The organism is Streptomyces sp. NPDC088124, assembly GCF_040685895.1.
Taxonomy (GTDB): Bacteria; Actinomycetota; Actinomycetes; order Streptomycetales; family Streptomycetaceae; genus Streptomyces.
Map to the genome: position 1 here is coordinate 1 of NZ_JBFBJB010000006.1, position 214,095 is coordinate 214,095.

The following is a 214,095-nucleotide window of genomic DNA, read 5'->3' on the forward strand; positions in this document are numbered from 1 at the left end:
CACCTCGCGGCGTTGTCGTCACTCACCATGGCTCCGCCATGCCTCGATCCTCCGCCTTGCGATGCACGCACCCCAGCCCCGCTCCTTCTCCCACCGCCCATTCGCCGGTCGGTCTAACATCGTGTAACCAGTGACGCAGGTCTCACCACCCCCGGACGGGGGTGGTGCCGCGGGCGGGAGGAAGTGGCATGGCCGAAGAGGGCGGGGCCGGGACGGCCCGGCCGGCCGGGGCGCCCGAGGTGACCGAGGCGGTGGAGATGCGGGCCGCCCTGGGGTGGCTGCGCAGGACGACCGGGCTGCCCATCGCCTTCGGCGGGCTCCTGCCCGAGTCGGGACACCTGCGGATCGCCGAGCTGAACGGCGCGGCGACGGGCGCGCTGCGCACCCTGGCGATCGCCTCGGGCAACGGTCTGGGCGGCAAGTCGATCGCGCTGTCGCGGCCCTGCGCGGTGACGGACTACGCGGTGGCCCGGCACATCAGCCACGAGTACGACGCGGCGGTGGCGGCGGAGGGCCTGCGCTCGGTGCTCGCGGTGCCCGTGGTCGTACGGCGCAAGGTGCGCGGTGTCCTGTACGGCGCCCTGCGCAGCGCCCTGCCGATCGGTGAGCGCACCTTCGACGCGGCGGTCGCCGCCGCGCGCGACGTCGAACAGGCCCTGGTCGTACGGGACGAGGTGCGGCGGCTGCTCGCGGTGACCCGGGAGCCGGCGGCGGGCCCGGACGCGTGGGAGGAGGTCCGCGCGGCCCACAGCGAGCTGCGGGCGCTGGCGCCGCGGATAGTCGACACGGCGCTGCGCGAGGAACTCCTCACCGTCTGCGGCCGTTTGGCGGGCGCGGCCGGCCCGGCGCGCACCGGCCCCGGGCAGCGGCCCCTGGCGGCGCTGGCACCGCGCGAGGTGGACGTGCTGGCGTGTGTCGCGGCGGGTTCGACCAACGCGAAGGCGGCCGAACTCCTGGGCCTGCGCCCGGAGACGGTGAAGGGCTACCTGCGCTCGGCGATGCGCAAGCTGGGCACGCACACCCGGCTGGAAGCCGTGGTGGCGGCGCGCCGGGCGGGGCTGCTGCCGTAGCGGCTGCGGGGCCGCCTCCGCCGGGACGAGCCCCCGGGAGTGCGTCCCCGAGGGCTCGTTGCGCGACGTGTGTGACCTGACGGCGGAACGACCGGCCGTGAGCGTTGTCCGCGACAACGCGCCTGGGACGAAGCCCCTTACGCGCGGCTGCAGGCGGTCTGAGCATGGGCAGGGGCCACTACACCGGTGTTCAGCAGTATCGCGATACAGCTGGGGTGGGGACCACCGAGAAACCGGCCGTAGCTGCATGCCGACGTAAGCTTGGGTCCGACCAAGTAGCCCTTGCTCGTCAGGTAGTTCGTGCACTGGCTCTGCGTGGCCTGTGCCGAGGTGGCGGTCGCCATGGGTACTCCCACGGCTCCCACGGTCATCGCCAGAGCGACCAGCGCTCGTTTCATCTTCATGCTTCCCCCTTGTGTGCTCCGGGCGTTTCCCCGAGGCGTGTGATGGTGACGGGATCGATCGTGCCGGGGTGTCGCGGGAGTGTCCTTGGCGTGGAGACCACACTGCTTGACGATGCGTCTATGTCGCGGTTCCGAACAGTCGCAGCTTCGTCGGGCCCGTCTCCGAGGAGAGTGTCCCGTGGGCCCGGTGACGGTAGTCACGGGGCGAGAGGCCGTATGCGGCGGTGAAGGCCCGGGTGAAGGCCGCGTGGTGGGTGAAACCCCAGCGGGCGGCGATGCGGTGGACCGGGGCCGCGTACTGGGCGCGGTCGGCAAGGTCGCGGCGGGCGTGCTCCAGGCGCTGGTGGCGTATCCAGGCCGAGACGGTGAGGTCCTGGTTCCGGAAGAGGGCGTGCAGGTGGCTGGTCGAAATGTGGTGCGCGGCGGCGATCGCGCCGGGGGTGAGACCCGGGTCGTGCAGATGGTGCTGGATGAAGGTCCGGATGCGCAGTGGCAGGCTCCGGTGGTGCGTCTCGGGCGGCAGGTCGTCGTCCGCGTCGAGGTGAGACGCCAGCGTGGCGGTGAACAGATCGATCAGGATCGTCTCCAGCCGCTGTTCATCGGCGGCCTGGTACGCATCGCTGTCCTCGGCCAGGCGGGTCAGGAATCCGCCGAGCAGCGCACCCATCCCTTCGTGTGCCGGCAGTCGCCGGGTCAGCAGTCGGCCGACGGCGCCCACGGGCAGCGGCACGAGCGACTTGGGCACTTCGAGCCCCACGCCGCGAAGGGGTCCGCCGAATACATGGCATTCATAGGGTTGTGAGGTGTCGACGACATACATCCCGTCGGCGCCGTGCACGGCCTCGCGCCCGGCTTGTGAGACGGCCATCGAACCGTTCAGCGGCAGGGAGAGGTGGTAGTTCTCGGGGTCGGACCGCCGGATCAGCCGGGGGGTCCGCCGGCAGCGCATCGACTGCCGCATGGTTCCCGGCCAGATCGAAAGAGAGCCGAGTTGAAGGTGGCGCGTCTCCGCGTGGAACGGCATGTCGGCGTCGCTGTCCACAGCCATGTCCATGGGACACAGCAGCCGGGTCATGCACTCACGCCAGTATCCGAATCGTTCCGCCGCAGGCACGCCCTCGGTCCGGAATACCGTCTCGATCACCGCCGTCCCCTCTCGTGCGGGGCTCGAACACACGGCCCGCGGTGCGGGCGGCCACGAGGTTCCCAGGCTTCCACGGTGCACTCCTCCGGCGTTGTCAGGCGGTTATGCCTACGTGGACGGGACGGCTCCGCAGGTTGTGACATGACCGAAGGTGACCTGCGTCTCCTCTCCCGCGCGGGCGGCTCGCCCAGGCCGATTTCCCCGGCATGCCACCTTTCCTTAAACAAAGTTCCGAATAAGAAACGACTGTTTGATTGGAATGCATTCGACACACACCGTCGGCTGGCTTGATTCGCCCGTCGCACACAAAACCGTCTTGGCCGCCGAGCCCGCCCCTTGTAGGCTTTTACATTCGAGCTACTTCGAGCTACTTCGAGCAACGTCAAGCAACACGGTCAGCCATTCTCCCGCCAACGACCTTTACGGGGAGCCACCATGGGACCGGACGAGCGGGCCCGGGGCCTCATTCGGTCCCTGTCGGAACATCTGATCAGCGGTGTCGCGGAAGAGCAGTGGGCACGGTCGCGTCGTGATTTCCTCACGCACGGATTCGCCAAGGTTCCTTTCCTCGCACCCGACGACATGAAGAACGGGATCGCCGAAGAAATCGAGGCGCTCATCGCCGCGCACGGCGTGCGGCGCGAAATGAGCTTCAAGGAGACCGGGGACACGCCCCGGCTGATGCGCAATGTCCGCCATCAGGAAATAAGCGAGCACGGATCCGTCATCCCGGCGGTGTACCGATCCGCCGATTTCCGGGAAGCGTTGAGCAGAATCGCGGGCGAGCCGGTATTCGAGTGCCCGTACGAACCCGAGCAGTACGTCATCACCGAACTGCGGCAGTCCGGTGACACCCACGGGTGGCACTGGGACGACTACAGCTTCGCGGTCGTGTGGGTCGTGGCCTGTCCGCCCGTGGAGCACGGCGGATTCGTCCAGTGCGTGCCCCGCACCCACTGGAACAAGGACGACCCGCAACTCCACCGGCAGTTCATCGAGCAGCCCATCCACTCCTTCGCACTGCGCCCCGGAGACCTGTACGTGTTGCGCACCGACACCACACTGCATCGCGTCTACCCGCTGACCCAGGGCCGGCGGCTGATCATCAACATGGGGTACGCGTCCCGGGCCGATCTGAGCCGGACGATCAGCCACGAGACCATGGACAACCTCTGGAAGGCACCCGAAGGACAGACCGCGTGACGCCGGTCAAGGGAGCCCCGCCGGACGCGTCCCGGCCTCCTCGACTCCGGCGCCGGATCGGCACCTCCGGGCTCGTCGTCCATTACGTCACCTCGGTGATGGGCGCGGGCGTGCTGCTCATTCCGGCTCTCGCCTGGAGCGCCGCGGGCCCGCTGTCCCTCGTCGCCTGGGGCTTTCTGATCCTCTACAGCTACCCCTTCGCGCTGATCTTCGCGAAGCTCTCCGTACGCCACCCCACCAGCAAAGGCGTCGCCCAGTTCGTGGAAGCGGCCTTCGGTCCCCGCGCGGGCCGTGTCGCCGCCGTCTTCCTCCTCATCACCCTGCTCGCCGGCAACCCCGTACTGGGCCTCGCGGCCGGCCGGTACCTGCTGGCGGCGGTGGACCCCGCCGCGTCCAACCGCACGGCCCTGCTCGCGGGCGCCGCGGTCATCGCCTGCTGCGTCGCGGTCAACCTGCTGGGCATCAGGGTGAGCACGGGGCTCCAACTGGTGGTGCTGGGTGCCGTGACACTGCTGCTCGTCGTGGTGATATGCCTGGCCCTCCCCCAGGGTGAGTACGCCCGCCTCGTGCCGTTCGCGCCGCACGGCTGGGGCTCGCTCGGCACCGCTCTGCTCATCTGCTTCTTCGGGTTCATCGGATGGGAGAACGCCGCCCCCGTGGCCGAGGAGGTCATCGACCCGGCGCGCAGCTTCCCGCGCGGCATCCTCGTCGCCGTCAGCTGCGTCGGCCTCCTCTACTTCGCCATGGCGCTCACCGTCGCCGTGGCCCTTCCCGACGCCGGAGGCGACCGGTCGGACCTGATGGCGTTCGTGCAACTCCTCCAGGCCGCCACCGGCGCCGGCCTGCGGAGCGTCGGCTACCTCATCGCCGGAGTCCTGCTGTTCCTGACGATGAACGCCTGGTGTCTCGGCACGTCACGGGTCGTCTTCGCGCTCGCCCGGGACGGCCTCCTGCCGGCCGGTCTCAGCCGGCTCTCCGCCCACCAGGGCGTCCCGGCTCGCGCCGTCCTCGCGCTGGTACCCGGCTACGCCGTGCCGGTGGTGCTCCTGCTGCTCGCCGACTCCAGCGAGGCGACGCTGATCAAGGCGTCGTCGGCGACCTATCTGCTCATCTTCCTCATGGCCTTCTTCGCCGCGACGCGGCTGCTGCCACGAGGCGGTGTCGCCCGGCTGAACGTGACCCTCATCGTGGCCACCCTCGCCATGCTGCCGTTCTTCGGGTTCAGCCTCGTCGTCGCCCTGGCGATGCTGCTCGTCGCACTCGTCGTCGAAAGCCTGACGCGCACGCCTTCCGGCCCATCCGCAGAGAGAGGGACACGCACATGACCGTCGCGCGACATCTCCTACGCATGCAGGATCTCTCCGCCGGGGAGGTGTGCTCGCTCCTCGACCTCGCCGAGGCGATGAAGCGGGGGCAGGACACGGGCGCCCCGCTGGCCGGACGCTGCGTCGGGCTGCTCTTCAACGTGCCTTCCACCCGGACGAGGGTCTCCTTCCAGGTCGCCGCCGCCCAGCTCGGCGCCGACAGTTTCCCGTACGGAGTGGAGGAACTGCGCCTGGCCAACCGGGAGTCCGTCGAGGACACCATCGGCGTACTGAACCGCTACCTCGACGCGCTCGTGGTGCGCTGGTACGACATGAAGGAGCCCGGCGCGGGACACGAGCGCCTGCGCACGATGGCCGGCCTCGCGACGATTCCCGTCATCAACGCCCTGGACGACGAGGAACACCCCTGCCAGGTCCTCGCCGACCTGCTGACCCTGCGGGAGCTGTTCGGAGCGGAGGCGCCGGCCCGGCGGGTCGTGTACGTCTGGTCCTACTCTCCCCGGCAGAAGACCCCGGGGGTCCTGCACTCCTCCCTGATGGCCGCGGCGCTGCTGGGACACCGCGTGACCGTCGCGCACCCACCCGGCTTCGCGCCCGCCGAGCGGGTGACCCGGTCCGCCCGGGCCATCGCCGCCCGTACCGGCGCCGACATCACGCTGACCGAGGACCTCGAAGAGGCCGTCCGGGGCGCGGCGGCCGTCTACACGCTGAGCTGGATGTCACCGACGCTCACCGGCCAGGACGAACTCCGGGCCAGGACCCGCCTCGCCGACCGGTGGCGCGTCACCGCCCCGCTGATGGAACGAGCGGGCGACGAGGCGGTGTTCCTCGACTGCATGCCCACCACACGGGGCGAGGAGGTCGACGCCGAGGTCAAGGACGGCCCGAGGTCCAGGATCTTCCAGCAGGCCGAGAACCGGCTGCACACCCAGAAGGCCCTGCTCACCCAGTTGTTCGACGGAACACTCACGGGAGACGGGCGATGACCGCCGGGCGGACGGCCGGGCGCGTGGCCCTGGTCACCGGGGGCGGTGGCGGAATCGGCTCCGCCGTCGCACGGCGGCTTGCGGAGGAAGGCGCCGCCGTGGCCGTCGTCGACCGGGACGCCACGGCCGAGACCGTGTCCGCGGGGATCCGCGCGACGGGCGGGCGCGCCGCCCCCTTCCTGTGCGACCTCTCGGACGAGAGCGCCGTCACCGACATGGTGAAGGAGGTCACGGGCACACTGGGCGACATCACCGATGTGTGCTGCGTCGCCGGCAGCATTCAGCGCGGCGCCGTCACCGACCTGTCCCTGGACTCCTGGCGCGGCACACTGGCGGACAACGTGGACTCCGTGTTCCTGGTCTGCCGCGCCGTCATTCCCCGGATGGAACGGGCCGGGAGCGGTCGTATCGTCACCGTCGCCTCCGGCTGGGGTCTGCGCGCGGGCGAGAAGGCCGCCGCGTACTGCACGGCCAAGGCCGGTGTCGTCATGCTGACCCAGGCCATGGCCCTGGACCACAGCCCCGCGGGGATCCGGGTCAACTGCGTGGCCCCCGGAGACACCCGCACCCCCATGCTCGCCCGCGAGGCACGTCAACTCGGCCAGTCCGAGGCGGACTTCCTCGCGGAGGCGGCCGACCGGCCCCTGGGCAGGATCGGCACACCGGAGGACATCGCCGCCGCCGTCGCCTTCCTGGCGGGCCCGGACGCGGACTTCATCACCGGTACGGTGCTCACGGTCGACGGCGGGGGCACCATCTGAGCCGACACTCACTGTGGTGGGCCGCGTCGGTACGGAGATGACTACACCCTGCATTGACATGCCCATGAACGGTCTCGATGGTCCAGGCCGAGCCCCTCCGTATGTGACCGGTGACGGCGACCTGCCCGCCCCGCCCGCGGGCAGCAGGATCGACACCGAGGCACACCGGCCGTCCGACACGGACAACTCCTTCAACGCCTGGACGACGCTGACGCACGCCGACAACCCCGCCTGAGCGGCACGGAGCCCCGCCGTGCGGCGCGCGGCGGGGCTCCGTCGGATCGCGGATACGACGGCCGGGGGTCCGGGGGTCCGGGTCAGACCGTGCCGAACTCCCCCGCCTTGACCCCCGCCACGAAGGCGGCGAACGAGTTGACGGGGAAGCCCAGAGCCGGACCGCCCGGGTTCTTGGAGTCACGGACGGGGACCACGCCGCACGTACCGGCGAGGTTGGCGGCGACCTCGACGCAGGCGCCGCCGTTGTTGCTGTACGAAGAGGTGAACCAGCGGGGGGATTCGGTCGTCACGGGGTGCCCTTTCGCAACTGGTTGATCATGGCCACGGCCGCCGCCTGCGACAGCGCTTCGGCCTGTAGTTGATGGTAGGCCGTCAACATGGGCAGTACGGAAGTACTTTCGCGGTCCAGATGCCCCTGGGCCTGGGACTCCGCGTAGCAGACCACGGACCGGTCCGACAGCGTCAGGAGGTAGACCGGCAGGTCGAACGTCCGGCGCTCGCCTATCTCGTAAGGCGCCACCTGGAGCAGCGTGTTCGGCAGCTCCGCGAACTCGGCCAGCCGCGCGAGTTGGGCATCCATGACGGCAGGTCCGCCGATGGGCCGACGGAGGCAGCTCTCGTCCATCGTCACGAAGATCATGGGGGGCCGGGGCCGCACCAGCGCCGCCTGCCGCTCCGCCAGGACCGAGACGCGTTCGTCCGCCTGCTCGGGCGTGATGGCTCCCCGCCGTACGGCGCTGTCCGCCAGCACCCGCGCGTACTCCGGTGTCTGCAACAGGCCGGGAATGATCCCGATCTCGTACAGCCGGATCTCCACCGCGCGGCCCTCATAGCCGACGTACTCCGGGAAGCCCTCCAGCAGTGAGCCGTGCCGGATCTCATGCCACTGGCGCTCGAACGCGTCGACCGTGTCGCCCGTCCCGAAGGCAAGGTCGGCACTACGCGAAAACCGAAGAGTCGGAACCTTCCGAGCAGTTTCCACCGCCGAAATATGCGTACTGGAATATCCCGTCCGTTCGGCGAGATCCTCCTGCTTCCATCCATGAGCCTCTCGCGATGTGCGGACGCGCGCCCCGAACGCGGCTTGGGGACTGCTCTCGGGGTCCAACTCCTTGCGGTTCACCGACCTGCCACCTGCTTTCCGTTCGTGCCTTACAAGTTGAAGACTTCCCCACTCCGGGCCAGGCCGAATCCCCTCGGTAGCGAAGCGACTACGGAGAGGAATGATTATGTCCGCCCAGAACTTTCCCGCCGAGCGACAGGAGCCCCCAGGTATCCCGGAGCCCGGTTGCGAAGTGTGCGCCTGGTGGGACAGACGCCGGGAGAACGCCCTCCGCGGGATCGGAGCGACCACCCCCGCGGAGTGCACCCGGCAGATCGCGGGGCACCCGCACAGAAGGGCCGGTGACATCCCATGACACCCGAACTCCGGGTCGGCGCGGCCGTGTTCGATCGCAGGGCGGACATGCCGGGGGTGATCCGGTCCTTCGCCGGAACGACGGTCCACCTGGTCCGTCCCTCGGGCCACACCTGGCAGACCGCCCTGATCTCCGTCCGTCCGGCGACCGAACGCGAACGGACCCAACTCCGGGCCCTGGCACGACTGCACCGGAAGCAACAGCCCCCTGCGGAGCGGCGGTCATGAGCGCACACCTCTACCAGGTGACCGTTCTCGGCGAGGGGCCGGTCAACGGCACGCGGGCCCGCGTCGTCCTCGCCACGGGACGGATGGCATCACCGGATCACGCCCTCGTGTTCCTGCGCCGTCAGGCCCGCCGCATCGCCGATGGCCTCGACCCCGGCCCGTGTTCCGCGTGGCTTCCTCCGGGTGCGACGGCTCCGACGGGGACCCGCACTCCCGACGTGCCCACCGAACTCCGCCTCTGGTGCGCCGACGCCGGGGCGCAGGGGATGGCGCGTACACAGCTCATCGCGGGAACGGAGTTCACCCTGAGGACAGTTGACGACGACGGGGTCTACACGCTCAGGGTGGTGCCGGTACCCCCGTACATTCCGCCCCCGGTGCACCGACCCAGTGGGCGGAGACGCCGAAAGCCCCGATGGTTCGGCCGCTTCGAGGCCGGAACCTCGGCACGGCGGACGGCAATCCCGCCACCCGATCAGCGTCCAGGCTGAAAATGATCGTTCACCGTTGATTCGCCTGCTGCCTGCAACGTAAAGTCCAGCTGAGCGAATAGGGGGTTTCGCACGCCGCCTCCTCATGACTAAAAGAGTAACAGGCTTTTGCGTGCATCGCCGCGCTTCCCGGTTTCCCGTTCGACGCAAGCGACGAGTACGGAGACAGGCTTCAAATGAAGAATCGGAATCGCACCGCAGCGGCCGCCGGAATGACAGCAGCACTTCTCCTCATTCTGGCACCTCAGGCTCTTGCAAATTGGTCGAGCAGCATATCGAGTGGGGGCGTCGGATTCGAGTCCCGCCGCTGGGAAGATGAACTCTACTCTCGGATTGAATTCACGGACTGCGATTTGGGTTCCCTGCATGGCGGCTCGAACAGTGTCGACGTACAGATGCGGGAGGACATTCCGGCATCTCCCGATGACTCTTACGACAACAAGACATTCACTGCATGTTTCTCAGGCGGGACCAGCAAAGGAGAGTGGACCGACCTGGGATCCGGAATGAAGGACATGTACTTCCAGTTGATGAAGGTCGGCGGCAGTACGGTGAACGGTAACACCGTGGACGTCGAAACGGTTTTCGTCGACACAACCAAGGCCTAATAATACCGCTTCCACATTCGGGGCTCGGTGAGAGCGATCCGCTCTCACCGAGCCCCGGTGGCATCTTCAGTGAGAGTTTCGATGAGACTTGCTACCAGCCTGCGTTCGGGCTGCGTGCGATGGGCTTCCCCGTTCGCGCTTGCATTGACACTATTCTACTACAACGTAGGCGAAACCCAGCCGCTTACAGAGTTTCACGGCTATGCGCCCGCCCTGGTGGCATCTCCTTTGATGATGCTGTACGCATTTTCCTACGCAATTTCCGCCTCGCTTGCGGCCTGGGAAAGCGGGCGCCTTTCGGCTGCGGGTATCTGGCAGCTCGCTCCCGCTCGCTCGCGTTTCAGGATCGCCGCCAACATTGTGCTGCCTGTCGTTCTTCTTTCATGGACGATGCTGCTCCTGCCGCCTGCGGTGTCCTTGATCAGGACGACGACGCTCCCCACGGTCGACAGTCTCCGCCTCCCGGCCATGGCGCTCTGCCTGTGCGTTGCCCACGCGACCATCGGCTTCGCCATCGGCCTCCGGGTGCCACGCGTCTTCGCCGTGCCGATCGTCGCAGTTGTGGATTTCATAATGGTGGCCTTTACCCGCGCGGTCCACCCGTACTGGCTTCGCCACGTCTCCGGCCAGTACAAGAATCTGAACTTCGGCGAGGTTCCCGCCCTTTCCTCGATCGCGGCACCCCTGCTCTTCGGCGGTGGCCTGGCTGTCGGCATCGCAATCATGTGGCTCCCGCTCCGCAGTCGGCTGATCCGGGGGCTGTCTGCCTGCCTGGTCGCGGCACTGGGTATTTTCAGCGCCTACCACATCACGTCCGGCTGGGGACATGATCCGTCGCTCATCTCCGGCCGAGCACCGGTCACTTGCCGCGGCCAGGCACCAAAAATCTGCATGCCGACGGCGACAGCGGCTGCGCTGGCCAACGTCCGCAAGGAGTCGTTGGCGGCCTTGACGACCTTGCGGTCCAGGGGTGTGCCGGCCTCCCCGGAAATCATCACGGACCGTCTCGCGGAGGGGCGAAGCTACCGCCCGTCGACGAACAGTGTCTGGCGTCTGTCGCTGACGTCTGCGGACAGGACCGGCGGCGTACGCTACCAAGTGGCCATGACAGCAGTGCGTTTCCCCTGCGACAGAGCGGACGCCGTACCGGCTCGAGCGGCTCTGCTCTGGGCGGCCTCTGTCGTCGGGGAGCAGGAGCGATACACGCGAAGCATGAAAGCGGAAGCACGGTCACCGCAACAAGCCAGGGACAGCGAACAGATACACAGCATCGTCAAGGACGTCCTCGTCCAGCCTGTCGAAAAGCAAAGCGCCTGGTTCCAGAGCACTCTGACCGCCGCATGCGGCGGGAGCGGCAGGTGACTCTGTGGCTGAAGGCTCGTCGCGCTCACACCGTTCTGCCTTTTTCGCTCCTGCTTTTCACTGTCTTCGCCGTACTGGTACGCGATGTTGTTGTCGTTCTGCCCTCCATTGCCGGCAGTCATCAGGTGGTGCTGTCACTCTTCGTGCCGATTCCACTCGTGGCCGGCATGGCCCTCTGCCTTGAATCACGGGTCGCGGCCGCTGAAGCCTCCGCGGTCCGCACGGTGGCCCGCCTGGACGCCGGGCTGGTACTGGCCACCATGGCCGCAGCAGTAAGTATCAGTCTTCTGATCCGCCAGGTAACACAGGCCCCACAGGTCGACATCACGGGAAGGAATACCGTTTTCCTGACCGGCCTGATGCTGTGTGGACGGATAATTTCCAGACAGCGCGCCGTTCTGATTCCCACGGTATGGCCGATCGTCGTGGTTCTGGTCGGCTTCAGGCCCACGGGTGACGCCTATCCATGGACAATCATTCCGGAGCCTGCCGGCGCTCCACACGCGACCATTGCCGCCGCGCTGTTCATGTGTACCGGAATCCTTGCACAGCTTTACACCTCAAGGAAGATCTCGTGACTCTGGAAATCGCCTCCTGCACTTACGGCTACCGGCGCCGGGATATCATCCTGCGCGATTTCAGTTACCGTGTGCCCGACGGACTGACGGTCCTCCTCGGCCCGAACGGGGCAGGAAAGTCGACACTTCTCAAGCTCGCGGCGTCGGTCGTCCAGCCCTCTTCCGGCAGAGTAACTCTGGATGGGATGGATGCCGGCACCGCGAAATTCCGGCAAGCAGTGGCCTGGATGCCTCAGGACATCGTGTCCATGCCGTCCCTCACAGCACGCGAGTACGTCGCCTACGTGGGATGGCTCAAGGGAATGACCCGCCGGGATGCGTGGAGTGAGGCGCGCAGGGCTCTCCACCGTGTCGAACTCACCGACAAGAGCAATATAAAGAGCGGGCAACTGTCGGGCGGGCAACTGCGGCGCGTAGGGGTAGCCGCTGCCCTGGTCCACGGAGCCCGCGTTCTCCTGCTGGACGAACCAACGGCAGGAATGGACCCACATCAGCGACGTGTCTTCCGCGACACTCTGTCCAGCCTGGTTTCCGATGGCGTGCGGATACTGCTTTCCACGCACGATGTCGCAGACCTCGCGGAGGAAGCGCATCACGTCACGGTACTCAACGGCGGGCGAGTCCTGCAGCACGGGAACACGGACGCGTTCTTCGCCCACACTCCCCCCGGAACAGTGGCCGGCCGCGCAGCTGAGGCCGCTTACACCGAAATCCTGTCCCGACAAGGTGTATCAACAGCCTGACGAAGATACACAGCGGGGAAAACAGGCCGTCGAGTGCTTCGAGCCGGGCTGCGGAGGGGAGGCGGCCCGGGGTCATCTCCCGGCCCGTCTCCCCCGTCGTACGGCGTCGCGCTACGGCGCCGTCGGACGGCGCGCCGGGCGTGCCAGGGTGTAGCCGCCGATGCCCGCGAGCGCGCCGAGCACTCCTCCGGCGACGGTCCACAGCCAGCGGTTCGACCACCGGCCGGAGGACCAGCCGTCCTCCGGCTCGACGCCGGAGGCGGCGAGTCGCGCGCCCTCGGCCGAGGCGCCGCCGCCCGCCTGCGAGACGGTGGTGCGGCCGGGCGTCAGCGGTACGGCCAGCTTGCCGTCGACCGCGTGGGCGCCGCCCTGGTCGGGGGTCTCGGCCTTGATCTCCGCCCGTACCGGCAGCCCGAGGTCCTTCTCGTCGGCGTCCCGGACGGTGAGCCGTACGTAGTAGCTGCCGGGCAGCGGATCGTTGGACCACGGCTCGGCCCACGCCCGTACGGTACGGAGCACGCAGCGCAGCTCGACGGTGTCCGCGGCGGCGGCGAGCGCCTTCGTCTGGGCGCCGTACATGCACGGCTGGCGGCGGCGCAGACCGTCGTAGACGTCCACCTGCCAGGTGGCCGCGCCCTTCCGCGTGGCGGCGGACTCGGGGAGCGTGACCTTGGCGGTGACGGTGGCGCGCTGTCCGGTGTCCACCGGGAAGACCCAGTAGAGGTAGTCACCCGAGGAGCCGTCCGCCGTCGCCGTCTGTCCCGGGCGGAAGGCGGTGGCCGTACGGAACGACGTACCGGCCTCGGTGGGCGCCGGCGGGCCGTCGGAATCGTCGGAGTCGGTGGCCTCGGCGGAGGGCGTGGGGCTGTCCTCCGCGACGGCGGTGCCCGGCGCCCCGAGGAGCAGCGCTCCCGCGAGCAGGGATCCGGCGACCACGGACCGCGCGGCCCTGGCGTGTGTGAACAGACCGGCGATACGCATCAGTTGCTCCAGACGATACGAAGACGCGAGATCCAGCCCCAGAGCAGTCCGGCGAGCAGACCGGTCAGCGCCAGTACGCCGAGCAGCCACCAGCCGTGGCCGAGGCCGAAGGAGGCGACGTCGGACGCGGCGTCGGGCGCGTCGACGAGGTCGACGGTCAGCTCGACGGGCAGGCCCGGGGTGGTCTTGACGGAGGCGGGCGCGGAGAACGCGTTGCTGACCTGGAGGCAGACCGTCTCGGCGGCGGGCTTCTCGTCGTCGGAAGCGTCCTCGTCGGCGTCGCCATCCGGCTTCGGGTAGCGCAGCCCGGCCGAGATCACGTCCGTACGTCCGTCGCCGGCTTCCGAGCCGCGGACGATCTCCCGGCCGTGGACGGTGACCGCGCGCAGCAGCACGCCGTAGTCCTGGTTGACGGCGCGGTCGGCGGCGATGCTCACCGAGGCGCGCAGCTCCTGGCCGGGGAGGACGTCCACCCGGTACCAGCGGTGCTCGGAGAACGCCTCGCGGTCGCTGTAGAGGCCGGGCTTGATCGTCGGGGCGTCGGCGCAGCGCGCGGCGCCCTCGGTCGCGACGGGGGTGACGACCGGGTCGGCGGCCCGGTCGACCAACTGCGTGACGCGGCGCGAGAGTTCGTCGGTGTGCTGGACCGAGGTGAAGGTGCCGCCGGTGGCCTCGGCGATGCAGGTGAGCTGGCGGCGGGTCTTGTCGTCGGGGACCAGACCCAGGGTGTCGATGGTGAGGTGGATGCCCTTGGCGGCGATCTCACGCGCGACCTCGCAGGGGTCGAGCGGTGCGCAGGTATCCTCGCCGTCGGTGATCAGAACGATACGGCGGGTGGCCTCTTCGTCCCCTTCGAGGTCCTGGGCGGCACCGAGGAGGGCCGGGCCGATGGGCGTCCAGCCGGTGGGGGCGAGGGTGGCGACCGCGGTCTTCGCCTCCGTACGGTCCAGCGGCCCCACGGGGTAGAGCTGCTCGGTGTCCTTGCAGCCGACCTTGGTGTCCTTCCCGGGGTAGTTGGCACCGAGCGTCCGGATGCCCAGCTCCACCTCCTGCGGAACGGCGTCGAGCACCTCGTTGAAGGCTTGTTTCGCAGCCGCCATCCGGGACTGGCCGTCGATGTCACGGGTCCGCATCGAGCCGCTGACGTCGAGGACGAGATCGACCTTCGGCGCCGGCTGGCCGGTGGGTTCATCGGCGGCGGCAGCGGCGGGAGGAAAGAGTCCTACGGCCAGGGTGGCCACCAGACCGCACACGGCGGCTGCCGACCGTCTACTTATGATCATCGCCGGATGATAGTGATAGTGCACCCGGGGGGACAAACGGAAACTGACGGACCGTCAGTTGCTTTCCGGGAGATGACGGACCGGTGTCTCCCGGGCCACGGGGTATACACCTCAGGGTGATTTCGTGCATGGGAGCGCTCCCAGTGGTTGGATGACTGAAGCCCGTGCCCTGCGTACCGATCAGGCCGGGCTCAGGCTGACTGGAGGTCGCACGATGGTGACGAAGGCACGCACGGGCCAGCCCACCCTGGAGGAGGTCGCCGCGCTCGCCGGCGTCGGCCGGGGCACGGTCTCCCGCGTCATCAACAACTCACCCCGCGTGAAGGACACCACCCGGCACCTCGTCGAGCAGGCGATCGCCCAGCTGGGCTACATACCCAACCGCGCCGCCCGCGCGCTCGCGGGCAGCCGTACGGACGCGGTCGCGCTGGTCATACCGGAGACGGAGAAGCGGTTCTTCGCCGAGCCGTACTTCTCCGAGATCGTGCACGGCGTGGGCGACGGGCTGGCCGACACCGATCTCCAGCTGCTGCTCACACTCGTCCGCACCGAGAGCGAGCGGCAGCGCTTCCTCCAGTACGCGCGGGCCCGCCGGATCGACGGCGTCCTGCTGGTCTCCGTACACGGCGACGACCCGCTGCCCGACCTCCTCGCGGAGATGGAGATGCCGACCGTCCTGAGCGGCCGGCGCTCCGGCGAGGAGTCGGTGTCGTACGTCGACTCGGACAACGTGGGCGGCGCCCGCACCGCCGTGCGCCACCTCTGGGAGTCCGGACGGCGCGCGATCGGCACGATCACCGGACCGCTGGACATGTACGTGGCGCAGTGCCGGCTCCGGGGGTACGAGGAGGCCGTACGGGACACGTCGGGCGGCGGCCCCGGTCCCACGTGGATCGCGCACGGCGACTTCACGGAGGAGAGCGGACGCCGCGCGATGACCGAGCTGCTGACCAGGAACCCCGGCATCGACGCGGTCTTCGCGGCCTCCGACGTGATGGCGGTGGGCGCCCTGCACGCGCTGCGCGCGGTGGGCCGCAGAGTCCCCGAGGACGTGGCCGTGGTGGGGTTCGACGACTCCCCCATCGCCCGCCACACCGACCCCCAACTGACCTCCGTACGGCAGCCGGTGGAGGAGATGGGCCGCACGATGGCCCGGGTGCTGCTGGAGACGATCAACGACTCCTCGGCGGCCTGGCAGCACGTGGTACTGCGCACCGAACTGGTACGGCGGACCTCGGGCTGACCCGCCGGGCGGCGGCACCCCCGGCAATCCGCCGCCCCGCGCACCGTCCTGCAGCGGCCAGGCCCCAACCCCGCGTCTCAGCAACGGTCTTGACAACGGCCGACCCCTCGACAAGGCTCATGGGAGCGCTCCCACACCGGAGGAGGCGGTTCCTCACATCGCCGCCCCGCTCGGACTGCCGTAACCCGGCGCGGGGGCGCGCCCCCGCCCACCAGGCGGGGCCCGGCGCCGTTCCGTCCCGCATCCGTGGGGGACGCGGGACGGAACGGCGCCCGCGGAGAGCTCCGCCCTCGACAAGCGGGGAGGGCCCGCCGGCAAGCTGACGGACCCTCGTTCGGACATCCACCGCGCCGGGGCGCATGGTCAACCGATGTTCAGCCAGGGTGACCACTGGGTGCGGTTGTGGTCTGTTCCTTCCGCGCCATCTCGTCGGAGGACGCGGAACCTGACCTTGCTGTCCTCCCGCATGTCGTAGTTGCAGTAGCCAACCGCCCCGCTGCCCCCGGACTGGTGACACTCACCCGTACGGCCGTAGTCGGTCTCCCAGTCGGCGACGACCCGCATGCCATCAGCTCGGAAGTCGGAGACCTTGAACTTGTCCCCGTACGACACGAAGCACGCCTCGCCCGCCTCGTCACCGGCGTAGTCGTAGACAAGCTGACACCAGTCGCCGGCGGCGGTCGCCGACACCTCGCTGTTGTCGGCCGTGCTGACCCCGACACTGTCGGCCGCCTGAGCGGAACCTGTTGTTACGACAATGCTGGCGACACTGATGGCAGCCACCGCTGCCAGTCGAATCCTCAAGACTCATTCCCCCCCACATTGATGTGCCCATGGCGTCTTCCGCCAGCCAGGACGCTAAGAGGTGAGGCATGTTGGGATCAACCGTGCACGATGCATGGGTAGTGTGCACACTGCGCGCCGGTCACGTGCGGGGTGAGGCGTGGATGTCGATGCCGACACTGTTGGTGTTCCGCAGTGGGACACCACGGACCGGCCGGTCAGGCGGCGGACCCGAGCCGTCGCCGCCCCGCCCGCGTCCCGTCGTGGTGGATCGGTGTCCGCGCGCCCGTCAGCGGGGTGCCGGTGCCGCCCCGCCGGGTGGCGACGATCTCCGCCGCGATGGACAGCGCGGTCTCCTCGGGGGTACGGGCGCCGAGGTCCAGGCCGATCGGCGAGTGCAGCCGGGCGAGTTCGGCGGCGGTGAGGCCGGCCTCACGCAGGCGCCGGTCGCGGTCGGCGTGGGTGCGTCGCGAGCCCATCGCGCCGACGAAGGCGACGGGCAGCCGCAACGCCAGCTCCAGCAGCGGCACATCGAACCTGGCGTCGTGCGTGAGCACGCAGAGCGCCGTACGGGCGTCGACCGCGGTCCGGGCGAGATAGCGGTGCGGCCAGTCCACCACGACCTCGTCGGCGGCCGGGAACCGGTCGCGCGTGGCGAAGACGGGCCGCGCGTCGCAGACCGTCACGTGGTAGCCGAGGAACTTCCCCGCCCCGGCCAGCGCGGCGGCGAAGTCGACCGCGCCGAAGACGATCATGCGCGGGGGCCGGGTGCTCGTCTCGACCAGCAGCGTCAGGGGCCGCCCGCAGCGCGCGCCCCGCTCGCCGATCAGGACCTGGCCCGTACCGCCGGTGTCCAGCAGGGCGCGCGCCTCGTCCGCCGCCGTACGGTCCAGCTCCGGACCGCCGCCGAAGCCGCCCTCGTACGAGCCGTCGGGCCGTACGAGCAGGGCGCGGCCGAGCAGTTCGGCCGGTCCTTCCGTGATCCGCGCGAGCGCCGCGGGCTCCCCGCGCGCGGCGGCGCCGAGGGCCGCCACGAGCACCGCCCCTGCGGGGGTGCGGGGCCGGAGCGGGGTGATGAGGACGTCGATGACACCGCCGCAGGTGAGCCCGGCGGCGAAGGCGTCGTCGTCGCTGTATCCGAAGCGCTCCAGGACCGTGTTCCCGTCGCGGAGCGCCTGGCGGCACAGCTCGTACACGGCGGCCTCCACACAGCCGCCGGAGACCGAGCCGATCACCTCGCCCTCGCCGTCGACGGCGAGGGCGGCGCCCGGCTGCCGGGGCGCGCTGCCGCTGACGGCCACGACGGTGGCGACGGCGATGTCACGGCCCTCACCGGCCCAGCGGTGCAGCTCTTCCGCGATGTCCAGCATGTCGGTCGGTCTCCTCGGGACGGGTGCCGGTGCGCGTCAGGTGCCGGTGAGGTGTTCCGGGCGTACGGGCGTACGGTTCAGCTCCAGGCCCGTCGCCGCGCGGATCGCCGCGAGGACCGCCGGGGTGGACGAGAGCGTCGGCGCCTCGCCGACGCCGCGCAGCCCGTACGGCGCGTGGTCGTCGGCCAGTTCCAGGATGTCGACGGGCATGGTCGGCGTGTCGAGGATCGTCGGGATCAGATAGTCGGTGAAGGACGGATTGCGGACCTTCGCCGTGACGGGGTCCACGATGATCTCCTCCATCACCGCGACGCCCAGCCCCTGCGTGGAGCCGCCGTGGATCTGGCCGAGGACGGAGAGCGGGTTGAGCGCCTTGCCGACGTCCTGCGCGACGGCCAGTTCGACCACCTTGACCAGCCCGAGCTCCGTGTCGACCTCCACGACCGCGCGGTGCGCGGCGAAGGAGTACTGGACATGGCCGTTCCCCTGTCCGGTACGGAGGTCGAACGCCTCGGTCGGGCGGTGCCGCCACTCCCGCTCCACCTCGACCGCCTCGTCCTCCAGGACGTCCACCAGGGCGGCCAGCACCTCGCCGCCGTCGGTGACCACCTTGCCGTCCTCCAGCAGCAGTTCGGCCGTGGCCCAGGCCGGGTGGTACGTGCCGAACTTGCGCCGGCCGATCTCCAGGACCCGCTCCCTGACGTGCTCGCAGGAGTTCTTGACGGCGCCGCCGGTGACATAGGTCTGCCGGGAGGCGGAGGTGGAGCCCGCCGAGCCGACCCGGGTGTCCGCCGGGACGATGGTGACCTGGGTGACGCCGAGTTCGGTACGGGCGATCTGCGCGTGGACGGTGACCCCGCCCTGGCCGACCTCGGCCATCGCGGTGTGCACGACGGCGACGGGCACCCCGCCCACCACTTCGAGCCGTACGCGCGCGGTGGAGTAGTCGTCGAAGCCCTCGGAGAAGCCGACGTTCTTGATGCCGACCGCGTAGCCGACACCGCGGACCACGCCCTCGCCGTGCGTGGTGTTGGAGAGGCCGCCGGGCAGCGCCCGTACGTCCGCCTCCTCCCCCGCCACCAGCCACTGCCGCTCGGGCGGGAGGGGCCGGGCCTTGACGCGGCGCAGCAGTTCGGCGACGGGCGCCGGGGAGTCGACGCGCTGGCCGGTCGGCAGCAGGGTGCCCTGCTCCATGGCGTTGATCCGGCGGAACTCCACCGGGTCCATGCCGAGCGCGGCGGCCACCTTGTCCATCTGGGCCTCGTACGCGAAGCACGCCTGGACGGCGCCGAAGCCGCGCATCGCGCCGCAGGGCGGGTTGTTGGTGTAGAGGGCGAGCGCCTCGATGTCGACGTCCTCCACGGCGTACGGTCCCGCCGAGAGGGAGGCCGCGTTGCCGACGACGGCCGGGGAGGACGAGGCGTACGCGCCGCCGTCGAGGACGATCCGGCACTTCATGTGGGTGAGCTTGCCGTCGCGCGTCGCGCCGTGCTCGTAGTGCAGCCTGGCCGGGTGGCGGTGGACATGGCCGAAGAAGGACTCGAAGCGGTTGTAGACGATTTTGACCGGTCTGCCGGTGCGCAGCGCGAGCAGGCAGGCGTGGATCTGCATCGAGATGTCCTCGCGGCCGCCGAAGGCCCCGCCGACGCCGGAGAGCGTCATGCGGACCTTCTCCTCGGGGAGGCCGAGGACGGGCGCCATCTGGGCGAGGTCGGCGTGCAGCCACTGGGTGGCGACGTAGAGGTCGACGCCGCCGTCCTCGGCGGGCACGGCGAGGCCGGACTCGGGGCCGAGGAACGCCTGGTCCTGCATGCCGAAGACGTAGTCGCCGGTGATGATCACATCGGCGCGTTCGGCGGCCCGGGCGGCGTCGCCGCGGATCACCGGCTGGCGGTGCAGCACGTTGGGGTGCGGGACGTGGCGCGCGTAGGGGTCGGTGCGGTGCTCGTGGACCAGCGGGGCGCCGGGGGCGGTCGCGGACGCCTCGTCGGTGACGACCGGCAGGTCCGCGTAGTCGATCCGGATCTTCGCGGCGGCGCGGCGGGCGGTCTCCGGGTGGTCGGCGGCGACGAGGGCGACCGGCTCGCCGTGGTGCCGGACCTTGCCGTGGGCGAGGACGGGGGTGTCCTTGATCTCCAGGCCGTAGTGCGTGACGGCGGCGGGGAGGTCCTCGTACGTCAGCACGGCGTGGACGCCGGGGGTGGCCAGGGCCTCGGCGGTGTCGATGGAGCGGATCTCGGCGTGGGCCACGGTGGAGCGCAGGGTGTGGCCCCAGAGCATGTCCTCGTGCCACAGGTCGGAGGCGTACGCGAACTCGCCGGTGACCTTGAGGGTGCCGTCGGGTCGGAGGGTCGACTCGCCTATGCCGCCGCGGGTGCCGGAGCCCTGGGTGAGGCTGGTGGGGATGCCGGTGGTGGCCATGGTGGTCACACCGCCCTTTCCTGGCCGACGGCCTGCCGGGCGGCCGCGAGGCGGACCGCGTCCAGGATCTTCTCGTACCCCGTGCAGCGGCAGAGGTTGCCGGACAGGGCCTCGCGGATGTCCCCGTCGCTCGGGGAGGGGTGGCGCTCCAGCATCTCGTCGGCGGCGACCAGCAGCCCGGGGGTGCAGAAGCCGCACTGGACGGCACCCGCGTCGACGAACGCCCGCTGGATCGGGGCGAGTTCGTCGTCCTGGGTGCTCTCTTCCGCGGCGGTGGTCCCGTCGGTGGTGGTCCCGTCGCGCCCCGCGATCCCGGCGGCGGCCGCGCGCTTTCTGGCGTGGTCGGCCAGGCCCTCGACGGTGAGGATGTCCCGTCCTTCGGCCTGCCCGGCCGCGACCAGGCAGGCGCAGACCGGGACGCCGTCGAGCCGTACCGTACAGGAACCGCATTCGCCCTGCTCGCAGGCGTTCTTGGCGCCCGGCAGGCCCATCCGTTCGCGCAGCACGTAGAGCAGGCTCTCGCCCTCCCAGACGTCGTCGGCCTCCTGCTCGCGCCCGTTGACCGTGAAATGGACACGCATGGTTACGCAGCTCCTTCGAGTCCGCCGGGGCCGTGACCGGAGGCCCGGTACCGCTCCCAGGCCCAGCCGAGCTGACGGCGGGCCATGATGCCGACCGCGCGCCGCCGGTACGGGGCGGTGCCGCGGACGTCGTCGATGGGGTTGCAGGCGGCCGCGGCGAGGTCCGCGAACTGCCGCACGATCGACGGTGTGATGACCTTTCGGCTGTCCCAGAAGCCGCCCTCGTCGAGCGCCGCGTTCAGGAACAGCTCGGCGTCGCGCGCCCTGACGGGGGTGGGGGCGGCGGAGCCGATACCCGTGCCGACCGTACGGGTGCGGGGGTGCAGCGCGAGCCCGAAGGCGCAGACGGCGATGACCATCGCGTTGCGCGTGCCGACCTTCGAGTACTGCTGCGGGCCGTCCGCCTTCCTGATGTGGACGGCCCTGATGAGTTCGTCGGGCGCGAGCGCGTTGCGCTTCACACCGGTGTAGAACGCGTCGATCGGGATGCGCCGGGAGCCGCGTACGGACGCGACCTCCACCTCGGCGCCCGCGGCGAGCAGCGCCGGGTGCGCGTCGCCCGCCGGGGAGGCGGTGCCGAGGTTGCCGCCGACGCCGCCGCGGTTGCGGATCTGCGGGGAGGCGACGGTGCCCGAGGCGAGGGCGAGACCGGGCAGTTCGGCGCGCAGGTGCTCCATGATGTGGGTGTACGGGACGGACGCGCCCAGCGCGACCTCCGCCTCGCCGACCTCCCACTCGCCCAGTTCGCGGATGCGGTTGAGGTCCAGGAGCCGGTCCGGCCGGCGGTGGTCGAAGTTGATCTCGACCATGACGTCCGTGCCGCCCGCGATGGGCACGGCGGCGGGGTGCTCGGCCTTGGCGGCGAGCGCCTCCTCCCAGCTTCCGGGACGAAGGAAGTCCATGAGTGGCTCTCTTCTCGAAGCGGCTGGAGCTGCTGGAGCAGCTGGAGTGGCCGAAGCGGCTGGAGCTGCTGAAGTGGCTGAAGTGGCTGGAGCTGCTGGAGCGGTGTGTGGACCGCGGTCGGCCGCGGGGCGGCTGCCCACCAGTACACAAGCCGCCGACGCGCCCGGTGCAGTCACCGAAACCATGAAGGAGTTGGCTGGTCCGCCACTCAGTCTTGTAGATTCGAACGAATGATGGGGTTCCGGTAACCGAGAGGTCTTCCCATCGCAACGTAAGGCACTTCCGGTGGGGTGGCAGCTCCGCGCGAGCGGCCCCCGGACAGCGGACGAGGAAAGAGATCGGCGGCGACACGATGCGGCTGCGCGCACTGCTGGAGACCGACGCGCTGGGGCTGCGGCTGCTCGGCGGCGAGGAGGAGCTGGACCGGACCGTGCGCGGGGTGATGACGACCGACCTGCGGGACCCGAGCCGCTATCTCTCGGGCGGCGAGCTGGTCCTCAGCGGCCTCGCCTGGCGCCGGGGGGCCGAGGACTCGGAACCGTTCGTACGGATCCTCGCGGGCGCCGGGGTCGCCGGGCTCGCGGCGGGCGAGGCGGAGCTGGGCGACATCCCCGCCGACCTGGTCGCGGCGTGCGCCCGCCACCGGCTGCCGCTCTTCGCGGTGCACGAGAAGGTCGCGTTCGCCACGATCACCGAGCACGTGGTCCGCCAGGTCTCCGGGGTGCGCGCCGGGGATCTGGCGGCCGTGGTCGACCGGCACCGCCGACTGATGACCTCGGGTCCGGCGGGCGGCGGCCCCGAGGGGATACTCGACCTCCTCGGCTCCGATCTCGATCTGCGGGCCTGGGTGCTCTCCCCCACCGGGCGGCAGATCGCGGGGTCCGGCGCGCCGCTGCCCGCGGCGCGGGCCGCCGCGCTCGCGGGCGACCACCTCTCCGCCGCGCGCGCGGGCCTGCGGAGCCCGTACCGTACGGCCGTCGACGGCACCGTGTACTCCCTCTTCCCGGTCCGTGCGCAGGGCGGCGACGCGGCCGGGGCGCGCGGGGCGGCGCTGGCCGACTGGCTGCTGGCGGTCGAGGCGGACGCGGGCGACTGGCCGGAGGAGCGGCTCGACCTGCTCCAGGGCGTCACCCAGCTCATCGCGGTGGAGCGGGACCGGCGGGACGCGGCCCGTACGGTACGGCGCCGGCTCGCCCAGGAGGTGCTGGAGCTGGTCCAGGCGGGCGCGGCCCCCGCGGAGACGGCCGCCCGGCTGCGGGTGGCGGCCCCGGTCCTGCTGCCGGGACTCAGCGGGGCCGTGCCGCACTGGCAGGTCGTGGTGGCACGGATCGAGTGGGCGGAGCCGGAGGCCACCGGAGGGGGCGGCGACGGCGCCCCGGTGGTGCGGGCGCTGCTGGAGGAGATCCTGGTGGGGGCGGCGGGACCGGCGGGACCGGCAGGGGGCGACTCGGGGGACCGTATCGCGGTAGCCCACATGGGTGATGAGGCGATCGCGCTGGTACCGCTGACGGCGGCGGAGGAGGGCCCGGGGACACCGGCGCCGGACACCGTCCGGCCGACGGCGGCACCGGGGGCGGTTCCGGCCACTTCGGCACCGGCGCCGGGGGCCGCTCGGCCACCGGTGTCAGGGGCGGCCTCGGCGCGGGAATCCGGGGCGGCCTCGGCGCGGGTGGCGGATGCGGCGGGCGGTACGGGGCCGGCGGATCCCGGGCTGCACGCGGACGCGCTGCTGGCCGCCGTACGGGCGCCGCTCGCCGCGGGGCTCGGGGACGGCGGCCGGCTGACGCTCGGTGTGAGCGCCGCGGTGCACTCCGCCGAGGGGCTCAGGGGCGCCCTGGAGGAGGCCCGGCACGCCCGCCGTGTGGCGGCGGCCCGGCCGGGCCGCGTCTGCGCGGCGGGCCACCACGAACTGGCCTCGCACGTCCTGCTGCTGCCGTTCGTCCCCGACGACGTACGCCGGGCGTTCACGGCGCGGCTGCTGGACCCGCTGCGCGACTACGACCGCCGCCACCGGGCCGAACTGATCGCCACGCTGGAGGCGTTCCTCGACTGCGACGGCTCCTGGACCCGCTGCGCGGCGCGGCTGCATCTGCATGTGAACACGCTGCGGTACCGGGTGGGCCGGATCGAACAGCTGACGGGGCGCGACCTGTCGCGGCTGGAAGACAAGTTGGACTTCTTCCTGGCACTGCGCATGAGTTAGGGCGTCTCGCTCGGGCCGGGCCCCGCCGCCGGGACTCCGTCAGGACCTGCGGAAGCTGTCGACCGGGCCGCCGAAGCCGCCTTCGGGGCCGGCCCAGTCGATCGCCAGGGCGTCCTCGCCCTTCATCTTGACGGTGCCCGCGCCCCGCCCTCCGTCCGTGCCGTCCGCGCACGAAAGGGTCAGGGAGGGCGCGTCCGCCCCGCCCTTCCCGGCGGTGTCCAGGGTGCCGGTGCAGTCGAGCTTCGGGCCCTTGGCCGTGACCTTGCCGTCCGCGACGGTCAGGGTCTCCAGGGCGTCGTCGGACGTCGCGTCCACGATCGACTTCCAGGACCCGGCGGCACGGTCGGTGAGCGTGCCCCCGGCGGGGGTCTCGGGGATCGGCGCCGCCTCCCCCGCCCCGGTGTCCGACCCGGCGCCCGTGCCACTGCTCGCCGCGCTCGCCTTCGGGTCCGCCGGGTCGCCGTCGCCGCTTCCACAGCCGACGAGCACCAGTCCCGCGACGATCGTGACCACCGGGGCGACCGTCATGTGTACCGCCTTGCGCACTTCTCTCCCCCTCCGTTGACTGACAGGACCCACAAGCTAACAGCCGCTGGTCAGACGCCTTTTGCGGGCGGCGATCAGCACACGACCGCCATACCTCCACCACGCGTCGGCCACGTCCGCGCCCGGCGGACCGACCCACGGACCACTTCGCGGACCATCCTGCGGGGCGCCCCTCGGAGCGCCGCGTGCGCTGTCGCGTCCCGTTGACCGCCGTCACCCGAACCGGCCACGGGGAGTTCGGCTGCCGGATCCCGCGGAAGCCGCGCCGGGCCGCGGCGGGCGGTGACCGGCTGCCGCCACCCGGCCTCGTCCCGGGGTGGGGCGATCACCCCAGGTGGCAGGGGTGACGGCCGGCGGTCCCGCCCCGTACGGCCGGATCGGGACCACGGTGGGCACCCGGGCCGCGCGCCCCCGGTACCACCCCCGGCGCCCAAGTGATTGTGAATTTTTTCACCTGACCTATTGGCCCGGCGTGCTGATCCATGCTGAGATGCGTCCACACTCAACAGCACAATGGCGCGCTTGGGGAGGGCAATGTGGCGTATACCGCCATGTCCGGTTCCGGAACCACCGCTGGTGACGACCCGCTCCAGACCGCGGTATGGCGGCTGCGCTCACGCGGCTGCTGGACCGACGCGGCCGCATTGCTGGCGCCGCACGCCAACTCCCCCGACCCGGCGCTCCAACGGGCCTCGCTGCTCGTGGAGCGCTGCCTGTTCACCGGCGACGGCTGGCCGGAGGCCGAGGACGCGCTGCGCTCGGCGGAGGCCGCGGCCCGCGAGGACCGCGAGCGGGGCGCCGCGGCGTGCGAACGGGGGCATCTCGCCTACGCCTCGACCGTCCTCGGCGTCCGGGACCGCGCGGACGAGGCGCGCTCGGCCCTGGGGCGGGCCGCGGCGCTGCTGGACCCGACCGCGCCGGGCCGCGCCCTGCTCGACTTCCGGCGCGGGCTGGTCGCCGAACACCTCTCGGACTCCCCCCAGTCGGCCCGCGCCGCGTACCGCAGGGCGCACGCCGCGGCGACGGCGCACGGCCACACACTGCTGCTCTCCTTCACGTGGCGCCATCTCGCCGGACTGGCTCTGAGGGAAGGCGAGTTGGCCGAGGCGCGACACGGTTTCGGCGAATCCCTCCGGATCCGGGAGGAGTTGGGCTACCTGGTCGGTACGGCCCCGGCCCTGGCGGCGCTGGCCGACGCGGAACCCGAGCCGGAGGCCTCCCGCCTGCGCGCCGAGGCGGCCCGGCTCTTCCGCCTCCTGGGCGGCGTGCCCACCTGGCTCGCGGAGCAGCTCACGCCGTCGCCCCCGGCGCCGGTGGCCTGACGGGGCCGGGGACCTGACCGGGCCGGGGACATGACGGGGCCAGGGGGCCGGCTAGGGCGTGTCTGACAAAGGATCTCGGGTGGGTTCTCGGTGCCAGAGGATGAGTGCGGCGAGGTGGACTCCGGCCCGGTAGCGGTCGGCGAGTTTGTCGAAGCGGGTGGCGATCTCCCGGAACTGCTTGAGACGGCCGAAACAGCGTTCGACGACGTTCCGGGCTTTGTAGAGTTCGCGGTCGAAAGTCGGCGGTCTGCCGTCGGCCCGGCCGCGCCGGCGGTCTGCCGTCGGCCCGGCCGCGCCGCAGACGGTTGGCCTTCTGGTCGGCACGCTCGGGGATTACGGTCCGGACGCCCCGCCCGCGTAGGCCCTGGCGGATCGCCCGCGACGAGTACGCCTTGTCAGCCAGGACCGCGTCAGGTCTGCAGCGGGGACGGCCCGCACCGGTCCGGGGCACTTTCAGGCCGCCCATGACGGTGTCGAAGACCGTGGAGTCGTTGACGTTGCCCGGCGTGACGACGACGGTCAAGGGCAGGCCCCGGCCGTCGCAGGCAAGATGAACCTTGGTGATCAGCCCACCGCGGGACCGGCCCAGCGCCTGGCGAGCCGCCGAGCGTGCCGGATCTTCCGATTCGTCCCCCGTATCTGCCCCCTTTTGCGAGCACCGGTGGCGTGCTGGTGAGCCCGGATGACCGTGGAATCGACCGAAACAGTCCACTCCACAGCCCCGACGGAGTCGTCACGGACCTGGGCATGCTCCAGCAGCCGGGCCCACGTGCCGTCCGTCTCCCAGCGAGCGAACCTCTCATAGACCGTCTGCCACGGCCCGTAACGCTCCGGCAGATCACGCCACGGAGTACCCGTACGCAACCGCCACAACACCCCATTGATCACCTGCCGATGATCCCGTCACGGCCGCCCTCGACCGTCAACACCAGGCAACAGGAGCGCTATCCGCTTCCACGCCGCATCCGTCAGCTCACCACGACCCACCACAGGATCAATTATCAGACAGAACGTCAGCGGCGCTCGTGAACGCCCCGATTCAGGCTTGCTGCGCGATGTCCTCGGCCAGCTCGGTGAGGGTTCGCTCCGCCAGCGATCGCGCCTCGGGCGTGCTGTCGGTCCCGGCGAGGGTGATTGCCGCCTTCCACGCCGCCCAACCCTGAGCGCGGTGCCAGGTGTCCTGGTCCAGACCGGCTGCGCGGGCGAACAGCGGACGCGTCTCGCGGTCGAACATCGTCCACGCGGCCACCAGGTCGCAGGCGGGGTCCCCGACGGCGGAGCAACCGAAGTCGATGACCGACGAGAGCCGCCCCTCGCTCAGCAGCAGGTTTCCGGGCGCGATGTCGCCGTGCAACCACACCGGTGCCCCGTGCCACGAAGACTCCGTGGCACGGCGGACGCACCGCTCGCCCATCTCCCGCACCTCGGGCGCGAGCCCCGCGAGAGCCAGGACGGCCTCGTCGGCGTAGACGGTGAATTCGGCGCCACGCAAGCAGTTGTGCGCCCCTGGCAGCGGGGCGTCCTGCGTCGGTACGGCACGCAGGGCCGTCAGGAACTCACCCAGGCCCACCGCGACAGCGGCCAGATCGGCTTCCCCGGCACCGGCGCGGTTCAGCGTCCGCCCGGGGTACCAGGCGTACACCGACCACGGACCGTCGAACAGCGGGCTTGGCACGCCCTTGGCGACAGGCTTCGGAATCGGCAGGGGCAGCACCCCGGCGAGCGCCGGCAGCCAGCGGTGCTCCTTCTCGACCTGGGCGTCGTAACCCCGCGCGCTGGGAATCCGGACCGCAAGGTCGGAGCCAAGGCGGAACGTTCGGTTGTCCCAGCCCTGTGGCTCGACCGGGCAAAGCGGCAGCTCAGCCCACCGGGGGAACTGCTCGCGCACGAGCCGGCGTGCGAGGTCCAGGTCGGGAACCGGCCGCTCGACGGTGGGCACGGAACTGTCCTGGCTGACGCTCATAGCGGGATCTCCTGCGGGGGTGTCGGTCACGGTCGGTCAGCGGCCCGGGACCGCTCCGGCCGGCCGGGCGAAGCGGGGGGACTTCGGCGGACGGGCCCCCGCCTCACCGTAGCGGCCGAAGCCGGGGACGAGCAGTGTAAGGGATCCGGTGAGCAGGAACACCACAGCGCCCTGCCCGGCCACAACCCCTACCCCGAAAAGCGCCGGAGCGGGCACAGCCCCCTGCCCAGAACCACCGGCCAGCGTCAGGACGGCAAGGCAATTGGACCGAGCACGCATACGCTCGGCGATCTATTTGTCAGACAGGCCCTAGCGCGACGCGTCCCCGTGCCATGAGCCCCACAGCTTCGCGTACGCGCCGCCCCCGGCCACCAGCGCGTCATGCGTGCCCAGTTCGGTGAGCCGGCCGTCGTCCATCACGGCCACCCGGTCCGCGTCGCGCGCCGTCTGGAGCCGGTGGGCGATGGCGATGACCGTACGGCCGTCGAGGACCGCCGCCAGCGCCCGTTCCGCGTGGCGCGCGGTCGCCGGGTCGAGCAGGGCGGTCGCCTCGTCGAGGATCAGCGTGTGCGGGTCGGCCAATACCACGCGCGCCAGGGCAAGTTGCTGCGAGCGGGCGCCGTCCAGTTCGACCCCGCCCGCGCCCAGCACGGTGTCGAGGCCGTCCGGCAGTTCGTCGGCCCAGTCCGCGCCGACGGTGGCGAGCGCCGCCCGCAGCTCCGTGTCCGTGGCGCCGGGCGCGGCGATCAGGAGGTTGTCCCGGACGCTGTCGAGGAAGACGTGGTGCTCCTGGGTGACCAGGACCACCTGGCGGCGCAGGTCCTCGGGGTCGAGCGCGGCGATCGGCACCCGTCCCACCGTGACCGAGCCCTCCCCCGGCTTCTCGATTCCCGCCAGCAGCCTGCCGAGCGTGGACTTCCCGGCGCCGGACGGCCCGACGACGGCGAGCCGTTCACCGGGCCGTACGGTCAGATCGACTCCGCGCAGCACGTCGCGCCCGCCGTCGTACGCGTACCGCACACCCGTGACCTCGATCCGGTCGCCGTCCGGAACGAGGCGCCGCCGATCCGGGCTCCCGGGCCGGTGGCCGCCCGGTGTCTCCCCCAGCCCTTCGACCCTGGCGAACGACGCCCCGCTGCTCTGCACCTGCTCCACCCACCGCAGGATCTCGTCGAGCGGCTGGTCGAGCTGGCGCATGTACAGCGCGCAGGCGACGACGGCCCCGAGGCTCACCAGGCCCTGGTCGTGCAGCGCGCCTCCGGCCAGCAGGACGACCACGACCGGGACGATGTACGAGGCGTCGACCATGGGGAAGAGGACGCTGCGCAGGAACAGGGTCCTGGTACGGGTGCGTTCGCACCGCTTCACCGCCTCCTCGCAGGCGTCGAGGCGGCGCTGCTGGAGCCCGAAGGCCTCGACGGTGCGCGCGCCCGCCGCCGTCGCCGAAAGGATCTCCGCCAGCGCCGAGTTGGCCTCGCCCTCCGCCAGATACGCGGTGTGCGCCCGGCGCAGGTACCAGCGGGTGGCGAACCAGATGCCGATCAGGCCGATCAGCCCGCAGGCGCCGAGCGGCGGAGCGAGGACGACGACCGCGCCCAGGATGAACAGCACCTGGATCCCGGCGATGAAGACGTCCGGGCCCGCGTCGCGCAGTGTGGTGCCGACGGCGGTGACATCGGTGGTGCCGCGCGCCGTCAGATCGCCGGCGCCGGCCCGCTCCACCACCGGGGCGGGCAGCCCGAGGGCCCGGTCGACGAACTGTTCGCGGATCCGGGCCGAGGTCCGTTCGCCGAAGCGGTGTCCGACGTAGCGGGCGTACCGGGTCAGCAGGAGCTGGGCGAGCGCGCACACCAGGATGATCAGCGCGTACCGGTCGACGGCGGACACGCCGCCACCGTCCCGGACGGTGTTGACGATACGGCCGAGCAGCCAGGGGCCGGCGAGACCGGCCACCGCCGCGAGGGCGTTGAGGCCGATCGCGGCGGCGAAGGCACGTCCGTCCTGGCGCACCAGCGCGAGCGCGGCGCGGCGCACCCGCGAGGGATCGGCCACGGGCAGTCCGGCCGGCGCCCTCCGGGCGCTCTCCGTGTTCTCCTCGCCCGCGGTCATCGCACGGCCTCCTCGTACCGGTCCGGTTCGTCGTCCTCCGTACCGCGTGCCACGAGGGCGCGGTAGCCCGCCTGTGCCGCGAGCAGTTCCCGGTGGGTGCCGACCGCCTCCGTACGGCCGTCGACCAGGTAGTGGACCCTGTCCGCGTGTTCCAGCATCAGCGGGGAGGTGGTGGTGACGAGGGTGGTGCGGCCCGCCCGGGCGGCGCGCAGCCCGGCGGCGAGCGCGGCTTCCGTGTGGGCGTCGACGGCCGAGGTGGGTTCGACGGCGATCAGGACCTCGGGGTCGGCGAGCAATGCCCTTGCCAGCCGCACCCGTTGGCGCTGACCGCCGGAGAGGTTACGGCCCTGGCCGAGGAGGTCGGAGTCGAGGCCGTCCGGCAGGCCGAGGACGATGTCCTGGGCCGCGGCGGCGGCGATCGCCGCTTCGACGGCCTCGTCCTCGCGGCGCCGGCGGCCCTCGACGGTGTCGCGGAGGGTGCCCGCGAAGAGGTCGGCCTCGTTGTCGGCGACGAGGACGCGGTCGCGGACGTCGCGGAGGGGGATCGTGTCGAGCCGGGCCCCGCCCCAGGTCGCGGCCGAGGCGGTGAACCGGCCCAGCCGGTCGGCCACTTCCACGGCGTCCGAGGGGCGGGCGCCGACGAGCGCCGTGAGGCTCCCGGGCGCCACCTCGACGCCGGAGGCGGGATCGCGCAAGGGGGCGGGGGACACGGGCGCCCGCCCCGGCGCACCGCCGTCGCCGTCGCCGCCGTCGCGGTCGCCGTAGGCCGGATCCGCGCCGGCTCCGGAACACGCGTCCGCGTCGGCGTGTTCGGGCTCCAGCGCCAGGAACCGTACGACCCGCCGCGCGCAGACCAGGCCGCGGCTCACGTCGTAACCGCCCTCGATGAAGAACCAGACGGGGACGACGAGAACGGCCGTGTAGCCGTACACCGCGACGAGTTCGCCGAGGGAGATCTCTCCCCGGGCGGCCAGCCGCGCCGCCAGCCAGGTCACGACGGCCAGGAAGAGCGCGGGCAGGCCGACGCCGAACGCGGCGATCCAGCTGGTCACGGCCCCGACCCGGTAGCCCTCGTCCCTGAGGCGCCCGGAGTCGTGCCGGTAGCGCGCCGCGTACACGTCCTTTCCGCCGAGTCCGCCGAGCACGCGCAGCCCGCCGACGATGTCGACGAAGCGCGCGGCGAGGGCGCCCTGCCGCTCGCGGTACGCCGCCTCCCTGCCCTGCAACCGCCCCAGCAGCGGGCCGAGTACGACCGCGAGCAGCGGTACGCCGAGCAGCACGACGGCGGCGAGGACCGGCGACACGGACATCAGGAGCCCGGCGACCACGACATAGGCGAGGACCGCGCCGACGCCGGGGCCGGTGACGGTCAGGGCCTGGCTCATCGCGATGACGTCGGATATGCCGATGGTGACGACTTCTCCGGCCGTGATCCGGTGCGGCAGTGTGGCGCCGAGCGTGGTCGCCTGGCGGACCACGACACGTACGGTACGGAAGGTGGCGTCCATCCGGACCCGGGTCATGGTGCGGTGCCGCGCCAGGCCCACCAGCGCGTTGGCCACGCCGACCGCGAGCAGCGCCCCGCTCCAGCCCCACAGGGCCGGCCCGTCTCCCGGTGCGAGGCCGTCGTCGATCGCCCGGGACAGCAGGTACGGCGGGAGCGTGAGGCCGGCCATCCAGACGCTGCCCCACAGCGCGCCGGCCGCCGCCCGTCCCCGCTGACTGGTCACCAGCCACCACAGATAGCGCGCCGCGCTCCGCCTGTCCGGCGTGCCGGGATCCTTGTATGTGTCACCCATTCCCGCACCCTAACGAGACCGCCGCCAGGACTCCTCCGAATTGACGGCGGCACGGACCGGGACATCAACAGCACGGACGGACCGGGGCATTCACGGCGGCACGGACCGAGACACGGACGGGGCACGGACCGGTCGCGGGGCACCCACAGGCCCCCACACCTCTCCACACGATCGCTCACGGTCACGCACGTCCCCACACATCACCACGACCTCCCCACGACCTCGCCATCACCTCATCACGGGCGTGCCTCCGGCATGTGACAGCCCATGGAGCAAAAGGGAGGTTTACCCGCAAGGGCAGGCATCGACACGGGGCCGGGCGAGCCCCTGACCGGCACCCAACGATCACCAACGACCCCAAAAGGGAAACTCCACTGAATTACCGTCAGACGCCAGAAAGAGAACAGAACGACCTGGCCGGGGGCACATGCCGTGGTGATAAGATCGCCGAGCTTGCCAAGTGGCGCCAAACCCGCTATGGCATAGAAGGAAAGTCAGCGCATCGGCCCAGAAATCCGCCGTCCCGGGGAGAACTATGCCATTAGCCGGGCCTTTCAAGGCAGTCCGGCAGGCGAGCGTGCGCGGCCTATCCCGTATGTCTGTGATCGCGAGCCGTTCTCAACGCATTCTCCAGACATCCAGCACCCGGTGGCCTACTCGCCCGAAGAGAGCCTTATGACGCAATACCTCCAGGATCCAGCGCTTTGGGGTCTCATCGCTGGTACTCCTCTCGCCGCTACCGCGATCATTCGCGGTAGGAAGTCAATTGCCGAGCTGAGAAAGGAGAAACAAGAGCTCAAGGCGCATTACGCGAATCTTGAGGACCATTACGCCGAGGCCGTCGAAGAGGCCAAGGACAGGGCGGAAGAAGCCACCAAGACCGCGCTGAAGTCGGCGATGCGAACGCTTCAGGGTCTGGCGAGCGAGCAACAACTCGCCATCACCAAGCTTCAGGACAAGTATGGGGAACTCCAGATTCTCCAGGACCTCCTCGACATCGACCACATGAACTCGCAGTTCGCACGGCGTGCCCAGTCCATCGCCGTTCTCTGCGACGGCTGGCTGGGCCGGCAGCGCTCCGCCGCGTCGCTCTACGACGTGGTGCGCAGCGCCAAGGGCCGTATCCGCCACTTCACGCGTGTGGAAATCCGCGCCCAGAGTAATTTCGCGATCGTCAGCCGGGCGGTGGAGCCCGTCGCGCTCACGCTCGCCGAACTCCTCGACAACGCCACCAGTTACTCCGCGCCGGAAACGATCATCGAGATCAACATCCGGCCCGTGCCCAAGGGCGTCTGCATCATTGTCGACGACGCCGGTGTCGGCATGAACGAGGAGGAGAAGGCCAGGGCGGCGGGGCTCCTGTCGAGTGAGCGTTCGCCCGGCGTATCGGGTCTCGGCAATCCGCCGCAGTTCGGTTTCACCGTGATCGGTGTGCTGGCCGCGCGGTACGGCTTCACCGTGTCCGTGGATTCCACCTCTCCCTACGGCGGGGTGCGCGCGGTCGTGCTGCTGCCCGAGGAGCTGCTCACCGCCATGCCGGAGCCCGAGCCCAAGCCCGCTCACCAGCCCGAGCTCAAGCCCGCGCGCCGGTCCGAGCCCAAGGAGTTCCCCACTGTGGCCGCGTCCTCCCCGATGCCGCCCGAAGAGACTCCGGCGGCGCCCACGACCACCTTCGGGGGTCTCCCCAAACGCCGTCGCCGAGGCGCGATCTCGATCGTTCCGGCCGCCGAGACCACGGAGGCGCCGGCTCGTGACCACGAGCAGGCCGCTTCCGTGATGGGCGCGTTCCAGCGGGGAACGCAGTCCGGCCGCCGTTTCAACAACACAAGCAGTGAAGGGCATGAGAATCAGTGAATTACGATCTGTCATGGATGCTTGACAGTGCTCTGGAAGTGCCCGAAGCACGTCACGCGATTCTCGTCTCCGCCGACGGCCTCCTCATGGCCCGTTCCAAGGAGGTCGGCAAGGACCACGCCGACACCGTCGCCGCCGCGATGAGCGGAATGCAGTCGTTGAGCCGCACCCTGGCCGACTTCTGCGGCACCCCGCCGAACAACCGGGCCCATTGGCGGCAGACGGTGGTCGAATTCGACCACGGCTGGGCCTTCCTCATCTCGGCCGGCGAGGGCGCCTACCTCGGCGTATCGGCAACACCGGAGGTGGACATGGCCGAGATCACCTTCCGTATGCAGCAGCTCGTCGGCCAGCTCGGCAAGGCCTTGACCAGTCCCCCTCGCGAGATTGCTGACACGAAAGCATGACCACACCAGAAGAGCCGGATCAGGAACCAGTCGCCCCGCAATTAGTACGTCCGTATGTCATCACCAACGGCCGCAGTCTGCTCGATGACCACGAGTTTTCACTGATCACGCTGGTCACGACGGTTCAGGACACCCCCAGAGCGGGACATCTCGACCCTGAGAAGCGCGATCTTCTGGAGTTGTGCGCGGGCGGCCATCTCTCCGTCGCCGAAATAGTCGGACACACCCAGCTTCCGGTCGGGGTCGTGAAAATTCTGCTGTCCGATCTCACGCAGGAGGGGTACCTCGTCACCCGTGCCCCCATACCTCCCGCGAAGCTGGTCGAGCGGCACATACTTGAGGAGGTGCTGAATGGCCTTCAAGCCCGTTTTGGATGACGGCGTCTATCTGCGCGAGTCGGTACAGACCGCCGCGAAGATTCTTGTGGTCGGGCATTTCGCCGTCGGCAAGACGACATTCATCGGGACCATGTCCGAGATCCCTCCGCTGCGCACCGAAGAGGTGATGACGCAGGCGGGCGAGGGCATCGACGACCTCAAGGGCACCCCCGGCAAGACCACCACGACGGTGGCGATGGACTTCGGCCGCCTCACCCTCAGCGACCGGCTGGTCCTCTACCTGTTCGGCACGCCGGGCCAGCAGCGCTTCGTCCAGGTGTGGGAGGACATGACCCGGGGCGCCCTCGGGGCCCTGGTCCTGGTCGACCCGGAGCGTCTGGAGGAGTCCTTCCCCGTGATGGACCTCGTCGAGCACTACGGCATCCCCTACGCGATCGCCGTGAACCGATTCGACGACCGGCCGAACCACGGGGACCAGGAAATACGGGAAGCGCTCGACCTGCTCCCCGAGACGCCTCTCGTCAACTGCGACGCGCGGGACCAGCGTTCGTCGGCGAACGCCCTGATCTCCCTCGTCCGTTACCTTCAGTCACGCCTCAACTAGGAGCACGGCACATGCAATCCCCCTCGGATTTCCCCTCACCACCGCCGGGTTGCCCAGCCCACAACAGCGGCCGGGGAGTCCCCCTGTACACACCGGAGTTCGTCAAGGACCCGGCCACGCACTACACGTACATGCGGAACTTCGGTCCCGCCGCCCCCGTGGAACTGGCCCCCGGGGTCGAGGCGTCGCTCGTCACGGACTACGCCGCGGCGCTCCATGTGCTCCAGAACCCCGACATGTTCGTCCGGGACTCGCGGCGCTGGCGCGCCCTCAACGAGGGCCGGGTGCCGCTGGACAGCCCTGTCCTGCCGATGATGGCGTACATGCCCGGCCCCCTCCTCACCGACGGCGCCCAGCACCTGAGGCTGCGCCAGGCGGCCACGGACAGTCTGGCGCGGATCGACACCCACCGGCTGACCCGCATGGTGGAACGTACCGCCACCTATCTGATCAGCCAGTTCAGCGGTCGCGGCAAGGTCGATCTGGTCGGTGAGTACGCGCAGGTGCTGCCCCTGCTCGTCTTCAACGACCTGTTCGGCTGCCCCGGCGAGCTGGGCGACCGCATGGTGTTCGGCATCTCCGGAATCTTCGACGGGGTCGACGCGGCGAAGGCGAACGAGGTCCTCCAGGAGGCCCTGATCGAGCTGGTGATGCTGAAGCGGTCCCAGCCCGGTGACGACATCACCTCCTGGCTGATGCAGCACCCGGTCAAGCTCACCGACGAGGAGATGATCCCGCAGATCCTCCAGCTCATCGGCGGCGGCACGGAGCCGCTGTCGAACCTCATCTCCAACGCGCTGCGGGTCCTGCTCTCCGACGACAAGTACGCGGACGGGGAGCAGTCCGGCAGCCTGCTGGTCGAGGACGCGATCAACGACATCCTGTGGAACAGCGCCCCCATCGCCAACTGGGCCACGCACTTCCCCGTACAGGACGTCGATCTGTCCGGGGTCAAGCTCGATGCCTGGGACCCGGTGCTCATCAGCTTCGCCGCCGCCAACACGGACCCCAACCTGTCCATGGGCCGGCAGACGCTGAGCAAGCGCGCGCACCTCGCCTGGGGCGCCGGGCCGCACGCCTGCCCCGCCAAGGATCCCGCGCTCCTGATATCGGTGCAGGCCATCGAGAAGCTGCTCAACGGCCTGCCCGACATCGAGCTGGCGGTCTCCCCGGACGACCTGGTCTACCGGCCTGGTCCCTTCCACCGGGCGCTCAGCTCCCTGCCCGCCCGCTTCACCCCCGAGCGCAGGACCCAGCCGCGCCCCGGGCCCACGGCCTCCGCGGCGCGCGCGGCGGGCGGCCGCCCGGCCCCGGACACGCACGCCGTGCCGCAGAAGGGGAAGTTCTGGAGTGGCTTCCTGGCCTGGTGGAAGGGGTAGCACCCGGAGCCGGGCCGTTACCGCACCGCGGCCTCGGCCCGGTCCGAGGTGCGCAGATGCCAGGTCGACCAGGCGTCCTCTTCGTCACCGATCCGGCCCCCACTGGCGATCGGAACGGCGGAGAGGAACTCCGCGGGCAGGTCGAACGCGTCCACCAGCGTCATCATATGAGGCGCCAGGCCGGCGACGAGGGCATTGCCGACCTCGTGGAATCCGCGGACATGACCGGCGGTCAGCTCACCCTCGGCGAGCAGCGTCCCGGTGTGCGGGGCGAGTTGCCGGATGAGGAAGAGCAGGCACACGTCCTCCAGCAGGTTACGTGCCATCGGGTCGGCGGCCCGGGCCGCGGCGGCGATGAAGGCGTCGGCGGCCTGGAGGCAGGCATGGGCCGAGACCATCTCCAGGGCCGGGGTGGATGCCTCGTTCCAGCGGCCGAGCGGGTCCCCCGACGGCCCCCGGCGCAGGGCCTCGCGGGCCCGCGTCTGCGCATCGGCCTCGACCCTGGCGAGGAGATCCCGCAGGAACGCGAGATCGGTCAGGGACCGCTCGGCCAGGGGCGCCGCGGATTCGGGGCGGCGCTCCGCCTGGTGGTTGAAGACCATCTCGGAGGCGGCCTTCACCCAGATGACAAGGTTGTCACCTTCCGCGGTGATGCTGCCCTCTATGTTCAGCGGCAGATCCGACAGGCCGTTGACCGGGAAGAATCCCTGGGCCCCGCACCGCTCCCGGGACTCGATCGCGATCGCGCGGGCCTGCCAGGTGATCCAGCCCTTGGCGATCGCGACCAGGCGCTCGGTGTCCGCCCGGTTCTCCGGTGTGTGCCCGGTCCACCGGGACACCACCTCCCGGTGGAGGAAGGTCATGGCGTACGCCGTCGCGATGGCGTCCAGCAGTCGTCCGTGATGGCTGCGGTGCGCCACCAGCGGTACGCGTTCGCCGAGCTTCGGCCCACTGATGTGCCGGGAGTGCGCATGCCGTACGGCGATGACCAGAGCCGCCCGCGACACCCCGACGCTGCCCCCGCTCATGCAGAGCTTTCCGCTGGTGACGCGCCCTATCGAGTGCAGGAACCGCTTGCGCGCGCTGCCCAGGGCGCTGTGGAGGTTCCCCGCCCCGTCCAGTCGGCCGTGTTCCCCTTCGAGCAGCGCCTCACGCGGCAGCCGTACCCGGTCGAAGGAGGTGAGGCAGTGGTCCACGGGGGTGCCGGTACGGTCCGGGAGCCGCCGGACGTGCACGCCGGGCAGATGGCCCCTGTCGTCGCTGAGCGGGGTCAGGAACAGGAAGATTCCCTCGTCCTCGCCGTCGATCAGCAGCCGGGCCGCCACGACGGCGCTCTTCGGACCGCCGGTCAGGCTGGTGTTCGGCATGAACTTCTGCGCGCCCGGCGTGGGCGTGTGCAGGACGAACTCACCGGTCTCCCGGTCGTACTCGGCGGTCGTCCGGAGCGCCGAGGCGTCGTTGCCGTGGTCCACCTCGGTGCACAGGAACGTTCCGGTGCGCCGCATCGAGGTGAAGTCGGACAGGTCGCGCGGGACAGCGCCGCCGTCCTGTTCGAGGAGGCTGCCCAGGAACAGGTTGTAGTGGATGCCCGCCAGGGTGCCCAGGCCACTGTCGACGACCCCGGTCCACTCGTGCAGCGCCGCGAGCCGGCGCGGGTCGAGGGCCAGTTCCCTCGCGTCGCCGGCGGCGTCGTTGACCAGCGCGAGCCGGGAGTAGGAGAGCTGGACGCGCTCGGCGGCGGACAGCACGGAACGGTGCCGGAAGTCGTCCCTGGCGATCAGTTCACGCCAGGCACCATGCACGTGGGCCTGGTCCTCTCCGTCGAAGAGGAGGTACGTCAGCTCGCGGCTCAGTCCGGAAACGCGGCGCGCGCGCCCCGGCTCAGCTCCAGGGAGTTCCTTGTCACGCAATGGCAGCATGGTCATGAATTGCTCCGCATGGACGCCTTACACCAGTGGACGGAAAGTTGAAACAATTGAATACCGGCCAACGCGTCCCGTTCCAGAGCTGACAAGATCTTTTTTTGAGCCGAAGATCACCGGCTGGCGCACTTGAGGAAATCCCCGATCTCCATTACCCTCGGCTCCCACCCGACTCCACGGCGTAAACATCCGGATCGACGGAAGTGAGCGATTACACCCCATCCGGCCTGGGAAGTCATAGGGAATTTAGCAGTCCTGACGCCCCGCCGGGGTGACTCCCCACCCGGCCGGTACGACGCGAGCACACCCCGACCAGACGGAAAGGACATTCGCCACCGAGGGGAAATCAGGGGTAAATTGAAGAGTTTTTCGCGGCACCGCGCGGGACATCCGGGAATTGCCCGCAATTCCCCTCAGGTGATGTTCCGGTCCCCCGCGAAATGCGCCCGCAGCAGTGATTGCGCCAGCGGCAGGTCACCCGCCGCCAGCGCGTCCAGCAGCGCCAGGTGTTCGGCCGCGTGCGCGATCAGGTCGGCGCGGCGTACGGCGGGGGCGCCGGCCGGCGGCCACTGCGCGCGCCGGTGCACGTCGTCGGCGATCGCGACGAGCTGCTGATTGCCGGAGAGGGAGAGCACCGCCCGGTGGAAGGCGCGGTCGCACTCCGCGTAGCCGGCCCGGTCCCCGAGGGCCGCGGACGCGCTCGCCGCGTCGGCCAACGGACGTATCTCCGCCCAGCGTTCGGCGGGAACGGTGCGGACCAGGCGGAGCATCACCGGCACTTCGAGCAGGGCCACCACCTCGGCCAGTTCGGCTGTCTCCCGGGAGGTGCGCCGGACCACCCGGAAGCCCCTGTTCGGGACGGTCTCCACCGCACCCTCCAGCGCGAGCTGCTGCATGGCCTCCCGTACCGGGGTGGCGGAGACCCCGAAGCGCTCGGCGAGCACCGGGGCCGAGTAGACCTCGCCCGGCACCAGCTCGCCGCCGACGAGCGCCTCGCGGAGGGCGGCAAGGATCTGGCCGCGTACCGAGTGGCGCCGTACGGAGTGACGAGGACCCGGGCGCTCACTGTGCGTGTGCTCCCCGCGCGCCGGCTCGCGCGCGTCCGTACGCGCCTGCTCCGGCAGCCGGGCGCCTCCGGCCCCGGGGCCGGGCCCGGCCCCGGGCGCCCCTCCGGACGTCCGGGGGACCTCCGACGTACCGGGCACGGCGGCCCGGGACGGGTACGGCACCGGCGCCGTGGACTCACGCGCTCCGCCCTGCTCCACTCGGGTCCTCCTCGGCCGTCGGGTCGGTCCGTTCACCAGGAGGTCCGGGTCCTCCCCGTGCACGATAGGCCGACCGGGGCGCAGTTCACACCTCGATCACATCGGGTAAGGTAAGGCTTACCTGCAAGCGATCCCGATTCGGTGGTCCCCGCATGACCGTGCCCACTGTTCTGCCCGGGCTTCTCGCCTCTCCCGTGACGGGCGCCTACGCCCGGCTGACCGAGGTGTTTCCCGCGCTGAGCATCCATCAGCTCACCGACGGCAGGCAGCCGCCCGTCGGCGGCGGCTGGGTGAGCGCGGCGGAGCTGGCGGCGGGCGGCCCGGCCCTGGACACGTTCCTCGCCTGGGACGAGGCGCAGGTGCTGCGCGACCACGGGCGGCGGGCCCGGCCCGATGTGATCGCCAGCTTCGCGCTGCACCGCTACGCCTGGCCGGCCTGTCTGCTGATCACCGTGCCGTGGTTCCTGCACCGCCGGGTGGTCCGGGTCCCGGTCGAGTCCGTCTCGTTCCAGCGGGCCCTGGGCCGGATGACGGTCCGTGTCCACGAGTTCGCCTGTCTGCCGGACGACCCCGCCGCGGCACTGCCCGGCGCCCGGGTCGTACCGGACGAGGAGGCGCTGCGCGACGAGGCGCGGACGGCCGTCGCCGAACACCTCGGTCCGGTCCTGGAGGGGTTCGCCCCGCGGATGCGGCGCGGCAGGCGGGCCCTGTGGGGCATGGCGACCGACGAGATCGTCGAGGGGCTCTGGTACATCGCGCATCTGCTCGGCGAGGAGCGGCGCGCGATGGCGGAGCTGGAGCTGCTGCTGCCGGGGGCGACCAAACCGTACGTCGGCGCGGCGGGCTTCCGCGAGCTGACCGGTCCCGGCGGCGAATCTTTGCCGACCCGTGACCGAGCGAGTTGCTGCCTTTTCTACACGTTGCGCCCCGAGGGCACCTGCGTCACGTGCCCGCGTACCTGCGACGACGACCGCGTCAGGAAACTCGCCGCGAGTATCTGACCCTCCGTCACCCGTGGATTCCACGCCACCGTCAGTAGTGATATTAATCGAACATGACAGCCACCTGCCGTACGGCAGCTCTAGGCGATCGTGCATATTTGTGTGCCACACCGCCCCGTTGGTGTTCTGTTGTCCCAAAACCCCCTGAGGGGCACCGCACTTCCGTCAAGATGGCGTCCCGAACGCCCTACTGCGATGCAAGGAACACCGCATGCGACTGACTGACATATCGCTGAACTGGCTGATTCCCGGCGTCGTGCTGATCGTCGGAGCCCTGGTGACGGTGGCGGTTCTCGCCGGTGGCAAGCGTGCCCGGGAGAAGCCGGCTGTCGAGGACTCCTGGGAGCGCAGCGAGGAGCGCCGCAGACGCAAGGAGGCCATCTACGGGATGGCTTCCTACGCGCTGCTGTTCTGCTGCGCCGCCGTGGCCGCGGCCCTCTCGTTCAAGGGCCTGGTCGGCTTCGGCCAGGAGAACCTGGGCCTCTCGGGCGGCTGGGAGTACCTGGTGCCGTTCGGTCTCGACGGCGCGGCGATGTTCTGCTCGGTCCTCGCCGTGCGCGAGGCCAGCCACGGTGACGCGGCCCTCGGCTCGCGTCTGCTCGTGTGGACGTTCGCCGGTGCCGCCGCCTGGTTCAACTGGGTGCACGCGCCCACGGGTATCGGCCACGAGGGCGCCCCGCACTTCTTCGCCGGCATGTCCCTCTCGGCCGCGGTGCTCTTCGACCGCGCGCTGAAGCAGACCCGCCGGGCGGCGCTGCGCGAGCAGGGGCTCGTCCCCCGTCCGCTGCCGCAGATCCGGATCGTACGGTGGCTCCGGGCACCGCGCGAGACCTTCGCCGCCTGGTCGCTGATGCTGCTGGAGAACGTGCGCACCCTGGACGAGGCCGTCGACGAGGTGCGCGAGGACCGGCGCCAGAAGGAACAGGGACGTCTCCGCAGGCGCGAGCAGGTGAAGCTGGAGCGGGCGCAGATCAAGGCGCTCAACCGGCAGCACCGCGCCTGGGGCCGTGGCCGCGGCGGCCGTCAGGTCGCGCTGCCCTCGGCCGGACCGGGGGCGAGCTCGCCACCGGCCGTCGAGGCCGCAGCGGAGCCTGCCATAGGAGAACAGCCGCAACTTCCCCAGCGTTCCCGGCTCTCCCTTCAGGCCGTGAAGGGTACTGAGGCCCGTACGGTGGACCTCACCGCCGAGGACGACACGCAGGCTCTGCCGAGGCTCGACTCGCTGGAGCGCAAGCTCAAGGAGATGGAGCGGCAGTTCGGCTGAGCCCGAGCGGCTCGGCGAGCAGGCACCACCAGCACGGCAGGCACCACCAGCACGACTGGCGGAATCAGCACGACTGGCGGAATCAGCGACACCAGCACGACAGGCGGGACCGCGCGGAGCTGTCGCGGCTCCCTTCTCCGGACCGGCGTGACGGACGACCGTCACGCCGGTCCGCTGCCGTTTCCCCCGCACCACCCCTGGTGACACCGTCCGTTCAGGAAGCATCCGTTACGCGGCCTCGCCGTTCAGCTCGAACCAGACCACCTTGCCCAGCGGCCTCGTCCGTATCCCCCAGTCGTCCGCGAGACTCCGGACCAGCGCGAGGCCCCTGCCGTTCGTCGCGTCGTCGGGGACCGGCCGGGCCGGCTCGGGCGGCGCGGCCAGGCCGGCGACGAAGTCCCGTACCTCCACGCGCAGTCGCGAGTCCGCGAACGTCGCCGTGACCACCGCGCCCGTCTCCGTGTGCACCAGCGCGTTCGTCACCAGCTCACTCATCAGCAGCTCGGCCACGGCGGCGGAGTCCCGCTCCCGCCAGTGGACCAGCATCTCCCGTAAGGCGTGCCGCACCTCGGGGACCGCCGCCAGATCGGTGCCCCCCACTCTGCGCCGTAACCCGCTCATCATTTTCGTCCCCCCGCTCGTCACTTCTGTCCTCCGACTTCTGTCCCCCGCCGGAAATGGCTCGTGGCGCTGCGTACAAGAGGTGTATTCCCCTTGCCGGAATGGGCCACTCATGGTGTGCGTCACCTGTCGTCTCCACGCCGGGCGGCGCGCCGCCCGGCCGCCGTCCGGCCCCCGTCCGAGCGCCGTGCGCCACCGCCGGACGGATGCGGACGGCGGGTCCGGGGAAGCTCTGGGGGGAGCGATTCCGAGAAGCGAGGAGCCCCGATGCACGACGACCGCACTCAGGTGGAAGGGCGGCTGGAGCGCGCGCTGCGCCAGTTCATCCGCCCCGCGCAGTACGCGGCGCGGCAGCCGCTCTCGCTCGCCGTCTGGCACGCGCCGGGCGAACCGGTGCCGGTGGAGCGGGCGTTGCGTGGCGCGTACGAGCCTTTCGCGGCGGGTACGGAGTGGGGTTCACCGTGGTCGACGAGCTGGTTCCGGCTGACGGGCACCGTGCCGGACGGCTGGGCGGGGCGCCGTGTGGAGGTGGTGATCGACCCCGGATTCACCGGTGAGGGGCCCGGGTTCCAGGCCGAGGGAATGGTGTACGACGCGTCGGGGGTGCCGGTCAAGGGCATCCATCCGCGCAACCGGCACGTCCCGGTGGCCGCCCCGGCGGCGGGCGGCGAGTCCGTGGAGCTGTTGCTGGAGGCGGCGGCCAACCCGGCCGTGCTCCACGACTTCGAGCCCACGCTCCTCGGGGACGTGCTGACCGCGGGGGACCGTCCCCTCTACCGGTTCGCCTCGGCCGAGGTCGCCGTCCTGGACGAGGAGGTGTGGCATCTCGTCCTGGACATGGAGGTGCTCTCCGAGTTGATGGCCGAGCTGCCCACCGACCGGTCGCGGCGCCATGAGATCCTGCGCGCCCTGGAGTCCGCGCTGGACGTGCTGGACCTGCACGACGTGGCGGGCACGGCGGCCGGGGCCCGCCGGGAGCTGGCGGACGCGCTGGCGCGCCCCGCGTCGCCGAGCGCGCACCGCCTCTCGGCGGCGGGCCACGCCCATATCGACTCGGCGTGGCTGTGGCCGCTGCGCGAGACCGTACGGAAGGCGTCGCGGACGTTCGCCAATGTCACGGCGCTCGCCGCCGACTACCCGGAGCTGGTCTTCGCCTGTTCGCAGGCGCAGCAGTACGCGTGGGTGCGCGACCACCAGCCGCACATCTGGCGGCGCATCAAGCAGGCGGTCAAGGAGGGGACCTGGGCGCCGGTGGGCTCGATGTGGGTGGAGTCCGACGCCAACATGCCGGGCGGCGAGGCGCTGGCCCGGCAGATCGTGCACGGCAAGCGCTTCTTCCAGGAGGAGCTGGGCGTGGACACGGAGGAGATCTGGCTGCCGGACTCCTTCGGATACACGGCGGCGTTCCCGCAGTTGGCGAAGTTGGCCGGGGTGAAGTGGTTCCTCACGCAGAAGCTGTCCTGGAACCAGTCGAACCGGATGCCGCACCACACCTTCTGGTGGGAGGGCATCGACGGCACCCGCGTCTTCACCCACTTCCCGCCGGTCGACACGTACAACGCGCAGTTCCACGGCTCCGAACTGGCCCACGCGGAACGGAACTTCACGGAGAAGGGGCGGTCGTCCCGCTCCCTGGTGCCGTTCGGCTGGGGCGACGGCGGGGGCGGCCCCACCCGGGAGATGATGGAGAAGGCGCGGCGGCTGGCGTCCCTGGAGGGCTCGCCCCGCGTGGAGATCGAGCACCCGGCGGCGTTCTTCGCGGCGGCGCGGGAGGAGTACGGGGAGCGGGCGCCGGTCTGGTCGGGCGAGCTGTACCTGGAGCTGCACCGGGCGACGTACACCACCCAGGCCAAGACCAAGCAGGGCAACCGGCGCAGCGAACACCTGTTGCGGGAGGCCGAGTTGTGGGCGACGGTGGCGGCGCTGCGCGCACACCCCGGGCCGGGGTCGCGGCCGTACGCGTATCCGTACGAGGCGCTGGACCGGATCTGGAGGACGGTGCTGCTGCACCAGTTCCACGACATCCTGCCGGGTTCGTCGATCGCCTGGGTGCACCGGGAGGCGCGGGCCACGTACCGGGCGGTGCGGGAGGAGCTGGAGGGGATCGTCGCGGAGGCGGTGGCGGCGCTGGGCGGGGGCCGGCCCGCCGTGCTGAACGCGGCACCGTTCGCGCGCCGTGAGCCGGTCGAGTTCGACGCGGCGGACGTGCCCTCGTCCGTACGGGCGCAGCCGCTGGCGGGCGGCCGGGTGCTGGCCGCCGCGTTCACCCGGTCGCTGGCGACGGGGTCGTTCACCGGCGCCCTGGACCGGTCGGGGGTCTCCGGGGTGGCCGGGGACAGGTCGATCACGCTCCGGAACCAGCTGGTGGAGGTGGTGATCGACACGGACGGGCTGCTCACGTCCGTACGCGACCTCGTGGCGCGCCGGGAGGTGCTGGCGCCCGGCGGCCGGGGCAATCTGCTCCAGCTCCACCCCGACCACCCCAATCAGTGGGACGCCTGGGACATCGACCGGCACTACCGGCACCGGCACACCGATCTCACCGCCGCCGAGTCCGTCGAGCTGACGGAGGCGGGTCCGCTGCGGGCGTCGGTGCGGGTGGTGCGGGTGTTCGGGGCGTCCCGGATCACCCAGGAGATCCGGCTCACGGCGGGCAGCAACCGGATCGATGTCGTCACCGACATCGACTGGCGCGAGTCGGAGAAGGTCCTCAAGGCGGCGTTCCCGCTCGATGTGCACGCCGAACGGTCCACCGCCGAGATCCAGTTCGGCCATGTGCACCGGGCCACGCACGACAACACCGGCTGGGACGCGGCCCGCTTCGAGATCTGCGCGCACCGCTGGCTGCGGGTGGCCGAGCCCGGGTACGGCGTGGCGGTGCTCAACGACTCGACGTACGGGCACGACGTGACGCGGACGCCTCACGCGCAGGGCCTGGGCACGACCGTACGGCTGACGCTGCTGCGCGCCCCGCACAGCCCGGACCCGGAGACGGATCAGGGCACGCACCGGTTCCGGTACGCGCTGCTGCCCGGCGCCACGGTGGAGGAGAGCGTGCAGGAGGGGCTGGCGCTCAATCTGCCGCTGCGGGTGGCGACGGCTCCCGAGCTGGCGCCGCTGGTCGACATCGACAACGCCGCGGTGACCGTGGAGGCGGTCAAGCTCGCCGAGGACCGGAGCGGCGAGGTGATCGTACGGCTCTACGAGTCGGCCGGCGGCCGGGCCGAGGCGACGCTGCGCGTCGGGTTCCCGGTGCGCGAGGCACGGGTGACGGATCTGCTGGAACGGCCGCTGCACGCCGCGGAGACGGGCGAGGAGGGAGTGCGGCTGCGGCTGCGGCCGTTCCAGATCCTGACGCTGCGGCTCACCCCGGCGTGAGCCCGCCGGCCGGGCGGACAGCCGGGCGGACGGCCGGGCCGGCGGCCTGACGGCGCGGACATCCGGGCCATCGGCCTGACGGGGGTCCGGAGGTGGACGGTCCGGCGGTGGACGGCGGGGTCAGGGCCGGGGCACGTTCCGCAGGTTGGAGCGGGCCATCTGCACCATCCGGCCCACCCCGCCGTCCAGGACGATCTTGCTCGCGGAGAGCGCGAAGCCCGTCACCATCTCGGCACTGATCCTCGGCGGGATGGAGAGCGCGTTCGGGTCGGTGACCACGTCCACCAGCGCGGGACCCCGGTGCTTGAAGGCGTCCTTGAGGGCGCCGGCGAGCTGCCGGGGCTTCTCGACGCGTACGCCGTAGGCACCGGCGGCGCGGGCGAGCGCGGCGAAGTCGGGGTTGTGGTTGGTCGTACCGTACGCGGGCAGTCCGCCGACCAGCATCTCCAACTCGACCATTCCCAGGGCCGAGTTGTTGAAGAGTACGACCTTCACCGGCAGGTCGTACTGGACGAGTGTGAGGAAGTCGCCGAGCAGCATGGCGAATCCGCCGTCGCCGGACATCGAGACGACCTGCCGGTTCCGGTCGGTGAACTGCGCCCCGATGGCCTGCGGCAGGGCGTTGGCCATCGAACCGTGGCTGAACGAACCGATGACGCGGCGCCGCCCGTTGGGGGTGAGGTAGCGGGCCGCCCATACGTTGCACATCCCGGTGTCGACGGTGAACACGGCGTCGTCGTCGGCGAGTTCGTCGAGGACGGAGGCGACGTACTCGGGGTGGATCGGGATGTGCTTCTCGACCTTGCGGGTGTACGCCTTGATCACGCCCTCCAGCGCGTCGGCGTGCTTCTTCAGCATCCTGTCGAGAAAGCGGCGGTCCGCCTTGGCCCGTACGCGGGGCGTCAGGGAGATCAGCGTCTCGCGGACGTCGCCCCACACGGCGAGGTCCAGCTTGGAGCGGCGGCCGAGGCGCTCGGGCCTGATGTCGACCTGGGCGATCTTGACGTCGTCGGGGAGGAAGGCGTTGTACGGGAAGTCCGTGCCGAGGAGCAGCAGCAGATCGCACTCGTGAGTGGCCTCGTAGGCGGCGCCGTAGCCGAGCAGTCCGCTCATGCCGACGTCGTACGGGTTGTCGTACTGGATCCACTCCTTGCCGCGCAGCGCGTGACCGACCGGGGACTTGACCCGTTCGGCGAACTCCATCACCTCGGCGTGCGCGCCGGCGGTGCCGCTGCCGCAGAAGAGCGTGACGCGGTCCGCCTCGTCGATCATGCGGGCGAGCTTCTCGATCTCTGTGTCACCGGGGCGTACGGAGGGCCGTGCGGTGACGAGGGCGTGCTCCACCGCCTTCTCCGGGGCGGGCGCGGAGGCGATGTCGCCGGGCAGGGTGACCACGCTGACGCCGCTCAGGCCGATGGCGTGCTGGATGGCGGTCTGCAGCAGCCGGGGCATCTGCCGGGGGCTGGAGATCATCTCGTTGTAGTGGCTGCACTCGTTGAACAGCCGCTCGGGGTGGGTCTCCTGGAAGAAGCCGAGGCCGATCTCGGCGGAGGGGATGTGGGAGGCGAGGGCGAGGACGGGGGCCATGGAGCGGTGGGCGTCGTACAGGCCGTTGATGAGATGCAGGTTGCCGGGGCCGCAGGAGCCCGCGCAGGCGGCGAGCCCCCCGGTGATCTGGGCCTCGGCGCCGGCCGCGAAGGCGGCGGTCTCCTCGTGCCTGACCTGGATCCAGTCGATGGCGGGGGTGCGGCGGATGGCGTCGACGACGGGGTTGAGGCTGTCGCCGACGACTCCGTACAGCCGCTGGACGCCCGCTCTGACGAGGATGTCGACGAACTGTTCCGCCACGTTCTGCTTGGCCATGGATCCGCGCCCTCTCCGGTGACGGCCGGGACGGCCGGCCCGCCCCGCGCTCTCCATCAACCCACGGCGGGCCCGGACGCGCCTGCTGGGCCCGTCGTTCGGCGTCATGCCTCCCAGAGGGCGACCGCCGTACGGTCGTCGGCGTAGCCCCGCACGCCGAGCACGGTGTCGGCGAGGAAGCCGGCCGGCCCCGGTGGCTCCGGCACGCCCCAGCGGCGGGCCAGTTCGCTCGCGAGCCCGGGCGCGGCGCGGAGCGGCTCGGCCAGCCCCGCGCTGCACAGCAGGAGGGTGTCGCCCGGCCGGGCGACCGACGCCCGGAACAGGAACGGCTCAGGAGGTGGGGACGGCGGGCCCTCGATGTAGGGGGCACGGTCGTTCGTGATCGCCAGGTCCATGGTGAGCCGGTCGCCCTCGGGGGTCTCGGCGGGCGGGGAGCCGGTGGTGGCGTAGGCGGTGCCTCGGGGCTCCAGGTCCTCCCAGTCACCGTCCCTGAGCCGGAAGAGTCCTCCGGCGCCGGCCCCGAAGAACACCCGGTTCCGGCAGTCGGGGTCGGCGGTGAGCAGCAGACAGCGCAGACTCGCCGTGTACGCCTCGGGCGCCAGCCCGCGTTCGGCGGCGCGGGCCCGGAGCTTGCCGAACCCCCGGTCGGTGAGCCGGTGCAGACCGGATTTCAGCTCACCCCTGCGACCGGCCCTGATGTCCTCGGAGAGCCTGCTGTGGTCGCGTCCGACGGCGCCGCCGATCCAGTGGCAGACCTCGGCGGCGGCCAGGTGGGCGCCCTCGGCCGCGCGGGCCCCGCCGGCGACGGCGACGAGGACGAGCGCGCCGGGGCCGGTCCCGAACCGGGCGGTGAGCAGCGCGTCGCGGCGGGGCTCGCCGCGGCGCCGCGCGGCGCCGCCCCGTACGGAGACGGCCCGCAGGGTGTACGACCCGTAGGAGGCGCCGTCGAGGACGGTGTCGGCGACGAGTTCGGCCAGCCGGTCGGGGTGGGCGGCGGGCAGCGCGCCGGGACCGGCGTCATGGCCGGGCGGCCGGTCACCGCGCGGGGCGCCCCGCGCGCGGTGAGGGGCGGGGACGGGGGTGCTCCCCGGCGCCGCCCGCGGATCGGGAACGGCCCGCGCACCGGGCGCGTTCGCGGGCGGAGGGGGCGGGGACGGGGACGGGGCGGGCGGCGGCGGGCCCTGCGCCGGAGGAGACGGCGCCTCGGGAGGTACGGCATCCCCGCCGGAGCGCGACCCCCGCGGCGCTTCGGGAGGTACGGCATCCCGGGCATCCGTCCGCGGCAGCGGCCGGGCGTCGCTCGGCGCGTACGGGGCCGGTGACGGCGCCTGCTCCCACCAGGCCCGTGCGGGCCCCGTCGAGCCTCCGGCGCGGTCGCCGGCCGTTTCCGTGGCGGGATCCGGCGGCGGGTCCGCCGGGACCGCGGTCGGACCTCCCGCCGAACCCGCGGTCGGACCCGGATCCGCCGTCGCGCCCGCCCGCACCGCGTCCGCCGCCGAGTCGAATCGGTCGTCGAGCGTGTCCCCGGACTTCGCCGCGGGCCCCGTGTCCGGCGCCGACGCGTCGTACAGGCGGTTCCACCAGTCGTCGTCGGGCGGTCGTTCCCCCTGCTCGCTCATGTCCCTTATTTTCGACCGCTCCAGGGGGACGAAAACGGCCGTCGTCGAAAATGAGTCCGCCGGGCGACCCCACCCCCCACGGGAAGGACGCCCGGCGAACGGTCACAGATCCAGCGCGGGCGCGGACACGGGCGGCCGGACCGCACGCGTCGTTCTCCCGTGCACAATCCGGCCGGAACCTCCGCGGAGGCATATGACCGGGACTGTTGCTGCTGTGATGGCGCCACCATGACAGAGTGCCGGGGCTTACAGGGGATGATGAGCACGGCGGGTTTACGCCGTGGCCGGTATCCGCCACGGCGAGCCGGGGTACGTACGCGTCCGAGGAGGTCGCGCGGGGTGAGTGGGGAGGGGTGGACAAGGTGCTGGGAGCGATAGGCCTTGACGAGAGACACGAGGCGGCGTATCGGGCGCTGGTGTCGATCGGGGCCGCGGAGGTGGCGGATCTGGCGCACCGGCTCGCCCTCCCCGAGCCGGACACCGAACGGGCGCTGCGCAGGCTGGAGCGGCAGGGTCTCGCCGCCCAGTCCTCCTCCCGGGCGGGCCGGTGGGTCGCCGCGCCGCCCGCCGTCGCGCTGGGCGCGCTGCTGACCCAGCACCGCCATCAGCTCGAACAGGCGGAGTTGGCGGCGGTGCTGCTCGCCGAGGAGTACCGGGCGGAGGCGGCCGAGCCGGCCGTGCACGACCTGATCGAGGTGGTGACGGGCGCCAGCGCCGTGGCCCACCGCTTCCTCCAGCTCCAGCTCGGCGCCACGGAGGAGGTCTGCGCGCTGGTCACGGGGCAGCCCGTGGCGGTGACGGGGCGGGAGAACGAGGCCGAGGACCGGGCGGCGAGCCGTGGGGTCGCCTACCGGGTGGTGATCGAGCGTGAGGTGCTGGCCCAGCCCACCGGGCTCACCGAACTGGCCGCCGCGCTCGGCCGGCAGGAGCGGGTCCGGGTCACCGAGCGGGTGCCGACGAAGCTGGTGATCGCGGACCGCGCGCTCGCGATGGTGCCGCTGACGGGCCGTGGCGCCGGGCCCGCGGCCCTGGTCGTGCACGCCAGCGGGCTGCTGGAGTCGCTGATGGGGCTCTTCGAGGCGGTGTGGCGCGAGGGGCTGCCGCTGCGGCTGGGCACGGACGGGGCGGTACGGGAGGACGGCCCGCCCGGCCCCGACCCCACCGACCTGGAGATCCTGTCGCTGCTGCTCGCCGGGATGACCGACGCCAGCGTCGCGAAACAGCTCGACCTGGGGCTGCGGACCGTTCAGCGCCGGGTGAAGGGGCTGATGGAGCTGAGCGGGGTGACGACCCGGCTCCAACTCGGCTGGCACGCGTACGAGCGGGGCTGGGTGGCCCGCGGCCCCGAGGTCTGAACACGGCCGCCAAGGGCGCGAACGCATCCTGCGGGAACGGGCGCCGTCCGGCACAGTTGGCGGATGGAAGTGTGGCAGCTCGTGCTGGTCGCCCTGGTCATGCTGCTCGGTCTGTTCGGCGTGCTCGTCCCCGGCGTGCCGGGTCAGGCGATCGTCTGGGCCGCCGTGCTCTGGTGGGCGCTGTCCGACACCACGCGGGCCGCCTGGGCGCTGCTGATCGGCGCGACGGCGCTGCTCCTGCTCAACCAGGCGCTCAGGCCGCTGCTGCCGGCCCGCAGGACCAGTCGGACGGGGGTGCCGCGCCGCACACTGCTGACCGGCGGGGTCGCGGGCATCGCGGGGTTCTTCGTGGTGCCGGTGGTGGGCGGGATCCTGGGGTTCGTCGGGGGGATCTACGGTGCGGAACGGGCGCGGCTGGGCAGTCACCGGGACGGCTGGGCGTCCACCCGTACGGTCATGCGGACGGCGGGGGCGTCGCTGCTGGTGGAGCTCTTCGCGTGTCTGCTGGTGGTGGGCGCGTGGCTGGTCGTGGTGGTCCGGGGCTGACCGGCACGACGGGCGCGGGCGGCGCGCAGATGGCTCCCTGCGTAGGACCGCCAGGGCCGCCACGCCTCCTCGGCCCGCTCCCCCTCGGGCGCCACATCGGGGTCGCCGAGGGCCCGCGTGCGGATCAGCGCGGCGGTGCCGGGCGTCACGCCGGGGACGGCCAGGAGCGCCTGTTCGGCCGCGTCCCGGTCGGCCCCCGCGTCGAGCCGTACGGTGCCGTCGGCGAGCGCGGTCGCGAGCGGCCCCGCCACCGGGTGGCCGCGCAGCGCGGCGGGCTCGGGGAAGAGCCGGGTGAGCCCGCCGGGCGCCTGCTCCAGCACCTGGCCGTACGTCGCCACGGCCCGCCGGGCCGCCGCCTCCCCGAGCAGGGCGCGCAGCGCGTACTCGGCCGGCTCCGCCGCGCCGGGCGAGCGCAGCCCGGGGCGGGCGGCGACGAGGGGAGCGAGGCGCGGGTCGGCGCCGAGGCGTTCGTCCACGGCGTACGGGTCGGCGTCGAGGTCGAAGAGGCGGCGCAGCCGCTGGACGGCGGTGGTGAGGTCGCGCAGGTCGGTGAGGTGGATCCGCGCCTCCAGCCAGCCGTTGGCGGTCCGGCCCGCGGGGCCGCCGGCGGCCGGGCGGGCCTCGTCCACGGCGACGGCGCCGGGGCCGTGGGGCAGCCGCAGCGTACGGCGGTAGGTGCGGGCGCCGGGCGGGCCCGTCACCTCCTCGACGGAGGGCAGGGCCTCCTGGGCGAGGAGGTCGAAGACGTCGGAGGCGGCGTACGGGCCGCGGTGGGCGAGCCGGAGCGGGATCCAGGCCAGGGCGGGCGGGCCGACGGCACCGGCAGCCGGTGTCGCCGGTGTCGCCGGTACGGGACCGCCCGCGGTGCCGGTGGGACCCGCGGCCCGGGCGGTGCTCCGCCGGGCCGCCTCGGCCGCGGCCGAGGCCGTTCCCGTACCGGATTCGGTGCGCAGCGCGCTGGGCGTACGGGCGTAGATCTGCCGGATCGTGTCGTTGAACTGGCGGACGCTCGCGAATCCGGCCGCGAACGCGATCTCCGTGACCGGCAGGCCGGTCGTCTGGAGCAGGACCCTGGCCGTGTGGGCGCGCTGGGCGCGGGCCAGGGCGACGGGGCCGGCGCCCAGCTCGGCGGTGAGCTGGCGCTGGATCTGGCGGGTGCTGTAGCCGAGCCGTCCGGCCAGCCCCGGCACGCCCTCCCGGTCCACGACCCCGTCGCCGATCATGCGCATGGCGCGGCCGACGACATCGGCGCGCACGTTCCACTCCGCCGATCCGGGCACGGCGTCCGGCCTGCATCGGCGGCAGGCGCGGAAGCCGTGGCCCTGGGCGGCGGCAGCGGTCGGGTAGAAGCGGACGTTCTTGCGTTTGGGGGTGACGGCTGGACAGCTCGGCCGGCAGTAGATGCCGGTGGTCTCGACGGCGAAGAAGAACGCGCCGTCGAACCGGGCGTCACGGCTGGCCACCGCCTCGTACCTGGTCTCTTCGTCCATCACGAGTCCAGTGTGCGCCGTCCGGGGCGGGGCGTACTCGCGGTTTTCGGACGCCGTGTCCGCCCCGCTCGCCGCCCCGCCGCCGGTCACCGCTAGGGCCTCTCGTTTGGATCATGCTGGGCTCGCGTGCCCTGGTGCCGCGCCTCGCGGCGTTGACGGCGGATACGGGGGGAGCCGACGCTCACGCGTCGCCTCCCTCCTCCGCCTTGCGATCCACGGCACCAGACCCCGCTCCCTGATCCAGCCTGATCCAAACGAAAGACCCTAGGCCGGTCCCCCACCCTCGCCCCCGCCCCGCCCCCGCTCAGCGGAGGCGGCCGCGCTTGGCCTCCATCGCGGCGCGGCCCTCGGCGCCCTTGCGCTTCCATTCGCGCCGGATCTCGCCGCGCAGCCGGGCGTCGGTCTTGGCGACGATGCGCTGGTTCTCCCGCAGCAGCTTGCGGTAGCTGTCCAGCCGCCGTACGGGCAGCGCGCCGTCCTCGACCGCGGCGAGCACCGCGCACCCGGGCTCCGCCGTATGGGCGCAGTCCTGGAACCGGCACCCCTCCGCCAGGCCCTCGATCTCCGAGAACACCTGGCCGACGCCGGTCACCGCGTCCCAGAGCCCGACCCCGCGCAGCCCCGGCGTGTCGATGAGGACGCCACCGCCGGGCAGGACGAGGAGGTTGCGGGTCGTGGTGGTGTGCCGGCCCTTCCCGTCCACGTCGCGCGCGGCCTGAACGTCCATCACGTCGGTCCCGAGCAGGGTGTTGGCGAGCGTCGACTTCCCCGCCCCGGAGACGCCGAGCAGCACGCTCGTACCGCCCGAGAGCACGGCGGACAGGACCTCGATCCCCTCCCCCGTCTCGGCGCTGACGGCGAGCACCTGCACCCCGGGCGCGGTGATCTGGACATCCTCGACGAGATGGGCCCGTACGGCGGGGTCCGTCACGAGGTCGGCCTTGGTGAGCACGATGAGCGGGAGGGCGCCACTCTCCCAGCCGAGGGCGAGGAACCGCTCGACCCGGCCGAGGTCGAGTTCGACCGCCAGAGAGATCGCGATGACCGCGTGATCGACGTTGGCGGCGAGGATCTGTCCCTCGGACCGCTTGGAGGAGGTGGACCGTACGAAGGCGGTACGGCGCGGCAGGTACTCCCGGACGAACCGGGGGTCACCGCCCACCGGGTCGACGGCCGCCCAGTCCCCGGTGCAGACGACGCGCAGCGGGTCGTGCGGGGTCACGAAGGCCGTGTCGGCCCGTACGACCCCCTCGGCGGTGGCCACGTCGCACTGGCCCCGGTCGACGCGGACGACCCGGCCGGGCAGCAGCCCCCGCTCGGCGTGGGGGGCGAACGCCGCGGCCCAGCCCTCGTCCCAGCCGTACGGGGCGAGCGGGTGAGCGGCGGAGGAAACCTCGAAGGAGAAAGAGGCGGATGAGGCAAGCGGGAAAGACGGGAAAGACAAGGGAAACCCTTCGAAGGGTGGCCCCGGCACGCCCGCACGGGCGCGGAAAGAGTAAGGAGAGTCAGCCGGAGACCACAGGGGTGAGCCTGATGAACTTCTGAACCTGGGCGCCGCCCAGCACCGTGACAGTCATCAATGTCCTCACCCCTTATCTCTCCCGGCGCGCCCGCAGCAGCTCGTGCTCCGCGCGCTCGACGGCCGACGCGCACCACCATAACCGGCCCCCGGAACCCGGCGCGAGGGATTTTCCGCGCCGTGTTCCGGGCCTCTTCGGTTCGCCCCGGTGGTGCGGGGTGCTACTTGGCGGAGGTGTCGAGCGTGGCCAGCGCCTGCGCCCAGCGGGCGTACTTCAGGTTGGCCAGATCTGCCACCGTCTTGACGCCGAACGCCTCGTCAAGAAGCTTGCCCTGGCGGTCCGAGACCCCCTTCAGCGCGGAGACCGGCGCGTCGAGCACGGCGGACAGGTCCTTGTCCGCCCACGCCTTGTCCAACACCTTGTCGAGGTCGATCTGGGCCACTGCTGCCTCCTGGAGTACGGTGTGCCCCGCCACTGCGGCGGGCGGCCGCGAGTGCGGCCGCAGGCTGAACGCCCGTAGAAGGTAAAGAGGTTCCCAAGAACCCGGCCGTACGATCGCTTCCGGCCACTCCGCGCACACCCTGGGTGGCGTCGCTTGCCGGTGCCGCGCGCCCGTCGCACGCTGGAGTCATGGCTCCTCCCGATATCTCGTCGGGTCCCGGTCCCGCGTCGGCTCCCGGTCCCGCGCCGGAGCCGGGGCTCGCGCCGGACCCGGGGCTCGCGCCGGACACCGGCGCCACCGGGGCCACGCTGAGCGGCTGGGCCGTCAAGGCCCCCGGCCCGGTCCGTACCGGCCCGCTGGTACGGGTCCGCCGCCCGGTCCCGGTGCCGGGCCCCGGTGAGCTGCTGCTGCGCGTCGAGGCGTGCGGTGTCTGCCGTACGGATCTGCACCTCGCCGAGGGCGATCTGGCGCCGCACCGCCCGGCCACCGTGCCGGGACACGAGATCGTCGGCCGGGTGGTCGCCGTGGGCGAGGGAGTGGGCCTGTTCCGTACCGGGGAGCGGGCCGGCGGGGCGTGGCTGCGCTCGACCTGCGGGGCCTGCCGGTGGTGCCGGTCCCGGCGGGAGAACCTCTGCCCCCGCTCCCGCTACACCGGGTGGGACGCGGACGGCGGCTTCGCGGAGCTCACGGTCGTGCCCGAGGCGTTCGCGTACCGGCTGCCGGAGGAGCGCGACGCCGCCACGCTCGCGCCGCTGCTCTGCGCGGGGATCATCGGCTACCGGGCGCTGCGCCGCAGCGCGCTCCCGCCGCGCGGGCGGCTGGGGATCTACGGCTTCGGCGCGTCCGCGCATCTGGCGGCCCAGGTAGCGCTGGCGGAGGGCGCCACCGTCCATGTGCTGACCCGGTCGCCGGAGGCGCGCGCACTCGCCCTGGAGCTCGGTGCCTCGTCCGCCGGCGGCGCCTACGACGCACCGCCGGAGCCGCTGGACGCGGCGATCCTCTTCGCCCCGGTGGGCGATCTGGTGCCGGTGGCGCTGGCGGCGCTGGACCGGTCGGGCACGCTCGCCGTCGCCGGGATCCATCTCTCCGACATCCCCGTGCTGAACTATCAGCGCCATCTCTTCCAGGAGCGGGACCTGCGCAGCGTCACCTCCAACACCCGGCAGGACGGCCGTGACTTCCTCGCGGTGGCGGAGCGCGTGGGGATCCGCGTGACGGTCACCCCGTACCCCCTGGACCGGGCGGACCGGGCCCTCGCGGATCTCGCCGCCGACCGGGTGCGCGGCGCCGCGGTGCTCGTACCGGACTGACGGCCTCTTCGGACGGGATCCGGTCTCAGTTCTCAGTCGGGATCGGGGGGCAGCGGGACGGGCTGCCAGCTCCACTCCACGACCTCGGGCAGGTCGGTGCCGTGCGCGCGGATCCAGGCATGGTGCCTGAGGCGGGCGTCCTCCATGGTCTGGCGTACGCCCGTGGCGCGTACCGCGAGCCCCGGGACGCGGTCGATGACGTCCATGACGAGCCGGTAGCGGTCGAGGTCGTTGCGGACGACCATGTCGAAGGGGGTCGTGGTGGTGCCCGACTCCTTGTAGCCGCGTACGTGCAGGTTCGGGTGGCCGGTGCGGCGGTAGGCGAGGCGGTGGATCAGCCACGGATAGCCGTGGTACGCGAAGATGACGGGCCTGTCGGGGGTGAACAGCGCGTCGTACTGGCGGTCGGAGAGCCCGTGCGGATGCTCCGAGTCCGGCAGCAGCCGGGCCAGGTCGACGACGTTGACGACCCGGACGGCGAGCCGTGGCAGATGGCGGCGGATCAGCAGGGCCGCCGCCAGGGCCTCCTGGGTCGGGACGTCCCCCGCGCAGGCGAGCACCACGTCGGGCGCGGCGCCCTCGCGTTCGGTGCCCGCCCACTCCCAGACGCCGGCGCCGCGCGCGCAGTGGGCGCGTGCCTCGTCGAGGGTGAGCCAGTCGTAGCAGGGCTGTTTGCCGGCCACCACGACATTGACGTGGTCGCGGCTGTGCAGGACGTGTTCGGCGACGCAGAGCAGGGTGTTGGTGTCCGGTGGCAGGTAGACGCGGACGACCTCGGGGGACTTGTTGAGCACGTGGTCGACGAAGCCGGGGTCCTGGTGGGAGAAGCCGTTGTGGTCCTGGCGCCACACGTGCGAGGTGAGCAGGTAGTCGAGGGAGGCGACGGGGCGGCGCCACGGCAGGGCGCGGGAGACCTTCAGCCATTTGATGTGCTGGTTGACCATGGAGTCGACGATGTGGGCGAAGGCCTCGTAGCAGGAGAACAGGCCGTGCCGGCCGGTGAGGAGATATCCCTCCAGCCAGCCCTGGCAGGTGTGTTCGGAGAGGATCTCCAGCACCCGGCCGTGCCGGTCCAGGTCCTCGTCCACCGCCCCGGACTCCGCCTGCCATGCCTTGCCCGTGGCCCGGTAGAGGGCTTGGAGCCGGTTGGAGGCGGTCTCGTCCGGGCCCACGACGCGGAAGTCGCGGCGGTCCGCGGTGGCTTCCATGACCGCCGCCAGCAACTCACCGAGCACCCGGGTCGGTTCGTGCAGGGTCACCCCGGGCCGGTCGACCGCGACGGCGTACCGCTCCAGCGGGGGTACGGGCAGGTCGCGCAGGAGGAGGCCGCCGTTGGCATACGGGGTGGCGCCGAGGCGGCGGTCGCCCGCGGGCACGCAGGCGAGCACCTCCGGGCGGGGGCGGCCCCGGTGGTCGAAGAGGTCCTCGGGCCGGTACGAGCGCAGCCACTGCTCCAGCTGCCGCAGATGCGCGGGGTTGTCGCGTACGCCGGAGAGCGGCACCTGGTGCGCGCGCCAGGTGCCCTCGACGGGCCGGCCGTCGACGGTGGCGGGGCCGGTCCAGCCCTTCGGCGTCCGCAGTACGATCACCGGCCAGCGGGGACGCTCCGTGACGCCCTCCTCACGGGCGGTGTGCTGGATCAGCGCGATACGGTCCAGCGCGGTGTCCATGGCCTCCGCCAGGGCGCGGTGGACGGTCTCCGGGTCGTCGCCGCCGACGTGCAGCGGCTCGTGCCCGTAGCCGCGCAGCAGCTCGTCCAGCTCCGCCTCGGGGATCCGGGCGAGGACGGCCGGGTTGGCGATCTTGTAGCCGTTGAGGTGGAGGATCGGCAGCACCGCGCCGTCATGGACCGGGTCGAGGAACTTGTTCGAGTGCCAGGACGCCGCCAGCGGCCCGGTCTCCGCCTCCCCGTCGCCGATCACACAGGCGACCAGCAGTTCGGGGTGGTCGAAGGCGGCCCCGTAGGCGTGCGCGAGGGAGTAGCCCAGCTCGCCGCCCTCATGGATGGAGCCCGGAGTCTCAGGGGCGACATGGCTGGGCACCCCTCCCGGGAAGGAGAACTGCCGGAAGAGCCGGGCCATGCCCTCCGCGTCCCGGCCGATGTCCGGGTACGTCTCGGAGTAGCTGCCCTCCAGCCAGGAGTTGGCCAGCACCGCCGGGCCGCCGTGGCCCGGACCCCAGACGCACAGGACGGGCAGGTCACGCGCCTTGATCACCCGGTTGAGATGGGTGTGGACGAGGTTCAGCCCCGGCGACGTCCCCCAGTGGCCGAGCAGCCGGGGCTTGATGTGCTCCGGGCGCAGGGGCTCGGTGAGGAGCGGGTTGTCCAGGAGGTAGATCTGCCCGGCCGCCAGGTAGTCGGCCGCGCGCCAGTGGGCCATCAGGCCCGCCAGCTCCGCGTCGCTCATGGTCGTGTTCGTCTCGGACATCCACTTCCTCCGGAGCCTCGTACCGTCCCTTGTCCCGCGTCCCTCCCCTTCCGCGTCCTCTCGCGCGTCTCTCCCCTCTCCCCACGTTCCCCGTGATGGGCGGAACCTGCCAACGCGCGGCAACCTTTCGGGGCGCGGTGGACACCTGGGGGTGGGCGGGCCGCAGGGCTCGCCCACCCCCACAGCCCCCACACCCCGAGAAGAGCCGTGATGTCCTTACCCGCACTGCGTACCGCCGTGGTCGCCCTGATCATCGGCACGCTGACCGTTCTCGGCCTCGTCACCCCCGCGGGCGCCGTCCCCGTCGTCACCGGCGCCGCGCCCGCGGCGGCCGTGCCCGCGGCCGCCTGGAACCCGCCGGCCCAGCTCGTCCGGCCGCTGGACGAGGTCTGGCGGCACGTCGAGTCCACCTACCCCGACCTGTACGGCTTCCGGAACTACGGCTGGGACCAGGTGATGGCCAACCGGGGCCGGATCGCCTACTGCGTCCGCTGGGAGTCCGACCAGCCGGTCAGCGCGCAGCTGCGCGACGAGATCCACGCCGCGCTCAAGCGCCAGTCGAAGAAGTGGACGGACACCGTCGCGGGCTTCGAGGGCTTCCCGTACGCGCAGGTCCCGGTCGACATCGTCGGCTGGGCCGTCAAGAACCGCTCCACGCTCCAGTGGACCGACAACTCCGTCGACATCTACACCAATGTGCTCGACGGCGGGGGCGCACCCCAGTGCGCGCCCGACTGCGGGCGTTTCTTCCACCAGAACGGCGACTACTCCAAGTGCCCCGGCGGCGCCGCCCGCCACTACGACCAGTCGCTGTGGCTGACCAAGGGCTTCCAGGGCGGCGCGGGCGGTGACTGGGGGCAGCGCATCGGCAGTGAGTACATGGTCGGCGCGCGCGGCCAGGAGGACATCCACATCCTGGAGCACGAGATCGGGCACACCTACGGCCTCGACGACTTCTACGACTGGACGCCGACCGGTGTCGGCGGCTTCCTCATGAAGGCGGGCAGCGCCACCCGGATCACCGAGTTCGACCAGTGGATGTACCGGGACTTCTGGCGTCACCTGAAGAGCCGTTACGGCCTCTGAGCCGCGTCCGAGGGGCGGACGGGACGGGTGAGGTCGGTCCCGTCCGCCCCGTTGACCTCCCCGTACCGCACCTCTACGGTTTCGGCGTTCGGAATCACAGATGGTGTTCGACATCTCGGACGCGCCCCTCTGTCCCGGAAAGGGAGACTGCATGAGCCGCAGTGATGTCCCCAGCCGACGCTTGCTGCTGAAGGGGGCGCTCGGCGCGGGTGCCCTCGCCGCCGTGCCCGGCGTCGCCCACGCCGCCGTGACCGCCTCGCCCGACGGCCCCGCCGACCTCGCCGCGGGCCCCGGCGGGGACCGTACGTCCCCGCCGGGGCCCGCGTACCGCAATCCGCTGGTGGAGCGGCGGGCCGATCCGTACATCCACCGGCACACCGACGGCCGTTACTACTTCACGGCGACGTCTCCCGAGTACGACCGCATCATCCTGCGCCGCTCCACCACCCTGGGCGGCCTGTCGACCGCGCAGGAGTCGGTGATCTGGCGGCGGCACACGAGCGGCGACATGGGCGCGCACATCTGGGCTCCGGAGATCCACCACATCGACGGGAAGTGGTACATCTACTTCGCCGCGGGACGCGCCGACGACGTGTGGCGGATCCGGATCTGGGTGCTGGAGAACGCCCACGCCGATCCGTTCCAGGGCACGTGGACGGAGAAGGGGCGGATCACCACCGCCTGGGACACCTTCTCCCTCGACGCGACCACCTTCACCCACCGCGGCACCCGCTATCTCGCCTGGGCGCAGCAGGAGCCCGGGATCGACAACAACAGCGGTCTCTTCCTCTCCGCGATGGCGAATCCGTGGACGCTGAAGGGGCCGCAGATCCGGCTCAGCACACCGGAGTTCGACTGGGAGACCGTCGGGTTCAAGGTCAACGAGGGGCCGGCCGTGATCCAGCGGAACGGCCGGGTCTTTCTCTCGTACTCGGCGAGCGCCACCGACCACCACTACTGCGTGGGGCTGCTCACCGCCCGCGCGGACAGCGATCTGATGAACCCCGCCTCCTGGTCGAAATCGCCCGCACCGGTCTTCGCCAGCAGTGCGGCGAACGGACAGTACGGCCCCGGCCACAACTCGTTCACCGTCGCCGAGGACGGGCGTACGGACGTGCTCGTCTACCACGCCCGGCAGTACAAGGAGATCAACGGCGACCCGCTGAACGACCCGAACCGGCACACCCGGATCCAGCGGCTGGGCTGGCGGGCGGACGGCACCCCGGACTTCGGGGTGCCGGTGGCCGACGGACCGGTCCCGGACGCCGCCGCGGCGGTGACGCGGTACACGATGACGGCGTTCACCAACTCCAGCGAGTCCAACATGTACGTGTACGAGTCGGCGGACGCGCTCGGGTACTCGCTGCTGAAGGGGCCCGCGTACACCCCGCCCTCGGGGCTGATCCGCGACCCGAGCCTGATCAGACACACCGACGGCTACTACTACATCGTGCACACCACCGACTGGACGGGGAACACGATCGGGTTCGCCCGCAGCAGGGACCGTACGAACTGGCGGTTCCACGCCCGCCACACACTGCCGGTGGCCGGGGTGGCGCGCACCTGGGCGCCCGAGTGGTTCGTGGACACGGACGGCCGTACGCACATCATCGTCTCCCTCGACACGACGAACACGTACACGTTCCGGCCGCATCTGCTGAGCGCGACGGACGGCTCGCTGCTCAACTGGACGGCGCCGAAGCCGGTGGCGGGGCTCGACCGCTCGAACTACATCGACACGTTCGTCGTGCGCCACGACGGCAAGTACCACGCGATCACCAAGCAGGAGACGACGAAGTACCTGGAGCACGCCGTCGCGGACCGGCTCGAAGGGCCGTACACGTTCACCGGCACCGGCGACTGGGCGGGCTGGGGCAGCTGGCGGGAGGGGCCCGCGCTCGTCCGGCTGGACAACGGCGGCTGGCGGATCTACTTCGACGGCTACGCGGAGCAGAAGTACTACTACAGCGACAGCCTGGACGGGCTGCGCACCTGGACGCCGATCCGGCAGCTGCCCGGACTCTCGGGCTTCGCACGGCACTTCACCGTACTGAGGGAGCGTGTCTGAGATGGGACGGGTACGTACGGTTCTGCTCGCGCTCTGCGTCGCGGCGGCGGGGTTCCTCCTCCCCGCGACCGCCGCGCAGGGCGCCGAAGCGGGCCCCTCGGCGCAGGGCACGGGGGTGGGCCCCTCCGAGCGGGGCGTCGCGGCGGGCCCCGTCTCCGTCACGAACGGGGGCCAGTTCACCGACACCGGCGGGCAGTTGGTGCACGCCCACGGCGGCGGGGTCATCAAGGTCGGTTCCTGGTACTACTGGTTCGGCGAGAACCGCAACGCGGACAACACCTTCCGGTATGTCTCGGCGTACCGCTCCGCCGACCTGAAGACCTGGGAATTCCGCAGGCACGTACTGACCCAGGCCACCGACCCGGAGCTGGCCGCCGCCAACATCGAGCGGCCGAAGGTGGTCTACAACGCGGCGACCGGCCGGTTCGTGATGTGGATGCACAAGGAGAGCGCCACGGACTACAGCCAGGCGCGTGCCGCCGTGGCCACGTCCGCCACGGTCGACGGCGACTACGCCTGGAAGGGGAGCTTCCGGCCGCTCGGCACCCACATGTCGCGCGACATCACCGTCTTCACGGACACCGACGGCACCGGCTACATGGTGTCGGCCGCCCGGGAGAACTACGACCTCCAGATCTACCGGCTCACCTCCGACTACACCGCCGTCGAGAGCCTGGTCGCCAATCCCTGGCCGGGCGGGCACCGCGAGGCCCCGGCGCTCTTCAAGCGCGGCGGCGTGTACTTCATGCTGACCTCCGGCGCCACGGGGTGGAACCCCAACCAGCAGCAGTACGCCACCGCGACCTCGCTCGCCGGGCCGTGGAGCGCGATGCGGAACGTGGGCGACTCGACGGCGTACAACTCCCAGACCGCGTACGTCCTGCCGCTCCAGGGCACCTCGGGCACCTCGTACCTCTATCTGGGCGACCGGTGGGGCAACTCGTTCGGCCAGAAGGTCAACGACTCGCGGTACGTGTGGCTGCCGCTCGCCTTCCCGACCAGCACCTCCCTGACCATGGACTGGTACCCGGAGCTGACCATCGACACGGCGGCGGGCACCGTGACCGGTTCCGGCGGGCCGTACGAGACACTGACCGCCCGGCACAGCGGCAAGTGCGCCGACGTACCGAACCAGTCGGTGCTCGACGGTGTCGGACTGACGCAGTACACCTGCAACGGCGGCGGCAATCAGCGGTTCTGGTTCAAGAACACCGGTGACGGATACGCGCAGTTGACGGCCCGGCACAGCTCGCTCTGCCTGACGGAGACGGCGGCCGACGTCCAGCAGCGCGCGTGCGGCGGCGCGGCCGAGCAGCAGTGGCGCGTGGCGGTGAACACGAGCGGGTACACCACGCTGACCTCCCGCGCGAGCGGTGAGTGCCTCGACGTGACCTCCGCGTCCGTGGAGAACTCCGCCAGGATCATCACCCACACCTGCACGGGCGCCACCAACCAGCAGTGGCAGCGAAGTACCTGACGTCGCGTCAGACCGCGTACAGGCGGTCCAGGCCGAGGGGGGCCGGGGGCGGCAGCGGCTCGGCGCCCTCGGCCCGGAACGCCTGGAGGAGATAGCCGACGAGCCGCCGGGACGCCTCCGGGCCGGTGTCGCCCCCGGCGCCGGTGGCGACACCGCAGTTGGCCAGGAGGATCAGGGTGAGGTCCGCCAGGGCGAAGTCGGGGCGCAGCCGCCCGGCCGCCTGGGCCCGCCGGACCAGCCCGGCGAACGCCTCCTCGGCCCGCTCGCGCTCCCGCTCGAAGGCGAACGCCCCGGGGAACGCGGTGAGGAACGCGGCGGTGAACCCCCGGTCCACGGCGTGCAGGGCGCAGATCTTCTCGACGACCGCGCAGAACCCGCGCCATGGGTCGGGGTCGGCCAGGGCCTCGTCCACGACCGCGACGCACTCCGAGAGCTGGTCCGCGAAGACCTCGGTGACCAGCGACTCCTTGGTGGGGAAGCGCCGGTAGAGGGTGGCGGCGCCGACGCCCGAGCGCCGGGCGATCGTGGACATCGGCACGTCGAGGCCGTGTTCGGCGAAGGTCTCGCGCGCGGCCGCGAGGATGCGTTCGCGATTGTGGAGCGCGTCGGAGCGCAGCATTCGAGAGGGTTCGGTGGGCATGACTCTCACTTTAGCCCAAATGGAAGAGGTCGTTCATTTAGCGTGCTAGCGTGACCGATAAGTGAACGACCTCTTCCACTTACTCCCGGGGGCTTCCGTCCCCCACTCCCTGACACTCCGTCCACCCCACTCCTGACAGGCAGAGCATTGAGCGAGATGCGCGCGGCACTGTACGACCGTTACGGCCCCCCGGAGGTCCTCTACGAGGACACGGTCCCGGCGCCCGTCGCCGGCCCCGGCGAGTTGCTGGTACGGGTCCACGGCGCCAGCGTGAACGGCGGCGAACTCTCGATGCGGGCCGGGAAGGTGCCGGCCCTGGGCGGCCGGAACTTCCCCAGGCGCATCGGTGCCGACTTCGCCGGCGAGGTGGCGGCGCTGGGCCCCGGCCTCACCGGCCCCGCGGTGGGCGCCCGGGTGTGGGGCGCCCTGTCGCGCAACCGGATTCTGCGCGGACGGATCGGCAGCGCGGCCGAGTACCTGGCCGTACGCCCCCGGCAGGTGGCCCTCGCCCCCGCCGGAACCGACCTCGTGCGGGCCGCCGCGCTGCCCGGCGCCGGCACGACCGCGGTCACGGCGCTGCGCGACAAGGCCCGGCTGCGGCCCGGCGAGCGGCTGCTCGTGCGCGGCGCGAGCGGCGGGGTCGGCCATGTCGCCGTCCAGCTCGGGCGGGCGTTCGGCGCGCATGTCACCGCGCTCGCCGGTGGCAAGAACCTCGACTTCGTGCGGGAACTGGGCGCCGACGAGGCGTACGACCACCGGACCACCGGGCCGGGCGAGCTGGGCACGTTCGATGTCGTGCTCGACTGCGTCGGCCGGGAGCTCCCCGCCTACCGCCGGCTGCTCGCACCCGGCGGACGCATGGTGGGGATCACCTTCGACACCAGCCGGCCGGTGGCCACGATCGGGTACCTGCTCGGGTCCGCCGTCTTCGGCTCCCGGCGTATCCGGGCCTTCAGCGGCGACCCCCTGCACCAGGACTTCGCCGACCTGACCGGTTACGTGGAGAGCGGGGCCGTACGACCGGTCGTGGCCGCCGTGCACCCGCTCGCGGAGATCGCCGCGGCCCACCGCGCGCTGGAGGCCGGCGGCGTACGGGGCAAGCACGTCGTCCAGGTGGTCCGGCCCTCGGACTCCGCCTCCTGAGGGCGCCCCTCACGCCTCCGCGGGCCCCCGGGCATCCAGCCAGACGGCTGTGTCCGGGGCCAGCAGTGACCTGCCCGCCCCGTCCGTCACCGGCGCCTCGCTGAACAGCAGCGGCACCGCTCCCGCGGGCAGCGGCAGCGGGGCGCCGGAGAAGTTCACCCGGCACTCCAGCCCCGCACCCTTCCGGAAGGCCAGCTCGCCCTCGGCGGAGGGCAGCCACGCGAAGTCCTCGTCGCCGCGGAAGCCCCGGCGGAGGGACAGCGCCGTACGGTACAGCTCCAGGAACGAGCCGGGGCGGCCCGTCTGCGCCTCGACCGCGTACTCGCCCCAGCCGTCCGGCTGGGGCAGCCAGCTCCCGCCGGGGCCGAAGCCGTACGAGGAGCCGGTCGCCGTCCACGGCAGCGGCACCCGGCAGCCGTCGCGGCCCTTCACCGTGTGCCCGGTGCGCTCCCACATCGGGTCGCGCAGCGCCTCGGCGGGCAGGTCGGCGACCTCGGGGAGGCCCAGTTCCTCGCCCTGGTAGAGATAGGTCGTGCCGGGCAGGGCGAGGGTCAGCAGCGCGGCGGCCCGGGCCCGCCGCCGGCCCCGGGCCTCGTCCGGCGCGGGCGTGGGGCCCTCGCTCATCAGCCAGGCGCGCGGGTCGGTCCCCTCGGGCAGCGCGTACCGGGTGAGGTGGCGGACCACGTCGTGGTTGGAGAGCACCCAGGTCGGCAGGGAGCCGACGGACGCCGCACCGGTGAGGGACATGTCGATGACGTCCCGGAACGCCTCGGCCCCCCAAGGGCAGCGCAGATGGAAGAAGTTGAACGCCTGGTGGAGTTCGTCGGGCCGGGTGTACAGCGGCAGCCTCGCCGCGCTGACCCCCGCCTCCGCGACCATGATCCGGGGCGGCGCGTACGAGTCGGTGATCTTGCGCCAGACGCGGTAGATGTCGTGGACCTCGTCACGGTCCCAGAACGGGTGGTCCTCGCCGCTGGGCGGCGCGTTGAGGGGCGCGGTGTCACCGCCCCGGGTGTCGCGCAGCGGCGGGGTGAGGTCCTTGCGCAGCCCGTGCGCCACATCGATGCGGAAACCGTCGACACCGAGGTCCAGCCAGAAGCGCAGGGTGCGCTCGAAATCGGCGATGACGTCCGGGTTCTCCCAGTTCAGATCGGGCTGTTCGGCGGCGAAGATATGCATGTACCACTGGCCGTCGGGGACCCGGGTCCAGGCCGGGCCGCCGAACTTGGACTGCCAGTCCGCGGGCGGCTCCGCCCCGTCCGGGCCGCCGCCGTCCCGGAAGACGAACCGGTCGCGGGCGGCCGAGCCCGGCGGGGAGGCGAGGGCCTCCACGAACCAGGGGTGCCGCTCGGAGCAGTGATTGGGCACGATGTCGACGATCGTACGGAGCTGGAGCGACCGGGCCCGTGCCAGCAGCGCGCGGAAGTCGTCCAGGGTGCCGTGGCGCGGGTCGACGTCCCGGTAGTCGGCGACGTCGTAGCCGCCGTCGGCCAGCGGCGAGGGATAGAACGGCGTGAGCCAGACGGCGTCCGCGCCCAGCTCCGCGACATGGCCGAGGCGGTCGGTGATCCCGCGGAGGTCACCCATGCCGTCACCGTCGGCGTCGGCGAAACTCGGGACGTAGACCTGGTAGACGACGGACTCCCGCCACCAGTCGCGCGGGCCACCGCAACCGGCGCCCCGGCCGCTGCCGTCACTGCCGCCGTTGCCGCCATTGCCTGCGCTGCCGTCCGGGATCACGTGCTGAGTCACTGGTACCTCTCGTGCCGATGAAACCAGGCTGGAACTCTAGTGGTGCGGTGCGATCATCTCTTCATCGCGCCGACCACGGCCCCTGGTTCCGGTATTACGGCAGCTTCTCCTCCGCGGAGTTCAGCGAGCGCAGCGCCATCAGCAGCACGCCGATGTCGTCGAGGTACACGGGGTCGGGCAGCAGGTCGACGGGTAGAACCAGATAGCCGAGGGCCGCCCAGAACACCCACTTCCTCGTCAGCGGCACGCCCGCCTTCCGCAGGGCGCCGCGGGCCCGGACGAGCCGTACGGCCAGCACGATCGCGGCGCCCAGGGTGAGGGCCACCAGAACGACGGCTACGGCGACAAGGATCTGGAGTTCGCTCACGGCATCCTCCCCCTTCGGGCTCCGGGTGGGTGTCCGGGGCGTACCGCTCTCCCCGCACTCTCCGGATACCCGTCCGGCGCCGCGTCAACGGCCCCGGTCACCCGTACGTGCCGGGGCGCCCGGGGAAGGATCTTCGCGAGCCGGCCCTCGACCAGGACCACCACGCCGCCGCAGCGGCAGGCGCAGTACTCCACCGCCCCCTGCGACGTCGCATGGCGGGACAGCAGGGACCAGCGGGCGTCATCCGCCGCGCCCGCCCTGCCGCACACCGCGCACCGGTCCTCGTCCGGAGACTCACCGTCACCGCACCCGCCGCCATCACACCCACCGTCACCACACCGTATTCGCATACGGCCAGCGTGCTGTCATGACCTAGTTACGTTCAACCATTACATATGGCTACGGTGGTGCCATGCAGTTCACCCACTACGGCGGCGAGGCCGCACTGCTCGCCATGGACCTGGTCAACGCCACGGTCACCGGCACCCCGTTCACGCCCGCGAGCCTGGAGCCGCTGCTGGCCGCGCGCGGCACCGCCCGGCGCTCGCTGACCGTCGCGGAGGCGGCCGAGGTCGAGGCATGGAGCCACCGCCTGGCGCCCTGCTTCGGCCCGCAGGATCCGGGGCGGCGCCGCGAGACCGTCAACGGCCTGCTCGCCGAGGCGGCCAGCAAGCCGTACATCACCGTGCACGACGGCCACGCCCCGCACCTCCACTACGCCGACCCCGCCCTCGGCCCGGTGGCCCACATCCGCGCCGTCACGGCCGCCGCGCTCGCCCATGTGATCTGCTTCGCCGGCCACTCCCGGCTGGGCACGTGCGCCCGCGCCCGGTGCGGCCTGGCCTTCGTCGACACGTCACGCAACGGCAGGCGGGCCTACTGCTCCGTGCGGTGTGCCAACAACGACGCGGTGGCCCGGCACCGGCGACGGGACACGGACTGAACCGGACCTCTCTCGCAGCACACGTCCCGGGCGAACGCAAGGGCGCCCCACCGGCCGAATCCGCGCACGGTCGGGCGCCGTTCCGCCCCACCCTCACGGCTGATCGAAAAGATTCAGCCATGATCATCATCAGAGCATTTCGTGGTACGCCGCCGCCAAACGGACGTTCTACGCGCAGAGATTCCAAGGTTTCGGCCGTAACACCGAGATCACGGGGGACCGTTGCGTCATCTCTTCGACACCCGCGGTGAACCATGTGTGTTTGTGATGTCCCATCGTTTGGCAAAATCGTGGCCGAATGACGACTGAAGGCGATTGCCCATCTCAGCAAGGGTGCTGACGGTCTGTCACCAGCTACTCCGCCCGCCGCCACGGGCTTTGCTGTAGCTCATTCGCGGGAGCCCGGCAGGGCGGCCGGGCGGGGCGGCGCGGCCGGCCGGGAAGGCGCCCGGCGACCGGGTTCCGGGGCATCGGGGCAGGCCCGCGCCGCCGGTCCAGAAGTCGGCCTTGCCTCACCAGCAAACGAACCCAAGGATTCACCTCGTGCGATTGACAGGTTCACGGCTAAAACCGAATGGCCGTGCACGGTCGTACGCCAGCGGTCCGCTAACCCAACCGGGCCGCGAAGCTCCCCCACTCAATGGAGGATGTTGTGTCCATCAAGCGCCTTTCCCCCCTCAGCGCGGTGTCCAGACGAGCCCGGCTCCTCGCCGTCGCCTCGGGTCTGGTGACCGCGGTCGCGCTTGCGGCCCCGAGTGCCGTCGCCGCCCCGGCGCCGGCCCCCGCTCCTTCCGCGGCGCAGCTCGCCGCCGCCAGCAGCGCCATCGGCGCGGCTGACATCGCCGGCACGGCCTGGTACACGGACAAGGCGTCCGGCAAGGTCGTCGTCACGGTCGACAGCACGGTCTCCGACGCGGAGATCGCCGAGATCAAGAACTCCGTGGCGGACACCGACGCGGGCGTCACGATCAAGCACACCGAGGGCAAGTTCAGCAAGCTGATCGCCGGCGGCGAGGCCATCTACGCCGGCGGCGGCCGCTGCTCCCTCGGCTTCAACGTCCGCAGCGGCTCGACGTACTACGCGCTGACCGCCGGGCACTGCACCAACATCGGCAGCGCCTGGTACACCAACTCCGCCGGCACCGCCTCGCTGGGCACCCGGACCGGGACGAGCTTCCCGACCAACGACTACGGCATCATCCGCCACTCCAACTCGGCGGCGGCCGACGGCCGGGTCTACCTGTACAACGGCTCGTACCAGGACATCACCAGCGCGGCCAACCCGACGGTCGGCCAGAGCGTGCGCCGCAGCGGCTCCACCACCGGGGTCCGCTCCGGCACGGTCACCGCGCTCAACGCGACCGTCAACTACGGCGGTGGCGATGTCGTCTACGGCATGATCCAGACCAACGTCTGCGCCGAGCCCGGCGACAGCGGCGGCGCGCTCTTCGCCGGCACCACGGCGCTGGGCCTGACCTCGGGCGGCAGCGGCAACTGCACCTCCGGCGGCACCACGTTCTTCCAGCCGGTCGTGGAGGCCCTGAACGCCTACGGCGTCAGCGTCTACTAACCCGCCCCTCCGTACCGGGGTACGACCTGTTGCCCCGGTACGGACGCACCACCGCACCACCGCATGACCGTACGGGATCCCCCATGCCCCGTACCCGCTCCGCGCACGACCGGCGGGCCGCGCTGCACTGCGCGGCCCGCCGAATCCGTTTCCGCGGGGGACCGCCTCCGCGGGTTCAGGACCGGCCGGAAACCGCGCCCCTACGGTGGGCACGTCACGGCTGCGGGGTCCCACCGTTCACGGACGCCGCGTAGGCGCGCTCGTAGGCGCGGAGGGTGAGACCGGCCAGCGCGCGTGTCTCCCTGGCGAGATGCGCCTGGTCGGCACAGCCCGCGGCGAGCGCGGCGGCGGCGTACGGCACACCGCGCCGTACCAGCTCCAGCGCACGTTGGAGCCGCAGCACCCGGGCGAGGGTCTTGGGGCCGTAGCCGAAGGCGTCCAGGGAGCGGCGGTGCAGCTGCCGGGCGCCGAGGCCGACGGCGTCGGCGACCGCCGCGACCGGGCGCCCCGCGTTCAGCCCGGTGACGACGGCCCGCAGCAGCGGGTCGGGCGGATCGGCCGCGGCGGCGCACCGCAGCGCCACCGTCTCCAGCGCGGTGGCCGGATCGGTCGCGGCGGCGACGCGCGCGGTGAGCTCGGTGACGGCGCGCACCTTCGCCGGTGACCAGAGGTCGGCGAGCTCGACCCGCCGGTCACGCAGTTCGTGCGCGGGCACTCCGAGCAGCGCGGGCGCGGTCCCGGGCGCGAAACGTACTCCGGCGCAGTGCAGCCCGGACACGCCCTCGGGGGTGTAGGCGTGGGTGTCGGGGCCCGCGACCAGCAGTCTGCCGCCGATCCACAGCAGATCCATGCAGCCGTCGGGGAGTACGGGATACGGAACGGCCCCGGAGTCCCGGGCACTCTTCGCCGTATCCGTATCCGTATCCGTCGGTGTCGGCGTCGGTGTCGGCGTCGGTGTCGGCGTCGGTGTCGGCGTCGGTGTCGGCGTCGCCGACCGGGTCCAGACGATCGCACCGTCGAGCCGCGATGTCCGTTCCTCATACATACGATTCAGGCTAAAGCCTCGCCCCGCCGACGGCCATTGATCCAGAATGGTCGCTCTGCGGGGTGTCCGGACGGGGATGCCGCGGGGTCTATCGCGGGGGCGACCGATGACAGCACTGATGGAATTCACCACGGACAGCGGGGCGACCGTCACGGTCGAGGTGGCGCAGGACGCCCCCGGTGCCCGGCCGGTGTCGCGCGCCAACTCCCTGACGCAGGCGGGCCGCAGTTTCGACGCGGCGCTCCAGGGCATCCGCGCGGCGGCCGAGTCGGCGCTCACCGTGTTCCGGGACGGCTCGCTCCGGCCGGACGGGGTGGAGCTGGAGTTCGGCGTGAAGATGATGGCCGAGGCGGGCGCGGTGATCGCCAAGACGGCCACCGAGGGCCATCTGACGGTGAAGCTGTCCTGGAACCCGGGCGCGGCCCCGGCCCCGGCGGCGGAACCGGGTGCGGCGGCGCCCGGGGATCCGGCACCGGCGACGGCCGGGGATCCAGGAGCGGCGGGGGATCCGGGAGCGGCGGGCCGGTGACGCGCTCGCCCGCCTGGCACGCGCGGATCGATGTCGCGGGGCTGGTCGAGGGCTCGGGTTTCCTCGTCTCCGACCGTACGGTGCTGACCTGCGCCCATGTGCTGGGCCACCACGACCGGGCCGAGGCCGTCTTCCCCGGCGCCCCCGGGCTCGCCCCGCTCGCCGCCCGCGTCGTGGCCCGGGGCGCGTGGGCCGGCGGCGACCGCGATCCGGGGGATCTGGCCGTGCTGGAGCTGGAACGCCCGGTGGCCATCGCGCCCGCGGTCTTCGCGGCGGTCGACGCGCCGCACGCCTCACCGTCGCCGAAGCTGGTGGCGTACGGCTTCCCCCACGGATACGGGGAGGAGGGCGTCCAGAGCGAACTGGTCGTCACCTCACGCCAGTTGATCGGCTCCGAGTGGGCGCAGCTCGAATTCGCCCGGGGGTACGGGCAGCAGACCGACCGGGGGTTCAGCGGCGCCGCCGTGATGCTGGAGGGCACCGGGACGGTGGCCGGCATGGTCGTCTCGCACGACCCGGTGACCCGTAACAGCCGGATGATCCCGGCGACGGTGCTGGCACGGCACTGGGCGCCGCTGGGCGATCTCGTCCCCACGCCCGGCTATCCGGCGGAGGAGAAGCGCGGGCTGCGCAGGCTGGTCGCCCGCTCCCCCGCCGTACCGGGCCCGCTGGACCGGCTGCTGCGCGACGCGGCGGGACCGCTCCGCGTCGACCTGCCGCCCGGCGAGCCGCGCTCGCTGTGGGAGGCGGTCTGGTACCTCCTGTCGGAGTCGACGCCCACCGCCGACGCGCTGCCCCTCGCCGAACTGGCGGTACGGCTGGGCGGGCTGGTCGGGGACGAGCCGCTGGGCCGGGAGCTGCGGGAGTGGGCCCGCGCCCACCGGGCCCGGCACGACGCGCCACGGCCGTGGTCCATCACCCCGCCGGGCCCGGTGGCACCGCCCGCGCCGCCACCCGCGGTGCCGGTCCCGGTGCCGGTGCCCGCGCCGTCGCCCGCGGTGCCGGTCGTCCCGCCCGTGCGCCGCTGGTCGCCGATCCTGGTCGAGATCAGACGCAGCGGCGCCGGCCGCAACGCGCTGCTGGTGGAGGTCTCGGCGTACCGCGACGGCAGCCGCCGGCTGGTCGGTGAGGAGCGGCTGGCGGAGCGCGAGGTCCGCGCCTGGGTCCTCGACCGGATCGACGACGCGTTCGCGGAGATCGACCCGGAGGGCCGGGAGCTGATCGCCTTCGCCCTGCCGCGCGGCTGGCTGAACAAACCGGTCGACCGGTGGGCGGGGCGCAAGGCGATGAGCACACCGCTGGGGTGTGTGGCACCGGTGGTGGTGATGGACCACGACCGGCGCGCCAGCGGCAGGCTCCAGTTCCGTCTGAAGAAGATCTGGGACGTACTCGACCGGCAGCCCGGCTCGGCCGTCCACCGGATCTCCTGCACGGGCCCGGTCAGACCCGAGCGGCTGACCGTACAGCTCCAGGACGTGACCGGCCCGGTGGCGCTGACCAGACCGCCGAAGGCGCCCCGCGACCGGGCGTTGCACGGCGCGGTGCTGGACGCCCCCGCGCCGATCGTGCTCTGGCCGCGCACCGGATGCCCCGGCGGGGCGGAGTGTGACGGCGCGTGCCGCGGGGAGGAGTTCCTGGACGCGCTGGCCGAGCGGTTGGCGGCGCTGCCACCGGGCGAACTGCCCGAGCAGATCCTCGCGTTGCGCAAGACGGCGTTCGCGCACGACGGTCCCGAACCGCACTGGGCGGCGGAGCTGTCGTTCGTCTGGGAGGATCCCCGCTGGTTCCCCGCCGTCCCCCGGCTGAGCGGGACCCCCGTCGGCTGACCGTTCATCCCCATCCCCAGAGCTGGAGCCCTCGAATGCCCCTGTGGCCGGTCTACACCGGAGCCGACCAACCGCACGACGGCGTACTGCGGTTGCCCGCGCCGCCGCCGTGGCGGGACTTCGACGGCGGCCCCGCGGTCGAGCCGCCCCCGGACGACGAGGTCTCCTCGCCGGACCGCGAGCACCGGGCACGGGCGTACCGGACCACCGACGAGAGCGTCCAACTGGTCAACGCGGCCCTGTACTTGCGCCGTCCGCTGCTGGTGACGGGACCGCCCGGCAGCGGCAAGTCGAGCCTGCCGTACGCGGTGGCGCGGGAGTTGCGGCTCGGCCCCGTACTGCGCTGGAACATCACCAGCCGGAGCACGCTGGGCGACGGGCTCTACCAGTACGACCCGCTCTCCCGGCTCTACGCGGCGGGCCAGGGCCCGCAGGGGCCGGGCGGCGAGGGCGGCGGGCACATCGAGGACCATCTCCGTCTTGGCCCGCTCGGCACGGCGCTGCTGCCGTACGAGCGGCCCCGCGTGCTGCTGATCGACGAGATCGACAAGAGCGATCTGGACCTGCCCAACGATCTGCTGAACGTCATGGAGGAGGGTCAGTACGAGATCCCCGAACTGGTCCGCGCCGCCAGGACCCGCCCCGGCGCGCACGTGCTGACCGCCGACGCCGACCGGCTGGTGGCGGTGGAGCGCGGCCGGGTGCGCTGCCGGGCCTTCCCGTTCGTGGTGCTGACGAGCAACGGCGAGCGCGAGTTCCCGCCGGCGTTTCTGCGGCGGTGTGTGACCCTGGAGCTGAGGCAGCCGGTCGCGGCCCATCTGGAGGAGATCGTACGGGCCCACCTCGGCGAGCTGGACGCACCGGGCAGAGAGCTGATCCGTACGTTCCTGGAGCGCGGCAGCGGCGGCGAGCTGGCGACGGACCAGCTGCTCAACGCGATCTACCTGACGCGGACTTCGGGGCTGGCCGGGGCCTCGCGCGAACAACTGGCGGACCATCTCCTGCGCTATCTGAACCGGGCGCCGGAACCCGACGACGACTTCTGACGACGGCTTCCGACCATGACCCCTGACGACGAGACGTTCCCCGAACTGGGCGCCCTGCGCGAGGTACTGGCGACGGCGAGCGGCGAGCCGCCGACCGGCCGCGAGCTGGCGGAGCTGCTGTGGCTGGCCGCGCGGATGCGCCCGGAACCGGGACGGCCTCCGGGCGCGCCGCATACCCTGCCCGGGCCGCCCGTCGGCACGGCCGAGGACGAATGGCCGGAGGCCGACACGGCGGTCGGCGCGCCACCGCTCCCACTGCCACCGTTCCAGCAGCCCGGCGTCCCGGCCCCGTACGGCCCGGTCGCACTGCACACCCCCTCCCCCACCGCGCCCCCGGCGGCGGAGAGGGAGAGGGAGCAGCCATCCGGGGTGCTGGCGCCCGCACCCCCGATGATCTCCCGCCCGCTGGCGCTCCAGCGGGCGCTGCGCCCCCTGCGCAGAACGGTGCCGTCGACGAGTGAAAGGGAACTGGACGAGGCGGGCACGGCGTACCGCATCGCCTCGCTCGGCGCCCGCCGGGACCAGTGGCTGCCCGAACTGCGTCCCGCGCGGGAACGCTGGCTCCACCTGAGGCTGGTGGTGGACGAGGGGCCGACGATGGCCATGTGGCAGCCGCTGGCCCGTGATCTGTTCATGGCGTTCGGACAGACGGGCGCGTTCCGCACGGTGGAGCTGGTCCGGCTCGGGGCGGACGGCACCATACCGCCACGGCAGTGGACGGCCGGGCGCACGCTGGCCCTGGTCATCAGCGACGCGATGGGACCCCAGTGGCGGGCGGGACCGGCGGGGCGGCGCTGGTACGACACCCTGCGGGGCTGGGCGCGGCGGCTGCCGGTGGCGGTGCTCCAGCCGCTGCCGGAACGGATGTGGCAGCAGACCGCGCTCGCCCCGGTGCCGGGCCTGTTCACGGCGCCGGGCCCCGGCGCGCCCAACACCGCGCTGCGCTTCGCGCCGTACGACGGTCCGGCGCGCGGCATCCCGGTACCAGTACTGGAGCCGACGGCGGGGTGGCTCACGCACTGGGCGGGGCTGGTGGCCTCGCCGGGCGGCGCGTCGTTCCCGGGCGCCGCCGCGCTGCTCCCGGCGGGAAGGTCCCGCGCCCTCCCGGACACCTGGGAGAGCGGGGCCGCGGAAGGGCTGGTCCCCGAGGATGTCCCGGCCGCCGAACTGGTGCTGCGCTTCCGCGCGGCCGCCTCCCCGCAGGCGGTCCGGCTGGCCGGGCATCTCGCGGTGGGCCCGGCGCACCTGCCGGTGATGCGGCTGGTCCAGGCGGCCGTCGAGGAACACCCGCGGCCGCAGCACCTCGCCGAGGTGGTCCTGAGCGGCATGCTCCGCTCCGTACCGGGCCCGCCCGGCTCGTACGACTTCCGCCCGGGCGTCCGCGAGGTCCTGCTCCACTCGCTGCCCCGGACGAGCCTGGCCCGTACGGTGGGCCTGCTCGACCGGGTGGGCGCGGAGATCGAGTCCCGCGCGGGCTCGGCACGCGGGGAGTTCCGGGCGCTGCTGGGCGGCGGCGCGGACGGCGAGCCGTTCGCGCTGGTGAGCCGGGAGAGCGTACGGCTGCTGCGGGGGCCGGAGCCGCCGGAGCCGGTGGATCCACCGCCGGCTCCGGACCCGGCGAACGAGGTGGTGGCCGGGCGGTACGAGCTGCTGGAGGTCGTCGCACACAACGTGGGGACCGCGGTGTGGCGGGCGCGCGACCTGCGCGAGGGCCGCCTGGTCGCGGTGAAGCGGGTCGACGTAACCGCGGAGTTCGGCGCTGTCGCCTCCCGGTCGCGGGCGCGGTTCCACCGTGAGACACGGGTGGCCGCCGGGCTGCGGCATCCCGGCATCACGGCGATCCACGACTTCGGCCTGGCCGACGACGGCTCCTCCTATCTGGTGATGGAGCTGCTGGAGGGCCGCGGCCTCAATGAGCTGCTGGCGGAGCACGGCCGGTTGCCGGTGCCCGATGTCGTCTCCATCGGACAGCAGGTGCTCGACGCGCTCACCTACGCACATCGACAGGGTGTCTGGCACCAGCGTCTGACTCCGGCGACCATCATGCGGCTGGCCGACGGCACGGTGAAGATCCGCGGCTTCGGAGCCACGCACGCGGGCCTCGACTCCACACGCACCTCGCAGGTGACCCGTACGGCCACTACTGTCGGCACCCCGTCCTACATGTCTCCCGAGCAGATCGGCGACACCGAGGTCGACCACCGCAGCGACCTGTACTCACTCGGCTGTGTCCTGTACGAACTCACCACCGGTGAACCGCCCTTCGCCTACCCGGACACCTGGCGGACACTCACCGCCCACCGCGACGAGCGGCCCCGGTCGCCCGGGGAGCTTCGACCCGATCTGCCCCCCGCACTGGAGCACGCGATCCTCGATCTGCTGGCCAAGGCCCCGGAGGAGCGGCGGCGCGGCGCGGAGGCGCTGGCGGCGGAGGGCCTCCCGGACTCGGAGGCTTCTCCGGTCTCCACGTGGCAGTACGGAGTGCTGGGGCCGCTGCGGCCGCTCAAGGACGGGTGGGGCCATACGCCCGGAACGGCCGCAGGACGCGTTGTGCTCAGCATGCTCCTGCTGTCCGAGGGCGAACAGGTCTCCGTCCGTGAACTGGAACTCGCCCTGGACAGCCGTCCTGACCGACAGACGAACCGCACGGTCTCCGCGACCATCAGTGAACTGCTCGCGAGCGGGCACGACATCGAGGAATCCGATGGCTGCTTCCGTCTGCGGCTCGACACGGAGCTGGATCTGACCGTCGCCAAGCGGCTGGCCCGACAGGCGGCACAAACCCAAGCCCCCCGGCACCGTGCCGCGCTCTACGAGGAGGCGCTGAGTCTCTGGTACGGAGAACCTCTGGGCGGTGTCGAAGGCACGTGGGCCGAGCAACAGCGCGACAATCTCCACGCATGGAGGGTTGCGCTGAAGGCCCATCGCCAGGTTGCGGCGCCTCCCTCGCCCGCCTCCGGAGGCGCCGTCCGCCTCATCATCGGCGGGGCCGAGTTGTCCAGCGTTCCTCCGGACGGCCGACCCGCCGCGCAGGCCGTCTTCCTTTCGCTGCTCCGGCAAGCCTGCCGGGAAGCCTTCGGCTCGTCCGGCACCTTCGTCGATCCCGAGCTGCGACTGGGCCTTCCCACGTTGGCGCTCCGGGTAGCGCCGGACCCCGCGTACACCGTGCCGGAGGTGCTGGACCGGCTGACCGGCCCGTTCGCCGAAACCCTCACGGCCGGCATGTCCTCGCTCTTCTTCCCCTCGACCGTCCCGATGACCGTGCTGGTCCGAGCGGAAGAGCCGGAAGACGTGGCCAGAGCACTGGAGCGGGACTTCCCGGCGCCGGTGGCGGTGGGCGGCTCGAAGCCCGGAAAGATCTCGATGTTGGTCGGCCTGCCGGACGAGCTGTACCAGCGGAGCGGCGCTCCCGAGGGATTCGTCCGCCGGGATATGAAAAGGGCGGACGGCACCACACGGCCTGTCTGGTACCAGACCGTCGGATATCCGCCGGAGGAGCCGCGTTCGTCGTCGTCCTGGCTGCGCCGGCTGTTCGGCGGCGGCAGCGACGAGAGCCCACCGACCACACCGCCGCCGGAAGAGCCCCGCTAGCCGCCCGTACCGTTCGCCTTCCCGTTCCCGTTCACCTTCCCGCCCCCACTCCCGTCTCCGCTCCCGCCCGGCGGCTTCGACTGCCGCTGCCGCCCCCCGTGCAGCCGCGCCGTCACCCGGGACTTGACGTCGTCCGGCGGCAGGAACTTGGACCAGCGTTCCGGGAACTCCGACGGCATGTCCGGGTCCGTCACGTCGTCGTCCTGGGGGCCGTCCGTGCCCGCCGCCGCGCGGGCCACCAGTTCCGCCGCCTGCGCCGCGCGCAGCCGTTCGTTGGCGGCGCGGGCCGCGGCCGTGGAGACCGACGGCCAGACCCGGTCGATCGCCGCGTTGACCGCCGCCCCCACCAGCACCGCGAACGCGGAGACTCCTATCCAGAGCAGTACGGCGATGGGTGCGGCCAGTGAGCCGTAGATCGTGGGGCCCTCGACCGCGTTCGTCAGGTAGATCCGGAGCAGGAAGCTGCCCAGGACCCACATGCCGAGTGCGACCAGCGCGCCCGGCATGTCCTCTATCCAGCGGGATCTGACCGGTACGGAGACGTGGTAGAGCGTGGTGAGGAAGGCGATGGAGAGGACGATCACCACGGGCCAGTAGAGGATGCTGACGACCTCCGTGCCCCAGGGGATCAGTTCGACCACCCGGTCGGGGCCGACCACCGCGAGGGGCAGCACCACCGCGCCGATCACGATCGCCACCACGTAGAGCAGGAAGGCGAGCAGCCGGGTGGCGACGATGCCGCGCCGCCCGTCGAGGCCGTACATGACCGTGATCGTGTCGACGAAGACGTTGACCGCCCTCGACCCCGACCAGAGCGCGATCGCGAAGCCGAGGGAGATGACGTCGGGCCGGCCGCCCCGGGTGAGGTCGGCCAGCAGGGGTTTGGCGATCTCGTCCACGCCGCGCGCCGAGAGGACCGTGCCGGAGGCGCTGAGGATGTTCCGTTCCATGGAGGCGACCGTGGTCGAGTTGGTCCAGTCGTCCACGTAGCCGAGCAGGCCGATCAGCCCGAGGAGCAGCGGCGGCAGCGAGAGCAGGGTGAAGAACGCCGCCTCGGCCGCGAGCCCGAGGATCCGGTATTCGATGCACGAGTTGACCGTGTCCTTCAGCAGCAACCAGGCCATCTTCCGCTTGGATACGTTGCGGTAGAGGACTCGGACCCGGTGAAGTCGGCCAGTCGGCCGCTCAGGTGTTTCTTTTGCTGCCTGCACCTCCTTACCGTATCGGCATGGCAGCCAGCACCCACACAGTGACCAACCAGGTTCCGCCCCTGGTGGGGTACGACGTCTTCCGCGCCGACCGGGTCCTCGCCGAGGCCGTGGAGCGGCACAGCGCGCCGGGTCTGCTCGACGGGACCCGCGCGGAGCTGACGGCGCTCGGCGGCGCCGCCGGATCCGCCGAGGTCCAGGAGTGGGGGGTACGGGCCAACGAGAACCCCCCGGTCCTGCGCACCCACGACCGGTACGGGAACCGGATCGACGAGGTCGACTTCCATCCCGACTGGCACCAGTTGCTCGGGCGGGCGGTCTCCGCGGGGCTGACCGACGCGTGGGGCAGGCCGGACGGCCATCTCCGGCGCGCGGCCGGTTTCCTGGTGTGGAGCCAGGCGGAGGCGGGGCATCTGTGCCCGGTGTCGATGACCCACGCGGCGGTGCCCGCGCTGCGGGCGGATCCGGCGCTCGCGGCGGAGTGGGAGCCGCGGCTGACCTCGCACGCGTACGAGCCGGGGCTGCGGCCCGCCGCGGAGAAGGGCGGCGCGCTCTTCGGCATGGGGATGACGGAGAAGCAGGGCGGCAGCGACGTACGGGCGAACACGACGGCCGCCCGGCCGCTGGACGCGTCCGGGGAGTACGCCCTGACCGGGCACAAGTGGTTCTGTTCCGCGCCGATGTGCGACGGGTTCCTGGTGCTCGCGCAGGCGCCGGACGGGCTGACCTGCTTTCTCGTACCGCGGGTGCTGGCGGACGGGACGCGCAACGTGTTCCGGCTGCAGCGTCTCAAGGACAAGCTGGGCAACCGGTCCAACGCGTCGAGCGAGGTCGAGTTCGACGGGACGTGGGCGCGCCGGGTCGGTGAGGAGGGGCGCGGGGTGCGCACGATCATCGGGATGGTCGCGGCGACCCGGCTGGACTGTGTGCTGGGGACGGCTGCGCTGATGCGCCAGTCCGTGGCCCAGGCGGTGCACCACGCCACGTACAGGAGCGCCTTCGGCGGTGAGCTGATCGACAAGCCGCTGATGCGCAACGTGCTGGCCGATCTGGCGCTGGAGTCGGAGGCGGCGACGACACTGGCGATGCGGCTCGCCGCGGCGTACGACACGGACACGGAGGAGGAGCGGGCGTTTCTGCGCCTCGCGGTGCCGGCCGCCAAGTACTGGGTGACCAAGCGGGGTACCCCACTGGCGGCGGAGGCCCTGGAATGCCTGGGCGGCAACGGGTACGTGGAGGAGTCGGGGATGCCGCGGCTGCTGCGCGAGTCGCCGCTCAACTCGATCTGGGAGGGCTCGGGCAATGTGCAGGCGCTGGATGTGCTGCGGGCGCTCCAGCGGGAGCCCGCGGCGCTGAACGCGTTCCTCCAGGAGGTCGGGAAGGCGCGGGGCGCGGATCACCGGCTGGACGGCGCGATCAAGGGGCTGCTGACCGAGCTGGCGGATCTGGCGGGGATCGAGGCCAGGGCCCGGCGGCTGGTGGAGCGGATGGCGCTGGTGCTCCAGGGGTCGCTGCTGGTGCGGTGGGCGCCGCCGGAGGTGGCGGACGCGTTCTGCGCGTCGCGGCTCGGCGGGGACTGGGGGGCGGCCTTCGGCACCCTGCCCCACACCCTCGACCTGGCGTCGGTCGTGGAGCGGGCGCGGCCCGTGGCCTGACCGCTCGCGGAGTGGTCAGAGGTGGTGCCGCGCCGACACGGCACCGCCTCTGACCCGTAGTCACTTTCACGCACCGGTGGACGAAGCGCCAGAGTTGCGGAGCGTTGCGGAAAAATCGATACGTCACCCTGGCGCCCGGGAACGGGGGCGGCTGCTCGGCCCGTGCCCGGCCCGTGTTCTCCTGGCCTCTATGAGCATCACCGTGACCACCTGGTCCCTGGAGCAGACCTCGCCCGACGATCTGCGGCCCGCCGGGCACGCCCCGGCCGGGGTGCGGATCGTACGCGCCGAAGTGCCCTCGCCCGAGTTCAGCCGGTTCCTGTACACGGCCGTCGGCGCGGACGTCCACTGGACGGACCGGCTGCCGTGGACGTACGACCAGTGGTCCGGGTATCTGGCGCGGCCCGGCGTGGAGACGTGGGTGGCGTACGAGAAAGGCACCCCCGCCGGGTTCATCGAGCTGGAGGCGCAGGAGGGCGCGGCGGTCGAGATCGCGTACTTCGGGCTGATCCCCGCCTTCCGGGGCCGCCGGATCGGCGGAGAGCTCCTGTCGTACGGGGTGGCGCGGGCCTGGGACCTGGCCGAGCGGTGGCCCGGGGCCGAGCCGGTGAAGCGGGTCTGGCTGCACACCTGCTCCAAGGACGGCGAGCACGCCATGGACAATTACCTGCGGCGCGGCTTCCGGCTCTTCGCGACGAAGACCGACGAGGAGCCCGAGCGGGCGGCCCCCGGCCCCTGGCCGGGCGCGCACACCGCGGCCTGACCGGAACCGAACCGTACGCACGCCCCGCGCCGGCCCGGTACGCGCGGCTCGGGCCGGTACGCGCCGTCCGGGCCGGCCCGGACGTACGGCCCGGTTCGCGCCCGCCCCGCGCGACCCGGAACAGGCGTTAAACACCCACACCCCGTGACAGACAACACACCGTCTCGCATAGTGGTACGTTATAGTCCATATAGCGGACAACAGTGGACTGGCCGGAGATCGGCGTGCCACGCTTCCGTCATGTCCTGCTCTGGAATCGCCTTGGTGAGTCGACGCCACGTCGACCTCTGCCGCATGTCCAGCGCCATCTGTCCGGCGAGCTGAGAGTCCCAGCACCGCCGCGTACACCTTCTCCTTCCCCTCTGCCGCGCACCCCCGCGTCCTCACGCGAAGTGTGCGGTTCAGAGCCGCCCTCCTGCATGTCTCGAATGGACGGAACAGCCATGGCCGCGACGCCGGAACAGCCGTCCCCTGCCACGCCCCGCCGCAAGGTGAGCCGTCACCGCGGCGAGGGCCAGTGGGCCAGGGGCCACTTCACTCCGCTCAACGGCAATGAGCAGTTCAAGAAGGACGACGACGGTCTCAATGTGCGGACACGCATCGAGACGATCTACTCCAAGGCCGGGTTCGACTCGATCGACCCCAACGATCTGCGCGGCCGGATGCGCTGGTGGGGGCTGTACACCCAGCGCAGGCCCGGGATCGACGGCGGCAAGACCGCGATCCTGGAGCCGGAGGAGCTGGACGACGAGTACTTCATGCTGCGGGTGCGGATCGACGGCGGCCGGCTCACCACGGAGCAGCTCCGGGTCATCGGCGAGATCTCGCAGGAGTTCGCGCGCGGGACCGCCGACATCACCGACCGGCAGAACGTCCAGTACCACTGGATCCGGATCGAGGACGTCCCGGAGATCTGGCGGCGCCTCGAAGCGGTCGGGCTCTCCACCACCGAGGCGTGCGGTGACACGCCCCGCGTGATCCTCGGCTCGCCGGTCGCCGGGATCGCCGAGGACGAGATCATCGACGGCACGCCCGCCATCGACGAGATCCAGCGCCGGATCATCGGCAACCCCGACTTCTCCAACCTGCCGCGCAAGTTCAAGTCGGCCGTCTCGGGATCGCCGTCGCTGGACGTGGCCCACGAGATCAACGACATCGCGTTCGTCGGGGTGAACCACCCCGAGCACGGCCCCGGCTTCGACCTCTGGGTGGGCGGCGGGCTCTCCACCAACCCCAAGATCGGCCAGCGGCTCGGCGCGTGGGTGCCGCTCGACGAGGTCCCCGACGTCTACACCGGGGTCATCTCGATCTTCCGTGACTACGGCTACCGCCGGCTGCGCACCCGCGCCCGGCTGAAGTTCCTGCTCGCGGACTGGGGCGCGGAGAAGTTCCGCCAGGTCCTGGAGGACGAGTACCTGGAGCGGAAGCTGATCGACGGACCCGCCCCGGAGCAGCCGCTCCAGCGGTGGCGGGACCACGTCGGGGTGCACCGCCAGCGCGACGGGCGTTTCTACGTCGGGTTCGCGCCGCGCGTCGGCCGGGTGGACGGCGTGAAGCTGACGGAGATCGCCGCGCTCGCCACGGCACACGGCTCGGGCCGGCTCCGTACCACCGCCGAGCAGAAGATGATCGTCCTCGATGTGGCCGAGGACCGGGTGGACTCCCTGGTGGCCGGTCTGGAAGCGCTGGACCTGCGGGTCAAGCCCTCGCCGTTCCGGCGCGGCACGATGGCCTGCACCGGCATCGAGTTCTGCAAGCTGGCGATCGTCGAGACCAAGGAGCGCGGCGCCACCCTCATCGACGAGCTGGAGCGCCGTATCCCGGACTTCGACGAGCCGATCACCATCAACATCAACGGCTGCCCCAACGCCTGCGCCCGTATCCAGACCGCGGACATCGGTCTCAAGGGCCAGCTGATGCTGGACGGGGACGGCAAGCAGGTCGAGGGCTTCCAGGTGCACCTGGGCGGCGCGCTGGGCCTGGAGGCCGGATTCGGCCGCAAGGTCCGGGGGCTGAAGGTCACCTCGAAGGAGCTGCCCGACTACGTCGAGCGGGTGCTCGGGCGCTTCGCCAAGGAGCGCGAGGACGGCGAGCGCTTCGCCACCTGGGTCGCCAGGGCCGACGAGGAGGCCCTGTCGTGAGCGAGCGCGCGGCCCCCTTCTACTGCCCCTACTGCGGCGACGAGGACCTGCGCCCCGGCGAGCAGGGGCACGGCGCCTGGGAATGCGGGGCATGCAACCGGGCCTTCCAGCTGAAGTTCCTCGGGCTGCTCGCGCGGGGGCTCCAGCGGAATGACGGAGGGGAAGAGACGTGACGGCACTGACGGAGACCGACGATCCCAGGGCGCTCGCCGAAGCGGCGGGGCGTGCCCTGGAGGACGCGTCGGCCCTGGAGATACTGACCTGGGCCACGGACACCTTCGCCGCGCGGTTCTGCGTGACCTCCTCGATGGAGGACGCGGTGGTCGCCCATCTCGCCTCCCGGGTACGGCCCGGCGTGGACGTGGTGTTCCTGGACACCGGCTACCACTTCCCGGAGACCATCGGGACCCGGGACGCCGTGGACGCGGTGATGGACGTGAACGTGATCACGCTCACCCCGCGGCAGAGCGTCGCCGAGCAGGACGCCGAGTACGGCCCGAAGCTGCACGACCGCGACCCGGACCGCTGCTGCGCCCTGCGCAAGGTCCGCCCCCTGGAGGAGGGGCTGACCGGATACGACGCCTGGGCCACCGGGCTGCGCCGTGACGAGTCGCCGACCCGGGCCGGCACCCCGGTCGTCGGGTGGGACGAGAAGCGCGGCAAGGTGAAGGTCTCGCCGATCGCGCGCTGGACGCAGGACGACGTGGACGCGTACGTGCTGGAGCACGGGGTGCTCACCAACCCGCTGCTGGAGGACGGTTACGCCTCGGTCGGCTGCGAGCCGTGCACCCGCCGGGTCCTGGCGGGCGAGGACGCGCGCGCCGGCCGCTGGGCGGGCCGGTCCAAGACCGAATGCGGGCTGCACTGATGACGGGCCGTCAGGCAGGTGGCGTCCGGCAGGAAGACGATGTCCGTCAGACAGACGGTATCCGTCAGGCAGACGACGTCCGTCAGGAACGCGGTGTCCGCCGGGAACACGACGTGGAGGAACGGTTGAGCGCGACGGAGCAGGGCGCCACGGTCTGGCTCACCGGCCTGCCGAGCGCCGGCAAGACCACCATCGCCACCGCGCTGGCCGGGCGGCTGCGCGAGGAGGGCCACCGGGTGGAGGTGCTCGACGGCGACGAGATCCGGGAGTTCCTCTCCGCGGGCCTCGGCTTCAGCCGCGCGGACCGGCACACCAACGTGCAGCGCATCGGCTTCGTCGCCGAGCTGCTCGCGGCCAACGGCGTCAAGGCACTGGTCCCGGTGATCGCCCCGTACGCGGACAGCCGGGAGGCGGTACGCAAGCGCCACCGGGCCGAGGGCACGGGCTACCTGGAGGTGCACGTGGCCACGCCGGTCGAGGTGTGCTCCGTACGCGATGTGAAGGGCCTGTACGCCAAGCAGGCGGCCGGCGAGCTGACCGGGCTGACCGGGGTGGACGACCCCTACGAGGCACCCGAGGCGCCGGACCTGCGGATCGAGTCGCACACGCAGTCCGTCGAGGAGTCCGCCGCCGCACTCCACGCACTGCTCACCGAGAGGGGTCTCGCGTGACCACCACCGTCGCAGCCGTCACCGAGGGCACGGACGCCCCGTACGCACTGAGCCACCTGGACTCGCTGGAATCCGAGGCGGTCCACATCTTCCGTGAGGTCGCGGGCGAGTTCGAGCGGCCGGTGATCCTCTTCTCCGGCGGCAAGGACTCCATCGTCATGCTGCATCTGGCGCTGAAGGCGTTCGCGCCGGCGTCGGTGCCGTTCTCACTGCTGCACGTCGACACCGGGCACAACTTCCCCGAGGTCCTCGCCTACCGCGACCGTACCGTGGCCGAACACGGGCTCCGGCTGCACGTCGCCTCCGTACAGGAGTACATCGACGCCGGAAAGCTGCGCGAGCGGCCCGACGGCACCCGCAACCCGCTGCAGACCGTGCCGCTCACGGAGAAGATCCAGGCCGAGCGGTTCGACGCGGTCTTCGGCGGCGGGCGGCGCGACGAGGAGAAGGCGCGCGCCAAGGAGCGGGTGTTCTCCCTGCGGGACGAGTTCTCGCAGTGGGACCCGCGCCGCCAGCGCCCCGAGCTGTGGCAGCTCTACAACGGCCGGCACGCCCCGGGCGAGCACGTCCGGGTCTTCCCGCTCTCCAACTGGACCGAGCTGGACGTCTGGCAGTACATCGCCCGCGAGGGGATCGAGCTGCCGGAGATCTACTTCGCGCACGAGCGCGAGGTGTTCCGCCGCGGCGGGATGTGGCTGACCGCCGGTGACTGGGGCGGCCCCAAGGAGTCCGAGACCGTCGAGAAGCGCCTGGTGCGCTACCGCACGGTCGGCGACATGTCCTGCACCGGCGCAGTCGACTCCGACGCCACCACGCTCGACGCGGTGATCACCGAGATCGCCGCCTCCCGGCTGACCGAGCGCGGCGCGACCCGCGCCGACGACAAGATGTCCGAGGCCGCGATGGAAGACCGCAAGCGCGAGGGGTACTTCTAGCCATGCCGAGCACACACACGCACACCACCGGCCCGTTCGGCGGGGCGCTCGCGGCGACCACACTGCTGCGCTTCGCCACCGCGGGCTCCGTCGACGACGGCAAGTCCACCCTCGTGGGGCGGCTGCTGCACGACTCCAAGTCGGTCCTGACCGACCAGCTGGAGGCCGTCGAGCGGGTCTCGCTGGGCCGCGGCCAGGAGGCGCCCGACCTGGCGCTGCTCACCGACGGGCTGCGCGCCGAGCGCGAGCAGGGCATCACCATCGACGTCGCCTACCGCTACTTCGCCACGCCCCGGCGGCGGTTCATCCTCGCCGACACCCCGGGCCATGTGCAGTACACCCGGAACATGGTGACGGGCGCGTCCACCGCCGAGCTGGCCGTGGTCCTGGTCGACGCCCGCAACGGGGTGGTCGAGCAGACCCGCCGGCACGCCGCGGTGGCCGCGCTGCTGCGCGTCCCGCACGTCGTGCTCGCCGTCAACAAGATGGACCTGGTGGAGTACGCGGAGCCCGTCTTCGCCTCGATCGCCGAGGAGTTCACGGCGTACGCGGCCTCCCTCGGCGTCCCCGGCTGGGGGTCTGGGGGGAACCCCCAGGACAAGTGGTGTACGGCGATACCGATCTCGGCGCTGGCCGGGGACAACGTCGTGGAACCGTCCGCGCACATGGACTGGTACGGCGGCCCGACGGTGCTGGAGCACCTGGAGACCGTCCCGGTCAGCCACGACCTGACCGGCTGCCACGCGCGGCTGCCCGTGCAGTACGTGATCCGGCCGCAGAGCGCCGAGCACCCCGACTACCGGGGGTACGCGGGCCAGATCGCCGCGGGCACCTTCCGGGTCGGCGAGGACGTGACGGTCCTGCCGTCGGGCCGTACGTCGAAGATCGCCGGGATCGATCTGCTGGGCGAGCCGGTGGACATCGCCTGGACCCCGCAGTCGGTGACGCTCCTCCTGGAGGACGACATCGACATCTCGCGCGGCGATCTGATCGTGCCGACCGGCGACGCGCCCGCCACCACCCAGGACGTCGAGGCGACCGTCTGCCATGTGGCGGACCAGCCGCTCGGGGTGGGCCAGCGGGTGCTGCTGAAGCACACCACCCGTACGGTCAAGGCGATCGTGAAGGACATCCCGTCCCGGCTGACGCTGGACGACCTCTCCCAGCACCCGGCGCCGGGGCAGCTCGTCGCCAACGACATCGGCCGCGTCGTCGTGCGGACGGCCGAGCCGCTGGCGCTGGACGCGTACGCGGACTCACGGCGTACCGGATCGTTTCTGCTGATCGACCCCGCCGACGGGACGACGCTGAGCGCCGGGATGGCGGGCGAAGCCTTCGCGGAAGGTACCGCCGCGGCCGCCGCGACGCCGGCCGACGACGAGGGCTGGGACTTCTGATGGCGGGCGTTCCGCACGACGTCTACGCGACGTTCGCGAAGGAGGGCGGCCGGGTGGGCAGCGGCGCCCTCGGCGCTGGGACGGGCGGGGTGTCGCGATGTGCGTGATGACGTACGCGCACCGCTCGCGCGCCCGTATGCCCCACCGGCCACACCCGCACCACTGGTATCGACGAAGATCTGCCGACCTCCCGGCCGCGCCCACCTGTCCGGTCCATCCGACCAGGGCGTGAGCACCGGGACGACGAGAGGAACCCCTCCCGTGCCTGCCTCCCGCACCGCGACGCGCCGCCGCCTGGCCGCCGTAGCCGCCCTGCCCCTCCTCGCCGCCGTGCTCTCCGCCTGCGGCTACGGCTCCGCCGCCGACTCCTCCGAGGAGTCCACCGCCGCCCCCACGGGCAAGGCGCTGTCGGCCGACACGGTACGGCTCGGCTACTTCCCGAACCTCACACACGCCACCGCGCTGGTCGGCACCGAGAAGGGCCTGTTCCAGAAGGAGCTGGGCGGCACGAAGCTGTCCACCACCACCTTCAACGCCGGGCCCTCCGAGATCGAGGCGCTCAACGCGGGCTCCATCGACATCGGCTTCATCGGCCCCTCCCCCGCCATCAACGGCTACACCCAGACCGCCGGCAAGGGGCTGCGCATCATCGGCGGCTCCGCCTCGGGCGGTGTGAAGCTCGTCGTCAACCCGGCGAAGATCAAGACCCTCGCCGACGTCAAGGGCAAGAAGATCGCCACCCCGCAGCTCGGCAACACGCAGGACGTGGCGTTCCTCAACTGGATATCCGAGCAGGGGTGGAAGGTCGACGCGCAGTCCGGCAAGGGCGATGTCTCCGTCGTCCGTACCGACAACAAGATCACCCCGGACGCCTACAAGGCCGGGGACATCGACGGCGCGTGGGTGCCGGAGCCGACCGCCTCCAAGCTGGTCGCCGAAGGTGCGAAGGAACTCCTGGACGAGTCGACGCTCTGGCCCGACCAGCAGTTCGTGATCACCAACATCATCGTGCGGCAGGCGTTCCTGAAGGAGCACCCGGACGTCGTCGAGGCGTTCCTGCGCGGTTCGGTGAAGACCAACGAGTGGATCAACGCCAACGACGCCCAGGCGAAGGCCTCGGCCAACGAGGCGCTGAAGAAGCTCGCCGGCAAGGCGCTGCCCGCCGAGGTGCTGGACCCGGCGTGGAAGTCCATCAAGATCACCGATGACCCGCTGGCCGCGACGCTCCGCTCGGAGGCGGACCACGCGGTCAAGGCCGGACTGCTGAAGAAGCCCGACCTGAACGGGATCTACGACGTGGCGCCCCTCAACAAGGTGCTGAAGGCCGAAGGGAAGACCGAGGTCGCCGACGCGGGACTCGGCGCCCCGTAGCCCCGTACACCGTGCTCCCCACCTTCCGAGTCAACACCCTGCCGAATCCACACCCTGCCGAATCCACACCGTTCCCAGGAGGTGACGACCGTGGCATCCACTCTCGCCAAGGCCGCCGAGGCCACCCCGGCGGTGGACCACGCCGCCCGTATCGCGCACGTCTCGAAGTCCTTCGCGACGCCCGCCGGGCAGCAGCTCGTGCTGGACGACATCACCCTCGATGTCGCACCGGGCGAGTTCGTCACCCTCCTGGGCGCCTCGGGATGCGGTAAGTCCACGCTGCTCAATCTGGTCGCCGGGCTCGACCGGCCGTCCGCCGGGGCCATCGAGACGCCCGGCGGCCGGCCCGCGCTGATGTTCCAGGAGCACGCGCTGTTCCCGTGGCTGACCGCGGGCAAGAACATCGAACTGGCGCTGCGGCTGCGCGGCGTCGCCAAGCAGGAGCGGCGCGCCGAGGCGGAGCGGCTGCTCGGGCTCGTCCGGCTCGAAGGGGCGTACGGCAAGCGGGTGCACGAGCTGTCCGGCGGGATGCGTCAGCGCGTCGCGCTGGCCCGCGCGCTCGCGCAGGACAGCCAGCTGCTGCTGATGGACGAGCCGTTCGCGGCGCTGGACGCGATCACCCGGGACGTGCTGCACGACGAGCTGACCCGGATCTGGCGGGAGACCGACCTGTCGGTGCTGTTCGTCACGCACAACGTGCGTGAGGCGGTACGGCTCGCGCAGCGCGTGATTCTGCTGTCCTCGCGGCCCGGCCGCGTGGCCCGGGAGTGGCGGGTGGACATCCCGCAGCCGCGCCGTATCGAGGACACCGCCGTCGCGGAGCTGTCCGTCGAGATCACCGAAGAACTGCGTGGGGAGATCCGCCGCCATGGCCAGCACTGAGACGGCGTCCGGCCAGGACGCGCCGCGGGACGCGGCGGAGCAGGACACCGCCGAGCGCGGCGCGGCGCCCCGGGGCGGCGCGGCGCACCACAGCGATCTGGCCGGTCTGGAGGCCGGGCTCGACGCGCTGGACACCGTACAGACCGGGCGGGCGCCGCTGCGCCGGACGCTGGTCGCCAAGGTCCTGCCGCCGGTAATCGCCGTCGCGCTGGTGCTGGTGGTGTGGCAGGTACTGGTGTGGGCGAAGGTGACGGACGGCTACAAGCTGCCGTCGCCGGGCGCGGTGTGGGGCGAGGTCTCCGACGCGTGGATGCAGGGCACCCTGCTCGGCTACATCTGGACCAGTGTCTCGCGCGGGCTGCTGGGCTTCCTGCTGGCGCTGGCGATCGGCACTCCGCTGGGGCTGCTGGTGGCCCGGGTGAAGTTCGTCCGCGCGGCCATCGGCCCGATCCTCTCCGGGCTCCAGTCGCTGCCCTCGGTGGCATGGGTGCCGCCGGCCGTGATCTGGCTCGGTCTGAACGACTCGATGATGTACGCGGTGATCCTGCTCGGCGCGGTTCCCTCGATCGCCAACGGGCTGGTCTCCGGCGTCGACCAGGTGCCGCCGCTCTTCCTGCGCGCCGGGCGCACCCTGGGCGCGACCGGGCTGCGGGGCACCTGGCACATCGTCATGCCGGCCGCGCTGCCCGGCTATCTGGCGGGGCTGAAGCAGGGGTGGGCGTTCTCGTGGCGCTCGCTGATGGCGGCGGAGATCATCGCCTCGTCGCCCGATCTCGGTGTGGGGCTCGGACAGCTGCTGGAGAACGGCCGGACGGTCGGCAGCATGCCGATGGTGTTCCTCGCGATCTTCCTGATCCTGATCGTCGGGGTCGCCATCGACCTGCTGATCTTCAGTCCGCTGGAGCGGCGGGTGCTGCGCGGGCGCGGTCTGCTGGTGAAGAGCTGATGCCAGGACCTGTGCCGGCGCGGTCCCTGGTCCGCCGCCTCCTCCCGTACCGCGAGCCGCCGCCCGTGCTGCTGGTCGTCGCGCACGGCAGCCGCGACCCCCGGCATGGAGCGACGGTGCGCGCGCTGGCCCGGCGGCTGCGCGCGCTGCGGCCGGGGCTGCGGGTGGAGACCGGCTTCCTGGACTTCGACACCCCGTCGGTGGGCAGCGTGCTGGACCGGCTCGCACGGGAGGACGTACGGGACGTGGTGGCGCAGCCGCTGCTGCTGACGCGCGCCTTCCACGCCAAGTCCGACATCCCCGCCGTGCTGCGCGCGGCGGAACAGCGCCATCCGCGCCTGCGGATCCGGCAGGGCGAGGTGCTCGGCCCGTCGCCGCTGCTGGGCGCGGCGCTGGAGCGGCGGCTGTACGAGGCGGGCCTGACGCCCGCCGACAAGAGCTCGACCGGGGTCGTCCTGGCCTCGGCGGGCTCCTCCGACCCGGAGGCGATCGCAGTGATCGCTGAAATCGCGCGGGAGTGGCGGGGCACCGGTTGGTGCGCCGTGCGGCCTGCGTTCGCCTCCGCATCCCTGCCCCGTACCGAGGACGCGGTACGGGCGCTGCGCGCCGAGGGCGTCCGGCGGGTGGCGGTGGCGCCGTACGTCATCGCCCCCGGCAGGCTCCCCGACCGGATCACGGCGGGCGCGCGGGCGGCGGGCGCGGACACGCTGGCCGAGGTACTGGGCGCGGCGCCGGAGGTGGCGAGGCTGATGCTGCGTCGCTTCGACAGTGCCGCCAGTGCCGCCGGTGCGACCAGCACGGCCGGTACGGCCGGCACGACCGACAGGCCGGCGCTGGCGCGGCCCGCGTAACGGGGCCGACGGGCCGGGCGCGCCGGGCCGGACCCGTCAGGCGTCGATCAGCGCCGTCAGGTCCGCCACGCTCATCGAGCCCGCCGCGCGGCGTTCGCGCGCGAAGGTGTTGGCGACGCGCTGGAGTGTGTCGTTGACCGGGGTGGGAACGCCGTGGAGCCGCCCCAGCAGGGCTATCTCCCCGTTCAGATAATCCGCCTCGATCGTGCCCGTGCCCCGGCTGAGGCTCTGCCACGACGAGCCGTGGCCGCGCTCGACACCGCCCGCCGGGTCGAAGGTGATGTGGTCCGCGCGCGTCTCGGCCTGCTCCTCGGGGCCCACGTACGCGATGCCCGCCGCGTCGAGGACGGTCGCGCCCTCCGCCGTGGCCCGCCGTATCAGCTCCCAGCTCTCCTCGCCGGTCGCGCCGGTGACGGCGTCGATCGCGTTGGCCAGGTTGGAGAGCAGTTTGGCGTACTTCCAGCGCATCACGTCCGGCACGACCGGGGCGAGGAGTCTGCCCTTCGCCAGCCCGGCGGCGATCGCCGTGGCCGTCGCGTCCGTCCCCGACGGGTACCGGCCGATGTGCAGCATGCCGGTGTACGGGGCGCCTCCGGCGCTCACCGCACCCGGTTCGACATACGTCGAGGGCAGCCAGACGCACATCGCGTACACCTGCCGGAAGCGCCGCAGGGCGAGCCGCTCGCTCTCGACCCCGTTCTGCGCGCAGACCAGCGGCAGCACCTCGCCCGCCGTACCGCCGCCCGCGACCGGCCGGGCCGACCAGGCGTCCAGTGCGGCCGTGCTGTCCTGGGTCTTCACGGAGAGCAGCAGGACGTCGTCCGGGTGTAGTTCGAGCGCCTCGGGTCCGTCGACCACCGGCAGCCGGTGCGCGCGGGTGCCCTCGGGGGTGGTGAGCCGCAGGCCGTGCTCGCGCAGCGCCGCGTGGTGCGCGCCCCGGGCGACGAGGACCACGTCCTGGCCCGCCTCGGCCAGCCGGCCGCCCACGCTGCCGCCGACCGCTCCCGCCCCGATGATGACGTAACGCATCCCGAACCCCGTTCCCCTACGACGCCTTCAGCATAGGCGAGCCCTGTGACACCACCGTGAGCGGCGTCACGACTGGGCCTCCTGCGCGCCGGGTATAACGACGGGACCGTCCTCGCAGGTGGCGCAGGACACGACTCGACACCCGACCCGACCCGACCCGCGAAGGATCCCCACCGTGCGACTTGTGCTTCTGGGCCCGCCCGGCGCCGGCAAAGGCACCCAGGCCGGCCTGCTCGCCGCGAAGTTCGACGTGCCGCACGTCTCGACCGGAGATCTGTTCCGCACCCATGTCGCCGAGGAGACCCCGCTGGGTCTGGAGGTGCGCGAGTATCTGAGCGGCGGTGAGCTGGTCCCCTCCGAACTGACCGTCGCCCTGGTGGCGGAACGGCTCGGCGCGGCGGACGCGGCCCGGGGGTTCGTGCTCGACGGCTTTCCCCGCAGCGTGGTGCAGGCGGACGCGCTGGCCACGATCCTCACCGGGCTCGGAAAGCGGCTGGACCGGGTGCTGGAGTTCCGGATCGACGACGAGATCGTCGTCCGCAGGCTGCTCGCGCGCGGACGCGCCGACGACACCGAGAGCGTGATCCGGCACCGGCTGCGGGTCCACCACGAGCAGACCGAATCGCTGCTCGCCTACTACGCGGGACACACCGCCGTCATCGACGCGCTGGGCGAGGTCGAGGACGTCGCGCGGCGCGTGCTCGACAGCCTGGGCGAATAGGCCGGATCGGAGCCTGGTCGGGGGCCTGGTCGGGGGCCTGGTCGGGGGCCCGGTCGGGGGGCTGCCCGGAGGGCCGACAGGCGGTCCGGTGGACCGTCCGCCGGTCCTCACCGAGCGGCCCGGGCGGCTGTGTGGCAGGTGTAACTCTTCAAACGCGTTCGACGTGACCTCCGGGTAACGGACACTTCGTACGGTCAAGTGCCCGACGTCCCACGCCCCCGCACCCCGCCCCGCGCACCGCCCCCTACGCCCCACCACGGACCGCCGGACCCGGACGACCGGCCCGGAGCCCCGGGCCGCCGGATCCCGGATCCGTGTCCACGAAAGAGGCCGCCCGTGACCGCATCGCCTCCCCAGGACGGCTCCACCGCCACCGCCACCCAGCTGCGGACCGTCTGTTCGTACTGCGGTGTCGGCTGCGGGATCCTCCTCGACATCGGCGCGGGCCCCGACGGGCGCAGGAGCGTTCTCAAGGCGTCCGGCGACCCGGCCCACCCGGCCAACCGCGGCCGGCTCTGCACGAAGGGCGCGACCTCCGCCGCCCTGCTCACCGCCCCCGGACGGCTGACCACCGCGCTGGTACGGGCGGAGCGCGGCGGCGAGCCCGTACCGTCCCCGACGGAGGCGGCGGTCAAGGAGACGGCGCGGCGGCTGCGCGGGATCCTCGACGAGCACGGCCCGGACGCGATCGCGTTCTACGTGTCGGGGCAGATGAGCCTGGAGGCGCAGTACCTCGCCAACAAGCTCGCGAAGGGGTTTCTGCGCACCAACAGGATCGAGTCCAACTCGCGGCTGTGCATGGCGAGCGCGGGCAGCGGCTACAAGCTGTCGCTGGGCGCGGACGGCCCGCCCGGTTCGTACGAGGACTTCGAGCACGCGGATGTCTTCCTCGTCACCGGCTCCAACATGGCCGACTGCCATCCCATCCTCTTCCTGCGCCTCATGGAGCGGGTCAGGGCGGGCGCCAAGCTGATCGTGGTCGACCCGCGGCGCGGCGCCACCGCCGCCAAGGCCGACCTCTTCCTCCAGATCCGGCCGGGCACGGACCTCGCCCTGCTCAACGGGCTGCTGCACCTCCTCGTCGAGAACGGCCGCACCGACCCGGAGTTCATCGCGGAGCACACCGAGGGGTGGGAGGAGATGCCCGCCTTCCTCGCCGACTACCCGCCCGCGAGGGTCGCGGAGATCACCGGCATCCCGGAGGCGGACATCCGGCGCGCGGCCGAGTGGATCGGCGGCGCGGGTGAGTGGATGAGCTGCTGGACGATGGGACTGAACCAGTCCACGCACGGCACCTGGAACACCAACGCGCTGGTCAACCTGCATCTCGCGACCGGGGCGATCTGCCGTCCCGGCAGCGGCCCGTTCTCCCTCACGGGCCAGCCCAACGCCATGGGCGGGCGCGAGATGGGGTACATGGGCCCCGGGCTGCCGGGCCAGCGGTCGGTGCTGGTGGCGGAAGACCGGGCGTTCGCCGAGGAGTTGTGGGGCGTCGAGCCGGGGACCGTACGGGCCGACGGGTTCGGCGAGGGCACAGTGGACCTGTTCCGGCGGATGGCCGAGGGCGACGTCAAGGCGTGCTGGATCATCTGCACCAACCCCGTCGCGTCGGTGGCCAACCGCAGAACGGTCATCGAGGGTCTGGAGCGGGCCGAGTTCGTCGTCACGCAGGACGTCTTCGCCGAGACCGAGACCAACGCGTACGCGGACATCGCCCTGCCCGCCGCCCTGTGGGCCGAGTCCGAGGGCGTCCAGATCAACTCGGAGCGCACGCTCACCCTGAGCCGGCAGGCCGTGGAGCCGCCGGGCGAGGCCTGGCCCGACTGGCGGATCATCGCCCGGGTCGCCTGCGAGATGGGGTACGAGGACGCCTTCGGCTACGCGAGCGCCGAGGAGATATTCGAGGAGATCAAGCGCGCCTGGAACCCGGCGACCGGCTACGACCTGCGCGGGGTGAGTTACGAGCGGCTGCGCCGGGCCCCCGTCCAGTGGCCCAGCGCCGCCGCCGACGGCCCCGACCGCAATCCGGTCCGCTACCTCAACGACGGCGTCAGCCAGACCCTGGCCGAGCGCCCCGACGGCAGCAGGCCGCGGCTCTCCTTCCCCACCGCCTCCGGCCGGGCCGTGTTCCACGCGCGCCCGCACCTGCCCGCCGCCGAACTGCCGGACGACGACTTCCCGTACGTCCTGAACACCGGCCGGCTCCCGCACCAGTGGCACACGCTGACCAAGACGGGCAAGGTCGCCAAGCTCAACAAGCTCAACCCCGGGCCCTTCGTGGAGATCCATCCGTCGGACGCGCGGGAGCTGGGGATCGGGGAGGGCGACGCGGTGGAGGTGGCGTCGCGGCGGGGCCGGGCCGTGCTGCCCGCCGTGGTGACCGAGCGGGTACGGCCCGGGGGCTGTTTCGCGCCCTTCCACTGGAACGACCTGTTCGGGGAGTACACCTGCGTCAACGCGGTCACCAACGACGCGGTCGACCCGATCTCCTTCCAGCCGGAGCTCAAGGTGTGCGCGGTGTCGCTGACCCGGCTCGCCGCCGCGCCCGCCGCCGCGCCGGCCACCGCCCCCGCCGTGCTGACGGACGACCCCCCGGCGGGACGCGACGGGAGGGTGGCGGAGCTGGCGGCGGTGTTCGGTACGGACGGTCTGACGCCGCCGGTGCTGAGCGACGAGGAGCGCCGCTATCTGGCCGGGTTCCTCGCGGGGCTGGGCGCGACGACGGGAACGGGCGGGGCGGTGGGACCGGTGGCCGGTGCGGGCGGCGGCGTCACTTCGGCACTGTCGGCGCCGTCGGCGCTGCCGGTGCTGCCGGTGCACGCGCCGTTCGCCCCGGCGCACGCCCTGTGGGTCAACGGTGTCCTCGCCGGGATGTACTCCCGTACCCCGGCCACCGCCTCCCGGCCCGCCACGGGCTCACCCGGCTCCCCCGGCTCCCCCGCCCGTGAGGTCGTCGTCCTGTGGGCCTCGCAGACCGGGAACGCCGAGGAGGCCGCCGCGCTGGTGGTACGGCGGCTGGCGGAGGACGGACACGCGGCGCGGCTGCTCAGCATGGACGACACGGCTCCGGACGCGGTCGGGCGCGGCGCGGATCTGCTCGTCGTGACCAGTACGTTCGGCGACGGCGACGCCCCCGACAACGGCACCGGGTTCTGGGCGGCCCTCAGCGCGCCGGGCGCCCCCCGGCTGGACGGCGTGCGGTACGCGGTGCTGGCCCTCGGCGACTCCTCGTACGACGACTTCTGCGGCCACGGCCGCCGGCTCGACGCGCGCCTCGACGAGCTGGGCGCCGTCCGCCTGGTGCCCCGTACCGACTGCGAGCCCGAGTACGAACAGCCCGCGGGGCAGTGGCTCGACCACGTCCGCGCGGCGCTGCGTACGGAGCCGGGGGCCGACGGCGCGGGGACCGCCGAGGGCGCGGGAACCGCCCAGACGGTGAAGGCAGCGACGGCGGAGGCGGCGCCGCCCGCGGGCAGCCCCGCGCCGCCCGCGGCCACCCCCGCACCGGTGTCGGGGCCCGGCAGGGCCGCGTCCGCCACCGCGCGGCTGACCGGGAACCGGCTGCTCAGCCTCCCGGGCGCCACCAAGGAGGTGCGCGAGTTCACGTTCGACACCGGCGACAGCCCCGTCCCGCTGGTCTACGAGGCGGGTGACGCGCTCGGCGTGCAGCCCCTCAACTGCCCCGATCTCGTCGCCGAATGGCTCGCCGTCACCGGGCTCGACCCCGCCACCTCCGTCGAGCTGCCGGGCCCCGGGGAGGTCGCGCTCGGCGAGGCCCTGCACCGCCATCTCGACATCGCCGCGATCACCCCCGGGCTGCTGCGGCTCGTCGCGGAACGCACCCACGACCGCACCCTCAAGAAGCTGCTGCGGCCGGACAACAAGGGCGAGCTGGCCCAGTGGGCCTGGGGCCGCCAGTGCGTCGACGTCATCGCCGAGTACCCGGTACGGGCCACGGCGGAGGAGTGGACGGCCGCCCTCACCCGGCTGCGGCCGCGCCTCTACTCCATATCGTCCAGCCCTCTGGACGACCCCGCGCTCGTCCGGCTCACGGTCTCCGTGGTCCGGTACGACAACCGCCACGGCCGGCCGCGCAAGGGCGTCGCGTCGGCCTTCCTCGCGGACGCCGCGCCCGGCAGCCCCGTGGCGGTCCACGTACGGCGCTCCCCGCACTTCCGCCCGCCGGCCGATCCGGCGACCCCCATGGTGATGGTGGGCCCCGGCACCGGCGTCGCCCCCTTCCTCGGCTTCCTCCAGGAGCGCCGGGCCCGCGGCCACCGGGCCCCGAACTGGCTCTTCTTCGGCGAGCAGCGGCACGCCACCGACTTCTACTACCGGGAGGAACTGGCCGGGCTGCGCCGTGACACCACCCTGACCCGGCTGGACACCGCCTTCTCGCGCGACCAGCGGGCCAAGGTCTACGTCCAGGACCGGATGCGCGAGCATGGCGGCCGGCTGTGGTCCTGGCTCCAGGACGGCGCCCACTTCTACGTGTGCGGCGACGCCTCCCGGATGGCCAAGGACGTGGACCGGACACTGCGCGAACTCGCCGTGGCCCACGGGGGTCTGGACGAGGACGGGGCGGCGGCGTACGTCAAGCGGCTCGCCGCCGAGAAGCGGTACGTACGCGACGTCTACTGACCCCGCGAGCACCGGTCCCGCGGCCGGACACCGTCCGGGGACGGTCGGATACCGTCCAGGAATGACCGAACAGCAGACCGAGCACCCGACCGCGGACCCGACCCCGGACCCGGCCTCGGACCCGACTCCGACACCGGACCCGGCCTCGGACCCGACTCCGGACCCGATCGCGGAGACCTTCACACTGGGCGGCGGACTCCCCGTACGGCGGCTGGGGTTCGGTACGGCGCAGCTCACCGGGCCCGGCTACTGGGGCCCGCGCGGCGAGCGGGCGGACGCCGTCGCCGTCCTGCGGCGTGCCGTCGAGCGCGGGGTGACCCTGATCGACACGGCGGACAACTACGGGCCGGATCTGGCGGAGGAGCTGGTCGCGGAGGCGCTGGCGCCGTATCCGGCCGGGCTGACCGTCGCGACCAAGGGCGGCGTCGTACGGACGAGCGCCCGTGCCTGGCATGTCGAGGGCCGTCCCGAGCGGCTGCGGGCGATGTGCGAGGCGAGCCTGCGCAGGCTGCGTACTGACACGATCGGCCTGTATCAGCTCCACCGGCTGGACCCGGCGGTGCCGATGGAGGAGCAGTTGGGAGCCCTGGACGAGCTGCGGCGGGAAGGGAAGATCCGGTACATCGGCCTGGACACCATCACCGCCGAGCAGTTGGAGCGGGCGCTTGCGCTGACCGGGATCGCCTCGGTGCAGAACCGTTTCAACCTCCTGGACCGCGCGTCGGCGGAGGTGCTGAAGCAGTGCGAGCGGCACGGGCTCGCGTTCCTCCCGTGGTTCCCCCTGGCCAACGGCGCGTTGACGGGTACGGCGGCCTCGGCGCTCGATTCCGTCGCCGGGCGCCATGGCGCCACGCGCGGGCAGATCGCCCTGGCCTGGCTGCTGCACCACTCCCCCGTGCTGTGTCCGACCCCGGGCACCGGTTCGCCGGTCCACCTCGACGAGAACCTGCGCGCCGCGGAGGTCCGGCTGTCCGCCGAGGACCTGCGCGTCCTGGACGCGCTCGCCTCACCCGCCCCGCCCGACCGGGGCCCGGCCGATCACTGACACCGCGGGCACCCCGGTCAGGCGGTCACCTTGGCCAGGAACGCGGCGACGTTCGCCACGGTCCGCCCGATCCGCTCCTCCACCGTGAGCGACTCGGGGAGCCGCGAGCCGGCGCCCGCGTCCTTCTTCCCGCGCACGTACAGCGAACAGGCGAGGTCGCCGCACATGTACGTGCCCACCGAGTTGCCCTGCTGTCCGGCCTTCCCCGCCTTGGGGGCGACCATCAGACAGACGCCGCCGGTGTGGAGGGTCAGGCACATCGAGCACATGCTGCGCCGCGTCTGCCAGGAGGCGGGGCTGGGCGAGCGCAGCGCGAGGGCCCGGAGGCGGCCGTCCAGCTCGATGGCGAGGTAGGCGCGGTCCGGCGCCTGTGGATCCCGCCAGCCGAGGTAGTCCAGGTCGTCCCAGGGCCGGTCGACCAGGTCACGCGGTACGGACAGGCGCTTCGCCTCGCCTTTGGTGCAGTTCACGAACGCGGCACGGATTTCCTGCTCGGTCAGCGGCTTCATGACGAGTAAGCTAATTTGCCTAAAGCTTATAGGCAAATGCATAATCGAATCAGGCTGATGAAGGAGGGGTTATGGCACGTGCCGGACTGACCACGGAACGCCTCGTCCGGGCCGGCGCGGAGCTGGCGGACACGGTCGGCTTCGACCAGGTGACCCTCTCGGCGCTCGCCCGGCAGTTCGACGTCAAGGTGGCGAGCCTCTACTCGCACCTGAAGAACTCCCACGACCTCAAGACCGGGATCGCCCTGCTCGCGCTGGAGGAACTCGCCGACCGGGGCGCGTCCGCGCTGGCCGGGCGGGCCGGCCGGGACGCCCTGACCGCCTACGCGGACGTCTTCCGCGACTACGCCCGGGAGCACCCCGGCCGCTATGCCGCCGCCCAGTACCGGCTCGACCCGGAGGCCGCGGCGGCGAGCGCCGGGGGCAGACACGCGCAGATGACGCGGGCGATCCTGCGCGGCTACGACCTGCCGGAGCCGGACCAGACCCACGCCGTACGGCTGCTGGGCAGCGTCTTCCACGGCTTCGTCAGCCTGGAGCTGGCCGGCGGCTTCAGCCACAGCGCTCCCGACTCGGCGGAATCGTGGTCCTGGACGCTCGACCGCCTCGACGCGCTGCTCCGGAGCCGGCCGGCGCCCTGAGCCGGACGCCGTTACGGACACCAGGCACCGGACACCAGGCCGGACACCGGACACCGTCACGACATCCCGTATCCGGCCCTCCGATCAACAACAGGTTGAGACCCATGAACGCCGAGGACATGAAGCCCGAGGACATGAACGCCCAGGACGCACTGATCACCACACCCGTCACCGCGGAACTCCTGCGCGGTGCCCTCGAAGTGGAGCGCACCGAGCACGGCGTGCTGCCGCACCGGCTGCCCGCCGGGGCCCGCGCCCAGTACGCCGACGCGCAACTCGCCATGGCCGAGTCCCAGCCCTCCGGCGTACGGCTCGCCTTCCGCACCCGGGCCACCGTCCTGGAGCTGGACACGCGGCGCACCAAGCGCGTCTACGTCGGCGCCCCGCCCCGTCCCGACGGCGTCTACGACCTGCTCGTGGACGGGCGCCCCGCCGGCCGGGCCGGGGTGACCGGCGGCAACACGGTGACCATCGACATGGCCACCGGGTCCGCGCGGACCTCGTACGGCCCGGTCGGCACCCTCCGCTTCGACGGCCTGGCCGAGAGTGTCAAGGACATCGAGATCTGGCTGCCGCACAACGAGACCACCGAACTCGTCGCGCTGCGCACGGACGCCCCCGTCGAGCCCGCGCCGGACCGGGGACGTCCGGTGTGGCTGCACCACGGCAGTTCGATCAGCCACGGCTCGGACGCCGCGAGCCCCACCACCACCTGGCCGGCGCTGGCCGCCTCCCTCGCCGGGGTGGAGCTGATCAACCTGGGCCTGGCCGGCGGCGCCCTGCTCGACCCGTTCACCGCCCGCGCCCTGCGCGACACCCCCGCCGACCTGATCAGCGTCAAGATCGGCATCAATCTGGTCAATGCCGACCTGATGCGCCTGCGCGCCTTCGGCCCCGCCGTCCACGGCTTCCTCGACACCGTCCGGGAGGGGCATCCCGCCACCCCGCTGCTGGTCGTCTCGCCCGTCCTGTGCCCGATCCACGAGGACACGCCCGGCCCCAGCGCCATGGACCTCTCCGCCCTCGGCGAAGGGCGGTTGCGGTTCATGGCCACCGGGGATCCCGCGGAGCGCGCCCAGGGAAAGCTGACGCTGGGTGTCATCCGGGACGAGCTGGCCCGGATCGTGGCCGCGCGGGCGGCCGAGGACCCGCATCTGCACCACCTCGACGGCCGTGCCCTCTACGGCGAGGCCGACTCCGCCGAGCTCCCGCTGCCCGACGGCCTCCACCCGGACGCCGCCACCCACCGCCGCATCGGCGAACGCTTCGCCGCACTGGCCTTCGCCCCCGACGGCCCCTTCAGGAACGACGGACGCTAGGCACTAGTTGTACGGCGTCCCCTGGTGGAAGTAGAGCAGCCAGTGGTCGCCAGTCAGCCGCCAGAGCGAACTGCGGTGGGCCCGGCGGCCGTCGGACTCCGTGTCGAAGGTGAGGTGGACCACGTCCGGGGCGAGCCGTACGCCGCGCATCTTGGAGGTGGTGATCGGCCGTTTGGCGGGCCCACCGAGCGCCGCGAGCGCGGTGATGATCGCGTCGCGCTCCCACTCCCGGCCCGAGGAGCCGAACTCCCGGAAGTCCGGGTGCAGCAGCTCCGCGAGGAGCGCCGGGGAGGCGCGGACGGCCGGGTCGAGGAGGCGCAGTTCGGCGTCGATGGCCGCGGCGATCGCGGAGGTGCGGTCAGTCACGGGAGAGCTCCACCAGTTTGGCGACGGTGTTCCAGTTACGGCTGGTGGCCGTGAGGCCCTTGACCAGGGCGGGCCTGGCGAGCGCCTCGGAGAGCTTGGAGCGGCCGAGGCCGTCGGGTGCGTACAGGTACAGCGCCCGGTCCCCGAGGCGGAACTCCTCCGGGAGGTAGCCGGCCGGATCGAGCGACGCGAACCGCTCGGGGGCCACCGGCCCGGAGAAGCAGATGAGATGGAGCTGCCGGCCCTCCAGCGTCCCGGCCGGAAAGGGACAGGCGCCGGCCACGGCCCGCAGGTACGCGGCGTTCCGTACGAGGCAGTCGACGGTGAAGCCGAAGCGCTCCTCGATGGCCCGCTCCAGGGCGGCGGCGAGGGCGTTCTCCGGGTCCTCGTCGTCGGAGTCGCTGGTGAAGACGGCGTTGCCGCTCTGGAGGTACGTACGGACCCGGCCGTGGCCGAGTCCGGTGAGCAGCGTCCGGAGCTCCGCCATGGGAACTTTCCGGTGGCCGCCGACATTGATTCCGCGCAGGAGCGCCACGTAGGTCGTGGTCATGGGCCCCACGATAGGGCGGGGCCGCGCCCGGGGCACCCGGCGGCGTGCTCCGGGCGCGGGGCCCGCGCGGTCATCGGGCCGGGCCCTGCGGGAGTTCGGCCTCGATGAGGTCGGCCGCCCGGCGGGTGCCGCCCTCCGCGGCCATCCCGGCCTGGATGCCGGCGAGCCTGCGGGCCACCTCCGGATCGGCGGCCAGCGCGAGGACGGCCTCGCGCAGCGCCTCCGGGGTGGCCTCCGCCGTGTCGATCCGGCGCGCGACACCGAGGGCGACGAGTGTGTCGGCGTTGCCGAACTGGTCGACGGCCTGCGGTACGGCGACCATCGGGGTGGCCGTGGCCAGGCCCTCCTGGCTGCCGCCCGCGCCCGCGTGGGTGATGAAGGCGTCGGCCTGCCGGAGGACGGAGAGCTGCGGCACCCAGTCCCGTACCTCGATGTTGGCCGGGATCTCGCCCAGCTCCGAGGCCGCGACGTTCTTGCCGATCTGGAGCACGACATGCCAGCCGGGCAGTGCGCCGAAGGCGGCGACGCATGTCCGGTAGAACGCGGGCTGCTTGGTGAAGGCGGAGCCGAGCGAGACGAGGAGGACCTTCTCCGCCCCCTCGGGCCGCTGCCACTCCCCCTGGTCGGCGCGGTCGCCCTGGCAGGCGCCGACGAAGGTGAAGACGGATTCGTCCACGTCATCGGCCCGGTGCTGGAGGGCCTTGGGGATCAGGACGAGGGAGCGGCCCGGTTCGGCGGCGAGCCGGTCGGGGTCGGTGTGGTGCATGTCCTGGTCGGTGAGCCACTGGGCGAACCGCCTCCGGTACGCCCTGCCGCGCTCCGACTTCTCCAGCTCCGCGAGCATCGGCTCCGCGACCTCTTCGCGGTAGCCGGCCCAGGCGACCATGTGGGTGGAGATCTGGAAGAACGGCACGCCCCAGCGGTGGGCGAGGACGGGCGCCGGGTAGGAGGTGGTGTCGCCGAGGACGAGGTCGGGGCGGTCGTCCTCGAAGGCGGCGGCGAGTTGCGGCAGGGCCTGGATCGCGTCGTCGAGGAACGGCTCCAGATTGTCGATGAGTTCCGTGCCCCATGCCTCGGGGTCGTCGTCCGGGGTGGGCAGGAGGGAGGTGTAGACCACCGGGTGGGCGCCGGTCGCCGCGACCTTCTCCGCGAAGATCTCGGGGATCGCGTAGCTGACGCGGTGGCCCCGGTCGACGAGTTCCCTGATGACGTCGAGGCTGGGGTTCACATGGCCGTGGGCGGCGATGGAGAACATGGCGATGTGGGCGGGCTTGGCTGCGGTCATGCCCTCACAGTAGACGAGACGAGACGTCTCGTACAACTTATTTCCGGGAGAGCCCCGGCCGCCTACCGCTGGTAGCGGGCCAGCACTCGGTTACCGTCCTCGACCAGGCGTTTCTCCAGTTCCTCCCGGTCGATCGCGCCGCTGTAGTACTCCTGGAGCGCGGGGGTCGCCACCTTGTCCTTCCACTCCGGGTAGCCGCGTACGGGCTGGGCGGGGGCCGGGCGCAGTCCGCGCGCGAGCGCCGCGCCCGTCGCCCAGCCGTGCTCGGCGGTGCCCAGGGACGGATCCGCGAGGGCCGCCGTACCGGTGGGCAGCATCCAGTCGCCCTTGGCCAGGCGCACCATGTTCGCGGGGCGCAGCAGGAAGTCGAGAAAGCGCGCCGCCTCCTTCTTGTACGGGCTGTCCCGCGCGATGGAGAGCGTCTGCGGGCTCACCCCCTGCGCGGGTTCGGCGACGGCGCTCCCGTCACCGGCGGGGGCCGGCAGGACGGTCCACTCGAAGCCCTCCGGGGCCTGCTGGATGACCTGCTGGCGGTACGAGAACCCGAGCGGGACCATGGCGTACCGGCCGCCGAACAGCCCCGGCAGGGTGTCGGAGCCGCCCATGCCGAGGGTGGCGCCGGACGCGCTGCGGTCCGTGGTGACCTGTCGCCGGACGGTGTCGGGCACCACGGCGTCGGCCTCGGTGAACCGGACCGTCACCTTCCCGTCGGTGCCCCGGTGGAAGAGCCGGCCGCCGGTGGAGAGGCCGAGGTTGAGCGTCGCGGAGACGGGGTCCTTGAGCGGCCAGGCGACCGCGAACCGTCCCTTCGCCTGCCCCTGCCCCTGCCCCTGCCGCATGAACGCGGTCAGCTCAGCGCTGATGCGCCGGAACTCCGGCCAGCTCCAGGGGTGCCGCGCGGTGGGGATCCGGACGCCGGAGGCCTCCAGGAGCTTCCGGTTGGCGATCAGGACGCGGGGCTCCTGGAGGAACGGCACCCCGTAGACGCCGTCCCCGAAGGTGGCCGTCTCCCAGCTGCGCGGCGGGATGTCGCGGGTCAGCCGGCCGGAGAGCAGGGGGCGCAGATCGGCGAGGTGCCCGCCGTAGGCGAAGTCCGCGAGATCGTCGGAGGCGTCATGGATGACGTCGGGTGCCTCGCCGCCCTCGAAGGAGGTGAGGAGCTGGTCGTGGACGCTGTCCCAGCTTCCCTGCACGTACTCGACCCGGATGCCGGGATGGGCCGCGTTCCACTCCTTCACCAGTTCCTTGTTGACGCGGACGGACTCCTCCTGCCAGGCGAGGGACTGGAAGCGCAGGGTGATCCGGCCGTCCCGCGCCCGGTCGGAGCCGTCGCCCGAGCAGCCGCCGAGCAGCAGGGCGAGGACGGTGGCGAGGGCCAGGGCCGGGCCGGCCCACGGTCCGCGGGCCGGCCCGGGTGTCCGCCCGCGCATCAGCTCTTCACCGCCCCGGCCAGTGTCCCGCCGGTGATCCGGCGCTGGATGAGCGCGAAGACGAGGAGCGAGGGGAGGGTGGCGAGGAACGCGGCGGCGGCGAGCGGCCCGAGATCCGCGGCGCCCTCCGCCCCGACGAAGTGGGTGAGGACCACCGGCAGGGTCTGTTTCTCCGGGGACTTGAGCAGGACCAGCGCGAAGAAGAACTCGTTCCACGCGGTGACGAACGCGAAGAGCGCGGTGGCGACGATGCCGGGCGCGAGCAGCGGCGCGACGACGGAGACGAGGGTACGGATCCGGCCCGCGCCGTCCACGGCGGCGGCCTCCTCCAGTTCGGCGGGGAGGGCGCGGACGTACCCGGTGAGCATCCAGAGCGCGAACGGCAGCGACCACACCACGTACACCAGGACCAGACCCCCCGGGGAGTTGACGAGGCGGAGGTTCTTGAGGACGAGGAAGAGCGGAATGATCACCAGGACGAAGGGGAACGCCTGGCTGACCACCACCCAGCCGGATGCCGCCGCCGCGAGTCCGCCGCGCCGGCGGGCCAGCACATAGGCCGCCGGGGTCGCCACGACGACGGCGATCACCGCGGCGGCGAGGGCGACGGTCAGACTGTTGACCGCGGCCCGCAGCAGCGGCTGTTCGCCGAACGCCTGGCGGAAGTTGTCGAGGGTCGGGTGGTCCGGGATCCAGGTGGGGTGGAGGCTGCCCAGTTCCCGGGGCGGTTTGAAGGCCGTGGACATCAGCCAGAGGAACGGGAAGGCGAGGAAGACGAGGTAGCACAGGAGCGCGGCGTACTGCCCGGCGCGTACGGTGCCACTGGCGCGCATGCTCATGCCTCGGCCCCTTTCGTGAGCCGGCCGGCGAGTCGGAACGCGAGGAGCACCGAGATCACGGCGACCATCACGCACCCCATCGCGGCGGCGTAGCCGAACTGGCCGTAGCGGAACGCCTCCTCGTACGCGAAGAGCATCGGCAGCCGGGTGCGGCCGCCGGGGCCGCCGCTGGTCAGCACGTAGACCAGGGCGAACGAGTTGAAGTTCCAGATGAGATTGAGCGCGGTGATGGCGAGGGCGACCGGCCGGAGCGCCGGCCAGGTGACGGTGCGGAAGCGGCGCCAGGCGCCCGCGCCGTCGAGCGCGGCGGCCTCGTGGAGTTCGCGCGGGGTGTTCTGGAGGCCGGCCAGCAGGGCGACGGTGGTCTGCGGCAGGCCCGCCCAGACGCCGACGACGATCACCGCGGGCAGGGCGGTGGACAGCCCGGTCAGCCAGTCCCGCCCTTCGCCCAGGCCCAGATCGCGGAGCGTCTCGTTGAGGACCCCGGCGTCGGAGTGGTAGACGAGCCGCCACATGACGGCGACGACGACCTCGGGCATGGCCCAGGGGATGATCGCGAGGGCCCTGGTCAGCGGGCGCAGCCGCAGCTCCGCGTCGAGGAGCAGGGCGAGGCCGAGGGCGAGCGCGAACTGCGGCACGGTCACCCCGGCCGCCCAGAGCAGGCCGATGGAGAAGGAGTCCCAGAAGAGCGTGTCGTGCAGCAGGTCCTGGAAGTTGAGTGCGCCGATCCACCGGGTGGGTTCCGTACGGCCGGACTGCGCGTCGGTGAAGGCGAGCGCGATGCCGTAGAGCAGCGGGCCGACGCTGAGGACCAGGATCGGCAGCAGCGCGGGCAGCACCAGGAACCAGGCGCCATGGTCCAGCACCCCCCGGCCGCGCTCCCGCCCGGGCCGCTCCCGGCCGGACCGGCGCCTGCCGAACCGCGGCCCGCCGGGGCGGTCACCGCCCGCCCGCTCTGCCGCTGACCGCGTCGTCGCGGTGGCCGATGTCACGGATGCGACTCCTTCGGGGCAGGCTCCTCGACCGTCGGGCGCCGTCCTGTCCGCCCTCGTCATCGTGGTGACGCCCCCTCGGTACGTCAAGCACGCACACGCGTCCGGATGCGACACTTCGCGGTGGCACGGGGCGCGGCGGAACGCGCGAGGTGACGAGCGGAAGTAAGTGAGCAGAGGATGGACGAGGCGCGGGCGCGGGGGATTCTCGCCGCGGCGGGGCTGCCGCACGACGCGGAGCTGCTGGCCCTGGGCGAGAACGCGGTCTTCGGGACGGCCGGGCTGGTCGTCAAGGTCGGCCGGGACGCGCGGGACCACCCCGAGCTGCTGGAGCGCGCCCGGCGTGAGGTGGCCCTCGCGTCCTGGCTCGCGGAGTGCGGGGTGCCGGCCGTCCGGGCCGCGGAGCCCGGGGCCCGGTCCGTGGAGGGCCATCCGGTGACGCTCTGGCACCGGCTGCCCGAGGCCGTGCGCCCGGCGGGTCCCGCCGATCTCGCCGCGCTGCTGCGGCTCGTCCACGCGCTGCCCGCCCCCGATCCCGCCGTGCTGCCCCTTCCCCGCCGCGAACTCCTCGGCGGGGTGGAGCGCTGGCTGCGGATCGCGGGCGACACGATCGACCCGGCCGACGCCGACTATCTGCGCGGGCGCAGGGACGGCTTCGCCGAGGCCGCCGCCGCCCTCACCCCCCATCTGCCGGCCGGCCCGATCCACGGCGACGCGCTGCCCCGTAACGTCCATGTCGGCCCGCGGGGGCCCGTGCTGGTCGACCTGGAGACCTTCTCCGCGGACTTCCGCGAGCACGACCTGGTGGTCATGGCGCTCTCCCGGGACCGGTACGGACTGGCCCCCGAGGCGTACGACACGTTCACCTCGGTATACGGCTGGGACGTGCGCGCCTGGACCGGCTGGACCGTGCTGCGCGGCGCCCGCGAGACGGCCAGCTGCGCCTGGGTGGCGCAGCACGCCCCGGCCAACCCCAAGGCGCTCGTGGAGTTCCGCCGCCGGGTCGCCTCCCTGCGCGAGGACGACCCCGAGGTCCGCTGGTACCCCTTCTGACCGGCCGTCCACCCGCCGTCCGGGCCCCGGGTCAGGTCGCCGTCACCGCCGGCGCGCGCAGCGGCCACCCCGCGTCGACGACCGCGTCCGTGTTCCCCTTCCGGCGCAGGAAGCGCTGGAAGTCCACCGCCCACTCCTCGTACCAGGCGATCTGACGCTCATGCAGCTGCGCCGGGGTGAGGGCGGCCACCGAGGCGTGCCGCTCGGCTATCGCGGTGGCCACCCGGGCCGCCGCCAGCGCGTCCGCGCCCGCGTCGTGGGCCGTGTCCAGCACCACGCCGTACTCCCCGCAGACCGCCTCCAGGTTGCGCTTGCCCCGGCGGTACTTGTCGACCGCCCGGTCGATCGTGTACGGGTCGATCACCGGGCCGACCGGACCGAGCTCCGGCAGTCCGTGGCGCCGCAGCTCCGCGGCGAGGAGCGTCAGGTCGAACGGCGCGTTGTACGCCACCACCGGCACGCCGCGCGCCCAGTAGCCGCGCAGGACCTCCGCGATCTCGCCCGCCACCTCGGGCGCGGGGCGTCCCTCCGAGGCCGCGCGCTCGCTGCTGATGCCGTGCACCGCGGACGCCTGGGCGGGGATCCGGATGCCCGGGTCCGCGAGCCAGCTCCGCTCCCGTATCACCTCGCCGCCCCGGACCTCGACGACCGCGGCCGTCACGATCCGGGCCTCCAGCGGCTCCGTACCGGTGGTCTCCAGGTCGAAACCGACGAGTGTTTCCCCGTGCCAAGTCATGGTGTGGCCCTCCTTCGTGGTGCGGTGGCGCTTCCCCCGCTTCCCCCCGTCGGATCTCCCCGCCGGACTTTCACCCTGCCACGCCCCACTGACAACGCCCCGGTTCAGGAGACCGGCCGGGAGTCCGTCCAGACCGAGTCGAACTCCTCGCGGTAGGTCTGGAAGAGCCCGTGCTCCGTGTCCTGCCCCGCGCGCACGACCTCACGCCCCCCGCCCCGCAGGACCAGCACGGGTGCCTCCATCCCGCGTGCGCGGCGCAGATACGACTGGACGACGGCGAGGCCGTCGGGGCCGTCCCCGTCCACCAGGTACGCGGTGAAGCGCGGCGTCTCGTCGAAGACATGGATCTCGAAGGCGCCCGGGTCGCGCAGCTTGGAGCGCACCCGGCGCATGTGGAGGATGTTCATCTCCACCGAACGGCTCAGCTCCCCCTTGCGCAGCCCCAGCTCGCGCTCCCGGCGCTTGACCGCGCTGCTCGCCGGGTTGAGGAAGACCAGCCGCGTCCGGCAGCCGGACTCCGCGAGCCGGATGAGCCGGCGTCCGGAGAAGTTCTGGACGAGGAGGTTGAGGCCGATGCCGATGGCGTCGAGCCGCCGGGCACCGCCGAAGAGGTCCTCCGCGGGGAGCTGCCGCTGCAGCCTGACCCGGTCGGAGTGGACGGAGACGACGTCCCCGTACCGGTCGCCGACCAGGTCCTCCACCGCGTCGACGGGCAGCCGCTGCGACGGCGGTATGCCGCTGCCGCCGCCGAGGATCTCCAGCAGCCTGGCGGAGGCCCGTTCCGCCTGGGCGAGGACCGTCTCGGAGAGCGCCCGGTTGCGGGAGACGACGTTCCGCGCGACCTCCAGCTCGTCGAGGGCCAGCTCCACGTCGCGGCGGTCGTCGAAGTACGGCTCGAAGCACGGCCAGTGCTGGACCATCAGCTCCCTGAGCTGCGGGAGGGTGAGGAAGCTCAGCACGTTGTCGTCGGCCGGGTCGAGGAGGTAGCCCTTGCGCCGGGACACCTCCCGTACGGCGACGGCGCGCTGCACCCACTCCTGGCCCGCCGGTCCCGCGGCGGCGACCACCCACTCCTCGCCGTGCACGGGCTCGTAGATGGGCCGCAGTACCGCGGCGACGACCGCGCGCAGCCGCTGCTCCACCAGATTCAGCCAGATGTAGGCACGCCCGGCCCGCTGTGCGCGCGTACGGACCTCGTTCCAGGCGTCCGCGCCCCAGTCCAGTTCCGCCCCGATCTCCATCGGTCGCGCCAGGGAGACCGCTCCGGGCGGGATGTCGCCGGACTCCCCCGCATGACCTGCGTCACCGGGGGGCAGCTCCAGCCCTCCCGAGCTCACCCGCGCACCGCCTTCTCTCCCTTTTCAACGATCAAGGAAGGGTACTCCGCCGACCGGACCAGGTGCAGCAGGATGCACAGGCTCCTTTCTCAACTCCCTTGTTCGTGAGGCTTGTTCCTGGTGCCGACTTCTGCCGGAGTGAGATGGTTCATAGGGATTACGCCCGGTCTTCACCGCGTACCGGAGGGGCGGGAGGAGCTCCGTGGGACCACCGAGAAAGATGACCGGTCCGGGCGACGGCGTGACGCGCCCGGTTGACCCTCCGGGCAAGAAGCGCCAAGAACGCCCCGGGTTCCTAGGTGCTTGCCCTACTTTCGGGGAAGATCTGGCTCAACAGCCCGCTCCACCCGGATCAGAAATGGAAGAGTCCTATCTATGCAGGTCTGGCCGGGACAGACATATCCCCTCGGCGCCACGTACGACGGCGCCGGTACGAACTTCGCGGTCTACTCCGAGGTCGCGCACCGGATCGAGTTGTGCCTGCTGCACGACGACGGATCAGAAACGGCGGTGGAGCTCCGCGAGACCGACGCCTTCGTGCGCCACGCCTACCTGCCCGGCATCATGCCGGGTCAGCGCTACGGCTTCCGGGTCCACGGTCCGTACGAGCCGGAGCGCGGGCACCGCTGCAACTCCGCCAAGCTGCTCCTCGACCCGTACGCGCGTGCGATCAGCGGTTCCGTCGAGTGGGGCGAGTCGGTGTACGGCTATCACTTCGGCAAGCCGGACTCGCGCAACGACATGGACTCCGCCCCCCACACGATGTCCTCGGTCGTCGTCAATCCGTACTTCGACTGGGGCGACGACCGCCGCCCGCGTACCGACTACCACCGCACCGTGCTCTACGAGGCCCATGTGAAGGGCCTGACGATGCTCCACCCGGAGCTCCCCGAGGAGCTGCGCGGCACCTACGCCGGGCTCGCCCACCCGGCGGTGATCGAGCACCTGACCGAACTGGGGGTCACGGCGCTGGAGCTGATGCCGGTGCACCAGTTCGTCAACGACCACCGGCTGGCCGACGCCGGGCTGGCCAATTACTGGGGGTACAACACCATCGGCTTCTTCGCCCCGCACAACGCCTACGCGTCGTGGGGCGACCGGGGCGAACAGGTCCTGGAGTTCAAGCAGGCCGTACGGGCGCTGCACCAGGCCGGCATCGAGGTGATCCTCGACGTCGTCTACAACCACACCGCCGAGGGCAGCCACCTCGGCCCGACGCTCTCCTTCCGCGGCTTGGACAACGCGCAGTACTACCGGCTCTCCGAGGACCAGCGCTACTACACGGACACGACGGGCACCGGGAACTCGCTGCTGATGCGCAGCCCGCACGTCCTCCAGCTCATCATGGACTCGCTGCGCTACTGGGTGACCGAGATGCACGTCGACGGCTTCCGCTTCGATCTCGCGGCGACGCTGGCCCGCCAGTTCCACGAGGTGGACCGGCTGTCGTCGTTCTTCGACCTCGTCCAGCAGGACCCGGTGGTCAGCCAGGTGAAGCTGATCGCCGAGCCGTGGGACGTGGGCGAGGGCGGCTACCAGGTGGGGAACTTCCCGCCGCTGTGGACCGAGTGGAACGGGAAGTACCGCGACACCGTACGGGACCTGTGGCGCGGCGAGCCCAGGACCCTGGCCGAGTTCGCGTCCCGGCTGACCGGCTCGTCCGACCTGTACCAGGACGACGGGCGCCGGCCGCTGGCCTCCATCAACTTCACCACCTGCCACGACGGCTTCACCCTGAGCGATCTCGTCTCGTACAACGAGAAGCACAACGAGGCCAACGGCGAGTCCAACCGGGACGGCGAGAGCCACAACCGGTCCTGGAACTGCGGGGTGGAGGGCGACAGCGAGGACCCGGAGATCGTGGAGCTGCGCAACCGCCAGATGCGCAATTTCGTGGCGACGCTGATGCTGTCCCAGGGCGTGCCGATGCTCAGCCACGGCGACGAGTTCGCCCGTACGCAGCACGGCAACAACAACGCGTACTGCCAGGACAACGAGGTCTCCTGGGTCCGCTGGCCGGAGCCGGGCGAGAAGACCGACCGGACGATGCTGGCCTTCACCCAGGCGATGGTGTGGCTGCGCCGGGACCATCCGGTCTTCCGGCGCCGGCGCTTCTTCCACGGACGCCCGGTGGAGGGCACGCACGACGACCTGTCGGACATCTCGTGGTTCACCCCGGAGGGTGAGGAGATGACTCAGCAGGACTGGCAGGCGGCGCACGCCAAGGCGATGACGGTGTTCCTGAACGGCCACGCGATCTCCGAGCCGGGTCCGCGCGGCGAGCGGATCTCGGACGACTCGTTCCTGCTGCTGTTCAACGCGAGCGGGGACGAGCTGGAGTTCAAGGTGCCGGTGAACCACGGGCGGCAGTGGCAGGTGATGGTGGACACGGCACGGCCGGAGGGTGTGGTGCGGGGGCAGGGCGAGATGGTCGACGCGGGCGAGCGGCTCAAGATGATCGGCCGCAGCATGACGGTGCTGATGCGCCCGGCGTAGGCCCTGTCCTCCAGCCGCGCCGGGCCGGCCGACGTCCGGGCCTGTCGGCATCCGGGCCCATCGGTCGGGCCGGCGGTCGGCACGGCGTCCGGGCCCGTCGGTCGGCCCGTCGGTCGGCCCGCGTGCCCGTCGGGCCTGGCGGGCGCGCGGCCGTCCGCCCGTGCGCCCGTCCGCCGTTCCCGACTTCACCGTCCTGAGCGCGACCGCGCCATCCGCCCCCACACCGCGGCCCGCAGGGCCTACGGTGGAGACGGAACACGCGTCACTCCCATGACACAGAAGCCGAGAAGCGGGGTACGTACGACCGTATGACGCCCACTGCGACCTACCGGCTCCAGCTCCAGCCGGAATTCCCGTTCTCGGCCGCCGAGAGGGCCGTGCCGTATCTCGCCGCGCTCGGGGTCTCGCATCTGCACCTGTCACCGGTGCTGGAGGCCGTACCGGGCTCCACACACGGCTACGACGTGGTCGACCACTCCGCCGTACGGGCCGAGCTGGGCGGCGAGGAGGGGCTGCGGCGGCTGGCCGGCACCGCGCGCGAGCACGGCCTCGGGATCGTGCTGGACATCGTGCCCAACCACATGGCCGCCGCGCCCGTCCACAACCGGGCCCTGTGGGAGGTGCTGCGGGAGGGCCCCGCGTCGCCGTACGCCCGCTGGTTCGACATCGACTGGGCCGCGGGCGACGGCAAGGTCCTCCTGCCGGTGCTGCCGTCCCCGGTCGGCGACGAGCTGGCGGCGGGGGCGCTCCGCGTCGAGGACGGCGCGCTCCACCACGGCGACCGGCGCTTCCCCCTCGCGCCCGGGAGCGAGGAACTGCCGCTGCCCGAACTGCTCGACGCCCAGCACTACCGGCTCGCGTGGTGGCGGCTGGCCCGCACCGAGCTGAACTACCGCCGGTTCTTCACCATCCCCGAGCTGATCGGGGTCCGCGTGGAGGACCCGGAGGTCTTCACCGCCACCCACGCCAAGATCGTCGAGCTGGTACGGGACGGCGTCGTCGAGGGGCTGCGCGTCGATCACCCGGACGGGCTCGCCGACCCGGAGGAGTACCTGCGCCGGCTCAACGAGGCGACCGGCGGCTGCTGGACGGTGGTGGAGAAGATCCTCGCCGACGACGAGGTGCTCCCCGCGGGGTGGGCGGTCGCCGGCACCACCGGCTACGACGCGCTGCGCCACATCGACGGGGTGTTCACGGACGGGGCGGGCGCGGAGGTCCTGGAGCGGCGCTACCGGGACGTCGCGGGCCCGGCGGGCGACCGCGGCGGCTACTGGCACGGGACCGCCCGGCGCGCCGCGTACAAGGTGGTCTTCCACGAACTGGCCGCCGAGACCGAGTTCCTGGTCCGTACGGCGCGGCGGGTCTGCGCCGCCGACCCCGCGCTGCGCGACCACGCGCCGTGGGCGCTGCGCACGGCGGTCCGGGAGCTGCTGGTCCGGATGCCGGTCTACCGCCCGTACACGACCGCGGGCGGGCCCTGCCCCGAGGCGGCCGAGGCGGCGGTCTCCGAGGAGGCGGTGCGGCAGGCGAAGACGGCGTTCGCGGTGGAGCGGGAGGCGACCGCCGTGGACGTGGTGCGGGAGCTGGCGCTGGGCCGGCTCGGCACGGGCGAGGACCAGCGGGAGTTCTGCGCCCGGTTCGCGCAGACCGCGTCCGCGCTGCGCGCCAAGTCGCTGGAGGACACGGCGTTCTACCGCTATGTGCCGCTGCTCTCGGCGAACGAGGTGGGCGGCGACCCGGGCAGCCCGGCGGTGAGCCCGGAGCGGTTCCACGCGTACTGCCTGCGCCTGGCGCGCGACTGGCCCTCCACCGGCACCGTACTGACCACGCACGACACCAAGCGCAGCGCGGACGTACGGGCCGGGATCGCGATCCTGGCCGAGTGCCCGGAGCGGTGGGACCAGTTGCTGGAACAGGTGGCGGGGGTGGCGGCGCCGGACCCGCAGGTGGCGTGGCAGGCGTGGCAGACGGCGGTCGGTTTCACCCCGGCCGTGGACGGGACGCCGCCGGACGGGGCGCGGATGGTGCCCGCGCTGCTGAAGTCGGTGCGGGAGGCGGGGCTGCGGACGAGCTGGACGGAGCCGGAGCCGCTGTACGAGCAGGCGGTGGCGGCGTTCGTCGAGGCGGGCCCGGCGGGCCCCGCCCGGCGGACGGTCACCGCGTTCAACCGGGCGCTCGCGCCGTACGTACGGGCGAGCGCGCTGGGCGCGGCGCTGGTGCACCTCACCATGCCCGGGGTGCCGGACCTCTACCAGGGCACGGAGCGCGAGTACCTGGCGCTGGTGGACCCGGACAACCGGCGGCCGTTCAGGACGGGCCCGCCCGACGACCGTACGGTGGTCACGACGGCGGCGCTGCGGCTGCGCCGGGAGCGCCCCGAGCTGTTCGCCGAGTCCGGTACGTACACCCCGCTGCACGCGCTGGGCCCGGCCGCCGCCCACGCGCTGGCCTTCGTCCGCACGGGCGCCGCGGTCACGGTGGCGACGCGGCTGCCGTACGGGCTGGAGCGTGCGGGCGGCTGGCGTACGACGGAGCTGCCGCTGCCGCCGGGGCGGTGGCGGGATGTGCTGACGGGGCGTGAGGTCTCGGGGACGGTACGCCTCGCGGAGTTGTGCGACCAGTTTCCGGTGGCACTGCTGACGGCCGTCTGAGGGGGCTCGCGGGGCGGGTTCCGGGGCCCTGCGCGCGGCCTGTCCCCGGAAGTTCGGCGCGCGGCGTTTACAGAGTGACCGAGCCGCGCTACGTTCCGAAATGGGAGCGCTCCCATTCACCCGCCAGTCGCAAGATTGTCATGATCATGCCGAAGGGACCCGCATGATGAAACGCCCCCCACCGTGGCTGTCGCACCCCCGCAGAGCCGTACTCCTCGCCCTTCTCGCCGTGCTCCCCGCCCTGCTCCTGGTCGTCACGGACAGCGAGCCGTCCGCCGCGCACGGCACCCCGATGAAGCCCGCCAGCCGCACCTTCATGTGCTGGCGGGACGGTCTCACCAGCACCGGCGAGATCAAGCCCGTCAACCCCGCGTGCAAGGCCGCGGTCGCGGAGAGCGGCACGACCCCGCTCTACAACTGGTTCTCCGTACTGCGCTCCGACGGCGCCGGGCGGACCAAGGGGTTCATCCCCGACGGCCAGTTGTGCAGCGGCGGCAACGCCACGTTCAGCGGCTTCAACAAGAACCGGAGCGACTGGCCGCTCACCCACCTGACCTCGGGCGCGTCCCTCGACTTCTCGTACAACGCGTGGGCCGCGCACCCCGGTTGGTTCTACGTGTACGTCACCAAGGACGGCTTCGACCCCACGAAGACGTTCACCTGGGACGACCTGGAGTCCACACCGTTCCTGACGGTCGACCACCCCCAGGTCACCGGCAGCGTCGGCACCGTGGAAGGCGCGTACAAGTGGACCGGCAACCTGCCGACCGCCAAGAGCGGGCGCCACATCATCTACATGGTGTGGAAGCGTTCGGACAGCACCGAGACCTTCTACAGCTGCTCGGACGTGGTCTTCGACGGCGGCAACGGCGAGGTGACCGGCATCGGTGAGCCGGGCAGCCCGAACGACCCGCCGACCGACCCCACGGCCACCTGCACCGCCACCCGCAGGACCACCAGCTCCTGGTCGGGCGGCTACCAGGCCGAGATCACCGTCAAGAACACCGGCGCCAACCCGATCCTGGGCTGGATGGTCGAGTTCACCCTGCCGTCCGGCCAGAAGGTCGACAGCCTCTGGAACGGCAACGCCACCTACGGCGGCCAGGAGGTGATGGTCCACAACGTCGACTGGAACGGTTCCCTGGCGGCCGGCGCCTCCACCACCTTCAGTTACGTCGCCTCGGGCGGACCTCCGGACACCGCCACCTCACCACCCTGCTCCGTGCACTGACCGGCTGCCGTCCGCGCACCGAACGGCAGCCCGCGCGCCGACGGGCGTCCCCACACACCGACAGGCGCACCCGCACACTCCGGTGTCCGGCCCCCACCCGGACACCGGACAGCACCCGGCCCGCCGTCACACCCCCCACACCGGACGGCGGGCCGGGCCCGGACACCGCGGGCGTGAGGCTTAGACCGACCGGCGAATGGGGGGCGGCGTCACGGGGCTGGGGCACGCACCTCGCGGCGTTGTCGTCACTCACCATGGCTCCGCCATGCCTCGATCCTCCGCCTTGCGATGCACGCACCCCAGCCCCGCTCCTTCTCCCACCCCCCATTCGCCGGTCGGTCTTATCCACAGGCCCGGCGGCCGGTCCGCCACCGGTGACAGACTTCGTCCATGACGACTTCGGAGAAGATCACCGCGTCCGACGCCGGCACATGGCGGCTCGGCGACCTGACCGTCAACCGGATGGGCTTCGGCGCGATGCGCCTGCCGCAGCGCGGCACGGCGTTCGGGACGGACGCCACCCCGAGCGACCGCGGCCGGGCGATCGGGGTGCTGCGCCGCGCGGTGGAGCTGGGGGTGAACCACATCGACACGGCGGCGTTCTACTTCTCGCCGCTGCGCTCGGCCAACGAACTGATCAACCGGGCGCTCGCGCCGTACCCGGAGGACCTGGTCATCACCACCAAGGTGGGGCCCGGCCGGGACCACACGGGGGAGTGGGTGTGGGCCGACACACCGAGAGAGCTGCGCGGCCAGGTCGAGGAGAACATACGGCAGCTCGGCCGGGACCATCTCGACGTGGTGAATCTGCGCACCCGGGGAAACCGCTCGATCGCGGAGCTCTTCGGGGCGCTGGCCGAGTTGCGGGACGCCGGGCTCATCCGCCACCTCGGGGTCTCCAATGTGACACCGGAGCAGCTCGCCGAGGCGCGGGCGATCGCGCCGGTGGTCTGCGTGCAGAACGCGTACGGCATCGGTGCGGCGGACGGTGACGCGCTCCTGCGCCTCTGCGGTGAGCAGGGCATCGCGTTCGTGCCGTTCTTCGCGATCGCGGGCCATGGGCGCGAGGCGGGCACGGGCGCGGCGGAGAGCGCCGAACTCCTCGCCGTCGCACGGGCGCACAACGCCTCACCCCAGCAGATCCGCCTCGCGTGGACGCTGACCCGCGGCTCGCACGTCCTGGCCATCCCGGGCACCGGCAACCCGGACCATCTGACGGCGAACGTGGCGGCGGGCGCGCTGCGCCTCACGGACGAGGAGCTGACCCTGCTGGAGGGGTTTCACCTGGGCAGGGAGGGCGTCTGACGACACCACCCGGGAGCAGCTCGACGCGCGCGACGAGGCGCTGCGCGCCCGTACCACCCTCCCCTCGGACAGCCAGGGCCGTGCGGCCCACAGCGCCCTGGCCCTGCCCGACTACGGGCCTGTGCCCGGCTCCGTGCGCGGGCGGTAGGTGAGCAGGCTGTGGAGTGCCGCGCCGGCCGTCGTGGTGAGCAGGAGCGCCATGTCGGCGAGGAACTCCAGGCCGTGGGTCTCGTCCGGGGTGAGCGCGATCTGGGCGACCCACGCGACGGTCACCGCCGTGAACGCCCCGGAGATCAGCCAGTGCGCGCGCCCGCGCCGCCGGATCGCGATGACCAGGGAGGGCACGAACCCGAGGATCCCGAGGCTCGCCACGGGGACGGCGGCCAGCAGGGCCCGGGGCGCGACCGCCGTCAGCGCGGTGGTGCGCGTACGCGGGGCGGGTGCGGGTGGCGTACCGGTGGCGATGGGTTCCACGGACGGATTCCTCTCGAACAGGTACACGGAGGGAGAAGCCGTACGATACCTCTGCCCCCGGCGCGGCCGGTCCGAACCGCGCGCCTCCCGCCGCCGCCCCCGGGTGCCCTCCGGATATCCTGACGCTCCGTCATATCCGCACGTGGGGAGCGGTTCTGGCACCCCGGAGACGTTAAAGTTCCCAGGTGAGCAGAGTTGACGAACACATAGCAAGGACCGTCCTCCGTGGCGGCGCCCTCGCCCTCTCCGTCCTGGCGCTGGCGGGCTGCGCGGAGGAGCCCGAGTCCGGCGCCAAGCCGTCGGCGTCCGCGTCGGCGACATCGGGCACGGGCGGTACCGCCGGCAGCGGTGGCGGCAGCGCCGACGCCGAGGAGTTCGGGGTCAGCCCGCTGGCCAACGACGACGGTACGAAGCCGGGGCTGGCGCCGCTCACCTCCGACGCCGACAAGGAGGCCGGCCTGAAGGTCATCGAGGAGGTGACCACCAAGAGCCGCGGCTCCAGCTCCGGCTACGACCGGAAGAAGTTCGGCTACGCCTGGATGGACACCGCGGACGGCGTGCCGCTGGCCGGCAACGGCTGCGACACCCGGAACGACCTGCTGGCCAGGGACGGGAAGGACCTCAAGTACCGCTCGGGGTCCGACTGCATCGTCATCTCGATGAACCTGAACGACCCGTACACGGGCAAGGAGATCGAGTGGCGCAAGGAGGCGGCGGCCAAGGTCCAGATAGACCATGTGATACCGCTCTCGTACGGCTGGCAGATGGGCGCGTCCACGTGGGACGAGGCCAAGCGGAAGCAGCTCGCCAACGATCCGCTCAACCTCGTCCCGGTGGACGGCCCCACCAACGGCTCCAAGAGCGACTCGGGACCGGCGTCCTGGCTCCCGCCGAGCGAGGAGATCCGCTGCTCCTACGCCGTACGGTTCGCCCAGGTCGCGCTCAAGTACGAGCTGCCGGTGACCACCTCGGACAAGACCACCATGCGGGAGCAGTGCGAGGCCTGATGTCCGCGCGCCGCGGCCGGCTCTGAGCCGAGGAGGCGACGACGGCGGGGACGGACGGGTGCCGGAGGTGCGGGACCGCGGTCAGGCGCGGGCCCTCAGGAAGGCCGACGTGGAGACCTGCCCCAGCATCTCCAGCCGCGAGTCGCCGCCCGCCAGGTGCTTCTCGGTGGCCTCCTGGACGCCCTGCCAGCGGGCGTCGCCGAAGTCGTCCAGGACGACGATCCCGCCCGGCGCCACGATGTCCTCGACCCACTCCAGGTCGGCGAGGACGCCCTCCGCGGAGTGGTCGCCGTCCACGATGATCACGCCGTACTTGCGGTCGGAGACCGCCTTCCGGACCTCCGGGTCGCCCGAGAAGCCCTGGTGCACCCGGGCCTCGGCGCCCGGCTTGCCGCCCAGCGTGAGGTTGGCGCGTACCACGTCCATCCGCACCGGCGTCCCGGTCGGGTCGGCACCCACCTTCGTGCCCGGCTGGAGCTGGCTGCCCACGAGCGGGTCCACGATGGTCAGCCGGGCCTCCGTGCCGGCGCGGTGCAGCATCCGGACCAGCGAGGCCGAGAACAGGCCGTACAGGGTGCCGATCTCCAGGACGTCCTCGTTCGGCGGGTCGAGCAGCGGCACCGTGGCGAGCTTGCCGCACACGTTCGACGTGGATCCGGCGAGCCGGCCCAGGGCCAGCGACTCCAGGGCGATCAGCTGGCGGAAGGCGACCGTGACGTTGCGGCGCGCGCTCCCGGCGTCCTCCCCGGTCACCTGCGCGATCTGGCGTACGAGGCCGTCGATCTGGCCGCGGGTGGGCAACCGGGACCCGCTGCGTCCCGTCTTGTCGAACAGCAGGCTGATCGCGTACTGCTCTCCGCGCAGTTCCGCGATCTGACGCTTGAGAGCGTCGATATCGGAACGCAGCGGCCCCTGGGACCGCCGGATGCGCTGGTCGATGAGGGTGGCGGCCGGACGAAGGATCCGCTTCGCCAGCCGGTTGCTGAGGAGAGAAGACATGCGCCGGAAGCTACGCCTCGTCAGCACGTGGCGGACCACACTTCGGTGCTCACTGGGTGAAGGATTGATGTCGGGGAGGCGACGCGAACATGGTGGATCGTGGGTGATGCGTTCGTCACGGGGCGGGGACCCCCGCTGTGTCACACTCCTGAAGGTGGTCACCGCGCTGTCCGGGGGTACGGAGGGTGACGCCCCGAGCGGTCGTGAGGAGTGCGTACGCGGATGACGGTCCGGATCCAACTGGTGCGGTTCGCGCTCGTGGGGGCGGCGAACACGGGCACGTACTACGCCTTCTACCTGCTCCTGCTGACCCGGCTGCCGTATGTCGCCGCGCATCTTGTCGCGTCCGGGCTGAGCATGATCGGCTCGTTCTTCCTCAACAGCTGGTTCACCTACCGGACCCGCCCCACCTGGCGGAAGTTCCTGCTCTTCCCGCTCACCAACGCGGCGAACCTCGTCATCACGACGGTCGGTGTCTATCTCCTCGTCGATGTGCTGCACCTGGGCAGCCGGTACGCCCCGCTGATCGCGGCGGGCGGGGCGGTCCCGGTCACCTTCCTGGTCTCGCGGGCGATCATGCTTCCCCGCGACCCGGCGCCCGGCGGAGGCACACCGGGTCCTGGGTCCCCGGCCCCGGGGACCACGGCCCCGGCGGCCGCTACGGCGCCGGCGGAGCCGGCAGGGAACGGGCGGTGAAGGCGGGCGCTCGGAGAGCTGCGTGATCTCGTAGCCGTGCTCCGATTCTGCGTACAAGAAATATCGAGATGTGTTTTATGTGAGGTTCTGGGCGGCAACGTGAGGGTTGTTCAGGGGGCGGCGATGTCCAGGGACTTGCCGGCGAACTTGCCGGCGACCACCGAGAGCATGACCCGCTTTCCGACCGGGTTGCTGGTCAGTCTCTGGACGAAGCCGCGGACGAGCAGGTCCCGGCGGGACTGCGGGACGAACATCGACAAGCCCTCGGTGCGGCCGAGTTCCTGCTGGGTGACGATGAAGGGCCGCAGCCGCTGCTCCCATTCGCGCAGGGCCCGGCCGGGGTTGCCGGGGTTGCGCCGCAGGCTGGTGCCGAGCAGGTCGGCGCCGGCCATGCCGGTGGAGGCGCCCATGCCCGAGTAGAGGGTGAGGCACCAGGCGGCATCGCCGAGGAGGACGACGCGGTCGGTGTGCCAGGTGGGCATCACCACCTGGTGGGTGGAGTCGAACAGGGAGTCGTCGGCCTGCTCGAACTGTGCCAGGAGGTTCTCCAGTACGGCACCGGTGGGTTCGGGGCCGAAGGCGCGGCGCAGGGAATCGACCGGCGGGCGGCGGAACTGGGCGTCCTCGTCGTCGGTGCGGTAGCTGAAGAGCACCCCGGGCTGGTGGTCGGCGAAGGGGAAGACCCACACGGAGCGGCCCGGCTCCGCCAGGATCACGCCGTCGTTGGGCCGGAATCCGGGTACGGCTTCCTTGAGGATCGAGGCGCCGATGATGTGGTGGAAGGGGCGCAGGTACCGCGCGTCCGGGCCGAAGACCAGGCGGCGCACGGTGGAGCGCAGGCCGTCGGCCCCGACCACGAGGTCGAAGCGCTCCGTGCTCTCGGCCGTGTCCGCGCCGTTGGTGGTACGAAGGGTGACGTCCACGCCTTCGGGGTGCTCGTCGACGGCGACGGGTGTGGTGCCGTAGCGGATCTCGGTCCGGGGTGAGACCTCGTCGTGGAGGGCGGCCTCGATGTCCCCGCGGAGCATGAGACGCGGGCCTCCGGGCAGGTCGCCGTAGCCCATGGCGGGCCGGCGGCGTCCGGTGCGGTCGATGTCGTAGGTCACGCTGGTGAGGTCGGTCCGGTCGCCGATGGCATCCAGCACACCCATGCGCTGCGCAGTTGCCCGGCCGGTCTCGAACAGGCCGATGAAGTAGCCGGCGGCACGGCGCCCGGCGGCACGTTCGATCAGCACGGGTTCCCAGCCGACCTCGTGCAGGCGCATGGCGGTGGCCAGCCCGCCGATGCCCATGCCGACGATCAGGGCGCGGGGCTTGGTCAAGACGATCACTCCTTGTGTGTGTGGGGGGTAGTGGTAGCCGAGACCGGCGACCCGGCCGCCGATCGGCAGCTGTCGCAGGCCTGCCCGGCCTGCGGTGGGCCGGCTTCGTTCATGACGGCAGTCACAGGGGTCTCCACGCGCGGCGAGAAGGAAGCGGAGGTGGCATCTCCAGTTACTCCGGCCACCGTAACATGTAAGTGGAGATGTCACCTCCGGATGACTGCTTATAGTGGAGTCCCATGAGTCGCAGAACCGTCCCCGCCCCGCCCCCCGGCGACGCCCCGCCCCGCCCCCTCCGCGCCGACGCCGAGCGCAACCGCCGGCGCATCATTGCCGCCGCTCAGCAGGTGTTCGCGCGGCGAGGGCTCGACGTCACCCTCGACGACATCGCCCACCACGCGGGCGTCGGCGTCGGCACGATCTACCGGCGCTTCGCCAACCGCGAGGAGCTGATCGAGGCGATCTTCGACACGGAGATCCAGCGCGTCATCGGCATCGCCGAAGAAGCCCTCACCCACGAGGACCCCTGGGACGGGCTTGTCCACTTCTTCACCATGTCCAGCCAGGACTTCGCCGACGACCGTGGGCTGAGGGAAGTCCTCATGGTCGGCACGCACGGCAAGGACCGGGTCGCCGCAGCCCGGGAACGGCTCTCTCCCGCGGTCGGCGCCGTCATGGAGCGCGCGCAGCGGGACGGTTCACTGCGGGGCGACATCGAGGTGACCGACTTCCCGCTCATCCAGATCATGCTCGGAGCCGCGACACAGCTCACTCATGCGGTCTCGCCCGACCTCTGGCAGCGCTACCTCACCCTGATTCTCGACAGCCTCCGCACAAGCCGGGAGGCCCCCACCCCCCTGCCGCACCGCGCCCTCAGCCAGGAGGAATTCGACCGGGCCACGCCGTAGGGTGCCGGTGAGGTGCTTCGTGCGCGCAGGACGGATTTTTTGGCGTGCGGGTTCGGGCCGAGGGGCGACGGGCTTGCGCCGGTGGCGTGTTGTTCACCGTGGGCCCGCGCTCAGGGTGGCCGGTGCCGGGTGGTGTGCCCGGGCCCGCCCCCTCCCGGTGGTGATGTTCGCGGTCGCAACCCGGACCGGGCCGGACAACCCGGTGGGGGTGCTGTACGCCGAGATCCCGCGTGGGCGCGGCCCGGTCCACCGGAGCCCGGAAATCCTGGCTCCGGTGGACCGGGCGCAGGGGCCGCGGGAGGTAAAAGACCAAAGAACCCAGGGAAATAACCAACCAAACCCCACCCCACCCGGCTCAGGTCACCCGCACGGGTGATCTCGCCCTGTATGGCTGGCTTTTGGCGGGTCCGGCGGGGCAGGCTCGGCCCTGACACCCCATCAGACATGCGACGGCCCCCGGTCGGGACTGGCATCCCGGGCCGAGGGCCTGACCAACAAGGAAGTAGACGCTTCCCCATGGTTGAAGAGAAGTCTAGTGCGCCCACGCGCTCCCGTTGCGCGGCTCGCGGATCGTCATCCGGAGTGATGAAGGTGCACGAATCCCATACCGCCCGCTTCACGGTCGTGGGCAACCACCTCGCCCAGCACCCCGTGTTGTCGCTGTTCGCGATCGGCCTGGCCACCCACATCCAGTCGCTGCCCGAGGGCTCCCCGGTGGACATCCGGACCCTGGCGGACAGGTTCGACGAGAGCCGGGACCGGATCGCCGCCGCGTACAGGGAGTTGGAGGCGTACGGGTACATCGAACGGCGCCGCGAGCGCACCGGCGCGGGCACGATCGTCAGCCGGACCATCTCGTACAACCACCCCGAGGCGACCCACGCCAAGCGCGTAGGGCCGACGACGACGCCGCCGCGCGCCGCGGCTGCCCCCGTACCGGCGTCACTGGCCCCTGCGCCCCCGGCACCGGCACCGGCACCGGCACCGGAACCGGAACCGGCGCCGTTACCGGTGGCGGCGCCCCCGGCCCCGGAGCCTGCCCCGGCGGCAGACCCAGCCCCGGCCGCAGACCCTGCCCCGGTGCCTGCGCTGCCGGAGGTGCCTCGCCGGGCGGCTCCGCCGCTTCCCCGGCCGGACGCGCCTGACCTGGGGCGTCAGCGTCTCGCCGCCGAACTCCTCGCCGATCTGCGGCGCGACGCACCGGCCCTGCTGCTCGCCGAGCGGGATGTGCGGCGCCTCACCCCGGGCGTCGCCGCCTGGCTGGAGCGCGGCGCCGCGCCCGATGCCGTACGCCGCACGCTCACCGCCGACCTGCCACCCGACCTGCGCCGCCCGGCCGGACTGCTGGCGTACCGGCTCACCGAACTGCTGCCGCCACCGCTCCCGGCCACGCCCACGGCTGCCGCCCCGCCACGCCCGGACCCCCTCCAGAACTGCGACACCTGCGACCGCGCCTACCGCGCACCCGAACCAGGAGACTGCCCCGGCTGCCTCGCGGCAGGCCCGGCGAGCAGGGCGGCGGCCTAGGGGGGCACGGGTCCGGGGCGACGGCGTCCAGCGTATATGGATTTCTGTATAGTCGGAGGTGTGAGTGAGTACGTGGCGGATTGAGATCGAACCGGAGGTCCGGCAGTGGCTGGAACTCCTGACGGACGCGCATTACGACAAAGTCGAACGCGCTGCTGACATGCTCGCGGCCCGGCCGACCACCTTGGGGGAGCCATATGCCCGTCACCTTGGTGGCAAGGTGCGGAAGCTGCGGTTCACCATGGACGGCAACGCTGTCCGGATGACGTACTGGCTCGCTCCTGACCGGCGCATCGTGCTGTTGACAGTGTTCCGCAAGACCAGGCAGCGGGAGGCCGCCGAGGTCGAGCGGGCCCAGCAGATGCAGAAGATGTGCGAGTCGGATCACGGCCCTGCCACGCACGGCTATGACCGGACGAAGGGGGAGAACTCGTGAACCACTCCCAGTGGAAGACGCGCCGGACCAGGAAGCTCCTGGGGGAATCGGCCGACGAGTCGCGCGCCTACGTCGAAGCCGGGTATGCGTTCGGGCTGGGCCAGGCTGTTTACGACCGGCGCACCGCACTTGGGCTTTCGCAGGCCGAGCTGGCGCGGAGGGCCGAGATGACCCAGCCGCAGATTTCCAACATCGAGGGCGGCGACTCCGTGCCGACCCTGACTCTGCTCACTCGACTCGCCAAGGCCCTGGACGCGTCAATGACTATCGATCTTGATGGGGACACATCCGCTTTCGTCTTCACCCCGCACGATCACCCTCCAGCGGAGGAAGCGTCGGCGGACGGACGGCATTCGGCGGCCTGAGGCACGGTCGGGCTGGACAAGGTGAGACAGAACGGGAGACGGCGGCCCCGTGGCGGTACGTGCCCCGATCCGCTCGTGAATCGTTGGTCGAAGCAGTGGCCTGCGCCACGTCCACTGCCTACCATCGATCACTGCAAGGTCTTGTGCATCGCCGCACAATCTCCCCGGGAGGTCCCCTTTGCACCGCCGTCGTCGCACCGCGCTCTCCGTGTCCGTAGCCCTGCTCGCCGCGGGCCCGCTGCTCACCGCCTGCGGCGGTGAGGCCCATCCCGGAGCGGCGGCGGTCGTCGGGGGGCAGCGGATCGAGGTGTCCACGCTTCAGTCCGCGGTACGGGACGTACGGGAGGCTCAGCGGGCCACGCCGGAGTCCGCGCAGCTCATCAAGGACACCGCGCAGCTCAGTCAGGCCAAGCTGAACAGCATGATCTTCGACCGGGTGCTCCAGCGCGCCGCCGACGACGCCGGGGTCGATGTCAGCCGCAAGGAGATCCAGGAGACCCGCGCGCAGGCCGCCGCGCAGTCCGGCGGTGAGCAGCGGTTCGCCGCGATGCTGCTCCAGCAGGGCGCGCTCTCCTCCGGGCAGATCGACGCGGCGATCAGCCGCGAGGTGCTGCTGAACAAGGTCGCGGGGGCGCTCGGCGCGAACACCTCGACCCCGGAGGGGCAGCAGAAGGTCCTCGCCGTGCTGACGAAGACGTCGAAGGATATGGGCATCGACGTCAATCCGCGCTACGGGAGCTGGGATTACCAGCAGGTGCGGCTCGGCGAGGCCAAGACGCCGTGGATCACCCAGGTCACCCGACAGGAGCCGGAGCAGCAGCCCACGGACGCCTGACCGGGTCGCCACCCCCGCAGCCCCCGACCACTGCCCGTGTCCGGGCCGGGGCCTGGGGCCTGGGCGCCAGGCGGGGGCCCGCCGGAGGTAGGTTCGAGAGGTGACAGACGAAGCTTCCGCAGCTCCCGGCCGTATCGTCCTGCTGACCGCCAGCCACCGGGTCGCACCCGGCCTGCTCTCCTGGCCCGCGTGGCAGACGCTGCACGCCGCCGACCGCGTGGTGTGTGCCGACACCGGCCACCCTCAGCTGCCGTATCTGCGGGAGGCCGGCGTCGCGGTCGAGCACGCCGCGCCCGGCGCGCAGGACCTGGTCGACGCGTGCGCCGGCGGCCGTACCGTCGTGGTGATCCCCTCCGGCGCGGAGGACGGGACCGACGCCGAGCTGACGGACGGCCTCGCCCGGCTGGCCGGCTCGGGCCGGTTCCGGATGCCGGACCTGGAGCTGCTGCCCGGCTCGTACGACCTGCCGGGCGCCCGGCTCCTCGATCTCGTCCAGGTCATGGACCGGATCAGGAAAGAGTGCCCGTGGGCCTCGGGCCAGACGCACAAGGGGCTCGCCAAGTACGCCATCGAGGAGGCGTACGAACTGGTCGAGGCGATCGAGGACGGCGACGCGGACGAGCTGCGCGAGGAGCTGGGAGATGTCCTGCTCCAGGTTGTCTTCCATGCCCGGATCGCCGAGGAGGGCCCGGTGGGCCCGGCAGGGGACGCGGAGGAGGAAGGGGAGGAGGGCGGGGCGTTCTCCATCGACGACGTCGCGGGCACGATCGTGGAGAAGCTGATCCACCGCCACCCCCATGTCTTCGGCGACGCGAGCGTCGACACCCCCGAGGAGGTCAAGGCGCAGTGGATCCGGATGAAGGCGGTCGAGAAGCGCCGTACATCGGTCACCGACGGCGTACCGCTCGGTCAGCCGGGGCTCGCCCTCACCGCGAAGCTCGCGAGCCGCGCCCGTACCGCCGGTCTTGACGTCGCGCTTCCGGAGGGTGAGTCCATCGGGTACGAGCTGCTGGCCCTGGCCGTACGGGCGGACGCGTCGGGCGTCGACCCGGAGACGGCGCTGCGCGCGGCGGCGCGTGTATATAGGGACAGGATCCTGGCCGCCGAGCGTGCGCCTGGCGCGTAGACGCCGGGCGTGCGGAGACCGGGCGTGCGGAGACCGGACGCGGAGAGACCGGGCGCGCACGCGCCGGACGTACCGGCACCGGACGGCGTACGCGGCCCGGAGGCCCGGGCGCGCTCGGGGGCGGTTACGGTCGGGGCGTGTCCGATGCGTCCGAGAAACTCGCGAACAGCGCCGCTCCCACCCTCTTCACCTGGGAGTTCGCCACCGACCCTTACCCCGCGTACGCCTGGCTGCGGGAACACGCCCCCGTGCACCGCACCGAGCTGCCCAGCGGGGTCGAGGCATGGCTCGTGACCCGGTACGGGGACGCCCGGCAGGCGCTCGCCGACGCGCGGCTCTCCAAGAATCCCGTGCACCACGCCGAGCCGGCGCACGCCCGGGGGAAGACGGGTATCCCGGGGGAGCGCAAGGCGGAGCTGATGACGCATCTGCTGAACATCGACCCGCCCGACCACACCCGGCTGCGGCGGCTGGTGTCCAAGGCGTTCACGCCGCGCCGCGTCGCCGAGTTCGCCCCGCGCGTACAGGAGCTGACCGACCGTCTCATCGACGGCTTCGCCGAGCGGGGCAGCGCGGACCTCATCCACGAGTTCGCGTTTCCGCTTCCGATCTACGCGATCTGTGATCTGCTCGGGGTGCCGCCCGAGGACCAGGACGACTTCCGGGACTGGGCGGGCATGATGATTCGTCATGCGGGCGGGCCGCGCGGCGGGGTCGCGCGGGCGGTCAAGAAGATGCGCGGCTATCTGGCCGAACTCATCCACCGGAAAAGAGAGAATCCCGGCGACGACCTGATCTCCGGTCTGATCCGGGCCGGCGACCACGGTGAGCATTTGACCGAGAACGAGGCCGCGGCGATGGCCTTTATCATTCTGTTCGCCGGTTTTGAGACGACGGTGAATCTCATCGGTAATGGCATGTACACGCTTATGCGAAATCCGGCCGAACGGGAACGCCTGCAGAGTTCTCTGGCGGCCGGTGAGACGGGTCTGCTGGCGACCGGCGTCGAGGAACTGCTCCGCTACGACGGCCCCGTGGAGATGGCGACCTGGCGGTACGCCACCGAGCCGCTGACTCTGGGTGGGCAGCGGATCGCGGCAGGTGACCCCGTTCTCGTCGTGCTGGCCGCGGCCGACCGCGACCCCGAGCGCTTCCGTGACCCCGACGCGCTCGACCTCGGGCGCCGTGACAATCAGCACCTCGGGTACGGGCACGGCATCCACTACTGCCTCGGCGCGCCGCTCGCCCGCGTGGAGGGGCAGACCGCGATCGCCACTCTTCTGAAACGGCTTCCGGATGTGCGGCTTTCGGAAGAACCTTCCGATTTGCGGTGGCGTGGCGGGCTCATCATGCGGGGATTGCGCACGCTTCCGGTGCGGTTCACGCCATTGTCCGGCCGATAATTTTCCTGACGGTTCGTCAATACTGTGACTTTCACGTGATCTCTGCTGCATCGACTTGTGACAAGCATTCGAGTACCGCTACGTTCACGTCGACCCGGTAACACCATGCCGGAGTTGAATTGACAGTCACACGGAAGGCAACCGCATGTCCGGGAACGGCCGACACCGTCGACCTCGTCAGGCCCCAGCTCTTCTCGTCGCCGCCGGGGTGGCCGGATCCGCGATCGCGATCCCGTTGCTCGGGGCCGGCGCCGCCAGCGCGGCGGACTCCTCGACCTGGGACCGCGTGGCGGGGTGCGAGAGCGGCGGCACGTGGAGCGCGAACCTCAGCAACGGGTACTACGGCGGGCTCCAGATGTCCCAGGAGACCTGGGACGAGTTCGGGGGCGGCGACTACGCCGAGCGCCCCGACCTGGCCAGCCGCTCACAGCAGATAGCCGTGGCCGAGAAGGTCTTCGAGGCCCAGGGGGCGCAGGCGTGGTCCAGCTGCGCCGCCGTCTCCGGGCTGACGGAGGCGGTCGGCGGTGCGGTCTCCGGCGTCGTGGAGGGGGTGACGGGCGGCGGCAAGGGCACCGGCCCGTCCGGTACCCCGTCGGGCAGCCCTTCCGGGGACGCCTATCCGTCCGGTGACGCCGTGACGGACCCGGGCGCGGAAGCGGGCGCGGACGGCAAGACCTCCCCGGAGCCCAGCACCAGCCCGAGCCCGGGTGCCACCGGCTCCGCGGCCGGTACGGACGACGCCGAGGGCAAGGACGAGGCGTCCAAGGGCAAGCACCGCGGCCAGGCGGCCGACGAGAGTGCCTCGCCGGGCACCGCGGACGAGGAGCGTGCCTCGGGGGGCGGTCGCGCCTCCCGCGGGGCGGGCGGAGCCCGTGACGGGGCCGGGCTCACGGACGGTGTGGAGCGCGAGGTCGAGAAGGTCGTCACCACGGTCGGCGGCCACCTCTCCCTGGCGACCGGCGGGCAGAAGGTCGTCGGCGGCTGGGTCTGAGCAGCCGGCAGCGAGTTCCGGAAAGCCGCGCCTCCAGGACGGAGGCGCGGCTTCCGCGTTCCCGGGGCCGTCCCGGGGCCGTCGCCGAGCCGTCGCCGACGTATCCGGGCCGTCGCCCACCGGGCCCGTACGCACGGCTTCCAGGCCGCCGTACGCGTGGCTTCCCGCTCCCGGCGCCGCCGGCGGCCCCACCGTGACCCGCGCCGGGCCGCAGCGCCCCGTCGCGGCGCCCCGTCGCGGCGCCCCGCCGCAGGGCCGTGGTGAGTGACTCCAGGGCTGTAGTGAGTGACTCCGGGGTCGGAGTGGGCGACCGGGGTGAGTGCGCCCGGTCCCCGGGCCCTCGGCGGAACGGGTGACTCCGGCGGCCGTCCCGCGGCCGGAACGAGTGACTCCGCGGCCGGAGCGAGTGACTCCGCAACTGGAACGGGTGACTCCGCGACCGGAGTCGGCGGCCGGGGCGAGCGACGCTCGAACCGGAGCGCCCCGCTCCAGGGCCGGAGCGGGTGAGTCCGGAACCGGTACGGGCGAGTGCCGTTGAACGGCGCCCCGTTGACGCCTCTTCGGTCGCGTCCGTCCTGGCCAGAGCCTCCGATCTCCGCCCGGAACGCGGGCAGTTAGCGACCGTATGTCCACTTCTGGGCAAGTGAGACAAGGGTCTCTTTGCCGCAACTCGGGCTCTTCGCCTCGCCGGTTGATCGAATCCGGTTCTCACCTGCGGAAACGTATTGTCCCTCGGAGGAGGTAAGGGCGTTTTTTCCTGGATGTGCTCCTTTGAACAACCGGCAGGGCTGTGATTACGGTCTGAACCGCTCGCACCGCGGGCCTCGTCGACCGTCACGCCGAATCCTGCCGTCGGTCGGGGGGAGTAATCGTCGCTTCGTGCGCCGAAGGCAGGAGCGGGGGACCCATAGGTTTGCGCCGGGCCCGGCCGTCGAGAGACGGCCGGCGGCCGGCTAGGGGTGAAGCCGCGTGTGCGAGCACGCGGCCGGGCAACTCATTGGCCCGAACCCGACAGCTCACCTCGTAGGCGTCGGTGAGGAGATGCGTTCATGCTGCTGCGTTCCAGCAAGGCCAAGCACCGCCGCCCGTCCGTGGCCATCCGCTACGCCACCCTCGCCGGGATCACCGGCGCGGCCGTCGCGGCCCCGCTGATCGGTGCCACCGCCGCCTCCGCCGCAACCGCCTCCGAGTGGGACCGGGTCGCCCAGTGCGAGTCCGGGGGCAACTGGTCGATCAACACGGGCAACGGCTTCTACGGCGGCCTGCAGTTCACCCCCTCCACCTGGGCCGCGTACGGCGGTACCGCCTACGCCCCCCGCGCCGACCAGGCCTCCAAGTCCCAGCAGATAGCCGTCGCCGAGAAGGTCCTCGCGGGCCAGGGCAAGGGCGCCTGGCCGAGCTGTGGCGTGGGCCTCTCGGGCGCCGCGTACAACGGCGGCTCGGGCTCCGGTTCCGGCTCGGGCTCCGGCTCCAACTCCTCCAGCTCCGGCTCCAACTCCTCCAGCTCCGGCTCCGGTTCCTCCAACTCGGCCTCCGGCAGCTCCAGCGGCTCCGGTACGAAGAAGTCCGCCGCGACCCGGCAGGCGCAGCCGCAGCAGTCGACCCGTGACGAGGCGCAGCCGGCCTCGCGCGGCCAGAACCGTCCGTTCACGATCAAGAAGGGGGACGGCGAGTACAAGGTCAAGTCCGGCGACACCCTCTCCAAGATCGCCACCGCCCACAAGGTCAAGGGCGGCTGGAAGAAGGTCTTCGACCTGAACAAGGACATCGTCCGTGACGCGGACGTCATCTACCCGGGTCAGCAGCTCCACCTGCGCTGACCCCTTCTCCCCGGCCCGGCGCGTCACCCCCGTACGCGCCGGGCCGGGCCCCGTTCCCGCCGCTGCCCGCCATCCGGTCCCGCTACCGGCGGGTAGCGGCGGTCTGTGCGAGCGGGAGCGTCTTAGGGGGCGGGCACCGGCTGGCCGATGACCCGGAGCCGGTTAGGCTCATGTCGCAAGGCCAAGAGACCCTGCACCCACGCGTCACATCCCAGAAGGAGATGCTCGTGCCGTCCATCGACGTCGTCGTAGCCCGGGAAATCCTGGACTCCCGAGGCAACCCCACGGTCGAGGTCGAGGTCGGCCTCGACGACGGCAGCACCGGTCGTGCTGCAGTCCCCTCCGGTGCCTCCACCGGTGCGTTCGAGGCCGTCGAACTCCGCGACGGAGACGCCGGCCGCTACCTGGGCAAGGGTGTCGAGAAGGCCGTCCTCGCCGTCATCGAGCAGCTCGGCCCGGAGCTGGTCGGGTACGACGCCACCGAGCAGCGTCTCATCGACCAGGCGATGATCGACCTGGACGCCACCGAGAACAAGGGCTCGCTGGGCGCCAACGCCATCCTCGGTGTCTCGCTCGCCGTCGCGCACGCCGCCTCCGAGGCGTCCGACCTCCCGCTCTTCCGCTACCTGGGCGGCCCGAACGCGCACCTGCTGCCCGTTCCGATGATGAACATCCTGAACGGCGGCTCGCACGCCGATTCGAATGTCGACATCCAGGAATTCATGATCGCCCCGATCGGCGCGGAGTCCTTCTCCGAGGCGCTGCGCTGGGGCGCCGAGGTCTACCACACGCTCAAGAAGGTCCTGAAGCAGAAGGGCCTCTCCACCGGCCTCGGTGACGAGGGCGGCTTCGCGCCCAACCTGGAGTCCAACCGCGCCGCGCTCGACCTCATCCTTGAGGCGATCAAGGAGGCCGGTTACGTCCCGGGCCGCGACATCGCGCTCGCGCTCGACGTCGCCGCGTCCGAGTTCTACAAGGACGGCAGCTACGAGTTCGAGGGCAAGTCGCGCTCGGCCGCCGAGATGACCGAGTACTACGAGGAGCTGGTCGACGCCTACCCGCTCGTCTCCATCGAGGACCCGCTCTTCGAGGACGACTGGGCCGGCTGGAAGGTCATCACCGACAAGCTGGGCTCCAAGGTCCAGATCGTCGGCGACGACCTCTTCGTCACCAACCCGGAGCGCCTCGCCCGCGGCATCGAGGAGGGCTCGGCCAACGCCCTGCTGGTCAAGGTCAACCAGATCGGCTCGCTGACCGAGACGCTGGACGCCGTCGAGCTGGCCCAGCGCAACGGCTTCAAGTGCATGATGTCCCACCGCTCCGGCGAGACCGAGGACGTCACGATCGCCGACCTCGCGGTGGCCGTGAACTGCGGTCAGATCAAGACCGGCGCCCCGGCCCGCTCGGACCGCGTCGCCAAGTACAACCAGCTGCTGCGCATCGAGGAGATCCTCGACGACGCGGCGGTGTACGCGGGTCGCAGCGCGTTCCCGCGGTTTCGCTCTGCGAACAGTTAAGAGGATGCGCTCTGCGAACAATTAAGAGGATGCGCTCTGCGAACAGTTAAGAGGATGCGCTCTGCGAGCGATTAAGAGGATGCGTTCCTCCAACAAGAGGATGCGTTCTCCAACGGCTGAGAGAACACGCAGCGCGTAACCCATACCGTCGCGGGCGCTCATCCGCCCGTCGTACGGACGTCCCCGGCCGCGGTCCCGTACCGTGTCCGGGGACGTCCGTACATGACAGGGGAGGCGGGCCATGGCCGGGAACCGGGACCGGTTCTCCACCTCGACCAGGCTGCGGCTGCTCGGTGAGCAGACCGCGGCGAGGGTCTACCGCTCGCAGAACCGCAGGCAGGACCGCCGCTCCCGGCTCACGGGGCGCGCGGCCTTCCTCGCGCTGGTCGTCTGCACCCTGGTGGTGGCGCTCGCGTATCCGATGCGGGAGTACGTGTCGCAGCGGAACGAGATCGCCGAGCAGGAGCGGCTGAGCCAGGAGGCGCAGCGGCGCGTGGCGGAGCTGCGCGACGAGAAGGCGCGGCTCCAGGACGACGCGTACGTCGAGCGGCTGGCCCGTGAGCACCTGCACTACCTGCGGCCGGGGGAGACGGGCTTCACCGTCATCGACCCGGAGGCGGCGCGGGAACGGCGCGAGGACGAGGGTGCGGCGGACCGCCCCTGGTACTCGAACGTCCTGGACGGGGTGGACGAGGCGGACCGCCCCGGCACGTAGGTACGTATGTACGTGTACGGACGCACCCCGTACGTACGTGTACGGACGCACCGCGCCCGGCTCATCCCGCCGGGCTCATCCCGCCCACGGCCCCACCCCACCCCACCCCTCCCCCTCCGCACGACATGAATCCGGAACGGCAGAACCAGGCAGGCATGAAGACGCCCCCTCCGCAGACCGCACGCACCGAGCCCACCGAGGCGGACGTCGCCGCCTTCAAGGAGCAGCTCGGCCGCCCGCCGCGCGGGCTGCGCGCCATCGCGCACCGCTGCCCCTGCGGGCAGCCGGACGTGGTCGAGACCGCCCCGCGGCTCCCCGACGGCACCCCCTTCCCGACGACGTATTACCTGACGTGCCCGCGCGCGGCCTCGGCCATCGGCACGCTGGAGGCGAACGGCGTCATGAAGGAGATGACCGAGCGCCTCGCGACCGACCCCGAGCTGGCCGCCGCGTACCGCGCGGCGCACGAGGACTACCTCGCGCGGCGCGACGCCATCGAGGTGCTGGAGGGCTTCCCCAGCGCGGGTGGCATGCCGGACCGGGTGAAGTGCCTGCACGTCCTGGTCGGCCACTCGCTGGCGGCGGGGCTGGGGGTGAACCCGCTGGGTGACGAGGCGCTGGCGATGCTGCCGGAGTGGTGGGCGAAGGGCCCGTGCGTGACGCCCTGCGTGGACGAGGGGGACAAGGAATGACCAGGGTCGCGGCCATCGACTGCGGTACGAACTCGATCCGTCTGCTCGTCGCGGATGTCCACCCGGAAACGGGCGAACTGGTCGAGCTCGACCGGCGGATGACGATCGTCCGGCTCGGCCAGGGCGTCGACCGGACCGGTCGGCTCGCGCCGGAGGCGTTGGAACGTACGTTCGCCGCCTGCCGGGAGTACGCGGCGGTCATCGCGGAGCACGGCGCCGAGCGGATCCGCTTCGTGGCCACGTCCGCCTCGCGTGACGCCGAGAACCGGGACGTGTTCGTGCGCGGGGTGGTGGACATCCTGGGCGTGGAGCCCGAGGTGATCACCGGCGACCAGGAGGCGGCCTTCTCCTTCACCGGTGCCACGAAGGAACTGCCGGGGCGGGACAGCTACCTCGTCGTGGACATCGGCGGCGGCTCCACCGAGTTCGTCGTCGGCGACGACCGGGTGCGGGCGGCGCGGTCGGTGGACATCGGCTGCGTACGGCTGACGGAGCGCCATCTCGTACGGGACGGAGAGGTCCTCGACCCGCCGACGCCCGCCGCGATCGCCGCGGTCCGCGCCGACATCGAGGCGGCCCTCGACCTCGCCGAGCAGGCCGTCCCGCTGCGCGAACCCCGCACACTGGTCGGCCTGGCCGGCTCGGTGACGACGGTGGCCGCGATCGCGCTGGGCCTGGACGCGTACGACTCCGAGCGGATCCACCGCTCCCGCATCCCCTACGGCCGCGTCAAGGAGATCACCGACCACCTGCTCGCCGCCACCCACGCGGAACGGGCCGCGATCCCCGTGATGCACCCGGGCCGGGTCGACGTGATCGGCGCGGGCGCCCTCGTCCTGCTCGCGATCATGGAACGCGCCGGCGCCCAGGAGGTCGTGGTCAGCGAGCACGACATTCTCGACGGAATCGCCTGGAGCTGCGCCCGCGACCCCGAATGAGCCGCAGACGCGCCCCGGTCCGCCATGAAACGATCACGCCTTCGTCATCTGATGTCCACGGAAGTGGGCCAGGGAGGGAGAGACGTGCGTATACGCATGATGCTCATGGTGCTGGTGGCGCTCGTCGGCACCACGCTGACGGGGGGATCGGCATCTGCCGCGCAGGCCGGGCCGCCGATCGTGACCGGGGCCGTCTTCAGTGATCCGCGGGGGACGGCCGCGGAGAAGAACGCGATCAAGAACCACATCATCGGCGCGATCGGCAACACCCAGAGCGGCCGGCTGATCCGGGCCTCGCTCTACGCGCTGACGGACCAGGGGTATGTCGACGCCCTGACGGCCGCCCATGCCCGGGGCGTCAACATCCGGGTTGTGCTCGACAGCAAGTTCGCCGACCGGGACGCGGCGAAGAACCTCATCGCCGCCCTGGGCACCGACCGGTCCGCCCTGTCGTGGGTGCAGGTGTGCACCAAGGACTCCGCGTGCATCGGCAACAGCGGGACCGGGCTGATCAACCACAACAAGTTCTTCACCTTCTCCCGCATCGGCGACGCGGGCGTGGCGGAGGACGTGGTCATCCAGACGTCGGCCAACCAGACGCCCGTCAACGTCGACAAGTACTGGAACAACGCCTACACGGTCGTCGGCAACACCGACCTCTACACGGCGTACGTCGGCTACTTCAACGACCTGGCCGCCATGAAGAAGAACTCCGACTACTTCACCCAGGGCAAGGTCGGTACGGAGAAGTACTACTTCTTCCCGCAGCGCACGGGTGACATCGTCGTCAGCATCCTCGACAACCTCTCCTGCGCGGACCAGGGCAAGGTGAGCGTGGCCGCGTTCGCGCTGCACCGCGACGAGGTGGCCGCGAAGCTGAAGGCCATGGCCGGCCAGGGGTGCACGGTCCGTATCGTCTACAACGACAGCAACGACGCGGCCAAGCTGACCGGGGTCAGGAACATCGACCTGCGGCAGCTCTCCACGTCCGACGGCTACCTCGTGCACTCGAAGTACTTTCTGATCGAGGGAACGTACGCGGGCCACGCCAACACCAAGTGGACCTTCACCGGCTCCCACAACCTGGACTACTCGTCCCTGCGGGAGAACGACGAGGCTCTGCTCCGGCTGGAGGGCGCCGCTCCGTACGACGCGTACCTGCGGGACTTCACCGCGCTCCAGGCCGCCGCCAGGGTCTGAACGGGCGTGCGCCGGGGGGTGTTCCGCGCTGCCGGGGCGCCCCTCGGCCACCTTGGCGAGAAAGTTCGTGAACTTCTTCACAAGGAAAACGTCGGCACGGGGGGCCGTACTCCGTCGAGAGGCCCCACTGTGAGGGGCGGGCGCCGCGCGCACCCTTATACCGGGCGGTTCCGGGCACGCCGCGGTGGCGTGAGCCGTATGGCCGGTTCGGCCCGAGGAGAGGTGCTGAGGGCCAGCTCACAGGGGGTGGGCAACGTTCAAACCCGCTGTCCGGTTCCCCCGGGTGCCATGACCTCGATCACGTGGGCCGCGGAGTGTAGCACAAGGGGGGTCAGACCTTGTGAAGGGGCTCACGAGCACCCCCTCCGAGGGGGGTGGATACTCGATGGCATGAGCACCACGGAGCGTCCCAGGATCCTCGTTGTAGGCGGTGGGTACGTAGGCCTGTACGCAGCTCGTCGCATTCTGAAGAAGATGCGCTACGGGGAGGCGACCGTCACGGTCGTCGACCCCCGCTCGTACATGACGTACCAGCCCTTCCTCCCCGAAGCTGCCGCCGGCAGCATTTCGCCTCGGCATGTCGTCGTCCCGCTGCGACGCGTGCTGCCCAAGGCTGAGGTGCTCACCGGCCGGGTCACCACCATCGACCAGGACCGCAAGGTCGCCACGGTCGCGCCGCTCGTCGGCGAGTCCTACGAGCTGCCCTTCGACTACCTCGTCATCGCGCTCGGCGCGGTCTCCCGCACCTTCCCGATCCCCGGCCTCGCCGAGCAGGGCATCGGCATGAAGGGCATCGAGGAGGCCATCGGCCTGCGCAACCACGTCCTGGAGCAGCTCGACAAGGCTGACTCGACGACGGACGAGGAGGTCCGCCGCAAGGCGCTGACCTTCGTCTTCGTCGGCGGCGGCTTCGCCGGCGCGGAGACCATCGGTGAGGTCGAGGACCTGGCTCGCGACGCGGCCAAGTACTACACGAACGTCAAGCGCGAGGACATGCGCTTCCTGCTCGTGGACGTCGCCGACAAGATCCTGCCCGAGGTCGGCCCGAAGCTGGGCGCCTGGGGCAAGGAGCACCTGGAGGCCCGCGGCGTCGAGGTCTACCTCAAGACCGGCATGGACTCCTGCGTCGACGGTCACGTCGTGCTCAACAACGGCCTTGAGGTCGACTCCAACACCATCGTGTGGACCGCCGGCGTCAAGCCGAATCCGGCGCTCGCCCGCTTCGGTCTGCCGCTCGGCCCCCGCGGCCACGTGGACACCAGCGAGAAGCTCCAGGTCCAGGGCACCGACTACATCTGGGCCGCGGGCGACAATGCCCAGGTCCCGGACCTCGTCGGCCGCAAGGCCGGCAACCCGAACGCCTGGTGCCCGCCCAACGCCCAGCACGCGCTGCGCCAGGCCAAGGTCCTCGGCGACAACGTCATCTCGGGCATGCGCGGCTTCCCGCAGGGCGACTACAGCCACGCCAACAAGGGCGCGGTCGCCGGTCTCGGGGTCCACAAGGGCGTCGCGATGATCGTCGTCGGCAAGATGAAGATCAAGTTCAAGGGCCGGCTGGCCTGGTACGCGCACCGGGGCTACCACGGTCTGGCCATGCCGACCTGGAACCGCAAGATCCGGGTCTTCGCCGACTGGACCCTCGCGATGTTCCTGAAGCGCGAGGTCGTCTCGCTCGGCGCCATGGAGACGCCGCGCGAGGAGTTCTACGAGGCCGCGAAGCCGACCCCGGCGCCCGTCGCCGCGTCGGCCGCGCCCGCCGAGAAGGCCAAGGCGTCCTGACGGCGTAACGTACGGAAAGGGCCGTCCGCCATCCGTGGTGCGGACGGCCCTTCCGCATGTCCGCGGCCCTTCCGGGTGCCCGCGCGCTCTTCTCCCGCGGCCCTTCCGCGTGGCTGTGCGGCGCACTCGCGGCACGCCGGGTGCGGTAGACCCGCGCCGTGCGTCCGCCGTACGCGGGTCGCTCCGACGGACCAGCAGGCCCGTTCTGGATCTTCGCGCCCCGGGCGGGCCGGAGAAGGGTACCGGGCGGGGGTACGGGGCAGGGGTACGGGCCCGCATCCGGGCAAAGTGTGTGGTAGATGCAAGTATTTTGCTCTCTCATTGCCCGCCGCCGGGACTGCATCCGTACCCGAGCGGTGTTTACGTGGTGTTGAGCATGTCCGGTATCCACCACCACGGAGGTGTACGCCATGGCCGACGCCGCGCTGCGGCTGACCACTCTTGCCGAAGAGTTGCTGGGGGCCCCGCTCCCGGTCCGTATCCGGGCCTGGGACGGCAGCGAATCGGGCCCTCCCGGCGCACCCACCCTGATCATCCGTCACCGCCGTGCTCTGCGCCGTCTCCTCTGGAAACCCGGCGAACTCGGCCTCGCGCGCGCCTGGGTCGCCGGGGAGATCGATGTCGACGGCGATCTGTACGCGGTGCTCGAACGTCTCGCCGGGCTCATCTGGGAGCGCGACGGCGACGACGGACCCAGGATCCACCCCGTACGCGACCCCCGGATGCGCGCCGCGGCCCGCGGGCTCGTGGAGATCGCGGGTCCCTGGCCGCCGCCCGCACCGCCCGGCGAGGAGATCCGGCGGCGGCGCGGCGGGGCGCACACCAAGCGCCGCGACAAGGAGGCGATCAGCCACCACTACGACGTGGGCAACGACTTCTACGCACTCGTCCTCGGCCCGTCCATGGTCTACTCCTGCGCCTACTGGGACGCGGGCCCCGGCTTCACCCTCGAAGACGCACAGCGCGACAAGCTCGACCTGATCTGCCGCAAGCTCGGCCTCAAGGAGGACGACCGGCTCCTCGACGTCGGCTGCGGCTGGGGCTCCATGGCCATCCACGCGGCCCGCGAGTACGGTGCCCGGGTCACCGGGATCACCCTCTCCCGGGAGCAGGCCGCGTTCGCCCGTAAGCGCATCGCGGAGGAGGGGCTGACGGACCGCATCGAGATCCGGGTCCAGGACTACCGGGACGTCAGGGACGGCCCGTACGACGCGATCTCCTCCATCGGAATGGCCGAGCACGTGGGCTCGGTCAAGTACCGGGAGTACGCCGACGACCTCTACGGCCTGCTCAAGCCCGGCGGCCGGCTGCTGAACCACCAGATCGCCCGGCGGCCCGAGCCGGACGAGGGGCAGTACCGCATCGACGACTTCATCGACTCGTACGTCTTCCCCGACGGCGAACTGGCGCCGCTCGGCCGTACCGTCTCCACCCTGGAGGAAGCGGGCTTCGAGGCCCGCGACGTCGAGTCGATCCGGGAGCACTACGCGCTCACCCTGCGCCGCTGGGTGGCCAATCTGGAGGAGCACTGGGCGGAGGCGGTGCGCGCGACCTCCGCGGGCCGGGCACGCGTCTGGCGCCTCTACATGGCCGCGTCCGCGCTCTCCTTCGAGCGCAACCGTATCGGCGTCAACCAGATCCTGGCCGTCCGGCCCGCGGACGGCGGCGTGTCCGGGCTGCCGCTGCGGGCCCGCGTCTGGGGCACCTGAGGCACCACCGCACCGCTGTTGACCCGCTGCCACCACCGTACGTCTGTCATCGCCGTGGGTCGTCGTGAGTTGACATGGGCCGGGCCCCTGGAGGTATTCCAGGGGCCCGGCCTGTCCGTCCGTACGCCGTCGGTTACGCGGTCCGTGCGCGCTCCGCTACTCGGTCTTGATCGCCGTCAGCATGTTGAGCTTCGCCGCGCTGCGGGCCGGCCAGAGCGACGCCAGCACACCCACCAGCCCGGCCAGCGCCAGGAAGAGCGCGATCCTGTCCCACGGCAGGACCAGCTCGTACCCCGGGAGCGAGTCCTTGATGGTCTGGCCGATTGCCCAGGCCAGGAAGGTGCCGAGGCCGATGCCGACCACCGCGCCGAAGAGCGAGATCACCACGGCCTCCAGCCGGATCATCCGCTTCACCCTGCGCCGGTCCAGACCGATCGCGCGCAGCATGCCGATCTCCTGCTGACGCTCGAACACGGACATCGCCAGGGTGTTGATGACCCCGAGGACCGCGATGATCAGGGCCATCGCCAGCAGTCCGTACATGATGTTCAGCGCGGTGCCGATGAAGCCGCTGTACTCGTTCCTGATGTCCTGCTGGTCCATCACCTTGATCGCCGGGTTCTTGCCCAGGGCGTCCACGAGGACCTGCTCGCGGGCGGCGCCGGGGCCGCCGTCGGTCTTCACCCACACCTCGCGGATGAAGTGCTTGGTCTCGTGCGGGTTGGCCAGCTCCGTCGAGATCAGCAGCGGGGAGACGAACTCGTTGCCCCGGAAGACCGCGCCGACCTTCAGGTCCGCCGTCTTCCCGTCGACGTACTTCAGCGTGACCGTGTCCCCGGTCTTCCAGCCGTTCGACTTCGCGGTGTCCTCCGCGACCGCGATCGCGTCGCCGGAGAGCGAGTTCAGCGAGCCGGAGACCGTGGGGAGGTTGACGAGCTTCTCGATGTCCCCGGGGGTGACCGCGGAGGCCGAGTGGTAGTCGCCCTTGATCTCCAGGTCGACCGCCTGCTGCGGGGAGGCCGCGGTGACCCCGGACGCCTTCTCCAGCGCGGCCGGCACACTCGGGTCGAGCGGACCGCCGTTGGCCATCGAGACCATGTAGTCGGCCTTGATGTTGTCCGTGGTCATCTTGTCGGTGGCCTGGCCGAGCGTGACACCGAGCACGGTGAGGCCGGTGACCAGGGTGAGCCCGATGGCCAGCGCGGAGGCGGTGGCTCCGGTACGCCGCGGGTTACGGACGGCGTTCTGGCTCGCCAGTTTGCCCGACACCCCGAAGGCCCCCACGAGCAGCGGCCGTACGAGTGCGATGACCGGCCGGGACAGCAGCGGGATCAGCACGATGACGCCGGTCATCGCGATGAACGCGCCCCCGCCGAGGAGGAACCGGCCGTCGGAGCCCTGCGAGGCGCCCGCCAGGATCCCGGCGGCGCCGATCAGGGCGATCACGCCGCCGATGGAGTTGCGGATGACGAGGGACTTGGTGGTGGCCACGGCGTGCACGCTGCTCATCGCCGCCACCGGCGGGATCTTCGCGGCCCGGCGGGCGGGCAGCCAGGCGGCGATCACGGTGATCAGCACACCGACGGCGAGCGCGGCCCCGATGGCGGTCGGGGAGACGACGAGCGGTCCACCCGGCATCTTCGCGCCGAACGCGCCCATCAGACCGCGCAGTCCGACGGCCAGACCGACGCCGAGGGCGAAGCCGACCACCGAGGCGATGATCCCGACGATCGTCGCCTCGACCAGCACGGAGCGCTTGACCTGACGGCGGGAGGCGCCGACGGCGCGCAGCAGCGCCAGCTCCTTGGTCCGCTGGGCGACCAGCATGGTGAAGGTGTTGGAGATCAGGAAGATACCGACGAACAGGGCGATGGCCGCGAAGGCCAGCAGCATCTCGTTGAGGCTGGAGAGGCTCTTCTCGATGTCCTTGGCCTGCTGCTCCGCCAGCGCGCGGCCGGTCTGCGCCTCGGCGTTCTCCGGGAGGAGCTTCTTGATCCCGGAGAGGAGCGTGGCGTCGGAGGCGCCGGACGCGGCGGTGACGGTGGCGTCCCGGTAGTAGCCGGGCTCCAGGTAGAGCTTCTGGGCGGCCTTCGTGCTGAAGAGGACCAGGCTGCCGCCCGCGTTGACCGCGCCGTCCTCGGTGGTGAAGACACCGGAGAGGGTGTACTCCTTCACCGGCGCGTTGGTGGCGACCCGTACGGTGTCGCCGACCTTGTACTCACCCTTGGTCGCGGTCTCCCGGTCGAGCGCGATCTGGTTGTCCTCGCGAGGGCCCGAGCCCTCGGTGAAGGTGTACGCGGGGTCCTGGCCGTTCTTGCCGGGCGCGAAGTTGGAGCCGGTGTTGGTCCAGCCGTTGCCGATCAGGTTGCCGTCGGGGTCGGCGACCCCGGCGAAGCCGTCGACGCGCCCGGTGACGGTGGCGACCCCGTCGAGGGCCCCGATCCGGTCCATGGCGGCCTGGCTGAGGCCCGGGCCGTCCTTGCGGGACTCCGGGTCGCCGCTCTCGCGGAGGTCGTAGGCGTGGACGGAGACGGCTACGTCCTTGTAGCTCTTCGCCGACTGGTTGCGGAAGGCGTTGCCGAGGGTGTCGGTGAAGACCAGGGTGCCGGAGACGAAGGCGACGCCGAGCATGACGGCGAGCACGGTCATCAGCAGCCTGGCCTTGTGCGCGAGCACAGTGCGCAGGGCGGTACGGAACATGGTGGAAGTCCTGGTGAAGGTGGGCCGGACGGACGGGACGGGGAGGCGACGTACGGACGTACGGTCAGGAAGGCGGGCGCCAGGTCAGCTGGTGCGGCCCTTCGCGTCGAACGCCTTCATCCGGTCCAGCACGCCGTCCGCGGTGGGCGCGAACATCTCGTCGACGATGCGCCCGTCGGCGAGGAAGATCACCCGGTCCGCGTAGGAGGCGGCCACCGGGTCGTGCGTCACCATCACCACGGTCTGGCCCAGCTCCCGCACCGAGTTGCGCAGGAAGCCCAGCACCTCGGCGCCGGAGCGCGAGTCCAGGTTCCCGGTCGGCTCGTCACCGAAGATGATCTCGGGCTGCGAGGCGAGGGCGCGGGCGACCGCCACGCGCTGCTGCTGGCCGCCGGAGAGCTGCGTGGGCCGGTGGCCCAGCCGGTCGGCGAGGCCGATCATCGTGATGACCTGGTCCAGCCACTGCTTGTCGGGCTTGCGGCCCGCGATGTCCATGGGGAGCGTGATGTTCTCCAGGGCCGTCAGGGTCGGCAGCAGGTTGAACGCCTGGAAGATGAAGCCGATCTTGTCCCGGCGCAACTGCGTGAGCTGCTTGTCCTTCAGGGTGGACAGCTCGGTCTCGCCTATGCGGACGGTGCCGCTGCTGAAGCTGTCGAGGCCGGCCACACAGTGCATCAGGGTCGACTTGCCGGAGCCGGAGGGCCCCATGATCGCGGTGAACTCCCCCTGACGGAAGTCGACGGAGACATGGTCGAGCGCGACCACTTGGGTCTCGCCCACTCCGTAGACCTTCGAGAGATCGGAGGCGCGGGCGGCCACGGCGGTGGCACGGTCGGCGAGCGGGGTGGTGGTCACGGAAGAGCACTCCTGTCGGGACGGAGAACGGAACGGAGCCGGACGACGGATCCGGCACGGGCGCCGGAACGGATCCGGCGCGGCACCGGAACTGATCCGGAGGCGCGGACGTTACGAGTGGAGGAATCCCTCCACCGGCGAACCCCTCCATCGTCATCCCCGCCCGGCCGCCGGGGCGTCCGTCCCGATGCCCGTTCCCGTGGCCCCCTTGGGTCTGACCGCCGGTGCGCGCTCTCCTCCTCGGGTATGACACCGCCCCTGAGAAGGTGCGCGTACGGTCCCGATGTGACGCCCCGTCGTCTCCCCGTGCACCGCGCGCCCCCACCCGCGCCGGAGGCGCGCCGGAGCACGTCCGGAGCTGCGCGTGTGCCGGATCCGTGACCGGGCGGCGACTTTTCGTCATTCTCGTGTGCCTCGGCACCAGATGACCACCCGCGCCCGGCATGTGCCTATGGCTCGTTACGTGTGCTGACGCACCCTCAGACCTCAATAAAATAAGACAACATCGGGTAGGCGCTCGGCTGTTCGAGTGGTGTGTCCCGATAGGCTCCTGTGCCAACGCGGCGTCGCGCGCCTTGCCCGGATGGTGGAATGCAGACACGGCGAGCTTAAACCTCGCTGCCCCTCGGGGGCGTGCCGGTTCAAGTCCGGCTCCGGGCACATCACCGTCCCGTGCCGACGGACGCCGCGGTCCCTTTTGGTGGGATTGTGACGAGCGGCACGTCATAGACGTACCGATTTAACGAAAGATCCTCCCCGAGCACTAGGGCGTACGCTTTGCTCTCCCATTACTCTTGACGCAAGGCCGCGCTGGGTGGCCATGGAGGAGTGAGATGAGGAGCAGCAACCCGGTCTTCTCGCGACGGGGCTTCAGCCGCGACAACGGCCACGCGGGCTTCAACGCGGCGCCGCAGGCCGGGGGCCCCGCCGTAGGAACCAACCCGTACGCGACGAACCCGTACGCGACCAACCCCTACGCGCAGCAGCAGGGCGCCCCGGTCGGCACGCCGCAGGCACCGCCGAACACCGGCGTCATGACGATCGACGACGTCGTCACCCGTACGGGTATGACGCTGGGCACGGTCGTGCTCACGGCAGTGCTCTCCTGGGTCCTGCTGCCGGTCGACCAGGCGAACATCGGCACGTCGTACGGCATCGCCATCGGCGCCGTGCTCGTCGCCTTCGTCCTGTCGATGATCCAGTCCTTCAAGCGCAAGCCGTCGCCGGCGCTGATCCTGTCGTACGCGGCGTTCGAGGGTGTCTTCCTCGGCGTGATCAGCAGCGTCGTCAGCACCTACATCGCGCCCGGTGTGGTGATCCAGGCCGTGATGGGCACGATGGCGGTCTTCGCCGGTGTGCTGTTCGCGTACAAGATGCGCTGGATCCGCGTCACGCGCCGCTTCTACGGCTTCGTGATGGCCGCGGCGATGGGCTTCGTGCTCCTCATGGTCGCCAACATGCTGTTCAGCGTCTTCGGTGGCGGTGACGGCCTCGGCTTCCGCAGCGGTGGCCTCGGCATCCTCTTCGGCGTCATCGGCATCATCCTCGGCGCGTGCTTCCTGGCGCTCGACTTCAAGCAGGTCGAGGACGGCGTCGCGTACGGCGCGCCGCGCGAGGAGTCGTGGCTGGCGGCGTTCGGTCTGACGCTGACCCTGGTGTGGATCTACATGGAGATGCTGCGGCTCTTCTCGATCCTCAGCGGCAACGACTAACACGAACGACCCGTCGGCCGTACCGGCCGGCGGAGTGACCGGAGGGGTCCGCGGGCTTGTCGCCCGCGGACCCCTCCGTCGTGTTGTCGGTCGGATGGTGTCGGCTGCCGGAACGGGCCGGCCTAGGAGAAGCGGCGCGCCGCGCGCCTCAGGTCGTACTCGTGGACGATCGCTTTCGCGTGTCCGTACGCGAGGTTGTGCTCACTCCGCAGCCAGCTCACCTTCTCCTCGAAACGGAAAAGGGATGGGCCGTCCTCGACGGTGCGGAGCCAGTCGGAGATCTCACGACCGGTGCAATGGGGGATACGTGCGAGCAGATTGCGATGGGTCTCTTCGGAGAAGACAAGGGACATCGGCGCCTCCGGACGCTCTGCGCTTACGGGGCCTTCTGGACGGATCCTTTCGGTCCTTCTGGTCCTTTACGCCCACCGTGCCTGAGCCGGGACGTGTTGGCAAGGGCTGTTGGCAAGCCGGTGGCCGTGCGCCCCGGGGGCCGCGTAGGGTCGGGCGGGTGCTCGATACAACGCCGCTGACAACTGCCGTGGACCGCTTCGCCGACCGGCTGAGGGCCGCCCCGCAGAGCCGGCTCCAGCGCGGCGCCGCGGCCCGCGCGCTCGGACTGGCCAGGGAGTTGTCCGTACGGGCGCAGCGTCTGGAGAGCCCGGGGACGGAGCCGCGGATCATGCCGGACGCCGGTGTCTTCGTCGTCGCCGACCAGCTCACGGTCGCGGCCGGCGACCTGGCCGAGGCACTGCGAACGGCCCCGTCCGAGGCGGAACTGGACGAGGCCGTGCGGTTGGTGGAGAAGGCGGTCTCCGAGGCGGCGCTCTGAGGCGGCGCTCTGAGACGTTGCGCTGGAGCGTTGCTCCGAAGCGTCGCTCCGGACGGGGCGGCGGGGTCAGAGCGAGGCTATGACGCGGTCCGCGAGGATGTAGATGTGCTCGGCGCCGGTGTCGCCGTGCGGGTAGTCGTCGCCGCCGCAGGAGAACGTCAGGGTGTACGCGCCCGAGACACCGGACCCGCCCAGCAGGAACGGGGCCTCGCCCTCGCGCAGCGCGTCGGAGAGCCGCTCGGCGGTCTCACGGTGGCCGGGGGTCATGCACAGCGTCGTACCGTCCGCGAAGACGTACACGTCGAGCGTGCCCAGCGGGCCAGGGCGGACGTCGGCCAGCGCCGTACGCGTCCTGGCCAGCTCCTCCAGCCGGGCGACGGTGCGCTCGTGGTCGGTGACGACCGGGGTCTGCACGGGGACGAAGTCCGGATGGGAGGGGTGGCGGCGGCGCGCGGCGGCCAGTTCGGGAGAGTCCTCCGCGAACTCGACGGCCTCGCTCATGCCGCCGTCGAACGCCTCCGTGGCGTCCAGGTCCAGCGCCTCCAGGGCCTCCAGCGACTCCAGGCCGACGAAGTCCATCTGGCGCGGCACGTAGAACGGCGTCTCCTCCGTGCCGAGTCCGGAGAGTCCGCCCAGCATCGACGGGGCGTCGGTGGCGTCGCGCGCCTCCTGCGCGGCCCAGAAGGCCCGCGCCTCGGCGAGCTCGCGCTCCCGCTCCTCGGCGAGGGCCTCGGCGACGGCGCTGCGGATGGCGTCGGCCTGGGCGGGGTCGGTGGCGCTTCTGGCCTGCGGGACGGTGGCGGCGAACTCGCCGGGGTGCACCGCGGCCAGCTCGCCACGGAGGGCGCTGACCTGCCGACGCAGCGAGTGAGCGGCGTGCAGTGCAGCGACACCCACGGCCGTGGCGGTGGCCGTGGTCAGCAGCAGGGCAAGAGACATGGTGCTCACTGACTACTCCCGTTCCGATCGATACCCCCGACTTCCTACCTCAGCTTGTCGCGGGCGAGTACCGCCCGGCAGTGCATTACGTCATGAAATGGACAGGTCTTTCGGCCTTACGTATCGGCGCTTCAAGGTCCTGACCAGGGCAAACGAATCTCCCCCGGGCATAGGTCACATCCTGGGGGAGATTCAGTCACGACTGGGGATCGGGGGGCGTGATCGTCGCTTTCCCGAACCGGATGATCACATTGGGTGAGTGTGGGGCCCTCCGCTGCGCCTCAGCTCAGCCGCTCGTGTTTTCGGTCGCGCTGAGCTTCGCCTCCGCTGCGGGCAGGTGCCGCCCTCGTGCCTCGGGCGACCCCTACCCTCCGCTGCGCCTCAGCTCAGCCGCTCGATCACCATCGCCATGCCCTGCCCGCCCCCGACACACATCGTCTCCAGGCCGAACTGCTTGTCGTGGAACTGGAGGCTGTTGATCAGCGTGCCGGTGATGCGTGCGCCGGTCATGCCGAAGGGGTGGCCCACGGCGATCGCGCCGCCGTTGACGTTCAGCTTCTCCAGGGGGATGCCCAGGTCCCGGTAGGACGGGATGACCTGCGCGGCGAACGCCTCGTTGATCTCCACCAGGTCGATGTCGCCGATGGTCAGGCCGGCGCGGGAGAGCGCCTGCCGGGACGCCTCGACCGGGCCGTATCCCATGATCTCCGGCGACAGGCCGGTGACGCCCGTGGAGACGATGCGGGCCAGCGGGGTCAGGCCCAGCTCGCGCGCCTTCGTGTCCGACATGATCACGAGCGCGGCGGCGCCGTCGTTGAGGGGGCAGCAGTTGCCCGCAGTGATCCGTCCGTCGGGGCGGAAGACGGGCTTGAGGCCCTGTACGCCCTCCAGGGTGACGCCCGCGCGCGGCCCGTCGTCCGCCGTGACGACCGTGCCGTCCGGCGTGGTCACCGGGGTGATCTCGCGCTCCCAGAAGCCGTTCTTGAGGGCCTCCTCTGCGAGGTTCTGGGACCGTACGCCGAACTCGTCCATGTCCGCGCGCGTGACGCCCTTCAGGCGGGCCAGGTTCTCGGCGGTCTGCCCCATCGCGATGTACGCGTCGGGGAGCAGTCCGTCGGCGCGCGGGTCGTGCCAGTCCGCGCCCTCGCTCTGCGCCACCGCGGCGGTCCTGGCCTCGGCGTCCGCGAAGAGCGGGTTGTGGGTGCCCGGCATGCCGTCCGAGGAGCCGTTGACGGAGCGGGAGACCATCTCGACGCCCGCCGAGATGAAGACGTCGCCCTCGCCCGCCTTGATGGCGTGCAGGGCCATCCGGGAGGTCTGGAGCGAGGAGGAGCAGTAGCGGGTGATCGTGCAGCCCGGAAGGTGGTCCATGCCGAGCTGTACGGCGACGATCCGGCCGAGGTTGTGGCCCTGTTCGCCGCCCGGCAGGCCGCAGCCGAGCATCAGGTCGTCGATGTCGCGGGGGTCGAGCTCGGGGATCCTGTCGAGCGCGGCGCGGACGATCGTGGCGGTCAGGTCGTCGGGGCGCAGCTCCTTGAGCGAGCCCTTGAAGGCCCGGCCGATCGGGGACCGGGCGGCAGAGACGATCACGGCTTCGGGCATCACGGCTCCAAGGGGGCGGGGGCAGAACTCACTGGGAAGTTACCCGTACGTAGTGCACGGGTCACCCGGTGCGGCATGTGATGAGGGCCTCTTTTCTAAGCGCTTGCTCACCTGTTCCTGCTGTCCGGCTTCCGGCTTCCGGCTTCCGGCTTCCTGCTTCCTGTTTCTGTTTCTGGGCCTCACGACTTCCGGACCCCGTGCGCCTCCGCCGTGCTCGGGTCCTCCGGGGTCGCCTCCGCGGGCGTGGGCAGCGGGTGGCGCCGGCGGCGGTGCTTGAGCAGGGCCCACGGTGCCCGGACCCCCGTGACCTCCGTGCCGGCCCGGGACGCCGCCGCCGAGGCCGCCTTTGCGACCGGCAGCAGGTCCTCGTCGCGCGCGGCGTCGAGGCGGTCCGTCTCCGGCCACAGGCCGAGCACCGCGCAGAGCGTGGGCAGGACCGCCATGGCGGCGGTCGCGTACCCCTCCGCCGAGGGGTGGTAGTTGTCGGGGCCGAACAGCTCACGCGGGTTCGCCGCGAACTCGGGGCCCAGCAGGTCGCCCAGCGAGACCGTACGGCCGCCCTGCTCCACCGCCACGATCGTCTGCGCCGCGGCGAGCTGCCGGCTCGCGCGCCGGGCGAGCCAGCGCAGCGGCTGGTACACCGGCTCGATGGTGCCGAGATCCGGGCAGGTTCCGACGACCACCTCCGCGCCGGCCGTGCGCAGCCGCCGTACCGCCGCGGCCAGGCACCGTACGGACTCGGTGGCCGGCATCCGGTGCGTGACGTCGTTCGCGCCGATCATGATCACGCAGACGTCCGGGACGCGGACCGCGGCGGAACCGGATCCGGAGCCGGGGCCGCCCCCGGGGCCGGAACCGCGGCCGGGGTTCGCCCACGGGCCCGGCGCCGTCAGGAGCTGGCTCACCTGCCGCTCCAGATCGTCCGACCTGGCCCCGGGCAGCGCCACGTTCCGCAGGTCGACCGGGCGCTCCGCGACCGCCGCGAGCCCCGAGGCCAGCAGCGCCCCCGGGGTCTGTCCGGCCCGCCGTACGCCCTGTCCCGCCGCCGTGGAGTCACCCAGAATGCCCATCCGCAGCGGCTCCGTGTGGCCGAAGGCCAGTCCGTACCATCCGTCGCCGCTGGGCGGTACGGGGGCGGTCCCCCCGCCCACCGACCGCTTCGCGAGCTGGACCTCCGCCAGTACCACCCCGATGCCCGCCGCTCCCAGCAGGCCGATGGATCCGCCGCCGTAGGCCGCGCCCGCCGCGATCCGTCGTGCCACCCTCGCCCTTGACACAGCGCGAGCCACCTCCTCGTCGTCCCGCTCGTCGTGCTACGCACGAGTACGTACACCAGCTCATTGCCCCGTGAGGACAGTCGCCCAATCCCGCCCGCGGGCGCATACGCTGGCCGGACCATCACGGAGACCCCGGAGACAACGGTGCAATTCCACGACTCGATGATCAGCCTGGTCGGCAATACCCCGCTGCTGAAGCTGACCAGCGTGACCGAAGGCATTCAGGCGACAGTCCTGGCCAAGGTCGAGTACTTCAACCCCGGCGGCTCGGTCAAGGACCGGATCGCCCTGCGCATGATCGAAGCGGCCGAGGAGAGCGGCGAACTGCTGCCCGGCGGCACGATCGTCGAACCGACGAGTGGCAACACGGGCGTCGGCCTCGCCATCGTGGCCCAGCAGAAGGGCTACAAGTGCATCTTCGTCTGCCCGGACAAGGTCTCCACGGACAAGATCAACGTACTGCGCGCGTACGGGGCCGAGGTCGTCGTCTGCCCGACGGCGGTCGACCCCGAGCACCCCGACTCGTACTACAACGTCTCCGACCGGCTGGTGCGTGAGACGCCGGGCGCCTGGAAGCCGGACCAGTACAGCAACCCGAACAACCCGCGCTCGCACTACGAGACCACCGGTCCCGAGCTGTGGGACCAGACCGACGGGAAGATCACCCATTTCGTCGCGGGTGTGGGCACCGGCGGCACGATCTCCGGCACCGGCCGCTATCTGAAGGAGAAGAGCGGCGGCCACGTACGGATCGTCGGCGCCGACCCCGAGGGGTCCGTCTACTCCGGCGGTTCCGGGCGGCCGTACCTGGTCGAGGGCGTCGGCGAGGACTTCTGGCCGACGGCGTACGACCGTACGGTCACGGACGAGATCGTCGCCGTGTCCGACAAGGACTCCTTCCAGATGACGCGCCGCCTCGCCAAGGAGGAGGGCCTGCTCGTCGGCGGTTCCTGCGGGATGGCCGTCGTCGCGGCGCTGAAGGTCGCGGAGGGACTCGGCCCCGACGACGTCGTGGTCGTGCTGCTGCCGGACAGCGGCCGCGGCTACCTCAGCAAGATCTTCAACGACGAGTGGATGAACGACTACGGCTTCCTGGACCACGAGGGCGACACCGCGAGCGTCGGGGACGTCCTGCGCCACAAGGCGGGCCCGGTCCCGGCGCTCGTCCACATGCACCCCGAGGAGACCGTGGGCGAGGCGATCGACGTGCTGCGAGAGTACGGCGTCTCCCAGATGCCGATCGTGAAGCCGGGCGCCGGCCACCCCGACGTGATGGCCGCGGAGGTCATCGGCTCGGTGGTGGAGCGGGAGCTGCTGGACGCGCTGTTCACGCAGCGCGCCTCGCTCGGTGACCCGCTGGAGAAGCACATGTCCTCCCCGCTGCCGCAGGTCGGCTCGGGCGAGCCGGTGGCCGACCTGATGGCCGCGCTCAGCGGCACGGACGGCGCGGACGCGGCGATCGTCCTGGTCGAGGGGAAGCCGACAGGGGTGGTGAGCAGGCAGGACCTGCTGGCGTACCTCGCCGGCGGCATGGCCGGCGGCGCGAAGTAGCCATATGCGGGTGGCCGGATCTAGTGGCGGAGATCCGGCCACCCGCACACCGGTCGACGGGCTGTCAAGGGTCACGCGGAATCTCGGGTTCGCGAAAGTGGTACGAGCGCGACACGTCCACGCAGCACCCGCTTAACACGCGCCCTGCATAGTCGTTGGTGTCGGCGTCAAGGACCTCCGGAGCGGCTCCCGGACCTCCATGGACGCCAGGACACGGCAACCGGCCCTGACCCGGACCGTGTCCCTCGCGGGGACCGCCGTCGTCCCGCCCCCCGGTATCGGGGGTGCGGCGGTCCCCGCGACTATCCCCGTGACCGTCTCCTCGGCGGGGCCCTCGTCCCCCCCGTCCGCTCCGGTTCGCCTCAGTCCTCCCAGTCGGACTCGGTACGCCGCCGCGACGGCCACGGCAGGCCGCGCGAGGCGTGCACCGCGTTGACCGCGACGATGCCGATCCAGCAGACGACCAGGCCCCCGAAACCCGCGTTCACCACGGCGATCGCGGTGAGCGGGATGGCGAGGGCGAGGGAGACGATGCCGAACCCGAAGCGCTCCCCGAACCCCTCCACGGGGCCGGCCGACGGCGTACTGCCACGGGCTGCGACCATCTGCTTCTCCGCGAGTTGGCGCCGGACGCGGCGGTCCACCGTGCTGTCCAGACGCTGTTCCACTTTCTCCAGGAACGACTCGATGAGCGCGGAGTCGTAGTCGGCTCCCAGCTCGTTGCGGGCCTGGAGCGTGGCGTCGAGTTCCTTCTTGAGCTCAGGATCGCGGGCTTCCATACCGGTACGGTACGGAGCGGGCGGGCCCCGGTCATTGGGGCTAACCCCCGTCTTCGCCTGCGGCACACCCGAGGAGATGGTGCGGTGATCGAGGTGCGTCACTACGGCCGGGGCGACCTGCCGGACATCCGCCGGGTGCTCCTCGGCATCCACGCGGACGTCCCCGAGTACCCGCCCGACGACCCCTTCGTACGCCGCTTCCCGTGGTTCGTCGACCATTGGGGCGCCCGCCCGGGGTTCACGTGCGTGATCGGGTACGACGGGGACGAGCCCGCCGGATTCGCCTACGGCGCGCCGCTGGCCGAGGGCCGGGAGTGGTGGCGGGGCCACCACACGCCGGACGCCGGGGCGTCGCGTACGTACGCCGTGTCGGAGCTGATGGTGCGTCCGCCGTGGCGGGGGACCGGGGCCGCGGGCCGGCTCCACGGAGCCCTGCTGGCGGAGCGCGACGAGGACCTGGCGGTGCTGCTGGTCGACGCGGCGCACGCCAAGGTGCGGGCACGCTACGAGAGCTGGGGGTACGAACGGGTCGGTGAGGACCGGCCGTTCGCCGACTCGCCGGTCTTCGCCGTGATGGTGAAGCCCCTGAGTCCCTGAGTCCCTGAGCCTCTGAGTCCCTGAGCCTCTGAGTCCCTGAGCCTCTGAGTCCCTGAGCCTCTGAGTCCCTGAGCCTCTGAGTCCCCGAGCCTCTGAGTCCCCGAGCCTCTGAGTCCCTGAGCCTCTGAGTCCCTGAGCCTCTGAGTCCCCGAGCCCCTGAGTCCCCGAGCCCCTGGGGTCCTCAGCCCTTGGGGTCCTGAGCGCCGGTTCTCGTTCTCAGGCCTTCTTCGTCAGGCCCCGCTCGGCCGTCCACGCCCGCGCCACGTCCTCCGGGTCCTTCTTGTCCTTGTCGACCTTGCGGTTCAGCTCCGTCAGGTCCTCCGTCGACAGCGCGTTGCCCAGCTCCGCCAGCGCCTTGCGCACGGTGGAGTCGGCCTTGCGGTCGGCGATCAGGGGGACGATGTGCTGGCCGGGGATGAGGTTCTTCGGGTCGGTGAGCACCACCCAGCCCTCGGCGGCGATGTCGGTGTCCGTGGTGAACAGGTTCGCGACGTCCACGTCCCCCTTCTTCAGCGCCCCCTTGACCAGCGGTCCCGAGGAGTCCAGCGACTTGAACTCCTTGAACTCCACCCCGTAGACCTCCTTGAGCCCCACGACCCCCACCACCCGCTTCTTCACCTCGGGCGCGGCGCCGATGACCAGCTTCCCGTTCTGCTTCTTCAGGTCCGCCAGCGTCGTGAGGCCGTACTTCTCGGCGGTCGCGCGGGTGACGGCGAAGGCGTCGGAGTCCTCGGCCTTCCCGTACGGGAGGACCTGGAGCCCCGCCGGGAGGGCGACGGCCAGGGCGTTCTGCATCTCGCCCTCCTCCGTGGCGGTGGCCTTGGGGGAGAGGTAGTGCAGCAGGGCGCCCTGGTACTCGGGGAGCAGATCGATGTCCCCGCCCTTGAGCGCGGGGATGAGGATCTCGCGGGTGCCGAGGTTGGGGCGGACCTTCGTCTTCACCCCGGCGGCGCCGAGGACGGAGGCGTAGAGGTAGCCGAGGATCTGGTTCTCGGTGAAGTTGGCGGTGCCGATGGTGAGGCCGTCCGCGCTGGAACCGCCGCCACCGCCGGCGCCGCCGGAGCTCTGGCCGTCGAGGGAGGTGATGCCGCCGCTGCACGCGGCGAGCACGGGGACGGAGGCCGCGGCGAACAGGCCGCCGAGGAGGGTTCGCCGGTTCATCGGTGCGTTCATTGGAAGCTCTCCCGGAAGGGGGTGTGCGGAAGGGGTACGGAGGGGGGCGGATGTGCCGGGGTGGGGGTGGCGGGGACGGTAGGGGCGGTGGGAACCGGTCGCCGTGTCAGGCGGGTGTGCGGTGGCGGAACAGGAGGCGCTGGAGCCCGGAGAGCCCCAGGTCCAGCACGACGGCGACCACCGCGACCAGCACCGCCCCGCCCAGCACCTGGACGAGGTCGCGCTGCGCCAGGCCGTCGAAGACGTACCGGCCCAGGCCGCCGAAGCTGACGTACGCGGCGATCGTCGCCGTCGCCACCACCTGGATCAGCGCGAGCCGCAGCCCGGTCATGATCAGCGGCAGCGCGAGCGGGATCTCCACCTGGAGGAGGACCTGGCGGCCGCGCATGCCCTGCCCCCGTGCCGCGTCCTTCACCTCCGGGTCGATCGCGCTCATCCCCGCGTACGTGTTCGTCACGATCGACGGGACGGCGAGGGCCACCAGCGCCACGTACACCGGGGTCATGGAGAGCCCGCTGGCCAGGAAGACCAGCACGACCAGACCGACCGTCGGCAGCGCGCGGCCGAAGGAGGACAGGTTGATGGCGAGGAACGCGCCGCGCCCCGTGTGCCCGATCAGCAGCCCGACGGGGAGCGCGATCACGGCGGCGATCAGGGTCGCGAGCAGCGAGTACTCAAGGTGCTCGGCGAGCCGGTGGCCGATGCCGTCGGCTCCCGCCCACTGCTCGCTCGCGGTCAGCCAGGTGCCGAGGTTCTTGAAGAGTTCGTACATGCCGGGTCAGACCTTTCCGCTCGCCTTGGGACGGCCGGGACGCCTCGTCCAGGGCGTGAGTACGTACTGCACGCCGACCAGAGCTGCGTCGGCGACCAGCGCGAGCAGCAGCGTCAGGACGACGCCGGCCACCACGGGGGTGGGGAAGTTGCGCTGGAACCCGTCGGTGAAGAGCTGTCCGAGTCCGCCGTCACCGATGTACGTGGCGACGCTGACGAGCGAGATCGACATGACCGTGGCGATCCGCACCCCCGCCATGATCACGGGGAGCGCGAGCGGCAGCTCGACGGTGAGGAGCGTACGGAGCGGGCGGGTGCCCATCGCGGTGGCGGCCTCGCGGGCCTTGGCCGGTACGGAGTCGAGCCCCTCGACCGTGTTCCGCAGGAGGACGACCAGGGTGTAGATCGTCAGGCCGATCACGGTGGTGGTCCTGGTCAGCCCGGAGACGGGCAGCAGCAGCACGAAGACCGCGATGGACGGGATCGTGAAGAGGACGTTGGAGAGCCCCAGCAGGAACCCGCGCAGCGGGCGCACCCGGTGCGCCAGGACGGCGAGGGGGAGGGAGATCAGCAGCCCGAGCAGGACGGCGGTGAGGGCGGCCTGGAGGTGCGAGAGGGTGAGGGTGGCGAGGTCGCCCGCGTGGTCGGAGATCCACGACCATTGGATGGTCATGCGGCTCCGTCCTTGGCCACCGCGTCCTTGGCCACCGCGTCCTCGGCCGTCGCGTCCGTGGCCGCCGCGCCCGTGGTGTCTGTGGTGTCCGGGGCGTCCGCGGAGTTCGTCGAGTCCTTGGTGTCCGCCGTCGGCCCCGCCACGGTGGCCCTCGACGCCGCGCGGTGGCTGTGCCCGGCGTGGTCGTGGATCGCCTCGCGCGAGGTGACGCCTGTCAGCACGCCCTCCGCGTCGACCCTGGCTATGAGCCCCGTGGGCGAGGCGATCGACGCGTTCAGCGCCGCGAGCAGCGAGTCCGTGTCGCGCAGCGGCCGTACGGGGGCGAGGACCGCCTCGCGCGCCGTGCCGGAGCCCGTGCCGGTGCCCGCGTCGGGGTCCAGCCAGCCCAGCGGCTCGCCCTTCGCGGTGACGACCAGACGGGGCCCGCTGCCGCGCGCCGGGGCCGGCTCGTCCTCCCGTACCGTCGTCGCCCGCTCCACGGGCACCTGGGCGAGTGTCGTCAGCGAGAGCAGCTTCAGCTCGCGCTCCGCGCCGAGGAAGTCCGCGACGAACGCGTCCGCCGGGCGGGCCAGCAGTTCGGCGGGGGCGGCGCACTGGACGAGATGGCCGCCCGTACGGAAGACCGCGATGCGGTCACCGAGCCGTACCGCCTCGTCGATGTCGTGCGTGACGAACGCGATGGTCTTGTTCAGCTCCTGCTGGAGGCGGAGCAGCTCGTCCTGGAGCTGCGTCCGTACGACCGGGTCCACCGCGCCGAAGGGCTCGTCCATCAGCAGCACCGGCGGGTCGGCGGCGAGCGCCCTGGCCACGCCGACGCGCTGCTGCTGGCCGCCGGAGAGCTGGTGCGGGTAGCGCTTGCCGGCGTCGGCCGCCAGACCCACCGTCTCCAGCAGCTCCGCCGCCCGGCTCCGGGCCTTCTTGCGGCCCCAGCCGAGCAGCAGGGGCACGGTCGCGATGTTGTCCAGGACCGTGCGGTGCGGGAAGAGCCCGGACTGCTGGATGACGTAGCCGATGCCGCGCCGCAGCTCGGCGGCGTCCTGGTCGAGGATGTCCTTGCCGCCCAGCCTGATCGTGCCGGAGGTCGGGTCGACCATGCGGTTGATCATGCGGAGCGTGGTGGTCTTGCCGCACCCGGAGGAGCCGACCAGGACGGTGATGCCGCCCTCGGGCATCTCCAGCGTCAGGTCGTGGACCGCCGTGGTGCCGTTGGGGAAGCGTTTGTTCACCGCGTCGAATGTGATCATCAGTAGTCCCTTGAGTCGCCCCGCGTCTCATGCCCGCGTCTCTTGCCTCGCTGCATATAGTCATGCAGAGTTCTTGTTCCTTGAATAGATTGTCAATGCCTGCGGGTAAATCACAGGTTACGGAAGACCGCAGGGCGAGACGCGAGGTCCGAAAAGAGGGATTCTGAGCATGATGTCGTCCCGCATGATGGATCCACGGGATGGGGACGGGGGTACCGGTCCGGCCGCTTCGGCCACTCCGTCGAATCCGTCGAACCCCGCGAATCCGTCCAATCCTATGATTCCGTCGATTCCGTTCACTCCGGCTGTTCCGCCTGTCCCGTACGTCCCGTCCATCGTCGTGCTCGACGGACAGAGCCTCCCGGTCTCCGACATCGTCCGGCTGGCCGACGGCGCCGCCCGTCCCGTACCCGGGACCGAGGCGATCAAGCGGGTCGAGCAGAGCTGGCACACCGCCCGCGAGCTGGCCGCTTCGGGGCGGGTGTACGGACGCTCCACCGGCGTCGGCGCCAACCGGACCGAGGCCGTGCCCACCGAGGCGGCCGCCGACCACGGGCTGCGCCTGCTGCGCAGTCACGCCGGCGCCATAGGGGAACCGCTGCCCGCCCGCGAGGTCCGCGCCATGCTCGCCGTCCGCGCCAACCAGCTCCTGGCCGGCGGCGCCGGGCTGCGGCCCACCGTCGTCACCGCGCTCTGCGACGCCCTGGAGACCGGCGCGTACCCGCTGGTGCACGAATTCGGCTCGGTCGGCACGGGGGACATCGCCGCCCTCGCGCAGATGGGCCTCGCCCTCGCGGGGGAGCACCCCTGGCAGCTCACCGACGAGCACCCCGGGCGGGGCGGACCGCCGCCCGCCGCCCAGCCGCTCGACAACAACGACGCCCTCGCCCTGATCAGCAGCAACGCACTCACCCTCGGCCAGGCCGCGCTCGCCCTGCACGAACTGCGCCGCCTCGTCGCCGCCACCGAACTCGTCGCCGCGCTCTCCCTGCTGGCCGTCGACGGCTCGTACGAGGCGTACGCGGAGCCCGTGCACGCCGCGCGCCACCACCCCGGCTCGTACGCCGTCGCCGCCGACCTGCGCGCGATCCTCGGCGCCCCCGAACGGCCGGGGCCGCCGCTCGGCCGCATCCAGGACCCGTACGGCTTCCGCTGCGTCCCGCAGATCCACGGCCCGGCGCGGGACGCCGCCGACGCGCTGGAGCGGGCGCTCGCCGTCGAGATCAACGCCGCCGCCGAGAACCCGCTGATCCGGCCCGGCACGGAAACGGACCCGCTGCCCGCCGCCTACCACCACGGCGGCTTCTACCTGGCGCAGATCGCCCTGGCGCTGGACCACTTCAGGCTCTCGCTCGTCCAGACCGCGCGGCTCTCCACCTCCCGGCTCTCCGCGCTCAACGAGCCGGGCTTCACCCGGCTGCGGCCCTTCCTCGCCGACGCGGAGCCCGCCAGCTCCGGCGTGATGATCCTGGAGTACGCGGCCGGCGCGGCCCTCGGCGACCTGCGGGCGTTCTCCGCGCCCGCCTCGCTCGGCCACGCGGTGCTCTCGCGGGGCGTGGAGGAACAGGCCAGTTTCGCCTCCCTGGCCGCCCGGCAGACCCTCCGTCTCGCCGCCCCGTACCGGCTGGTCGTCGGCTGCGAACTCGTCGCAGCCGTAAGGACGTTGCGCCAGCGCGGGCTGCGGCCCGAGCCGGATCTGCCGGTGGGCAGGGCGTTCGCGCTGGCCGAGTCCGTGCTCGACGAGGCCGTGGAGGACCGGCCGTTGACCGATGATGTGACGGCGGCGGCCGCACTGCTCGACCGGTTCACGGAGCTGGCGAACGACCTGACCACCCACCCGCCGGCCACCACGACGGACCCCGACCCGTACCTGGACCGGTACGGCCCGCCGCGCCACGACCGACCCCAGGAAGGGAATTGAGGGAAACGCGCATGAGCGACAGTCCCGCCGCCCGGCTCCAGCAGCTCTTCGAGGGCCACCGCCTCACGCCCACGCAGCGGCGCATCGCGCACAGCATGGTGCGCCAGGCGGTGGACGCCCCGTTCCTGTCCAGCGTCGAGCTGGCGGAGCTGGCCGGGGTCAGCCAGCCCTCCGTCACCCGCTTCGCGGTCGCGCTCGGCTTCGACGGCTACCCGGCGCTGCGCCGGCACCTGCGGGAGGTCTCGCCGGGCGGACGGGCGGAGGGGGAGACCCCGTACAACGAGTACCAGCAGGCCGTGCGCGGCGAGATCGAGAATCTCCGCCGGCTCGCGGACCTCCTCGCCGATCCCGCGCCCGTGGAGCGCGCGGGCCGGCTCCTCGCGGACTCGCGCCCGCTGCCGGTGCTCGGGCTGCGCGCGGCCTCCTCGCAGGCGCGCGGCTTCGCCTACTTCGCGGCCAAGGTCCACCCGGACGTACGGCTGCTGGACGAGGGCGGCACGATGCTCCCCGACCGGATCGACACGGCGCGGAGCGCGGGCGCGAGCGCGCTGCTCTGCTTCGCGCTGCCGCGCCATCCGAAGGAGGTCCTGGAGGCGCTGGCCTACGCGCGCTCGGCGGGGCTCACGGTGGTGACGGTCGCGGACTCGGCCTTCGCCCCGGTCGCCGCCCACAGTGACCTGCTGATCCCGGCGGCGGTCGGCACGGGCCTCGCCTTCGACACGGCGTGCGCGCCGATGCTGCTGGGCCGGGTGCTGCTGGAGGCGATGTGCGACGGGCTGCCGGACGCGCAGGCGCGACTGGAGGAGTTCGACGCACGGGCGTCGGCGCGGGGACTCTTCGTGGAGTGAGGGCCCTCCGAGGGTGTGGGCCCTCCGAGGGTGAGCGCCCTTCGAGGGTGTGGGCCCTTCGAGGGTGTGGGCCCTTCGAGGGTGTGGGCCCTTCGAGGGTGTGGGCTCTTCGCGGTGAGGATTCTTCGCGGGGGAGGACTCCCCGTTCTCAGGAAATGCTCAGAGTCCGTCACAACCTGCCGCCACACGGTTGGTCAGGCGCGGGCGACGCCGTGCCCGGCGGGGCACGGCGTCGTCGCTGAACCGGTGGTCAGACCTCCAGCTCGGACTCGATCTTGCTGAGCTGGTGGCGGGCCATCGCCAGGTTCGCCCGCGACTTGTCCAGCGCCAGGTAGAGGAACAGCCCGCTGTTGCCGCGGCCCTTGAGCAGCCGGATCAGGTGGTACTGGTTCCCGAGCGTGATCAGGATGTCCTCGATCTCGTCCTTGAGGCCGAGCAGTTCCATCGTGCGGACCTTCGACCGGACCACGTCGGTGTTGCCGGCCGCGGCGACGGTCAGGTCGAGATCCTTGCTGCCGCCGACCGTCCCGAGGGCCATGCCGCTGGAGTAGTCGACGAGGGCGGCCCCGAGGGCCCCTTCGATGACGGTGACCGCTTCTTTGAGAGCGGCTTCGGTGTTGGCCATGAACGTCGCACTTCCTTTCCGTCGTACGGACGCCCGGGGAGTTCCGGACGCCCGGGGGGCGCGTGTTCTTCGTGAGGGGGAGGGGGTGGGAGAGAGTGAGGGGGCGGCGGGAACGGAGGGGCACTGCGGGCTGGAGGAGGCCATGGGTCAGGCGTTCTCCAGCCGTTCGAGGGCGCCGTCGACCAGTTCCCCGATCCGGGCGCTCGACCGGCGCGCCTCCAGATGGAGCCGGCCCACGTTGGTCCTGGACTCCGCCAGCAGGGTCAGCACCGCCGAGGAGCCCGCCGCGTACGTGGCGACGTACCCCAGCTCGCCCCGGATCAGCAGCTCCTTGAAGGCGCCCTGCCCGGTGGCGTCCGACAGCCGCATGGAGACGCCGAGCGCGGCGGCGGTGAGCGCGGCGACCCCTTCGGCTTCCACGTCCGCGGTGTCCTGCGCCAGCACCAGACCGTCGGTACTGGCGGCGAGGGATCCGGTGAGCTGCGGGAGGCGCGCCCGAAGGCGCCTGAGTTCGCCGAGTACGTCGGCCTCCGCTGTCATGAGCTGTCTCCTCTCGGCGCGCGCCCGCAGAGCACGCCTCATGACGCCGTGGCTCGGCCTGTTCGGACCGGGCCGTACGGGCCCGCTCCCGGCCGGGGACCCTCGGAGTCTCGGTGGATGGGGCGGAAAGTCACAGGGTTGCCTCCAGTGCGTCGCGGAGCCGGCGTAACAGGGCGATGTCCGGGGCCGCGGAGACCGTCGCGACCCAGGAGGGAACCGTCGCGTGGGGGGCCGACGACGGGTCGTCGGGTGTCTCGACCAGACCCGCGGCGGCCAGCCTGCGGATGTCGAGAAGGGTGTGGAACGCGGGCCGTCCCAGCGTCCAGGCGATCGCCACCGGGGTCCGTACGCCGTCGGCCAGCTCCAGCAGGGCCCGCTGCCTCCGGGTGACCGCCTGGCCGGGCGCCGGTCTTCGGGCGACGACGGGGGCGGTGTCGACGGCGGCGTACGGCCAGACCTGGTCGAGGAGTTCGCGCCGCCGCAGGGTCTCGCGCTCCACGGCCGACGCCGTGACGGGCCGTACGGTGCCGATCCAGTGGGCCGCTCCGTAGCGGAAGCGGGTGGGGCCGCTGGCGGGGGCGAGGGCGAAGAAGGCGGCGTCGAAGAGCGCCCCCGTATGGGCTATCTCCAGTTCGCCGTTGTGGAGCCAACCGCCGTCCACGAGGAATCTGCCGACCTCGCGGCGGGTCCCCGCCCGGTCCACGGCCTCGTCCCACCCCGCCCGGGGCAGCCGGCCCCCGGCGGTGAGGAGGACGTCGATGCCGGGGGCGGCGGGGCTCTCGGCGTGTACGACACGGCCGTCGCTGAGATAGAGCGTGCCGTGGTCGCGCAGGAGGGCGCCGGTGGCCCGTTCGCCCGCGAGGCGCCCGAGCATCGGGGAGACGACGGCGGCGGCGGAGGACGCGGAGGAGGCGTGGGACGTGGACGTGGGCGTGGTGGAGGCGTGGGACGTGGGCGTGGTGGAGGCGGCGGGTGAACGGGGTTGCGGTCTGCCGGTCATCCCAGCACCAGCCGTTCGGCGAGGCGGCCGAGGCGTAACCGGGCGAGGGCGAGGTTGCCGGTGTCGCGGTCCATCCAGAGGTGCAGGAAGACGCTGCTGTCGAAGGTCGTCTCGACGAAGCTGAGGATGTGGTAGCCGGTGCGGGTGGTGACGATCAGGTCCTGGACGGGGGGTCCTTTGCCGCCCCGCCCCTCGCCGTCGTCGTTGTCGTTCGCGTCCGCGTCCGCGCGCGTTGCGGCATCCGCGCCCCGCGTGCCGCCGCCCGGGCCGCCGGAGCGGTCTGCGGCGGTCGTGCCGGGCGCGCCGGGTAACGCGGACCCGTCCGGCGGCTCGGGGGCGAAGGCCGTGTACTCGGCCGCGGCGCGCGCCAGTTCGGCGGTCTCGGCCGCCGTGGCCTCGTGGTCACCGTTGGGCGACTGGCCCGCCGTACCGAGGGCGAGCCCGCTCGTCCAGTCGACGATCGCCGCGCCGCGCGCTCCCGGCAGGCTCATGGCCTCTTCCAGGCACGCATCGATTCCGGGCACGCGGACTCCCCTCCCAGACGGGCGTGCGGGCGCACTGCCGTACAGCAGTAACCGCGAGATTACGCAACGTCCGCGCGAGGGGAGGGTGTTCTGGCATTTTCCATCGGAACATGCACGCGATTCGGAGGTACTTGATATGAAGAAGGCTGGATCTGGTGGTTCCCGCCGAGTCGTTCCCGCCCGGAACGTCCCGTACGGTCCGCTCCTGCCCGGATATCGTGCTTGGACGCTCCCACCCGGATGTTCCGGTCAGGTCACGTCCGTCCGGTCGTTCCCGTGTTGTGCGCCCGTGCTCCCGCTGCTCAGTCCAGCAGCGCGTCGGCGTACGCGCCGCCCGACTCGGCCACGATCCCGTCGGTCGTCTGCTGTTCTCGTACGGTAGCGAAGCGCACCTCGCCGCCGGTACCCGCTTTCACGACAAAGCCGTGAATCCCCGGCCTGGCAAGGCTGTTGTAGGAGTAGTGGGCGGTGAAGAAGTACGCTCCCGTGTCGAGCGCGGCGACGAGATCACCCTGCTCCAGCAGGGGCATCGGCCGGTTCTCGGCGAGCAGGTCGCCCGCGAAGCAGGCCGGCCCCGCGATGTCCTGGGCCACGGCGGGACCGGTCCTGGGCCGTCCCCCGGCGTCGTACGCGGCGATCCGCAGTGGCCAGGAGGCCGGGGCGTAGACGGTACGGGTGGCGACCTGTGCGCCCGCGTGGGTCACGGCGATGGGCCGGCCCCCGGCGGACTTGGCGTACTCGACGCGCGCCAGGACGGTGCCGTGCTTGGCGAGCAGTGAACGGCCGAACTCCGTCACCAGCCCGTACCGCCCGTCCAGCAGTCCGGGCACGGCGTCCTTGAGGAGCCGGGCGTACGCGGCGTAGGTGGGCGTCTCCTCGTCGGACGAGAAGTTGACCGGGAGTCCGCCTCCGATGTCGAGGGTGTCGATCTGCCGGCGGCCGGCCGCCGCGTTGATCTCCTCGGCCAGCTCGTAGAGGCTCCGTACGCCCTGGGCCATCAGGTCGAGGGGGATGCCCTGCGAGCCGGAGTGGGTGTGCAGCCGGGTGAGCCAGGGGCGGTCCAGATACGCCTGGACCACCCAGGCGCGGGCGCCCTCGTCGCGCAGCGCGACGCCGAACTTGGAGGTGGCGGTGGCGGTGGACAGCGCCCCGATGGAGCCGGCGCCGAGCTGTGGGTTGACCCGCACCCCGCACGGCGGGACGGGTGCGGCGGCGGGGCCCGGAGCCCCGGTGGCCGAGCCGACCAGCGCGTCGAGACGGGCCAGCTCCTGCGGGTTGTCCGCGTTGACGGCGATGCCGAGGGCGAAGGCGTCCCGCAGCTCGGCGGCGGTCTTGGCGGGGGAGTCGAGGACGGTGCGGTCGGCCCGTACCCCCGCCGCCCGTGCGAGCGCCAGCTCCCCGGGGCTCGCGACCTCGGCGCCGATCCCTTCCGCGGCCAGCAGGCGCAGTACGGGCACCAGAGGCGCGGCCTTGACGGCGAAGGCGTGCAGGACGGGCGTGCCGGGCGCCGTGACCTCGGCGAAGGCGGCGTGGAGCGCGGCCGCCGAGGCGCGGATCCCGGCCACGTCGAGCAGGGCGACGACCGGGGCCGCGTCGCCGACCAGCCCCTGCTCCACGGCGGCCCGTACGGCGCGGTCACGACGGGCGGCGGCGGAGGAGGGGACGGCGGGGTCCGGGGTGCTGGGCGAGGGCTCGTCTGAGGGCATGGGCGCCAGCCAATCATCCGGCGGGCGGACCCGCAGTGGTTGACTAGTTCTATTCATCAAGTCAGGATGTGAATAGATTGTTCAACAGGAGCGTCACGGAGGAGGCACCCGCCATGTCAGGACCCCGGCCCGTACGGGCACCGCGCGGTACGGAACTGAGCGCCCTGGGATGGCAGCAGGAAGCGGCCCTCCGCATGCTCCAGAACAACCTGGACCCCGAGGTCGCCGAACACCCCGACAAGCTCGTCGTCTACGGCGGCACCGGCAAGGCCGCCCGCGACTGGCGCTCCTACGACGCCATGGTGCGGACGCTGCGCACGCTCAAGCAGGACGAGACGATGCTCGTCCAGTCCGGCCGGCCCGTGGGCGTCATGCAGACCCACGAATGGGCGCCGCGCGTGCTGCTCGCCAACTCCAACCTCGTCGGCGACTGGGCCAACTGGGAGGAGTTCCGGCGTCTCGAATCCCTCGGGCTCACCATGTACGGCCAGATGACGGCCGGGTCGTGGATCTACATCGGCACGCAGGGCATCCTCCAGGGGACGTACGAGACGTTCGCCGCCGTCGCCGCCAAGAAGTTCGGCGGCACGCTCGCCGGGACGATCACCCTCACCGCCGGCCTGGGCGGCATGGGCGGCGCGCAGCCGCTCGCCGTGACCATGAACGACGGGGTCGCGATCTGCATCGACTGCGACCCGCGCGCCATCGACCGCCGTATCGAGCACCGCTACCTCGATGTGCGGGCCGACAGCCTGGAGCACGCGCTCCAGCTCGCCACCGAGGCGCGCGACGCCCGCCGTCCGCTCTCCATCGGGCTGCTCGGCAACGCGGCGGACCTCCTGCCGCGCATGCTCGCCGAGGGCGCGCCCATCGACATCGTCACGGACCAGACCTCCGCGCACGACCCGCTGGCGTACCTGCCGATCGGCGTCGACTTCGACGACATGGCCTCGTACGCCGCCGAGAAGCCCGCCGACTTCACCCAGCGGGCCCGTGAGTCGATGGCCCGGCACGTCGAGGCGATGGTCGGCTTCATGGACGCGGGCGCCGAGGTCTTCGACTACGGCAACTCCATCCGCGGCGAGGCCCAACTGGCCGGATACGACCGCGCCTTCGCCTTCCCCGGCTTCGTGCCCGCCTACATCCGGCCGCTCTTCTGCGAGGGGAAGGGCCCGTTCCGCTGGGCGGCGCTCTCCGGCGAGGCGTCCGACATCCACAAGACCGACAAGGCGATCCTCGACCTCTTCCCGGAGAACGAGTCCCTGCACCGCTGGATCAAAATGGCGGGCGAGCGCGTCCACTTCCAGGGCCTGCCGGCCCGGATCTGCTGGCTCGGCTACGGCGAGCGCGACAAGGCGGGCGAGCGCTTCAACGACATGGTCGCCTCCGGCGAACTCGCCGCGCCGCTCGTCATCGGCCGCGACCATCTGGACTGCGGTTCGGTCGCCTCCCCGTACCGCGAGACCGAGGCCATGCTCGACGGCTCCGACGCCATCGCCGACTGGCCGCTCCTGAACGCCATGGTCAACGTCGCCTCCGGTGCCTCCTGGGTCTCCATCCACCACGGCGGCGGCGTCGGCATGGGCCGCTCGATCCACGCGGGCCAGGTCTCGGTCGCCGACGGGACGCGGCTCGCGGGCGAGAAGATCCGCCGGGTGCTCACCAACGACCCGGGCATGGGCGTCATCCGCCATGTCGACGCCGGATACGACCTCGCGGAGACGGTCGCCGAGGAGCGCGACGTCCGCGTCCCCATGCGCGAGGACACGACGGCCGCCGCGCCGGCCGAGGGCGCCACGGCATGACGGCCCCCACCTCCTCCCACGAGCCCGCCTCCTCCCACGAGCCCGCCTCCTCCCAGGAGCCCCTCTCCTCGCAGGAGCCCGTCTCCTCCCGGGCCCCCGCCTCCTTCCAGGAGATGTGGCGCGATCTCGCCCCCCTCGGCCGCGACCCGGGCAGCGGCGGCTACCGCCGCTACGCCTGGACCGCCGCCGACGCGGACTGCCGCGCCTGGTTCCGCGCGCAGGCCGAGGACCGGGGTCTCACCTGCGAGGTCGACCGCAACGGCAACCAGTGGGCCTGGCTCGGCGACCCCCTCGCCGGGGACGCCGTCGTCACCGGATCGCATCTCGACTCCGTACCCGACGGGGGCGCCTTCGACGGGCCCCTCGGCGTCGTCTCCTCCTTCGCCGCGCTGGACGAGCTGCGGCGCAGGGGAGCGCGGCTCACCAAGCCCCTGGCCATCACCAACTTCGGGGACGAGGAGGGCGCCCGCTTCGGTCTCGCCTGCGTCGGCTCCCGGCTCACCGCGGGCCGGCTCACCGCCGCCCAGGCCCATGAGCTGCGCGACGGCGAGGGCATCCCGCTGCCGAAGGCGATGGAGGCCGCCGGGTACGACCCGGCCACCCTGGGCCCCGACCCCGAACGCCTCGCCCGGATCGGCGCGTTCGTCGAACTCCACGTCGAGCAGGGGCGCGCCCTCGATCTCTCCGGCGACCCCGTCGGCATCGCGTCCGCGATCTGGCCGCACGGCCGCTGGCGCTTCGACTTCCACGGCGAGGCCAACCACGCGGGCACCACCCGTCTCGCCGACCGCCGCGACCCGATGCTGACGTACGCGGAGACCGTCCTGGCCGCCCGCCGGGAGGCGGAACTCGCCGGGGCCCTCGCCACCTTCGGCAAGATCTCCGTCGAGCCCAACGGCGTCAACGCCATCCCCTCCCTCGTCCGCGGCTGGCTGGACTCCCGCGCCGCCGACCAGTCCGCCCTGGACACCGTCGTCGCCGCGATCGAGGCCGCCGCCCGCGAGGCCGCGGACCGCGCGGGTATCGACGTGCGTGTCGTACGGGAGTCCTTCACCCCCGTGGTCGAGTTCGAGCACGCCCTGCGGGACGAACTCGCCCGCATCCTGGCCCGCCGCCCCGGCACCGGAACGGCGACCGGCACCGGAACGGCGACCGGCACCGGGGCCCGGGCGGGAGACCGGGCCGGATCCGGGGGCCGTGAGGTTCCCGTGCTCGGCACCGGCGCCGGACACGACGCGGGCATCCTGTCCGGCTCCCTCCCGACCGCCATGCTCTTCGTACGGAACCCCACGGGCGTCTCCCACTCCCCGGCCGAATCCGCGACCGAGGACGACTGCGTGGCCGGGATCCTCGCCCTCGCCGACGTACTGGAAGGACTCGCGTGCGCATGAAGCGGCCGACCGCCTCCTCGGGCCGGACCCAGGTCACCGCCCGGCCGGAATCCTCCACCCCGGCCACCGGCACCGGCACCGCCCGGACCGCGAGCGCGGAAACCGCCGGCCCCGCGGGCCCGTCCGAAGCAGCCCGCACCTACTGGCTGGAGCACGCCTGGCTCACCGACGGCCGGCCCCACGTCGAGCCCGGCGTGGCCGTCGACGTCTCCGGCGGCCGGATCACCGCCGTACGCACCCAGGTCACCACCCCGCCCCCCGGCGCCACCGTCCTGCGCGGCCTGACCCTCCCGGGCCTGGCCAACGCCCACTCCCACGCCTTCCACCGCGCCCTGCGCTCCACCGTCCAGGTCGGCTCCGGCACCTTCTGGACCTGGCGCGAGATCATGTACGGGATCGCCGCCAAGCTCACCCCCGACTCGTACTTCGCCCTCGCCCGCGCCGTCTACGCCGAGATGGCGCTGGCCGGCATCACCTCCGTCGGTGAGTTCCACTACCTCCACCACGCCCCCGGCGGGACGCCCTACGACCAGCCCAACGCCATGGGCGAGGCGCTGATCGCGGCGGCGGCCGAGGCCGGGATCCGGATCACCCTCCTCGACACCGCCTATCTCTCCTCCGGCATCGCCCGGCGGCGCGGCGGCGAACCCCCCGAGCGGCACCAGCTCCGCTTCTCCGACGGCGACGCGACCGCCTGGGCCGAGCGCGCCTCCGCCCTCGCCTCGGCCGTCAAGGACAGCGACCAGGCGCTGATCGGCGCGGCCGTCCACTCCGTACGCGCCGTCCCCGCCGAACAGCTCGCCACCGTCGCCGCCTGGGCCGGAGAACACGGCGCCCCGCTCCATGTCCATCTCTCCGAACAGACCGCGGAGAACGAGGCCTGCCTCGCCGTCCACGGCGTCACGCCCACCCGGCTGCTCGCCGACCACGGCGTCCTCGGCCCCCGTACCACCGGCGTCCACAACACCCACCTCACCGACGAGGACATCGCACTCCTGGGCACCGCCACCACCGGCACCTGCATGTGCCCCACCACGGAGCGCGACCTCGCCGACGGCATCGGCCCCGCCGGACGGCTCCAGCAGGCGGGCTCGCCGCTCTCCCTCGGCAGCGACAGCCACGCCGTCATCGACCTCTTCGAGGAGGCCCGCGCGATGGAGCTGAACGAACGGCTGCGCTCCCGCCGCCGCGGTCACTGGACGGCGGCGACGCTGCTCCACGCGGCCACGGCAGGCGGCCACGCGGCCCTCGGCCGGCCCGACGCGGGCCGCATCGGGCCCGGCGCGCTCGCCGACCTCGTCACGATCGCGCTGGACTCCGTCAGAACAGCGGGCACGCTGCCACGGCTCGGCGCGGAGACCGCCGTATTCGCCGCCTCCGCCGCTGATGTACGCCATACGGTCGTGGGCGGCCGTCATGTCGTACGCGACGGAGCCCATGCCCTGATCCCCGATGTCCCGGCAGCCCTCGCCCGGTCCATCGCCGCCCTGCGCGGCTGACATCACGCCCCGCGCGGCCGACACCACGCCTTGCGTGGCCGAAGGAGATCATTTTTCCCATGACGACGACCACGGCCACCACCACCGGGACCACCACCACCCTCATCACCAACATCGCCGGTCTGGTCACCAACGACCCCTCTCTCGGTGACGGAACCCCCATCGGTCTGATCCAGGACGCGGCCGTCGTCATCGACGGCGACCGCATCGCCTGGGTCGGTGAATCAAGCAAAGCACCCGCCACTGACAACGCCGTCGACGCCGGTGGCCGGGCCGCCCTCCCCGGCTTCGTGGACTCCCACTCCCACCTGGTCTTCGCGGGCGACCGGACCCAGGAGTTCAACGCCCGCATGTCCGGCCGCGCCTACTCCGCGGGCGGCATCCGCACCACCGTCGCCGCCACCCGCGCCGCGACCGACGCCGAGCTGAGCGCCAACGTCGCGCGCTACCTCGCCGAGGCGCTCCGCCAGGGCACCACCACGCAGGAGACCAAGTCCGGCTACGGCCTGACCGTCGCCGACGAGGCCCGCGCCCTCCGTATCGCCCGGGAGCGGACCGACGAGGTCACCTACCTCGGCGCGCACATCGTCCCGCCCGACCACGCCGCCGACCCGGCCGCGTACGTCGCCCTCGTCACCGGCGCGATGCTGGACGCCTGCGCCCCGTACGCCCGCTGGATCGACGTCTTCTGCGAGCAGGGCGCCTTCGACGGCGACCAGGCCCGCGCGATCCTCACCGCCGGCCGCGCCAAGGGCCTGCACCCCCGCGTCCACGCCAACCAGCTCTCGTACGGCCCCGGTGTCCAGCTCGCCGTCGAACTCGACGCCGCCTCCGCCGACCACTGCACCCACCTCACGGACGCGGACGTCGACGCCCTCGCGAACAGCTCCACCGTGGCCACGCTGCTGCCCGGCGCGGAGTTCTCCACCCGTGCCGCCTGGCCGGACGCCCGCCGGCTGCTCGACGCGGGCGCGACCGTCGCGCTCTCCACCGACTGCAACCCCGGCTCGTCGTTCACCTCCTCGATGCCGTTCTGCGTCGCGCTCGCCGTACGCGACATGGGCATGAGCCCGGACGAGGCGGTCTGGTCGGCCACCGCGGGCGGCGCCGCGGCCCTGCGCCGGACGGACATCGGCCGCCTCACCCCCGGCGCCCGCGCCGACCTCGTCCTCCTCGACGCCCCGAGCCATGTCCACCTCGCCTACCGGCCCGGCGTCCCCCTGGCCTCCTCGGTCTGGCGGAACGGCGTCCGCGTCCACTGACACGGGGCCGTCTCCCTGACGGGGCCGTCTCCCTGACGGGGCCGTCTCCCTGACGGGGCCGTCTCCTGACACGGGGCCGTCTCCGCCGACGCGCCCAAAGCGTGTTCCGAAAGTCCCGCCTACCGTTCCTGAGCAGTGAGCGGGGGTGGGGCCGCGCACTGGCACGCCCCGAACGGTCCTGGGCGCACTGGTCGTCCGCTTTCGCATCCCGGGTGGCGACACGGATCCTGTCCGTGGTCCGCACCGGGCGGGCGGAGTCCCTCACGACCTGGCCATATGGGTGTGGCCGGAGGCGACGGGGAGGCCCTGGACCATCTCGCTGGTGGAACAGGGGCCCCGCACGCCGACACCACACCCGGCGTCCCAGATCGCATCACCGACGCTGCTCCGCTGCCCCTGCGACGCCGCAAGCCAATCCCGTGATCAACACTCAAACGATCTAATACGCCCTTATACCCGTCCGTCGGCGAACAGCTGTCACCCCTTCAGCGCGGCGACCTCGTCGATCCGGGGCCGCAGCTTCCGTACGGCCAGCGTCTTCGCGTACGGATTCAACCGCCGCCGCATCGTGTCGAAGTGCTCGTCCCCGCGGGCCGACGAGACGTGTTCGTAGTCGTCCAGGAACTGCCACCAGCTCCCGCACGCCGCCTCCAGATGGCCGAGCTCCAACTGGCGCTGCGCGAGCACGGCGAGGAAGTGGACACGCCCCTGGCGCTCGTGCTTCTGCTGCACCTGGAGGGACTGCTGGAGCGCGGCGATCGAGCCCGGCAGGTCCTTGAACTCGTACAGCACGTGCGACACGTGGAAGAGGTACGCGGTCCTGTCGTAGCCCCCGATCGACTCGCGCCGGTTGTCCGCCTTGGTCAGCGCGGCCTCCGTCTGGCGCAGCCGGCCGAACGCCTGCCGCTTGTCCCCGACCATCGCCGCCGCGTGCGCCTGCTGCCCCGACAGGAAGGCCTGGAGGCGCGGCTCGGCCTTCGGCGACGCCTCGGCGGCCGAGTCGGCCAGCTCCAGCGCCCGTTTGCCGTACCCGAGGTTCGACGCCTGCAGGGACATGCCGCGCAGCGTCCGGCAGTACGTGACGTGGTCCCCCGCGGCACCGGCCAGCTCCAGGGCCCTGAGGTAGTACTGCTGGCCCAGCCCGTGCGCCCGCTCGTACATCGCCATCCAGCCGGTCAGGTAGACCAGGTCGGAGGCGGCGGCGAGCATGTCGTTGCGCACGGGCTCGGCGGCTTCCGCCTTCAGCCACGGCATGACCGTGTTCACCAGAAACGCCGCCGCCATCGGGCGCGCGTGACCGCCCCCGAGTTCATCCAGAATGTCCGCTATCCGGTCCGTCATTGTGCGTACGGCCTGTACCTGCGGCGCGCCGATACGTACGGTCCGCTTCCCTGGAGCGGGGGTCGAAGGGGCCGCCGCGTGGGCCAGATCGGGGAAGAGCGGGACGACGACGGCGGCGGAGAAGAGTCCTGCGGCGATCAGGCCGCGACGTGATGGATCCATGTCTGCTCTCCCCATGTCGGCCAGTTCTTCGATCGTGTTGACACCGGCGGAGCCGGTGGAGCCGACGGAAGTGGTGAAACCGGCGGAGCCCCCCGGGACGCCGGAGAAGCCGGAGCCCGAAGGGCCCGGGCGCGCGACGGGCAGTCCGGCCTCGGCGTGCGTGACCGGACGGCCCAGTTTCCGTGCGAAAGCCTCCACGATCAGCGGCCTGACCTGGTCCTTGGGCATGGTGCCCGCGACCCAGTGGGAGACCGCCGACTGGTCGTAGTGGAGTTCGAGCCCGGCCTCGGCGCCGATGCGGTTGATGATCAGTGCGAACTGCGCACGAGACCACTTCGCCTGCGCCAGCAAACCGGCGAGACCGGTGTTCGGAGTGCGGGAATTACTCGCCATGTGTCCAACTCCCCCAAGCGTTCATGGCTTTCATCATCAGACTGTTCTCCACGGTACTCGCGGAGGGTCATAAGGCTGTTTTCTGTTCAACAGGGCCAAGCAGCACAGCACACGAAGACGGGGGCCAAGGTGAACACAGTGACAGACGACAGAACAGGTGGCACAGCAGAAAACGCGCACACCACCTACAACGCCGACTCCGCGCAGACTCCGCACACTTCACACACTTCGGAGCGCGTGGACCACAACGCCATAGGGTTCGACGCCGATCGCGCGCTGGCGCCGCATCGCATGATGCCGCCGCCCGCCGAGATCGCGGACCTCACCACCCGGCTCGTCGGCCACGGCGCGAGGCTCGTCTCCATCGTCGAGGCGATCCCCGAGGCCGAGCACACCGTACGGGCCAAAGGAGCACTCAAGGACTGGTACGACCTGACCGACAGCGGACCCGGGCCCGGCGCCATGGCCCACTGGGTCTACATGCGGGCACTGGCACGCATGTGCCGTACGTTCATGGATTACCTGCGGGAACGTGACCGCGAAGGCCGGCAACGGCCATGAGTCCGGAAGGGAAACAGCAAGCCTGGTTCGTGATCGCGGTCTGCACACTGGGGCTGACCATCGCACTCGCCGTGGGACTACGCCTCTGAGGCGGCCCGTCGCCCGGCGCAAAGCACGGCGCACAGTTCAGCGCACCGTTCGGCGCACAGTTCGGCGGAGAGTCAATTCAGGGCGCCGGTCCGGATCAGGCCCCACTGGTCCGGATGGGCGCACACCGCGTCCACCGCGCCCTTGGGCACCTTCAGCACCAACTGAACATCCTGCGACTTCTGCACCTTCTGCTCCTTCTGTGCCTCCTGCGCTCTTCCGCGCTCTTCCGCACCACCCGTTGCGTGCGATTCCCTGATCCGTGACGAGATGGGCGACTGGCACTGTCCCGGAATGATTTGGGCCGGTACCGTCCTGTCGAGTGCGGGCCCACGGGGGACACGGGTTCGCGGGGGGATGCGACCGGGGGGTCGAGTTGGTCGAGTTGAACGATGTGCACCGCGCTGCGCGCCTGCGCGTGGTGGCACCCGCGGATCTGGACGACGCGGAGATCGAGTCCTGGCGCGAGCTGCGCGCCAAGTCGGGGGCTCCCGCCAGCCCTTTCATGGAACCGGAGTTCACCCTGGCGGTCGGCCGCGTCCGGCCGGGCGCGCGCGTCGCCGTCGTGCGGGAGGGGACGGGAGGCGCGCGGGGCGCTTCCGGTACGGCCGCGGGCGGGCCCGGCGGGCCCGGCGAGCCGGTTGGGTTCTTTCCGTACGAGCGCGGCCCGCTGGGGCACGGAAGGGCCATCGGCCTCGGTGTCTCCGACTGCCAGGGCGGGGTGTTCCGCAGCGGACTGCGGCTCACGGCACGCGAACTGCTCGCCGGCTGCTCGCTGGTGGCCTGGGAGTACGACAACCTCGAAGCGGGCCAGCGGCTGTTCGTCCCGGCCGGCGCCGGGGAACCCGCCGGATTCGAGTCCCCGGTCATCGAGGTCGGGGAGGGGTACGAGGCGTACGAGGCGGCCCTGCGGGCCCGGTCGCCCAAGTTCTTCCGTACGACGGCGGCGAAGGAGCGCAGGCTCGGCCGGCAGGCGGGCGAGGTCCGCTTCGTCTTCGACGAGCGCGACCCGGCGGCGCTGCGCACGCTCATGGAGTGGAAGTCCGCGCAGTACCGCAGGACCGGCCGCCGTGACCGCTTCGCGAAGGAGTGGATCAGCGCACTCGTACGGCAGCTCGCCACGACCCGTACGCCGGGGTGCTCCGGGGTGCTCTCCGTGCTGTACGTGGCGGACCGCCCGGTGGCGGCGCACTTCGGGCTGCGTTCGCGCACCGTGCTGTCGTGCTGGTTCCCGGCGTACGACCCGGACTTCGCCAAGTTCTCGCCGGGCCTGATCCTGCATCTGCGGATGGCGGAGGCCGCGGCGGCGGCCGGGATCGGGGTGCTCGATCTGGGGCGCGGCGCGGCGGAGTACAAGGACGCGCTCAAGACCGGCGGCCTGCGGGTCCACGAGGGTGCCGTGACCCGCCCGGGCGTGCGGGCCGCCCTCTACCGGCTGGGCAAGGAGCCGGTCCGCCGGGCGCACGGCTTCGTACGGGAGCGGCCCCAACTGGCCGCGCACGCGAAGGCGGCGCTGAACCGGGTGGGCCGGCTGCGGGACGGTCGCCTGCCGGACGGCCGTCTTCGGGACGGCCGCCCGCGGGACAGGTGACGAACGCGCGGCACGGGCACAGGGCACGGGGCACGGGGGCACGCGGCACAGGGGCGGGCGGCGCATCAACCGACCAGGGGGAGCGATGACGCACACACCACGGACGACGGGGAGAGACACCGGCCCAGGACCCGGTGGAGGGGCGGGCCGAGGGGGCGGCGGGGGTGGTCCTGACCGCCGTCCGCCGTTACGGCGCCCACCGGTTCCGGCGGCCATCGCCGTCGCCGAACTCGATCTCCGCGCGGCCGACGGCGCCGTCCGCTCCCTCCGCCCGGCGCCCGGGGGCCCGCCCCTCGGGGAGGGGGCGGTGTACGCGCTGGTGCGGATCGACGGCCACCCCGTCGCCACGGTGACCTGCCAGGTGGCGGCCGGCCAGGACCCGGCGCAGGCGCTGGTGACCGCCTTCCGCGCGCGGGAGGCGGCCCCTGGGGCGACATCCCCCGCCGCCCCGGATCGGTCACCGCCCGCGCCCCTTCCCCCGCGTACGACCGTCGTCGTCGCCACCCGCGAGCGCGCCGGCCAACTCGCCCGCGCCCTCGACTCCCTCCTTGCCCAGGACCACCCCGACTTCCGCGTCCTGGTCGTCGACAACGCGCCCCGCACCACCGCCACCCGCGACCTGGTCACCTCCCGCTACGGGGGCCGTGTCGACTACGCGCACGAGCCGCGCCCCGGCCTCGCCGTGGCCCACAACCGCGGCGTCGCGGCGGCGGACCGCGCGGCCCCGGTCGTCGCCTTCACCGACGACGACGTGATCGCCGACCCGCACTGGCTCTCCGCCCTCACCGCGCCCTTCGCGGCGGACCCCGGCCTCGGCTGCACCACGGGCCTCATCCTCCCGGCCCGGCTGACCACCCCCGCGCAGATCCTGCTGGAGAGCCACGGAGGCTTCGCCAAAGGCTTCGCGCCCCGGCTGTACGACCCGGCTGCGCCGCCCGCGGGCGAGCCCCTCTTCCCGTTCACGGCCGGAAGCTTCGGTTCCGGTGCCAACATGGCGTTCCGCGCCGACGCGCTGCGTGCCGTCGGCGGTTTCGACCCGGCCACCGGCACCGGCACGCCCGCCAGGGGCGGTGACGACCTCTACGCCTTCGTCCGTGTCCTCGCCGCCGGGCACCGGCTGCGCTACACCCCCGACGCGCTGGTCTGGCACCACCACCGCGAGACCTGGCAGGACCTGCGGAACCAGGCGTACGGATACGGCGCGGGCCTGACCGCGTACCTCACGGCGATCCTCGTACGCCGCCCCGCTCTGCTGCCGGCCCTGCTCGTGAAGGTGCCACGCGGCCTGGCGCACGCCCGCGCGATCACGGCGCACCGCCCGGACGACGCACACGCCGGTGGTACCGCCACCGACATGACGCACATGAAGCACATGACGCAAGCGCCGGGCGCGCACGGCGCGCAGTCGTACCCCTGGCCGCGCTCCCTCTCCCGCCTGGAGCGCCGGGGGATGCTGTACGGCCCCCTCGGCTACGCGAAGGCGCGGCTCCGGGCGCGCGGTGGCGCCACCGGGAGGACGCCATGACGGAACGGAACACGCCGGAGCGGAACACACCGGACCGGCGCGCGCCGGAGCGGAACACACTGGAACGGGACACACCGGATGGGCACACACCGGATAGGGACACTTCGGAGTGGGACACACCGGAGTGGGACACGCCCGACCGGATCCCCGTCCTCCTCTACCACGCCGTGATGGACGACCCGCCCGCCTGGATCGCCGAATTCACCGTCACGCCACGGGACTTCGCCGCCCATCTCGACGCGATCACCGCCGGCGGCCGTACCGCCGTCCCCGTCAGCACCCTGGTCCGGCACCTCACCCGGCGCGCGCCGCTGCCGTCCCGGCCGGTCGTCCTCACCTTCGACGACGGCTTCGCCGATCTGCCGGGCCCGACGGCCGAGGCGCTGGCCGCCCGCGCCCTGCCCGCCACCGCCTACCTGACCACCGGGGCCATCACCCCGGGCCGCACCAGCCTGCTGCCGCCCGCGCCGATGATGACGCTCGCCCAGGCGGGCCGGCTGGAGTCGTACGGCCTGGAGGTCGGGGCGCACACGGTCACGCACCCCCAGCTCGACACCCTGCGCGGCCCCGCTCTCCGGCGTGAACTGCGGGAGTCCAAGGACGTGCTGGAGGAGACGCTCGGCCGTGAGGTCGCGCATCTCGCCTATCCGCACGGCTACAACAGCCGCGCGGTGCGCCGGGCGGCCGAGGGCGTGGGGTACGCCTCGGCCGTCGCCGTACGGCACGCCCTCAGCTCGGGGCGCGACGAGCCGTACCGCATCGCCCGGCTCATCGTGCGCCGTACCCACACCGCGGCGGACGTCACGTCGTGGATGACGGGCGGGGCGGCGGCGGGGGAGCGGGTGAAGGTGGCGCCCTACCGGGACTCGCCGGCCACGCTGGGCTGGCGGCTGTACCGGGGCGCGCGGGCCCGGGTGAAGGGGCCGGAATTCGCCGGGTAGTCGCGGACGGATGGTCATGCCGGGTCGTTACGGACGGATGGTCATGAACGGCGCTGAACGGTGACGGATGATGACGAGGGGGGAAGGTATCTCATGACCGCGCGTACCGACAGCACGACCGGCTCCGGAACCAACGGCCCGGCACGCACCGACCAGGCTCACGCCGACCAGGCTCACGCCGACCAGGCACGCACCGGTCCGCCGCGCACCGACCCGCGCCCGCCCCTCCCGCCCCGTCCGCCGCGCCGCGGCCCGGGCGCGGCGTTCCTGATCCGCTTCCAGCGGTTCCTCACCTGGCCACCGCTGCTGATCGCGGCCGTCCTCTGGACCTGGTCCTTACCCCGGATCGGCTTCCGGGACATCGGGGAGTTCGGTCTCCTCGACCGTTTCCCGGTCGCGTACTACGCCTCGCTCGCCGTGCTCTCCCTCGGCTTCCTCGTCAGCCTGCGCCGCGCCGGGACCGCCCCGTGGTGGCCGCTGACCTACTGCGTCGCGATGCTCGTCGCGCTCAAGGCGCCACCCGGCATCCTCTACGACTCCGTGCGCTACGCCTGGGCGTCCAAGCACGACGCCGTGATAGCGCGGCTGCTCGCCGAGGGGACCTTCCACCCGCAGCAGCGGCTCTCCGGCGGGATGTCCGCGTACGACCAGTGGCCGGGCTTCTTCTCGCTCAACGCCGCGCTGATCAGAGCCTTCGGGGTGCACGGCGCGGCCTCGTACACCAACTGGGCGCCCGTGCTCTTCGGGCTGCTCATGCTTCCGGTGCTGATACTGATCTACCGCACCTTCACCGACGACTGGCGGCTCGTCTGGACCGCGGTCTGGATCTTCCAGCTCGCCAACTGGGTGGGCCAGGACTACCTCGCGCCGCAAGGCTTCGCCTATCTGCTCTTCCTGACCGTGTTCGCCGTGGTCGTACGGCACTTCGTACGGCCCGGATCGGCCGGCCGGCTGCGCGAGCGCTCCCGCCTCGATCCGTCGGCGACGTCGGTGCCGCCGCCCACCACCCTGAGACAGCGCGCGGTCTGCGTGGCGATCCTCGCCCCGCTGATCGCCGCCGTCAACGCCTCGCACCAACTCACGCCCGTCATGCTCTGCATGACGCTGCTGGCCCTCTGTCTGACCCGCCGCTACCGCAACATCGGGCTGCTCGTGGTCACCGGCCTCATCATGCTCGTCTGGGACCTGACGATGGGCCGCGTCCTCTTCCTGGACACCCTGGCCACCCTGCGGGACTCGGCGGGCGACCTGCTGAAGAACTCCCGCCCGGGCTTCGCCGGTGAACCGACCGGTCCCGGGCCGGAGCTGGTGGGCACCGCCAACATCCTGATGGTGCTGGTCCTGGGGGGACTGGCCACGACCGCGGTGCTGCTGCGGCGCAGGCTGGTACGGAGCGCGCTGCCGCTGCTGCTGGCCGCGGCGGCGCCCGTACCGCTGTTCGCCGTGAACGACTACGGCGGCGAAATGCTGTTCCGCGTCTATCTGTTCGGGCTGCCGGGCACGGCGTTCTTCGCCGCCGCCGCGCTCGTACCGCCCGCCGCCGGCCGGGAGAAGGGCCGCCGCCTGGCCCGCCGGGCGACGGCCCTGGTGCTCCCCGTGGCCCTGGCCGCCCTGCTCGTCGGCTTCCTGCCCTCGTACTACGGCAAGGAGGGCATGCAGTACGCGCCGCCCGCCGAGAACGCGTTTGTCGAGCGGGCCTACGACCGGGCTCCGGACGGTTCGCTGATCCTCGCCACCACCGGGTCCTTCCCCGGCGCGTATTACCGCTACGACCGGTACGAGCGCTGGTTCTTCACCGAACAGGAAGTGCCGGAGAACCTGAGGATGCTCAAGGATCCCGCCCGCTACCTCGACGAGGGCATCCCGGACGGCCGTCCGGCGTACGTGATCCTCACCCCGGCCCAGGAGAAGGCCACGATCGGCGAGGGGTATCTGCCCGCAGGCGGTTTCGCCCGGATGAGCGAGGCGCTGAAGCGGTCGCCGCACTTCAAGGTCGTGGAGGAGAGCCGCTACGGCCTGTTGCTGGAACACGTGGAGACCCCCGCTACCGCGCCCACTCCTACTCCTACTCCTGAGACTCCCGCCCGATGACGAACACGGAGGCAGCCGTCATGGACCAACGCACCGACCCTCAACTCCGTTTCGACTCCGCGCCGGAGCCGAAGCCCACGTCCCCACGTTCCGCCCACGCCCTCGCCCGCGCCGTGGCGCTGGTGCACCCACGGCCCCGGCCCTGGCTCAGAGCCGGGCTCGCCCTCTCCGGATGGCCCGCCCTCGCGGCGACCGCGCTCCCCGACGGGGTGCCGCTGCGCTGGATCCCCATCCTGCTCTTCGTCACCTTCGGCCCCGGCTGCGCCCTGCTGCTCCCGCTGCCCGGCGGTCTGCGCCCGGCCGCACGGCTGGAGGCCCTGGCGCTGGCCGCGCCGCTGAGCCTCTCCCTCGCGACGCTCACCGCCACCGCGCTCTTCCTCGTGGCGGGCTTCTCCGCCCCGCTGTTCCTCGGCTCGCTCGCGGTCTTCTGCACGGTCGTGGCCCCGCTGCCCGCCATGCCGCTGCCCGCCGCGACCCGGGGCGCGGCCGAACGCGCCAAACCCGCTCCGGAGGGCCATATATGACGCGCGACCACATACGCGCCGGGGTACGCGCGGGGGCGAGCCGCGGCACGTACCTGGCGCTCGTCCTCGCCGCCGTCGGCGCCCTGCTCGCCGGGCTCGGGGTCTGGGTCGCCCGGGCGGAGAAGGACGGACCGGGCCCGGACCAGGCCCTCCCGGAGAACGCCGCCTCCGGAGCGGTACCGCACGGGCCGTGCGCGCCGGACGAGAAGCTGGCGCCGCCGTGCGGGGCCTGGTGGGGCGCGTACGTCCCGTACGCGGCGAACGGCTCGCTCACGGACGCCGTGCACGGCTTCGAGAAGAAGATCGGGCGCAAGCTCGATCTCGTCTACAACTACCACGACATGTCCAACACGCAGCGCGACGGCGTGCTCCTCACCCCCGAGGAGCAGGAGCTGGGCCGGGACCGGATGCTGATGCTGGCCTGGGAGTCCACCGTGTGGACCGAGCCGCACCACGAGAACTGGACGGAGACCCAGCTCGGCTGGGCCAATGTCGCGGCCGGGAAGTTCGACGAGGAGATCATCGATCCGCAGGCCAGGCGGCTCAAGGCATACGGCAAGCGGGTCTTCTTCTCCTTCGACCAGGAGACGGACTTCCGTACGCCGGACGCGGGCACGCCCGAGGAGTTCGTCGCCGCCTACCGCCACATCTACGACCGGTTCGAGAAGCTCGGCGTGGACAACGTGGTGTGGGTGTGGACGGTCTCCGGCTATCTGGGGAACGCGGAGCTGATGAAATCGCTCTACCCGGGCGACGAGTACGTCGACTGGATCGGCATGGACCAGTACAACTACTACCGCTGCCAGCGGAACGCGCGCTGGCTGGACTTCGACGAGAGCCAGCGCCCCACCTACGACTGGCTGCGCGCGAACATATCGGACCGCAAGCCCGTCATGCTCTCCGAGTTCAGTACGGCGCCCGACCCGGACGACCCGGACCGGCAGCGCGGCTGGTACCAGCGGGTGCCGGAGGTGGCGCGGACGCTGCCGGGGGTGAAGGCGCTGGTGCAGTGGAACCGGCCGGTGCCGGGCCCGCACTGCGATCTGACCGTCAACCAGGGCCCGGCGCTGGACGGTTACCGGGAGGCGGGCCGGGACGACTACTTCCGTCAGCCGGTCCCGCCGCGCTGACCCCGTACGCCCCGCTGACCCCGTACCTCGTGCCGACGCCGTACGCCCCGCCGACGGCGCCCGAGGAGGACCGCGCACGTCACCCCGAGCAGCGCCAGGAAGAGCGGCAGGGCCACCGCCGCGAGCGGATCCTGCGCCGACCACCCGGCCACCGCGAGCACCCACACCACCCCCGACACGGCCCGCCCGTCCGTTCCCAGCGCCCACAGGGTCACGGCGACCAGCGCCAGGCAGAGCAGTTGCAGGACGACGGGCAGGGCGCGCAGCACCTGATCGGGCCCGGCGGCTCCCGCCAGCGCGTCCGCGATCTGCCGGTGCCAGGGCCCCGACGCCCGGTCCGGCCGTACGCCGAGCAGGGGCGGCGCGCTGTGCAGCGCGGCGAAGGTGATCAGCGGCCCGAGGGCGAGCAGGACGGGCCCGGGCCGTTCCAGGGAGACGGCGGCGCACTGGACCACGATCAGCAGCATGCCCGCGACGAGCGTGAGAGGCGGCAGTACGTCCAGGAGCTGGGCGCCGGTGAGCTGATCGCGGCCGATGTCGCCGAGCCGGGCCAGCGGCGTCCAGAACAGCCCGGCACAGAGCCCGAGCAGCAGCCACAGCACGGTGACGGTCCGGCTCTCGTCGATCCGGTCGGCGTGCCCCGGCGGGTGCGCGGGCGCGTTCCCGGGACCCCGTACGGGGACGGGTACGGGCATGCCGAAGGCCGGCGTCGGCGTGTCGTGGGCGCCGCGCAGATAGGCGGTGCGTCCGGCCCAGGTCGTGCCGTACGCCGCGTCCTCCTCGGCCCGCGCGTCGCCCGCCGCGGCCTCTCCGCCCGCCGCGCCCTGTACGGCGGCCCTGCGGGCCCAGGCGGTCCCGTAATACGAGTCCTCCTCCCGGTGCTTCCCGTCCCCGTGCTTCCCGCCCCGCCCCGCCCCCGGGCGCCGGACGCTGATCCAGTCGGCGCCGTCCTTCGTACGGTGGCGGTAGCGCAGCGCCGCGCGCAGTCCCGGCGCCGCGACCAGGGCGATCAGCGTCATGGACAGCAGCATCGCCAGCCCGGCGCCGGAGATCCCGGCGGGCCCGAGCAGGACCAGCGCGCTGCCCAGGACCAGGACACACATGGCGCCCTGGAGCGCGGCGAGCATGCCCGTACGGCCTTGGACCCGCAGCACCCCGATGTACAGCTCGACGACGACGCGGGGCAGCGCGGCGGCGGCGAACAGCCGGAGCACGGTGGTGCCGTGCTCGGCGTAGTCGGCGCCGAACGGCGTGAGGATCTGCGGTGCGAAGAGCACCAGCACCAGCACCACGGGCACCAGCAGCAGCGTCATCCGGCGCAGCGCCCCGCGCACGCCCTCCGCCAGCCGGTCGGGGCTGTGCGAGGCGTGCGCGGTGAGGGAGGAGGCCATGTTGATGGCCATGAACTCCATCGTGCCGCCGACCGTGTAGGCGGTGTAGAAGAAGGCGTTGTGCGCGGAGTCGAAGCGGACCGCGACCATCACCGGCAGCAGATTGATCATGGCGAGACTGAAGAGCGCCCCGACCGAGTCACCGGCGAGGAACCGCCCGATCTCCCGGAGCCGGGGCGGTTCGCGGTCGCGGTCGGCGGTGGCCTGGCGCGGGATGAGCCTGCGGAAGATCAGCCAGCCCAGGGGCAGTACGGACAGGGCGATGGCCGCCGCCCAGGAGACGAAGACGCCGAGCACGGGCAGGGCGGTGGCGAACGCGGCGAGCATGAGCAGCTTGCCGATGGAGAAGACGGCGTTGCCGACGGGCACCCAGAAAGCTTTCCGCAGCCCGGTCAGCACCCCGTCCTGAAGGGTGAGCAGCGCCCACGCGACACAGGACGCGGTGAAGACGAGCCCGGCCGTCAGCCCGTCGAGGGGCGCGTAGGAGGGCCCCCAGAGGTCCAGGGTCGCCAGGAACACCGCGCAGGCGACGCACACGACCAGCGAACTGACGGCGTACGCGCGCCACACCAGCCCTCCGGTGGCCCGGCCGGCCCGGGGGACGTAGCGGACCACCGCGCCGATCATGGTGGTCGCGGTGATCGAGGCGAGCAGCCGCATGGCGGCGATGGCGGCGGAGCCCTGGCCGACGGCCTCCTCGGTGTAGTAGCGGGCGGCGACGAGCCAGAAGCCGAGGCCGAGGGCGGCGGAGACACCGGTGGAGAGCATCAGCGCGTAGGCGTTGCGGAACATGGAGTCGCCGCTACCGCCACCCGTACGGCTACCAGGGCCCGGCCCGGGGGAGGGGCCGGCGGCCCGTCCCGAACCGCTGTCGACGAGGAGCGATTCGTCCTCCTCCCGGCGTGGCCCCAGGCGCGGCCCCGGACGCGGCTCCGGCCGCCGGGCGGTGTCAGCCACCGCTGCCGGTCTCCTCCAACTCCACCGGCCGGCAGTCCAGTTCGCTGAGGACGGCGAGCGCGCGGTCGGCGTGGCGGGGATCGACGGGCAGCGCGTGCCGGGCGAACCAGGCCGCCGGGGCAGGCGCGGGCGAGGGATCGGTGAACGCGGCGCCCGCGTAGACGTCGAGCGGCGGATCGTAGAGATAGCCGGTGGTGATGCGGTGCCGGGCGAGGGTGGCGATCGCCGCGTCGCGGTCCTCGACGAGCAGCGGCACGCGGAACAGCGGCTGTACGGGCTCCTCGGCGGCGCCCGGCGCGGCCCAGGGGCTCGCCAGCAGCCGCCGCGTCCCCTCCTGGTGGGCGGCGAGCGTTCCGTCGAGCCCGCGCAGCAGCCGCTCGGTCCGTCCGAGCCGCGCGGGGCCGGGGCGGAGCCGGTAGTCGTGCAGGTCCACCCGGACCCAGGAGTGGAATCCGTCGAGACCCGGCGCCGTGCCGAGGGCCTCCCGTAACTCCGGGCCCCGCAGGGGCATCCGGATCCCTTCCCGCTCCTCCTGCCCGAGCAGCCGCAGCGCGGCCCGCGCGGCCCGCGCCAGCCGCAGCCCGCGCACCCCGGCCTCGGCGTACGGCCGTACGGCGTAGGCGAGTTCGGTGCCGATCCGGGCGGGCCGGAGCAGCGCGTCGCGGGCCCGCGCCAGTTCCGTACGCAGGTCCGGGTCCGCGACGGCGAGGAAGCCGCCGGTCTTGGCCCCCACATGCTTGGAGAGGCTGAACACGGCCGCGTCCCCGAACCCGCCGACGGGCCGGCCCCCGATCGCGCTGCCGATGGCGTGCGCGGCGTCCTCGATCAGCGGGATGCCCAACGCGTCGCAGCGGGCGCGCAGTTCGGGCGCGGGGTCGGGGTTCCCGTACAGATTGGTGGTGAGTACGGCGGAGAGTCCGCGCCAGACGGACTCGGGCACGGCGCCGGCGTCCAGGGACCCGTCGCGCGCGTCCAGCGGCGCCTGTACGGGGCGCAGTCCGGCGGCGAGCACGACGAAGAAGATCACGTCGTCGTTGACCGGCGACATCAGCACGCGTCCGCCGGGCGGACACCAGTGGCGCAGCGCCACGTACAGTCCCAGCCGGCACGACGGCACGTACAGACACTCCCTGCCGAGGCGTTGCGCCATCAGCGACTCCAGCACCGAGTACTCCGCCGGGCCGCCCTCCCCAAGAGCCATCACGTATCCCCATCCCCCCTGCCCGGCTCAATGTGGCGCATACCGGACGCGCCGTCAATAAGGCGCAGCCTCACCGCGATGCCGCCCGCTCACCCCACCAGCTCGCGCACGAACCGCAGCCCGGGCCGCCCGTCCAGCTCGCACTCGCCGACCTGCGTGAAGCCCGTACGGGCGAGCACAGCCCGTGAACCGGCGTTCTCCACCATCGCCCGGGCCCGCAGCGAGGAGAGCCCGTACTCCGCGACGGCCAGCTCACACACCCGCCGCACCCCGGCACTCGCCACCCCGCGCCCGGCCGCCCGCTCGGCCACCCGGAACCCCAACTCGGCTGCCCCGTCGGCGACGTCCACCAGATTGACCCGCCCCCACACGGCCCCGTCCCCGTCCACGAGCAGATGGAAATGGCACTCCCCGGCCTCCTGCTCGTCGAGCAGCGCACGGTGCCGTTCGTCGAACCGGGCGAAGTACTCATCGCCCCGGTCGGGAACGGAGGCCGCGAAGTAGGCCCGGTTCTCCCGCTCGAACGTGAGCAGGGCGGCGGCATGGTCGGCACGAAGCCGCTGAATCTCAGGCACGGTCCCACGCTACGTCCGGCTCGCACAGTTGTGTCACAGAACGCCGACAGCGCAACCGACCGGGCGGGGCCGGCCCTCTTGCCGAGCGGATCGACCGCCCCTGACCGCCCCGTGCACCCCACCCGAGGAGCCAGCTGCCATGCCCGAGACCTCACCTTCCCTGAGCCGGCGCCTTCGCGGCCCGGTCATGGGACTCGCCGCAGCCGGTACGGCCCTCGTCCTCGCCGCCCCGACCGCCGCGACGGCCGCGCCCGGGCAGGCCCGCGCCGCCGCGCCCGACCCGGTCTCCGTACTGAAGTTCACCGCCAAGGAGCGCAAGGAAGCCGTCGCCTACTGGACGACCTCCCGCATGAAGGCCGTCGGGAAGTCCGTGGACCTCGGCCCGACCGGACCGAAGGCCAAGCCGTACAAGGGCACACCCCTGAAGACCGTGGGGCGGCTCTTTTTCGTCAACGCGAGCGGCGCCGACACCTGGTGCACGGCCACCGCCGTGAAGAGCGCCAACCGTTCCACCGTCATGACCGCCGCCCACTGCGTACGCCGGGGCTCCTCTCCCGGCAACACCAACATGCTGATGGTGTTCGTCCCCGGCTACAGCAAGGGCAAGAAGCCGCACGGCACCTTCGCGGTCCGCACCGCCGCGACCCCGCGCACCTGGGTGAACGACTCCACCAACGACATGGCCGCGCTGGTCGTCGACGCCGACACGAAGGGCCGCAAGCTCACGAACGTGGTGGGCGGCCAGGCCATCTCCTTCAGCCGCGCCGTCGGCGGCACCGTCTCCGCCCTCGGCTACTCCGCCACCCGCCCGCAGCGCGGCGAGGAACTCCTCCGCTGCGTCGGCAAGTCGAAGAAGGACGAGGGCGCCCAGTCCATCCCCTGCGACCTGACCGGCGGCTCCAGCGGCGGCCCCTGGCTGGCCGACTTCGACGCCACCACCGGCAAGGGCGTCCTGGTATCGGTCAACGCCGCGCTGGACTCCCTGACACCGACCAAGATGTACGGGGAGGTCCTGCGGACCACGGCCAAGAAGGTGTACGACCGGGCCCAGAACAGCTGACGCGGGCGCGCGGGTACCACCAGGCCGGGCCACCGATCGCCACACGGGCAGGCGTCACTGGGCGACGCCTGCCGAACGCGTTTGGCAGGCGTGGTCGACCGGAGGTCGGTGCAGCGCGCGAGGGCGCCGCGGGTCCGTCGGGCCTGGGCAGCAATCTGAAACCGGCAGTGCCCTTCGATGGGCAAGTTGAGCCTTCTCCGGTCCACCGGCCGGAACTTAAGTTACCTATGTGCCTACGGGAGGTGCCCGACGGCACACGGGGAGAAACATGAGGATGAAACGAGCCCTGATCGCTTGCGCGATGACGGTGGGAGTGGTGACTGTACCGCTCGCGACGGCCACATCCGCCCAAGCGACTCAGTCCCAGTGCTACAACTACCTGTACAACAAGGGAGTGAAGGTCGGGGACAAGGTCGTGCACGCGTGCAGTCACCCTGCGTTGCTCGGCACCGCTAACCCTGCTTGTTACACAGACCTCTGGAACGCCGGCATGAGGAACACCAGCTGGATCGTGGCCGCCTGTAACCTCGCGTAGGCGACCTGGTCTCGGGAAGTGTCTCCATACCTGCCCTCATAGTGACGCACTCTCAGTAGGGTCGGGGACCGGAAACGGAGCGTCGGCAAGCGCGTCGCCGGGTCTCGACCCTACTGAGGCGCCGGCACATCATTGACCTCTGGTCACGGGGCGTGAGAACGGCGCTCCGAGTTCCGTGTGGTGGACCGGAGCCGGACCGCGCAGCCGAACCGGTGGCGGTTTCAGGTGTTTCTGTCCGGTCTTCCGTGGTCGAGGATCTCGATGGCCAGCCAGAGGTCGTGACGCGCGTTCGGGACCCGTAGCAACGATCGCTGCAGAACCTGTTCGAGTCGTATGAGTCGCTTGCGGGCTCCTGTCACCGAAACGCCGAGCACTTGTGCCGTCGTTCGCAGCCGCGTGTCGTTCCGCAGCCAGGTGCGCAGCGTGGCCTCCAGCGCGGGCGCGTCCTCATGTACGGGGCGTAGCTGCGTCAGCGCCCACTCCTGTACGGCCGGCATGCGGAGCAGTGTCTCGAAGTCGTCCCCGGCAGGGGCCGGCGGCGCCGGTTCCACCGTGCCCGGCCCGTGGTCCGTCACGCGCGGCAACTCCGCGATCCGCAGGGCCAGATCGAGCTTCGCCTGGTCACCCACGAGCTCCAGGTTCAGACCGAGGAGTGCCTCGACGCACCGGAGGCGCGAGGCGAGGGTGTTGCGGTGGATCTTCATGTGCCGGGTCGCGGCAGAGGAGAAGACCAGCCACGACCGGAGCGTATCGGTGAGGGTGCGGCTGCCGGGGTCGGTGGCCCGGGTGGGGACGTGCCCGGCCAGTGGCACCAGCAGGTGGTCGGCCCAGGTGAGCCCGTGGCGGCCCACGATGACGGGCAGCCCGAGTGCGGCGTCGAACCGGGTCCAGCGCTCGGGGCGGCCACGGGCCACCGCGAGCGCGTGGAACGCCTGTTCGTAGCCGGTGGCCGTGTCGCGCAGCGCCAGCGCGTCGCCGGTCCCCACGACACAGCCCTCGATCTCGGCCGTGAGCGCGGCTTCCAGCGGGCGGGCGCCGGCGGGGAGCGGGGTCGCGGGCGCGACCATGAGCACATGGTCGGAGTAGACGGGGCACCCTACGATCCATGCCCGGCCGCCGGTGAGTTCGGTGCAGATACGGATCGTCTCGGCCCGCCGGCCGGGTCCGCACTCGATGACATGGAACCGGGCCGGATCGTAGAGGCGCGGCGCCAGGACGCTTGCGATCTGATGCGCCGTCGTGAGGTTCCCGGACATCAGCAGATGCAGCACGGCCTCCCGTCCGCGCGCGTCGGCGATCTCCACGCGCCGCCGGGCCCGTTCGGTCTCCTGCGCCCTCCAGCAGACACCGAGCAGCGGCCCCGCGTCGGCCGGCGCGGCCGTCGCGAGGGGTTCGGGTCCGACGACCGCGAGGACCGGTCCGGACGGAACGGATCCGGACTGGTCCCCGGGTATGCCGACGGCCAGCAGCGCGGCGGAGCGGCCCGGCGACTCACCCCCGACGAATGTACGCAGCCCCCGCTCACGCATCACGCGCAGCCCGTCGGCGACGAGCGTCATCCCATCGGAGTCGCACTCCCGGGGAGATTGCGCCTGAACGCCGCCGGCCGGGTCCACGAGCCCGACCCAGCACCCCGTCCGGCGTGCCAGCCACCGCACCAACGCCTGTACGCTGTCCGCCTTGCCCGCCAGCCGGTGCATGGTCAGGATGTCGGCGGCGCGCCGGGAATCCAGGGACGGCGTCACTGGCTCGCCCACGCCGCACCTCTTCGCCTGACCGGTCAGCGTGTCGGGGCCTGCAAACCCGCCACGGGAGGAGACGGATTATCCCCGCTGCACCGGGGATGACGCCACCCCCGGTGCGCGGAGGAACGCGAACGGCTCCGCTGCACCGCCCCAAAGGCTGCTCAGCCTTCTGGCACAGAGCGGCGGCATGACCTCTGGCTGGTCATCGAGATCCTCGACCGCGGAAGGCCGGACAGAAAACGTCTGACACGCAGCACCGCGCAATCACGAGCGGTACCTCGCTGCCGGCGCCGTGTGCGGGGCGCGGCCGAACGGGGCGACGGCGGTCTGTCGCATCCCGCGCAGCCATCTGACACCGGGGGCACCCTCCGATGGGCATTTTGAGTCTCGCTCCCGCCACCGGTCGTCACTACGGTACGTACCCGAGGGGACAACGGGGAGGAAGCAAGAAGCTGAACCACATCGTCGAGCGCGACGCCGGCATACGTCCGCTGATCAAAGAACAATCATCACCAAGTGGGGGAAACTTGCGAATGAAACGCCGCATCGCCACGTTGATCGCGTCGACTGCGCTCCTGGGTCCATCACGACCCGGGGCGACGCCTGCTCTCCGCGTGTGGAAGCCGTGGCCGACCGGAGGTCGGTGCTACGCCCGGGCCCCCGGGCGGCAGGCCACGGCCCGGATTTTCAGAGGCCCAGCAGCTCTTTCAGGGATGCGATCAGGGCGAGCGCACCGCTGCCCGCGGCGGAGCCCTCCCGGATGGTGGTGAGCCAGCCGCGTACGCGCTCCTCGTCCACGGGCCGCTCCTCACTCTCCGCCCGCGCGAGCTCGCCGCGGAGTTGTACGGCCGCGTCGTCCCGCCCGTCCTGCTCGGCACGCAACAGCCGCACCAAGTCGTCGGCGACGCCCATCGCCCGGGCGGCGGACGGCCCCTGGAAAATCAGGTTCTGGCCGCCGTCACCGAAGATGGACTGGCCGCTGATCGGTCCGTGAAAGTTGTATGTGCTCATGACCGTCTCCGTTCCGCGTCGTGGTCAGCTCTCGGCCGTGCCCGGTGCGGGAGCGGGCGAGGAAGCGGGGGCAGGCGCGGACGAAGGCCCGGGCCCGGCGGCTCCTTGCGAGGCGCCTGCACCGCTGCCCCCGACCGGCTCGCTTCCGCCTGTACCCGTGCCTGTGCCCTTGCCCTTGCCGGACCCGGCAGGGGACCGCCCCGCGTAGTTGGTCCCGTGGTTGCCGAACATGTTCTGTCCGACCACCGGACCGTTGAAGTTGTACGACTGGTTGTGGACGACCTTCTGGATGCGCTTCAGGTCGGACGCGTCGACGTTGTGCTCGGTCAGGAACCGTTCCGTGGCGAGCAGGACCGCCTGCTGGAGCCGCTGCAACGTGTCCCGCGCGTCCATCCGCTGGAGGTAGTCCCAGCGATTCCCGTCCGACACGTACGCGCGCAGCGTGTACAGGGTTCCGTAGTCGAAAAGGCTCTGGCGTCGCACGATCCGACGCCGGTTCGACCAGAGTCGCACCCGGTCGCGCAGTGGCCGAGCGGTGCGCCGGGACACCCGGCCCACCGATCTGAAGAGCTGGGGGCGCAGTTCCCGGAGGGTGTATCCCAGGAGCCGGAACGCTCGTTCTCCGGGGCCCAGGGGGAGCTCGTCCACCTTCTCGCCGATCGACGCCCACAGGGGAGGCACGGCATAGGCCGAGACCTCCCAGGAGAGGCGGGACTGGGTGAGCCGGGCCCGGAGGAACATGGTCTCCACATGCGTGCCGTCGGAACCGACCAGCTCCAGCGAGAGATAGGTGCGTACGTTTCCCGACGCCGCCACCCCCTCCGCGACGCGGTCGGGCCCGATACGAGTGACCGGACGCCGCATCGGATCCGGCAGCAACTCGGTGCCGAGATCGCGCACATGGTGCCCCCGTACGTACAGCCGGTCGCGGGCGCGCAACCCGTCGATGCCCGCGATGCCGGCCGCCTGTTCCGCGACGTAGGCGTGCAGCGCGGCCCCGTCGAACGGCTTGATCGTGAGCTTGTGGCCCTGCTTGTCCTCTGCGGCGCGGCCCACGTCGATGCCCGGCCAAACGGTCTCCATGACCAGGCTGCCGTGCCCCACGAAGGGATGCTCGCCGTCCGCCAGGGGACGTCTGCCGTCGTACGTCGTGGCGTACGCACGGACATTGGCCTCGTCCAGCGCGTCCAGTTCGGCTTCGAGGAGAGAGTCCAGGGGGCGGGCGCCCTCGCGTGGCCCGGCCTCCCCCCAGTGGAGGAGATGGGCCGTCCGCCATACGAACCAGCCCCACCCGTACACGAGCAGCACGGCCGCGAGGAGGGCCCAGCCGCCCAGATTCAGGTAACGGTGCAGGAGCGGCCGGGCCTGGTGGGCCCCGGCCTGCGTTGCCGCGGCGGCTCCGACCATGGCCAGGACCAGCGCGACGAGACAGAGACCGAGCAGCACGTCCCGCGCCGACCGAAGCCGCTCGGCGCGGCGCGCGTGCCGCACCACTGCCACCTGGTCGATGCCCAGGGGCGCGCCGTGTGCCCTGAACCGTTCCACCGTGAAGAGCTTGAGCACGGTCGACGCGAAGTCCATGTCGAGATACGCGTATCCGCAGAGCTGCCGAGTCACCAGGTCCGGTCGGGATCTCGGTAAATCGGGGTGTCCAGGTCGCTCCATCAGTCCCCCTTGCTGCGAGCGGTTTCCCTTTGGGAAAGGTAGCGCTCTCCGGGCGCTCGAACGAGAGCCCGGACTCGGGTGGACCGATGTACGGAGGCGTTTGAGGGGCGCTCGTTGACTACGGTTTCGGTGGGATGCGGTAGACGGAGACATGTTCGCGCGAATCGGCGGTGAATTCGGCCCCAGCCCAGTCCGCGTGCCTGCTCTCCAGCTCGAATCCGGCGAGCTGGGCCATCAGATCGAGTTCGGCCGGCCAGATGTAGCGGTGCGGGCTGCGGAACAACTGGGCTTCCTTGCCCTCGCCGAAGTGGAAGTGATGCGACACGACGTGCTGACGCAGCACGTCGTACGTGTCGAGGCCGATGTACCCGGTCTCGGAATGCCAGACGGTGGCGGCCTGCCCCGGCGGGAGCTTACGCAGCTCGGGGACCCACAACTCGACCACGAACCGGCCGCCGGGCCCGAGATGGCGGGCGGCGTTGCGGAAACACTCGACCTGCTCGGCCTGCGTGTACAGATTCGAGATGGTGTTGAAGACGAGATAGACGAGCGTGTACTCCCCGGGGGCGGCGGTGGTCGCCATGTCCCCGACGACCACGGGGAGCGTCGCCTCGTCGGCCTTGGTACGCAGCTGCTCCACCATCGGCGGTGACAGCTCGATGCCGGTGACGGGCACGCCGCGCCCGGCCAGCGGAATCGCCACCCGGCCGGTCCCGACGGCGAATTCGAGCGCGGCCCCCTCTCCCGCGAGTGCGGCGAGGCGGTCCACGGTGGGCGTCACGATCTCGGGCGCGAACATGCCCTTGCCGGGCGTGTCATAGCGCTGGGCGGTCTCTGTGTCCCAGATCTCTGCCTGCTGCTCCATGCCGGCCACGTTCGCCGCCACGGCTGCGCGGTGTCCAGCGATTTTCGTTCCGCCGAAGCGCACCTCGGCGCGGCTCAGACGTCGAACCGGCCCGCCTTCACCCCGGCCAGGAAGGCGGCCCATTCATCCGGGGTGCAGTATTGGATGCCAGCACGGCGGTTCTTGCTGTCGCGCACGGCGCAGCCACCGTCTGCGGTGTGGGCGACTTCTACGCAGTCCGTCGTCGGTGATGCCCCCGAGGCGCTAGCCTTCTTGAACGCCGTCACTATGTCCGACTTCCTCATCCTGCTTCTTCCTCGGTCTCCGAGACGTCCTTTATCACCCTTTGGATGAAGGTCAGGCTCTGGTTGGGCGTCAGCGCGGCAGACCTCAACCTCTCGAAGATCTGAACATGCTTGGCCATGTCTTCCACATCTTCCAGGATCACCGTGCTTGACGTGGTGTCAAACGCAACGGCCTGAGGTGCTGGCTCGGAAGCGAAATTGAACATGACGAAGTGGGAGGACATATGCGCCGTCTGCCACTCGGAGGTGGGCAGCACCTGGAGGCTGACGTTCTGTCGCTGCGCGACCTGATGGATGTGGAGCAGCTGATCACTGTGGGTCTTCCGCGACGGCATGGGCGCGGTGAGAGCGGGTTCCCAAATGACCGCCGCGTACTGTGCGCCGTTATCCTCGATGATCTTTCTGCGGGCCTGCCGAATGGCCACCGCTTCTTCGATGGCTTCGGGGGCGTGGAGGGTGGGGCTGAGTTCCATGAGCGCTCGGATGTAGGCGTCGGTCTGGAGCAGGCCGGGAATGAAGAGTGATTGCCACGTCCGGATATACGTGGCATCCGTCTCCAGCGTGACGAAGTCTGCGAAGCCCTCGTTCTTGACCACCCACGGGAAGTCGAGCCACCAACCTCGTTTGTTCGAATCCCGCGCAAGCTGCTCAAGCCGCTGGTAGACCTCGCGATCCTCAACCCCGTATAGCTCCAGCAGCAGCCGGACGTCACCGGGGCGGGCGGATACCTGGCCGGCCTCGATGCGGCTGATTTTGGTCGTCGACCCCACGATGTGATCAGCCGCATGCTGTTGGTCCAGCTTTGCTGCCTCGCGGTATCGCTTCAGCGCCGCGCCGAGCCGTCTGCTGCGCATGGTTGGGCGTCCACCTGCTGGCATGTTCCCTCCTTCACTGCCTGTGGCTCAGTTTGCAGGGTGCGGAGTGCCGCACGCTAACCGATTGGCGACTAGACGCCACGCGCAAGTTTGCGCTCTCGATTCGATTGCCTTGTTCGTCAGGTGCGCCCTAGCGTGGATTGCGTCACGCAACGTCGTCTTGTCGGGACGTTAGGTGACTCTGGTTCCGTCTGCCCACTCACCTTGGGAGCCCCATGCTCGGACGTACGCACATCAAGAGATTCCGGATCCGCAAGCACTCCGTGCCGGAGGCCCGACGCCACGTCGAAGTGCTTCTGCGGCAGTGGCAACTCGGCTGCCTCGTCGACGATGTTTCCCTCGTCGCGAGCGAGTTGACGACCAACGTCGTCCAGCATGCCCGAGGCACCGGCGACTTCTTCGATCTGGGGCTGCGGCGCCGCACCGGCGCACTGATCCTAGAAGTGTCCGACTCGTTCCAGTGGAAGATGCCCGAGCTCATGAAGCCCGGTGACGACGACCTCGGAGGGCGCGGCCTCATCATTGTCGACTCGCTCTGCGAGGAGTGGGGCGTACGGCCACGTGATCCGGGCAAGACTGTCTGGGCGCGGCTGCCGATCGCGCACGAGGCGGCGGTGTGCTCGGAGTGAGGGACGCCTCTACGCGTGATCCGGCCCTGCTGTTCCCGTGTGAGGCGTGCGGCTGCCTGGTCGTCTCCTCGACGCTGCGGGCGCGTCCGGCCGGTCCGTACGGGCGCGGTACGCGGCTCGTATGCGTGGACTCGGGGGCCTGTTACGGACGTAGCCGGGCCGGGACCGGATCGTAGGCCGCGCGTCGGGCCGAAGCGCACCCCCGGGTTCTCCCCGGCGGCAGGCCACGGCCCGTACGGCGAACGGCGCCGGACTCAGCGGGCGAGGTGCCCCAGCGTCGCGCGGACCTGGTCCAGCGGGTGGTCGCCGACCGGGCGCAGGACGACCGTGTCCGCGCCCGCGTCCCACAGGCTCTCGACGCGGCGGGCGGTTGTCGCCGCGTCGCCCGCCGCCAGGAAGACCTCCTCGGGCGGGATGCCCAGCCACCCGGTGTACTCCTCGACCACCGGCGCGGTGGCCGTGGCGACGCGGTCGGGCCGGTCGTCCACGTACAGGTGGGTGAAGGCGATGAGTTCGTGCGGGCGGGGCGGGGTCGCGGCGGCGCGGCCCTTCCCGATGGTTTCGAGCGCGGCCTTGAGTACGTCCGGGCCCTGGCCCTCGGCCATGACCGTACCGTCGGCCACGCGGCCGGACAGTTCCAGCGAGCGCGGGCGTACGACACCGGCCACCAGCGGCGGTGCCACCTCCGGCGGGTGGACCAGGCGTACGCCGTCGATGTGCACCGCGCGGCCGTCCACCGTGGTGGTCTCTCCGCCGAGCAGGCTCCGTACCGCCGTGATCGTCTCCTCCAGCAGCGCGAGCTTGGTGGGGGAGACGGCGCCGACCTGGGCCATCCAGTCCGGGGCGCCGTGCCCGATGCCCGCGATGATCCGGCCCGGGAACACCCGGGCCAGCGTGGCGAGTTCCATGGCGAGGAGCGCCGGGTTGCGCAGCGGCGCCGGCATGATGCCGATCCCGACCCGCAGCCGGTCGGTGGCGGCCAGCGCGAGCGTCGCCGAGGACACCGAGCCCGCCCAGGCCAGGTCCTCCACGAGCCACAGGTCGTCCGCGCCGAGCTCTTCCACCGTACGGGCGTACGCCGCCAGCTCTTCCGGGCGCCCGTCTCTGTCGAACATCACGCCGATACGGCGGGAGGAAGCGAAGTCACTGGTCATCCGATGACCCTACTGTGACCGCCTGCGGCCAGGGGAGCCATCGAGCCGCGATCTTTGAGGCGCGATCACCGAGCCGCGATACGGGTCAATTCCGCGCTGAACTCCCGCAGTTCCGGCGAGGGCCGGGCGGCGGAGGAGACGAGCCCCGCCACGGACCGGGCCTGCTCGGCGACGCAGACGGGATCCATCAGCCCCGGCCCACCGTTCTGTCCGGGGTCCATCGCCTGTTCGGCTCCGGCCAGGACACCATCGGCCCCGATCCGGGGCGAGAGATAGCTGACCTCGGGCACGGTGACCGTCGAACCGTCGTCCATGTGGAGGGAGATGGTGAAGGTGTAGACCCACGGTAGTGCCCCCTCCACATGGCGCCCGGGCCCGACCGTGAACGCCACGCGCTCCTGCGCGTGCGGCGGAAGGGTGTACACCATCTTGCGGGTGGCCACCGACCCCTTGCCCACGTTCTCCGGTGCCTCGATGTCGTACTGCGCCATGATCTCGGTTCCGCCGGTGCCGCTGGCGGGACAGCCGACCTGGGTCGCCGCGCTGAAGCGCACCTTCGCGTGGCTCACCAGAACGGGGTCGTCGCCCGTGTTCCGCAGCACCGCGCTGACCACGGTCGCACTCTGCTCGATCCGGCCGGTGACCTCACCGTCGAAGACGCGGTCGGCGGCGATGTTCTCCTCGCGGTCGACATCGGAGTTGACCAGGGTGACGGCAGGCGGTGGTTCCGGTTCCGGCTCCGGGGTCGGTCGGGGCTGCGCGTCGGGCCAGAAGAGGAAGATCAGCCCGGCCACTCCGCCGACGACGGCGACCACTCCGCCGACGGTCGTGAGGATCTCCTGCGGTCTGCGCCAGAAGGGGGTGGCCGGCGCACCACCGTCTCCGGCACGGTCCCCGGACCCGTTCGCGCCCCCGTTCCCGTTCCCGTCCCCGGATCCCTGACCGGCTCCTTCGTCGGCGTCATCCCCCGCGCTCGTGCGGCGCGTTTCTTCCTCTCCCATGGTCTCTCCCTCCCCCACCCGGGTGAACAGCCATACCCGTCACAGCCGTCCCGGTTGTTGTGCGCGGCTGCCGCACCGGATTGAATCCGGGAGAAGACCAGTCACGAACAGCAGCGAACGGGGAGCCAGTTGAGAGCCCGACACCACCTCAGATCCACCCGGCCGACGCGTACCGTCCGTACCGTACTGCCCACCCTGGCCGCCGCCTTCGCCCTCCTGGCGGCCCCCGGTGGCGCCTACGCCGCGAGCGTCCAGCACCCCCTGGAGTCCGCTCCCGCCGTGCTCGCCGCCGCCTCCCTCAAGGTCATGGACTGGAACATCCAGGGCGGCCAGGGCACCGACGGCGTCACCGACATCAACCGGATCGCGCGCGTGATCGGGGATCAGGATCCGGATGTCGTCACCCTCCAGGAGGTGCACGACAACCGGGCCGTCGGCGGGCCCAACCAGTGGCAGGTACTGCTCGACGCCTTCCCCCAGTACGTCGCGCACTTCGCCAGGAGCGACACCAATGCCCTGGGCGGCGTCGCGGGCAATCTCATTCTCAGCAAGTACCCGATCAAGGAGAAGCTGACCTACCAGCTCCCGCAGTATCCCAGCGGCACCACCGCCGTCCTGCGCAGCCTCGGCGGTGCCCGTCTCGACGTCGAAGGGACCGACGTACGCGTCTACACCACCCACCTCTCGGCCGGGGTCGGCACCGAGGCCACCGAGCGCCGCAACCGGCAGGCGCGCGCCGTCATCGACAAGGTGTCCGGCTCCCTGATGACGACGCCGATGCTGCTCACCGGCGATCTCAACGTGCGCCCCGACGACGCGATCAGGCCCTGGTTCGCCGCCGCCGACTGGATCGACTCGTGGACCCGGGTGAACGCCAATACGGGCAGCGGCGCGGTCACCCACCCCGGGGACGGGCTCGACGACTCCCGTATCGACTACGTCTACGCGACGCCCGCGTTCGATGTCGGCGCCGCCCGTACCGTCGCGACCACGGCCTCCGACCATCTGCCCGTCGTCACCGACCTGACCGTCCGCCCGGCGCCCGTCACCAAGGCCGGGTCCGTGTCGGCCGGCGCCGACTCCCGCGCGGGATGGGCACAGCTCGCCGTGGCGGGGGACGGCAGCGCCACCCTGCGGGTCTGCGACAACAAGGCGGACGGCTGGGGCGTACGCGGCTACGTGTACGCGACGTCGGGCGGCGCCCAGGTCCTGACCGGGGCGGACGGGGCGTACGCCGACCGCTGCACCGACTTCGGGACGGGGGCGGGGGCCGTGACCTCACCTGTCGTCAAGGTCTGTCTCTACCAGAGCGGTGTGGAGAAGGACTGCCGGCAGCGGCAGCTCCTCTGAGCCGACGGGCCGACGGGCCGACAGCCGAGTGCGCCCGTCCCCTCGTTCAGGGGACGGGCGCACGGGGCGGACAACGGCGGCGAGGAGAGGAACGCAACTCCGGCCCGCTCACTCCTCCAGCGTCAGGCCCTTTCTGAGCTTGACCAGGGTGCGGGTGAGCAGCCGCGACACATGCATCTGCGAGATGCCCAGCTCCTCCCCGATCTCCGACTGCGTCATGTTCGCGACGAAGCGCAGGGAGAGGATCGTACGGTCGCGCGACGGCAGCGTCGCGATCAGCGGCTTCAGCGACTCGACGTACTCGATGCCTTCGAGCCCGTGGTCCTCGTACCCGATCCGGTCGGCCAGCGCGCCCTCGGTGTCGTCGTCCTCGGGCTGTGCGTCCAGCGAGCTCGCGGTGTACGCGTTGCTCGCCGTCATGCCCTCGACGACCTCCTCCCTGGTGAGGCCGAGGTGCTCCGCCAGTTCCCCGACGGTGGGTGCGCGGTCGAAGCGCTGCGCCAGTTCGTCGCCCGCCTTGGCGAGGTCGAGGCGCAGCTCCTGGAGCCTGCGCGGTACGCGTACCGACCAGGACGTGTCGCGGAAGAAGCGCTTGATCTCGCCGATGATCGTCGGCATCGCGAAGGTGGGGAACTCGACGCCCCGGCTCAGTTCGAAGCGGTCGATGGCCTTGATCAGGCCGATCGTGCCGACCTGGACGATGTCCTCCATCGGCTCGCTGCGGGAGCGGAACCGGGAGGCCGCGAACTTCACCAGGGCGAGGTTCAGCTCGACCAGGGTGTTGCGTACGTACGCGTGCTCGTGGGTGCCCTCTTCCAGCGCGTCCAGGCGGGCGAAGAGGGTCTTCGACAGGGCCCGGGCGTCCACCGCGCCCACTTCGTCGAAGGGCGGGATCTCGGGCAGGTCGGTGAGCCCGTCGGGGCAGTCCTCGGGCTGCCGCGCCGCGTCGGACGGAGCGTCGGACAGCGCGTCACGCGGCGCGTCGGACAGAGTGACGTGGGTCTCAACAGCTGGGGGCGGAGTTGCCGACGGCGCGTTCTGGGTACGCGGTTCGTCGAGCCGGGGTGACATGGTCTCCTCCATACGTTCTCGGCATATGGCTGCCGAAGCCGATATGTGTTGCTCCGGTTTGCGGCGCCTCCAAAGCCGGTCGCGGGCGGACGTGTCCCTACTAGCCCTACCCGGTAGGCAGTGACCGTTGCAAGTGTTAATTGCGGCATATGTCCATATTGTGGGGGACTTTGGGTACCGCCCGAGGTGTGAAAGGCGTAATGTTCGACGGGCGTCATCCGCTGGTGATGACGGCGGGACGGACCACTGTCGGCATGATCGACACCATCGGCGAAGAGGGACGGGCATGGACCGCCAGACGGTCGGCAGCACGAACCGGGGCCGGCTTCAGGTCGGAGTTCGGGCCGAGGGCCCGAGCGAGGTAGTGACGGCGGTCGGTGAGCTGGATCACCATACGGCCGAGTTGTTGCGCGAGCCCCTGGAGGACGCCCTTGAGCGGGGCCGGGTGCGCCTGGTGATCGATTGTTCACAGCTCGAATTCTGCGATTCCACCGGGCTCAACGTGCTCCTCGGTGCCCGTCTGAAGGCGGAGGCCGCCGGGGGAGGGGTCCATCTGGCCGGAATGCTGCCCGTCGTCGCGAGGGTCTTCGAGATCACCGGGGCGGACGCCGTGTTCACCGTCCATGACTCGCTCGCGGACGCCCTGGCCGGCTGAGCGGGTCCGGCCCGCGCCCCGGCTCGTGCCCCCGCCTCCATCCCGGCGACGCCCCTCCGTCGCTCCCGCCGCCAAGCGGATCCGACCCCTTTCATGGCCTCTTTTCCGCCTTGTCGTGGCAGCGGGGGCCGCTGTGTTGCCTGTGTCACGACGCCCGTTCGATGAAGTGGGTGTTGTCACGATTCGGAGGGGCAGAAGACCCCGGGCAGGCCTCGCGGGATCCTGGCTCGCACCATTGATGAAGCTGTATTGAACTTGTACTGAAGTTGTATTGACGTCGCATTGTTGAACTCACGCATTGGTGAATCGGTGAGGTGAAGCGCTGATGAGCACCACCCGGCAGCCGCCGCCGGGCGACCTCGGCCCCGAGTCGGACCGGTCGGGGCATTCCCCCGTGGCGTCCGACGCGCGGGTGCGGACGCTCGTACTGGCCGGCGCCAGCGGTGTTGTCCCGCTCGCGCGTGACTTCACCCGCCAGGCGCTCCACGACTGGGGCTGGCTCCCGGCCGCGACCGCCGACCGCCGCGCCGCCGCGGAGGACGTCCTCCTGGTCGTCTCCGAGCTGGTCACCAACGCCTGTCTGCACGCCGGCGGCCCCGAGGGGCTGCGCGTCGCGTACACCGCGAAGGTGCTGCGGCTGGAGGTCAGCGACCTCGGCACGGGCCAGCCGGCGCCGCGCACCCCGCACCGCGCGGGGCGTCCCGGTGGGCACGGCATGTTTATCGTGCAGCGGCTCTGCCTCGACTGGGGTGTCGTCAGGACGCCGGGCGCGGTGGGCAAGACCGTCTGGGCGGAGCTGTCCGCTCCGGCGTGACGCGCGTAGGCCGTACGTACGAGAAGGGGCGCCGCGACCGGATCGACCGGTGCGACGCCCCTTCCCGTACGCCGTCACGGGCACGCGCCCGTGCCCCCGTACGTCAGCGGCTCAGCGGATGTCGCCCATCAGCGCCCTGACCTTCCGCCGGTACATGAAGACCGCGATCCCCGCCGCCGTGGCGAGCAGTGCCTCCAGGGCCACCACGCCCGTACGGCTCAGATCGACGCCGCCGATGGAGAGCAGCCCGGTCACCGAGTCGCCCGCCGTCACCGCCAGGAACCAGACGCCCATCATCTGGCTCGCGTACTTCGCCGGCGCCATCTTCGTCGTCACCGACAGGCCCACCGGCGACACGCACAGCTCACCGACGGTCTGGATCAGATAGATGCCCACCAGCCACATCGGGCTGACCAGCGTCCCCCCGTCCGCCAGGAAGAGCGGGATCAGGAAGAAGAAGAACGAGACGCCGATGAAGAACAGCCCGGCGGCGAACTTCACGACCGTGCTGGGCTCCTGGCCCCTGCGGTTGAGCCACAGCCAGAACCAGGCGATGACCGGCGCCAGCGCCATGATGAAGACGGGGTTCAGCGACTGGTACCAGGACGTCGGGAAGGACAGCCCGAAGAGCGAGTCGGCGGCCTTCGTCGTGCCGAACGCCTGGACCGTCGAGCCGCCCTGGTCGTAGATCATCCAGAAGACCGCGGCGGCCACGAAGAACCAGATGTACCCGGACATCTTGGTCTGCTCGGTCGCCGACAGTTCCTTGTCGCGCTTGATCCTGATCAGCACGGCGGCCGGGATGGCCAGGCCCGCCAGGGTCAGCGGGACCATCGCCCAGTTGAGCGTGAAGTTGCCGCTGAGGACGACGGCCGCGTAGAAGACGGCCGCGATCAGCAGCCAGGTCAGGCCCTTGCGCAGCCAGGCGGCGCGCTCCTCGCGGGAGAGCGGGGTGGGGACCCGGCTGCTCTGCGGGCTGAGGTGCTTCGTACCGAGCAGGAAGGCGGCCAGGCCGATGGCCATGCCGACCGCGGCGAGCGCGAAGCCGAGGTGCCAGCTGTACTTCTCGCCCACGGTGCCGATGATCAGCGGGGCGAAGAAGGCGCCGATGTTGATGCCCATGTAGAAGACGGTGAACCCGCCGTCGCGCCGCGGGTCGTTCGGGCCGTCGTAGAGATGGCCGACCATCGTGGAGATGTTGGCCTTCAGCAGGCCCGAGCCGAGCGCCACCAGCGCCAGACCGGCGAAGAACGTCCCCGTGCCCGGCAGGGCGAGCGTGAGGTGGCCCAGCATGATCGTGCAGGCCGCGATCGTGACGGTCTTGCGCGGGCCCCAGACCCTGTCCCCCAGCCAGCCGCCGGGCAGCGCCAGCAGATAGACCATCGACAGGTAGATGGAGTAGATGGCCGTGGTCGTGGCCAGGTCCATCGCGAGGCCGCCGCCCTGAAGCCCCTTCGAGGCATCGGGTCCGCCGGAGAGCAGATAGATGGTGAGCAGTGCCCTCATGCCGTAGAAGCTGAAACGCTCCCACATCTCGGTCATGAAGAGGGTGGCCAGTCCGCGGGGGTGGCCGAAGAAGGTCTTCTCCGGTCCGGCGGGTACGCCGGGCGAATCGGGCGAATCCTTCATCAGGCTGGACGCCATGGTCGATCCTTCGTGGGGGGTCTGCACAGAAAAAGGACCTTCGGCGCTCAGCAGGCCAAAGGTCCCCGGGTGGTACTACAGGCGTCTCGCCACCATACGGCACGACAGAGCGCCATATGGAAGGGTATGAGAGATGGATCACAGGTTTTTATGGAACCAAACGCTTATATTCGAAGGCGGATCATCCGATCGAACCACTGAGCCGCAGGCGTCACACCGAACCCCGTCCGTACCCCCTCCGCGGCTCGTCCACGGCCCGCCGGACGCCCCACCGGGCGCCCCGCCGCGCCCCCGTGACGGTCGCCGAGCACTTCCCGACCGGCACCCTTCGCGGTCTACCATCACCCCATGACCCGTGTACTGCTCGCCGAGGACGACGCTTCCATCTCGGAGCCGCTGGCCCGCGCCCTGCGCCGGGAGGGATACGAGGTCGAGGTCCGCGAGGACGGTCCGACCGCGCTGGACGCCGGACTCCAGGGCGGCGTCGACCTCGTCGTCCTCGACCTGGGGCTGCCCGGCATGGACGGCCTCGAAGTCGCCCGCAGACTGCGCGCCGAAGGCCATACCGTCCCGATCCTGGTGCTGACCGCCCGCGCCGACGAGGTGGACACCGTCGTCGGGCTGGACGCCGGCGCCGACGACTACGTGACCAAGCCGTTCCGGCTGGCGGAGCTGCTGGCGCGGGTACGGGCGCTGCTGCGGCGCGGTGCCGCGGACCCCGTGCCGGCCCCGGCCACCCACGGCGTGCGGATCGACGTCGAGTCGCACCGGGCCTGGATGGGCGACGAGGAACTGCAGCTCACGGCAAAGGAGTTCGACCTGCTGCGCGTCCTGGTCCGGGACGCGGGCCGGGTCGTCACCCGCGACCAGTTGATGCGCGAGGTCTGGGACACCACGTGGTGGTCGTCCACCAAGACGCTCGACATGCACATCTCCTGGCTGCGCAAGAAGCTCGGCGACGACGCGGCGAACCCGCGGTACATCGCGACGGTACGGGGCGTCGGCTTCCGCTTCGAGAAGAGCTGACGTGCTGAAGTACTGCAGTGCTGAAGTACTGAAGAGCTGATGCCCGGAGGGCACCGTGCGCCGTCGTCTGATCAACTCCACGCTCGCCGTGGTGCTTGTCGTCATCGCCGTCTTCGGGGTGTCGCTCGTCATCGTCGAGACCCGCACCATCAGCAACAGCGCCCAGGAGAGCGTGGACTCCGAGGCGCTGCGGCTGGTCAGCATCGTCGACAGCCGGCTGATCGGCGGCGACCGCATCACGGCCAGGATCCTCTCCGAACAGATCGACCAGACGCGGTACGCGCGGATCGAGATCCCCGGCCGCGCGGACGTCGAGATCGGTACGCGCCCGACCGGCAGTGTGATCCGCGCGAAGGCGGAGGGCGAGGAGGGCGAGACCGTCATCGTCGAGGAGGCACGCTCCTCCGTCACCCGTGAGGTCGGCCGTACGCTGCTGATCATCGGCGCGGTGGCGCTGCTCGCCGTCGTCGCCGCCGTGCTGCTCGCCGTGCGCCAGGCGAACCGGCTGGCCTCACCGCTCACCGATCTGGCGGAGACGGCGGAGCGCCTCGGCTCGGGCGACCCGCGCCCCCGGCACAAGCGGTACGCGGTGCCCGAGCTGGACCGGGTCGCCGATGTCCTGGACTCCAGCGCCGAGCGGATCGCGCGGATGCTCACCGCCGAGCGCCGGCTCGCCGCGGACGCGTCGCACCAGCTCCGTACACCCCTGACCGCCCTGTCCATGCGGCTGGAGGAGATCTCCGCCACCGACGATCTGGACACGGTCAAGGAGGAGGCCATGATCGCGCTGACGCAGGTCGAGCGGCTCACCGACGTGGTGGAACGGCTCCTGACCAACGCGCGCGACCCCCGGACGGGCTCGGCCGTCGCCTTCGATCTCGACGAGGTCGTCAAGCAGCAGATCGCGGAGTGGCGGCCCGCCTACCGCAGTGCTGGGCGCGCCATCGTCTGTTCGGGGCGGCACGGCATGCGGGCGGTCGCCACGCCGGGCGCGGTCGCCCAGGTCCTCGCGGCGCTGATCGAGAACTCGCTGATGCACGGCGGCGGTACGGTCGCGCTGCGCACCCGTGTCACCGGCAACCAGGCGGTGATCGAGGTGACGGACGAGGGGCCCGGCGTACCGGCGGACCTCGGGGCGCGGATCTTCGAGCGGACCATCAGCGGCCGGAACTCCACCGGGATCGGCCTCGCCGTCGCCCGTGACCTCGCGGAGGCGGACGGCGGACGGCTGGAGCTGCTCCAGCAGCAGCCGCCGGTCTTCGCGCTCTTCCTCAGCAGGGAGGCCCGTACCCGCAAGGCGACGAAGGACCCGGACCGCCCGGTCCGCTGACGCGGCTCGCGGCGCCGCGGACACCCGGACGCACGAAAGCCCCCGGTCAGCGAAGACCGGCCGGCTCTGACTCCGGCTGCTCCGCGTCGCCGGAGGCGGGCAGGGCCCTGAAGACCCAGGTGCGGTAGGACCAGAAGCGGAACAGCGTGGCTATCCCGATGCCGAGGAACTTGAACACGTTGCTCTGGAGCGGGGTGTCCCAGCCGAAGCCGTACGTCGCCGTGTACAGCACCCCGTTCTCGATCACCAGCCCGACCACGCTGAACAGCAGGAAGAGCGTCAGCTCGCGGGTGCGGCGGCTCTTGTCGCGGTCCCGGTAGGTGAAGTAGCGGAACCCGACGTAATTGCAGGCGATCGCGACGACCGTGGCGAGGATGCTGGCCCGGACCACGGGCAGTTCCGTGGTGTGCCGTACGAGGTTGAAGACCAGCAGGTTGACCAGCAGGCCCACGCCGCCCACCGCCCCGAACTTGGCCACCTCGCGCACGAGCCGGCCCAGTCGCACGCGGAGTGCGCCCTCTTCGCTCATCTGCCCGTTCAGCCCCGTCCGGTCGGTATCGGTGTCGGTATCGGTGTCGGCGTGCGGTATTGGCGTCGGCATGCGGTATTGGCGTGCGGTGCCCGTGATCGGCACCGCCGGTCGGACCATGCTAACCAGCGCCCCCGGAGCCCGCCCCTCCGTCCACAGCCCGGCGGCGCCCGGCAGCTCCCCGCGGCGGGTGCCTGTGGACAAGTGGGCGGGCCGGGGCGGGCGGCGGCTACGCTAGCTGCGTGACGTTCCCGGTAGTCGGCATGGTCGGCGGCGGTCAGCTCGCCCGTATGACCCACGAGGCGGGCATCCCCCTCGGCCTCAGATTCAAGCTCCTCAGTGACACCCCCCAGGACTCGGCGGCCCAGGTGGTGAGCGAGGTCGTCGTGGGCGACTATCGCGACCTGGACACGCTGCGTGACTTCGCGCGCGGCTGTGACGTGATCACGTTCGATCACGAACATGTCCCCGTCGAGCACCTGCGTGCCCTGGAGGCCGACGGCATCCCCGTCAGACCAGGCCCGGAGGCGCTGCTGCACGCCCACGACAAGGGCGTCATGCGCGCGCGGCTCACGGAGCTGGGCGCGCCCTGCCCGCGCCACCGGATCGTGGCCGACGCGGCCGACGCCGCGGCCTTCGCCGCCGAGGGGAGCGGCTTCCCCGTCATCCTGAAGACGGTGCGCGGCGGGTACGACGGCAAGGGCGTCTGGCTCGTACGGTCCGAGGCGGACGCCGAGGAGCCCTTCCGCGCCGGGGTCCCGGTCCTCGCTGAGGAGAAGGTCGACTTCGTACGGGAGCTGGCGGCCAATGTCGTCCGCTCGCCGCACGGCCAGGCCGTGGCCTACCCCGTGGTCGAGTCCCAGCAGGTCGACGGCGTCTGCGACACGGTCGTCGCGCCCGCGCCCGGCCTCTCGGAGGAGCTGTCGGGCGAGGCCCAGCGCCTCGCCCTGCGCATAGCCGCCGAGCTCGGCGTGGTCGGCCATCTCGCCGTCGAGCTCTTCGAGGTCAGGTCCGAGGACGGCACGCCCGGCATCCTCGTCAACGAGCTGGCGATGCGCCCCCACAACTCCGGGCACTGGACGCAGGACGGCGCGATCACCTCGCAGTTCGCCAACCACCTGCGGGCCGTTCTGGACCTGCCGCTGGGCGACCCGCGCCCGCGCGCGCCCTGGACGGTGATGTGCAACGTCCTGGGCGGCGACTACCCCGACATGTACGCGGCCTATCTGCACTGCATGGCCAGGGACCCCCAGCTCAAGATCCACATGTATGGCAAGGACGTGAAGCCCGGCCGCAAGGTGGGGCACGTCAACACCTACGGCGACGATCTGGACGACGTGCTGGAGCGCGCCCGTCACGCAGCCGGCTACCTCAGAGGAACGATCACGGAATGACCCCACCTGTCGTTGGCATCGTCATGGGTTCCGACTCGGACTGGCCCGTCATGGAAGCGGCGGCCAAGGCCCTCCACGAGTTCGAGATCCCGTACGAGGTGGACGTCGTCTCCGCGCACCGCATGCCGCGCGAGATGATCTCGTACGGCGAGGACGCGGCGGGCCGCGGCCTCAAGGCGATCATCGCGGGCGCGGGCGGCGCGGCCCACCTGCCGGGCATGCTGGCCTCGGTGACCCCGCTGCCGGTGATCGGCGTCCCCGTACCCCTGAAGTACCTGGACGGCATGGACTCGCTGCTCTCCATCGTCCAGATGCCGGCGGGCGTCCCCGTCGCGACGGTCTCGGTGGGCGGCGCGCGCAACGCGGGCCTGCTGGCCGCCAGGATCCTCGCGGCGCACGACCCGGAGCTCCAGGGCCGGATGCGTGAGTTCCAGCAGGAGCTGAACGACCAGGCGTCGGAGAAGGGCAAGCGGCTGCGTGCCAAGGTCGAGGGCTCGGAGCACTTCGGGTTCGGAAAGTGACCGTGCCCGTTCCGGCCGTGGAGCCGGACCACCTGGCGGCGGCCCGCGCGCTGCTGGCCGACGCCCCGGTCGTCGACGGCCACAACGACCTGCCGTGGGCGCTGCGCGAGAACGTCCGGTACGACCTGGACCGCCTCGACATCGCCGGGGACCTGTCGGGGCACCTCCACACCGACCTGCCCCGGCTGCGGCGCGGCGGCGTCGGCGGCCAGTTCTGGTCCGTCTACGTACGGTCCGACATGGCCGGGGACGACGCGGTCAGCGCGACGCTGGAGCAGATCGACGTGGTCGGCCGGCTCCTCGCCCGCTACCCCGACCACCTGGTCCGCGCGCTGACGGCGGACGAGATGGAGGACGCGCGCCGGCAGGGCAGGATCGCGTCGCTGATGGGCGCCGAGGGCGGCCACTCCATCAACAACTCCCTCGCCACCCTGCGCGCCCTGCACACCCTGGGCGTCCGGTACATGACGCTCACGCACAATGACAACGTGCGCTGGGCCGACTCCGCCACGGACACCCCGTCGGTGGGCGGTCTCTCGGCCTTCGGCCGCGAGGTGGTCCACGAGATGAACCGCGTCGGCATGCTGGTCGACCTCTCGCACGTGGCCGCCACGACGATGCGCGACGCGCTCGACACGACGGCGGCGCCGGTGATCTTCTCGCACTCGTCGGCGCGGGCGATCTGCGACCACCCGCGCAACATCCCGGACGACGTCCTGGAGCGGCTGCCCGCCAACGGCGGCGTCGCGATGGCCACGTTCGTACCGAAGTTCATCCTCCCGGCGGCGGTGGCGTGGACGAGGGAGGCCGACGCGAACATGCTGGCGCACGGCCTGCACCCGCTCGACACGACCGCCGACGCGATGCGGGTCCACGAGGACTTCGAGGCGGCGCACCCGCGCCCGGTCGCGACGGTCGCCACGGTCGCGGACCACCTCGACCACATGCGTGAGGCCGCGGGCGTCGACCACATCGGCATCGGCGGCGACTTCGACGGCACGGCGTTCACCCCGCGGGGCCTGGAGGACGTCGCGGGCTACCCGAACCTGATCGCGGAGCTGCTGGCCCGGAAGTGGTCGACGGCGGACGTCTCCAAGGTGACCTGGGGCAACGCGGTACGGGTGCTGCGGGCGGCGGAGGACGTCTCGCGGACGCTGCGCACGGAGCGGCCGCCGTCGCAGGCGACGATCACGGACCTGGACGGCTGAGGACAGCCTCCGTACGAGCCGGGCCTCCGTGCGAGCCGGGCTTCCGTACGAGCCGGGCCTCCGTGCGAGCCCCGGCCCGCACGGAGGCCCGGCCGACCCACCGGTTCAGCCGTCTAGCCGGCGCAGAGGCAGAACGGATGCCCGGCCGGGTCCGCGTAGACCCGGAAGGACCGATTCCGGTCCTCCGTGTCGAGCGGTACGGCGCCCAGCGCCAGCACCTCCCGCTCCGCCGCGTCCAGGTCGGGCACCGTCAGGTCGAGATGGAACTGCTGCGACCCCTCCGCCGCGGGCCACGCGGGCGGTACGAAGCCGGGCGCGGCCTGGAAGGCGAGCGGCGTGCCGGGGAAGCCGGTCAGGTCGACCCACCTGTCGTTGCCCTCCTGGACCTCCTCGACCTCACCCCCCAGCACCTGGGCGTAGAAGCGGGCGAGCGCGACCGGGTCGGGGCAGTCCAGGACGACGGTGCCGAGCGTGGCGATGGCCATAGTGTTCGCTCCTCAGAGATGGATGGTTACTGCTAAGTGACCTCAAGAGGTAACCGTTACCTCATGGTCCCGTATCGGAGGTAACGTCGCAACCATGAATGACCGCCCGCCCGCCCCCGGAGCGCTCGCCCTGGTCCAGTCCCTCGTCAACTCGCTGGACATCGAGACGGGCGCCGACCGGCTCGGCACGGCGGAGGGCCGCGCCGCCTTCGGCCTCGCGGAGCGCGAGGTCCCGGCGGCCCGCGCCCTCCGCGAGGCCCTGCGCACCGCCTGCCTGGCGCACGCGGGCGTACACCCCCGGGGCCGCTCCACCGCCGCCCTGGACGGACTGCTCGCCGAGGCGCCGCTCCGGGTCACCGTCGACCCCGCCGGCAAGGCGGCGCTCCTCCCCGCCGCCGCGCCCGACGCCCTGCTGTCCCGCGTGGCGGCGGCCATCGCGGAGGCGTCCGCCGACGGCACGTGGCACCGGCTCAAGGCGTGCGAGGCCGACGACTGCCAGTGGGCGTTCTACGACCGCAGCCCGGCCGGCCGCGGCCGCTGGTGCTCGATGTCGGTCTGCGGAGCCCGCGCCAAGATGCGCGCGTACCGGGCCAGACTGACGGACGGCGGCGCGACGCCCCACTGAGCCCGCGCGACGCCCACCGGCCGGCGACCCGCCCCACCGAGCCCGCCCCACCGAGCCCGCCCCACGCCGGGCACCGACGCGGCCCACCCGCTCAGGCGCGCGGGCGCCCCATCGCGCGGTACGTCCACCCCGCCGCGCGCCACCGCTCCGGGTCCAGCGCGTTGCGGCCGTCCAGGATCAGCCGGCGCGACGCCGACGCGCCCAGGACCGCCGGGTCCAGCTCGCGGAACTCGCGCCACTCCGTCAGATGCAGCACGACATCCGCGCCACGCACCGCGTCCAGCGCCGACTCCGCGTACCCCAGCGTCGGGAAGAGCCGCTTCGCGTTGGCCATGCCCTTCGGGTCGTAGACCGTGACCTGGCCGCCCTGGAGGTGGATCTGGCCCGCGACATTGAGCGCGGGGGAGTCCCGTACGTCGTCCGAGTCCGGCTTGAACGTCGCGCCGAGCACGGCGACCCGCTTGCCCAGGAACGACGAGTCGCCGCCCACCGCCTCCCGCGCCAGCTCCACCATGTGGCCGCGCCGCCGCATGTTGATCGAGTCGACCTCGCGCAGGAACGTCAGCGCCTGGTCCGCGCCCAGCTCGCCCGCCCGCGCCATGAAAGCCCGGATGTCCTTGGGCAGACAGCCGCCGCCGAAGCCGATGCCCGCGCGCAGGAACTTCTTCCCGATGCGGTCGTCGTACCCCAGTGCCTCCGCCAGCTTCACGACATCGCCGCCGGCCGCCTCGCAGACCTCGGCCATCGCGTTGATGAACGAGATCTTCGTCGCCAGGAAGGAGTTGGCGGAGGTCTTCACCAGCTCGGCCGTCGGGAAGTCGGTCACCACGAGGGGCGAGCCCTCGGCGATCGGCGTCGCGTACACCTCGCGCAGCGTCCGCTCGGCCTCCGTCGCGCCCGTACCGTCCGTGGCGCCCGTACCGTCCGCGCCGCCGGTACCGCGGACACCGATCACGATCCGGTCCGGGTGCAGCGTGTCCTGTACGGCGAAGCCCTCGCGCAGGAACTCCGGGTTCCAGGCCAGCGTCACCTCCCGCCCCGCCGGCGCCACCTCGGCGATCCGGGCCGCGAGCCGGTCCGCGCTGCCGACGGGCACCGTGGACTTGCCGACGACCAGCGCGGGCCGGCTCAGATGCTTGGCCAGGCTCTCGACCGCGGCGTCGACGTAACTCATGTCGCACGCGTACTCGCCGTGCTTCTGGGGGGTGTTCACGCAGACGAAGTGCACATCGCCGAAGTCCGCGACCTCCGCCCAGTCCATGGTGAACCGCAGCCGCCCCGTCGACCCCTCGATCCCGGCGACATGCTTGCGCAGCAGTTCCTCAAGGCCGGGTTCGTACATGGGGACGCGGCCCGTGGAGAGCAGCTCGATCTTCTCCGGCACCACGTCGAGCCCGAGGACCTCGAAGCCCAGCTCCGCCATGGCCGCGGCGTGTGTGGCGCCGAGATAGCCGGTGCCGATCACAGTGATCTTGAGGGCCATGTGGGTGCTCCAAGGAGAGACGGGCAGGTGCGGGCCCGAGCATAGCCGCGCGTCGGAGACGCCCCGCAGGGGCACTTCTCCCTCCGGGAACTCTCCGGTCTCCCTCCGTGGGATCTCCGAGGGATCTGCGGGGGATCTCCTGGGGACGCTGTCGGCGAACTCACCTGTACCTGCGCCGTCACCGCCGTCTAAAATTGGGTTACTTAACGGTAGTTAGCATCATGGGGAGTGAGAGACAGTGGCCGGATCAGCTGATTTCGACCTGTACCGCCCGTCCGAAGAGCACGACATGCTCCGCGACACCGTGCGCGCGCTCTCCGAGGCCAAGATCGCGCCGTTCGCCGCGGCGGTGGACGAAGAGGCCCGCTTCCCGCAGGAGGCGCTGGACGCGCTGGTCGCGTCGGACCTGCACGCCGTCCACGTCCCCGAGGAGTACGGCGGCGCCGGCGCCGACGCGCTCGCCACCGTGATCGTCATCGAGGAGGTCGCCCGGGTCTGCGCCTCCTCCTCCCTCATCCCGGCCGTGAACAAGCTGGGCTCGCTGCCCGTGATCCTCGCCGGGAGCGAGGAGCTGAAGAAGAAGTACCTGCGCCCGCTGGCCCAGGGCGACGCGATGTTCTCGTACTGCCTCTCCGAGCCGGACGCGGGCTCCGACGCGGGCGGCATGAAGACCAGGGCCGTACGGGACGGCGACCACTACGTCCTCAACGGGGTGAAGCGCTGGATCACCAACGCGGGCGTCTCCGACTACTACACGGTCATGGCCGTCACCGACCCGGACCGGCGTACGAAGGGCATCTCGGCGTTCGTCGTCGAGAAGTCCGACGAGGGCGTCTCGTTCGGCGCCCCGGAGAAGAAGCTCGGTATCAAGGGCTCACCGACGCGCGAGGTCTACCTCGACAACGTCCGCATCCCGGCCGACCGTCTGCTCGGCGCGGAGGGCACCGGCTTCGCCACCGCGATGAAGACCCTCGACCACACCCGCATCACCATCGCGGCCCAGGCCCTCGGCATCGCCCAGGGCGCGCTCGACTACGCCAAGGGCTACGTCCAGGAGCGCAAGCAGTTCGGCAAGCCGATCGGCGACTTCCAGGGCGTCCAGTTCATGCTCGCCGACATGGCCATGAAGCTGGAGGCCGCCCGCCAGCTCACCTACGCGGCGGCGGCCAGGTCGGAGCGGGTCACGGCGGGCTCCGCGAAGGAGGACCTGACCTTCTTCGGCGCGGCGGCCAAGTGCTACGCGTCGGACGCGGCCATGGAGATCACGACGGACGCGGTCCAACTCCTCGGCGGCTACGGCTACACGCGCGACTACCCGGTGGAGCGCATGATGCGCGACGCCAAGATCACTCAGATCTACGAAGGCACCAACCAGGTCCAGCGGATCGTCATGGCCCGCAACCTCCCGTAGGGCGGTGGCGAAGGGCCGCGGCCCCCGGCGTCACACCAGGGGCCGGGGGGCCTGGGGCCGAGAGCGCGGGCCCGGGACATCAGCGGATGGTGACGGGGATCTCACGGCCGCTCGACGCGTAGTGCGTCTTCACCGTGTCGACGTGGCGCATCTGCCAGGTGCCGTTCCGCAGCACCGTGAACTGCTTGCTGAACGTGCCGTTCGCGAGGGTCGTGGCGGTGCCCAGCTCCTTCCAGGCCGCGCCGGGCGTGGCGGCCTTGAAGTAGACGCGGACCTTCCGGCCCGCGTACGCCTTCCAGGTGGTGCCGGACTTCTGCATCAGCGTGCCCTTGGCCGTCAGCCTCGTGCCCTTGCGGATGCCCTCGGGCGCGACGCTGTCCTTCCGGATCTCGGTGTACGCGCGGCCGAGGTGGTACACGCGGCTCTCCACGCCCGGGGCGGCCAGATGACGCAGACGCCAGTAGCTGCCGGCCACCCCCTTCGTGGGAGCCGTCCGGTGGAACGTGGCTCCGTAGACGGCCGTGAACTGGCCGACGCTCGACCAGTTCTGGCCGTCCGGGGAGTGGTCGATGGAGACCTGTCCGGTCGTCCCGGCGGGGTACGAACCCGAGGTGACTCCCAGTCTGCCGCTGAAGGTGACCTTCCGGTACTTGTCCACAGCGGCCTCGACCGCCGAGAAGGTGCTCGTGGCGGCCGTCGTGACCTGGAAGTCGTACGGGGATGCCCCCGCGAACCACGGCTCCTGGCCGACGCCGACGCGCGTCGTACCGTTCTTCGTGGCGGTGAAGGCGCCGGCGAAGGTGCCGTCCTCCTTGGTGCTGGTGACGGGCCGGCCGCCGACCAGGACGCCGACGCCGCCGGCCGGCTTCTCGGTGCCGTCGTCGGCCGTACGGGTCACCCTGCCGCGCACGGGGACGTCGCTGCCCAACGGGGCCGTGACCGGCCCGGCGGGGGTGTCCACCGCCAGTTTCAGCGGCTGCCTCCGGACCGACACCGGGAACGAAGCGCTGTTCTCCTGGAACCAGACGTTGATCCGCTCGTCGGCCTCGTAACCGCTGAACTCGAAGGGGAGGGAGAAACGTCCCGCCTTGTCGACCGTCTTCGGCGGCTGGTCCCGCAGCATGTAGCGGGAGTGGATCGTGGCGCCCGTGAACGGCTTGACCTCGCGCGTGTTCGGGTCCCGCGCGACGAGGGTGCCGTTCACCGTGACCGCGCGGTGGTCGTACGAAACGGTCTGGCGGTCGGCGGTGGCGGTCAGCTTCCGGTCGAGGCCGTAGTTCAGCTCACCGTTGTCCCGGTCGACGAGTTCGCCCGCCGTACCGGCCTTGACCACGAGGTCGATGGCGTACACGCCCATCGAGGGCAACTCGACCGGGTCGGTCCAGAACTGCCGCTCCAGGCAGTCGTACGCGGTGGGGCAGCTGTCGGCGTCGTTGAGGCCGAGCGTGGCGAGCACCGTGTCGCTGCCCTTCGCCCGGATCCGGACGGTGACGTCGGACGGCAGGGAGTTCCGCTCCCAGTGCTCGTAGAGCACATGGATCCGGCCGTCCTTCTCGGCGCTCCACGCGAACGACCGGAGGTCGGTCTCGGCCGCCTGCGCGCCGGGCGCGACGACCAGCGTGGACACGGAGAGCGCGACGGCCGTGCCGACCACGGCCAGGAACTTTCTCAAAGGTCCTCCATCGGACATGTGCGTGGATCTACGGCACATTCGACGCGTCGACCAGGAGGAAGGTTGTACGCGCGGACCCGCCCGCGTTCCGGCACGCGGTAGCCCCCGTGCACCCGCCGCCGGAGCGGGGGTGCACGGGGGCTACGGACGACGACGCCGGTGCCGGTCGCCGGCCTCAGTCGCTGGTGACGGTGACCTTCTCGTCGTTGTTGAGCTGGTTCACCAGCTCCTTGACCTTCGTCTTGTCCCAGACCAGGTTGCCGCCCACGCTGCCCGAGATCGGCATGTTCATGGAGGTGCCGTCGCCGCCCGTGATGCCCTTCATCGCGAAGAACATCTGGCCCAGCGACCAGAGCGACATGTCCTTGTCCACGATCAGGGTGTCCAGGCCCGCGCCCATCGTCGGGTAGAGCTTGAACGGGTTCAGGATCGTGCCCGGCGTGGCCGTCTGCGAGGCCAGGGCCGCGAGGAACTTCTGCTGGTTCTTCGTACGGTCCAGGTCACTGGCGGCGAACGCGTACCGCGTCCGTACGAAGGCCAGCGACTGCTCGCCGTCCAGGGTCTGCTTGCCCGCCGGGAAGTCGGCGCCCGACTTCTTGTCCTTGAACGCCTTCGGGATGTCCAGCTCCACCCCGCCGATCGCGTCCACGATGTTGGCGAAGCCGGCGAAGCCGATCTCCACGTAGTGGTCGATGCGCAGCCCGGTGTTGAACTCGACGGTACGGACCAGCAGCTCCGGGCCGTCCTCCGCGTACGCCGCGTTCAGCTTGGTCTGGCGGCCCGTGTTCGGGTACTGCTTGCCGGACTCCGAGCCCACGAACGACGGGATCGTCACGTTCGAGTCGCGCGGCAGCGAGACCAGCGTCGGGCCGTTCGACCCGTCGTGCAGGATCATCATCGAGTCGGTCCGCTTGCCCTCGGCGGAACCGGTGTGGAGCTTCTTCTTGTCCTCGTCGGACATGCCCTCGCGGCTGTCGGACCCCACGATCAGATAGTTGGTGCCGTCGCCCTGTTCCGGCCGCTCGATGACCTTCGAGAGATCGACCTCGCGCCGGAGCTTGCCGTCGGCCCAGAAGTACGTACCGATGGACGTGCCCAGGAACAGCACCACGAGGACCAGCGCGCCGATCTTGATACGGCGCCCCCAGTCGGGCGCGTACCTCGGCTGGGAGGGCCCGCCGCTCTGCGGGGGGATGTAGCCGCCCCGCCCGCCGTCGCCGCCCCCGCCGCCCGCGGGGGAGCCGTAGACCTGGCCCGTGTTGTACCCGCTGTCGTAACCGGGATCCCGGCCCTGGCCGTACCCCTGTGCCTGCTGGGGTACGCCGCTGCGCCGCACATGCGGCATGACCTGCGCTCCCTCGGGCTGCGTGCCTCCATTGCCGCGCCCGTAACGGTCGCCACGGTCGCCGGTCCATCCATCAGTCATGCGGACAGTGTGCCGGGCGGGGCCGGGCCCCATACAGGGAGGTGGGAAATAGGGTCGGCCCCGTTGCGAATCTGATGCAATGCGAACCGGACCGGTGCCGTCCCGGAGGTTTGACCGCGCCGTTGCTGGAAAGCCTCTACGGCGCTACGGGCAGGCCCCTACGGGCAGGCCCCTACGGGCAGGCCCCTACGGGCAGGCCCCTACGGGCAGGCCCCTACGGGCAGGCCCCTACGGGCAGGCCCCTACGGGCAGGC

At 71.6% G+C, this 214,095-nt stretch carries 180 protein-coding genes, 1 tRNA gene, 4 pseudogenes and 1 riboswitch; of the genes and pseudogenes, 108 read left to right on the top strand and 77 right to left on the bottom strand.

Annotated elements, in window-relative coordinates:
* Positions 1 to 188 precede the first annotated feature (188 nt).
* Complete coding sequence (locus tag AB0P17_RS06380) at positions 189 to 1,070, top strand: LuxR C-terminal-related transcriptional regulator (protein WP_365808125.1); 882 nt, start codon at positions 189 to 191, stop codon at positions 1,068 to 1,070.
* Between the two features lie 522 nt (positions 1,071 to 1,592).
* Here the strand turns inward: AB0P17_RS06380 and AB0P17_RS06385 are convergent.
* The gene (locus tag AB0P17_RS06385; RefSeq protein WP_365808127.1) at positions 1,593 to 2,549 is read right to left on the bottom strand and encodes a helix-turn-helix domain-containing protein; all 957 of its coding nucleotides are present in this window, start codon (positions 2,547 to 2,549) and stop codon (positions 1,593 to 1,595) included.
* 504 nt (positions 2,550 to 3,053) lie between these two features.
* Here AB0P17_RS06385 and AB0P17_RS06390 point away from each other — a divergent pair.
* The 5 genes from AB0P17_RS06390 to AB0P17_RS06410 all read left to right on the top strand — a co-directional run bounded on the left by AB0P17_RS06390 (position 3,054) and on the right by AB0P17_RS06410 (position 7,128).
* Positions 3,054 to 3,821 carry an ArpA protein gene (locus AB0P17_RS06390; protein WP_365808129.1) on the top strand — a complete coding sequence of 256 codons (768 nt, stop codon included), beginning with the start codon at positions 3,054 to 3,056 and terminating at the stop codon, positions 3,819 to 3,821.
* Positions 3,818 to 5,146 (top strand): amino acid permease, encoded by a 1,329-nt coding sequence (locus AB0P17_RS06395; RefSeq protein WP_365808131.1) that lies wholly within the window; start codon positions 3,818 to 3,820, stop codon positions 5,144 to 5,146. The genes AB0P17_RS06390 and AB0P17_RS06395 overlap by 4 nt, the downstream gene beginning before the upstream one ends.
* Positions 5,143 to 6,132 (top strand): ornithine carbamoyltransferase, encoded by a 990-nt coding sequence (locus tag AB0P17_RS06400; protein ID WP_365808133.1) that lies wholly within the window; start codon positions 5,143 to 5,145, stop codon positions 6,130 to 6,132. The genes AB0P17_RS06395 and AB0P17_RS06400 overlap by 4 nt, the downstream gene beginning before the upstream one ends.
* Positions 6,129 to 6,893, top strand: coding sequence for an SDR family NAD(P)-dependent oxidoreductase (locus AB0P17_RS06405; RefSeq protein WP_365808135.1), 765 nt, complete (start codon positions 6,129 to 6,131; stop codon positions 6,891 to 6,893). Before AB0P17_RS06400 ends, AB0P17_RS06405 begins: the two co-directional genes overlap by 4 nt.
* A gap of 103 nt (positions 6,894 to 6,996) precedes the next feature.
* Positions 6,997 to 7,128, top strand: coding sequence for a hypothetical protein (locus tag AB0P17_RS06410; protein ID WP_365808137.1), 132 nt, complete (start codon positions 6,997 to 6,999; stop codon positions 7,126 to 7,128).
* An 82-nt stretch (positions 7,129 to 7,210) separates the two neighbouring features.
* On the opposite strand, the gene AB0P17_RS06415 is transcribed toward AB0P17_RS06410, so the two are convergent.
* Positions 7,211 to 7,420 carry a DUF397 domain-containing protein gene (locus AB0P17_RS06415; protein ID WP_365808139.1) on the bottom strand — a complete coding sequence of 70 codons (210 nt, stop codon included), beginning with the start codon at positions 7,418 to 7,420 and terminating at the stop codon, positions 7,211 to 7,213.
* Positions 7,417 to 8,253: a helix-turn-helix transcriptional regulator gene (locus AB0P17_RS06420; RefSeq protein ID WP_365808141.1), complete on the bottom strand. Its 837-nt coding sequence runs from the start codon at positions 8,251 to 8,253 to the stop codon at positions 7,417 to 7,419. The genes AB0P17_RS06415 and AB0P17_RS06420 overlap by 4 nt, the downstream gene beginning before the upstream one ends.
* Before the next feature lie 291 nt (positions 8,254 to 8,544).
* Here AB0P17_RS06420 and AB0P17_RS06425 point away from each other — a divergent pair, with 291 nt between their 5' ends.
* The 5 genes from AB0P17_RS06425 to AB0P17_RS06445 all read left to right on the top strand — a co-directional run bounded on the left by AB0P17_RS06425 (position 8,545) and on the right by AB0P17_RS06445 (position 12,557).
* Positions 8,545 to 8,775 (top strand): hypothetical protein, encoded by a 231-nt coding sequence (locus AB0P17_RS06425; RefSeq protein ID WP_365808142.1) that lies wholly within the window; start codon positions 8,545 to 8,547, stop codon positions 8,773 to 8,775.
* A 667-nt stretch (positions 8,776 to 9,442) separates the two neighbouring features.
* Positions 9,443 to 9,874: a hypothetical protein gene (locus AB0P17_RS06430; RefSeq protein ID WP_365808144.1), complete on the top strand. Its 432-nt coding sequence runs from the start codon at positions 9,443 to 9,445 to the stop codon at positions 9,872 to 9,874.
* 81 nt (positions 9,875 to 9,955) lie between these two features.
* On the top strand, positions 9,956 to 11,236 hold the full coding sequence (locus AB0P17_RS06435) for a hypothetical protein (protein WP_365808145.1): 1,281 nt from the start codon (positions 9,956 to 9,958) through the stop codon (positions 11,234 to 11,236).
* Positions 11,233 to 11,814 (top strand): hypothetical protein, encoded by a 582-nt coding sequence (locus AB0P17_RS06440; RefSeq protein WP_365808147.1) that lies wholly within the window; start codon positions 11,233 to 11,235, stop codon positions 11,812 to 11,814. Before AB0P17_RS06435 ends, AB0P17_RS06440 begins: the two co-directional genes overlap by 4 nt.
* Positions 11,811 to 12,557, top strand: a complete 747-nt coding sequence (locus AB0P17_RS06445) for an ATP-binding cassette domain-containing protein (protein ID WP_365808148.1) — start codon at positions 11,811 to 11,813, stop codon at positions 12,555 to 12,557. Before AB0P17_RS06440 ends, AB0P17_RS06445 begins: the two co-directional genes overlap by 4 nt.
* A gap of 111 nt (positions 12,558 to 12,668) precedes the next feature.
* On the opposite strand, the gene AB0P17_RS06450 is transcribed toward AB0P17_RS06445, so the two are convergent.
* Together AB0P17_RS06450 and AB0P17_RS06455 are read right to left on the bottom strand one after the other, a co-directional pair.
* Positions 12,669 to 13,538, bottom strand: coding sequence for a hypothetical protein (locus AB0P17_RS06450; protein WP_365808150.1), 870 nt, complete (start codon positions 13,536 to 13,538; stop codon positions 12,669 to 12,671).
* Positions 13,538 to 14,821 (bottom strand): VWA domain-containing protein, encoded by a 1,284-nt coding sequence (locus tag AB0P17_RS06455; RefSeq protein WP_365808152.1) that lies wholly within the window; start codon positions 14,819 to 14,821, stop codon positions 13,538 to 13,540. The genes AB0P17_RS06450 and AB0P17_RS06455 overlap by 1 nt, the downstream gene beginning before the upstream one ends.
* A gap of 217 nt (positions 14,822 to 15,038) precedes the next feature.
* On the opposite strand from AB0P17_RS06455, the gene AB0P17_RS06460 reads away from it, so the two are divergent.
* Positions 15,039 to 16,064 carry a LacI family DNA-binding transcriptional regulator gene (locus tag AB0P17_RS06460; RefSeq protein WP_365808454.1) on the top strand — a complete coding sequence of 342 codons (1,026 nt, stop codon included), beginning with the start codon at positions 15,039 to 15,041 and terminating at the stop codon, positions 16,062 to 16,064.
* 363 nt (positions 16,065 to 16,427) lie between these two features.
* Here the strand turns inward: AB0P17_RS06460 and AB0P17_RS06465 are convergent, their stop codons facing one another.
* The 5 genes from AB0P17_RS06465 to AB0P17_RS06485 all read right to left on the bottom strand — a co-directional run bounded on the left by AB0P17_RS06465 (position 16,428) and on the right by AB0P17_RS06485 (position 22,121).
* The gene (locus tag AB0P17_RS06465; protein WP_365808153.1) at positions 16,428 to 16,847 is read right to left on the bottom strand and encodes a hypothetical protein; all 420 of its coding nucleotides are present in this window, start codon (positions 16,845 to 16,847) and stop codon (positions 16,428 to 16,430) included.
* A gap of 218 nt (positions 16,848 to 17,065) precedes the next feature.
* Positions 17,066 to 18,217 (bottom strand): XdhC/CoxI family protein, encoded by a 1,152-nt coding sequence (locus tag AB0P17_RS06470; RefSeq protein ID WP_365808155.1) that lies wholly within the window; start codon positions 18,215 to 18,217, stop codon positions 17,066 to 17,068.
* A gap of 36 nt (positions 18,218 to 18,253) precedes the next feature.
* Positions 18,254 to 20,638: a molybdopterin cofactor-binding domain-containing protein gene (locus AB0P17_RS06475; protein ID WP_365808456.1), complete on the bottom strand. Its 2,385-nt coding sequence runs from the start codon at positions 20,636 to 20,638 to the stop codon at positions 18,254 to 18,256.
* A 5-nt stretch (positions 20,639 to 20,643) separates the two neighbouring features.
* Complete coding sequence (locus AB0P17_RS06480; protein ID WP_365808157.1) at positions 20,644 to 21,219, bottom strand: (2Fe-2S)-binding protein; 576 nt, start codon at positions 21,217 to 21,219, stop codon at positions 20,644 to 20,646.
* 2 nt (positions 21,220 to 21,221) lie between these two features.
* Entirely contained in the window at positions 21,222 to 22,121 is a 900-nt protein-coding gene (locus tag AB0P17_RS06485) for an FAD binding domain-containing protein (RefSeq protein ID WP_365808158.1), read from the bottom strand.
* Between the two features lie 2 nt (positions 22,122 to 22,123).
* On the opposite strand from AB0P17_RS06485, the gene AB0P17_RS06490 reads away from it, so the two are divergent.
* Both AB0P17_RS06490 and AB0P17_RS06495 read left to right on the top strand, forming a co-directional pair.
* Positions 22,124 to 22,309, top strand: coding sequence for a hypothetical protein (locus AB0P17_RS06490; RefSeq protein WP_365808160.1), 186 nt, complete (start codon positions 22,124 to 22,126; stop codon positions 22,307 to 22,309).
* A 165-nt stretch (positions 22,310 to 22,474) separates the two neighbouring features.
* Positions 22,475 to 24,325 (top strand): PucR family transcriptional regulator ligand-binding domain-containing protein, encoded by a 1,851-nt coding sequence (locus AB0P17_RS06495; RefSeq protein WP_365808162.1) that lies wholly within the window; start codon positions 22,475 to 22,477, stop codon positions 24,323 to 24,325.
* 39 nt (positions 24,326 to 24,364) lie between these two features.
* Here the strand turns inward: AB0P17_RS06495 and AB0P17_RS06500 are convergent, their stop codons facing one another.
* A complete protein-coding gene (locus AB0P17_RS06500) occupies positions 24,365 to 24,853 on the bottom strand; it encodes a hypothetical protein (RefSeq protein ID WP_365808164.1) in 489 nt (162 codons plus the stop codon).
* A gap of 569 nt (positions 24,854 to 25,422) precedes the next feature.
* On the opposite strand from AB0P17_RS06500, the gene AB0P17_RS06505 reads away from it, so the two are divergent.
* A complete protein-coding gene (locus tag AB0P17_RS06505) occupies positions 25,423 to 26,193 on the top strand; it encodes a hypothetical protein (protein WP_365808166.1) in 771 nt (256 codons plus the stop codon).
* Positions 26,194 to 26,244: 51 nt separating this feature from the next.
* On the opposite strand, the pseudogene AB0P17_RS06510 reads toward AB0P17_RS06505, so the two are convergent.
* From AB0P17_RS06510 to AB0P17_RS06525, 4 genes and pseudogenes are all read right to left on the bottom strand, one after another.
* A pseudogene (locus tag AB0P17_RS06510) lies at positions 26,245 to 27,183 on the bottom strand (IS5 family transposase).
* 49 nt (positions 27,184 to 27,232) lie between these two features.
* Positions 27,233 to 28,156: an aminoglycoside phosphotransferase family protein gene (locus tag AB0P17_RS06515; RefSeq protein ID WP_365808168.1), complete on the bottom strand. Its 924-nt coding sequence runs from the start codon at positions 28,154 to 28,156 to the stop codon at positions 27,233 to 27,235.
* 309 nt (positions 28,157 to 28,465) lie between these two features.
* Entirely contained in the window at positions 28,466 to 30,265 is a 1,800-nt protein-coding gene (locus tag AB0P17_RS06520; protein WP_365808170.1) for an ABC transporter ATP-binding protein, read from the bottom strand.
* Complete coding sequence (locus AB0P17_RS06525; protein WP_365808171.1) at positions 30,262 to 32,064, bottom strand: ABC transporter ATP-binding protein; 1,803 nt, start codon at positions 32,062 to 32,064, stop codon at positions 30,262 to 30,264. The genes AB0P17_RS06520 and AB0P17_RS06525 overlap by 4 nt, the downstream gene beginning before the upstream one ends.
* Positions 32,065 to 32,739: 675 nt before the next feature.
* Here AB0P17_RS06525 and AB0P17_RS06530 point away from each other — a divergent pair.
* From AB0P17_RS06530 to AB0P17_RS06550, 5 genes are read left to right on the top strand one after another with little or no spacing between them, the layout of a single operon-like run.
* The gene (locus tag AB0P17_RS06530; protein ID WP_365808173.1) at positions 32,740 to 33,918 is read left to right on the top strand and encodes an ATP-binding protein; all 1,179 of its coding nucleotides are present in this window, start codon (positions 32,740 to 32,742) and stop codon (positions 33,916 to 33,918) included.
* The gene (locus AB0P17_RS06535) at positions 33,915 to 34,325 is read left to right on the top strand and encodes a roadblock/LC7 domain-containing protein (protein ID WP_365808174.1); all 411 of its coding nucleotides are present in this window, start codon (positions 33,915 to 33,917) and stop codon (positions 34,323 to 34,325) included. Before AB0P17_RS06530 ends, AB0P17_RS06535 begins: the two co-directional genes overlap by 4 nt.
* On the top strand, positions 34,322 to 34,702 hold the full coding sequence (locus AB0P17_RS06540) for a DUF742 domain-containing protein (RefSeq protein WP_365808176.1): 381 nt from the start codon (positions 34,322 to 34,324) through the stop codon (positions 34,700 to 34,702). The genes AB0P17_RS06535 and AB0P17_RS06540 overlap by 4 nt, the downstream gene beginning before the upstream one ends.
* Complete coding sequence (locus AB0P17_RS06545; protein WP_365808178.1) at positions 34,677 to 35,267, top strand: ATP/GTP-binding protein; 591 nt, start codon at positions 34,677 to 34,679, stop codon at positions 35,265 to 35,267. The genes AB0P17_RS06540 and AB0P17_RS06545 overlap by 26 nt, the downstream gene beginning before the upstream one ends.
* A gap of 11 nt (positions 35,268 to 35,278) precedes the next feature.
* On the top strand, positions 35,279 to 36,646 hold the full coding sequence (locus AB0P17_RS06550; RefSeq protein WP_365808180.1) for a cytochrome P450: 1,368 nt from the start codon (positions 35,279 to 35,281) through the stop codon (positions 36,644 to 36,646).
* A 17-nt stretch (positions 36,647 to 36,663) separates the two neighbouring features.
* Here AB0P17_RS06550 and AB0P17_RS06555 read toward each other — a convergent pair whose 3' ends face one another.
* Positions 36,664 to 38,571, bottom strand: a complete 1,908-nt coding sequence (locus AB0P17_RS06555) for an acyl-CoA dehydrogenase (RefSeq protein WP_365808182.1) — start codon at positions 38,569 to 38,571, stop codon at positions 36,664 to 36,666.
* Positions 38,572 to 38,981: 410 nt separating this feature from the next.
* On the bottom strand, positions 38,982 to 39,833 hold the full coding sequence (locus tag AB0P17_RS06560) for a GntR family transcriptional regulator (RefSeq protein ID WP_365808184.1): 852 nt from the start codon (positions 39,831 to 39,833) through the stop codon (positions 38,982 to 38,984).
* 152 nt (positions 39,834 to 39,985) lie between these two features.
* Between AB0P17_RS06560 and AB0P17_RS06565 the strand changes: the two genes are divergently transcribed.
* Positions 39,986 to 40,834 (top strand): (2Fe-2S)-binding protein, encoded by an 849-nt coding sequence (locus tag AB0P17_RS06565; RefSeq protein WP_365808186.1) that lies wholly within the window; start codon positions 39,986 to 39,988, stop codon positions 40,832 to 40,834.
* 211 nt (positions 40,835 to 41,045) lie between these two features.
* Positions 41,046 to 42,098, top strand: coding sequence for a DUF2637 domain-containing protein (locus AB0P17_RS06570; RefSeq protein WP_365808188.1), 1,053 nt, complete (start codon positions 41,046 to 41,048; stop codon positions 42,096 to 42,098).
* 228 nt (positions 42,099 to 42,326) lie between these two features.
* Here AB0P17_RS06570 and AB0P17_RS06575 read toward each other — a convergent pair whose 3' ends face one another.
* On the bottom strand, positions 42,327 to 42,719 hold the full coding sequence (locus tag AB0P17_RS06575; protein WP_365808458.1) for an ATP-binding protein: 393 nt from the start codon (positions 42,717 to 42,719) through the stop codon (positions 42,327 to 42,329).
* Between the two features lie 267 nt (positions 42,720 to 42,986).
* Here AB0P17_RS06575 and AB0P17_RS06580 point away from each other — a divergent pair, with 267 nt between their 5' ends.
* A complete protein-coding gene (locus AB0P17_RS06580; RefSeq protein WP_365808190.1) occupies positions 42,987 to 46,097 on the top strand; it encodes a glycoside hydrolase family 38 C-terminal domain-containing protein in 3,111 nt (1,036 codons plus the stop codon).
* A 120-nt stretch (positions 46,098 to 46,217) separates the two neighbouring features.
* Here AB0P17_RS06580 and AB0P17_RS06585 read toward each other — a convergent pair whose 3' ends face one another.
* Together AB0P17_RS06585 and AB0P17_RS06590 are read right to left on the bottom strand one after the other, a co-directional pair.
* Positions 46,218 to 47,960 carry a pyruvate dehydrogenase gene (locus AB0P17_RS06585; RefSeq protein ID WP_365808192.1) on the bottom strand — a complete coding sequence of 581 codons (1,743 nt, stop codon included), beginning with the start codon at positions 47,958 to 47,960 and terminating at the stop codon, positions 46,218 to 46,220.
* 104 nt (positions 47,961 to 48,064) lie between these two features.
* Positions 48,065 to 49,579, bottom strand: coding sequence for a protein phosphatase 2C domain-containing protein (locus AB0P17_RS06590; RefSeq protein WP_365808194.1), 1,515 nt, complete (start codon positions 49,577 to 49,579; stop codon positions 48,065 to 48,067).
* Positions 49,580 to 49,941: 362 nt separating this feature from the next.
* Here AB0P17_RS06590 and AB0P17_RS06595 point away from each other — a divergent pair, with 362 nt between their 5' ends.
* The gene (locus tag AB0P17_RS06595; RefSeq protein ID WP_365808196.1) at positions 49,942 to 50,934 is read left to right on the top strand and encodes a helix-turn-helix domain-containing protein; all 993 of its coding nucleotides are present in this window, start codon (positions 49,942 to 49,944) and stop codon (positions 50,932 to 50,934) included.
* Between the two features lie 99 nt (positions 50,935 to 51,033).
* Positions 51,034 to 51,405, top strand: a pseudogene (locus tag AB0P17_RS06600) (DUF456 domain-containing protein); the annotation flags it as partial.
* Here the strand turns inward: AB0P17_RS06600 and AB0P17_RS06605 are convergent.
* The 3 genes from AB0P17_RS06605 to AB0P17_RS06615 form a co-directional block, all read right to left on the bottom strand.
* Positions 51,357 to 52,970, bottom strand: coding sequence for an Ada metal-binding domain-containing protein (locus AB0P17_RS06605; RefSeq protein ID WP_365808460.1), 1,614 nt, complete (start codon positions 52,968 to 52,970; stop codon positions 51,357 to 51,359). The pseudogene AB0P17_RS06600 and the gene AB0P17_RS06605 sit on opposite strands and share 49 nt — an antisense overlap.
* Positions 52,971 to 53,274: 304 nt before the next feature.
* A complete protein-coding gene (rsgA, locus tag AB0P17_RS06610; protein ID WP_365808197.1) occupies positions 53,275 to 54,414 on the bottom strand; it encodes a ribosome small subunit-dependent GTPase A in 1,140 nt (379 codons plus the stop codon).
* 296 nt (positions 54,415 to 54,710) lie between these two features.
* Complete coding sequence (locus AB0P17_RS06615; RefSeq protein ID WP_365808199.1) at positions 54,711 to 54,932, bottom strand: hypothetical protein; 222 nt, start codon at positions 54,930 to 54,932, stop codon at positions 54,711 to 54,713.
* Positions 54,933 to 55,240: 308 nt separating this feature from the next.
* On the opposite strand from AB0P17_RS06615, the gene AB0P17_RS06620 reads away from it, so the two are divergent.
* Positions 55,241 to 56,242 carry a zinc-dependent alcohol dehydrogenase family protein gene (locus AB0P17_RS06620; RefSeq protein WP_365808462.1) on the top strand — a complete coding sequence of 334 codons (1,002 nt, stop codon included), beginning with the start codon at positions 55,241 to 55,243 and terminating at the stop codon, positions 56,240 to 56,242.
* A gap of 32 nt (positions 56,243 to 56,274) precedes the next feature.
* Here AB0P17_RS06620 and AB0P17_RS06625 read toward each other — a convergent pair whose 3' ends face one another.
* Positions 56,275 to 58,671 (bottom strand): phosphoketolase family protein, encoded by a 2,397-nt coding sequence (locus AB0P17_RS06625; RefSeq protein ID WP_365808201.1) that lies wholly within the window; start codon positions 58,669 to 58,671, stop codon positions 56,275 to 56,277.
* Positions 58,672 to 58,881: 210 nt separating this feature from the next.
* On the opposite strand from AB0P17_RS06625, the gene AB0P17_RS06630 reads away from it, so the two are divergent.
* From AB0P17_RS06630 to AB0P17_RS06645, 4 genes and pseudogenes are all read left to right on the top strand, one after another.
* Positions 58,882 to 59,757 (top strand): hypothetical protein, encoded by an 876-nt coding sequence (locus tag AB0P17_RS06630; RefSeq protein WP_365808202.1) that lies wholly within the window; start codon positions 58,882 to 58,884, stop codon positions 59,755 to 59,757.
* 151 nt (positions 59,758 to 59,908) lie between these two features.
* A pseudogene (locus tag AB0P17_RS06635) lies at positions 59,909 to 61,006 on the top strand (glycoside hydrolase family 43 protein); the annotation flags it as partial.
* Positions 61,007 to 61,081: 75 nt separating this feature from the next.
* Positions 61,082 to 61,825, top strand: a complete 744-nt coding sequence (locus AB0P17_RS06640) for a glycoside hydrolase family 43 protein (protein WP_365808463.1) — start codon at positions 61,082 to 61,084, stop codon at positions 61,823 to 61,825.
* Position 61,826: 1 nt separating this feature from the next.
* Positions 61,827 to 63,302 (top strand): RICIN domain-containing protein, encoded by a 1,476-nt coding sequence (locus AB0P17_RS06645; protein WP_365808204.1) that lies wholly within the window; start codon positions 61,827 to 61,829, stop codon positions 63,300 to 63,302.
* A 7-nt stretch (positions 63,303 to 63,309) separates the two neighbouring features.
* Here AB0P17_RS06645 and AB0P17_RS06650 read toward each other — a convergent pair whose 3' ends face one another.
* Positions 63,310 to 63,942, bottom strand: coding sequence for a helix-turn-helix domain-containing protein (locus tag AB0P17_RS06650; protein WP_365808205.1), 633 nt, complete (start codon positions 63,940 to 63,942; stop codon positions 63,310 to 63,312).
* A gap of 147 nt (positions 63,943 to 64,089) precedes the next feature.
* On the opposite strand from AB0P17_RS06650, the gene AB0P17_RS06655 reads away from it, so the two are divergent.
* The gene (locus AB0P17_RS06655) at positions 64,090 to 65,085 is read left to right on the top strand and encodes an NAD(P)-dependent alcohol dehydrogenase (RefSeq protein WP_365808206.1); all 996 of its coding nucleotides are present in this window, start codon (positions 64,090 to 64,092) and stop codon (positions 65,083 to 65,085) included.
* 9 nt (positions 65,086 to 65,094) lie between these two features.
* Here the strand turns inward: AB0P17_RS06655 and AB0P17_RS06660 are convergent, their stop codons facing one another.
* Both AB0P17_RS06660 and AB0P17_RS06665 read right to left on the bottom strand, forming a co-directional pair.
* Positions 65,095 to 66,837, bottom strand: coding sequence for a glycoside hydrolase family 13 protein (locus tag AB0P17_RS06660; protein WP_365808208.1), 1,743 nt, complete (start codon positions 66,835 to 66,837; stop codon positions 65,095 to 65,097).
* Positions 66,838 to 66,931: 94 nt separating this feature from the next.
* Positions 66,932 to 67,204, bottom strand: coding sequence for a YkvA family protein (locus AB0P17_RS06665; RefSeq protein WP_365808210.1), 273 nt, complete (start codon positions 67,202 to 67,204; stop codon positions 66,932 to 66,934).
* 412 nt (positions 67,205 to 67,616) lie between these two features.
* On the opposite strand from AB0P17_RS06665, the gene AB0P17_RS06670 reads away from it, so the two are divergent.
* Together AB0P17_RS06670 and AB0P17_RS06675 are read left to right on the top strand one after the other, a co-directional pair.
* On the top strand, positions 67,617 to 68,147 hold the full coding sequence (locus AB0P17_RS06670; protein WP_365808211.1) for a CGNR zinc finger domain-containing protein: 531 nt from the start codon (positions 67,617 to 67,619) through the stop codon (positions 68,145 to 68,147).
* A 652-nt stretch (positions 68,148 to 68,799) separates the two neighbouring features.
* A complete protein-coding gene (locus tag AB0P17_RS06675; RefSeq protein ID WP_365808213.1) occupies positions 68,800 to 69,717 on the top strand; it encodes a S1 family peptidase in 918 nt (305 codons plus the stop codon).
* 214 nt (positions 69,718 to 69,931) lie between these two features.
* Here AB0P17_RS06675 and AB0P17_RS06680 read toward each other — a convergent pair.
* Positions 69,932 to 70,641, bottom strand: a pseudogene (locus tag AB0P17_RS06680) (helix-turn-helix domain-containing protein).
* 227 nt (positions 70,642 to 70,868) lie between these two features.
* On the opposite strand from AB0P17_RS06680, the gene AB0P17_RS06685 reads away from it, so the two are divergent.
* The 4 genes from AB0P17_RS06685 to AB0P17_RS06700 are packed head-to-tail and all read left to right on the top strand — an operon-like array spanning position 70,869 to position 77,754.
* Positions 70,869 to 71,291, top strand: coding sequence for a CU044_2847 family protein (locus AB0P17_RS06685; protein ID WP_365808215.1), 423 nt, complete (start codon positions 70,869 to 70,871; stop codon positions 71,289 to 71,291).
* Positions 71,288 to 73,117, top strand: coding sequence for a trypsin-like peptidase domain-containing protein (locus AB0P17_RS06690; RefSeq protein ID WP_365808217.1), 1,830 nt, complete (start codon positions 71,288 to 71,290; stop codon positions 73,115 to 73,117). Before AB0P17_RS06685 ends, AB0P17_RS06690 begins: the two co-directional genes overlap by 4 nt.
* A 35-nt stretch (positions 73,118 to 73,152) precedes the next feature.
* Positions 73,153 to 74,163, top strand: a complete 1,011-nt coding sequence (locus tag AB0P17_RS06695) for a MoxR family ATPase (RefSeq protein ID WP_365808218.1) — start codon at positions 73,153 to 73,155, stop codon at positions 74,161 to 74,163.
* A 15-nt stretch (positions 74,164 to 74,178) separates the two neighbouring features.
* Positions 74,179 to 77,754: an SAV_2336 N-terminal domain-related protein gene (locus AB0P17_RS06700; protein ID WP_365808219.1), complete on the top strand. Its 3,576-nt coding sequence runs from the start codon at positions 74,179 to 74,181 to the stop codon at positions 77,752 to 77,754.
* On the opposite strand, the gene AB0P17_RS06705 is transcribed toward AB0P17_RS06700, so the two are convergent.
* Positions 77,751 to 78,965: a YihY/virulence factor BrkB family protein gene (locus AB0P17_RS06705; RefSeq protein ID WP_365808221.1), complete on the bottom strand. Its 1,215-nt coding sequence runs from the start codon at positions 78,963 to 78,965 to the stop codon at positions 77,751 to 77,753. The genes AB0P17_RS06700 and AB0P17_RS06705 overlap by 4 nt on opposite strands.
* A gap of 17 nt (positions 78,966 to 78,982) precedes the next feature.
* Here AB0P17_RS06705 and AB0P17_RS06710 point away from each other — a divergent pair, with 17 nt between their 5' ends.
* The 13 genes from AB0P17_RS06710 to AB0P17_RS06770 all read left to right on the top strand — a co-directional run bounded on the left by AB0P17_RS06710 (position 78,983) and on the right by AB0P17_RS06770 (position 91,442).
* Complete coding sequence (locus AB0P17_RS06710) at positions 78,983 to 80,617, top strand: acyl-CoA dehydrogenase family protein (RefSeq protein WP_365808223.1); 1,635 nt, start codon at positions 78,983 to 78,985, stop codon at positions 80,615 to 80,617.
* A 190-nt stretch (positions 80,618 to 80,807) separates the two neighbouring features.
* Positions 80,808 to 81,380 (top strand): GNAT family N-acetyltransferase, encoded by a 573-nt coding sequence (locus tag AB0P17_RS06715; protein WP_365808225.1) that lies wholly within the window; start codon positions 80,808 to 80,810, stop codon positions 81,378 to 81,380.
* A 240-nt stretch (positions 81,381 to 81,620) separates the two neighbouring features.
* Positions 81,621 to 81,704: a putative leader peptide gene (locus tag AB0P17_RS06720; RefSeq protein WP_365627905.1), complete on the top strand. Its 84-nt coding sequence runs from the start codon at positions 81,621 to 81,623 to the stop codon at positions 81,702 to 81,704.
* 119 nt (positions 81,705 to 81,823) lie between these two features.
* Positions 81,824 to 83,521, top strand: a complete 1,698-nt coding sequence (locus AB0P17_RS06725; RefSeq protein ID WP_365808227.1) for a nitrite/sulfite reductase — start codon at positions 81,824 to 81,826, stop codon at positions 83,519 to 83,521.
* On the top strand, positions 83,518 to 83,694 hold the full coding sequence (locus tag AB0P17_RS06730; RefSeq protein WP_365808229.1) for a hypothetical protein: 177 nt from the start codon (positions 83,518 to 83,520) through the stop codon (positions 83,692 to 83,694). Before AB0P17_RS06725 ends, AB0P17_RS06730 begins: the two co-directional genes overlap by 4 nt.
* Positions 83,691 to 84,389 (top strand): phosphoadenylyl-sulfate reductase, encoded by a 699-nt coding sequence (locus AB0P17_RS06735; protein WP_365808231.1) that lies wholly within the window; start codon positions 83,691 to 83,693, stop codon positions 84,387 to 84,389. Before AB0P17_RS06730 ends, AB0P17_RS06735 begins: the two co-directional genes overlap by 4 nt.
* Positions 84,390 to 84,514: 125 nt before the next feature.
* Positions 84,515 to 85,060: an adenylyl-sulfate kinase gene (cysC, locus tag AB0P17_RS06740; protein WP_365808232.1), complete on the top strand. Its 546-nt coding sequence runs from the start codon at positions 84,515 to 84,517 to the stop codon at positions 85,058 to 85,060.
* Complete coding sequence (gene cysD / locus AB0P17_RS06745; protein ID WP_365808234.1) at positions 85,057 to 85,995, top strand: sulfate adenylyltransferase subunit CysD; 939 nt, start codon at positions 85,057 to 85,059, stop codon at positions 85,993 to 85,995. The genes cysC and cysD overlap by 4 nt, the downstream gene beginning before the upstream one ends.
* A gap of 2 nt (positions 85,996 to 85,997) precedes the next feature.
* Positions 85,998 to 87,392 carry a GTP-binding protein gene (locus AB0P17_RS06750; protein WP_365808236.1) on the top strand — a complete coding sequence of 465 codons (1,395 nt, stop codon included), beginning with the start codon at positions 85,998 to 86,000 and terminating at the stop codon, positions 87,390 to 87,392.
* Between the two features lie 261 nt (positions 87,393 to 87,653).
* Positions 87,654 to 88,763 carry an aliphatic sulfonate ABC transporter substrate-binding protein gene (locus AB0P17_RS06755; RefSeq protein ID WP_365808237.1) on the top strand — a complete coding sequence of 370 codons (1,110 nt, stop codon included), beginning with the start codon at positions 87,654 to 87,656 and terminating at the stop codon, positions 88,761 to 88,763.
* An 81-nt stretch (positions 88,764 to 88,844) separates the two neighbouring features.
* A complete protein-coding gene (locus AB0P17_RS06760; protein WP_365808239.1) occupies positions 88,845 to 89,645 on the top strand; it encodes an ABC transporter ATP-binding protein in 801 nt (266 codons plus the stop codon).
* Entirely contained in the window at positions 89,632 to 90,591 is a 960-nt protein-coding gene (locus AB0P17_RS06765) for an ABC transporter permease (protein ID WP_365808241.1), read from the top strand. Before AB0P17_RS06760 ends, AB0P17_RS06765 begins: the two co-directional genes overlap by 14 nt.
* Entirely contained in the window at positions 90,591 to 91,442 is an 852-nt protein-coding gene (locus AB0P17_RS06770) for a sirohydrochlorin chelatase (RefSeq protein WP_365808243.1), read from the top strand. The genes AB0P17_RS06765 and AB0P17_RS06770 overlap by 1 nt, the downstream gene beginning before the upstream one ends.
* Before the next feature lie 36 nt (positions 91,443 to 91,478).
* Here AB0P17_RS06770 and AB0P17_RS06775 read toward each other — a convergent pair whose 3' ends face one another.
* Positions 91,479 to 92,471, bottom strand: coding sequence for a 2-dehydropantoate 2-reductase N-terminal domain-containing protein (locus tag AB0P17_RS06775; protein ID WP_365808245.1), 993 nt, complete (start codon positions 92,469 to 92,471; stop codon positions 91,479 to 91,481).
* 175 nt (positions 92,472 to 92,646) lie between these two features.
* Between AB0P17_RS06775 and AB0P17_RS06780 the strand changes: the two genes are divergently transcribed.
* The 3 genes from AB0P17_RS06780 (at position 92,647) to AB0P17_RS06790 (ending at position 98,878) form a co-directional block, all read left to right on the top strand.
* The gene (locus tag AB0P17_RS06780) at positions 92,647 to 93,192 is read left to right on the top strand and encodes an adenylate kinase (RefSeq protein WP_365808247.1); all 546 of its coding nucleotides are present in this window, start codon (positions 92,647 to 92,649) and stop codon (positions 93,190 to 93,192) included.
* A 336-nt stretch (positions 93,193 to 93,528) separates the two neighbouring features.
* Positions 93,529 to 97,833 carry a bifunctional nitrate reductase/sulfite reductase flavoprotein subunit alpha gene (locus AB0P17_RS06785; protein ID WP_365808249.1) on the top strand — a complete coding sequence of 1,435 codons (4,305 nt, stop codon included), beginning with the start codon at positions 93,529 to 93,531 and terminating at the stop codon, positions 97,831 to 97,833.
* 61 nt (positions 97,834 to 97,894) lie between these two features.
* Positions 97,895 to 98,878, top strand: coding sequence for an aldo/keto reductase (locus AB0P17_RS06790; RefSeq protein WP_365808251.1), 984 nt, complete (start codon positions 97,895 to 97,897; stop codon positions 98,876 to 98,878).
* A gap of 17 nt (positions 98,879 to 98,895) precedes the next feature.
* Here the strand turns inward: AB0P17_RS06790 and AB0P17_RS06795 are convergent, their stop codons facing one another.
* Positions 98,896 to 99,387 carry an FBP domain-containing protein gene (locus tag AB0P17_RS06795; protein ID WP_365808253.1) on the bottom strand — a complete coding sequence of 164 codons (492 nt, stop codon included), beginning with the start codon at positions 99,385 to 99,387 and terminating at the stop codon, positions 98,896 to 98,898.
* Positions 99,388 to 99,458: 71 nt separating this feature from the next.
* Between AB0P17_RS06795 and AB0P17_RS06800 the strand changes: the two genes are divergently transcribed.
* Positions 99,459 to 100,028, top strand: a complete 570-nt coding sequence (locus AB0P17_RS06800) for a WHG domain-containing protein (RefSeq protein ID WP_365808255.1) — start codon at positions 99,459 to 99,461, stop codon at positions 100,026 to 100,028.
* Positions 100,029 to 100,162: 134 nt separating this feature from the next.
* Positions 100,163 to 101,347, top strand: a complete 1,185-nt coding sequence (locus tag AB0P17_RS06805; protein ID WP_365808464.1) for a GDSL-type esterase/lipase family protein — start codon at positions 100,163 to 100,165, stop codon at positions 101,345 to 101,347.
* 3 nt (positions 101,348 to 101,350) lie between these two features.
* On the opposite strand, the gene AB0P17_RS06810 is transcribed toward AB0P17_RS06805, so the two are convergent.
* The 6 genes from AB0P17_RS06810 to AB0P17_RS06835 form a co-directional block, all read right to left on the bottom strand.
* Positions 101,351 to 101,713, bottom strand: a complete 363-nt coding sequence (locus AB0P17_RS06810; protein ID WP_365808256.1) for a nuclear transport factor 2 family protein — start codon at positions 101,711 to 101,713, stop codon at positions 101,351 to 101,353.
* Positions 101,706 to 102,263 carry a DUF1697 domain-containing protein gene (locus tag AB0P17_RS06815; protein WP_365808257.1) on the bottom strand — a complete coding sequence of 186 codons (558 nt, stop codon included), beginning with the start codon at positions 102,261 to 102,263 and terminating at the stop codon, positions 101,706 to 101,708. Before AB0P17_RS06815 ends, AB0P17_RS06810 begins: the two co-directional genes overlap by 8 nt.
* Before the next feature lie 70 nt (positions 102,264 to 102,333).
* Positions 102,334 to 103,548 (bottom strand): macrolide-inactivating glycosyltransferase, encoded by a 1,215-nt coding sequence (gene mgt, locus AB0P17_RS06820; RefSeq protein ID WP_365808259.1) that lies wholly within the window; start codon positions 103,546 to 103,548, stop codon positions 102,334 to 102,336.
* 62 nt (positions 103,549 to 103,610) lie between these two features.
* On the bottom strand, positions 103,611 to 104,978 hold the full coding sequence (locus AB0P17_RS06825) for an extracellular solute-binding protein (RefSeq protein ID WP_365808261.1): 1,368 nt from the start codon (positions 104,976 to 104,978) through the stop codon (positions 103,611 to 103,613).
* Complete coding sequence (locus AB0P17_RS06830; protein ID WP_365808466.1) at positions 104,978 to 105,811, bottom strand: carbohydrate ABC transporter permease; 834 nt, start codon at positions 105,809 to 105,811, stop codon at positions 104,978 to 104,980. Before AB0P17_RS06830 ends, AB0P17_RS06825 begins: the two co-directional genes overlap by 1 nt.
* A gap of 2 nt (positions 105,812 to 105,813) precedes the next feature.
* On the bottom strand, positions 105,814 to 106,809 hold the full coding sequence (locus AB0P17_RS06835) for a sugar ABC transporter permease (RefSeq protein WP_365808263.1): 996 nt from the start codon (positions 106,807 to 106,809) through the stop codon (positions 105,814 to 105,816).
* 180 nt (positions 106,810 to 106,989) lie between these two features.
* Between AB0P17_RS06835 and AB0P17_RS06840 the strand changes: the two genes are divergently transcribed.
* Complete coding sequence (locus AB0P17_RS06840) at positions 106,990 to 107,862, top strand: aminoglycoside phosphotransferase family protein (protein WP_365808265.1); 873 nt, start codon at positions 106,990 to 106,992, stop codon at positions 107,860 to 107,862.
* A 31-nt stretch (positions 107,863 to 107,893) separates the two neighbouring features.
* Here the strand turns inward: AB0P17_RS06840 and AB0P17_RS06845 are convergent, their stop codons facing one another.
* The gene (locus tag AB0P17_RS06845) at positions 107,894 to 108,598 is read right to left on the bottom strand and encodes a 3'-5' exonuclease (RefSeq protein WP_365808266.1); all 705 of its coding nucleotides are present in this window, start codon (positions 108,596 to 108,598) and stop codon (positions 107,894 to 107,896) included.
* 104 nt (positions 108,599 to 108,702) lie between these two features.
* The gene (locus AB0P17_RS06850; RefSeq protein ID WP_365808267.1) at positions 108,703 to 109,935 is read right to left on the bottom strand and encodes an SAV2148 family HEPN domain-containing protein; all 1,233 of its coding nucleotides are present in this window, start codon (positions 109,933 to 109,935) and stop codon (positions 108,703 to 108,705) included.
* 375 nt (positions 109,936 to 110,310) lie between these two features.
* Here AB0P17_RS06850 and glgX point away from each other — a divergent pair, with 375 nt between their 5' ends.
* The 4 genes from glgX to AB0P17_RS06870 all read left to right on the top strand — a co-directional run bounded on the left by glgX (position 110,311) and on the right by AB0P17_RS06870 (position 117,618).
* Positions 110,311 to 112,431 (top strand): glycogen debranching protein GlgX, encoded by a 2,121-nt coding sequence (glgX, locus tag AB0P17_RS06855; RefSeq protein ID WP_365808270.1) that lies wholly within the window; start codon positions 110,311 to 110,313, stop codon positions 112,429 to 112,431.
* Positions 112,432 to 112,739: 308 nt separating this feature from the next.
* Positions 112,740 to 115,082: a malto-oligosyltrehalose synthase gene (gene treY, locus AB0P17_RS06860; RefSeq protein ID WP_365808272.1), complete on the top strand. Its 2,343-nt coding sequence runs from the start codon at positions 112,740 to 112,742 to the stop codon at positions 115,080 to 115,082.
* Between the two features lie 163 nt (positions 115,083 to 115,245).
* Complete coding sequence (locus AB0P17_RS06865; protein WP_365808273.1) at positions 115,246 to 116,313, top strand: lytic polysaccharide monooxygenase; 1,068 nt, start codon at positions 115,246 to 115,248, stop codon at positions 116,311 to 116,313.
* Positions 116,314 to 116,703: 390 nt separating this feature from the next.
* Positions 116,704 to 117,618 carry an oxidoreductase gene (locus AB0P17_RS06870; protein WP_365808275.1) on the top strand — a complete coding sequence of 305 codons (915 nt, stop codon included), beginning with the start codon at positions 116,704 to 116,706 and terminating at the stop codon, positions 117,616 to 117,618.
* Between the two features lie 111 nt (positions 117,619 to 117,729).
* On the opposite strand, the gene AB0P17_RS06875 is transcribed toward AB0P17_RS06870, so the two are convergent.
* A complete protein-coding gene (locus AB0P17_RS06875; protein WP_365808277.1) occupies positions 117,730 to 118,092 on the bottom strand; it encodes a hypothetical protein in 363 nt (120 codons plus the stop codon).
* Between the two features lie 185 nt (positions 118,093 to 118,277).
* On the opposite strand from AB0P17_RS06875, the gene AB0P17_RS06880 reads away from it, so the two are divergent.
* Positions 118,278 to 119,099, top strand: coding sequence for an HNH endonuclease family protein (locus AB0P17_RS06880; protein WP_365808279.1), 822 nt, complete (start codon positions 118,278 to 118,280; stop codon positions 119,097 to 119,099).
* A gap of 81 nt (positions 119,100 to 119,180) precedes the next feature.
* Here the strand turns inward: AB0P17_RS06880 and AB0P17_RS06885 are convergent, their stop codons facing one another.
* Entirely contained in the window at positions 119,181 to 120,098 is a 918-nt protein-coding gene (locus AB0P17_RS06885) for a class I SAM-dependent methyltransferase (protein WP_365808281.1), read from the bottom strand.
* A 222-nt stretch (positions 120,099 to 120,320) separates the two neighbouring features.
* Between AB0P17_RS06885 and AB0P17_RS06890 the strand changes: the two genes are divergently transcribed.
* A complete protein-coding gene (locus tag AB0P17_RS06890) occupies positions 120,321 to 120,794 on the top strand; it encodes a GtrA family protein (RefSeq protein ID WP_365808283.1) in 474 nt (157 codons plus the stop codon).
* Between the two features lie 110 nt (positions 120,795 to 120,904).
* On the opposite strand, the gene AB0P17_RS06895 is transcribed toward AB0P17_RS06890, so the two are convergent.
* Positions 120,905 to 122,116, bottom strand: coding sequence for an FAD-dependent monooxygenase (locus AB0P17_RS06895; RefSeq protein WP_365808285.1), 1,212 nt, complete (start codon positions 122,114 to 122,116; stop codon positions 120,905 to 120,907).
* 239 nt (positions 122,117 to 122,355) lie between these two features.
* On the opposite strand from AB0P17_RS06895, the gene AB0P17_RS06900 reads away from it, so the two are divergent.
* From AB0P17_RS06900 to AB0P17_RS06975, 16 genes are all read left to right on the top strand, one after another.
* Positions 122,356 to 123,024, top strand: a complete 669-nt coding sequence (locus AB0P17_RS06900; RefSeq protein WP_365808286.1) for a helix-turn-helix domain-containing protein — start codon at positions 122,356 to 122,358, stop codon at positions 123,022 to 123,024.
* 585 nt (positions 123,025 to 123,609) lie between these two features.
* On the top strand, positions 123,610 to 124,551 hold the full coding sequence (locus AB0P17_RS06905) for a helix-turn-helix domain-containing protein (RefSeq protein ID WP_365808288.1): 942 nt from the start codon (positions 123,610 to 123,612) through the stop codon (positions 124,549 to 124,551).
* Between the two features lie 64 nt (positions 124,552 to 124,615).
* Positions 124,616 to 124,987, top strand: a complete 372-nt coding sequence (locus AB0P17_RS06910; RefSeq protein ID WP_365808290.1) for a type II toxin-antitoxin system RelE/ParE family toxin — start codon at positions 124,616 to 124,618, stop codon at positions 124,985 to 124,987.
* Positions 124,984 to 125,352, top strand: coding sequence for a helix-turn-helix transcriptional regulator (locus tag AB0P17_RS06915; RefSeq protein WP_365808291.1), 369 nt, complete (start codon positions 124,984 to 124,986; stop codon positions 125,350 to 125,352). Before AB0P17_RS06910 ends, AB0P17_RS06915 begins: the two co-directional genes overlap by 4 nt.
* A 178-nt stretch (positions 125,353 to 125,530) precedes the next feature.
* Complete coding sequence (locus tag AB0P17_RS06920) at positions 125,531 to 126,187, top strand: SurA N-terminal domain-containing protein (RefSeq protein ID WP_365808293.1); 657 nt, start codon at positions 125,531 to 125,533, stop codon at positions 126,185 to 126,187.
* Positions 126,188 to 126,287: 100 nt separating this feature from the next.
* Positions 126,288 to 127,313: a nucleoside triphosphate pyrophosphohydrolase gene (locus tag AB0P17_RS06925; RefSeq protein ID WP_365808295.1), complete on the top strand. Its 1,026-nt coding sequence runs from the start codon at positions 126,288 to 126,290 to the stop codon at positions 127,311 to 127,313.
* 137 nt (positions 127,314 to 127,450) lie between these two features.
* The gene (locus tag AB0P17_RS06930) at positions 127,451 to 128,716 is read left to right on the top strand and encodes a cytochrome P450 (RefSeq protein WP_365808297.1); all 1,266 of its coding nucleotides are present in this window, start codon (positions 127,451 to 127,453) and stop codon (positions 128,714 to 128,716) included.
* Between the two features lie 208 nt (positions 128,717 to 128,924).
* Positions 128,925 to 129,707, top strand: coding sequence for a transglycosylase family protein (locus tag AB0P17_RS06935; RefSeq protein WP_365808299.1), 783 nt, complete (start codon positions 128,925 to 128,927; stop codon positions 129,705 to 129,707).
* Positions 129,708 to 130,579: 872 nt separating this feature from the next.
* Positions 130,580 to 130,752, top strand: a riboswitch (cyclic di-AMP (ydaO/yuaA leader).
* Between the two features lie 7 nt (positions 130,753 to 130,759).
* Entirely contained in the window at positions 130,760 to 131,527 is a 768-nt protein-coding gene (locus AB0P17_RS06940; RefSeq protein WP_365808467.1) for a transglycosylase family protein, read from the top strand.
* A 221-nt stretch (positions 131,528 to 131,748) separates the two neighbouring features.
* On the top strand, positions 131,749 to 133,044 hold the full coding sequence (eno, locus tag AB0P17_RS06945) for a phosphopyruvate hydratase (RefSeq protein WP_365808301.1): 1,296 nt from the start codon (positions 131,749 to 131,751) through the stop codon (positions 133,042 to 133,044).
* A 241-nt stretch (positions 133,045 to 133,285) separates the two neighbouring features.
* Positions 133,286 to 133,759 carry a septum formation initiator family protein gene (locus AB0P17_RS06950; protein ID WP_365808303.1) on the top strand — a complete coding sequence of 158 codons (474 nt, stop codon included), beginning with the start codon at positions 133,286 to 133,288 and terminating at the stop codon, positions 133,757 to 133,759.
* A gap of 155 nt (positions 133,760 to 133,914) precedes the next feature.
* Positions 133,915 to 134,451 (top strand): DUF501 domain-containing protein, encoded by a 537-nt coding sequence (locus AB0P17_RS06955; RefSeq protein ID WP_365808305.1) that lies wholly within the window; start codon positions 133,915 to 133,917, stop codon positions 134,449 to 134,451.
* The gene (locus AB0P17_RS06960) at positions 134,448 to 135,389 is read left to right on the top strand and encodes a Ppx/GppA phosphatase family protein (RefSeq protein ID WP_365808307.1); all 942 of its coding nucleotides are present in this window, start codon (positions 134,448 to 134,450) and stop codon (positions 135,387 to 135,389) included. Before AB0P17_RS06955 ends, AB0P17_RS06960 begins: the two co-directional genes overlap by 4 nt.
* An 84-nt stretch (positions 135,390 to 135,473) precedes the next feature.
* Entirely contained in the window at positions 135,474 to 136,589 is a 1,116-nt protein-coding gene (locus AB0P17_RS06965; RefSeq protein ID WP_365808309.1) for a phospholipase D-like domain-containing protein, read from the top strand.
* Positions 136,590 to 136,979: 390 nt separating this feature from the next.
* A complete protein-coding gene (locus tag AB0P17_RS06970; RefSeq protein WP_365808311.1) occupies positions 136,980 to 138,368 on the top strand; it encodes an NAD(P)/FAD-dependent oxidoreductase in 1,389 nt (462 codons plus the stop codon).
* Positions 138,369 to 138,778: 410 nt separating this feature from the next.
* The gene (locus tag AB0P17_RS06975; protein ID WP_365808313.1) at positions 138,779 to 140,077 is read left to right on the top strand and encodes a cyclopropane-fatty-acyl-phospholipid synthase family protein; all 1,299 of its coding nucleotides are present in this window, start codon (positions 138,779 to 138,781) and stop codon (positions 140,075 to 140,077) included.
* Between the two features lie 156 nt (positions 140,078 to 140,233).
* On the opposite strand, the gene AB0P17_RS06980 is transcribed toward AB0P17_RS06975, so the two are convergent.
* Positions 140,234 to 142,777, bottom strand: a complete 2,544-nt coding sequence (locus AB0P17_RS06980; protein ID WP_365808315.1) for an FtsX-like permease family protein — start codon at positions 142,775 to 142,777, stop codon at positions 140,234 to 140,236.
* An 84-nt stretch (positions 142,778 to 142,861) separates the two neighbouring features.
* Positions 142,862 to 143,632, bottom strand: coding sequence for an ABC transporter ATP-binding protein (locus AB0P17_RS06985; protein WP_365808316.1), 771 nt, complete (start codon positions 143,630 to 143,632; stop codon positions 142,862 to 142,864).
* A 577-nt stretch (positions 143,633 to 144,209) separates the two neighbouring features.
* Between AB0P17_RS06985 and AB0P17_RS06990 the strand changes: the two genes are divergently transcribed.
* Both AB0P17_RS06990 and AB0P17_RS06995 read left to right on the top strand, forming a co-directional pair.
* A tRNA-Leu gene (locus AB0P17_RS06990) sits at positions 144,210 to 144,292 on the top strand.
* Positions 144,293 to 144,465: 173 nt separating this feature from the next.
* Positions 144,466 to 145,344 (top strand): Bax inhibitor-1/YccA family protein, encoded by an 879-nt coding sequence (locus tag AB0P17_RS06995; RefSeq protein ID WP_365808318.1) that lies wholly within the window; start codon positions 144,466 to 144,468, stop codon positions 145,342 to 145,344.
* Between the two features lie 122 nt (positions 145,345 to 145,466).
* Here AB0P17_RS06995 and AB0P17_RS07000 read toward each other — a convergent pair whose 3' ends face one another.
* A complete protein-coding gene (locus AB0P17_RS07000; RefSeq protein ID WP_365808319.1) occupies positions 145,467 to 145,697 on the bottom strand; it encodes a DUF4287 domain-containing protein in 231 nt (76 codons plus the stop codon).
* A 158-nt stretch (positions 145,698 to 145,855) separates the two neighbouring features.
* Between AB0P17_RS07000 and AB0P17_RS07005 the strand changes: the two genes are divergently transcribed.
* A complete protein-coding gene (locus AB0P17_RS07005) occupies positions 145,856 to 146,176 on the top strand; it encodes a hypothetical protein (protein WP_365808321.1) in 321 nt (106 codons plus the stop codon).
* A gap of 66 nt (positions 146,177 to 146,242) precedes the next feature.
* On the opposite strand, the gene AB0P17_RS07010 is transcribed toward AB0P17_RS07005, so the two are convergent.
* From AB0P17_RS07010 to AB0P17_RS07020, 3 genes are all read right to left on the bottom strand, one after another.
* Positions 146,243 to 147,115 (bottom strand): hypothetical protein, encoded by an 873-nt coding sequence (locus AB0P17_RS07010; protein ID WP_365808469.1) that lies wholly within the window; start codon positions 147,113 to 147,115, stop codon positions 146,243 to 146,245.
* A 381-nt stretch (positions 147,116 to 147,496) separates the two neighbouring features.
* Positions 147,497 to 148,717: an acetyl-CoA C-acetyltransferase gene (locus tag AB0P17_RS07015; protein ID WP_365808322.1), complete on the bottom strand. Its 1,221-nt coding sequence runs from the start codon at positions 148,715 to 148,717 to the stop codon at positions 147,497 to 147,499.
* Positions 148,718 to 148,896: 179 nt separating this feature from the next.
* On the bottom strand, positions 148,897 to 149,979 hold the full coding sequence (locus AB0P17_RS07020) for an SGNH/GDSL hydrolase family protein (RefSeq protein WP_365808323.1): 1,083 nt from the start codon (positions 149,977 to 149,979) through the stop codon (positions 148,897 to 148,899).
* Between the two features lie 159 nt (positions 149,980 to 150,138).
* On the opposite strand from AB0P17_RS07020, the gene AB0P17_RS07025 reads away from it, so the two are divergent.
* A complete protein-coding gene (locus tag AB0P17_RS07025) occupies positions 150,139 to 151,545 on the top strand; it encodes a cystathionine beta-synthase (RefSeq protein WP_365808325.1) in 1,407 nt (468 codons plus the stop codon).
* Positions 151,546 to 151,907: 362 nt separating this feature from the next.
* Here the strand turns inward: AB0P17_RS07025 and AB0P17_RS07030 are convergent, their stop codons facing one another.
* A complete protein-coding gene (locus AB0P17_RS07030; RefSeq protein ID WP_365808327.1) occupies positions 151,908 to 152,324 on the bottom strand; it encodes a hypothetical protein in 417 nt (138 codons plus the stop codon).
* Positions 152,325 to 152,408: 84 nt separating this feature from the next.
* On the opposite strand from AB0P17_RS07030, the gene AB0P17_RS07035 reads away from it, so the two are divergent.
* Positions 152,409 to 152,921 (top strand): GNAT family N-acetyltransferase, encoded by a 513-nt coding sequence (locus AB0P17_RS07035; RefSeq protein WP_365808328.1) that lies wholly within the window; start codon positions 152,409 to 152,411, stop codon positions 152,919 to 152,921.
* 216 nt (positions 152,922 to 153,137) lie between these two features.
* Here the strand turns inward: AB0P17_RS07035 and AB0P17_RS07040 are convergent, their stop codons facing one another.
* The 4 genes from AB0P17_RS07040 to AB0P17_RS07055 all read right to left on the bottom strand — a co-directional run bounded on the left by AB0P17_RS07040 (position 153,138) and on the right by AB0P17_RS07055 (position 156,782).
* On the bottom strand, positions 153,138 to 154,082 hold the full coding sequence (locus tag AB0P17_RS07040) for an ABC transporter substrate-binding protein (protein ID WP_365808330.1): 945 nt from the start codon (positions 154,080 to 154,082) through the stop codon (positions 153,138 to 153,140).
* Positions 154,083 to 154,200: 118 nt separating this feature from the next.
* The gene (locus AB0P17_RS07045; protein WP_365808331.1) at positions 154,201 to 154,866 is read right to left on the bottom strand and encodes an ABC transporter permease; all 666 of its coding nucleotides are present in this window, start codon (positions 154,864 to 154,866) and stop codon (positions 154,201 to 154,203) included.
* Positions 154,867 to 154,872: 6 nt separating this feature from the next.
* Positions 154,873 to 155,538 carry an ABC transporter permease gene (locus AB0P17_RS07050; RefSeq protein ID WP_365808332.1) on the bottom strand — a complete coding sequence of 222 codons (666 nt, stop codon included), beginning with the start codon at positions 155,536 to 155,538 and terminating at the stop codon, positions 154,873 to 154,875.
* Positions 155,535 to 156,782 (bottom strand): ABC transporter ATP-binding protein, encoded by a 1,248-nt coding sequence (locus AB0P17_RS07055; protein ID WP_365808333.1) that lies wholly within the window; start codon positions 156,780 to 156,782, stop codon positions 155,535 to 155,537. Before AB0P17_RS07055 ends, AB0P17_RS07050 begins: the two co-directional genes overlap by 4 nt.
* A 277-nt stretch (positions 156,783 to 157,059) precedes the next feature.
* On the opposite strand from AB0P17_RS07055, the gene AB0P17_RS07060 reads away from it, so the two are divergent.
* Positions 157,060 to 158,703 carry an aromatic amino acid ammonia-lyase gene (locus tag AB0P17_RS07060; RefSeq protein WP_365808335.1) on the top strand — a complete coding sequence of 548 codons (1,644 nt, stop codon included), beginning with the start codon at positions 157,060 to 157,062 and terminating at the stop codon, positions 158,701 to 158,703.
* Positions 158,704 to 158,714: 11 nt separating this feature from the next.
* Positions 158,715 to 159,551 carry a MurR/RpiR family transcriptional regulator gene (locus AB0P17_RS07065; RefSeq protein ID WP_365808337.1) on the top strand — a complete coding sequence of 279 codons (837 nt, stop codon included), beginning with the start codon at positions 158,715 to 158,717 and terminating at the stop codon, positions 159,549 to 159,551.
* A gap of 250 nt (positions 159,552 to 159,801) precedes the next feature.
* Here the strand turns inward: AB0P17_RS07065 and AB0P17_RS07070 are convergent, their stop codons facing one another.
* The 5 genes from AB0P17_RS07070 to AB0P17_RS07090 all read right to left on the bottom strand — a co-directional run bounded on the left by AB0P17_RS07070 (position 159,802) and on the right by AB0P17_RS07090 (position 163,946).
* Positions 159,802 to 160,176 carry a hypothetical protein gene (locus AB0P17_RS07070; protein ID WP_365808339.1) on the bottom strand — a complete coding sequence of 125 codons (375 nt, stop codon included), beginning with the start codon at positions 160,174 to 160,176 and terminating at the stop codon, positions 159,802 to 159,804.
* Positions 160,177 to 160,323: 147 nt separating this feature from the next.
* Complete coding sequence (locus tag AB0P17_RS07075) at positions 160,324 to 160,758, bottom strand: roadblock/LC7 domain-containing protein (RefSeq protein ID WP_365808340.1); 435 nt, start codon at positions 160,756 to 160,758, stop codon at positions 160,324 to 160,326.
* An 88-nt stretch (positions 160,759 to 160,846) separates the two neighbouring features.
* Positions 160,847 to 161,590: a transcriptional regulator gene (locus AB0P17_RS07080; protein WP_365808471.1), complete on the bottom strand. Its 744-nt coding sequence runs from the start codon at positions 161,588 to 161,590 to the stop codon at positions 160,847 to 160,849.
* A gap of 122 nt (positions 161,591 to 161,712) precedes the next feature.
* A complete protein-coding gene (locus tag AB0P17_RS07085; protein WP_365808342.1) occupies positions 161,713 to 162,240 on the bottom strand; it encodes a hypothetical protein in 528 nt (175 codons plus the stop codon).
* A gap of 302 nt (positions 162,241 to 162,542) precedes the next feature.
* Positions 162,543 to 163,946 (bottom strand): diaminopimelate decarboxylase, encoded by a 1,404-nt coding sequence (locus AB0P17_RS07090; RefSeq protein ID WP_365808343.1) that lies wholly within the window; start codon positions 163,944 to 163,946, stop codon positions 162,543 to 162,545.
* Positions 163,947 to 164,059: 113 nt separating this feature from the next.
* Between AB0P17_RS07090 and hutU the strand changes: the two genes are divergently transcribed.
* From hutU to hutI, 4 genes are read left to right on the top strand one after another with little or no spacing between them, the layout of a single operon-like run.
* On the top strand, positions 164,060 to 165,751 hold the full coding sequence (hutU, locus tag AB0P17_RS07095; protein WP_365808344.1) for a urocanate hydratase: 1,692 nt from the start codon (positions 164,060 to 164,062) through the stop codon (positions 165,749 to 165,751).
* Positions 165,748 to 167,142 (top strand): allantoate amidohydrolase, encoded by a 1,395-nt coding sequence (locus AB0P17_RS07100; RefSeq protein ID WP_365808346.1) that lies wholly within the window; start codon positions 165,748 to 165,750, stop codon positions 167,140 to 167,142. Before hutU ends, AB0P17_RS07100 begins: the two co-directional genes overlap by 4 nt.
* Complete coding sequence (locus AB0P17_RS07105; protein ID WP_365808347.1) at positions 167,139 to 168,641, top strand: formimidoylglutamate deiminase; 1,503 nt, start codon at positions 167,139 to 167,141, stop codon at positions 168,639 to 168,641. The genes AB0P17_RS07100 and AB0P17_RS07105 overlap by 4 nt, the downstream gene beginning before the upstream one ends.
* A gap of 59 nt (positions 168,642 to 168,700) precedes the next feature.
* A complete protein-coding gene (gene hutI, locus AB0P17_RS07110) occupies positions 168,701 to 169,903 on the top strand; it encodes an imidazolonepropionase (RefSeq protein ID WP_365808349.1) in 1,203 nt (400 codons plus the stop codon).
* 477 nt (positions 169,904 to 170,380) lie between these two features.
* Here hutI and AB0P17_RS07115 read toward each other — a convergent pair whose 3' ends face one another.
* On the bottom strand, positions 170,381 to 171,799 hold the full coding sequence (locus AB0P17_RS07115; RefSeq protein ID WP_365808350.1) for a hypothetical protein: 1,419 nt from the start codon (positions 171,797 to 171,799) through the stop codon (positions 170,381 to 170,383).
* Between the two features lie 138 nt (positions 171,800 to 171,937).
* On the opposite strand from AB0P17_RS07115, the gene AB0P17_RS07120 reads away from it, so the two are divergent.
* The 7 genes from AB0P17_RS07120 (at position 171,938) to AB0P17_RS07150 (ending at position 180,249) form a co-directional block, all read left to right on the top strand.
* Positions 171,938 to 172,360, top strand: coding sequence for a DUF6415 family natural product biosynthesis protein (locus AB0P17_RS07120; protein WP_365808352.1), 423 nt, complete (start codon positions 171,938 to 171,940; stop codon positions 172,358 to 172,360).
* A gap of 463 nt (positions 172,361 to 172,823) precedes the next feature.
* Positions 172,824 to 174,038, top strand: a complete 1,215-nt coding sequence (locus AB0P17_RS07125; RefSeq protein ID WP_365808354.1) for a GNAT family N-acetyltransferase — start codon at positions 172,824 to 172,826, stop codon at positions 174,036 to 174,038.
* Positions 174,039 to 174,252: 214 nt separating this feature from the next.
* A complete protein-coding gene (locus AB0P17_RS07130) occupies positions 174,253 to 175,563 on the top strand; it encodes a glycosyltransferase (RefSeq protein ID WP_365808473.1) in 1,311 nt (436 codons plus the stop codon).
* Between the two features lie 170 nt (positions 175,564 to 175,733).
* Positions 175,734 to 176,504, top strand: a complete 771-nt coding sequence (locus AB0P17_RS07135; RefSeq protein ID WP_365808475.1) for a polysaccharide deacetylase family protein — start codon at positions 175,734 to 175,736, stop codon at positions 176,502 to 176,504.
* A 93-nt stretch (positions 176,505 to 176,597) separates the two neighbouring features.
* Positions 176,598 to 178,595, top strand: coding sequence for a hypothetical protein (locus tag AB0P17_RS07140; protein ID WP_365808355.1), 1,998 nt, complete (start codon positions 176,598 to 176,600; stop codon positions 178,593 to 178,595).
* 20 nt (positions 178,596 to 178,615) lie between these two features.
* The gene (locus AB0P17_RS07145) at positions 178,616 to 179,119 is read left to right on the top strand and encodes a hypothetical protein (protein ID WP_365808357.1); all 504 of its coding nucleotides are present in this window, start codon (positions 178,616 to 178,618) and stop codon (positions 179,117 to 179,119) included.
* Positions 179,116 to 180,249: a glycosyl hydrolase gene (locus tag AB0P17_RS07150; protein WP_365808359.1), complete on the top strand. Its 1,134-nt coding sequence runs from the start codon at positions 179,116 to 179,118 to the stop codon at positions 180,247 to 180,249. The genes AB0P17_RS07145 and AB0P17_RS07150 overlap by 4 nt, the downstream gene beginning before the upstream one ends.
* Here the strand turns inward: AB0P17_RS07150 and AB0P17_RS07155 are convergent.
* From AB0P17_RS07155 to AB0P17_RS07165, 3 genes are all read right to left on the bottom strand, one after another.
* The gene (locus AB0P17_RS07155; protein ID WP_365808361.1) at positions 180,228 to 182,597 is read right to left on the bottom strand and encodes a lipopolysaccharide biosynthesis protein; all 2,370 of its coding nucleotides are present in this window, start codon (positions 182,595 to 182,597) and stop codon (positions 180,228 to 180,230) included. The genes AB0P17_RS07150 and AB0P17_RS07155 overlap by 22 nt on opposite strands.
* Complete coding sequence (locus AB0P17_RS07160; protein ID WP_365808476.1) at positions 182,590 to 183,747, bottom strand: DegT/DnrJ/EryC1/StrS family aminotransferase; 1,158 nt, start codon at positions 183,745 to 183,747, stop codon at positions 182,590 to 182,592. Before AB0P17_RS07160 ends, AB0P17_RS07155 begins: the two co-directional genes overlap by 8 nt.
* A gap of 140 nt (positions 183,748 to 183,887) precedes the next feature.
* Complete coding sequence (locus AB0P17_RS07165; RefSeq protein WP_365808363.1) at positions 183,888 to 184,373, bottom strand: GNAT family N-acetyltransferase; 486 nt, start codon at positions 184,371 to 184,373, stop codon at positions 183,888 to 183,890.
* 139 nt (positions 184,374 to 184,512) lie between these two features.
* Between AB0P17_RS07165 and AB0P17_RS07170 the strand changes: the two genes are divergently transcribed.
* Complete coding sequence (locus AB0P17_RS07170) at positions 184,513 to 185,433, top strand: trypsin-like serine protease (protein ID WP_365808364.1); 921 nt, start codon at positions 184,513 to 184,515, stop codon at positions 185,431 to 185,433.
* Positions 185,434 to 186,189: 756 nt separating this feature from the next.
* Here AB0P17_RS07170 and AB0P17_RS07175 read toward each other — a convergent pair.
* The 6 genes from AB0P17_RS07175 to AB0P17_RS07200 all read right to left on the bottom strand — a co-directional run bounded on the left by AB0P17_RS07175 (position 186,190) and on the right by AB0P17_RS07200 (position 192,392).
* A complete protein-coding gene (locus AB0P17_RS07175) occupies positions 186,190 to 187,725 on the bottom strand; it encodes a helix-turn-helix domain-containing protein (protein WP_365808366.1) in 1,536 nt (511 codons plus the stop codon).
* A gap of 675 nt (positions 187,726 to 188,400) precedes the next feature.
* Complete coding sequence (locus AB0P17_RS07180) at positions 188,401 to 188,724, bottom strand: hypothetical protein (RefSeq protein ID WP_365808368.1); 324 nt, start codon at positions 188,722 to 188,724, stop codon at positions 188,401 to 188,403.
* 24 nt (positions 188,725 to 188,748) lie between these two features.
* Positions 188,749 to 190,341 carry a hypothetical protein gene (locus AB0P17_RS07185; protein WP_365808370.1) on the bottom strand — a complete coding sequence of 531 codons (1,593 nt, stop codon included), beginning with the start codon at positions 190,339 to 190,341 and terminating at the stop codon, positions 188,749 to 188,751.
* Between the two features lie 166 nt (positions 190,342 to 190,507).
* On the bottom strand, positions 190,508 to 191,254 hold the full coding sequence (locus AB0P17_RS07190; RefSeq protein WP_365808371.1) for a class I SAM-dependent methyltransferase: 747 nt from the start codon (positions 191,252 to 191,254) through the stop codon (positions 190,508 to 190,510).
* Between the two features lie 74 nt (positions 191,255 to 191,328).
* The gene (locus AB0P17_RS07195; RefSeq protein ID WP_365808373.1) at positions 191,329 to 191,538 is read right to left on the bottom strand and encodes a DUF397 domain-containing protein; all 210 of its coding nucleotides are present in this window, start codon (positions 191,536 to 191,538) and stop codon (positions 191,329 to 191,331) included.
* Positions 191,535 to 192,392 (bottom strand): helix-turn-helix transcriptional regulator, encoded by an 858-nt coding sequence (locus AB0P17_RS07200; protein WP_365808375.1) that lies wholly within the window; start codon positions 192,390 to 192,392, stop codon positions 191,535 to 191,537. Before AB0P17_RS07200 ends, AB0P17_RS07195 begins: the two co-directional genes overlap by 4 nt.
* Positions 192,393 to 192,628: 236 nt before the next feature.
* Here AB0P17_RS07200 and AB0P17_RS07205 point away from each other — a divergent pair, with 236 nt between their 5' ends.
* A complete protein-coding gene (locus AB0P17_RS07205) occupies positions 192,629 to 193,042 on the top strand; it encodes an ATP-binding protein (protein WP_365808377.1) in 414 nt (137 codons plus the stop codon).
* Between the two features lie 254 nt (positions 193,043 to 193,296).
* Here the strand turns inward: AB0P17_RS07205 and AB0P17_RS07210 are convergent, their stop codons facing one another.
* The gene (locus AB0P17_RS07210; RefSeq protein ID WP_365808378.1) at positions 193,297 to 194,196 is read right to left on the bottom strand and encodes an LLM class flavin-dependent oxidoreductase; all 900 of its coding nucleotides are present in this window, start codon (positions 194,194 to 194,196) and stop codon (positions 193,297 to 193,299) included.
* A gap of 65 nt (positions 194,197 to 194,261) precedes the next feature.
* Entirely contained in the window at positions 194,262 to 195,197 is a 936-nt protein-coding gene (locus AB0P17_RS07215; protein ID WP_365808380.1) for a hypothetical protein, read from the bottom strand.
* 129 nt (positions 195,198 to 195,326) lie between these two features.
* Between AB0P17_RS07215 and AB0P17_RS07220 the strand changes: the two genes are divergently transcribed.
* Complete coding sequence (locus tag AB0P17_RS07220; protein ID WP_365808382.1) at positions 195,327 to 196,547, top strand: endonuclease/exonuclease/phosphatase family protein; 1,221 nt, start codon at positions 195,327 to 195,329, stop codon at positions 196,545 to 196,547.
* A gap of 108 nt (positions 196,548 to 196,655) precedes the next feature.
* On the opposite strand, the gene AB0P17_RS07225 is transcribed toward AB0P17_RS07220, so the two are convergent.
* A complete protein-coding gene (locus tag AB0P17_RS07225) occupies positions 196,656 to 197,630 on the bottom strand; it encodes an RNA polymerase sigma factor SigF (RefSeq protein WP_365808384.1) in 975 nt (324 codons plus the stop codon).
* 274 nt (positions 197,631 to 197,904) lie between these two features.
* Here AB0P17_RS07225 and AB0P17_RS07230 point away from each other — a divergent pair, with 274 nt between their 5' ends.
* Both AB0P17_RS07230 and AB0P17_RS07235 read left to right on the top strand, forming a co-directional pair.
* Positions 197,905 to 198,273, top strand: a complete 369-nt coding sequence (locus tag AB0P17_RS07230) for an STAS domain-containing protein (protein WP_365808385.1) — start codon at positions 197,905 to 197,907, stop codon at positions 198,271 to 198,273.
* 325 nt (positions 198,274 to 198,598) lie between these two features.
* Complete coding sequence (locus AB0P17_RS07235) at positions 198,599 to 199,087, top strand: ATP-binding protein (RefSeq protein WP_365808387.1); 489 nt, start codon at positions 198,599 to 198,601, stop codon at positions 199,085 to 199,087.
* A gap of 111 nt (positions 199,088 to 199,198) precedes the next feature.
* Here the strand turns inward: AB0P17_RS07235 and AB0P17_RS07240 are convergent, their stop codons facing one another.
* Entirely contained in the window at positions 199,199 to 200,731 is a 1,533-nt protein-coding gene (locus tag AB0P17_RS07240; protein WP_365808389.1) for an oligopeptide:H+ symporter, read from the bottom strand.
* A gap of 348 nt (positions 200,732 to 201,079) precedes the next feature.
* Here AB0P17_RS07240 and AB0P17_RS07245 point away from each other — a divergent pair, with 348 nt between their 5' ends.
* Together AB0P17_RS07245 and AB0P17_RS07250 are read left to right on the top strand one after the other, a co-directional pair.
* Positions 201,080 to 201,757 (top strand): response regulator transcription factor, encoded by a 678-nt coding sequence (locus AB0P17_RS07245; protein WP_365808391.1) that lies wholly within the window; start codon positions 201,080 to 201,082, stop codon positions 201,755 to 201,757.
* A gap of 55 nt (positions 201,758 to 201,812) precedes the next feature.
* A complete protein-coding gene (locus AB0P17_RS07250; protein WP_365808392.1) occupies positions 201,813 to 203,087 on the top strand; it encodes an ATP-binding protein in 1,275 nt (424 codons plus the stop codon).
* Between the two features lie 46 nt (positions 203,088 to 203,133).
* On the opposite strand, the gene AB0P17_RS07255 is transcribed toward AB0P17_RS07250, so the two are convergent.
* Positions 203,134 to 203,616 (bottom strand): GtrA family protein, encoded by a 483-nt coding sequence (locus AB0P17_RS07255; protein ID WP_365808478.1) that lies wholly within the window; start codon positions 203,614 to 203,616, stop codon positions 203,134 to 203,136.
* A gap of 242 nt (positions 203,617 to 203,858) precedes the next feature.
* Between AB0P17_RS07255 and AB0P17_RS07260 the strand changes: the two genes are divergently transcribed.
* The 3 genes from AB0P17_RS07260 to AB0P17_RS07270 are packed head-to-tail and all read left to right on the top strand — an operon-like array spanning position 203,859 to position 206,739.
* Positions 203,859 to 205,010: a 5-(carboxyamino)imidazole ribonucleotide synthase gene (locus AB0P17_RS07260; RefSeq protein WP_365808394.1), complete on the top strand. Its 1,152-nt coding sequence runs from the start codon at positions 203,859 to 203,861 to the stop codon at positions 205,008 to 205,010.
* Complete coding sequence (gene purE, locus AB0P17_RS07265) at positions 205,007 to 205,531, top strand: 5-(carboxyamino)imidazole ribonucleotide mutase (RefSeq protein WP_365808396.1); 525 nt, start codon at positions 205,007 to 205,009, stop codon at positions 205,529 to 205,531. Before AB0P17_RS07260 ends, purE begins: the two co-directional genes overlap by 4 nt.
* Complete coding sequence (locus AB0P17_RS07270) at positions 205,528 to 206,739, top strand: dipeptidase (RefSeq protein WP_365808398.1); 1,212 nt, start codon at positions 205,528 to 205,530, stop codon at positions 206,737 to 206,739. Before purE ends, AB0P17_RS07270 begins: the two co-directional genes overlap by 4 nt.
* Before the next feature lie 113 nt (positions 206,740 to 206,852).
* On the opposite strand, the gene AB0P17_RS07275 is transcribed toward AB0P17_RS07270, so the two are convergent.
* A complete protein-coding gene (locus AB0P17_RS07275) occupies positions 206,853 to 207,224 on the bottom strand; it encodes a VOC family protein (protein WP_365808400.1) in 372 nt (123 codons plus the stop codon).
* A 94-nt stretch (positions 207,225 to 207,318) separates the two neighbouring features.
* Between AB0P17_RS07275 and AB0P17_RS07280 the strand changes: the two genes are divergently transcribed.
* On the top strand, positions 207,319 to 207,849 hold the full coding sequence (locus AB0P17_RS07280) for a CGNR zinc finger domain-containing protein (RefSeq protein ID WP_365808401.1): 531 nt from the start codon (positions 207,319 to 207,321) through the stop codon (positions 207,847 to 207,849).
* 91 nt (positions 207,850 to 207,940) lie between these two features.
* Here the strand turns inward: AB0P17_RS07280 and AB0P17_RS07285 are convergent, their stop codons facing one another.
* Complete coding sequence (locus AB0P17_RS07285) at positions 207,941 to 209,332, bottom strand: UDP-glucose/GDP-mannose dehydrogenase family protein (RefSeq protein ID WP_365808403.1); 1,392 nt, start codon at positions 209,330 to 209,332, stop codon at positions 207,941 to 207,943.
* Between the two features lie 238 nt (positions 209,333 to 209,570).
* Between AB0P17_RS07285 and AB0P17_RS07290 the strand changes: the two genes are divergently transcribed.
* Entirely contained in the window at positions 209,571 to 210,743 is a 1,173-nt protein-coding gene (locus AB0P17_RS07290) for an acyl-CoA dehydrogenase (protein WP_365808405.1), read from the top strand.
* 79 nt (positions 210,744 to 210,822) lie between these two features.
* On the opposite strand, the gene AB0P17_RS07295 is transcribed toward AB0P17_RS07290, so the two are convergent.
* On the bottom strand, positions 210,823 to 212,415 hold the full coding sequence (locus AB0P17_RS07295) for a hypothetical protein (RefSeq protein WP_365808407.1): 1,593 nt from the start codon (positions 212,413 to 212,415) through the stop codon (positions 210,823 to 210,825).
* 175 nt (positions 212,416 to 212,590) lie between these two features.
* Positions 212,591 to 213,841, bottom strand: a complete 1,251-nt coding sequence (locus tag AB0P17_RS07300; protein WP_365808409.1) for an LCP family protein — start codon at positions 213,839 to 213,841, stop codon at positions 212,591 to 212,593.
* Positions 213,842 to 214,095: the final 254 nt, after the last annotated feature.

Bases quoted from the DNA above. Each gene is read 5' to 3' on its own strand.
- AB0P17_RS06380 (WP_365808125.1), top strand. From the start codon at position 189: ATGGCCGAAGAGGGCGGGGCCGGGACGGCCCGGCCGGCCGGGGCGCCC.
- AB0P17_RS06385 (WP_365808127.1), bottom strand. From the start codon at position 2,549: ATGACCCGGCTGCTGTGTCCCATGGACATGGCTGTGGACAGCGACGCC.
- AB0P17_RS06390 (WP_365808129.1), top strand. From the start codon at position 3,054: ATGGGACCGGACGAGCGGGCCCGGGGCCTCATTCGGTCCCTGTCGGAA.
- AB0P17_RS06400 (WP_365808133.1), top strand. From the start codon at position 5,143: ATGACCGTCGCGCGACATCTCCTACGCATGCAGGATCTCTCCGCCGGG.
- AB0P17_RS06405 (WP_365808135.1), top strand. From the start codon at position 6,129: ATGACCGCCGGGCGGACGGCCGGGCGCGTGGCCCTGGTCACCGGGGGC.
- AB0P17_RS06425 (WP_365808142.1), top strand. From the start codon at position 8,545: ATGACACCCGAACTCCGGGTCGGCGCGGCCGTGTTCGATCGCAGGGCG.
- AB0P17_RS06430 (WP_365808144.1), top strand. From the start codon at position 9,443: ATGAAGAATCGGAATCGCACCGCAGCGGCCGCCGGAATGACAGCAGCA.
- AB0P17_RS06435 (WP_365808145.1), top strand. From the start codon at position 9,956: ATGAGACTTGCTACCAGCCTGCGTTCGGGCTGCGTGCGATGGGCTTCC.
- AB0P17_RS06450 (WP_365808150.1), bottom strand. From the start codon at position 13,538: ATGCGTATCGCCGGTCTGTTCACACACGCCAGGGCCGCGCGGTCCGTG.
- AB0P17_RS06455 (WP_365808152.1), bottom strand. From the start codon at position 14,821: ATGATCATAAGTAGACGGTCGGCAGCCGCCGTGTGCGGTCTGGTGGCC.
- AB0P17_RS06470 (WP_365808155.1), bottom strand. From the start codon at position 18,217: ATGCTGGACATCGCGGAAGAGCTGCACCGCTGGGCCGGTGAGGGCCGT.
- AB0P17_RS06475 (WP_365808456.1), bottom strand. From the start codon at position 20,638: ATGGCCACCACCGGCATCCCCACCAGCCTCACCCAGGGCTCCGGCACC.
- AB0P17_RS06480 (WP_365808157.1), bottom strand. From the start codon at position 21,219: ATGCGTGTCCATTTCACGGTCAACGGGCGCGAGCAGGAGGCCGACGAC.
- AB0P17_RS06485 (WP_365808158.1), bottom strand. From the start codon at position 22,121: ATGGACTTCCTTCGTCCCGGAAGCTGGGAGGAGGCGCTCGCCGCCAAG.
- AB0P17_RS06495 (WP_365808162.1), top strand. From the start codon at position 22,475: ATGCGGCTGCGCGCACTGCTGGAGACCGACGCGCTGGGGCTGCGGCTG.
- AB0P17_RS06500 (WP_365808164.1), bottom strand. From the start codon at position 24,853: ATGACGGTCGCCCCGGTGGTCACGATCGTCGCGGGACTGGTGCTCGTC.
- AB0P17_RS06505 (WP_365808166.1), top strand. From the start codon at position 25,423: ATGTCCGGTTCCGGAACCACCGCTGGTGACGACCCGCTCCAGACCGCG.
- AB0P17_RS06515 (WP_365808168.1), bottom strand. From the start codon at position 28,156: ATGAGCGTCAGCCAGGACAGTTCCGTGCCCACCGTCGAGCGGCCGGTT.
- AB0P17_RS06520 (WP_365808170.1), bottom strand. From the start codon at position 30,265: ATGACCGCGGGCGAGGAGAACACGGAGAGCGCCCGGAGGGCGCCGGCC.
- AB0P17_RS06525 (WP_365808171.1), bottom strand. From the start codon at position 32,064: ATGGGTGACACATACAAGGATCCCGGCACGCCGGACAGGCGGAGCGCG.
- AB0P17_RS06530 (WP_365808173.1), top strand. From the start codon at position 32,740: ATGACGCAATACCTCCAGGATCCAGCGCTTTGGGGTCTCATCGCTGGT.
- AB0P17_RS06540 (WP_365808176.1), top strand. From the start codon at position 34,322: ATGACCACACCAGAAGAGCCGGATCAGGAACCAGTCGCCCCGCAATTA.
- AB0P17_RS06545 (WP_365808178.1), top strand. From the start codon at position 34,677: ATGGCCTTCAAGCCCGTTTTGGATGACGGCGTCTATCTGCGCGAGTCG.
- AB0P17_RS06550 (WP_365808180.1), top strand. From the start codon at position 35,279: ATGCAATCCCCCTCGGATTTCCCCTCACCACCGCCGGGTTGCCCAGCC.
- AB0P17_RS06555 (WP_365808182.1), bottom strand. From the start codon at position 38,571: ATGACCATGCTGCCATTGCGTGACAAGGAACTCCCTGGAGCTGAGCCG.
- AB0P17_RS06565 (WP_365808186.1), top strand. From the start codon at position 39,986: ATGACCGTGCCCACTGTTCTGCCCGGGCTTCTCGCCTCTCCCGTGACG.
- AB0P17_RS06570 (WP_365808188.1), top strand. From the start codon at position 41,046: ATGCGACTGACTGACATATCGCTGAACTGGCTGATTCCCGGCGTCGTG.
- AB0P17_RS06575 (WP_365808458.1), bottom strand. From the start codon at position 42,719: ATGAGCGGGTTACGGCGCAGAGTGGGGGGCACCGATCTGGCGGCGGTC.
- AB0P17_RS06580 (WP_365808190.1), top strand. From the start codon at position 42,987: ATGCACGACGACCGCACTCAGGTGGAAGGGCGGCTGGAGCGCGCGCTG.
- AB0P17_RS06585 (WP_365808192.1), bottom strand. From the start codon at position 47,960: ATGGCCAAGCAGAACGTGGCGGAACAGTTCGTCGACATCCTCGTCAGA.
- AB0P17_RS06590 (WP_365808194.1), bottom strand. From the start codon at position 49,579: ATGAGCGAGCAGGGGGAACGACCGCCCGACGACGACTGGTGGAACCGC.
- AB0P17_RS06605 (WP_365808460.1), bottom strand. From the start codon at position 52,970: ATGGACGAAGAGACCAGGTACGAGGCGGTGGCCAGCCGTGACGCCCGG.
- AB0P17_RS06625 (WP_365808201.1), bottom strand. From the start codon at position 58,671: ATGTCCGAGACGAACACGACCATGAGCGACGCGGAGCTGGCGGGCCTG.
- AB0P17_RS06630 (WP_365808202.1), top strand. From the start codon at position 58,882: ATGTCCTTACCCGCACTGCGTACCGCCGTGGTCGCCCTGATCATCGGC.
- AB0P17_RS06640 (WP_365808463.1), top strand. From the start codon at position 61,082: ATGTACGTGTACGAGTCGGCGGACGCGCTCGGGTACTCGCTGCTGAAG.
- AB0P17_RS06645 (WP_365808204.1), top strand. From the start codon at position 61,827: ATGGGACGGGTACGTACGGTTCTGCTCGCGCTCTGCGTCGCGGCGGCG.
- AB0P17_RS06650 (WP_365808205.1), bottom strand. From the start codon at position 63,942: ATGCCCACCGAACCCTCTCGAATGCTGCGCTCCGACGCGCTCCACAAT.
- AB0P17_RS06670 (WP_365808211.1), top strand. From the start codon at position 67,617: ATGCAGTTCACCCACTACGGCGGCGAGGCCGCACTGCTCGCCATGGAC.
- AB0P17_RS06685 (WP_365808215.1), top strand. From the start codon at position 70,869: ATGACAGCACTGATGGAATTCACCACGGACAGCGGGGCGACCGTCACG.
- AB0P17_RS06695 (WP_365808218.1), top strand. From the start codon at position 73,153: ATGCCCCTGTGGCCGGTCTACACCGGAGCCGACCAACCGCACGACGGC.
- AB0P17_RS06700 (WP_365808219.1), top strand. From the start codon at position 74,179: ATGACCCCTGACGACGAGACGTTCCCCGAACTGGGCGCCCTGCGCGAG.
- AB0P17_RS06710 (WP_365808223.1), top strand. From the start codon at position 78,983: ATGGCAGCCAGCACCCACACAGTGACCAACCAGGTTCCGCCCCTGGTG.
- AB0P17_RS06715 (WP_365808225.1), top strand. From the start codon at position 80,808: ATGAGCATCACCGTGACCACCTGGTCCCTGGAGCAGACCTCGCCCGAC.
- AB0P17_RS06720 (WP_365627905.1), top strand. From the start codon at position 81,621: ATGTCCTGCTCTGGAATCGCCTTGGTGAGTCGACGCCACGTCGACCTC.
- AB0P17_RS06725 (WP_365808227.1), top strand. From the start codon at position 81,824: ATGGCCGCGACGCCGGAACAGCCGTCCCCTGCCACGCCCCGCCGCAAG.
- AB0P17_RS06750 (WP_365808236.1), top strand. From the start codon at position 85,998: ATGCCGAGCACACACACGCACACCACCGGCCCGTTCGGCGGGGCGCTC.
- AB0P17_RS06765 (WP_365808241.1), top strand. From the start codon at position 89,632: ATGGCCAGCACTGAGACGGCGTCCGGCCAGGACGCGCCGCGGGACGCG.
- AB0P17_RS06770 (WP_365808243.1), top strand. From the start codon at position 90,591: ATGCCAGGACCTGTGCCGGCGCGGTCCCTGGTCCGCCGCCTCCTCCCG.
- AB0P17_RS06775 (WP_365808245.1), bottom strand. From the start codon at position 92,471: ATGCGTTACGTCATCATCGGGGCGGGAGCGGTCGGCGGCAGCGTGGGC.
- AB0P17_RS06790 (WP_365808251.1), top strand. From the start codon at position 97,895: ATGACCGAACAGCAGACCGAGCACCCGACCGCGGACCCGACCCCGGAC.
- AB0P17_RS06795 (WP_365808253.1), bottom strand. From the start codon at position 99,387: ATGAAGCCGCTGACCGAGCAGGAAATCCGTGCCGCGTTCGTGAACTGC.
- AB0P17_RS06800 (WP_365808255.1), top strand. From the start codon at position 99,459: ATGGCACGTGCCGGACTGACCACGGAACGCCTCGTCCGGGCCGGCGCG.
- AB0P17_RS06805 (WP_365808464.1), top strand. From the start codon at position 100,163: ATGAACGCCCAGGACGCACTGATCACCACACCCGTCACCGCGGAACTC.
- AB0P17_RS06815 (WP_365808257.1), bottom strand. From the start codon at position 102,263: ATGACCACGACCTACGTGGCGCTCCTGCGCGGAATCAATGTCGGCGGC.
- mgt (WP_365808259.1), bottom strand. From the start codon at position 103,548: ATGACCGCAGCCAAGCCCGCCCACATCGCCATGTTCTCCATCGCCGCC.
- AB0P17_RS06825 (WP_365808261.1), bottom strand. From the start codon at position 104,978: ATGCGCGGGCGGACACCCGGGCCGGCCCGCGGACCGTGGGCCGGCCCG.
- AB0P17_RS06830 (WP_365808466.1), bottom strand. From the start codon at position 105,811: ATGCGCGCCAGTGGCACCGTACGCGCCGGGCAGTACGCCGCGCTCCTG.
- AB0P17_RS06840 (WP_365808265.1), top strand. From the start codon at position 106,990: ATGGACGAGGCGCGGGCGCGGGGGATTCTCGCCGCGGCGGGGCTGCCG.
- AB0P17_RS06845 (WP_365808266.1), bottom strand. From the start codon at position 108,598: ATGACTTGGCACGGGGAAACACTCGTCGGTTTCGACCTGGAGACCACC.
- glgX (WP_365808270.1), top strand. From the start codon at position 110,311: ATGCAGGTCTGGCCGGGACAGACATATCCCCTCGGCGCCACGTACGAC.
- treY (WP_365808272.1), top strand. From the start codon at position 112,740: ATGACGCCCACTGCGACCTACCGGCTCCAGCTCCAGCCGGAATTCCCG.
- AB0P17_RS06865 (WP_365808273.1), top strand. From the start codon at position 115,246: ATGATGAAACGCCCCCCACCGTGGCTGTCGCACCCCCGCAGAGCCGTA.
- AB0P17_RS06870 (WP_365808275.1), top strand. From the start codon at position 116,704: ATGACGACTTCGGAGAAGATCACCGCGTCCGACGCCGGCACATGGCGG.
- AB0P17_RS06885 (WP_365808281.1), bottom strand. From the start codon at position 120,098: ATGTCTTCTCTCCTCAGCAACCGGCTGGCGAAGCGGATCCTTCGTCCG.
- AB0P17_RS06890 (WP_365808283.1), top strand. From the start codon at position 120,321: ATGACGGTCCGGATCCAACTGGTGCGGTTCGCGCTCGTGGGGGCGGCG.
- AB0P17_RS06900 (WP_365808286.1), top strand. From the start codon at position 122,356: ATGAGTCGCAGAACCGTCCCCGCCCCGCCCCCCGGCGACGCCCCGCCC.
- AB0P17_RS06905 (WP_365808288.1), top strand. From the start codon at position 123,610: ATGAAGGTGCACGAATCCCATACCGCCCGCTTCACGGTCGTGGGCAAC.
- eno (WP_365808301.1), top strand. From the start codon at position 131,749: ATGCTCGTGCCGTCCATCGACGTCGTCGTAGCCCGGGAAATCCTGGAC.
- AB0P17_RS06950 (WP_365808303.1), top strand. From the start codon at position 133,286: ATGGCCGGGAACCGGGACCGGTTCTCCACCTCGACCAGGCTGCGGCTG.
- AB0P17_RS06955 (WP_365808305.1), top strand. From the start codon at position 133,915: ATGAAGACGCCCCCTCCGCAGACCGCACGCACCGAGCCCACCGAGGCG.
- AB0P17_RS06960 (WP_365808307.1), top strand. From the start codon at position 134,448: ATGACCAGGGTCGCGGCCATCGACTGCGGTACGAACTCGATCCGTCTG.
- AB0P17_RS06970 (WP_365808311.1), top strand. From the start codon at position 136,980: ATGAGCACCACGGAGCGTCCCAGGATCCTCGTTGTAGGCGGTGGGTAC.
- AB0P17_RS06975 (WP_365808313.1), top strand. From the start codon at position 138,779: ATGGCCGACGCCGCGCTGCGGCTGACCACTCTTGCCGAAGAGTTGCTG.
- AB0P17_RS06980 (WP_365808315.1), bottom strand. From the start codon at position 142,777: ATGTTCCGTACCGCCCTGCGCACTGTGCTCGCGCACAAGGCCAGGCTG.
- AB0P17_RS06995 (WP_365808318.1), top strand. From the start codon at position 144,466: ATGAGGAGCAGCAACCCGGTCTTCTCGCGACGGGGCTTCAGCCGCGAC.
- AB0P17_RS07000 (WP_365808319.1), bottom strand. From the start codon at position 145,697: ATGTCCCTTGTCTTCTCCGAAGAGACCCATCGCAATCTGCTCGCACGT.
- AB0P17_RS07010 (WP_365808469.1), bottom strand. From the start codon at position 147,115: ATGTCTCTTGCCCTGCTGCTGACCACGGCCACCGCCACGGCCGTGGGT.
- AB0P17_RS07015 (WP_365808322.1), bottom strand. From the start codon at position 148,717: ATGCCCGAAGCCGTGATCGTCTCTGCCGCCCGGTCCCCGATCGGCCGG.
- AB0P17_RS07030 (WP_365808327.1), bottom strand. From the start codon at position 152,324: ATGGAAGCCCGCGATCCTGAGCTCAAGAAGGAACTCGACGCCACGCTC.
- AB0P17_RS07040 (WP_365808330.1), bottom strand. From the start codon at position 154,082: ATGAACCGGCGAACCCTCCTCGGCGGCCTGTTCGCCGCGGCCTCCGTC.
- AB0P17_RS07045 (WP_365808331.1), bottom strand. From the start codon at position 154,866: ATGTACGAACTCTTCAAGAACCTCGGCACCTGGCTGACCGCGAGCGAG.
- AB0P17_RS07050 (WP_365808332.1), bottom strand. From the start codon at position 155,538: ATGACCATCCAATGGTCGTGGATCTCCGACCACGCGGGCGACCTCGCC.
- AB0P17_RS07055 (WP_365808333.1), bottom strand. From the start codon at position 156,782: ATGATCACATTCGACGCGGTGAACAAACGCTTCCCCAACGGCACCACG.
- AB0P17_RS07060 (WP_365808335.1), top strand. From the start codon at position 157,060: ATGATTCCGTCGATTCCGTTCACTCCGGCTGTTCCGCCTGTCCCGTAC.
- AB0P17_RS07065 (WP_365808337.1), top strand. From the start codon at position 158,715: ATGAGCGACAGTCCCGCCGCCCGGCTCCAGCAGCTCTTCGAGGGCCAC.
- AB0P17_RS07070 (WP_365808339.1), bottom strand. From the start codon at position 160,176: ATGGCCAACACCGAAGCCGCTCTCAAAGAAGCGGTCACCGTCATCGAA.
- AB0P17_RS07075 (WP_365808340.1), bottom strand. From the start codon at position 160,758: ATGAGGCGTGCTCTGCGGGCGCGCGCCGAGAGGAGACAGCTCATGACA.
- AB0P17_RS07080 (WP_365808471.1), bottom strand. From the start codon at position 161,590: ATGCTCGGGCGCCTCGCGGGCGAACGGGCCACCGGCGCCCTCCTGCGC.
- AB0P17_RS07090 (WP_365808343.1), bottom strand. From the start codon at position 163,946: ATGCCCTCAGACGAGCCCTCGCCCAGCACCCCGGACCCCGCCGTCCCC.
- hutU (WP_365808344.1), top strand. From the start codon at position 164,060: ATGTCAGGACCCCGGCCCGTACGGGCACCGCGCGGTACGGAACTGAGC.
- AB0P17_RS07100 (WP_365808346.1), top strand. From the start codon at position 165,748: ATGACGGCCCCCACCTCCTCCCACGAGCCCGCCTCCTCCCACGAGCCC.
- AB0P17_RS07105 (WP_365808347.1), top strand. From the start codon at position 167,139: ATGAAGCGGCCGACCGCCTCCTCGGGCCGGACCCAGGTCACCGCCCGG.
- hutI (WP_365808349.1), top strand. From the start codon at position 168,701: ATGACGACGACCACGGCCACCACCACCGGGACCACCACCACCCTCATC.
- AB0P17_RS07115 (WP_365808350.1), bottom strand. From the start codon at position 171,799: ATGGCGAGTAATTCCCGCACTCCGAACACCGGTCTCGCCGGTTTGCTG.
- AB0P17_RS07135 (WP_365808475.1), top strand. From the start codon at position 175,734: ATGGACGACCCGCCCGCCTGGATCGCCGAATTCACCGTCACGCCACGG.
- AB0P17_RS07140 (WP_365808355.1), top strand. From the start codon at position 176,598: ATGACCGCGCGTACCGACAGCACGACCGGCTCCGGAACCAACGGCCCG.
- AB0P17_RS07145 (WP_365808357.1), top strand. From the start codon at position 178,616: ATGGACCAACGCACCGACCCTCAACTCCGTTTCGACTCCGCGCCGGAG.
- AB0P17_RS07150 (WP_365808359.1), top strand. From the start codon at position 179,116: ATGACGCGCGACCACATACGCGCCGGGGTACGCGCGGGGGCGAGCCGC.
- AB0P17_RS07160 (WP_365808476.1), bottom strand. From the start codon at position 183,747: ATGGCGCAACGCCTCGGCAGGGAGTGTCTGTACGTGCCGTCGTGCCGG.
- AB0P17_RS07170 (WP_365808364.1), top strand. From the start codon at position 184,513: ATGCCCGAGACCTCACCTTCCCTGAGCCGGCGCCTTCGCGGCCCGGTC.
- AB0P17_RS07180 (WP_365808368.1), bottom strand. From the start codon at position 188,724: ATGAGCACATACAACTTTCACGGACCGATCAGCGGCCAGTCCATCTTC.
- AB0P17_RS07190 (WP_365808371.1), bottom strand. From the start codon at position 191,254: ATGGAGCAGCAGGCAGAGATCTGGGACACAGAGACCGCCCAGCGCTAT.
- AB0P17_RS07195 (WP_365808373.1), bottom strand. From the start codon at position 191,538: ATGAGGAAGTCGGACATAGTGACGGCGTTCAAGAAGGCTAGCGCCTCG.
- AB0P17_RS07200 (WP_365808375.1), bottom strand. From the start codon at position 192,392: ATGCGCAGCAGACGGCTCGGCGCGGCGCTGAAGCGATACCGCGAGGCA.
- AB0P17_RS07205 (WP_365808377.1), top strand. From the start codon at position 192,629: ATGCTCGGACGTACGCACATCAAGAGATTCCGGATCCGCAAGCACTCC.
- AB0P17_RS07210 (WP_365808378.1), bottom strand. From the start codon at position 194,196: ATGACCAGTGACTTCGCTTCCTCCCGCCGTATCGGCGTGATGTTCGAC.
- AB0P17_RS07215 (WP_365808380.1), bottom strand. From the start codon at position 195,197: ATGGGAGAGGAAGAAACGCGCCGCACGAGCGCGGGGGATGACGCCGAC.
- AB0P17_RS07225 (WP_365808384.1), bottom strand. From the start codon at position 197,630: ATGGAGGAGACCATGTCACCCCGGCTCGACGAACCGCGTACCCAGAAC.
- AB0P17_RS07230 (WP_365808385.1), top strand. From the start codon at position 197,905: ATGGACCGCCAGACGGTCGGCAGCACGAACCGGGGCCGGCTTCAGGTC.
- AB0P17_RS07235 (WP_365808387.1), top strand. From the start codon at position 198,599: ATGAGCACCACCCGGCAGCCGCCGCCGGGCGACCTCGGCCCCGAGTCG.
- AB0P17_RS07240 (WP_365808389.1), bottom strand. From the start codon at position 200,731: ATGGCGTCCAGCCTGATGAAGGATTCGCCCGATTCGCCCGGCGTACCC.
- AB0P17_RS07245 (WP_365808391.1), top strand. From the start codon at position 201,080: ATGACCCGTGTACTGCTCGCCGAGGACGACGCTTCCATCTCGGAGCCG.
- AB0P17_RS07255 (WP_365808478.1), bottom strand. From the start codon at position 203,616: ATGAGCGAAGAGGGCGCACTCCGCGTGCGACTGGGCCGGCTCGTGCGC.
- purE (WP_365808396.1), top strand. From the start codon at position 205,007: ATGACCCCACCTGTCGTTGGCATCGTCATGGGTTCCGACTCGGACTGG.
- AB0P17_RS07275 (WP_365808400.1), bottom strand. From the start codon at position 207,224: ATGGCCATCGCCACGCTCGGCACCGTCGTCCTGGACTGCCCCGACCCG.
- AB0P17_RS07280 (WP_365808401.1), top strand. From the start codon at position 207,319: ATGAATGACCGCCCGCCCGCCCCCGGAGCGCTCGCCCTGGTCCAGTCC.
- AB0P17_RS07285 (WP_365808403.1), bottom strand. From the start codon at position 209,332: ATGGCCCTCAAGATCACTGTGATCGGCACCGGCTATCTCGGCGCCACA.
- AB0P17_RS07300 (WP_365808409.1), bottom strand. From the start codon at position 213,841: ATGACTGATGGATGGACCGGCGACCGTGGCGACCGTTACGGGCGCGGC.